General features: G+C 44.3%; 199 protein-coding genes, 3 pseudogenes, 3 riboswitches and 1 other annotated feature (2 of these 206 running past the window's edge). Of the genes and pseudogenes, 149 read left to right on the top strand and 53 right to left on the bottom strand.

Annotated features, from left to right (window positions below; translation table 11 throughout):
* Both MHH52_RS24660 and MHH52_RS24655 read left to right on the top strand, forming a co-directional pair.
* On the top strand, positions 1–1,198 hold the 3' portion of the coding sequence (locus MHH52_RS24660; protein WP_340004957.1) for a M3 family oligoendopeptidase. Its footprint begins 602 nt before the window's first position; only the last 1,198 of its 1,800 coding nucleotides appear in the window; the start codon falls outside the window, past its left edge; its stop codon occupies positions 1,196–1,198.
* 430 nt (positions 1,199–1,628) lie between these two features.
* Positions 1,629–2,036 carry an O-methyltransferase gene (locus tag MHH52_RS24655; RefSeq protein ID WP_313639417.1) on the top strand — a complete coding sequence of 136 codons (408 nt, stop codon included), beginning with the start codon at positions 1,629–1,631 and terminating at the stop codon, positions 2,034–2,036.
* A gap of 191 nt (positions 2,037–2,227) precedes the next feature.
* Here the strand turns inward: MHH52_RS24655 and MHH52_RS24650 are convergent, their stop codons facing one another.
* Together MHH52_RS24650 and MHH52_RS24645 are read right to left on the bottom strand one after the other, a co-directional pair.
* Positions 2,228–2,461 carry an alpha/beta-type small acid-soluble spore protein gene (locus MHH52_RS24650; protein ID WP_313639416.1) on the bottom strand — a complete coding sequence of 78 codons (234 nt, stop codon included), beginning with the start codon at positions 2,459–2,461 and terminating at the stop codon, positions 2,228–2,230.
* Between the two features lie 201 nt (positions 2,462–2,662).
* A complete protein-coding gene (locus MHH52_RS24645; protein WP_313639415.1) occupies positions 2,663–3,637 on the bottom strand; it encodes an aldose 1-epimerase in 975 nt (324 codons plus the stop codon).
* Between the two features lie 134 nt (positions 3,638–3,771).
* Positions 3,772–4,011, top strand: a binding site (T-box leader).
* Between the two features lie 61 nt (positions 4,012–4,072).
* Here MHH52_RS24645 and trpS point away from each other — a divergent pair.
* Positions 4,073–5,062 carry a tryptophan--tRNA ligase gene (gene trpS / locus MHH52_RS24640; protein ID WP_340004953.1) on the top strand — a complete coding sequence of 330 codons (990 nt, stop codon included), beginning with the start codon at positions 4,073–4,075 and terminating at the stop codon, positions 5,060–5,062.
* A 1-nt stretch (position 5,063) separates the two neighbouring features.
* Here the strand turns inward: trpS and MHH52_RS24635 are convergent, their stop codons facing one another.
* On the bottom strand, positions 5,064–5,252 hold the full coding sequence (locus MHH52_RS24635) for a hypothetical protein (RefSeq protein ID WP_042130914.1): 189 nt from the start codon (positions 5,250–5,252) through the stop codon (positions 5,064–5,066).
* 105 nt (positions 5,253–5,357) lie between these two features.
* Entirely contained in the window at positions 5,358–6,359 is a 1,002-nt protein-coding gene (locus MHH52_RS24630) for a metal-dependent hydrolase (protein WP_340004951.1), read from the bottom strand.
* A gap of 239 nt (positions 6,360–6,598) precedes the next feature.
* Between MHH52_RS24630 and cyoE the strand changes: the two genes are divergently transcribed.
* Positions 6,599–7,531, top strand: coding sequence for a heme o synthase (cyoE, locus tag MHH52_RS24625; RefSeq protein WP_313639412.1), 933 nt, complete (start codon positions 6,599–6,601; stop codon positions 7,529–7,531).
* A gap of 17 nt (positions 7,532–7,548) precedes the next feature.
* A complete protein-coding gene (locus MHH52_RS24620; RefSeq protein ID WP_340004948.1) occupies positions 7,549–8,172 on the top strand; it encodes an SCO family protein in 624 nt (207 codons plus the stop codon).
* Between the two features lie 174 nt (positions 8,173–8,346).
* Here MHH52_RS24620 and MHH52_RS24615 read toward each other — a convergent pair whose 3' ends face one another.
* Both MHH52_RS24615 and MHH52_RS24610 read right to left on the bottom strand, forming a co-directional pair.
* Complete coding sequence (locus tag MHH52_RS24615) at positions 8,347–8,700, bottom strand: DNA primase (RefSeq protein ID WP_340004946.1); 354 nt, start codon at positions 8,698–8,700, stop codon at positions 8,347–8,349.
* Positions 8,701–8,831: 131 nt separating this feature from the next.
* Positions 8,832–10,019 (bottom strand): MFS transporter, encoded by a 1,188-nt coding sequence (locus MHH52_RS24610; protein WP_340004944.1) that lies wholly within the window; start codon positions 10,017–10,019, stop codon positions 8,832–8,834.
* 270 nt (positions 10,020–10,289) lie between these two features.
* Here MHH52_RS24610 and MHH52_RS24605 point away from each other — a divergent pair, with 270 nt between their 5' ends.
* The 13 genes from MHH52_RS24605 (at position 10,290) to MHH52_RS24545 (ending at position 24,841) form a co-directional block, all read left to right on the top strand.
* A complete protein-coding gene (locus tag MHH52_RS24605) occupies positions 10,290–10,727 on the top strand; it encodes a hypothetical protein (RefSeq protein WP_313639440.1) in 438 nt (145 codons plus the stop codon).
* 63 nt (positions 10,728–10,790) lie between these two features.
* Positions 10,791–11,936, top strand: coding sequence for a transglutaminase-like domain-containing protein (locus MHH52_RS24600; protein WP_340004942.1), 1,146 nt, complete (start codon positions 10,791–10,793; stop codon positions 11,934–11,936).
* Between the two features lie 273 nt (positions 11,937–12,209).
* The gene (locus MHH52_RS24595) at positions 12,210–14,285 is read left to right on the top strand and encodes a penicillin-binding transpeptidase domain-containing protein (protein WP_340004940.1); all 2,076 of its coding nucleotides are present in this window, start codon (positions 12,210–12,212) and stop codon (positions 14,283–14,285) included.
* A gap of 134 nt (positions 14,286–14,419) precedes the next feature.
* The gene (locus MHH52_RS24590; RefSeq protein WP_340004938.1) at positions 14,420–16,525 is read left to right on the top strand and encodes a penicillin-binding transpeptidase domain-containing protein; all 2,106 of its coding nucleotides are present in this window, start codon (positions 14,420–14,422) and stop codon (positions 16,523–16,525) included.
* 77 nt (positions 16,526–16,602) lie between these two features.
* On the top strand, positions 16,603–17,364 hold the full coding sequence (locus tag MHH52_RS24585) for a Cof-type HAD-IIB family hydrolase (protein ID WP_340004937.1): 762 nt from the start codon (positions 16,603–16,605) through the stop codon (positions 17,362–17,364).
* Positions 17,365–17,401: 37 nt separating this feature from the next.
* Positions 17,402–17,887: a DUF456 family protein gene (locus MHH52_RS24580; protein WP_340004936.1), complete on the top strand. Its 486-nt coding sequence runs from the start codon at positions 17,402–17,404 to the stop codon at positions 17,885–17,887.
* Positions 17,888–17,914: 27 nt separating this feature from the next.
* Positions 17,915–19,543: a polysaccharide biosynthesis protein gene (locus MHH52_RS24575; RefSeq protein WP_340004935.1), complete on the top strand. Its 1,629-nt coding sequence runs from the start codon at positions 17,915–17,917 to the stop codon at positions 19,541–19,543.
* 54 nt (positions 19,544–19,597) lie between these two features.
* On the top strand, positions 19,598–19,966 hold the full coding sequence (locus MHH52_RS24570; protein ID WP_340009814.1) for a thioredoxin family protein: 369 nt from the start codon (positions 19,598–19,600) through the stop codon (positions 19,964–19,966).
* Positions 19,967–20,055: 89 nt separating this feature from the next.
* Positions 20,056–21,000 carry a heme A synthase gene (locus MHH52_RS24565; protein ID WP_340004933.1) on the top strand — a complete coding sequence of 315 codons (945 nt, stop codon included), beginning with the start codon at positions 20,056–20,058 and terminating at the stop codon, positions 20,998–21,000.
* Positions 21,001–21,166: 166 nt separating this feature from the next.
* Entirely contained in the window at positions 21,167–21,901 is a 735-nt protein-coding gene (locus MHH52_RS24560) for a Cthe_2314 family HEPN domain-containing protein (RefSeq protein WP_340004931.1), read from the top strand.
* 100 nt (positions 21,902–22,001) lie between these two features.
* A riboswitch (SAM riboswitch) is annotated at positions 22,002–22,141 on the top strand.
* Positions 22,142–22,242: 101 nt separating this feature from the next.
* Entirely contained in the window at positions 22,243–23,259 is a 1,017-nt protein-coding gene (locus MHH52_RS24555) for a methionine ABC transporter ATP-binding protein (RefSeq protein WP_340004929.1), read from the top strand.
* A complete protein-coding gene (locus tag MHH52_RS24550; protein ID WP_340004927.1) occupies positions 23,259–23,918 on the top strand; it encodes a methionine ABC transporter permease in 660 nt (219 codons plus the stop codon). The genes MHH52_RS24555 and MHH52_RS24550 overlap by 1 nt, the downstream gene beginning before the upstream one ends.
* 56 nt (positions 23,919–23,974) lie before the next feature.
* On the top strand, positions 23,975–24,841 hold the full coding sequence (locus MHH52_RS24545) for a MetQ/NlpA family ABC transporter substrate-binding protein (protein ID WP_340004925.1): 867 nt from the start codon (positions 23,975–23,977) through the stop codon (positions 24,839–24,841).
* Between the two features lie 156 nt (positions 24,842–24,997).
* Here MHH52_RS24545 and MHH52_RS24540 read toward each other — a convergent pair whose 3' ends face one another.
* Positions 24,998–25,246, bottom strand: coding sequence for a NifU family protein (locus MHH52_RS24540; protein ID WP_042130899.1), 249 nt, complete (start codon positions 25,244–25,246; stop codon positions 24,998–25,000).
* Positions 25,247–25,326: 80 nt separating this feature from the next.
* On the opposite strand from MHH52_RS24540, the gene MHH52_RS24535 reads away from it, so the two are divergent.
* On the top strand, positions 25,327–25,581 hold the full coding sequence (locus tag MHH52_RS24535; protein ID WP_340004924.1) for a YuzB family protein: 255 nt from the start codon (positions 25,327–25,329) through the stop codon (positions 25,579–25,581).
* A 66-nt stretch (positions 25,582–25,647) separates the two neighbouring features.
* On the opposite strand, the gene MHH52_RS24530 is transcribed toward MHH52_RS24535, so the two are convergent.
* Both MHH52_RS24530 and mqnE read right to left on the bottom strand, forming a co-directional pair.
* Entirely contained in the window at positions 25,648–26,709 is a 1,062-nt protein-coding gene (locus MHH52_RS24530) for an FAD-dependent oxidoreductase (protein ID WP_313638181.1), read from the bottom strand.
* 51 nt (positions 26,710–26,760) lie between these two features.
* Positions 26,761–27,867, bottom strand: coding sequence for an aminofutalosine synthase MqnE (gene mqnE, locus MHH52_RS24525; protein ID WP_313638182.1), 1,107 nt, complete (start codon positions 27,865–27,867; stop codon positions 26,761–26,763).
* Positions 27,868–28,337: 470 nt separating this feature from the next.
* Between mqnE and MHH52_RS24520 the strand changes: the two genes are divergently transcribed.
* Together MHH52_RS24520 and MHH52_RS24515 are read left to right on the top strand one after the other, a co-directional pair.
* On the top strand, positions 28,338–28,697 hold the full coding sequence (locus tag MHH52_RS24520) for an iron-sulfur cluster assembly accessory protein (protein ID WP_313638183.1): 360 nt from the start codon (positions 28,338–28,340) through the stop codon (positions 28,695–28,697).
* Between the two features lie 103 nt (positions 28,698–28,800).
* The gene (locus MHH52_RS24515; protein WP_340004923.1) at positions 28,801–29,253 is read left to right on the top strand and encodes a GNAT family N-acetyltransferase; all 453 of its coding nucleotides are present in this window, start codon (positions 28,801–28,803) and stop codon (positions 29,251–29,253) included.
* A 68-nt stretch (positions 29,254–29,321) separates the two neighbouring features.
* Here MHH52_RS24515 and MHH52_RS24510 read toward each other — a convergent pair whose 3' ends face one another.
* Positions 29,322–29,531: a hypothetical protein gene (locus MHH52_RS24510; protein WP_340004921.1), complete on the bottom strand. Its 210-nt coding sequence runs from the start codon at positions 29,529–29,531 to the stop codon at positions 29,322–29,324.
* 332 nt (positions 29,532–29,863) lie between these two features.
* On the opposite strand from MHH52_RS24510, the gene MHH52_RS24505 reads away from it, so the two are divergent.
* Both MHH52_RS24505 and sda read left to right on the top strand, forming a co-directional pair.
* On the top strand, positions 29,864–30,526 hold the full coding sequence (locus MHH52_RS24505) for a YheC/YheD family protein (protein WP_340004919.1): 663 nt from the start codon (positions 29,864–29,866) through the stop codon (positions 30,524–30,526).
* Between the two features lie 314 nt (positions 30,527–30,840).
* Entirely contained in the window at positions 30,841–30,984 is a 144-nt protein-coding gene (gene sda, locus MHH52_RS24500) for a sporulation histidine kinase inhibitor Sda (RefSeq protein ID WP_036685584.1), read from the top strand.
* 130 nt (positions 30,985–31,114) lie between these two features.
* Here the strand turns inward: sda and MHH52_RS24495 are convergent, their stop codons facing one another.
* The gene (locus tag MHH52_RS24495; RefSeq protein ID WP_042130891.1) at positions 31,115–32,116 is read right to left on the bottom strand and encodes an NAD(P)/FAD-dependent oxidoreductase; all 1,002 of its coding nucleotides are present in this window, start codon (positions 32,114–32,116) and stop codon (positions 31,115–31,117) included.
* 304 nt (positions 32,117–32,420) lie between these two features.
* Here MHH52_RS24495 and MHH52_RS24490 point away from each other — a divergent pair, with 304 nt between their 5' ends.
* On the top strand, positions 32,421–33,614 hold the full coding sequence (locus MHH52_RS24490; RefSeq protein WP_313638188.1) for an NAD(P)/FAD-dependent oxidoreductase: 1,194 nt from the start codon (positions 32,421–32,423) through the stop codon (positions 33,612–33,614).
* Between the two features lies 1 nt (position 33,615).
* Entirely contained in the window at positions 33,616–33,894 is a 279-nt protein-coding gene (locus MHH52_RS24485) for a hypothetical protein (RefSeq protein ID WP_340004916.1), read from the top strand.
* A gap of 169 nt (positions 33,895–34,063) precedes the next feature.
* Here the strand turns inward: MHH52_RS24485 and hemQ are convergent, their stop codons facing one another.
* On the bottom strand, positions 34,064–34,816 hold the full coding sequence (gene hemQ / locus MHH52_RS24480) for a hydrogen peroxide-dependent heme synthase (protein WP_340004914.1): 753 nt from the start codon (positions 34,814–34,816) through the stop codon (positions 34,064–34,066).
* Between the two features lie 370 nt (positions 34,817–35,186).
* Between hemQ and MHH52_RS24475 the strand changes: the two genes are divergently transcribed.
* The 3 genes from MHH52_RS24475 (at position 35,187) to dnaI (ending at position 38,255) form a co-directional block, all read left to right on the top strand.
* The gene (locus MHH52_RS24475) at positions 35,187–35,483 is read left to right on the top strand and encodes a YuiB family protein (RefSeq protein WP_340004913.1); all 297 of its coding nucleotides are present in this window, start codon (positions 35,187–35,189) and stop codon (positions 35,481–35,483) included.
* Between the two features lie 258 nt (positions 35,484–35,741).
* Entirely contained in the window at positions 35,742–37,280 is a 1,539-nt protein-coding gene (locus MHH52_RS24470) for a DnaD domain protein (protein WP_340004911.1), read from the top strand.
* 18 nt (positions 37,281–37,298) lie between these two features.
* Positions 37,299–38,255 carry a primosomal protein DnaI gene (dnaI, locus tag MHH52_RS24465; RefSeq protein ID WP_313638193.1) on the top strand — a complete coding sequence of 319 codons (957 nt, stop codon included), beginning with the start codon at positions 37,299–37,301 and terminating at the stop codon, positions 38,253–38,255.
* Between the two features lie 65 nt (positions 38,256–38,320).
* Here the strand turns inward: dnaI and MHH52_RS24460 are convergent, their stop codons facing one another.
* Positions 38,321–38,476 carry a YqzM family protein gene (locus MHH52_RS24460; RefSeq protein ID WP_094871648.1) on the bottom strand — a complete coding sequence of 52 codons (156 nt, stop codon included), beginning with the start codon at positions 38,474–38,476 and terminating at the stop codon, positions 38,321–38,323.
* A 357-nt stretch (positions 38,477–38,833) separates the two neighbouring features.
* On the opposite strand from MHH52_RS24460, the gene trxA reads away from it, so the two are divergent.
* Both trxA and uvrC read left to right on the top strand, forming a co-directional pair.
* Positions 38,834–39,151 (top strand): thioredoxin, encoded by a 318-nt coding sequence (trxA, locus tag MHH52_RS24455; protein ID WP_042130884.1) that lies wholly within the window; start codon positions 38,834–38,836, stop codon positions 39,149–39,151.
* Positions 39,152–39,272: 121 nt separating this feature from the next.
* The gene (gene uvrC, locus MHH52_RS24450) at positions 39,273–41,225 is read left to right on the top strand and encodes an excinuclease ABC subunit UvrC (protein WP_313638195.1); all 1,953 of its coding nucleotides are present in this window, start codon (positions 39,273–39,275) and stop codon (positions 41,223–41,225) included.
* A 102-nt stretch (positions 41,226–41,327) separates the two neighbouring features.
* Here the strand turns inward: uvrC and MHH52_RS24445 are convergent, their stop codons facing one another.
* Entirely contained in the window at positions 41,328–43,013 is a 1,686-nt protein-coding gene (locus MHH52_RS24445) for a CPBP family intramembrane glutamic endopeptidase (protein ID WP_340004909.1), read from the bottom strand.
* Positions 43,014–43,331: 318 nt separating this feature from the next.
* A riboswitch (cyclic di-AMP (ydaO/yuaA leader) is annotated at positions 43,332–43,515 on the top strand.
* 69 nt (positions 43,516–43,584) lie between these two features.
* Between MHH52_RS24445 and MHH52_RS24440 the strand changes: the two genes are divergently transcribed.
* Together MHH52_RS24440 and MHH52_RS24435 are read left to right on the top strand one after the other, a co-directional pair.
* Positions 43,585–44,943 (top strand): TrkH family potassium uptake protein, encoded by a 1,359-nt coding sequence (locus MHH52_RS24440; protein WP_313638197.1) that lies wholly within the window; start codon positions 43,585–43,587, stop codon positions 44,941–44,943.
* Between the two features lie 13 nt (positions 44,944–44,956).
* Positions 44,957–45,625 carry a TrkA family potassium uptake protein gene (locus MHH52_RS24435; RefSeq protein WP_340004907.1) on the top strand — a complete coding sequence of 223 codons (669 nt, stop codon included), beginning with the start codon at positions 44,957–44,959 and terminating at the stop codon, positions 45,623–45,625.
* Positions 45,626–45,695: 70 nt separating this feature from the next.
* On the opposite strand, the gene MHH52_RS24430 is transcribed toward MHH52_RS24435, so the two are convergent.
* A complete protein-coding gene (locus MHH52_RS24430; protein WP_313638199.1) occupies positions 45,696–46,598 on the bottom strand; it encodes a LysR family transcriptional regulator in 903 nt (300 codons plus the stop codon).
* A 382-nt stretch (positions 46,599–46,980) separates the two neighbouring features.
* Here MHH52_RS24430 and MHH52_RS24425 point away from each other — a divergent pair, with 382 nt between their 5' ends.
* The 7 genes from MHH52_RS24425 to MHH52_RS24395 all read left to right on the top strand — a co-directional run bounded on the left by MHH52_RS24425 (position 46,981) and on the right by MHH52_RS24395 (position 53,775).
* A complete protein-coding gene (locus MHH52_RS24425) occupies positions 46,981–47,646 on the top strand; it encodes a succinate dehydrogenase cytochrome b558 subunit (protein WP_313638200.1) in 666 nt (221 codons plus the stop codon).
* 67 nt (positions 47,647–47,713) lie between these two features.
* Positions 47,714–49,456 (top strand): succinate dehydrogenase flavoprotein subunit, encoded by a 1,743-nt coding sequence (sdhA, locus tag MHH52_RS24420; RefSeq protein ID WP_313638201.1) that lies wholly within the window; start codon positions 47,714–47,716, stop codon positions 49,454–49,456.
* Positions 49,457–49,530: 74 nt separating this feature from the next.
* Positions 49,531–50,295, top strand: a complete 765-nt coding sequence (gene sdhB, locus MHH52_RS24415) for a succinate dehydrogenase iron-sulfur subunit (RefSeq protein WP_313638202.1) — start codon at positions 49,531–49,533, stop codon at positions 50,293–50,295.
* Between the two features lie 187 nt (positions 50,296–50,482).
* Complete coding sequence (locus MHH52_RS24410) at positions 50,483–51,274, top strand: DUF3891 family protein (protein ID WP_313638203.1); 792 nt, start codon at positions 50,483–50,485, stop codon at positions 51,272–51,274.
* 62 nt (positions 51,275–51,336) lie between these two features.
* Positions 51,337–52,281: a metallophosphoesterase gene (locus MHH52_RS24405; protein WP_340004904.1), complete on the top strand. Its 945-nt coding sequence runs from the start codon at positions 51,337–51,339 to the stop codon at positions 52,279–52,281.
* Positions 52,282–52,315: 34 nt separating this feature from the next.
* Entirely contained in the window at positions 52,316–52,858 is a 543-nt protein-coding gene (locus MHH52_RS24400) for a GNAT family N-acetyltransferase (RefSeq protein WP_340004902.1), read from the top strand.
* A gap of 185 nt (positions 52,859–53,043) precedes the next feature.
* Positions 53,044–53,775: an NADPH-dependent oxidoreductase gene (locus MHH52_RS24395; RefSeq protein ID WP_340009812.1), complete on the top strand. Its 732-nt coding sequence runs from the start codon at positions 53,044–53,046 to the stop codon at positions 53,773–53,775.
* A 283-nt stretch (positions 53,776–54,058) separates the two neighbouring features.
* Here the strand turns inward: MHH52_RS24395 and MHH52_RS24390 are convergent, their stop codons facing one another.
* Both MHH52_RS24390 and MHH52_RS24385 read right to left on the bottom strand, forming a co-directional pair.
* Positions 54,059–54,868, bottom strand: a complete 810-nt coding sequence (locus MHH52_RS24390) for a histidinol-phosphatase (protein WP_313638206.1) — start codon at positions 54,866–54,868, stop codon at positions 54,059–54,061.
* Positions 54,869–54,937: 69 nt separating this feature from the next.
* Entirely contained in the window at positions 54,938–55,840 is a 903-nt protein-coding gene (locus MHH52_RS24385; RefSeq protein WP_313638207.1) for a LysR family transcriptional regulator, read from the bottom strand.
* Positions 55,841–56,093: 253 nt separating this feature from the next.
* Between MHH52_RS24385 and MHH52_RS24380 the strand changes: the two genes are divergently transcribed.
* The 5 genes from MHH52_RS24380 to MHH52_RS24360 all read left to right on the top strand — a co-directional run bounded on the left by MHH52_RS24380 (position 56,094) and on the right by MHH52_RS24360 (position 60,922).
* Positions 56,094–56,549, top strand: a complete 456-nt coding sequence (locus MHH52_RS24380) for a chemotaxis protein CheX (RefSeq protein ID WP_313638208.1) — start codon at positions 56,094–56,096, stop codon at positions 56,547–56,549.
* A 28-nt stretch (positions 56,550–56,577) separates the two neighbouring features.
* Positions 56,578–57,354 carry an SDR family oxidoreductase gene (locus MHH52_RS24375; protein WP_340004900.1) on the top strand — a complete coding sequence of 259 codons (777 nt, stop codon included), beginning with the start codon at positions 56,578–56,580 and terminating at the stop codon, positions 57,352–57,354.
* A 97-nt stretch (positions 57,355–57,451) separates the two neighbouring features.
* Positions 57,452–58,957 carry a DEAD/DEAH box helicase gene (locus tag MHH52_RS24370; RefSeq protein WP_340004899.1) on the top strand — a complete coding sequence of 502 codons (1,506 nt, stop codon included), beginning with the start codon at positions 57,452–57,454 and terminating at the stop codon, positions 58,955–58,957.
* The gene (locus MHH52_RS24365) at positions 58,954–59,700 is read left to right on the top strand and encodes an ABC transporter ATP-binding protein (RefSeq protein ID WP_313638211.1); all 747 of its coding nucleotides are present in this window, start codon (positions 58,954–58,956) and stop codon (positions 59,698–59,700) included. Before MHH52_RS24370 ends, MHH52_RS24365 begins: the two co-directional genes overlap by 4 nt.
* Position 59,701: 1 nt before the next feature.
* On the top strand, positions 59,702–60,922 hold the full coding sequence (locus MHH52_RS24360) for an ABC transporter permease (RefSeq protein WP_340004897.1): 1,221 nt from the start codon (positions 59,702–59,704) through the stop codon (positions 60,920–60,922).
* Positions 60,923–61,066: 144 nt separating this feature from the next.
* Here MHH52_RS24360 and MHH52_RS24355 read toward each other — a convergent pair whose 3' ends face one another.
* From MHH52_RS24355 to MHH52_RS24345, 3 genes are all read right to left on the bottom strand, one after another.
* Positions 61,067–61,189, bottom strand: coding sequence for a YjcZ family sporulation protein (locus MHH52_RS24355; RefSeq protein ID WP_262495560.1), 123 nt, complete (start codon positions 61,187–61,189; stop codon positions 61,067–61,069).
* Between the two features lie 148 nt (positions 61,190–61,337).
* Complete coding sequence (locus tag MHH52_RS24350; protein WP_340004895.1) at positions 61,338–62,639, bottom strand: aminotransferase class I/II-fold pyridoxal phosphate-dependent enzyme; 1,302 nt, start codon at positions 62,637–62,639, stop codon at positions 61,338–61,340.
* Between the two features lie 178 nt (positions 62,640–62,817).
* Positions 62,818–63,435: a pyridoxamine 5'-phosphate oxidase family protein gene (locus MHH52_RS24345; protein WP_340004893.1), complete on the bottom strand. Its 618-nt coding sequence runs from the start codon at positions 63,433–63,435 to the stop codon at positions 62,818–62,820.
* A gap of 143 nt (positions 63,436–63,578) precedes the next feature.
* On the opposite strand from MHH52_RS24345, the gene MHH52_RS24340 reads away from it, so the two are divergent.
* From MHH52_RS24340 to MHH52_RS24325, 4 genes are all read left to right on the top strand, one after another.
* Positions 63,579–65,084 (top strand): PLP-dependent aminotransferase family protein, encoded by a 1,506-nt coding sequence (locus MHH52_RS24340; RefSeq protein ID WP_340004891.1) that lies wholly within the window; start codon positions 63,579–63,581, stop codon positions 65,082–65,084.
* A gap of 170 nt (positions 65,085–65,254) precedes the next feature.
* Complete coding sequence (locus tag MHH52_RS24335) at positions 65,255–66,040, top strand: AraC family transcriptional regulator (RefSeq protein ID WP_340004889.1); 786 nt, start codon at positions 65,255–65,257, stop codon at positions 66,038–66,040.
* 573 nt (positions 66,041–66,613) lie between these two features.
* Complete coding sequence (gene gpmA, locus MHH52_RS24330) at positions 66,614–67,357, top strand: 2,3-diphosphoglycerate-dependent phosphoglycerate mutase (RefSeq protein WP_340004887.1); 744 nt, start codon at positions 66,614–66,616, stop codon at positions 67,355–67,357.
* Positions 67,358–68,038: 681 nt separating this feature from the next.
* Complete coding sequence (locus MHH52_RS24325; protein ID WP_340004885.1) at positions 68,039–74,914, top strand: glycoside hydrolase family 3 N-terminal domain-containing protein; 6,876 nt, start codon at positions 68,039–68,041, stop codon at positions 74,912–74,914.
* A gap of 141 nt (positions 74,915–75,055) precedes the next feature.
* Here the strand turns inward: MHH52_RS24325 and asd are convergent, their stop codons facing one another.
* Together asd and MHH52_RS24315 are read right to left on the bottom strand one after the other, a co-directional pair.
* A complete protein-coding gene (gene asd / locus MHH52_RS24320; RefSeq protein WP_340004884.1) occupies positions 75,056–75,847 on the bottom strand; it encodes an archaetidylserine decarboxylase in 792 nt (263 codons plus the stop codon).
* An 87-nt stretch (positions 75,848–75,934) separates the two neighbouring features.
* Positions 75,935–77,029 carry a YheC/YheD family protein gene (locus MHH52_RS24315; RefSeq protein ID WP_340004883.1) on the bottom strand — a complete coding sequence of 365 codons (1,095 nt, stop codon included), beginning with the start codon at positions 77,027–77,029 and terminating at the stop codon, positions 75,935–75,937.
* Positions 77,030–77,269: 240 nt separating this feature from the next.
* Between MHH52_RS24315 and MHH52_RS24310 the strand changes: the two genes are divergently transcribed.
* The 6 genes from MHH52_RS24310 to MHH52_RS24285 all read left to right on the top strand — a co-directional run bounded on the left by MHH52_RS24310 (position 77,270) and on the right by MHH52_RS24285 (position 87,445).
* Positions 77,270–82,852 (top strand): WIAG-tail domain, encoded by a 5,583-nt coding sequence (locus MHH52_RS24310; RefSeq protein WP_340004882.1) that lies wholly within the window; start codon positions 77,270–77,272, stop codon positions 82,850–82,852.
* A gap of 564 nt (positions 82,853–83,416) precedes the next feature.
* The gene (locus tag MHH52_RS24305; protein ID WP_340004880.1) at positions 83,417–84,259 is read left to right on the top strand and encodes a glycosyltransferase family 2 protein; all 843 of its coding nucleotides are present in this window, start codon (positions 83,417–83,419) and stop codon (positions 84,257–84,259) included.
* Complete coding sequence (locus MHH52_RS24300) at positions 84,256–85,239, top strand: glycosyltransferase (RefSeq protein WP_340004878.1); 984 nt, start codon at positions 84,256–84,258, stop codon at positions 85,237–85,239. Before MHH52_RS24305 ends, MHH52_RS24300 begins: the two co-directional genes overlap by 4 nt.
* Positions 85,236–85,973, top strand: coding sequence for a glycosyltransferase family 2 protein (locus MHH52_RS24295; RefSeq protein ID WP_313641142.1), 738 nt, complete (start codon positions 85,236–85,238; stop codon positions 85,971–85,973). Before MHH52_RS24300 ends, MHH52_RS24295 begins: the two co-directional genes overlap by 4 nt.
* A 47-nt stretch (positions 85,974–86,020) precedes the next feature.
* Complete coding sequence (locus tag MHH52_RS24290; protein WP_313641143.1) at positions 86,021–86,752, top strand: sugar phosphate nucleotidyltransferase; 732 nt, start codon at positions 86,021–86,023, stop codon at positions 86,750–86,752.
* 84 nt (positions 86,753–86,836) lie between these two features.
* Positions 86,837–87,445 (top strand): zinc-binding dehydrogenase, encoded by a 609-nt coding sequence (locus MHH52_RS24285; RefSeq protein WP_340004876.1) that lies wholly within the window; start codon positions 86,837–86,839, stop codon positions 87,443–87,445.
* On the opposite strand, the gene MHH52_RS24280 is transcribed toward MHH52_RS24285, so the two are convergent.
* Positions 87,383–88,261: an AraC family transcriptional regulator gene (locus tag MHH52_RS24280; protein ID WP_340004874.1), complete on the bottom strand. Its 879-nt coding sequence runs from the start codon at positions 88,259–88,261 to the stop codon at positions 87,383–87,385. The genes MHH52_RS24285 and MHH52_RS24280 overlap by 63 nt on opposite strands.
* Before the next feature lie 270 nt (positions 88,262–88,531).
* Here MHH52_RS24280 and MHH52_RS24275 point away from each other — a divergent pair, with 270 nt between their 5' ends.
* The 9 genes and pseudogenes from MHH52_RS24275 (at position 88,532) to MHH52_RS24235 (ending at position 100,144) form a co-directional block, all read left to right on the top strand.
* Positions 88,532–93,691, top strand: coding sequence for a glycosyl hydrolase family 8 (locus tag MHH52_RS24275; RefSeq protein ID WP_340004872.1), 5,160 nt, complete (start codon positions 88,532–88,534; stop codon positions 93,689–93,691).
* Between the two features lie 203 nt (positions 93,692–93,894).
* Positions 93,895–94,182, top strand: a complete 288-nt coding sequence (locus MHH52_RS24270) for a hypothetical protein (RefSeq protein WP_060625522.1) — start codon at positions 93,895–93,897, stop codon at positions 94,180–94,182.
* Between the two features lie 21 nt (positions 94,183–94,203).
* Positions 94,204–94,551, top strand: a complete 348-nt coding sequence (locus MHH52_RS24265) for a restriction endonuclease subunit S (protein ID WP_340004869.1) — start codon at positions 94,204–94,206, stop codon at positions 94,549–94,551.
* The gene (locus MHH52_RS24260) at positions 94,548–94,850 is read left to right on the top strand and encodes a hypothetical protein (protein ID WP_060625520.1); all 303 of its coding nucleotides are present in this window, start codon (positions 94,548–94,550) and stop codon (positions 94,848–94,850) included. The genes MHH52_RS24265 and MHH52_RS24260 overlap by 4 nt, the downstream gene beginning before the upstream one ends.
* A 4-nt stretch (positions 94,851–94,854) precedes the next feature.
* Entirely contained in the window at positions 94,855–95,271 is a 417-nt protein-coding gene (locus MHH52_RS24255) for a hypothetical protein (RefSeq protein WP_060625519.1), read from the top strand.
* A gap of 208 nt (positions 95,272–95,479) precedes the next feature.
* On the top strand, positions 95,480–96,022 hold the full coding sequence (locus MHH52_RS24250; RefSeq protein WP_340004868.1) for a GNAT family N-acetyltransferase: 543 nt from the start codon (positions 95,480–95,482) through the stop codon (positions 96,020–96,022).
* Between the two features lie 245 nt (positions 96,023–96,267).
* Positions 96,268–96,603: pseudogene (locus MHH52_RS24245) on the top strand (amidohydrolase family protein); the annotation flags it as partial.
* A gap of 268 nt (positions 96,604–96,871) precedes the next feature.
* On the top strand, positions 96,872–98,719 hold the full coding sequence (locus MHH52_RS24240) for an LTA synthase family protein (RefSeq protein ID WP_340009810.1): 1,848 nt from the start codon (positions 96,872–96,874) through the stop codon (positions 98,717–98,719).
* A gap of 9 nt (positions 98,720–98,728) precedes the next feature.
* Positions 98,729–100,144 carry a hypothetical protein gene (locus tag MHH52_RS24235; protein ID WP_340004866.1) on the top strand — a complete coding sequence of 472 codons (1,416 nt, stop codon included), beginning with the start codon at positions 98,729–98,731 and terminating at the stop codon, positions 100,142–100,144.
* Between the two features lie 145 nt (positions 100,145–100,289).
* On the opposite strand, the gene MHH52_RS24230 is transcribed toward MHH52_RS24235, so the two are convergent.
* Entirely contained in the window at positions 100,290–101,054 is a 765-nt protein-coding gene (locus MHH52_RS24230; protein ID WP_340004864.1) for an AAA family ATPase, read from the bottom strand.
* A gap of 243 nt (positions 101,055–101,297) precedes the next feature.
* Between MHH52_RS24230 and MHH52_RS24225 the strand changes: the two genes are divergently transcribed.
* The 10 genes from MHH52_RS24225 to MHH52_RS24180 all read left to right on the top strand — a co-directional run bounded on the left by MHH52_RS24225 (position 101,298) and on the right by MHH52_RS24180 (position 111,401).
* The gene (locus tag MHH52_RS24225; RefSeq protein ID WP_340009808.1) at positions 101,298–102,398 is read left to right on the top strand and encodes a DUF3880 domain-containing protein; all 1,101 of its coding nucleotides are present in this window, start codon (positions 101,298–101,300) and stop codon (positions 102,396–102,398) included.
* Between the two features lie 51 nt (positions 102,399–102,449).
* Complete coding sequence (locus tag MHH52_RS24220) at positions 102,450–103,565, top strand: glycosyltransferase (protein ID WP_340009806.1); 1,116 nt, start codon at positions 102,450–102,452, stop codon at positions 103,563–103,565.
* Positions 103,566–103,836: 271 nt separating this feature from the next.
* A complete protein-coding gene (locus MHH52_RS24215) occupies positions 103,837–105,303 on the top strand; it encodes a glycosyltransferase family 4 protein (RefSeq protein ID WP_340004862.1) in 1,467 nt (488 codons plus the stop codon).
* 260 nt (positions 105,304–105,563) lie between these two features.
* The gene (wecB, locus tag MHH52_RS24210) at positions 105,564–106,658 is read left to right on the top strand and encodes a UDP-N-acetylglucosamine 2-epimerase (non-hydrolyzing) (RefSeq protein ID WP_340004861.1); all 1,095 of its coding nucleotides are present in this window, start codon (positions 105,564–105,566) and stop codon (positions 106,656–106,658) included.
* Positions 106,648–107,628: a polysaccharide biosynthesis protein gene (locus MHH52_RS24205; RefSeq protein ID WP_313641320.1), complete on the top strand. Its 981-nt coding sequence runs from the start codon at positions 106,648–106,650 to the stop codon at positions 107,626–107,628. The genes wecB and MHH52_RS24205 overlap by 11 nt, the downstream gene beginning before the upstream one ends.
* Positions 107,628–108,455, top strand: a complete 828-nt coding sequence (locus tag MHH52_RS24200) for an SDR family oxidoreductase (RefSeq protein ID WP_340004858.1) — start codon at positions 107,628–107,630, stop codon at positions 108,453–108,455. The genes MHH52_RS24205 and MHH52_RS24200 overlap by 1 nt, the downstream gene beginning before the upstream one ends.
* Positions 108,437–109,384 carry an NAD-dependent epimerase/dehydratase family protein gene (locus tag MHH52_RS24195; protein ID WP_340004857.1) on the top strand — a complete coding sequence of 316 codons (948 nt, stop codon included), beginning with the start codon at positions 108,437–108,439 and terminating at the stop codon, positions 109,382–109,384. The genes MHH52_RS24200 and MHH52_RS24195 overlap by 19 nt, the downstream gene beginning before the upstream one ends.
* Entirely contained in the window at positions 109,381–110,115 is a 735-nt protein-coding gene (locus tag MHH52_RS24190) for a glycosyltransferase (protein ID WP_340004855.1), read from the top strand. Before MHH52_RS24195 ends, MHH52_RS24190 begins: the two co-directional genes overlap by 4 nt.
* A 63-nt stretch (positions 110,116–110,178) precedes the next feature.
* Positions 110,179–110,373: a hypothetical protein gene (locus MHH52_RS24185; RefSeq protein WP_340004854.1), complete on the top strand. Its 195-nt coding sequence runs from the start codon at positions 110,179–110,181 to the stop codon at positions 110,371–110,373.
* Positions 110,370–111,401 carry a glucose-1-phosphate thymidylyltransferase gene (locus MHH52_RS24180; protein WP_340004852.1) on the top strand — a complete coding sequence of 344 codons (1,032 nt, stop codon included), beginning with the start codon at positions 110,370–110,372 and terminating at the stop codon, positions 111,399–111,401. The genes MHH52_RS24185 and MHH52_RS24180 overlap by 4 nt, the downstream gene beginning before the upstream one ends.
* A gap of 126 nt (positions 111,402–111,527) precedes the next feature.
* On the opposite strand, the gene MHH52_RS24175 is transcribed toward MHH52_RS24180, so the two are convergent.
* The gene (locus MHH52_RS24175; protein ID WP_340004850.1) at positions 111,528–113,384 is read right to left on the bottom strand and encodes a glycosyltransferase; all 1,857 of its coding nucleotides are present in this window, start codon (positions 113,382–113,384) and stop codon (positions 111,528–111,530) included.
* A 114-nt stretch (positions 113,385–113,498) separates the two neighbouring features.
* On the opposite strand from MHH52_RS24175, the gene MHH52_RS24170 reads away from it, so the two are divergent.
* Both MHH52_RS24170 and MHH52_RS24165 read left to right on the top strand, forming a co-directional pair.
* On the top strand, positions 113,499–114,497 hold the full coding sequence (locus MHH52_RS24170; protein ID WP_340004849.1) for a glycosyltransferase: 999 nt from the start codon (positions 113,499–113,501) through the stop codon (positions 114,495–114,497).
* An 11-nt stretch (positions 114,498–114,508) separates the two neighbouring features.
* The gene (locus MHH52_RS24165) at positions 114,509–115,363 is read left to right on the top strand and encodes a glycosyltransferase (RefSeq protein ID WP_340004847.1); all 855 of its coding nucleotides are present in this window, start codon (positions 114,509–114,511) and stop codon (positions 115,361–115,363) included.
* Positions 115,364–115,571: 208 nt separating this feature from the next.
* On the opposite strand, the gene MHH52_RS24160 is transcribed toward MHH52_RS24165, so the two are convergent.
* Positions 115,572–116,642, bottom strand: a complete 1,071-nt coding sequence (locus MHH52_RS24160) for a glycosyltransferase family 4 protein (protein WP_340004845.1) — start codon at positions 116,640–116,642, stop codon at positions 115,572–115,574.
* A 173-nt stretch (positions 116,643–116,815) separates the two neighbouring features.
* Here MHH52_RS24160 and MHH52_RS24155 point away from each other — a divergent pair, with 173 nt between their 5' ends.
* On the top strand, positions 116,816–117,850 hold the full coding sequence (locus tag MHH52_RS24155; protein ID WP_340004843.1) for a YhcN/YlaJ family sporulation lipoprotein: 1,035 nt from the start codon (positions 116,816–116,818) through the stop codon (positions 117,848–117,850).
* A gap of 83 nt (positions 117,851–117,933) precedes the next feature.
* Here the strand turns inward: MHH52_RS24155 and nagA are convergent, their stop codons facing one another.
* The 8 genes from nagA to MHH52_RS24115 form a co-directional block, all read right to left on the bottom strand.
* On the bottom strand, positions 117,934–119,124 hold the full coding sequence (gene nagA / locus MHH52_RS24150; RefSeq protein WP_340004841.1) for an N-acetylglucosamine-6-phosphate deacetylase: 1,191 nt from the start codon (positions 119,122–119,124) through the stop codon (positions 117,934–117,936).
* Positions 119,112–119,840, bottom strand: a complete 729-nt coding sequence (gene nagB / locus MHH52_RS24145) for a glucosamine-6-phosphate deaminase (RefSeq protein ID WP_313641330.1) — start codon at positions 119,838–119,840, stop codon at positions 119,112–119,114. The genes nagA and nagB overlap by 13 nt, the downstream gene beginning before the upstream one ends.
* Positions 119,840–120,718 (bottom strand): MurR/RpiR family transcriptional regulator, encoded by an 879-nt coding sequence (locus tag MHH52_RS24140; protein ID WP_313641331.1) that lies wholly within the window; start codon positions 120,716–120,718, stop codon positions 119,840–119,842. The genes nagB and MHH52_RS24140 overlap by 1 nt, the downstream gene beginning before the upstream one ends.
* 303 nt (positions 120,719–121,021) lie before the next feature.
* A complete protein-coding gene (locus MHH52_RS24135; protein WP_340004839.1) occupies positions 121,022–121,999 on the bottom strand; it encodes a LacI family DNA-binding transcriptional regulator in 978 nt (325 codons plus the stop codon).
* 290 nt (positions 122,000–122,289) lie between these two features.
* Positions 122,290–124,089 (bottom strand): FTR1 family protein, encoded by a 1,800-nt coding sequence (locus tag MHH52_RS24130; protein WP_340004838.1) that lies wholly within the window; start codon positions 124,087–124,089, stop codon positions 122,290–122,292.
* Between the two features lie 60 nt (positions 124,090–124,149).
* Positions 124,150–125,481, bottom strand: a complete 1,332-nt coding sequence (efeB, locus tag MHH52_RS24125; RefSeq protein ID WP_340004837.1) for an iron uptake transporter deferrochelatase/peroxidase subunit — start codon at positions 125,479–125,481, stop codon at positions 124,150–124,152.
* Between the two features lie 5 nt (positions 125,482–125,486).
* On the bottom strand, positions 125,487–126,368 hold the full coding sequence (gene efeO, locus MHH52_RS24120; protein ID WP_340004836.1) for an iron uptake system protein EfeO: 882 nt from the start codon (positions 126,366–126,368) through the stop codon (positions 125,487–125,489).
* A gap of 419 nt (positions 126,369–126,787) precedes the next feature.
* Positions 126,788–126,955, bottom strand: a complete 168-nt coding sequence (locus MHH52_RS24115) for a hypothetical protein (RefSeq protein WP_340004834.1) — start codon at positions 126,953–126,955, stop codon at positions 126,788–126,790.
* A gap of 249 nt (positions 126,956–127,204) precedes the next feature.
* On the opposite strand from MHH52_RS24115, the gene MHH52_RS24110 reads away from it, so the two are divergent.
* Positions 127,205–127,429, top strand: a complete 225-nt coding sequence (locus MHH52_RS24110) for a LuxR C-terminal-related transcriptional regulator (protein ID WP_019908812.1) — start codon at positions 127,205–127,207, stop codon at positions 127,427–127,429.
* 247 nt (positions 127,430–127,676) lie between these two features.
* Here MHH52_RS24110 and MHH52_RS24105 read toward each other — a convergent pair whose 3' ends face one another.
* Positions 127,677–127,997, bottom strand: a complete 321-nt coding sequence (locus MHH52_RS24105) for a hypothetical protein (RefSeq protein ID WP_313637101.1) — start codon at positions 127,995–127,997, stop codon at positions 127,677–127,679.
* A 233-nt stretch (positions 127,998–128,230) separates the two neighbouring features.
* On the opposite strand from MHH52_RS24105, the gene MHH52_RS24100 reads away from it, so the two are divergent.
* The 16 genes from MHH52_RS24100 (at position 128,231) to MHH52_RS24025 (ending at position 150,084) form a co-directional block, all read left to right on the top strand.
* Complete coding sequence (locus MHH52_RS24100; protein WP_313637102.1) at positions 128,231–128,545, top strand: hypothetical protein; 315 nt, start codon at positions 128,231–128,233, stop codon at positions 128,543–128,545.
* Positions 128,546–128,851: 306 nt separating this feature from the next.
* The gene (locus tag MHH52_RS24095) at positions 128,852–129,496 is read left to right on the top strand and encodes a hypothetical protein (RefSeq protein WP_313637103.1); all 645 of its coding nucleotides are present in this window, start codon (positions 128,852–128,854) and stop codon (positions 129,494–129,496) included.
* Between the two features lie 294 nt (positions 129,497–129,790).
* The gene (locus MHH52_RS24090; protein WP_313637104.1) at positions 129,791–130,630 is read left to right on the top strand and encodes an amidohydrolase family protein; all 840 of its coding nucleotides are present in this window, start codon (positions 129,791–129,793) and stop codon (positions 130,628–130,630) included.
* 9 nt (positions 130,631–130,639) lie between these two features.
* Positions 130,640–132,934, top strand: coding sequence for an AraC family transcriptional regulator (locus MHH52_RS24085; protein ID WP_340004830.1), 2,295 nt, complete (start codon positions 130,640–130,642; stop codon positions 132,932–132,934).
* Positions 132,935–133,157: 223 nt separating this feature from the next.
* Positions 133,158–134,072, top strand: a complete 915-nt coding sequence (locus MHH52_RS24080) for an ABC transporter permease subunit (protein WP_313637106.1) — start codon at positions 133,158–133,160, stop codon at positions 134,070–134,072.
* 14 nt (positions 134,073–134,086) lie between these two features.
* The gene (locus MHH52_RS24075; protein ID WP_313637164.1) at positions 134,087–135,019 is read left to right on the top strand and encodes a carbohydrate ABC transporter permease; all 933 of its coding nucleotides are present in this window, start codon (positions 134,087–134,089) and stop codon (positions 135,017–135,019) included.
* Between the two features lie 108 nt (positions 135,020–135,127).
* Entirely contained in the window at positions 135,128–136,627 is a 1,500-nt protein-coding gene (locus MHH52_RS24070; protein ID WP_313637107.1) for an ABC transporter substrate-binding protein, read from the top strand.
* A 124-nt stretch (positions 136,628–136,751) separates the two neighbouring features.
* On the top strand, positions 136,752–138,638 hold the full coding sequence (locus MHH52_RS24065) for a heparinase II/III family protein (protein WP_340004828.1): 1,887 nt from the start codon (positions 136,752–136,754) through the stop codon (positions 138,636–138,638).
* 15 nt (positions 138,639–138,653) lie between these two features.
* On the top strand, positions 138,654–139,556 hold the full coding sequence (locus MHH52_RS24060) for an aldo/keto reductase (protein WP_340004827.1): 903 nt from the start codon (positions 138,654–138,656) through the stop codon (positions 139,554–139,556).
* Positions 139,557–139,582: 26 nt separating this feature from the next.
* Positions 139,583–140,356: an SDR family NAD(P)-dependent oxidoreductase gene (locus MHH52_RS24055; RefSeq protein WP_340004825.1), complete on the top strand. Its 774-nt coding sequence runs from the start codon at positions 139,583–139,585 to the stop codon at positions 140,354–140,356.
* 24 nt (positions 140,357–140,380) lie between these two features.
* A complete protein-coding gene (locus tag MHH52_RS24050; protein ID WP_340004823.1) occupies positions 140,381–141,286 on the top strand; it encodes a fumarylacetoacetate hydrolase family protein in 906 nt (301 codons plus the stop codon).
* Positions 141,287–141,326: 40 nt separating this feature from the next.
* Complete coding sequence (locus tag MHH52_RS24045; protein ID WP_340004821.1) at positions 141,327–143,258, top strand: hypothetical protein; 1,932 nt, start codon at positions 141,327–141,329, stop codon at positions 143,256–143,258.
* A 23-nt stretch (positions 143,259–143,281) separates the two neighbouring features.
* The gene (locus tag MHH52_RS24040; RefSeq protein WP_340004820.1) at positions 143,282–145,336 is read left to right on the top strand and encodes a hypothetical protein; all 2,055 of its coding nucleotides are present in this window, start codon (positions 143,282–143,284) and stop codon (positions 145,334–145,336) included.
* 27 nt (positions 145,337–145,363) lie between these two features.
* On the top strand, positions 145,364–146,503 hold the full coding sequence (locus tag MHH52_RS24035; RefSeq protein ID WP_340004818.1) for a glycoside hydrolase family 88 protein: 1,140 nt from the start codon (positions 145,364–145,366) through the stop codon (positions 146,501–146,503).
* 14 nt (positions 146,504–146,517) lie between these two features.
* Positions 146,518–147,198, top strand: coding sequence for a hypothetical protein (locus tag MHH52_RS24030; RefSeq protein WP_340004816.1), 681 nt, complete (start codon positions 146,518–146,520; stop codon positions 147,196–147,198).
* Positions 147,199–147,222: 24 nt separating this feature from the next.
* Entirely contained in the window at positions 147,223–150,084 is a 2,862-nt protein-coding gene (locus tag MHH52_RS24025) for a right-handed parallel beta-helix repeat-containing protein (protein ID WP_340004815.1), read from the top strand.
* 139 nt (positions 150,085–150,223) lie between these two features.
* On the opposite strand, the gene MHH52_RS24020 is transcribed toward MHH52_RS24025, so the two are convergent.
* The 4 genes from MHH52_RS24020 to MHH52_RS24005 all read right to left on the bottom strand — a co-directional run bounded on the left by MHH52_RS24020 (position 150,224) and on the right by MHH52_RS24005 (position 155,549).
* Positions 150,224–152,359: an alpha-galactosidase gene (locus tag MHH52_RS24020; protein ID WP_340004814.1), complete on the bottom strand. Its 2,136-nt coding sequence runs from the start codon at positions 152,357–152,359 to the stop codon at positions 150,224–150,226.
* Positions 152,360–152,403: 44 nt separating this feature from the next.
* On the bottom strand, positions 152,404–153,228 hold the full coding sequence (locus MHH52_RS24015) for a carbohydrate ABC transporter permease (RefSeq protein ID WP_313637118.1): 825 nt from the start codon (positions 153,226–153,228) through the stop codon (positions 152,404–152,406).
* Positions 153,228–154,100, bottom strand: coding sequence for a sugar ABC transporter permease (locus MHH52_RS24010; RefSeq protein WP_313637119.1), 873 nt, complete (start codon positions 154,098–154,100; stop codon positions 153,228–153,230). Before MHH52_RS24010 ends, MHH52_RS24015 begins: the two co-directional genes overlap by 1 nt.
* A 96-nt stretch (positions 154,101–154,196) precedes the next feature.
* Complete coding sequence (locus tag MHH52_RS24005) at positions 154,197–155,549, bottom strand: ABC transporter substrate-binding protein (protein WP_340004813.1); 1,353 nt, start codon at positions 155,547–155,549, stop codon at positions 154,197–154,199.
* A 198-nt stretch (positions 155,550–155,747) separates the two neighbouring features.
* Between MHH52_RS24005 and MHH52_RS24000 the strand changes: the two genes are divergently transcribed.
* Together MHH52_RS24000 and MHH52_RS23995 are read left to right on the top strand one after the other, a co-directional pair.
* A complete protein-coding gene (locus MHH52_RS24000) occupies positions 155,748–157,571 on the top strand; it encodes a histidine kinase (protein WP_340004812.1) in 1,824 nt (607 codons plus the stop codon).
* A 1-nt stretch (position 157,572) separates the two neighbouring features.
* Positions 157,573–159,150 carry a response regulator gene (locus tag MHH52_RS23995; protein WP_313637122.1) on the top strand — a complete coding sequence of 526 codons (1,578 nt, stop codon included), beginning with the start codon at positions 157,573–157,575 and terminating at the stop codon, positions 159,148–159,150.
* Between the two features lie 109 nt (positions 159,151–159,259).
* On the opposite strand, the gene MHH52_RS23990 is transcribed toward MHH52_RS23995, so the two are convergent.
* Positions 159,260–159,658, bottom strand: a complete 399-nt coding sequence (locus MHH52_RS23990; RefSeq protein ID WP_340004809.1) for a chloride channel protein — start codon at positions 159,656–159,658, stop codon at positions 159,260–159,262.
* Positions 159,659–159,707: 49 nt separating this feature from the next.
* Between MHH52_RS23990 and MHH52_RS23985 the strand changes: the two genes are divergently transcribed.
* The 8 genes from MHH52_RS23985 (at position 159,708) to MHH52_RS23950 (ending at position 172,211) form a co-directional block, all read left to right on the top strand.
* Entirely contained in the window at positions 159,708–160,394 is a 687-nt protein-coding gene (locus MHH52_RS23985; protein ID WP_340004807.1) for a cadherin-like beta sandwich domain-containing protein, read from the top strand.
* A 502-nt stretch (positions 160,395–160,896) separates the two neighbouring features.
* Positions 160,897–161,361, top strand: a complete 465-nt coding sequence (locus tag MHH52_RS23980; protein WP_313637123.1) for a phage tail protein — start codon at positions 160,897–160,899, stop codon at positions 161,359–161,361.
* Positions 161,362–162,195: 834 nt separating this feature from the next.
* Positions 162,196–162,279, top strand: a riboswitch (cyclic di-GMP riboswitch).
* A gap of 30 nt (positions 162,280–162,309) precedes the next feature.
* Positions 162,310–164,106, top strand: a complete 1,797-nt coding sequence (locus tag MHH52_RS23975; RefSeq protein WP_340004804.1) for a hypothetical protein — start codon at positions 162,310–162,312, stop codon at positions 164,104–164,106.
* 231 nt (positions 164,107–164,337) lie between these two features.
* Positions 164,338–165,711 carry a phosphotransferase gene (locus MHH52_RS23970; protein WP_340004802.1) on the top strand — a complete coding sequence of 458 codons (1,374 nt, stop codon included), beginning with the start codon at positions 164,338–164,340 and terminating at the stop codon, positions 165,709–165,711.
* Positions 165,712–165,992: 281 nt separating this feature from the next.
* A complete protein-coding gene (locus MHH52_RS23965) occupies positions 165,993–167,168 on the top strand; it encodes a methyltransferase domain-containing protein (RefSeq protein ID WP_340004800.1) in 1,176 nt (391 codons plus the stop codon).
* Positions 167,169–167,170: 2 nt separating this feature from the next.
* Positions 167,171–168,154, top strand: a complete 984-nt coding sequence (gene nudK / locus MHH52_RS23960) for a GDP-mannose pyrophosphatase NudK (RefSeq protein WP_340004798.1) — start codon at positions 167,171–167,173, stop codon at positions 168,152–168,154.
* 1,063 nt (positions 168,155–169,217) lie between these two features.
* The gene (locus tag MHH52_RS23955) at positions 169,218–170,558 is read left to right on the top strand and encodes an MFS transporter (protein WP_340004797.1); all 1,341 of its coding nucleotides are present in this window, start codon (positions 169,218–169,220) and stop codon (positions 170,556–170,558) included.
* 72 nt (positions 170,559–170,630) lie between these two features.
* Complete coding sequence (locus MHH52_RS23950) at positions 170,631–172,211, top strand: DUF5597 domain-containing protein (protein ID WP_340004796.1); 1,581 nt, start codon at positions 170,631–170,633, stop codon at positions 172,209–172,211.
* Positions 172,212–172,268: 57 nt separating this feature from the next.
* Here MHH52_RS23950 and MHH52_RS23945 read toward each other — a convergent pair whose 3' ends face one another.
* Complete coding sequence (locus MHH52_RS23945; RefSeq protein WP_340004795.1) at positions 172,269–172,880, bottom strand: TetR/AcrR family transcriptional regulator; 612 nt, start codon at positions 172,878–172,880, stop codon at positions 172,269–172,271.
* Between the two features lie 69 nt (positions 172,881–172,949).
* On the opposite strand from MHH52_RS23945, the gene MHH52_RS23940 reads away from it, so the two are divergent.
* The 3 genes from MHH52_RS23940 to MHH52_RS23930 are packed head-to-tail and all read left to right on the top strand — an operon-like array spanning position 172,950 to position 176,579.
* A complete protein-coding gene (locus MHH52_RS23940) occupies positions 172,950–173,108 on the top strand; it encodes a hypothetical protein (protein WP_340004793.1) in 159 nt (52 codons plus the stop codon).
* A gap of 20 nt (positions 173,109–173,128) precedes the next feature.
* Positions 173,129–175,228 carry a hypothetical protein gene (locus tag MHH52_RS23935; protein WP_340004792.1) on the top strand — a complete coding sequence of 700 codons (2,100 nt, stop codon included), beginning with the start codon at positions 173,129–173,131 and terminating at the stop codon, positions 175,226–175,228.
* Between the two features lie 7 nt (positions 175,229–175,235).
* The gene (locus tag MHH52_RS23930; protein WP_313637146.1) at positions 175,236–176,579 is read left to right on the top strand and encodes a glycoside-pentoside-hexuronide (GPH):cation symporter; all 1,344 of its coding nucleotides are present in this window, start codon (positions 175,236–175,238) and stop codon (positions 176,577–176,579) included.
* A 43-nt stretch (positions 176,580–176,622) separates the two neighbouring features.
* Here the strand turns inward: MHH52_RS23930 and MHH52_RS23925 are convergent, their stop codons facing one another.
* The gene (locus MHH52_RS23925; RefSeq protein ID WP_340004791.1) at positions 176,623–176,775 is read right to left on the bottom strand and encodes a hypothetical protein; all 153 of its coding nucleotides are present in this window, start codon (positions 176,773–176,775) and stop codon (positions 176,623–176,625) included.
* 63 nt (positions 176,776–176,838) lie between these two features.
* Here MHH52_RS23925 and MHH52_RS23920 point away from each other — a divergent pair.
* Positions 176,839–177,657, top strand: a pseudogene (locus tag MHH52_RS23920) (helix-turn-helix domain-containing protein).
* Positions 177,658–177,717: 60 nt separating this feature from the next.
* Here MHH52_RS23920 and MHH52_RS23915 read toward each other — a convergent pair.
* Complete coding sequence (locus MHH52_RS23915) at positions 177,718–179,106, bottom strand: MFS transporter (protein WP_313637149.1); 1,389 nt, start codon at positions 179,104–179,106, stop codon at positions 177,718–177,720.
* A 291-nt stretch (positions 179,107–179,397) separates the two neighbouring features.
* A complete protein-coding gene (locus MHH52_RS23910) occupies positions 179,398–180,138 on the bottom strand; it encodes a GntR family transcriptional regulator (protein ID WP_340004790.1) in 741 nt (246 codons plus the stop codon).
* Positions 180,139–180,476: 338 nt separating this feature from the next.
* On the opposite strand from MHH52_RS23910, the gene MHH52_RS23905 reads away from it, so the two are divergent.
* Both MHH52_RS23905 and MHH52_RS23900 read left to right on the top strand, forming a co-directional pair.
* Positions 180,477–182,426, top strand: a complete 1,950-nt coding sequence (locus tag MHH52_RS23905; RefSeq protein WP_340004789.1) for an FAD-dependent oxidoreductase — start codon at positions 180,477–180,479, stop codon at positions 182,424–182,426.
* Between the two features lie 119 nt (positions 182,427–182,545).
* Complete coding sequence (locus MHH52_RS23900; protein WP_340004788.1) at positions 182,546–183,346, top strand: hypothetical protein; 801 nt, start codon at positions 182,546–182,548, stop codon at positions 183,344–183,346.
* Positions 183,347–183,666: 320 nt separating this feature from the next.
* Here MHH52_RS23900 and MHH52_RS23895 read toward each other — a convergent pair whose 3' ends face one another.
* Entirely contained in the window at positions 183,667–183,837 is a 171-nt protein-coding gene (locus MHH52_RS23895; RefSeq protein WP_340004787.1) for a cupin domain-containing protein, read from the bottom strand.
* A gap of 130 nt (positions 183,838–183,967) precedes the next feature.
* On the bottom strand, positions 183,968–184,657 hold the full coding sequence (locus MHH52_RS23890) for a PAS domain-containing protein (protein WP_313637153.1): 690 nt from the start codon (positions 184,655–184,657) through the stop codon (positions 183,968–183,970).
* Between the two features lie 176 nt (positions 184,658–184,833).
* Here MHH52_RS23890 and MHH52_RS23885 point away from each other — a divergent pair, with 176 nt between their 5' ends.
* The 4 genes from MHH52_RS23885 (at position 184,834) to MHH52_RS23870 (ending at position 188,509) form a co-directional block, all read left to right on the top strand.
* A complete protein-coding gene (locus MHH52_RS23885; RefSeq protein ID WP_313637154.1) occupies positions 184,834–185,214 on the top strand; it encodes a RidA family protein in 381 nt (126 codons plus the stop codon).
* A gap of 27 nt (positions 185,215–185,241) precedes the next feature.
* Positions 185,242–186,525 (top strand): MFS transporter, encoded by a 1,284-nt coding sequence (locus MHH52_RS23880; RefSeq protein WP_060626208.1) that lies wholly within the window; start codon positions 185,242–185,244, stop codon positions 186,523–186,525.
* A 41-nt stretch (positions 186,526–186,566) separates the two neighbouring features.
* Entirely contained in the window at positions 186,567–187,517 is a 951-nt protein-coding gene (locus tag MHH52_RS23875) for a sugar phosphate isomerase/epimerase family protein (protein WP_340004783.1), read from the top strand.
* A 545-nt stretch (positions 187,518–188,062) separates the two neighbouring features.
* On the top strand, positions 188,063–188,509 hold the full coding sequence (locus MHH52_RS23870; RefSeq protein WP_340009804.1) for a hypothetical protein: 447 nt from the start codon (positions 188,063–188,065) through the stop codon (positions 188,507–188,509).
* Between the two features lie 216 nt (positions 188,510–188,725).
* On the opposite strand, the gene MHH52_RS23865 is transcribed toward MHH52_RS23870, so the two are convergent.
* Positions 188,726–189,484, bottom strand: coding sequence for an SDR family oxidoreductase (locus tag MHH52_RS23865; protein ID WP_340004781.1), 759 nt, complete (start codon positions 189,482–189,484; stop codon positions 188,726–188,728).
* Between the two features lie 210 nt (positions 189,485–189,694).
* Complete coding sequence (locus tag MHH52_RS23860; RefSeq protein WP_340004779.1) at positions 189,695–191,992, bottom strand: glycoside hydrolase family 3 C-terminal domain-containing protein; 2,298 nt, start codon at positions 191,990–191,992, stop codon at positions 189,695–189,697.
* 114 nt (positions 191,993–192,106) lie between these two features.
* Between MHH52_RS23860 and MHH52_RS23855 the strand changes: the two genes are divergently transcribed.
* Together MHH52_RS23855 and MHH52_RS23850 are read left to right on the top strand one after the other, a co-directional pair.
* On the top strand, positions 192,107–193,345 hold the full coding sequence (locus tag MHH52_RS23855; RefSeq protein ID WP_340004778.1) for an AraC family transcriptional regulator: 1,239 nt from the start codon (positions 192,107–192,109) through the stop codon (positions 193,343–193,345).
* A gap of 228 nt (positions 193,346–193,573) precedes the next feature.
* The gene (locus MHH52_RS23850) at positions 193,574–193,882 is read left to right on the top strand and encodes a hypothetical protein (protein ID WP_340004777.1); all 309 of its coding nucleotides are present in this window, start codon (positions 193,574–193,576) and stop codon (positions 193,880–193,882) included.
* A 195-nt stretch (positions 193,883–194,077) separates the two neighbouring features.
* Here MHH52_RS23850 and MHH52_RS23845 read toward each other — a convergent pair whose 3' ends face one another.
* Positions 194,078–194,611 (bottom strand): helix-turn-helix transcriptional regulator, encoded by a 534-nt coding sequence (locus MHH52_RS23845; RefSeq protein ID WP_340004775.1) that lies wholly within the window; start codon positions 194,609–194,611, stop codon positions 194,078–194,080.
* 414 nt (positions 194,612–195,025) lie between these two features.
* On the bottom strand, positions 195,026–196,060 hold the full coding sequence (locus tag MHH52_RS23840) for a helix-turn-helix domain-containing protein (protein WP_340004773.1): 1,035 nt from the start codon (positions 196,058–196,060) through the stop codon (positions 195,026–195,028).
* Positions 196,061–196,352: 292 nt separating this feature from the next.
* Between MHH52_RS23840 and MHH52_RS23835 the strand changes: the two genes are divergently transcribed.
* From MHH52_RS23835 to MHH52_RS23815, 5 genes are all read left to right on the top strand, one after another.
* A complete protein-coding gene (locus tag MHH52_RS23835) occupies positions 196,353–197,066 on the top strand; it encodes a response regulator transcription factor (protein ID WP_340004771.1) in 714 nt (237 codons plus the stop codon).
* A complete protein-coding gene (locus MHH52_RS23830) occupies positions 197,063–198,076 on the top strand; it encodes a sensor histidine kinase (RefSeq protein WP_340004769.1) in 1,014 nt (337 codons plus the stop codon). Before MHH52_RS23835 ends, MHH52_RS23830 begins: the two co-directional genes overlap by 4 nt.
* Before the next feature lie 93 nt (positions 198,077–198,169).
* Positions 198,170–198,940: an ABC transporter ATP-binding protein gene (locus tag MHH52_RS23825; RefSeq protein ID WP_340004767.1), complete on the top strand. Its 771-nt coding sequence runs from the start codon at positions 198,170–198,172 to the stop codon at positions 198,938–198,940.
* On the top strand, positions 198,915–200,792 hold the full coding sequence (locus MHH52_RS23820; protein ID WP_340004766.1) for an ABC transporter permease: 1,878 nt from the start codon (positions 198,915–198,917) through the stop codon (positions 200,790–200,792). Before MHH52_RS23825 ends, MHH52_RS23820 begins: the two co-directional genes overlap by 26 nt.
* 250 nt (positions 200,793–201,042) lie before the next feature.
* Positions 201,043–201,972, top strand: a complete 930-nt coding sequence (locus MHH52_RS23815) for a phosphotransferase (protein WP_340009802.1) — start codon at positions 201,043–201,045, stop codon at positions 201,970–201,972.
* Positions 201,973–202,136: 164 nt separating this feature from the next.
* Here MHH52_RS23815 and MHH52_RS23810 read toward each other — a convergent pair whose 3' ends face one another.
* Positions 202,137–202,322 carry a hypothetical protein gene (locus MHH52_RS23810; protein WP_042130754.1) on the bottom strand — a complete coding sequence of 62 codons (186 nt, stop codon included), beginning with the start codon at positions 202,320–202,322 and terminating at the stop codon, positions 202,137–202,139.
* 102 nt (positions 202,323–202,424) lie between these two features.
* Here MHH52_RS23810 and MHH52_RS23805 point away from each other — a divergent pair.
* The 11 genes and pseudogenes from MHH52_RS23805 to MHH52_RS23755 all read left to right on the top strand — a co-directional run.
* Positions 202,425–202,835: pseudogene (locus tag MHH52_RS23805) on the top strand (dihydrodipicolinate synthase family protein); the annotation flags it as partial.
* A gap of 4 nt (positions 202,836–202,839) precedes the next feature.
* The gene (locus MHH52_RS23800; RefSeq protein ID WP_340004764.1) at positions 202,840–203,181 is read left to right on the top strand and encodes a hypothetical protein; all 342 of its coding nucleotides are present in this window, start codon (positions 202,840–202,842) and stop codon (positions 203,179–203,181) included.
* Positions 203,159–203,410, top strand: a complete 252-nt coding sequence (locus MHH52_RS23795) for a YhcH/YjgK/YiaL family protein (protein ID WP_340004762.1) — start codon at positions 203,159–203,161, stop codon at positions 203,408–203,410. The genes MHH52_RS23800 and MHH52_RS23795 overlap by 23 nt, the downstream gene beginning before the upstream one ends.
* A gap of 222 nt (positions 203,411–203,632) precedes the next feature.
* Positions 203,633–203,833 carry a hypothetical protein gene (locus tag MHH52_RS23790; protein WP_313641712.1) on the top strand — a complete coding sequence of 67 codons (201 nt, stop codon included), beginning with the start codon at positions 203,633–203,635 and terminating at the stop codon, positions 203,831–203,833.
* 216 nt (positions 203,834–204,049) lie between these two features.
* Entirely contained in the window at positions 204,050–205,711 is a 1,662-nt protein-coding gene (locus MHH52_RS23785) for an extracellular solute-binding protein (RefSeq protein ID WP_340004760.1), read from the top strand.
* Positions 205,712–205,800: 89 nt separating this feature from the next.
* Complete coding sequence (locus MHH52_RS23780; protein WP_313641710.1) at positions 205,801–206,706, top strand: ABC transporter permease subunit; 906 nt, start codon at positions 205,801–205,803, stop codon at positions 206,704–206,706.
* 34 nt (positions 206,707–206,740) lie between these two features.
* Positions 206,741–207,625: a carbohydrate ABC transporter permease gene (locus MHH52_RS23775; RefSeq protein WP_313641709.1), complete on the top strand. Its 885-nt coding sequence runs from the start codon at positions 206,741–206,743 to the stop codon at positions 207,623–207,625.
* A 40-nt stretch (positions 207,626–207,665) separates the two neighbouring features.
* Entirely contained in the window at positions 207,666–209,399 is a 1,734-nt protein-coding gene (locus MHH52_RS23770) for a histidine kinase (protein WP_340004757.1), read from the top strand.
* Positions 209,400–209,412: 13 nt separating this feature from the next.
* A complete protein-coding gene (locus MHH52_RS23765; RefSeq protein WP_340004755.1) occupies positions 209,413–211,095 on the top strand; it encodes a response regulator in 1,683 nt (560 codons plus the stop codon).
* Positions 211,096–211,187: 92 nt separating this feature from the next.
* The gene (locus MHH52_RS23760) at positions 211,188–212,462 is read left to right on the top strand and encodes a Gfo/Idh/MocA family oxidoreductase (protein ID WP_313641706.1); all 1,275 of its coding nucleotides are present in this window, start codon (positions 211,188–211,190) and stop codon (positions 212,460–212,462) included.
* Between the two features lie 729 nt (positions 212,463–213,191).
* Complete coding sequence (locus MHH52_RS23755; RefSeq protein WP_340004753.1) at positions 213,192–213,710, top strand: hypothetical protein; 519 nt, start codon at positions 213,192–213,194, stop codon at positions 213,708–213,710.
* A gap of 165 nt (positions 213,711–213,875) precedes the next feature.
* Here the strand turns inward: MHH52_RS23755 and MHH52_RS23750 are convergent, their stop codons facing one another.
* Entirely contained in the window at positions 213,876–214,061 is a 186-nt protein-coding gene (locus MHH52_RS23750; RefSeq protein ID WP_042130754.1) for a hypothetical protein, read from the bottom strand.
* A 525-nt stretch (positions 214,062–214,586) separates the two neighbouring features.
* Between MHH52_RS23750 and MHH52_RS23745 the strand changes: the two genes are divergently transcribed.
* The 17 genes from MHH52_RS23745 (at position 214,587) to MHH52_RS23665 (ending at position 228,353) form a co-directional block, all read left to right on the top strand.
* Positions 214,587–215,498 (top strand): dihydrodipicolinate synthase family protein, encoded by a 912-nt coding sequence (locus MHH52_RS23745; RefSeq protein ID WP_340004752.1) that lies wholly within the window; start codon positions 214,587–214,589, stop codon positions 215,496–215,498.
* A 4-nt stretch (positions 215,499–215,502) separates the two neighbouring features.
* Complete coding sequence (locus MHH52_RS23740) at positions 215,503–216,144, top strand: SGNH/GDSL hydrolase family protein (RefSeq protein WP_340004751.1); 642 nt, start codon at positions 215,503–215,505, stop codon at positions 216,142–216,144.
* Between the two features lie 236 nt (positions 216,145–216,380).
* On the top strand, positions 216,381–216,881 hold the full coding sequence (locus MHH52_RS23735) for an extracellular solute-binding protein (protein WP_340004750.1): 501 nt from the start codon (positions 216,381–216,383) through the stop codon (positions 216,879–216,881).
* Positions 216,882–216,886: 5 nt separating this feature from the next.
* Positions 216,887–217,108: a hypothetical protein gene (locus tag MHH52_RS23730; RefSeq protein ID WP_340004748.1), complete on the top strand. Its 222-nt coding sequence runs from the start codon at positions 216,887–216,889 to the stop codon at positions 217,106–217,108.
* A 24-nt stretch (positions 217,109–217,132) separates the two neighbouring features.
* Positions 217,133–217,822, top strand: coding sequence for an N-acetylmannosamine-6-phosphate 2-epimerase (locus MHH52_RS23725; protein WP_313641998.1), 690 nt, complete (start codon positions 217,133–217,135; stop codon positions 217,820–217,822).
* 23 nt (positions 217,823–217,845) lie between these two features.
* Complete coding sequence (locus MHH52_RS23720) at positions 217,846–218,718, top strand: ROK family protein (RefSeq protein WP_340004746.1); 873 nt, start codon at positions 217,846–217,848, stop codon at positions 218,716–218,718.
* A gap of 23 nt (positions 218,719–218,741) precedes the next feature.
* The gene (locus tag MHH52_RS23715; RefSeq protein ID WP_313642000.1) at positions 218,742–219,596 is read left to right on the top strand and encodes a MurR/RpiR family transcriptional regulator; all 855 of its coding nucleotides are present in this window, start codon (positions 218,742–218,744) and stop codon (positions 219,594–219,596) included.
* Positions 219,597–219,627: 31 nt separating this feature from the next.
* Positions 219,628–220,101, top strand: a complete 474-nt coding sequence (locus MHH52_RS23710) for a YhcH/YjgK/YiaL family protein (RefSeq protein ID WP_340004744.1) — start codon at positions 219,628–219,630, stop codon at positions 220,099–220,101.
* A gap of 42 nt (positions 220,102–220,143) precedes the next feature.
* On the top strand, positions 220,144–220,290 hold the full coding sequence (locus MHH52_RS23705) for a hypothetical protein (RefSeq protein WP_340004742.1): 147 nt from the start codon (positions 220,144–220,146) through the stop codon (positions 220,288–220,290).
* Positions 220,291–220,906: 616 nt separating this feature from the next.
* The gene (locus MHH52_RS23700) at positions 220,907–222,019 is read left to right on the top strand and encodes an amidohydrolase/deacetylase family metallohydrolase (protein WP_340009801.1); all 1,113 of its coding nucleotides are present in this window, start codon (positions 220,907–220,909) and stop codon (positions 222,017–222,019) included.
* Positions 221,985–223,088 (top strand): DgaE family pyridoxal phosphate-dependent ammonia lyase, encoded by a 1,104-nt coding sequence (locus MHH52_RS23695; RefSeq protein WP_340004740.1) that lies wholly within the window; start codon positions 221,985–221,987, stop codon positions 223,086–223,088. The genes MHH52_RS23700 and MHH52_RS23695 overlap by 35 nt, the downstream gene beginning before the upstream one ends.
* A gap of 1 nt (position 223,089) precedes the next feature.
* Positions 223,090–223,845 carry a KDGP aldolase family protein gene (locus MHH52_RS23690; protein ID WP_340004738.1) on the top strand — a complete coding sequence of 252 codons (756 nt, stop codon included), beginning with the start codon at positions 223,090–223,092 and terminating at the stop codon, positions 223,843–223,845.
* A complete protein-coding gene (locus MHH52_RS23685; RefSeq protein WP_340004736.1) occupies positions 223,838–224,854 on the top strand; it encodes a sugar kinase in 1,017 nt (338 codons plus the stop codon). The genes MHH52_RS23690 and MHH52_RS23685 overlap by 8 nt, the downstream gene beginning before the upstream one ends.
* Positions 224,855–224,895: 41 nt before the next feature.
* The gene (locus tag MHH52_RS23680) at positions 224,896–225,576 is read left to right on the top strand and encodes a GntR family transcriptional regulator (protein WP_340004734.1); all 681 of its coding nucleotides are present in this window, start codon (positions 224,896–224,898) and stop codon (positions 225,574–225,576) included.
* A 281-nt stretch (positions 225,577–225,857) separates the two neighbouring features.
* The gene (locus tag MHH52_RS23675; protein ID WP_340004733.1) at positions 225,858–226,850 is read left to right on the top strand and encodes an ABC transporter substrate-binding protein; all 993 of its coding nucleotides are present in this window, start codon (positions 225,858–225,860) and stop codon (positions 226,848–226,850) included.
* Positions 226,831–227,607, top strand: coding sequence for an ABC transporter ATP-binding protein (locus MHH52_RS23670; protein WP_340004731.1), 777 nt, complete (start codon positions 226,831–226,833; stop codon positions 227,605–227,607). Before MHH52_RS23675 ends, MHH52_RS23670 begins: the two co-directional genes overlap by 20 nt.
* A 50-nt stretch (positions 227,608–227,657) precedes the next feature.
* Positions 227,658–228,353, top strand: coding sequence for an ABC transporter permease (locus tag MHH52_RS23665; protein ID WP_340004729.1), 696 nt, complete (start codon positions 227,658–227,660; stop codon positions 228,351–228,353).
* 63 nt (positions 228,354–228,416) lie between these two features.
* Here the strand turns inward: MHH52_RS23665 and MHH52_RS23660 are convergent, their stop codons facing one another.
* Positions 228,417–229,298: a serine hydrolase gene (locus tag MHH52_RS23660; protein WP_340009800.1), complete on the bottom strand. Its 882-nt coding sequence runs from the start codon at positions 229,296–229,298 to the stop codon at positions 228,417–228,419.
* Positions 229,299–229,535: 237 nt separating this feature from the next.
* On the opposite strand from MHH52_RS23660, the gene MHH52_RS23655 reads away from it, so the two are divergent.
* Positions 229,536–230,686, top strand: partial view of a YcdB/YcdC domain-containing protein gene (locus tag MHH52_RS23655; protein ID WP_340004727.1) — the 5' end (the start) only. The gene runs 1,216 nt beyond the window's last position; only the first 1,151 of its 2,367 coding nucleotides appear in the window; the start codon lies at positions 229,536–229,538; its stop codon lies off the right edge, out of view.

Below are 230,686 nucleotides of genomic sequence, written 5' to 3'. Positions count from 1 at the left end.
CAAGCTGGATGATCCAGATCCGAAAGTACGCGAAGCCATGTTCCACAAATGGGAAGAGGCATGGACCGAAGCGGAAGATAACTGTGCGGATACGTTGAATCACTTAGCAGGCTTCCGTCTGAAGCTCTATAAAGGTAGAGGTTGGGATGATATTCTGAAAGATCCTCTGAGCATCAATCGTATGTCACAAGATACTTTGAATGCGATGTGGGACGTGATTACGAATAGCAAGCCTGCGCTCGTGGCCTACCTTCAGCGCAAAGCAAAGCTGCTTGGATTGGATGCTCTCTCATGGGTGGATGTCGATGCTCCTGTGGGCAAATCTTCTGGTAAAATCCCTTATGATCAGGCCGCTAAAGATATCGTTACCCAGTTCCGCAAATTTAGTCCGAAGATGGCGGAGTTTGCAGAGCACGCTTTTGATAATAACTGGATTGAGGTTGAGGATCGTCCCGGCAAACGACCTGGAGGGTTCTGTACATCCTTCCCTGAGAGCAAGGAATCACGGATATTCATGACTTATAGCGGCACACCTTCCAATGTTTCAACATTGGCGCATGAGCTGGGGCATGCTTATCATTCTTATCTGCTAGATGACCAACCGGTATTTAATCAGAATTATGCAATGAACGTAGCAGAGACCGCTTCGACCTTCGCAGAGGTTATTGTGTCTGACGCTCAGGTTAAAGCTGCTGGCGATGCAGAAGAGAAGCTGGCGCTGCTTGAAACGAAGATACAGAACAGCGTGGCCTTCTTTATGAACATTCACGCCCGATTCTTGTTCGAAACTCGCTTTTATGAGAAACGTAAGGAAGGTCTTGTGAACGCTGAGGAGCTGTCCGCATTGATGGTGGAAGCACAGAAGGAAGCTTTTTGTGGAGTGCTTTCCGAATACCACCCTCATTTCTGGGCTTCTAAGCTGCATTTTTATATCACTGATGTGCCGTTCTATAATTTCCCGTATACCGTTGGTTACATGTTCAGCACAGGCTTGTATCGACTGGCTCTGCAAGAAGGAGCTTCCTTTGCAGACAAATACGATAGCTTGTTGCAGGATACTGGTGTGATGACTTTAGAGGATTTGGTGCTTAAGCATCTGGGTGTGGATCTGACGAAGCCGGACTTCTGGCAAGGCGCTACAGATCTGATCGTGGCTGACATTAACGAGTTCTTGGAGATGACTGCGGATTTAGCATGAAAATGTCTTAACTAAGACAAATTTCACGATGAGAAAAATTACGATTTTTCAGCATGAATACGCAAAAGCCCCTATATCAGGGGGCTTTTTTTAATGATAAAATGTCGAAAAAACCCGATTTATAAACACTAATATACGATTGATCTATGAATTTCGCGCATATATAGGAATAATAACCCAATTTTGCCGAATAATGTTGTTTGCTATTAGTTAGTAACCTATAATGAGCCTTAAGCCTTATATAAGGCGTGCTAGAAAATTACTTAGCTAAGCTCACAAAACTAAGCAAACGCTTACGAAGCCAGTTTTGTACGAAGTAAAATCGGATGAAGCTAAGCTCACAAAACTAAGTGGATGCTTACGAAGTCAGTTTTGTACGAAGTGAACTCGAACGAAGCTAAGGCTCACAAAACTTTTAGGAGGAAAAGTAATGCTTAAGACGGAACAACTATCATTAGCAAGACAGATGGATCTGGTGTTTAAGGAGTTACAGGAGGAATTATCGGGGTTAACTTCTGGTACGGTATTTGTGCAAATAAGAAATAACATGATTGGCAAATTCGGTATACGACATAATCCTCTTACTGGGCGGAATGGGGGATTTACTGATGTGAAGGAAGGGATGACAGATGGACAGCAGTCTTCTTTTCGCCTAATGGCGCTGGAAAGTCTTAAATACAAGCGTCGCTGGACTCATGGTGAAATCGCTTACGAATTCGCCATCAGACAGGGAATGGTGATTGTAGATGCTACCTTGGAGTCCAATTACAATATGGCGAATCTGATGATTCGATCTCCTCGCAATGCCTACGCTGAAAGCACTGAACATTACGGTTAAGTGTTATTTACATAAACTTTGCAGTTCATATTAAAACGGAAACCGTCCCCAAAAGGACGGCAAAGCCGCTTCTTCTTGTAGAAATCAAAAACCCTCCCACAGCTTCAAGAAGAAGCGTGAGAGGGCTCAAAAGCTACTCGGCTTTAGGCTCTTTTAGTGCCTGGCCGGATAAAACACTTAAGATTACGTTGTTACTGACGACCGGACAGTTGTTGTTCTGCCATTTGTACTAGACGTTTGGTGATGTAACCGCCCAGAGAACCAGTTTCGCGGGAAGTGTGATTCCCGTAATAACCGTCTGCGGGGATCGATACTCCAAGCTCCTGTGCTGCTTCATATTTCAACTGTTGCAATGCTGCAGTTGCTTGAGGAACGACCAGGTTGGAACGGCTGCTACGACCTTGGCTTTGACCTGCTTGACCCATGTGTGTCACCTCCTTCGCCCGTTGTGAAGATAGTATGAGCGCTAAGAGGTTAATTCATGCATCCCTTCGAAAGGTTTTAAGGATGGTAATTATTAGTGAAATACAAGTGAGGATAGAAAATCTTTATTGCTAGGAAGCACACAAAAAATCGGTCTTCCCTTACGTAATCGCAAGGTAAGACCGATATAATGTATATCTGCTTTAAATCTCAGGATAGATCATTTCCAACATGGTGGACAGATTCAGACTCTGACCTGGATCTATCTTTAAGAGGCCTGTGAAGGATGGGTCCTCAGATACATTTGGCGCATTCGGGAGCCATGTATAGGGCTCTATGCACAGAAACTGTTCTGCTGGTCCTTTTGTATATAGCACCCAGTGACGGAATAGATTCTCGTCAGCAGTATAACGAAGGCCATAACCATCATCGCGTAATAACAAGGCTTCTACCGGTTGTTTTTCTCCAATACGAAGAGCAGTATCAAAATTAGTCCCCTGCATGTTCATTCCAGTGTTCAAGGCTTCCAGATCACCGAGTGGAATTAGATTGCCGCTAGGGAGCAATTCATCGTTTTGTTCATAAATACTATTTACTGGAAGTCTAAGATTCCAGCGCTCAGGTTCTCCATCAATCATAAACCAGGTGTGATAACCAACCCCAAAAGGAATTCGATGATCTCCGAGATTAGTAACCTTTAAAGTTTGGGTGAGCCGGGCTTCCTGAAGCCTAAATGTCATTTCGAATTTAAGTGGGATAGGGAATTGCTCCATCCAATGCGGATCATCTTCAGTTCGGAATTCAGTAGTGACCGCACAACCATCTTCATCTTCTTCAATATCGCTGACACACCAGGCCTGAGTTCGGTGTAGACCATGAATATGATTGTCATTAGCGGTATTCTGGTCAAATTGATAACTTGTACCCTCGAACTGAAATTGGCCCTTACGAATTCTTCCGGGTGGAATTAAGAGCGGCATGCCAAAATGGTAAGGTTTTTGCATAAAGAAAGCTTGATCGCTTTCATCAGGCCGCCGCAGAATTTCCCGTTGTTTCTTTACATCAAATAATGAAATCACGTTATTTCCTAGTCGCGGCAAAAGCGTGACTTCCAGTTCACGGCTGTGCAAAATATAAGTATCATAACCGCCCCACTGCCCTTTGGTCACCTGTTTCATGAGATATGCTCCTTTATCGTAACTGTAATCGAATAGAACATGGATAACCTTATCATAACAGATTTATACCGTAGTGGTTAAGTGATTTGACAACTTCTCTTTATGGTTCTATGATGAAGGCATTAATTCATGATGATAATGTGATGACGGGGACAAGTAGGCAGGTATTGCACCTTCAGAAAGCCGGTGGTTGATGCGAACCGGTAGGACACTCCTGATGAATGGACCCCTGAGCGCCGAGCTTGAACGGGAGCTAGATGCCCTAGTAGACCGGCCGGATCTTCTCCGTTAACGGAAGACTAAGGCTGTTTTCTTTTTGTCTAAACAAGATTAAGCAGCGAATAAGGGTGGCACCACGGTCTCACGTCCCTTGCGGATGAGGCTTTTTTTGCGTTCTCGGAAACTTAGAAATTACATCAAACGGAGGTCTATACTATGTTAAAAAAAGTAATGTCAGGCATTCAGCCGAGCGGTTCACTTACACTTGGGAACTATATTGGAGCTCTGAAAAATTTTGTGAAGCTGCAAGATGATCATCAATGTTTCTTTATGGTTGTCGATATGCATGCGATCACTGTAGCTCAAGATCCTGTGGCGCTTCGTGAGCAGTCAGAGTCTGTAGCGGCCCTCTTTATTGCAGCGGGAATTGATCCTGCACGTTCTAATGTTTATATGCAGTCGCATGTACCACAACATGCTGAACTTGGCTGGATCATGACGACACTTACAGCGATGGGCGAGCTGGAGCGTATGACCCAGTTCAAAGATAAATCATCAGGTAAGGATTCTGTTGGCGCTGGACTTTTCGTCTATCCTTCCTTGATGGCAGCAGATATTCTTGTTTATAATGCGGATCTCGTACCGGTAGGAGAAGATCAGAAGCAGCATTTGGAGCTGACTCGTGATTTAGCTGGCCGCTTCAATAATCGTTTTGGTGAATTCTTTACCATTCCTGAGCCGTATATCCCAAAAGTGGGCGCACGTATCATGTCTCTGGATGATGGCACCAAAAAAATGAGCAAGAGCAATCCGAACGCAGGAAGCTATATTGCTCTGTTAGATTCACCGGACGTGATCCGTAAAAAAATCAGCCGTGCAACGACTGATTCGGGACGTGAAGTGATTTTTGATCCAGCTAATAAGCCAGAGATCAGTAATTTGATGAGTATTTATTCCGAATGTTCTGGAATGACACTCCAGCAAATTGCCGATCGTTATGAAGGGCAAATGTATGGTGGCTTTAAGAAGGATCTTGCTGAAGTGGTTGTATCCACGCTTGAGCCATTACAACAAAGATATAATGAAATTCGCAGTTCGGGTGCGATCACAGATATTCTTGCGGAAGGTGCAGATCGCGCACGCATTGTTGCAGCAGAGACGCTGAATGGAGTTAAAGAGCGGATGGGTTTTCTGCCAGCTCGTTAATCTAATCAGCGCTTAGGCTTTCCTGTTTGCGTCTGATCTTGGCTTTGAGGATAAAGCCCCAGCCAATATTCATTACGCAGAGAAACCCGAGCAGAAGTGCCAGCCAGAAGCTATAACTGATCGCGATTGAAGCGGCAGTGAGAATAAGAATAGAAGAACAAGCGAACCAAAGTGAAAGTCCTTTACCCATTAGGAGAGCCTTCCTTTCCGTGTCTGCTAAAATGAATCCCGGAGTATTATAATACTCCGGGATTTTTTGTGATTATAGAATAGATCTCTGCGTAAGTCTACAGTTTCATCGTAAAGAACCAGGATCAATGGAAAATCGTTTGTCGAGCTTCTCGCTGCTAAGCCAACCTACATAAGTATTTAAAGGTCGATATTCGTTGTCCATAACTAATACCGCCACAAAAGGGTATTGTTTACGGTGCAAATAACGCACGTCCCCCCAGCGTACCATATATCCTGAAGGAAGCTCCTCTACTTCGGCAACTGCATACGAGGTGAAGTATAGAAAGGACTGAATATCAGGATGTGACTTGGATATCTCCACAGCGGGATGATTCGAGCATACAGCATGTTTAAACCATTCCAGTCGATTGTTAACTAGTTGCCCTACGACATAGCTACCGTCTATCTTAACCTTGACGACGTTCCAGCGTTTAAGTGAAATTGTGGGAATTACAACATAACGTTCGCCGACGCTATGATGTAAATCTTTAAGCTTGATATTACGTGTAAGGCGTGCGTGAACAACGGTTCTCCAAATATAATAAAGAATGGTACAAGCATAGAGAGTGATAAATAAAGGTTTAGGCGGAACGATTCCGGTGATCCAGAGAAGGATGGCTGCGATATGGCTACCAAATATAAACGGATCAAAAATGTGGATGATGTTCCATGCGATCCATTTCTCTGTGAACGGACGAGCAGCCTGAGTTCCATAGGTATTAAATAGATCAGAGAATACGTGAACACCTACGCCAATGAAGCTCCAGAGCGCAATATGGCTTAGGGCTTGTAAATCGGTAAAGCCAAATAATGGCCCTAACACGAAGGAAATCAGGGCAGGCCACAGAATTAGAAAGGGTAGGGAATGTGTGATTCCACGGTGATTACGGATATACAATGCATTGTCCTTCAGTCGCAGCGCAGTATCAGCATCAGGAGCCTGAGAGGCGAGGACCGTTGCCAGCATAACAGCTCCGGCCAGTTTCGGATCAGAAGCAACGATGGGATCAACGAAGGAAAGCCCAGCTAAGCCTAGGCCCATAACTAAATGTGTAGCGGTATCCATTGGTCAGTTCTCCTTTGTTGTTCGGAAGTTCTCTATTAATAATTACCCAAATACAGCTCAGGTTATTAAGGGGAATGAAATAAAAAAAATAAATATTGTCACGTAATTGTCGAATTCATGAACTTACTGTCCCATGACTGTCAAACTCTTCACGGGTTTGATATGATAAAGTTAACAGCGAAGTCATTAATGCTTCGGCGAGAACGTTAAAAGTTCTTTTAGAAGGAGGATCATTAGGTGTGGACAATCAATTAACATTTCAAGCTTCTTCCGACTCTGCAGCCATGTCTGCAAAATCTCCACCGGAAGGTGCAAGCTGGCGTGATTTCATTGCCGTAACAAAACCCGGTATTATCCGCTCTAACCTCATTGCGGCCTTTGCGGGATATTGGCTGGCCTCGGGTTGGGATGTTCTTTACGGCAGATTAGTTCTAACTCTGCTTGGTACAATGCTGGTTATGGCTTCGGCCTGCGTTTTTAATAACTATTTCGACCGTGATCTGGACATGAAGATGGAAAGAACCCGTGAACGTGGACTTCCTACAGGACGACTGAAACCAAACACTGTATTATTATATGCCATTGGGCTTGGTATTGCAGGTTTGATCGTGCTGTTTGCTTTTTCTGGTATGCTTGCTGGTCTGTTTGGGATTGTTGGCATGTTCGTTTACGTTGTAGTATACACCCTTTGGTTGAAACGGACATCTACATGGAGCACTTCAGTAGGTGCAATTTCTGGAGCAATGCCCCCAGTAATTGGTTATGTTGCGGTTTCAGGAACCGTTGATCTAGGTGCTTGGCTGATTTTTGCGATGTTGTTTCTATGGCAACCTCCTCACTTCTGGGCTTTGGGTATTAGACGTAAAGAAGAATATAGAGCGGCAGGATTTCCATTGCTACCTGTAGTTAAAGGAACACGTCGTACGAAGTTTCAGATGATTCCTTATGTAGCCCTTTTGCTGCCTATTCCAGTGTTAATGTACGCCTACGATTACGCAGGCATATTTTATCTAATCATTTCATCAGCGTTGTCCTTGGCTTGGTTAGTATTGACCTTGATGGGCTTTAAGGCTAAGGATGATGAAGTCTGGGCGAAGAAGAACTTCCTCTTCTCCATTAACTACCTGACGGTTAGTTTGATCGTACTTGTATTGAATACGATTCATGGTTAAGAAGAGGGAGGGTATACGTGTCCGTGCAGACCTTTAAGCGTTATAAATGGACTTGGCTTCTGCTATTACTTGCTTTGGTTATGGCTGGTTATCTGGCAATTAACTCTTTGAATTTAGGAAAAGAAAAATTGCCAGTAATCGGAGAAGTACAGGACTTTTCTCTTGAAAATGTGAATGGAGACCAGGTTACTCTGGCTGATACACAAGGTAAAGCACGGCTGGTATACTTCTTTTTTACACAATGTCCGGATGTATGTCCTATAACTACGTTTTTGTTATCTCAGACACAGAAGATTCTGGTCGAGGATGGCAGTTTTGGTAAAGATGCGGAGTTTGTCTCTATTTCTTTTGATCCGAAGAACGATACTCGGGAAGCGATTAAGACGTTTGCAGACCGGTTTCAGGCGGATTATGATGGATGGTATTTCTTGCGTGGGGATCAGGAAGAAGTTCGTAAGTTAGCGACGGATTCTTTTAAAGTACTAATCGCAGGGGATTCCAAAGAAAATTTCGTACATGCCAACCGTATAGCGTTAGTTGATCGAGACAATCGTCTTCGTGCATTGTATGACGCAGGAGATACGGAGAACGTAACTCCTGAATTTCTTGCCGATCAGCTGAAGGAATTGGCTCGTGAATAGAACATAGCAACACATCAAAAACGCCTTTTTCGAATCCCTTTTAATGAAGGGATAACGAAGAAGGCGTTTTTTTAAAATATAAGAAAGTATAATTTTCACGCTATACATTATCCTTATATTTCTCGTTTAAACGCTTATCGTCCTAATAAGGACGCAGAGGGCGTTTATACTTTTTCAGATTAAAAAGGGAAGTGGTTCAGGGTAGATGATAAAATCTTCCAATCCAGCTTTTTCAAGATGGGTGATATTGTATTCATCGGGCGTACCTTCCACCCCAGCATATCCGCGACGAGTATAGATGTGATCGGCATCGGGGAAGGCATCGCGGAGAACACTGCGTATTTTTTTGCCAGAACTGTCGTTATCCAAATAAAGGTATACTTCTCCATCTCCTACTTGTTGCCGGAGGGACTCTAATTTAAGTGTATTTAATGTACCGAAGGTACATAGGATTTCTACTTCCGGTACCAGCACGCGTCGTAATCTGCTGCGATCGTTTTTACCTTCGACAATAATCGTAATGGACATTAGCTGACAATCACCTCCGGAAATGGGCCCAAGCTTTAGGTTCATTATAGTTTACCGAAGGATCGTCATTTTTAACAACTGTTTATGCAGGAAAGTCTTCATTCCCCGGGAAATGTCGTAAAAGCAAAGAATCATGCGGCCCGCCCATTCCATTTGGAATTGAAGCTGGATAGTTTCCCTGTGTTTTTAGGTGGAAGAAGAAGCAACGCTATCATTAGTATTAGAAAGGCGATGAAGTAAGGAGAAACGAAGGCCCTTAGCTGACCGGCGGCGACGGGTCCAGCGAATGCGCCAAGTGACATGGCTATCGACTGCAAAGAGAAGGTCCGACCCATTCGACCAGGGCCACCTAGACTAATAAAGAGTGATGCCATTGCAGGAAACAATACCCCTTTGGCTGCACCGAGCATAAAGAGAATAGCGGAAGTCGGAATACTATGGAATGAGGCGAGTGCAAAGAAGCAGATGGCCATTCCTAGCAATGCCGTTGCTATTCTTCCTCCTGGGGAAAGACGGTTCAGGAAGAGCATGCTGAGCGTTACTAAAGCACCTAAACTGAGGAGTGACAACAGTATGCCTGTTGAAAGAATGCTATTACTCCCTGTTTGAGATAGTGGGAGCTCGAAGAAGAGAACGCCTTGTGAACAGGAAACGAAAAAAGGTAAGAAGTAGTAACGTTTGGATACCGGGTCGTCATCTTTCGCAGGAATTGAAGGTTTATCTGGAACTTTTAATGGTAATTCCGCTGGGCTGAGCGGTCTTAATATACGTCTAGAAGGTGCAGGTACGCTGAAAAAAGCCATGATGCCTGTTGCGATAAGTAGCCATCCAAGTGTGGTGAAGGTGCCAGAGTAGCCGGCCTTAGCTACGATAAATGCTCCCGCTGCAGGGGATACAACTGAAGCTAAAGTATGAACGATACCATGTCCGGACATATATTTGCCCTGCTCTGTGGCATCAGATGACAATGATGCCAGCAGTGTCATACACGCCGGAGAGAGGAAGGCAAGGACGAACCCACTTGCTGCTCTTAGCATAAGCAGATGCCATGGAAGCTGTGCATGAGCCTGTAGCAGTAGAATGGCTCCCGCAGCGACAAGGCTGAAGACAATGTAGCGGCGGGAGCCATTACGATCGACGAGTACGCCTGCAAGCAGATTACCGGGAAGGTGGGTCAACGAGTACATGCCCATCATCCAGCCGATAAAGGTGGGTCCTGCACCAAGAGAGATGGCAAAGGGCGTAAGGACGGGATACTGTGCATGTAGATCGAAGAACGCCAGAAAGAGAAATAGGTATAGCCACAGCGCAGTTTTCACAGGGAAACACCTCCGAGAGCCACCTACAGCACAAGTAAATGTAGGACGGCGTAATTATGAAGAATAAATATAAAGCAACTACTTGTACTTTACGTGGGACAGAGAGGGCTTATACCGCTTTTTTAAATCCGCTAATAGGTATACCTTTCACGGAGGGTGGAACCATGAATTATGATGGGCATTCATGTATAATAATTAATATTGGCGTTATGTCTTTGGGAAGAGAGAATTCTTAGGACGAAACTAGGCGATAGGGGTGTTGTGAAATTGATGGATCCAGAGGTATGGTCACAGTTTATAAGGGAAAATTGGCTAGTTATTGTTATTGCGCTTGTCCTACTGTTTGCGGTTGTTAATTTGGTCAAAACCGTTCTGAAATGGGCGATTGTTATTGTTATCGTTGTAGGTTTATTCATCTATAGTGGTGTTACAATGGACCAAATTGGTAACGCTGTGAATAAGGTGGCGGATGGAACGGTAAGTACGCTGAAGAAGGAAGCGCAAGAGGTTATGCTTAAAGAAGCGCAGGATGCGAAGTACACTTCAAATGGAGATGGGACGTTTACGATCACAACACCGAATATTGAAGTGAAGGGTACAGCGGGTGAAGATAAAGTAGAGGTTACTTTCCGTGGCGTTAGTCTTGGAAAATGGAGTGTTACAGATACGACAAAAACATTTATCGAGGAAGCTCGAAAACAGCAATAACAGGCTTGAACTCAAAAAAATATAAAATGTGAGCAAGCGGATGACAGAAAGGGGAGAGCGAATATGATAAACGGGTGGATGACTAGTTTGAGTGATGCTAATATCATCTCCATCGCCCTCCTGTTGGTTGTAGTCTTCTCTCTATTGCAAGGCTGGAGCAGAGGTTTCTCAAGCGCTACTGGAAGATTATTTGGGCTGCTGGGAACAGGATTATTTACTATAGTATCTTTGGTATTAGCTATCCCAGCTGCGGCCTACCTCACTCCCTATGTGGAGATTTGGGCAACGGGGATTAGTCTGCCTGATACGAAGCTGACACAGTGGCAGCAAATGTATTATACGGCGGTGTCTGTGTTATCAGAATCGCCTCTAGTTCGGTTCCTACTGTTACTTTTGGTTTCTTATATGTTGATTCGTATGCTCCTAGGATTGTTATCCATGTTGCTTCCTTTTCCACAATTACGGCGTACTAAGAAATTTAAAGACAGAAAGATTACGCAAGTAAGCCGTATGGGGGGAGCAATTGTTGGATTAATCATTGGCTTAACTCGTGGTCTGGTAATTGTTCTTGCACTTTTCATCTGTGTTGGATTAAATCCGGAGAGTGGATTTAGTCGTTATGTGGAGTCCTCTCCAATCTATAGTCAGAGTGCTGCCGCTGTATTTGAACCTATTGTTGGTGAGACTGTACAGAAGAAACTACCAATTCTGACGAAGACCGTTGCAGCAGAGATGAATGATATCCTTCGCAGAAAATATGAGGTTATCGATCACGAAATTCCTCAGGATATTATAGGAGCAGCAGAAGACATTGTTGGACAAGCGCAAGATGAAGAGAAAAAAGCCAGACTTCTCTATGATTGGGTAGGTACACGCGTGGCTTACGATTATGCCAAAGCTGATAATTATTTGCAAAACAGGGTCTGGCATGAACAGACACCACAGGATACATTCGACACTCGTCAAGGGGTGTGTATAGACTATGCCCGACTGTACGCTGTGATGGCTCGTTCACAGGGCTTGCAGGTACGTGTTGTAACAGGTCAAGGTTATGATGGGCGTGGCGGTTATGGTGCACATGCTTGGAATGAAGTATATATAAGTGATCGGCAAGCTTGGATCCCGCTGGATCCGACTTGGGCTAGCAGTGGAGATTGGTTCAATCCGAAGGATTTTGATGAAACTCATATTAGGGAGAACGCCCTCTGAGTGAGGGCGCTGAACTCCTTCTGTGTGGTACAATAAACTCAAGTAACTTCAGCTCTAACATAAATGCGAGTGCAATGCTCACAATAGCAGCTTAGAAATCACCTTCATCATAAGAGCAATGTCGCAGGCAACGGTATGTCAGACATTATTTTTTAAAATATAAGAATGTATAAGTTTTACGCTATACTTTATGTCTTATATTTCTCGCTTAAACACTTACCCTCCTAATAAGGACGGCGAAGGCGTTTATGCTTGTAGAAGGGGAGAAAGCTGGTGAGCTTGTTCGGTAAGCTGCCCCCGCCTAAGGACGGGATATCTTCAAGAAATTCTGTGGGTCTGAGACTGAATATTTTTTTCTTTGGCACTTTTTTTGTTTTTTGTATTATTATCGTACGTCTTGCAGGTTTGCAGTTTACTGAAGGGGCTCTGTTGTCTGAAGAAGAAACGAATCGGGAAACAAAGATTGTTCCGCTCGCAGCGATGCGTGGGATTATTTTTGCTGCCGAAGGAGAGCAGATTGCCTATTCAACACCTACGGAGTCCCTTTACCTTACATTAACTAAAGATTACACAGCTAGAACAACAGATAAAGCAACGGGTGAGACCTCACTCACGGAGAAGGCGAAGAACAACTCTAATGCGCTTGCGGCAAGACTTGCGGCTGATTTTGCTAAATATGGAGATCCGAATGCGCCGAAGCTGACGCAGCAAAATATCTTGGATTTATTAGATTTAGATTTCAAAAAATATTTAGGTTATGTGCCGCGACGAATCAAGACTGGATTAATTCCAAAGGAAATAGCTTATTTCATGGAGCATAAAGACAATTATCCGGGGCTAACGATCGTGGAGGAGAGTGTTCGTCACTACGATAAAGATACGGTAGCGGTGCAGACAGTCGGCTTTGGGAAGCCATTCAAATCGACTGAAGCTATAGCGATGTATAAGAATATCCGTAGTGAAATGAAAAAAGATTCTCCCCCTGGACTTATGTATAAAGCAGAAGAATATGTGGGGTTTGATGGTCTGGAAATGCAGTATCAACGAGAGCTGCGAGGAGAAAATGGTTATCAGGTTATTTCGGTGACCCCTCAGAATATGGCTGAGAAGGTTGAACAGAACGTTGCTCCTGTAAAGGGTAATAATATTTGGATGACCATTAATAAGAAGATTCAGATGAAGACAGAACAGGCTATATTGGATCAGATTAAATGGCTACATACCAATGCTGTTCAAGGTGAGACGCATCCAGATGCTTTAACTGGTTACGCCGTAGCGATGGAAGTGGAGACTGGAAATATCGTAGCCATGGCAAGCATGCCGGATTACGATTCGAATGTGTGGACCAAAGATTCCTTACCAACACCTGTCTGGAATAAAATCATGAATAATCATCTAAACGGTACAATTACTTCGAATTCGTCTGGTAGATCAGGTCATGATTTTAGTTCACTTGTGTTTTTGGGATCTACGATCAAACCATTAAGTGTATTAATTGGTTTGGAAGAAGGATTTTTTAACACTTCAACCAAGTACCCCGATGTTGGGATTACCTATTTCGGTAAGGATAATAAATCGTCCGTTAGAAATTCATCCGGGCACGTTTATGGACGAGTGGATCCAGCTGAGGCGATTACAGAATCTTCTAACGTATTTATGGTTGATATGGTGGGGAAACAGCTTTACAAGAAATATCCGGGGGATAAAGGCATAGAGGTTTGGGACAAATATATGAAAGAGTTCGGACTGGGTGTATCTACGAAAAGTGGTCTTCCAGGTGAATCGGCGGGTCTGATTAACTATACTGATCTTAAGGCCGCAGGTAGTTCACAGGCCGCACTTATCTATGCTTCTTTTGGCCAACAAGGCAGTTATACTACATTGCAGCTTGCCCAGTATGCTTCTACCCTTGCTAATGAAGGAGTGCGTATTAAGCCTCAACTTGTTAGTAAGATCACGGATGCGCAAGGTAAGGTGGTTATGGAATTTCAAAGAGAAGTGCTTAATACGGTAACGTTTGACAAATCCTACTGGAAAGAGATCAAACAGGGGATGAGCAGTAAAGTTAGTGCCTTTGATGATTTTCCTTATGATTTTGCACGTAAGACAGGTACCTCTGAAAAAACAGATAGAAAAAATATAAACCGCGATAATGGGGTATTTATTGCCTTTGCTCCGCGAGAAAATCCGAAGCTGGCCGTAGCGGTTGTTATACCAGAAGGGGGCTTTGGCTCCAACAGCGCTGCTCCGGTTGCCCGTAAAATTTTTGACGCCTATGATTGGGAGTACGGGCTCGATGGCGTGCCGAAAAAGAATGTTACTCCTGTAACAGACCCCATTCAAGAATAATAGGCATATTTCAAGCAAAAACGCCTTCGGCGTCCCTAAAGGACGGTAAGCGTTTATGCGAGAAATATAAGGATAATGTATAACGTGAAACATATACTTTCTTATATTTTAGAGAAAAAGGAGAGAAATAAACTGTGAGTTTTTTCCGTAAGCAGGCCTCACCTCCAGATGAGACCAACAGTAAAAGTTCCATAGGCCTGCGACTCAACGTGTTTTTCTTTAGCACGTTCGTTATATTTTGCGTGATTATTATACGCCTTGCTGTGTTGCAGTTCGTGGAAGGACCTACTTTAACTGAAGTGGAGACAAGTAGAGATACCAAAAATGTACCCCTTGCTTCCATGAGAGGTGTAATTTATGCCGCTGAAGGTGAGAAGCTAGCGTACTCTACACCAGTCCAATCGCTGTATATTACGCTCAACAAGGAGTATACGGCTAAGCAAACAGATAAAATTACCGGTAAAACCACCCTGACCCCAGAAGCTAAAGCCAAGTCAGATGCATTGGCGTCCAAACTGGTAGCTGATTTCAATAAATATGGTGATCCAAATGCTGAGAAGATGACAGAAGAAGATGTTATTGATGCACTGGATTTGTATTTCCGAAAATCACTTGGCTTTATGGCACGGCGAATTAAGGCTGACCTGACTACTCAGGAAGTAGCTTATTTCATGGAACATAAGGGAGAGTACCCAGGCCTTGAAATTGTCGAGGAAAGCATTCGTCATTACGATAAAAATACGGTTGCCGTACAGACGATAGGTTATATCAAGCCTTTTAAATCAGCAAACAGCCTTAATATTTATAAAAATATTCAAAATGCTATGAAGAACAATCCTGAGCCAGGACTAACGTACAAGGACGACGAATTTGTCGGATTTGACGGTCTGGAGCTGCAGTATCAGAGAGAGCTTCGGGGACAAAATGGCTATCAGGAAATCTCCGTCAATCCACAGAACATGGCAGAGAAAGTCGAACGTGTAGTCCCTCCTGTGAAAGGCAATGACGTCTGGACAACCATTAATAAGAACATTCAGATGAAGACAGAGCAGGCGATTATGGATCAGATTAAGTGGTTGCATTCCAATCCTGTACAGGGTAAAACGCATCCTAATGCTTTAACTGGTTACGCTGTAGCGATGGAAGTCGATACGGGGAATATCGTCAGTATGGCAAGTATGCCGGACTACGATACGAATATTTGGACATCAGGCTCCTTGTCCACAGATGTCTGGAACAGTATTATGAACAACTATCAGAACGGTACCATTAATCCAATTTCTTCAGGGACCTCAGGTAATGGACTAAGATCTGTGCTGCTTCTAGGTTCAACGATTAAACCTTTGAGCGTACTCGTGGGTCTGAATGAAGGCCTCTTTACGCCCTCAACCTACTATCCGGATAGAGGTTTCGCGACTTTTGGTAAAACAGGTCATGAAACTAAGGTAAGAAACTCTGGTGGACACGTATACGGTTCTATGGACCCTGCAAGAGCGATTGAGAAATCCTCGAATGCGTTTATGGTTGATATGGTCGGTAAAAGATTGTATGAGAAGTACAAGAGTAAAGGTATCGATGTCTGGGATAAGTATATGAAAGAGTTTGGTCTTGGCGTATCCACGGGAAGTGGCCTGCCAAATGAATTCTTAGGACAGATCAACTATACCAATATAGAGGCTGCGGGTAGTGCGCAAGCGGCACTTGTCTATGCTGCTTTCGGCCAACAAGGTAGCTATACGGTGTTGCAGCTTGCGCAATACGTAGCTACACTTGCTAATGAAGGACAGCGGATTAAACCTCAACTGGTTAGCAAGATTACAGATGCTGACGGAAAAGTAGTCAAGGAGTTCGGTCGTGAGGTGCTAGATGAAGTAACAGCCTTCGATAAATCCTACTGGAAAGAAATACAGCAGGGTATGCGAAGTGAAGTTAGTGCTTTTTCTGATTTCCCTTATGATTTTGCTCGTAAGACGGGAACATCTCAGCAAGTAGCTAAGGGTCAGATTCGTGATAACGGGGTATTTATTGCCTATGCTCCACGTAATAATCCTAAGCTTGCGGTAGCTGTAGTAATTCCTGAAGGGGGCTTTGGTTCCCAGAGTGCTGCACCGGTAGCACGCAAAATTTTCGATGCCTATGATTGGGAATATGGACTTGATGGCGTTCCGAAGAAGAGTCTTCAGTCAGGTAATAATACTAATGATCCTGCGAATGAAGGAACGACTACAGGTACTCAGTAACTTTGACTCTAAGGTGAATAATGATTAAAAAATAAACAGCTGCTCTATTGAGAGCATACAAGAATGGAGGGGTGGCAATGACTGCCAAATACCGCCTGCTTGCTTTGGATATGGATGGAACCCTACTGAATGATGAACAGATTATTACACCTATAACGGTGAAATGGCTTCAAAAGGCGGTCGACGCAGGCGTTCATGTCTGTCTGTCGACTGGCCGAGCTTTTACAAGTGCATTTCCATATGCTGAGCAGCTTGGACTAGAAACACCGATGATTACTGTGAACGGTAGTGAGGTATGGCGAGCACCGCACGAAATTTATCGTCGATCGCTGATGGACCCTATGCTGGTACAACAAATGTATGGGCTTGCGAAGGAAGATGACATCTGGTTCTGGGCCTATTCCACGGAAAAGGTCCACAAACAGGATAACTGGGATGGGGATGTCACAGGCAGAGAATGGCTTAAATTCGGCTATCACACCGAAGATGATGAGCTTCGCCATAAACTGCTGCTCCGTCTTCAAGATATGGGTGGACTGGAGATTACGAACTCTTCTCCGCATAATCTGGAGATTAATCCTCTAGGTGTGAATAAAGCAACTGGAATAAAGGAAGTCTGTAAGCTGCTAGGGCTAGAGATGTCTCAAGTTATAGCGGTTGGCGATAGCCTCAACGATCTTGCAGCGATTCAGCAGGCAGGGCTTGGGGTCGCCATGGGCAACGCTCAGAAGACGGTTAAACAAGAAGCTGATGCTGTGGTGGCATCGAATAATAATGACGGAATTGCAGAAGTCATCCAAAAGTATATTTTTAATGAAAATGCTAGTTTTGCGAAGTGAATCCATAGAGCATATTTGCTATTAGGAGGTTAAGGTATTGACGATCCTGGGTTGGATTCTTATTATTGCTTTATTCGCTGTAGGACTGGCCGGGGCGGTGTACCCCATACTGCCGGGTGCACTTGCGATTTATCTTGCCTTTTTCGTATACGGATGGTTCTTTTCTTTCGAACCCTTTGGTGTTTGGTTCTGGATTATTCAAACGCTGATTGTTGTGGTTCTATTCGTCGCTGATTACGTTGTAGGGGCGTGGGGCGTTAAGAAATTCGGTGGCTCACGTTCATCGATTATCGGGAGTACGATCGGATTGATCATTGGTCCATTTGTAATCCCTGCCTTTGGCCTTATTATTGGTCCGTTGCTGGGTGCTTTTATAGGAGAATTGATCGTGGGTTCTTCGCCAGCTAAAGCTGCCAAGGTAAGTGTAGGATCAATACTTGGGTTGTTTAGTAGTACTGTTGTCAAAATTGTGCTACAAATTATTATGGTCGTCCTCTTTTTTATATGGGTCGTCCGGTTTTAATTTTAACAGTGGAGAAGGGGAAATGGTTTGTCCAAGAAAGAGTCTTTCGTAAAAGGCACGCTTATCCTTGCTGCTGCTGCTTTGGTAGCAAGGGTACTCGGGCTTGTTCAGCGGGTTCCGTTAGATCATATTTTTGATGATGTGGGGAGAGCATCGTTTGGGGTCTCGAACAATATCTATTTAATGTTGCTCACCGTGGCAACAGCAGGTATTCCAAGTACTCTCAGTAAAATGGTCTCCGAGCGGTACGCTCTGAATCGTCCGGAAGAAGCGAGACAAATATATCATGCAGCATTGATATTTTCGGTAGTAGCAGGAGTAATTATGACTGCATTGCTGTATATAGGCGCTCCGTTCTATGCGACGCATATTGCTGACGTACCTGAATCAGCGATGGCAGTTAGGGCAATAGCACCTGCGCTTCTACTTTTTCCGGCGATTGCCATGATGCGTGGATATTTTCAAGGGCGCAACAACATGATGGCTGGTGGTATTTCCCAGATCGTAGAGCAGTTCGCTCGTGTACTAGTCGCTATTTTACTAGCTTATATTCTATTACAGCAGGGGTATAACAATACAACTATTGCTGCGGGAGCATCCTTCGGTAGCGTAATTGGTAGTATTGCAGCATTTGGTGTCATGATTTATTTTGCAATCAAGCTGCGCCGAGAGGATAAACAGCAAGGATTAAATTACGATACCACTCAAAAATTACCGATTTGGGGAATTTATAAGGATATTTTCACACTATCGATTCCGATCGTGTTATCTTCTCTTACGATTCCAGTAGTGAATGTAATTGACACTTCTCTAGCTGTTCCACTGCTTATCGATCAGATGGGTAGAGAGAGTGCAACAGCAGCTTTGGGTATACTAACTACGCGTGCTCAAAGTGTGGCCGGAATTCCACCAGTACTAGCCATTGCGCTAGGAACCTCGCTGATTCCGATCATTTCAGCTGCCTATGCCCGTCGTGATGAGGGGCACTTGAAGAAGCAAATTACGCTTGCTCTGCGGATTTCTATTCTGACAGGGATGCCAATTGTGTTGGCGCTTGTGGCTGCGGCCTATTCCATCAATGGACTATTGTTCAGTAGCTTGGATGGAAGCGGAATTGTGGCTATGCTTACGATTGGAACGATCTTTCAGATCACAATGATGACAACGAACTCCATTTTGCTCGGTATGGGCAAATCACGTATTTCAATGTATTATGTGCTAGTGGGTATTATTGTTAAATTAGTCGCAAGCTTCTTACTGAGTAAGGTATTTGGGATCTACGGAATTATCGGTGCAACAGCACTTTGTTTCGTAGTTATTACTATTCTTAACTTACGGATGCTGAAATCAATTGTACCTTTCGAAATTATGGGCAAGCGTTGGGGCGGTTTCGCGATCGCGGTTCTTGTGTCCTTTGGAATTGGTTTTGGTTTGAACGAAGCTGGAATTCTGTTAACGAATATAATGCCTGCACGTCTGGCATTTCTGATCACTTGTCTTGTTGTAGGAGCCGCAGTTGTTGTTATTTATCTGGTAATGCTAATTGTACTGGGCGTGCTTACTAAACAGGAAGTCTCCAGTTATCCGCGTGCACTGCAAAAATTGTTGAATCCGCTGATGAAATTACAGCCTGCAAGTGTTCGTATGAGAGAATAAGTTTGACTTCTGCATTACATTTTGCTTCACTTAAAGAATAGAAATTTGACAGATATGGAAGAAAGGACTGAGAAAGTTATGGACAAAATTAGTTCTCCTGCTGAATTTCAGGTAGCCATTCAATCTCCACGATTAACAGTAGCCATCTTTAAGGCAGACTGGTGCTCGGATTGTAAATATATCGATCCCTTTATCCCTGAGGTAGAGCAAACTTATGCAGATCGGCTAACGCTGGTTGAGGTTGACGTAGATGCCGTGGGCGATGTTAGTCAGGAACAAAATATTATGGGCATTCCGAGCTTTGTCGCGTATTCCGATGGACGGGAATTGGTTAGATTCGTTAATAAATTGCGTAAATCCCGCGAGGAAATTGAGAATTTCCTGGATAAAGCGGTTCAAGTGCATCAAAGCCTTCAACAGTAATTCCGGAAAACCACCGCTTTCGCCTGTTCGTGCAAAAGCGGTGGTTTTTTAAAATGCTTCTTCATTACTAAAAACTGCGGGTGATATTTTTGACGACAAATCAGTTGAAATGGCTTAGTTATCTTACTTGCCTTATCATGTTCCTCGCTCTACTCGGAGGGGCGGTAGTAACGAAGACTGGATCGGGATTGGAATGCGGAAATGAATGGCCGCTCTGTCATGGCAAATTAATTCCGGCCTATACTGTAGGTTCGATGATTGAATACACCCATCGCTTGTTTAGCGGATTAGCAGGGTTATTGTCACTTGCCTCGATGTTTGCTTTTTGGCGTTATGCTCGCCACCGGCGTGATTTGCTGGCATATGCATTCATGACTTTACTGTTTGTAATTGTTCAAGGTGGTATGGGAGCGCTTGCAGTAATTAAATCCCAATCTGCCGCTGTAATGGCACTGCATATGGGTTTTTCCTTGATCGCTTTTTCGAGTTCTTTGATGCTCGCTCTTGGAACTAAACGGCGGCATGAAGCTGGCGAATACGATCATAAGATTGAGACTCAGAAGAAGCCTGTCAGCAAAGCATTCCGCAATTTAACCTGCTTTACGGCCTTATATTCCTATGTTGTCGTTTATATTGGAGCCTTTGTTAGTCATACGGATTCACGAGGTGGATGTTCTGGCTGGCCGCTCTGTAACGGTGAATGGGTTCCTGACCTTTCCGGGGGAGTAGGTATTGTTTTTATGCACCGGATTGCGGCTTTAATATTATTCATTCTTACCGCGGTGCTTGGACATTTAGCTTTTTGGAAACATAAGGATTACCCAGAGCTAAGAGCTCTTGGCGTAGCGGCTGTTCTGCTGTGCTTGATGCAGGTGTTTAGTGGAGCTGCTGTGGTTTACACGCTAGATAATGAAAGATTGTACATATTTGCTGCTCTGGCTCATATTTTGTTGATTGCTTGTTTGTTTGGTGTCCTATGCTATATGAGTGTAAGAGTCTGGCAGCTAAGTAGACCTAGAAATGTCGCGTTGTAACACTCTTGGTAGAAAGTTCCCTCCGTGGATAGAGTCGTTTTACCTGCGGAATAATAAAGTGGAAATCGGTATATCGTGGAGCTGATTGGCCAATGCTTACGGCGCGAGTTTTGTACAAAGCAGTCCATGGATGAGGCGCTGAACAAAACTTTAGGAGGACTGGAATATGCTGCGGGTAATACTTGGAGAGCCGCCTCGAAAGAACAGCGGTGTATTGGCTGATGCGATGGAAAACATGGCCACATTTGCAGCCTTACTGCGCAAGGAAATAAGTGCCCATGAGGATAGTGACCATGAATACCGTAAACTGGAGATTTGGACACGTGGACTGATCTCCTCATTGGATGAATTGGAGCAAAGCTGGTTCGCGGCCGCTTTTTACCGGAAATCGGTAATCGCCGGTTATATGGATGATATGTCACCAGTGGAACAGGGCGATTATGCGCGTTATGTTTATTTTTATAAAAATGGATTTATTCGTGTCTTCTCTCTTCTGGACAAGCTTGGGACAGTCCTAAATCATTTTTATGATCTTAAAACATCTAAGTTAAAAGTGCACTTTTCTTATTTTACAGTGCTGCGTCAATTTCAGTTATTGAATGTGCACCCTGCATTAGTGGATCAATTGGAGCAGATCAAGAACTCTTATCGAGATCCACTGGAGAATCTACGCAAGCGCAGGAATGCTGAAATTCACTATATGAATTCCGAAATGCAGGATGACTTGTGGCAGCGGCATCAAGGGCTACATGACAAAATTCAGCTCGAAGATCTGGATAGCCATCTTGAGGATCTAAAGCAATCCCTCGAAATGATCTGTAAAACATTAATCGCGGCATTCAGTTACAGCAATGAGCAGTTGCATAAGGAAATAAGCAAGGTAAAGCGTGTAAGATCATAAGCGTTCAATATATTTCCTTTTGACAAAAAACAAGAAACTCACTATACTTATGCTTGCATTACAGTCTGTACGATTTCAAACATAAAATTTCATACTCTATATCTTATCGAGAGCGGCGGAGGGATAGGCCCGATGAAGCCCGGCAACCGATTTGTATACGGCGCGAGAAGCGTTATGTACAAATGTCATGGTGCTAATTCCTACAATGACGCAAGGTTTGCGGTCGTTGGCAGATGAGAAGGCATTGTCTTAATAAACGCACAGGGCCTCTTGCGATCTGCATCGATCGTAGGAGGTTTTTTTGTATGGAATAAGTGAAATATAAAGGGGGGGCGACGAGCTTGATTAATCTAAAAGGAATAACAAAGGTATATGGAAAAGGCAGCCATGCGGCTACAGCACTTTCCGGATTGAATCTGTCTATCGAGAAAGGTGAAATATTCGGAGTCATCGGGCATTCTGGGGCGGGGAAAAGTACATTGATCCGCTGCATTAATCTGTTGGAGCGTCCGACAGAAGGGGAAGTTTGGGTAGATGGCGTTGAACTAACCAAGCTTTCTCAAGGTCAACTGCAGGAGCAACGGCGCAAGATTGGGATGATTTTTCAACATTTTAATCTGCTGTCTTCTGCGACTGTGTACGATAATATTGCTTTTCCCCTGCGACTCACAGGCACCTCGAGAGCAGATATTGATACAAAAGTGAAAGATTTGCTTGCCCTAGTTGGGCTTGAAGAACACCGGGATAAGTATCCCTCTCAGTTATCAGGAGGACAAAAACAGCGTGTCGGCATCGCACGGGCACTTGCCAGCGACCCTGATGTGCTGCTATGTGACGAGGCAACCTCTGCGCTTGACCCACAAACGACAGACTCTATTCTTAAGCTATTGCTCGATATTAATAAACGGTTCCATCTGACTATTGTGCTGATCACTCACGAAATGCACGTGATTCAGAGCATCTGCGACCGTGTTGCGGTCATTCATGGTGGTGGTATCGTTGAGCAAGGTAAGGTTACAGATGTATTCCTGAAACCGCAGCATGAGGTTACTCGCGATTTCATCCGCAGTGAATCACAGAATGAGGGGCCCCTTCGTACGGCGCTTGACGCTGCTGCTGGGGACAACTCTCAGGCCGTCAAAATTACTTTTTTCGGAGAGAAGACCTACGGCTCTGCACTTTCCAATGTAGTACGTGAAACGGGTGTTAGCTTTGCCATTCTGCATGGCACCATTTCAACGATTAAAGACGTACCTTATGGACAAATGATTGTTCGGTTCGAAGGTCCAGCTGAAGCGATTGCTGTGACGATAGCCGAACTAACCGCTCAAGGCCTTGAAGTGGAGGTGATTTCGTAATGAATTTCGCAGATTTAAACTGGCAAGAAATGATGGATGCTACTATTGCTACCTTGCAAATGTTAATATTCTCCGGATTGTTCACAATTATTCTTGGTTTACCACTCGGAATTCTATTGTATTTATGGGGAAGATCGAATAGTATAGTAATCAGAGTAATTTACTCGGTCTTATCATTCGTTGTAAATATCCTACGTTCCGTACCGTTCATCATTTTGATGGTAGCATTAATTCCTTTTAGCAAAGCCGTTGTTGGAACTTCCATCGGAGTACTCGGTACGATCCCACCGCTGGTGATTGGTGCAGCTCCATTCTTTGCTCGCTTGGTGGAAACAGCGTTAAGAGAAGTGGATCGCGGAGTAATTGAAGCGGCGCAAGGGATGGGAGCATCCACGAATCAGATCGTTATGCGTGTTCTTTTGCCAGAGGCTCGTCCAGGTCTGCTCGCTGGAGTTACGATCACACTGGTTACACTGGTTTCCTATACGGCAATGGCTGGTCAGGTTGGGGGCGGCGGACTTGGTGATCTAGCGATTCGTTACGGCTATCTCCGCTATGAGACGGAAATTATGCTTATTTCTATAACGTTTATTGTAATACTGGTGCAATTGCTGCAAATGGCCGGTGATCGACTCGTAAAATATTACACACGGAAATAAGGTACATCGACATATAGCCTTATTCATACAAACAATAGATTAGAGGGGGATTTACGATGAAAAAAGTACTACTTACATTTTTTAGCCTAACACTGGTTGCGGTGCTTGCGGCTTGCGGTAACAACAATGCTACTAATAATGCTGGGAGCTCGGCTGCTACAACAGCACCAAACGTAGAAGCAACAACTGAACCTGCTGCAGATCCTGTGAAACTGGTTATTGGTGCATCACCTGTCCCTCATGCTGAGATTTTGAAGGCTATTGCTCCATTGCTTGAAAAAGATGGAATTACTCTTGAAATTAAAGAATTCACTGACTATATTCAACCGAACGTACAGCTTGATGAGAAGCAGCTAGATGCTAACTTTTTCCAACACCAACCTTATCTTGATGACCAAAATAAAAATAATAAAACCGACCTGATCTCCGTTGCATCCGTTCACGTTGAGCCTTTTGGAGCTTATTCCAAAAAAATAAAATCGATCGATGAGTTGGCTGACGGTGCGAAAGTTGCCATTCCGAACGATGCTACTAACGGTGGTCGTGCGCTAATCCTACTTGCGAAAAATGGTCTGATTACATTGAAAGATGATACAAACATTGCTGCAACGAAAGCAGATATCATTGAAAACAAGAAAAACCTTAAAATCATTGAGTTGGAAGCGGCTATGCTCCCACGTCAACTGGATGAGGTAGACCTTGCTTTGATCAACACGAACTTTGCACTAGACGCTGGTCTTGTGCCAACCAAAGATGCATTGTTTATCGAGGGTGTGGATTCCCCTTACGCTAACATTCTGGTAACTCGTCAGGACAATAAAGACTCCGACGCGATCAAAAAGCTGGTCGCTGCCCTGAATTCTCCAGAAGCTAAAGCTTTCATTGAAGAGAAGTACGAAGGTGCGATCATTCCAGCGTTTTAAGTAATGAAGCTTATCTAGTCTCTAAATACAACATAGAACCCGCAGCCTAATGGCGTGCGGGTTCTATGTTGTATGTTGTAGGAAGAGGTTAAATCCTCTATAATAAAAAAATCCCGATCTCCTGATAAGGAGAATCGGGATGGCTATTAAATGGGATTAGAATACTTGCATAACTTCTTGTACGCCTTCTACTTCTTCAAGAAGGGCGCGTTCAATCCCGGCTTTCAAGGTGATCGTGGAGCTTGGGCAGCTGCCACAGGCACCCATAAGTTTCAACTTAACGATGCCGTCTTCTACATCGACCAGTTCAACGTCACCGCCATCGCGCTGCAGGAACGGACGAAGCTTATCCAGCACTTCCAATACTTCATCATACATTTCGGTGCTTTGTGCATTCTCACTCATTTCTCAATCACTCCTTTCGTAAGTTCATTATAGTACAAAAAGTTAAAAAATAAAATGGTTAGGCGGAATAGGGGATCATCATGAGACCAATTATTGAATTTTGTGACAGTAACATGGGTCACGGAACAGACAAGCTAATGCATAAGCTGGAGGGAAATCCAGATTACGATGTGATTGAATACGGATGCCTGAACAATTGTGGGGAATGTTATTTAACGCCTTTCGCCATGGTTGAAGGTGACATCGTTGCAGCAGATACTGTTACCGAGCTAGAAGAGAAAATTGATGCTAAAATCAAAGAGCTAGAGGCTTGGTTCAATATGGATCTTGACTAAATTCTTATATTTAAATAAAGGGCTGCTCTCTTCCATTATAAAAACGGAAGAGAGCAGCCCTTAGGTTTATCCTAAAGTGCGTTTCGACATCCAGAGCACCCCGCTCTTGAGGATACGGGGTACCCTTCCTTTGACGGAGCGTTGGCCCATCAAGCCAAATCCAGATTTCTTGCCTAGTGAGCCTAAGGTACCCTTCAGACGAATAGCATGAAGCTTAGGAGTCTCGCCGCGCCATAAGGCTTGAATAACCTGAGCAACCTGCTCCCCTTGTGCTCCTGCAGCTTGAGCGCTTGGTGCGAACGGCAGGCTGGCGCAGTCACCAATCACATACACCTCTGGATAATCAGGTACACGATAATACTCATCCAGAATGATCCGTCCTCCGCGGTCCTTCGGTACTGTTAACTCCTGAACCACCTTCACTGGTTGAATCCCTGCGGTCCATACCGTAACATCTGAAAGAATTTCCTCTGCACCGTTAAAAAGCGCATCTTTCTCTACATGGGATACAGATACACGTCCAAGCGTCTGTACTTGATGGTGGTGAAACCATTCTTCCACGTACTCTGACAGCTTCGCCGGAAAGGCAGACAAGACTCGTTCACCGCGATCCAGAATAGCAATATTAAGATCTGGTCGGCTCTCCCGAAGCTCTGCCGCCAATTCAACTCCACTTAGTCCACCGCCTACGATGTTTATTGTTCCATAAGGCTTCACATCGTTTAAACGTTGATAAGTTTCCCGAGTTCCTGCAAAGGTCTGGATACTGCAAGTATATTGGTCGGCTCCAGGGATGTTATGGTAATTATCGGTACAGCCTAGAGCAATGGCTAGAATGTCATAAGACACAGTCTCGTCAGGCTCCATTGTAACTATTCTGCTCTCCAAATCAATGGAACTCACCTCACCATAGCGGACAGTGAGGCGGGGATGAACCGGAAACTGGATCCGTAAGTGATAGTCCGTTACGGTACCTGCGGCAAGCGCATAATATTCCGTTTTGATTCCTTGATAAGGCATTCGGTCAATTAAGATAATTTCAATATCATGAGGAAGGTGATTATTGAGCAATTCTTGAATTAGGGCTAAGCCGCCATAGCCGCCGCCCAGAACGAGTAGTGTTCTCATGCTGACCGAACTTCCTTTCCAAATATAGGATAACGGATCTAAGCTATTCTTTTATTCGTATACCTTTATCTCATTGTAGAAAGTGTCGCGTTCTACTGGAATTCTTCCAGCACCTTTCACTAGCCAGATCAATTCATCTCGAGTGAGGCCTTCTGGTGTTAAGGCACCAGCCGCATGGCTAATGCGTTCTTTAAGAATGGTTCCATGTACGTCAGATGCACCGAAGTTCAGCGCAACCTGGGTAAGCTGAGGACCGATATTAATGAAGTACGCTTTGATGTGATCGAAATTATCCAGCATCAATCTGCTGATCGCAATCGTCTTCAAATCCTCATAAGCGGAGTTGCGGCGCATAATCCCTGCATTCTTGTTCTTAGGCTGCATAGATAATGGAATGAATACCATAAAGCCATTGGTTTCGTCCTGCAGATCGCGGATCTGCATCATGTGCCGGATACGGTCTTCATGAGATTCAATGGAGCCGTAGAGCATAGTTGTATGGGTCTTCATGCCAAGCTGATGTGCGGTCCGGTGAACTTCCAGGTACTCTTCCACATTAGCTTTGTCGACGCGCATTTTTTTACGGTATTGATCGGATAAAATTTCTGCGCCTCCACCAGTAAGCGTCTTAAGTCCTGCAGCACGTAGCTGTTCCAGTACTTCACGAATACTCAACCCGCTAATTCGGGTAAAAAAATCAATTTCGGCTGCAGTGTATGCTTTTAAGGTTACCTCAGGAAAACGTTCATTCAAGGCTTTTAAAGAATCCACGTAATACTGGAAGGGAACCTTGTCATTATGACCGCCGACGATATGGAATTCGCGCACGCCTGGATGAATATGCTGTTCGACATATTGCACCATTTCCTGACCGGAAAGGGTATAAGCACCTTCTTCTCCATCGTCTTTGCGGAAATTGCAGAATGCACAGTGAGATTCGCAGACATTGGTGAAATAAAGACTCATGTTTTCGATAAAATAAACCCTGTTGTTGTTCTTCGCAAGATTGACTTCATTTGCTAGCTGGCCAATCGTAAGTAGGTCGTTACTTTGATATAAATAAACGCCATCTTCTAAATTCAATCTTTCGCCGCCGCGAACTTTTTCAATAATGTTCATCATTCGGGCGTCTGTTTGGGGGGTGAAAAGAGTAGACATATTATGAATTCCTCCTGAAAGTTTTACGGGGTCCATTGCCCGCAGGTAATTCCCAGACTTACCCAGACGGTAGCTGTTCATCATGAAAATAAAGAGGAGGTTTAGCCTCCGTGACAAATTTCCGAATTTTTACTTATGTTTGCCTTCCTTATTATAAACCTCTCTTATAAGGGGATCAACAGCTTGATATTGATGGTTTAATTTGGTGTGATGTGTCAGGCAAAAGGCAGTTGTGACTTGAGGGTAATGGAATAGTCAGTTATACTGAGTTTATTAAGTATATATTTAAAGAAGTAACTTTTGGCCGGAAGGTCCCTTAAACATAAGTTTTTTCTTGAAATACAAGAAAGTATAAGTTTCACGTCATCCTAAATGTCTTGTATTTTTCGTAGAAACGGGTACCGTCCCAAAAAGGACGGCAAAGCCGTTTCTTCTTATGAAGTGAGTCTAATTTTTAGGAGGATATAATCATGATTAATATTAGTGAAAAGGCAGCAGAACAATTAAAGGCGATGCTTGCTGAACAAGAAGTGCCGAACATGTTCCTCCGTATTGGAGTAACACCAGGCGGATGCAGCGGATTCTCTTACGCTATGGGCTTTGATGATAATGAAAGCGATCAGGACGTATATATGGACATCCAAGAGATGAAGGTTGTCGTGGAGAAAGAGAATCTTCGTTACCTAGATGGTCTCGAAATCGATTTTGAAGAATCCGGCATGACTGGTGGCTTCACCATCAATAACCCGAACGCTACTGCAACCTGCGGCTGCGGCTCAAGCTTCCGGACAGCTAAGGATGCAGGGAAACCGAACGAAGAGCCTTGCTAATAGCGACGATAACGCCTCCAAGCCCCGTGTTGAGTTCTAAAACACTGGCTTGGAGGCTTTTTTTTATTCTCAATGACAAAAGTCATCACAAGGAGCTCTAAGCATGCTAATTAGGAAATTAAACGCAGAAGAACAACCTCCCTTGCAATTGTTGTTGTTAGCCGATCCTTCCCCAAGTCTTGTTGAAGCGTATTTAAAAAGAGGCCAATGTTTTGTAGCTGAAGTGGAGAATTGCATTATCGGTGTCTATGTTTTGCTACAAACTAGGCCTGAGACAGTGGAGCTAGTGAATATAGCCGTTGATGAGAATCAGCAAAGTAAAGGGATAGGAAAGCAGTTGGTCTATCATGCGATTGAGAATGCGAGATTACTTGGTGCGAAGACGATTGAAGTGGGTACCGGAAATTCTAGTGTAGGACAACTGGCTCTTTATCAGAAATGTGGATTTAGAATTACCGGAATCGATAGAGACTTTTTTATCAGACATTACAGTGAAGAGATTGTTGAAAATGGGATTAAGGTAGTCGATATGATCCGTCTTTCGCTAGATATATGAGTGATATACAAACAAAAGCCCTCCGACGAATTCTCCGCGAGAGGGCTTTTGTTTGTTCCTGAGTCCAACTAGGCTGGAAGAATGAACTTGTAATTAATCATAAACACGATGAGCGCTGCGGCTCCTAGGGAAAAGGCAATACAGCCAGCACCCAATGCTCTGCGTCTGTCTTTAATGAATTTAAAGCCAATAGCGCAGATCAGTATAGTAGTTCCAGCCAATACGATGGACATCCCAAGCATGGCCACCCAATATAAAACCTCGAAAAACTGAGCCATTCCGAGCCCTCCCCGCGCTGTTTTTTTAATGAACCTCTAAGTCATAATTATAAAGTTAGAATCGAAAATGTAACCGCTATTAATAATACAACGATTTTGAAGATTATTCTAGTTATAGTGAACTCATCCATTACGATTAAAATGTCGAATGCTCAGAGATAAGATTCTTCAAAATCTGCAATCTAACCATGCAAAGTTGAGATTGTTGTCGATACAAGCTCTAAGCCCTTTTTGCTAAGAGCCTCTTCCTACACGGACAATCATACAAGAGGGCGGGACCTTTTCTGAGTAATGTATAGGGTAGGCTGGAATGTGAAAGGAGGGAAAGGACGATGTCGGGAAGACAATTGGCTAGCAAATGGTTAAAGACAGAAGCATTGCTCAGTGACACGAGGGTTTCTCATTATATACCAATGACGAGGGTGTATTCGGCTGACTCACTGTTAGCCATGCTCCGGAGATACGGAAATGTTGTTATTAAACCTATAGTTGGCGGCGGAGGCTACGGTGTAATCAAAGTGTTTCGGGATAGTCGAGGTTATGGATTTACTTATATGGACAGAACTCGAATTTACAAGGACTTTAAATCCATGAGAAGTGCGCTCCATTTCGTCAAGGTCAGACGTAGATATTTGATTCAACAGGGGATTTCTCTCGCCAGAATTGGTGGGCGTCCTATTGATTATCGGGTCAAAGTAGTGAAAAATGGTGCTGTTTGGGAGTTTCGCTCCATGGTAGGGAGACTGGCTAGGCCTGGTCTGTTCGTAACGAATTTATGTAAAGGGGGCACGATGCTTTCTTGTCGAGAAGGACTTCGCAGATCGTTGCCTCGAATTAAAGCTTCGGCGAAGAAAGCAGAGATGCGCAGACTAACGCTTGTATGTATCAAACTAATGGAGCGGCACTTCCCGGGAATAGGTGAACTGGGCTTTGATTATGCCGTGGATTATTCAGGTAAAATATGGATTTTAGAGGTTAATACAAGACCTCAGTAAATTAACAAATATTTTAGAATTGACGATAATAGAGTAGTAAGATAAAATTGCGTTTAGTTGCGTTCTTTTGGGGTGAATTATATTGTGATTTATTTACAATAAAAATATATTTTTAGCTGTATACAAGTGGTTCAATCCTGTGTATAACTATTATCCCCATATTCCACTGTGCAGGTATCACCTTTGTAACGCTTACGCACATATTATACACAGGATTTCCACATGTACTTGTGGATAACACGAACGCTTGTTCGAAAAATGATAGTTTGATATGATAGATTCAGATCCAAATACAGGAAAGGTAGATGAACGTTATGGTTGAATTGTCCGATGAGATGCTTCTAGACTCTTACCATAGAGCGATAGAACTGCAACTAGAGCATGATTTCATCGCTCTTCTACTCGTTGAGATTCGCAAACGCAACTTACACTCTCCAGTTCATGCGGTTCTTCATTAAAGAGCGCAAAGTATACCTTTGTAGCTGGCTACATATAAATAAACCGCGAGTCACAAACATAAAAGGGTATCCTGATAGGCTGCTATTGATAGGCCTATCAGAATACCCTTTTTTATTGTAGTAGATAGAATTAGAGTTTCATATTACTGCTGTGTCCTGGCGAAAGCTTGGCTTCTGGATCGATGTAGACTTTTGCGTTATTCACAGCCGTTGGGGCTTCGCCGAATCCTACAGCAATTAGCTTCAGCTTACCTGGATACGTGGTGATATCGCCGGCAGCAAAGATTCCTGGAATACTCGTTTCCATACGTGAGTCAACGACAATGGAGTTTCCTTCAATGTCGATACCCCACTCTGCAATGGGTCCCAGAGAGGAAACAAATCCGAAATTGACGATTACACTGTCGACTTCGATTTCTTGCGTTTCCTTGGTTTTGATATGGGATAAGGTAACCTTAGTAATGAACTCATCACCATGCAGTTCTGTAATTTCAGTAGGTGTAATTACGTTAACTTTGGAAGCCATCAGATTCTCTACGCTGTGCTCATGCGCACGGAATTTATCCCGGCGGTGAATCAGGGTTACTTGCTCCGCGATTGGTTCCAGCATTAGTGCCCAGTCTACTGCGGAATCACCACCACCGCTAATCAGAACTTTTTTATCTTTAAAGGCATTTAAATCATTTACAAAATAGTGGAGGTTGGCTTTTTCAAATCGTCCTGCGTCTGGCAGTTCTAAACGACGAGGTTCAAAAGCGCCTACGCCAGCTGTAATGATAATAGCTTTACTGTGATATTCTGCTACATCGGTTGTAACTACAAAATGGCGTTCGTCCCGTTTCTGAACAGAAATTACTTTCTCCTCCAGCCGGATATTCGATTGGAACATATCCATTTGCCGTGTCAGGTTGTCAACCAATTCTTGTGCAGTTACTTTTGGGAAACCTGCTACATCATAAATGTATTTTTCAGGATAAAGTGCAGCGAGTTGTCCTCCCAATTGGGGCATACTTTCAATAAGTGTTACTGATGCCTGACGCATCCCACCGTAAAATGCGGCAAACATGCCAGCTGGACCGCCACCTATGATTAAAAGGTCGCTCATAGGAACGCCGGATTGCTCTTGTGTCACGGGATATTACACCTCCGAGTTGATATATTCATTTTGCCATACTTGTATTCTTACTTATTATAAACATTGTGACACATACCTGCAAAGAAAGACTTTAGAACGCAATAAGAATGTGACGTTTTTTAGTATTTTAATGTTTGATTAATACTACACTAAGGTTTACAATGGATATGGTCAATTTAGAAATCCTTTAAGTTTGATTGGAATTTCTTCTAAATATAAGTGTATAAATTCACAAAAAGGACCGTACATTGTTTCAATAAAAAATACAAAGACAGATTTACCTCTTGGAAGGAGCCGGAACATGAGTAGTATTCCCAAAATCGTAATCTTAGGCGCGGGCTATGGGGGTATTTTGACCGCACAGCGCTTACAGAAGGCTTTGAACTATAATGAAGCGGATGTCACGCTCGTAAACCGTCATGAGTACCACTATTTTACTACCCATCTACATATGCCTGCGGCAGGTACGGACAGTATTGAACACACTCGGGTGTCTATTTCTAAACTAATCGATGAATTCAAGATCGATCTCGTAAAGTCATCTGTTCAGGAAATTCGTACTCAGCAGAAAAAGATTATTTTGGAGGATGGTACTCTTTCGTATGACTATCTCGTCATTGCTTTGGGCGGAGAGCCTGAAACATTCGGTATTCCAGGACTTGATAAATACGCACTTACGATCCGGAGCATCAACTCCGTTCGTTTAATTCGTGAACATATTGAGTATCAATTCGCCAAGTACAAGAACGAGAACAATGCTCAGGAGCATATCAATTTCGTAGTCGGTGGTGCTGGCTTTAGCGGAATTGAGTTTGTGGCCGAATTAGCTGACCGCATCCCTGGATTGTGTAAAGAATTTGACGTTGATCCGAGCATGGTAAATATATACAACATAGAAGCTGCGCCAACAGCTTTGCCTGGATTTGCTCCTGAACTTGTTGAGTACGCGATGAACTTGCTCACTAAGAAGGGTGTTACTTTCAAGATGGGCGTTGCTATCAAGGAATGTCTGCCAAACGGTGTGATTCTGGCGTCAGGCGAAGAAATTAAAGCTTCCACAATTGTCTGGACAGGCGGAATTCGAGGGAATCGTCTTATTGAAGCCGCTGGATTTGAAGCTATGCGTGGACGTGTGAAAGTAGATGAATATTTACGTGCACCAAGCCAAGAAAATATCTTCATTATTGGAGATGGTTCTTTGATGATTAACCCGGAAGGACGTCCTTACCCGCCAACGGCACAAATTGCTATGCAACAGGGCGAGTGCTGTGCGCATAATTTGGTGGCTGCGATTCGTAATCAACAACCAAAGAAATTCGCATTCAGCAATAAAGGAACAGTAGCTTCACTAGGCAAGGGTCAAGGTATTGCTGTAGTTGGCAGCAAAACTTACAAGGGCTGGAAAGCAGCTCAATTGAAAAAAATTGTGGATATGCGCTACTTGTTCATTATCGGTGGGATTCCGCTGGTACTGAAAAAAGGAAGATTCTTATAAGATGCGCCACTGCAGCGTACAGGTACGTGGACTGCTGACCCGTGAAGAATTGGATCGGTATAACGGTCTGATTGAGGTTGGATCTTATCTGGAGGATCAGAACCAATACGATTTGGCTTATATCGTTCAGAAGGAGATTGATCTACTCATTCTCCCTGGTATAGAACGCCTGAAGGATAAAGGTCGGGCTCGTGACCGAGCAACGGCCGAATATTTGGAAAGTCTGCGTGATGATGAAGATGACAGCAAAGAGGATGAAGAAGCAGGAACTTCGGTGTAGTAATTCAATGAATATAGCATTTAAAAAGGGTGTGTCTCCATATTGATCTGGAGACACACCCTTTTTGAAATATAAGAATTTATATGTTTCACACTATAATTTATCCTTCTATTTCTCGCAGAAACGGGTACCGTCCCTAGAAGGACGGTAATGCCGTTTCTTCTTATTACTACAATTTGAGCATTTCCTCAAAGGATTCGAGAGTCAGCAGATTGCCGACATAGAAAGGTCCGAATTCGCCGTAGCGGGCACTGACTTCGTCAAAGCGCATTTCGTAGACCAACTTCTTGAATTGCAGCGGATCTTCAGCGAACAAGGTTACACCCCATTCCCAATCATCAAAACCTACGGAGCCGGTGATAATCTGCTTCACCTTACCTGCATATCCACGTCCGATTAATCCGTGAGAAGCCATCAGCTCCCGACGTTTAGTCATATCAAGCATATACCAGTTATCGGCAAGCTCGCGTTTTTTGTTCATTGGATAGAAGCAGATATGCTTCGCTTGCGGCAAAATAGGTTTTAGACGAGCGACAACATGTGGATTCTGCATAGGATCGCTACCATCGCTGCCACCCGCAAGGTAGTTGCTTAATTCAACAATACTTACATAGGAATAGGCTTTAGTTGTATATTGAGCAAATGCTATTTTGTTAAAGGCCGTCTCAAGCTGGTTCAGATCTTCCAAACTTTCGCGCAAGAACATCATTACGAAATCGGCCTTCTGGCCAACGATGGAATATACTGCGGAGCTGCCTTCCTTTGCTTCTTCGACAGTGCTCCATTCCTGCATAAAAGCATGTAGTTCTTCTAGAGCAACGGCACGTTCTTCATCATCTGCTGCCGTCCAAGCGGTCCAGTTCAGTGAGCGGAAGTCATGCAAGGCATACCAGCCTTCCAGTGTCATAGCGGCTTCGTTCATGATCTCACTCCTTAAAAGTTTTACGAAGCATAGGCTTCGCTTGAAATAACGTTGCGTAAAACTTGCATCGGAAGCATACGCTTTGTTTTACGAAGCATAGGCTCCGTTGAAATAACATCGCGTAAAAATAGCTACGGAAGCAAACTCTTGGTTTTACGAAGCTCCTGCATCATAGACTATGTATGATTCATTAATCTATATGCATTGTATCGCAATCAAGTTGCCAAGAGCAAATGATGACATTCTGTTGTAAAAGAATTAGACCTGATTTTGAATAAAGTTCATTGCTTCGTGACATTTTTTCTAGTAAACTTACTAATAGTTCGTATAAGATGTGCGCTTTTTTATAGAAAGGGGTAGTGACGGTAAGATGGGGTTTATTCCGGTGTTTATCCTAACCGTTTTATTCTTTGTGATGATGTTTGGTATTGGATTTATTCTTAACATGTTAATGAAGACAACCTGGTTTCCCGCTTATCTGTTCGTACTTATTATTCTACCGGTTGTAATTTATTCCATTTGGGATAGAAGCGCAGTGACGCTCTGGGAGCATCTTTCCAGCTTCCATTTCGTTGATTACTTAACAGGTGTCGCTGGTCTAGCGGGTGCCGTGCTGAGCGGGTGGACGATTCAGAAGCTTCGTTTCGGCGGTTATAAGATGTTTTAAAGATTCAATATGAATACAGGCGGCTCTGATGTGAGAGTCGTTTTTTAAATCTTGAATTCTGCGAGAAACGGATACCTTCCTCTTCCAGAGGACAGTGAAGCCGTTTCTTCTTGTTTAATAGAGGTAGATATTCGTAAGAAAAAGCTGATTATATAGCGAAAAGAGTCGGAATTGGTAGTTTATTTACATTTCCGGCGACGTTTTTTATGATAGAATAGAATCCTGTATGAATTCGTGAAAACAAGGGGGTATCCGTAGATGCGCATGAGTAACTTACATCATTTCACCGAACATCATCGGTACTGCGTTTCCCGCGAATTTGGTCTTAGTGTTATAGATGGACGTATGCTTAGCTCTGTGTATCAGCCTATGGTAGGAGCTTTTGCAATCAGTTTCTATCGCTTGCTGGTTGAACATGTGCCGGCAGATAGCATTGGCTATTCTGGAGTGGAGCAACAGCGCAGGTTATTTATGACGCTAGGCGTTGAACCGAATGAGAAAGGCCGCAAATATTTAATAGATCAGGCTTCCCGGTTAGAAGCGGTAGGTCTGCTACAGACCTGTCGAATCTATGTGCCGGAAACCGATGATTACTTATATGAATATGAGCTAATGCCGCCGCTATCGCCAGCTGACTTTTTTGCCACTCAGCATTTGACGTTGCTGTTACGCGATAAAATTGGCAAATTTGCTGTGCTGTCCTTACGGGAACTATTCTGGAACCGAGAGCCAGAAGAGTGGAGTCGCAGATCCATAGGCAAAGAGAATATCTCCGTGCCTTTTTACGATATTTTTCAACTCAATACACATGTCATTGATTATGAGCTGGAGCAGGCGCTTGCGGAAGTAGCCTCTGTGCGTCAGCCTGGCATGCGTGAATCTGGAGAACAAGCTATCGGATATAGTGATATTATTTTGCGTTTTCCACGGGAGTCTGTGAATCGGGCTCATGTAGAAAAATTGCGTTTTGACCATACTCAAATGGGTGTTATTAACTATGTAGCCCATAAGTATGAACTTAGTCCGCAGGATTTATGTCGTCTGCTGGATGAAGATGGAGTGTTCTCACCGGAAGGCGAGGTTATTCTGGATGCACTGCAATATAAAGCGAGCCAGCATTTCAGGCAGGATATGAAACGACAGGAAAAGCGTGAAATTGCAGCTGCCAAGGTTGTTTCCATCCGTTCCAGTGCCTCCGAAGAGAATGATGATTCTATAGCGCCACCGGAGCAATCTGTAGAGATGGAGTATTATGTAGAAGTACCGCCACAATTCTTGTCCAAGTGTGACATTCACCAATATAATATGATGCTGCGGAACGAACCTTATACGCGGTTGCTTCAAACCTTTTTCCCAGGTGCAGTACCCAGTCATTTGATGGATATGTTCGAGAAGATAGATTTGAACTATAAGCTAAGCGGTGAAGTAATCAATGTACTTATTCATTATTTAATGACTATGGTAGCCTCAGGTGGAGAACAGCGAATGAACCGCAATTTTGTAGAAGCTATCGCTTCCAATATGCTGGTTAAACAGGTGAACACCTACGAAAAGGCTGTAAAATATATTAGGGATCAGTCCAAAGTGAAAGGCAAGGGAGCCACAGCTAACACGGCGGCAGGATCTCGATCACGTTCATATGCCAAAAATACAGGCCGATCCGCTAAACCGGAAATTCCAATTGTGCTGGACGATGGAAGTGCCGGGACGGTATCGGATGAGGAATTCGCGGCGATGATGAAGAAAGCGGCAGAAATTAAGGCCAGTAAGAAAAAAGGTGTTTCCCAAGCGCCGTAATGAGAGAGAGGTGGAACAATGGAGTCTATGGGCGATGTGCTTCGTTCGATCAACAATCCAACTCTACGACAGCGTCAACGCGATCTTGAACAAGGGTTATTCAATCATCCACTTGTGAAGGCATTACAGTCCGAACATCCTGAGTTGGACGAATCGCGACTGCGGCTTCATATGAGCCGCCTGTATCAATATGTAGAGGAAAGCCGTCACTGTGCGAACTGTCCGGGTCTAGAGAAATGTCCGAATGATTTCCCCGGTCACTTTAGCAAACTTACGGTAGAGAGCGTGAATGGTTCTGTGGACTTATATGAACGCAAGACGGCATGCCGACTTAAAGTGGCACAGGATAATCAGGATAGCATCCGCAAACGTATCCGTAGCTTTTATGTGGACGAGCGTGTGCTTAATGGCGGTTATGATGAAATAGATATTATGGGCAAAGATCCACGCCGGGTCTCGGCGGTTAATAAAATATTTGATTATATCACGAGTGTTAAGGAAGAAGGTCTGACCTCGCGCGGGATTTATTTACATGGAACCTTCGGAACAGGCAAAACGTTTCTGATGTGTTACTTGCTTCATGAGCTTGCTGTTGCCGGATATACTGGAGTTATCGTATATATGCCAGATTTTATCGAGGATTTAAAATCGATCATGATGGACGGCCAGAAGATGAAGGAAACCGTGGATACGATGAAAAACTGCGATTTACTTATTTTTGATGATATTGGTGCGGAGAATTTGAATCCTTGGGCGCGTGATCATGTGCTTGGTGCGATTCTGAATTATCGGATGAACCGTAAACCAACCATCTATACTTCGAATTATCCGCTGGATGGTTTGGAGAAGCATCTTAGCTTCACTAGCAAGGATGGCGAGGAGATCTATAAAGGTCAACGCTTGATGGATCGTATTGCTCCTTTTGTGGATGTTATTCCACTGCATGGGGAGAATCAACGGGGTACTATTAGATAAGGCTGGAATATAAAAATCCGTTTCTTCCTCAGGAAGAAACGGATTTTTATTATGCGATGATTCCCTTACTCCGAAATGAACTTAATGATCACCATGCCGAAAAAGACAACGGTCATAAATGCAGTCATTCCGAAAAATCCATTCATTAAATCGCCTAGATCATTGCGGGGTTCTTCGTTGATATGTTCTCGTGGGTCCCGTACTTGCGCGTTGACATCCATAGTTTCTGCCTCCTTACAGGGACAATGCCTGTATTGTTAAGATGCAAATTGATGTGATCATTATGAAATAAGTCATTGACATTTAATGCGCTTTCTTCAAGTATACCGAAATGCTGGGGAGATTGTAAAGAAAAGAGTAACGTAAAAAAAATAGCTTGATGGCAATATAATTGCACGTGATATTTCACATATCCCTCAAAGATATGTTATACTGGAATTGTGTCGGTAAGTGGTAATTTGGTTATCATATTACATGAAACAATTTATTAACTTATATTTTCGGAGCAACTTCCATAAACTAAGCTTTGGCTTAGAATGGAGTAATGCTTCGTAAAACTTTAGAGGAGGAACAATATCATGGCTATCGTGAACGTGTCTGACCAAACCTTCAGTAACGAAGTGGAAGGTCAAGGTACTGTAGTAGTAGACTTCTGGGCTCCTTGGTGTGGTCCTTGTAAGATGATTGCTCCAATCTTGGACGAATTGTCCGCAGAACTGGGAGACAGCGTGAAAATTGCAAAATTGAATGTGGATGAGAATCCGGAAACGGCTTCCCGTTTTGGAGTTATGAGTATCCCAACCTTGATCTTCTTCAAAGACGGTCAACCAGTAGATAAAGTTGTGGGACTGAACTCCAAAGAATCCCTGAAAAATATCGTAGCTAAACATCAATAATTGTTAAATGCTACTGTTCGGGCCTCGGCCCTGCCGCTCAGCGCCTTCGGTTCATTCCGGAGGCGTTTTGTGTGCTGAATGCCAACTAATCATGGGTCCAATTTAGCTGGAGGGGATCATTTTGGACAACATCCGCAACAAACTGGCACTATTACCCGACCTGCCCGGGTGCTATCTGATGAAGAATGAAGAAGGCACCATTATTTATGTGGGTAAGGCAAAGGTGCTTAAGAATCGGGTTCGCTCTTATTTTACAGGAAGTCATAATGGTAAAACTCAGCGGCTTGTCGCTAACATTGCTGATTTCGAATATATTGTCACGTCCAGCAACATGGAAGCGCTCATTCTCGAGTGCAATCTGATAAAGAAGCATATGCCGCGTTATAACGTTCTTCTGAAGGACGACAAGACATTTCCTTATATAAAAATAACGAATGAAACTCACCCACGCCTTGAAGTTACACGCCGGGTGATTAAAGATAAAGCAAAATATTTTGGCCCTTATCCTAATGCTTATGCAGCACAGCAAACGAAAAAGCTCCTCGACCGTATGTATCCGCTCCGTAAATGTGGCGTGATGCCGAAGGAGGTCTGTCTCTATTATCACATGGGTCAGTGCTTAGCGCCGTGTGAGAAGGAAGTGCAGAAATCCGAGTATGAGCAGATTACGCAAGAAATCGCTGCTTTTCTTGGCGGAGGCCATGAGGCGGTTAAGAAGGATTTACAGCAAAAGATGCAGGAAGCTGCTGAGGAATTATATTTTGAACGGGCAAAGGAACTACGGGATCAAATTATCCATATTGATGCATTGATGGAGAAGCAGAAGATTAACACCACAGATACTAAGGATCGTGACGTTTTTGGTTATGCTGTGGATAAGGGATGGATGTGTGTACAGATTCTGTACATGAGACAAGGGAAAATGATACAGCGCCATTCCTCCGTGTTTCCGTTCTATGGGGAAGCCTACAGTGACTTTATGTCTTATGTAACACAGTATTATAGCGATAATCCGGCCCTACCGCAGGAAATTCTACTGCCGGATGTGCTTGACGATGAAGCTCTGGCTGATAAAGAAGCTAAACCGGAGATTGCCATTGCTGCTCCAGCCGAAGAAGATTTACAAAAGGGGGAAGATTCCCCCGAATCGGCTGAAGAAGCTGAGGCACGTGAAACGGCGGCTGAGGAAGCTGCGGCAGCAGGTGTCGTTGATGCGGCAGGTGGCGCCTCTATTCTACAGGAGTGGCTGGGCATCAAAGTGCTGGTGCCACAGCGCGGTCTCAAGAAGCAGATGATCGGTATGGCCTGTCAAAATGCACGAGTCGCTATCGACGAGAAGTTCCGGCTAATTGAACGGGATGAAGAGCGTACCTCTGGAGCTGTGATCAGCTTAGGCGAGAGCTTGGGTCTTGAACGCTTGAGCCGAATCGAGGCGTTCGATAACTCGAACATTCAGGGGACCAATCCGGTCTCTGCGATGGTTGTCTTCATTGATGGCAAGCCCGCGCGAAAAGAGTATCGTAAATATAAGGTTCGTACGGTAGTGGGTGCGGATGATTATGGAACGATGCGCGAGGTCATTCGGCGGCGGTATGAGCGGGTGCTGAAAGAGAATCTTCCGATGCCGGATCTTATTGTGGTCGATGGTGGTAAAGGGCAGATATCCTCGGCCATTGATATTCTGGAGAATGAGCTGGGGTTATTCATTCCGGTCTGTGGTCTCGTCAAGGATGACAAGCACAAGACGGCTCAGCTTTTGGTTGGAGATCCGCCAGAGCCCGTCACGCTGGCCCGGGATAGTCAGGAATTTTACCTGTTGCAACGGATCCAGGATGAGGTCCATAGGTTCGCTATCACCTTCCACCGTGAACAGCGCGGGAAGTCCATGGTTACCTCCAAGCTGGATTCCATACCAGGTATAGGGGAGAAGCGGCGCAAGGCGCTACTCAAGCATTTTGGATCGCTCAAGAAAATTAAAGAAGCCTCTATAGAGGATTTCCGATCACTTTCTATAGGCGAAAAGCTGGCTAGTCAAATTCTTGAGGCGCTCAAGGATGAAGAGCCATCGACATAGGAATGCAGGAAACAATTCCATCTAAATACAAAAAAAGGTGTCATAGCAGGGTTGCTGCTGTGACACCTTTTTTTCATTATCGGGTATCGATCCGTCACTTCTTTAAGTTACGGATGTCGGTTCAATCGGCTTAGGTTCAGGTTTCTGCGGCGGATTAAATCGATAGACGATGTAGCCGACTATAAAAGGCATGATAATGGCAAATATACCAGCCCCTACATTCACGCTCTCCTTCATAAAGATCAGCGTAGCACCCATCAGAATGCTGTCAAACACGACGTGACTGAACATGACGGCAATAAAGCCGTAACGAAGGAAAATATAGCTGAAGAGCAGCCCGATCACGGTCAGCTCAATGGGACGGGAGCTGATGGGATAGATCGGATATAGCGTATGGCCAAACGCCCAGACGAGCGTGGTGATCAGGCAAGCAATGAACGTGCTCCGGAATACCTTTTTCAACATAGGGATTCCGAACAAGCGATAAATAGCTTCCTCGGATAAACCAGCGAGCCATGCAACGATGGGCAGCAGCCAAGCATATCTCATGTTGTAAGGAGATTGGGTAGCATCAGTAGTGGACCAGTTATTCATGGTAAATGATAATACAATGAACATAAGGGTCTGCACACCTAGCAGCACGAATGCCCAGATGTACCCGGCCCGGATACTATCCAGCACATATTTTCCGTAGCCAGGCTCTTTGGCACGAGGCCACGGGTTCATCCCCTCCTCTTTTTTCCATAGGCCGTCGCCTCCAACTAGAGAAAAATAGAGCAGGGAGGACATTAGCAGGCTATATAAGGCATAAATGATGAACATAATGACGGAGGTTATCTGAGCCTCGAGCCCTTCACCTGAGGATTCAGGTAGCATATTGTAGGTGCTGATCATCATGATTACAAAATAAGCCGAGCTTAGGAATATTCCACGCTTAAAAGAGGTATGCTCTCTTCGAAGTATGCTGTAGATGAGTGCCAGAATTCCCAGAGCTAGTGTAGGCAAGCCATAGCCGAACAGAGTAAGCTTTTCCGCGAGGGAGGTTTGGTCCTTCACATAGGAGGTATGCCAGGCAGGAGCAGAGAATCCAGACTTAAAGCTGGATACCTGTTCTCCAGTGAAATCGAAATAATAGTGTAGTAAGGATTCGCCGATCTGAACGGAACGATCTGTATACACGAGCCCGTAGTTTCCCGTATTGGATTCAATTTGTAGCTTGGCGGGATTCACATCCCATTCTTGAAGCCAGGGGCGGGCAAGATTTTCTTTTTGCGCAAGGGACAAAGTAGTACCCTTGTCCTCTTCTTTTGCACTAGCTGATACATTGCTTGGTAACCCTGCAGAGGATGCTTCTGCACCTTGTGTGAAGGCGACAACTGCGCCAGTATACATATTGAGGTCAACGGAGATCAGGGGCTCTTGTTCCGCTGAAGGGCTAAGTGTTACACGGAAGACGTCAAAAGGATAACGTTGATCCAGTTTGTTCTTAGTATAGTCTTCCAGAAGCTTCTCGCGGGACATATAACCGTAAAAGGAAGAGTCTGTCTGGTAGAGTACATTCCACTGATCGTTTGGTGTTTCGGTGTAGCTTAGCTTTTGTTCTGCGAATGATATCGCTTTGTCGCGGGCTTCAGCCTTGCTGATGACGGTAGTATCTACCCCTGTAGGGCTATTTAGCACCGAGGGGGCAATCTGAAACATAATAAATAGAATAAGACCGATAATGCCCGAGATGATGAGCCTCTTGGAGAGGGCACGTTGCTGTAAGGGCTGGCCGACGGGATTCATGTAACGCCTCCTTGTTATGAACTGACAATGTTATGTTCATTATAGTATTAGTGCCTTGGTAGTTACAAAAATCATTGTATATTCTTTTTATGGGTAATAGAGATATTATAGAATAGGTAACCTAATATATACCATGAATTTAAGGTGATCATTTCTTCATTTTTCATGAAAATCGGTGCAATTGCAGGGAAAACACGGAAAAGGGATGAGAATAGGCCCTCCTTTTGACACATTCTCTCCAAACCGCTTTTTTCATATGAATTCACCATTAAAAGTGTCTTTGTGAATTATTGAAATAACGTATATAATTTGTATGCAATTGTATAGTAGCCGAATTTCAGGTGAAAACGGGGGAACCACAAGAAGTGATGAAGAGATGAGTGTACACCATAAACGGTGGCATTATTCATCAGGGGTGAATTTCGTTCTAGGAACGAATAGGGCAGCCTGCACAGTCCGAATCCGTCAGCTAACCTCGTAGGCTAATTTACTGCAGGGACCAAGGGTAGCATTGGTTTTCCAGTGCTTTTTTTGTTGGGATTTTTTAAATTTAAATAAGAGGGTGAGCATAGTGGCTTCACAGTTTCGCAGGCTTTCTGAATCAAAGTTCCTGAAGCTCTCTCCGCCTCAGATTTTGGTGCTCGGTTTTGCATCGATCATTCTGATAGGAGCCTTGCTGCTTATGCTTCCCATTTCGAGTACCAGCGGGAATGTTGTGAGCTTTATTGATGCGTTGTTTACTGCAACTTCCGCAACCTGTGTGACAGGACTTGTGGTGCTAGACACCGGGACGACATTCACCATTTTTGGGAAAACCGTGATTATGGTGCTTATTCAGGTCGGCGGCTTAGGGTTTATGACAATGGCAACCCTATTTGCCATGATGATGAAACGCAAAATCTCCTTGCGGGACAGACTGATCCTGCAGGAAGCAATGAACCAAGGTTCTATGGAGGGAATTGTTCGACTGATCCGGAGAGTACTTATTTATTCTTTGGTCATTGAAGGCTGTGCAGCCGTGCTGCTGTCCATACGCTGGGCATTTGATATGCCGCTGGGAAAGGCCATTTATTTTGGGATATTTCATGCGGTGTCCATGTTTAATAATGCTGGATTTGATATTTTCGGGAATTTCCGGAGTTTAACGGATTATGTATATGATCCGCTTGTGAATATCGTCGTGATGTTTCTGATTGTCTCCGGCGGTATCGGTTTTATTGTTATGTCTGATCTGGTGGAGTTTCGTGTAAAACGTAAATTATCTTTGCATAGCAAAGTTGTACTCTCTACCACTACAGGGCTTATTCTTATCGGCGCTTTGGTGATTTTTATATTTGAATTTACGAATCAGCGCACACTGGGCAATCTGAGTTTCGGCGGCAAAATCTTATCAGCGTTCTTTCAATCCGTAACGCCCCGTACCGCAGGCGCCAACACGGTAGATATTGCCGGACTGCGGCAGGCCTCACAGTTTTTTATGGTTATTCTTATGTTTATTGGCGCATCTCCGGGCTCAACAGGTGGCGGGGTCAAGACTACAACCTTTACGATTATGATTGGTGCAGTAATAACGATGCTGCGCGGGCGTGAAGATGTTGTGCTGTTCCGTTATCGATTGGCGCAGGAGCGTATCTATAAAGCGTTGACGCTAACATTACTCGCTTTACTATTGGTCCTCTCTGTGTCGATGTTACTGTCCACAACAGAGGATAGTAATTTCTTGGCGATACTATTTGAGACGACCTCAGCTTTTGCCACGGTGGGACTAACCATGGGGCTGACACCTGAACTATCTATCATCGGCAAGATTCTGATCTGCCTGACGATGTTTGCGGGTCGGCTAGGTCCATTAACATTAGTGTATGCGCTTGGACCTAAACAGGGTAAACCATTGTATAAGCACCCAGAAGGTAAAATAATTATTGGATAGGAGTTAATCGGAAATGAAAGCACAGCAATTTGTAGTAATCGGCTTAGGCCGCTTTGGGTCAAGTCTCGCGCTCGAACTGATGGCAATGGGCTACGAGGTGCTCGGGATTGATCACCATGAGGAGCGCGTGGAGGAAATGAGCGATCACCTGACACATGCGGTAGTGGCAGATGCTACAGATGAGGGGATTATGCGCTCGCTTGGCGTGCGGAACTTTGACTGTGGGATTATAGCGATTGGCGACAATATGGAGCGCAGTATTCTGGCGGCTATTTTGTTAAAAGAGATTGGAGTCAAGCAAGTTGTTGCCAAGGCGATCTCGATTCTTCATGGTCGTGCGTTGTCCAGACTGGGCGTAGACCGGGTTATTTTTCCGGAGCGGGATATGGGTATTCGTGTGGCACATCAGCTCGTGACGCCCAATTTGCTGGATTATATTGAACTGTCCAAGGATTATAAAATAGTCGAGCTAAACGTTCCGTCCTGCATGAACGGGAAAAGCTTGTCAGATTTAAATACAAGAGCGAAATATGGCTGCAGTATTGTTGCCCTAAACAGGGAAAGTGGAATTATTGTTGCTCCAACAGCCCATGATCATTTGAGCGAGGGCGACGTAATGGTACTCATTGGTTCTAATGAAAGTATTGATCGATTTGAGAATGAGGTTGTAAACCAAGATTAAATAGTTAAGCCCTCCGTCCTTTACATGGGACGGAGGGCTTTTTAAATAAGTCATAGGTTGCATGCAGGTATTACTTCTCTCGTTCTGTCAGAAACATCTCCTCTGTAACCTGCACCAGGCTGCGGGCTGCTGTGCTCAGGCTTCCATCGTCGCGGTAGATCAGGCAGGTAGTTCGCTGGGTCTGCTCCAGCTCCTTAATATGCAGAGATACCAGCCCTCCGCCGTTCAACAGCTGCGGACGCAAATAAGACTTTGGCAGTAACGCGGCAACTTTGACCGTCGGCAGCAGCCGCACGATGGCCTCGAAGGAGTCAATCTCCATGCGTACGTCCGGATCAATTCCACAGCGCTGGAACAGATCGTCCGTTAGACGTCGGTACCAAGTGCCTTTGGAGAAGAGGATCATAGGCAGTCGGGACAGATCATCCATAGTTAGCTTAGAAGATTGATTCAGAGGATGATGCTCTGAAACGACCAATCGAAGTTGATCCTCAAACAGAGAAATGCAGCGCAGTCCAGGTTCTTGGATTGAGGAAGCGATCAGGCCTATATCTGATTTCCCTTCACTGACTGAGGAGACAATCTCATGGGTTCGGCCTGTGATTAGCTTCAGCTCCGCTGTAGGGTATTTCTCCATATATGCGTTGACTAGAGGAGGAAGAGTGGTCTGCAGTGAGGTAAGAGATGCCCCCAAGGTGACGAGCTTCGGCTCTCCTTCTTTGTATTTAGACAAAGCCTCCAGAAATTTAGAGCGCTGCTGCCGTTGTTCAAGTGCGTAGGAATAAGTGAGACGCCCAACCTCGGTTAACTCCAGCCGCTTGCCGTAACGATTAAATAGCGCGACACCTAGACGTTCTTCCAACTTGGAGATTTTACGAGATAGGGCAGGTTGGGAAAGATTGAGTTGGCGTGAGGCCCGATTCAGGCTGGAATGTTCCACAACCGCTGCAAAAACATCTAAATCGTCAAACATTTTTATGTTCCTCTCGTAGTGCAATGTATAAACAGTAGTGACGAAAATCATAGCTGTGAGGACAACACTTCTTGCTCCATAAGGGAAATAAGTTTTGTCGGAAAATGTTGTTTCTCTAAATGAGAATTATTATCATATAAAATCTATTCTTATGCGTTTATTGTATAACGATTAATAATTAGATTGCAATTCCCTTATAAGTGAAAAAGGAGTAACATGAAAAGTGACACAAGATATTCACAATTTGTGAAAAAGAAAACAAAGTCCGGGAAACCAAGGGATAGCAGTAAATAAAGGCATTTTGTCATTACATAGTCTACGTTATCCTGGGTGAACACACATTAATGAAAACGCTGTTTTAATCGGAAAGGGGTTACTTTGTATGAAAGGATTTTATTCCAGAAAGATTCATTCCTTGCTAGGCGTTATCCCACTTGGAGCATTCTTCATTGAGCACATGATGACGAATTTTGCGGCTGTTGAGGGTGGCGCTTCCGGTTTCACTGACAGTGTAATATGGCTGAACAGCCTGCCGCTTGTCTTCTTCCTGGAATTGTTCGGTATATGGCTTCCTCTGCTGTACCATGGAGTATACGGACTGTATATTGCCTATCAATCCAAGCCGAACTTGAACCGTTTCAACATTGAAAGAAACTGGCGTTATACGCTGCAACGCATTACAGGAATTATTACTTTTATCTTTATAGTATGGCATTTGTTCCAAACCCGGGTTCAGGTGGCAGTTGGTAATGTGGAGCACGAAGAATTGGGCGGTCTGATGCACGATATCGTGACTCAGCCACTGATGTTGACACTGTATATTATCGGTATCGTTGCTGCATGTTTTCACTTCTCGAACGGCCTATGGTCTTTCTTGATCAGTTGGGGAATCACTGTCGGACCTCGTGCACAGCGGGTATCCTCTTACCTTTGTCTTGGTATATTTGTTCTTGTTACGTTTATGTTCCTCATTTCGCTGGTTACTTTTCGTGACAATGAATTCCAAGCAGCAGCATCCATTGCCCAGTCCATAAAGACCTTCATTTAAGGAACAACCATCTCAGGACTAGATCCAGAATCCTTTCTGATATTTTCGATAAAGGGAGTGAACTATCATGGCAACAGCAGATATCATTATCGTGGGCGGCGGTTTAGCCGGTCTGATGGCTACCATCAAGGCAGCGGAGTCCGGTGCGCATGTCCATTTATTCTCATTAGTTCCTGTAAAAAGATCACACTCCGTATGTGCGCAAGGCGGCATCAACGGCGCTGTAAATACGAAAGGTGAGGGAGACTCACCTTGGGAGCATTTCGACGACACCGTCTACGGCGGTGACTTTTTGGCGAATCAGCCGCCGGTCAAGGCAATGTGTGAAGCTGCGCCGGGCATCATCCACCTTATGGACCGGATGGGCGTAATGTTCAACCGCACACCAGAGGGATTGCTCGACTTCCGTCGGTTCGGTGGAACGAAACGTCACCGTACAGCTTTTGCTGGCGCTACGACAGGTCAACAGCTTCTATATGCGCTGGATGAGCAAGTGCGCCGCTGGGAGTCAGAAGGTCTCGTAACTAAACGTGAGAACTGGGAGTTCCTCTCGGCGATCATCGACGACGAAGGCGTATGCCGCGGCATTAGTGCCCAGAATCTCAAAACGATGGAGATTGAGACTTTTCCTGCGGATGCTGTTATTTTGGCTAGCGGCGGGCCTGGTATTATTTTTGGAAAAACGACGAACTCCGTGATTAATACTGGCACAGCCGCAAGTGCGGTGTACCAACAGGGCGTACATTACGCTAACGGAGAATTTATACAAATTCACCCAACCGCTATTCCGGGAGATGACAAGCTTCGTTTGATGTCGGAATCAGCACGTGGTGAAGGCGGTCGCATCTGGACTTATAAAGACGGAAAACCGTGGTATTTCCTTGAAGAGAAATATCCAGCCTATGGTAACTTGGTGCCGCGCGATATTGCTACACGTGAGATCTTCAATGTGTGTGTGGATCAAGGTCTGGGCATTAACGGTGAGAACATGGTGTATTTGGATCTCTCCCATAAGGACCCGAAAGAGCTGGACGTGAAGCTTGGCGGCATTATTGAAATCTATGAGAAGTTCATGGGGGATGATCCCCGTAAAATACCAATGAAAATCTTCCCCGCTGTGCACTATTCAATGGGCGGCATGTGGGTTGATTACAATCAAATGACGAATATTCCTGGTCTTTTTGCAGCAGGGGAATGTGAATATCAATATCATGGAGCGAATCGTCTAGGCGCCAACTCTCTGGTATCCGCCATTTACGGTGGTATGGTCGCTGGACCAAAGGCTGTTGAATACATTAAAGGTCTGAAGAAATCATCACAAGATATCTCTTCTTCCGTATACGATAGCTTCCATAAAAAGCAGACGGACAGATATGAGTCTCTGTTAGCGATGTCAGGTACAGAGAATGCTTATGTGATCCACAAAGAACTAGGCGAATGGATGACCGCCAATATGACGGTTGTGCGGCACAATCCGAAGCTGGAAGCGACCATTGGCAAAATCAAAGAGCTTAAAGAGCGCTATCGTAATATCAATATGAACGATACGTCGCGCTGGAATAACCAAGGTGTGGCCTTCACCCGTCAGCTATGGAACATGCTGGAGCTGTCCGAGGCAATGACGCTGGGAGCGCTTATGCGCAATGAGAGCCGCGGCGCACATTACAAGCCTGAATTCCCAGATCGTAATGATGAGGAATTCTTGAAGACCACTAAAGCAGCCTGGACTGCAGATGGTCCGCAAATCTCCTACGACGAAGTCGATGTCTCACTGATTCCTCCACGGGTACGTGATTATTCGAAGGATTAATATTCTAAGCAACGAAACAGCTTGCGAGGCAAGCTTTATGAAATAAAATTAGGCAATTTGAGGAGGGAACCATTATGGCGGAAACAGCTACAGCTCCCAAAAACGTGAAATTTATCATCACCCGCCAGGACGATCCGCAAAGCTCATCTTATATTGAGGAATTTGAGCTTCCTTATCGTCCAGGTATGAATGTAATCAGTGCTTTGATGGAAATTCAGCGTAACCCTGTGAATGCCAAAGGTGACAACACAGTTCCGGTATGCTGGGATTCCAACTGTCTAGAAGAAGTATGCGGAGCTTGCTCGATGGTGATTAACGGCAAACCTCGCCAAGCCTGCGCAGCGCTTATAGACAATCTGGAGCAGCCTGTACGTATCGAACCGATGAAGACATTTCCGGTAGTGCGTGACTTAGTAATTGACCGTACCCGGATGTTCAATGCGCTTAAACGAGTGAAAGCTTGGATTCCAATCGATGGTACGTACGATCTTGGACCGGGACCAAGGATGCCGGAGAAGAAACGGCAGTGGGCCTATGAATTATCTAAATGTATGACTTGCGGCGTGTGTTTGGAGGCTTGTCCGAATGTCAACGAGAAAACGGATTTCATAGGACCTGCAGCCATCTCTCAAGTACGCCTGTTCAACGCTCATCCTACGGGTGAAATGAATGCTGATGAAAGATTGGACGCTCTGATGGAAGATGGCGGTATTGATGGTTGTGGTAACTCACAGAACTGTGTACGCGCTTGTCCGAAGGGTATTCCTCTTACTACATCCATTGCAGAAATTAATAAGCAGACGACAAAACATATGTTCAAACGCTGGTTAGGTGTGTAATAAGTAGTACCGCCAGAACTTAAATATTGAGCTATCCTCAAAGGTGGATTTTCATTCGCTGGGGATAGCTTTTTTGTTTATAATTGGTAGGGAATAGAAAATTCGTCTAGCTCAGAATATGATTAGTATATGCTATAATATCCATTGTTAACGTACGTTAGGTGTGGAACAACAGGGAGGAATAATCGTGATTTGTCGGGAGCATGATGGAGCAATTGTAATGGTTAAACAGCATGATCACGGGAAGTTAGCCGGAGAGCTTGCCATTTGGTTCAAGGAAGAGCATGTGCCAGAAGAAGGGCGCCGGGATGAGGTGCTCTGGGCGGTGGCCGAACATGATCGGGGCTGGATTGATCTGGATGAGACGCCTTTTTGGAACGATGCGGCGCATGCGCCTTACAGCTTTATTGATTTTCCTGTAGTACCGAAGCTGACCTTTTATAAGCGAGGATTGGATGAGATCGAGGCGCGGACACCGTATGGAGCGCTCCTGAGCAGCTTGCATTTTGAACGTCTCATTAAGATTTCGGGACTGGATTATCCAGAACTGACTTTATATCAAGAGCATGAAGAGGAACGCAGGGCTCGTATTCACAGAGAGCTCGAAGTGTCAAAGCCTATTGGTGAGGATGAGCTGTATTATGATGCCCGCCTTTTAGAGTTCTGCGATGACTTGTCCTTATATTTGGGCTTAAATGAACCAGGAAGTCCGAAATCGGAGGAGCATCCTTGGTGGAAGGAAGGTTTTTCCGGCAGTGAAGATTTCAGCTTTACATCAGGCCGTACAATAACTGCGGAATGGAAGGGAAAGTCAACATTAATGCTGGACCCTTTTCCATTTAAAAAGACGCTGGAAGTAGCGTTCATGCTGAGACGAGTTCAAAAGTCGGACATTGCGAAGAAAGGCATTGCACAAGCTTACGGTGATACGCCGGAAGAAGAATGCCGGATTGTACTGATGGCTCGAAACGAAAGCTGAATGGATACTTCGTTTGGACATTCAGTTGTTCGGGGATAAGGTACAGAAAGGAGAATCTCCGTATGAAGATACAATCGTCTGGGGCTTCTCCCGATAAGGATAACAATCATTCGGGTAGAGACACCCACTATAGCACCTCTGGGCGGCGATCTCAGGGCAAGACTACAATGACCCGCCGCCAGTTCCTAGCTCGGGGTGCGGCCACTGTAATCGGCGCTGGCTTGCTTACAAGTGGTTACGCTTGGCAAGGGGAGCCTAACTGGATTGAGGTTACTAAGCTGAAGTTGTCTTTCAAAGATCTTCCTTCCGCTTTTTCAGGCATGAAGATTGCCCATTTCAGTGATACTCATCTTGGGTTTAATAAGGATGCCCGTGATCTAGCTCGGCTTGCAGAACGTATAATCAAAGCTGAACCCGATCTCATTTGCTTTACCGGTGACATCGTTGATAGCAATCCTGAGGATCTTGTAGAATCCGTATCTGTTCTAGCAGCGCTGAATGCTCCTCTGGGAAAATATGCCATTCTAGGCAACCATGACTATAAGAATACGAAGCGAATTACCGAGCTGCTGAACTCTGCTGGCTTTCTGGTGCTGAGGAATGAAGCCTATCTTCTGAAAAGGGGCGGTGCCGTTATGGCTGTGACGGGACTGGATGATCTGCTGCATGGCGAGCCTGACCCTGTGAAGGCACTCAGTGGTGTGCCTGCAGGAACCTTTACCGTTCTGATGATGCATGAACCGGATTATGCAGATACAGCACAGGCTCATTCATTTCATTTACAGCTATCCGGGCACAGCCATGGTGGACAAATTCGCATGCCGCTTTTAGGTGCGCCATTCACCCCTTATGGATCCCAAAAATACATAAATGGTTTGTATTATACAGATGCCAAGAGCATGCCAGTGTATGTGAATAGAGGCTTTGGCGAAACAGTCATGCCTTTTCGTTTTCTTTGTAGACCTGAATTAACGGTGCTGACACTGCACCATTCATCGGATGGATAGGCTGAACTTTTAGCTGTACGGAGGGGGAGAGAATATGAGTACCTATGAGGCAGTATCGTTCCAGATACAACAAGGTGTGGCGGTTGACCTGAGGCTGATCCTGCCCGAGGATGCCAGTGCTTTACAGCAACTGCTCTCCTATCCAGAAGTGCAGACTCATATTCAAATACGCTCTAGTGCTGGATCAGACAATGCTCAGGTGGAGAAGATAGTGAACCGAATGTTATTCGCATTCGACCCTTGTGCGCTTCATGCGGGAATCTATTTGAAGGAGCCGCAGAAATTGATCGGTATTGTTGCTTTGCAGCATTGGAATCGCCGTGAGGGCAAGGCCACTCTAGGATATATGCTGGACCCGGCGTGGTGGGGATGCGGTCTGGCGACAGAGGCTGTTGGCTTACTGTTGAATTACAGTGTTCATACGCTTGGAATAACAAAGATCGAAGGACGCTGCAGGGGAGATAATGTTGGATCTGAACGTGTAATGATTAAGAACGGTATGATGTTGGAACGGGTGGTGCCGAGAGTGGGCTCCTTGGACGATGTAATGAAAGTATTCACATTGTTACACAAATGAAATAATGCCGTTATGAAACTCTAACAGTGTCCGGTTAAACTAAGTACATGACCCCCTTTTAAAAATATAAATGCTTTGGGACCCGATGATTCGGGTCCATTTTTTTTGTCAGGACCTAATTCGATCGTTTATGATTATCATACAATCGAATGGAATGGACAAGGAGGCGTAACATCTTGAATGAAGTGGTACAAACATTAAAGAATCACCGTTCTTTCCGGCAATATTCAGACCAGCCTGTAGAGCCTGAAAAGCTGAAGGCAATGATTGAATCGGCCCAAGCCGCACCTTCATGGGTTCATGGACAGCAGGTCTCAATTGTAGCTATCAAAGATCCTGCGCGTAAGCAGCAGCTTTCAGTCTTGTGCGGAAATCAGAAGCATGTAGCTGCAGCACCCGTCTTTCTGGTGTTCTGCATGGACTTCTACAGAGCTAAATTAGCTAGTAGGCTGGAAGGCAAGTCTTTTGAAGCGGTAAAAGATGTAGATGCTCTCTTGGTTGGAGCTACAGATGTCGGTATCTCATTGGCTAACGCGATTGCAGCGGCAGAATCCATGGGACTTGGGATCATCCCAATTGGGGGTGTCCGCCGCAATACAGCAGGCGTTATTGATCTGTTGAAGCTGCCGGAGTACGTATTCCCTATCGTCGGGCTCTGTGTCGGATATCCAGCCGAAGAGGCCTCTCAGAAGCCGCGGCTGCCGATGGAAGCTGTATTTCATGAGGAACAATACAATCCGGATGTGCAAGGTCTCCTGGAGGCGTATAATCTAACTCACCGTGAATCATTACAGCAGCAGGGATTAACGGAGAGAGATTGGACGAGCACGATTGCTCATTTTTACGATATCAATCCGGAATATGGAGATGCGAAGCGCACCCTGAAGAAACAAGGATTTACTTGCGATAACGTATAAATAAACGAAAATGCACCAAGCTGAGATTGGTTTAACGGAGGGTGAACCCCACCACTAAACCAATAACGCTTGGTGCATTTGTTTAAATATAAGAAAGTATAAGTTTCACACCATACTTTATGTCTTATATTTCTCGCTTAAACGCTTATCGTCCTTACAGGGACACTGAAGGCGTTTATGCTTGAAATATAAGAAAGTATAAGTTTCACGTTATACATTATCCTTATATTTTTACGAGAAACGGTTATCGTCTATAAAAGACGACAACGTCGTTTCTTCTTAATTACAGAGAAACTTTGATTTTCTCGCGCTGCTTGTAATAAACCCAATGTGTAAAACCTATCGCTTTGAGCTGTGCGGCTACCGCATCCCGATCTTCTGCGACCCGGGACGGCTTATGTGCATCCGAACCAAATGTAACCTCTACGCCAAAATGTAGTGCGCGCTCAAGTATATTTTCTGATGGATACCAGCCGCCAACCAGCTTGGTTGCACCTGAGGTATTAATTTCGATCGCCACGCCAAATTCACTGATCACTTTCAGACAATCATCAATCGGCTTGGGAGCAGGAATTTCAGAAAAGGCCGGGTAGTTCCCTTTCATCGCATCAATGTGTCCGAGAATTTGGAACATGCCACTACGGGCGGAATCAGCAATCAATCGGTAATAATCAGATTTCACACGAATCTGTTCATTCTTGCTAAGCCCTTTCCAGCGACCTTTGTTAAAGATGCTGACGCCACCAACACTATGTACCGATCCAATTACATAATCAAAAGGGTAGGCGGATAATGTCTTGCGGTATAGCTCGACATGCTCGGGGAAGTAGTCTGATTCGATGCCTAGCAGAACGTCGATCACACCTTCGTACTCTTTTTTGAGGGAAAGAACATCATCAACATAATTAGCAAATTCAGATTTAGCCATAGCGATTTGGGGAAAAGCCTGTTCGGAAGGACTTCCGAAATAGGGGGTATGATCAGAAATACCTATGACTCCCAAACCAGCTGCAATTCCCGCTTCGATGTAATCTCTAATCGTTCCGTCTGCATGGCCGCAGCGGAAATGGTGTGTATGCAGGTCAAATTTCATCAAGAACATCTCCTTTAAACAAGGTTATGCAATAAGCTCAGAAGTATCGATTCCACTTTGTGGGTTATTTTACTCAGACCCAATAAACTGTGTCTCCGGCATACCTTTGAGATCACTAAGAAACTGTCTCATGGCAGAGTTCACGTATTTTCCAGACTTCGTTATGACACCTACAGGATGTGTGACCTCCAATTCAATAATAGGCACAATTTTGAGGGAACCGGCTCGAACCTCAGCGGTCACTGACTGCTTGGAAATAATGGCTGCACCCAAATCGAGTTCTACCATCCGTTTCACTTCCTCGCTGCTGGTCAGTTCCATAATTACCTGTGGCTCTATGCCATGCTTGGAGAATACTTCATCGGCGAATTTACGGCCCACTGTATCCGGTGAAAGCAGAATTAGCGGGGTTTTGCTTAGGGCTTCTATACCTGCGGTTTTTACTTGAGCCAAAGGGTGTCTTGGAGAGACCACCAACTCGAACGTATCATAATATAGGATGGAAGTAGTCGTGCTCGGGCTACGTCCGATCAAATAACCGATGCCGACATCGACGATGCCGTTCTCGACATGTTGATAAATTTGAGACGAAGACATAGAGGAAATGGATGTTTTGATATGAGGGAACTGGTCTTTAAAATAGGACAAAATACGCGGTAAAATTTGAATGGCGATAGAGGTCGTTGTACCGAGAATGATATGACCTTGGGGATTATCTTCAAGATCCATAAGTCGTTCCTTAAGTTCCTCAACAATCGTCACAATTTGTTCCGCATGCTCCAGAAATACTTTTCCTTTATCAGTTAACGTAACAGGCTGGTTCCGGTCAACCAACTGTGTTTTGAACTCTTCTTCAAGGCTCTTGATTTGTGCTGAAACCGCTGGCTGGGTCAAATTAAGCAGTTCTCCTGCTTTGCGAAAGCTCATCGTTTTGGAGATCGTTATAAGTGTCTCCAGCTGGCTGATGTTCATAGAATACCTCCTTTGGACAATCGAATAAGAATTGATTTTGATAATTTCTTACGTTCCATGTTGGCATTTGATTTAAATTATAGGAGATAATACCCGACAGAGCAATGTTGAGGCATAAACAAACTTGGGTTTGAATTCGACATGTACATTAATTTTTGCTGAATTGTGCCGATATATAAAGTATAATAAATCCATATTGCATGGGACTTTTGGTATATGACTAAAGCACGATAAAGGGGGAGACTGGATTTTCATGAAAGCAGAAGTAATTAATCCGTTTTTAGAGTCTGCACGGACAGTTATAGAACAAGTGATTCAGGTCTCGCCTTCTACTGGGAATTTAGGTATTAAAGAAATTGAACTGATCGATAATCATATATGGATTCAAGTGGGAATGACTGGTCAGCTGAGCGGAGATATTATATTTGGTATCGCGGAGCAGGTAGCCTTGCGAATGGTATCAATTATGATGGGCGGCTATGTGATTACGGAGATGGATGAGATGGGTCAGAGTGCAATTTCAGAGCTGGGGAATATGATCAGTGGGAATGCCAGTACGATTCTATATAATCAGGGAGTTACAGTAGATATAAGCCCACCTCAAATTATGAAGCTAGAGAGCATGTCCTTTTTACCTCGCAGAGCGCTTAGTATTCCGTTATTGATGGATGGGGTCGGAGAGATGGATATTCAGGTGATGATCTCTTAGGCAAGAGTTAGGAGCTGAAATACTTTTTATGGTACTCAAAGATAAGGTGGTTGTGATTACAGGAGCGTCAAGTGGCATTGGTGCATTAACCGCACAAATGCTTAGTAAGAAGGGTGCTATTCCCGTTCTAGTGGCACGTTCCGAAGCGAAGCTGAAAGAAACAGCGGCCGGTATCCCGGGCGTTTTTGGACTGTATACATGCGATGTAACAGATGCCGAGGGTGTTCAAGAGACCTTTGCTCAAATTTTAGCGACTTACGGTAGAGTTGATATTTTGCTAAATAACGCCGGGTACGGTAAATTCGCTGCTTTTACAGAGATGGAGCCTCATGAATTTGATGATATGATGGATGTTAACTACATGGGGATTGTTCGCTGTACGAAGGCTGTGGTTCCACATATGCTAGAGCGGGGAAGTGGCCAGATCGTAAATGTGGCTTCCATGGCAGGGAAGATCGGCACAGCCAAATCTGTGGCCTATACAGCTACCAAGCATGCTGTTCTTGGATTCACGAATGCGCTCCGACAGGAGCTGCGGAAGAGCGGAATTGTCGTCTCGGCTGTGAACCCTGGTCCGATTGCTACGGACTTTTTCAAAACGGCTGACCCTTCCGGAAACTATGAAAAGAGCGTAGCTCGGATGATGATGACGCCAGAACATGTCTCTTCTAAGATCGTGAAGGTCATGGAAACTGGCAAAGAAGAGATCGATCTTCCGGGTCTAGCAGGGTTTGGTATTCGGCTTTATGGTCTGTTTCCTCGCCTGGCGGACAAGCTTACATATAATGCGATGAACAGAAAATAGAGCCTACTGGTAGCATTATTGGCCTTCCATTTGGTGGAGAGGCCTTTTTGGCATATAATGAAGATATTATCTCAAGCGAAAAGGATGAATTACACTTATGAATAAAGCTTCTTTTGCGGCTATCGGCATTCAGGAAGACCTCGTTGCCCGATTGTCGGAATTCGGCATTAACGCCCCATCCCCGGTACAAGAGCAGACGATTCCACTTCTGCTGGAGGGAAGAGATGTTATTGCAGCTTCCCAGACAGGAACGGGTAAGACCCTGGCCTATCTGTTGCCTCTGCTTCAAACAATTAACCCGGAGCAGAAGGTGGTCCAAAAGCTGGTGCTCGCCCCTACACAAGAGCTGGCGATGCAAATCTTACGCGAGGCGGAACGCTATGGCGAACACCGCGGGATTCGGGTGATGGGACTCATTGGAGGAGCAGCAATCAAACGCCAGATTGACAAACTACGTGAGCATCCACAGCTTGTCGTGGGAACCCCCGGCCGAATCCGGGAACTGATTGGACTTCGCAAGTTGAAGATGCATGAAGTCAGCACAATTGTTCTAGATGAAGCTGACCAAATGTTTCAGCTTAGCGGGGCCGGCGAGGTAACGAAAATCGTTAGTAGTGCGCTGCGTTCGCGTCAATTGGTTATGCTGTCAGCAACGATTGGACCGGAGACGAAAGCATTGGCTAATCGTGAAATGAAGAACCCAGCCGAGGTCGGAATTGCTCCTGGTGTAATGACGGCTGAAAGTCTAGAACATCATTATGTTGTTGCTGAAGAACGCAACAAAATAGACATGCTGCGGCGGGTGATTCGCCATTACAATCCAGATAAAGCGATTGTGTTCGTGAATGCTACTGATGATATTGCAGAGGTAGAGGCGAAGTTGAACCATCTTGGACTGACCGCAGCTGCACTTTACGGTGATGCTGATAAAGTAACGCGCAGTAATGTATTGTCTCGTTTCCGCGAGGGAAAATTCCGTGTGCTCGTTGCCAGTGATGTGGCTGCCAGAGGACTGGATATTGAGAACCTGTCTCTGGTAGTTAGTTTCGATCCTGCCTTTGATTCGGAGCATTATGTACACCGTGCTGGTCGTACAGGTCGGATGGGAAAACGCGGATTATCCGTAACGATTGTGACAGAGCAGCAGACCTTTATCATGCGTAAATTTGCCCGTGAACTGGATATTGCCCTTGAAGAACGGGAAATGGTCGGTGGCAAGGTGCTAGCAGCAGATGAGGCGCGGAACTCTTTGAATAATGGACGAGGACGTAGTAATGAAACCAGCGGACAACGCCGCGACGGGGCTCCTTCGCGTAGCAGCAATCCGCAGGTTCGAACATCTGGGAATGCAGGTACTCAGCCGTCTACAACCAGCACAGGGCAGCAACCTGCCAAAAGACTGGCTACGATCCATACAAGTGAGGCAAGCGGAGAACAACAGCGCGATTCGGAGCGTAGCGTGAATCCTTCCGCAGGCGCGCGCGGAGGTACCACTCCTGCACGTAGTAAGCGCAGCAGCAATGCGGAACGTGAAAAGAATCGTAAGAATAAGGGAGCACCAAAGTGGTTGAAAGACAAAACTCCGAGAGGTGACGGTCAATGAATAATTCTCCCGTATTGCAAATTACGGGCCTCAGTGGTGGATACAGCCTGAATAAGCCGGTGCTGCATGATATTGCGCTTCAGGTGCAGCCTGGCGAAATGGTTGGATTGATTGGTTTAAACGGAGCAGGAAAAAGTACGACGATGAAGCATATTCTAGGACTGATGTCGCCCCACAAGGGCGATATCACAGTAAAGGGCAAGACTCGTGCTGAAGATCCAATCGGATATCACAATGCTTTGACTTTTGTGCCAGAATCGCCTCTTCTATATGATGAAATGACGGTACGTGAGCATGTTGAATTTACAGCAAGAGCGTATGGGGTAGAACAAAGTGATTACGAGACCCGTAGCTTGCATCTAGCTAAGCTGTTCCATATGGAGGATAAGATGGACACGCTGTCGACCCATCTATCCAAAGGAATGAAGCAGAAGGTCATGATCATGTGCGCTTTTGTGGCGCGCCCTGCGTTATATGTCATCGACGAGCCTTTTTTAGGACTGGACCCGTTAGGTATTCGCTCCCTGCTTGATTTCATGATGGATCTGAAAAAATCAGGATCCTCTATTCTGCTTAGCTCTCATATTCTTTCTACCATTGAGAATTATTGCGACCGCTTTATTGTGCTGCATAAAGGTAAGGTGATTGCTCAAGGAACGCTGGAAGAAATTGCGGCAACCACTGGACTACAGGGGCTGACTTTGGAGCAGCTGTTCTACGAGCTGGTTCAGGGAGGGAAATAATATGGATTTGAAAGAGCTGCGGCGCACTCGGCGAGGTCGATTCATGGGAAGTATGCTTCCTTATGTGGGATATATCATTCAAAGCGGCGTGGCTATGGTCTTCCTCTTCGTGTTGATTGTCTTCTCGGCTTGGTATACATCGCTGTTACAGAATGTACCTGAAGGCATTCCCATTCGCTGGATTATGCTTGCAATACTGCTGCCTGCAGCAGTGCATAGCAGCTTCCGAACCTATTTGCAGACCCCGGATACGATCTTTCTTCTGCCCCAAGGTCACCGAATGAAGGAATATTTTGCGCCTTCCTGGGTAAGTGGGAACGTATGGAAGATTATTCGATTGTTATTCGTACTCATTACCCTTTGGCCGTTGTACATACGTACAGATGACTCTCCTAAGCGACTTTTATTTACAGTATTGATTCTGATAGCTGTGAAGCTGATCGCGAGCTACGGGTTATGGAAAGAGGTGGCTATGCTGTCGCGTCCGATGGCAGGTGTGTTTACTTTCTTACGCTGGGCGGTAGGAGGACTCATCATTGCCGCTTGGTTGTGGCAGCCTGCCGGCCGAAGTCTGATATTTATGGTGTTATTAGCAGCAGCCTATCTTGTTGCACTGTCCGTACCTGGACGTCACGCCGTGCCGTGGGAAAGACTAATCAGCATGGAAAAGAATCAAGGTGGACGCGCGCTGATGGTTCTGGGCTGGTTCGTTGATGTACCGGGCCGTGAGCAACGGGTATATCCTCGTCGTTATCTTTCCAAATGGGGCGCTCGGCTACCTTGGCGCAAGGATACGGCTTACCGCTATTTGCTGACTAAAAGCTTCGCCCGGGGAGATATCTTCGGAATCATTATGCGGATTTCGGTGCTGGCCTTGCTGCTGAATTGGTTGAACCGTGACAGTTACTTTGGCACCGCCATCTATTTGTTCTTCCTGTTCATTATTGGTGTGCAGTTGTCGGCACTTCGTAAATTGCATAGTGAGTCTTTTTGGCTGACAGTGTATCCCTTTCCTGAAGGCAGTAAGGCAGATAACACAACACAATTCGTATTCCGCGCGCACCTGATAGTGGCACTGATCCTTGGCTTACCATTCCTAGCCTCTATAGGCGACCGTCTACTACCAGTGATTGGTACATTTGCAGCAGGGTTTCTGGTATCCTTTCTGTTTAAGGGATACTTGTCCCGCAAAGCCGCACGGATGGATGACGAGGATTTGTAGGAAGCTATTTCATAGCGAAATAAAGAGGCTGTCTCAAAAGTAGAGAATTCTACGGATGAGGGAGCCTTTTTTTATGGGGAATGACATGTACCACGGGGAAATGGGAAAGAGCTCAAGGCTCTCTCCCTAGACTGTCACCGCTGGTTAGACAAAGAGTGAACGGCTGATGATAACCAACAAGATAAAGAGAACCAGAATGGCGCCAGTACTTGTGAAAGGGCTACCTCCGTGACAGCAACCATGTCCGCCTCTTACTTCTTCGCTCATGTTCATTCCCCTTTCGGTGTGAGTTGTACTTGAGTACATCGTATTGTATGTGCGGAGAGAGAAGCATGTATAGGCCAATGCCGGAGTGGACTACAAAAAAATCAGCCCCGCAGAAGCGGAGCTGATTGTAGGTAATATGAAAGATTTGTTAAGCTTTTTCCAGATCCCGAACGCCTGCGTATACAAGATCGAACAGATCTTCGAGCTGATCTTCTTCGATACAAGAGAAGGCAATACGCAAATCAGTTTCCCCGAGAGCAATAGTGCCCAGACCGTAATTATGGATCAGGTGAAGTCGAAGGGCTTCAGCCGAAACGGTGTGAAGCTTCAGACACATGAAGTAGCCGGAGTTAAAAGGATAATACGTCCATACATCATCGCCGTATTTGCCACTATCGAGCAGCGCTTTTACTTTATTCGCACGGCCTTTCATGATTTGGAACTTCTCTTCCTTCTGTTCTTCAAATTGTGGAGATTTCAACGCGTCCAGTACAAAGGTTTGCGATGGATGCGAACCGCTGGAAATGGTAGCGCGGATGATACCTAGTGTTTTTTGTTCCAATGCAGCCAGAAGATCCTTGTCTTCCGAGGCATAAGTGATGAAGCCAACACGGAAGCCCCAGACGAATTCTTCTTTGGTCGCACCGTCAATTTTGATTGGAAGCACACGTGGGTGCAGATGAGCAAGCTTACCGAACAATGATTCCTTTAGTGAGTCTTCAAAGAAAAGTCCGAAGTAGGCATCATCGCTTACGACAACCACGTTAATGCCTTCCTCAGCCGCACGAAGAATAGCTGCGACGATTTCATCGCCTTCCTTAATCCCTGGAGTATATCCTGTAGGATTGTTAGGGAAGTTCAGCAGAACGATCGCTTTTCCGCGTTCTTTTTGAGCCAGAAGTGCTTCTTCAAGACCCGCACTGTTAAAGGTCATTTCTTCTGTGAAAAGTGGATAGTTAACAGTCTCCCCATGGCGGCGGATTCCAAAGGTTAATTCATAGTTCTCCCAGTTCTTGTCTGGGTAGATGATAGCGTCACCTGGCTCTGCGAAGAGGTCAGCGACAATGCTAAGCCCATGAGTCAGGGCGTTGGTTACAACAGGATTGCTGATGGTTTTACCTTCTAGCGATGGATTTTCGCGCAGCATCTTTTCACGCCATACAGTACGCAGCTCTGGTTTACCTGCTGGAGGAGCGTAACTATACAGATCCTTAGGGCTGTAAGCGGAGAGTTTATCCTGAATGACGCCGAGGTGCATAGGCACGCCGCCTTCAGTAGCAATACCGATGGTTGCGTTGTATTTCTTGGCGTGAGCTCCTGCTTCAGCGGATTGACTCAGGATGCCCTCCTTAGGGAAGTAAATTTCTTTGCCTAGCATAGAGAGCATATCATATACATGTTCATTTCCTGCTTTGATACTTTCGTTTAATTGTCCAGCTAGTGGATTCATCAGTTTCATCCTTCCAGGGTTCTTTGGGGATACATACTGTTAACATTGCCTAACATTATATCACCGCCGCTTGCAACCGTCACTTGGAAAGATACGTTTTTTAAAAATTTAAGGAAGTTTAAGTTTCACACTATACTCAGTGCTTATTTTGTACGAGAAACTGCTTTATCCGTATCAACTATTCGGAGTGGTAGGGACAGTATTTTTTCATCATTTCAATGGTTTCTTCATCACGTGGGTGATTTCTTTCAGATAAGCCGGAAATGACCCCAGAACGTCCTTCTTCTTTCAAATTCTGCCCAAACTTAAACTTCGCCGTGATCTCATCGGGGGTAATACGCACAACCGCGACTCCCTTTAGACGGGGACGGTATTTAGGGTCCTCTGCATCAATGGGATCATAGCCCCCCTCGGACTGGAGTTTTTTCATAAATAAGGAGAGTACGATGGCTTTTTCGCTAATGTCTTCGACGGGCTCGGCTGTGCCGTAGGCTGTAACACTTTTAAAATACGCGGTTGCTGGGCAGGCCATCTCTGGATCGCTAAAATAAGACGGAATCAGTGCATACTCATCCGCTACGGTAAAGCAGACCCTCTGCTGATTACGGATCGCCTTCATTTTGCCGCCAGCATGACTGCCGTGGAAATAGAAACACCCACCTGTATATACAAAATTCAGCGGTGTCACCCGCGGTAGCCCCTGTTCATCGCTTGTCCCGAGAAAACCGAAGCTCATTCCGTCTAGAAAAGAGACCAAATCTTCCTCCTGATCTACTTTAAATTCTTTTCTGCGCATAGAGATCACGTCCTCTTTCTTAATAGTGTAGAGCATTTGCTCCAATGTAAATGTTCTTTAAAGAATAGTAGAGTGGTTGACAATTAAAAAGGACCAATTAAGATGGTTTTTAATGGACCACTTGCTGGCCAAGGAGGGGAACAATGAACATTACGCTGGCATACGATCAATATCTGGCCGTACACCGCTACAAATATTTAGCGCTATATCACGCGCTCCGCGCTGCAATATTGGAGGGAACCCTCCCGGGAGGCACTCAGTTGCCGTCTACACGAAGTCTTGCTATGCACTATGGTTTGTCGCGCGGATCGGTCGCGCAGGTGTATGACATGTTGCTCGCTGATGGTTATGTAAGAACAGTAACTGGGCGGGGGACATTCGTATCGGAAGATAGCTTCTCTTCAGCTTCTGGTGATAGTAAACGTGAAAATTCGATTTTGGGTGAGGTGGAAGATGCTGCTGGGGGAGGCCCTGCATTCGAGTCTACGATTCCACTTTCAGTATGGGGGAAACGATTGCTAGCGCGCCCGACACCCTTATATGAGGAAAGTAAAGAGAACGTAGTGAGTTTCCTGAGCAGCGGTATGCGGATGGAGCATTTTCCTTACTCCGAATGGCGCAGAGCGCTTTCTTATGCCGGAGGGAAGGAAGGAGGATTTCTGCAAAGCACTTGTCCACCTCAAGGAGATGAAGGACTTCGAAAAGCTATTGCTGCGCATCTGCGGATTACCCGCGGGATTCGTGCGGATGCAGAGCATATCGTATTGTTTAGCGGTTCGATGCAAGGCATCGTTATTTTGACACAGCTGCTGCTTGATGCTGGTGGATCAGCTGTCGTTGAGGATCCCGGGTTTCATGGGATTCGCAGAGCGGTGGAAATTACCGGAGGACGAATGCTAGGCGGGAAGCTGGATGGTAGCGGACTAATCCCGGAGGATTGGGATGCGCGTCTGTTATTTGTTACACCGAGTCGTCAATTTCCTACGGGCGTGGTGCTGCCTTTGGAACGGAGGCGATCCTTGCTGGAATGGGCGCAGCGGCATGAAGCGGTAATTGTTGAAGATGACTATGATAGTGAGTTCCGGTGGGCGGGACGTCCAATCGAACCTTTAAAAGCGCTAGATCGCGGAGAACGGGTTGTGTATATTGGCTCCCTCTCAAACACAATGTTTTCTGGCCTCCGGCTTGGATTTGCAGTGCTTCCCCCATCTCTGGTGAAGCCGACTATTGCCGCCAAGGCGCTGTATGAGCCCTTGCCAGTGGGACTGCTGGAACAGCGTGCGTTGGCGCGGTTTATGAATACTGGCGGCTATGGTCGTCATCTGCGTCGGATGACCCGCATTTATGGCGAACGTGGCCGTATCCTCCGCACTCTGCTGTCGGAACAGCTTAAGGAGCTGTTCGAGCTGCTGCCTGGCGATGCGGGGTTGCAAGTATATGCGCGGTGGCTGCGCAGCAGCGAAGAATTCGTGGCATTCCGGGCGGCGGCGCGCAGGCGCGGCACGGATTTCAGAGATGCGGCGTTATATCAAATTTCGCCGGGGGAGCCAGCCGCTTGTTTTTCTTTTGCCCATCTGAATGCTGTGGAGCTGGAGGAAGGAATAAAGCGCCTATTTCTAGCGTGGGAAGATGTACAAAGTGCAACATGACAAGGTATGATGATGGGAAGCAAAACTAAGCGAATGCTTACGAAGTAAGTTTTGTACGAAGAGTTTTCGATGGAGCTTATGCTAACAAAACTAAGCGAATGCTTACGAAGCAAGTTTTGCGAAGTACCTCAAAGTAGCTTATGCTAACAAAACTTTTAGGAGGGAACGTTATGCTGCACGCATCGCCGTCCTCTTTTGTTATATTACCTGCTTTGGCGAAGATTGTGTGCGAACCAAGCTGGAAATGGCAAAAAAGAGAGAAGTCGCTGCAAAATTATGATTTATTCTATGTATGGAGCGGAGAAGGGACGGTTGTACGTAACGGAGAACCTTTCCAAGTGGGCAAGGGAAGCTGCTTCTTGTTCCGTCCGGATGACCATACAAGCGCTACACATAATCCGCAAAGACCGCTTGTACTTACATATATTCATTTTGATGTTACCGGAGAGGTGACGGATATTCCGCTGCCCTATCGCGAGCTTTCAGAAACGGTTGAATTTGAACATCTGCTTGCTCGTTACGTTAGGCTATTCCTAGTGGATACCTACGCGGCTGAGGAAGAAGGGCAGCTAGTTCTAAAGCAACTAATGATTCATCTGCTTAGAGAGGACCGTGTGAAGCCTGTAGAACGTTATGCTAGCAACCATTTGACGGAAATTATTCATGAAATAGCGAACTATGTGAGCCAACATCCCGGGATTTCGCATCGCGTAGAGGATCTTGCTGCACGTGCAGGGTTATCACCACGGTATTTCTCAATCAAATTTAAGGAGCTTACAGGCTCCTCTGTTCAATCTTATGTAATCCGTGCCCGGATTGAACGGGCCCAGCATTTACTGCTGTACGCCGGAATGAATGTTACTGAGGTAGCGGATGCGCTTGGATACCGTGACATTTTCTTTTTCAGCCGCCAGTTCAAGCAGTATACCGGAAAAAGCCCATCTGAGCTCCGCTAATTTCCAATTTTTTGTTTCAGTTATTTCATCCAAGGGTAAATACTTTCCATTTTAGTTTATAGAGGATATACATAACTTCTTGGAAGGGGAGACACATGGGATGATGATCAGACGCCGAATCTGCAACACAGATTGTAAAGGTGGAGGCACAGGGATTTTTAGAAACCGCTTAAAACGATTAAAACAGTCGAGTGCCTTTGCCATAGATAGCTGGTTCTAAACTGAGTAAACAGGTATATAATCGCTGAATATGACCAAAGACTGTAAATAACCGGGGCCAACAGGCTTCCGGTTTTTTTTGCAAACTGAAGGGTTTATCGCCCTTCGCGTTGTATTTTATACAATAGAATGAACTCCTATGAGGTTAGTTTCGAATTCTATTGCACGAAGTACAATGAAGTATTTTTGTGAGTGTAAATAAGGATTATCTGTTGCACACTCTGCAATCAAACAGACTAGTAGTCGATATTTATTTTAGTGAGGGTTATTACTAAGGAGAGTATTATTCATGTAATGGAGCGCAAAAATTACACGTGACAGAGTTCCAGAGCTAAAGGTGGGAGGAGAGAGAAAATGTACGATATCGTGCTTATCCGTCATGGCGAAAGCCAGTTCAACGTGCAGAATTTGTTTACGGGCTGGAGTGACCCAGATTTAACCGAGAAGGGTATTCAAGAGGCCAAAGCTGCTGGCAAGCTATTGAAGGATGAAGGGTATACGTTTGATCTAGCTTTTGCTTCGGTACTCAAACGATCGATCAAAACACTCAACTATGTACTCGATGAAATGGATCTGCTGTGGATTCCTGTGCAAAAGTCTTGGAAGCTGAACGAACGGCATTATGGCGCACTTCAGGGACTTAGTAAAAGTGAAACGGCGATAAAATACGGTGAAGAACAATTGCATCTCTGGCGACGGAGTTTATCGGTTCGGCCCCCACTGCTGGAGTTGGATGATCCTCGGTATGCCAGAAACGATATTCGCTACAGTAGTGTTCGTCCGGAAGATATCCCGCGTGGCGAGAGTCTGGAAGATACTGTTCATCGTGTGGGTGATTTCTGGAGAAATCGCATCGTCCCCCTTGTGCGCAATAAAGAACGGGTGCTCATTTCAGCCCATGGCAATACGCTGCGAGCGTTGATCAAATTTATGGAGGATATTGATGAGGCTGAACTGCTGGAGCTCAATATTCCAACCGGAGTACCACTGGTGTACAAACTCGATGAGGACATTAATCCAATCAGCCGTTTTTATTTAGGAGATCCGGAACATATTGCCGCCAAGGCGCGTGATGTTGCTAAGCAGGGACATGTGTAAAGGCGAAAATTGATGACTATATGAAAAGATACAAGGGCAGACTCAGGGCTGTCCTTGTTATTTTTACTTTTGCGACGGCTTGCTTTGATCTTGTTGTCCTTGTTTTTTGCTTTTCTCGTTTATTTTGAAGTGAACTATTCTCTACATTCCGCTATCGCTTGGGGACACCTATTTGCATTTTGGAACCTCAAAGTATTTGTGATACATGAGTATATTCAATAAATCGATGAGGATTTTCTATGTTAGGATGATAATTCTGATGATAGTATTCAATGTGAGTTTAAAAAGTAAAGGAGGAATTAATGAGCATTTTCGCACTTTTTAATTTGTAAGTATGAGTTAGGGGAATTATGCGCAAAATCTAAACCGGTTTAGATTTGATCATTAACACACTTGATGCTTGAATAAGCCTTACTCCACAGCGGCTAGCGCGAATTATTCTTAGAGAATAACTCCTTCCTGAAAGTAAATTCATCCTATCTGTTTCTGAAGTGCATGTATCTGTATTAGAAATATTTTAATTGAAATCTCGCTCTTTACGATGACACATTATCCTAACCTGTACCTTAATCGAAAGGAATGGTGATAAGTATGAGGAAAAATTGTAATCGCTTACTTAAAATATTGTTCTGCTGCATTCTGATAACCTCAATCATAACGCCTAGTACCAGTTCTCCCGTTATGGCCAAGGTTCTCCCAGGTTTAGCGGATGTGTCCAGAGAAGTGGCCGCTGAAGGTATTGTGCTGCTGCAAAATCCGGATTATAAACTAGCAGGATCACAAGTAAATGAGAATGAACAAGTGCTCCCTATCAAGAAGAGTGAAAATGTATCGGTGTTTGGCCGCATACAAGCGCATTATTACAAGTCAGGTACAGGATCTGGGGGTGCGGTAAGGGTAGATTATGTGAATGGGATTCTGGAGGGTCTTCGGAATAATCCCAGTCTCAAGTTAAATGAAGATCTGGCGAAGGTCTATGCCGACTGGATCAAAAAGAATCCTTTCAACAATGGCGGTGGTGGCTGGGCAGCAGAGCCATGGTCCCAGGCAGAAATGCCTTTAACCGACGAAATTGTGGATGCAGCAAAAGCAAAAACGGATACAGCTGTGGTCATCATCGGTAGAACAGCCGGTGAAGATAAGGATAATACGGATGTCCAGGGTGCTTATAAGCTGACAGACCTTGAAATAGACATGCTTAACCGGGTATATGCCAAATTCGACCGAGTGGCCATCGTATTGAACGTAGCCAACGTTATCGATATGTCATGGGCAATAAATTATCCCAAAGCTGCTATTTTGTATACATGGCAAGGGGGGATGGAAGGTGGTAGCGCAGTAGCTGACGTACTGACCGGAGACGTTACGCCAAGCGGTAAATTGAGCGATACGATTGCAGCTACACTTGCTGACTATCCTTCTACTGCACATTTTGGGAGCAAAACTGAAAATTCTTATAGTGAGGATATTTATGTAGGTTATCGGTACTTTGAGACCTTTGCTCCGGATAAGGTGCTCTATCCATTTGGTTACGGGCTCTCCTATACCGATTTCAAGATCACTACTGATAATGTCAACGCCGGTGAGAATGAGGTTGCAGTGACAGTAACTGTTCAGAATACAGGCAAGGTGGAAGGCAAAGAAGTTGTGCAGATTTATTACGGTGCACCACAAGGTAAGCTTGGTAAGCCGGCCAAGGAGCTTGCTGCTTTTGCTAAGACCCGCTTGCTACAGCCTGGGGAATCACAGTCGATCACCATCACGTATGATACCAAAGATATGGCCTCGTATGATGACAGTGGGATTACAGGTCGTGATTCATCTTATGTCCTAGAAGCTGGTGACTATAATATTTACGTAGGCAACAGTGTAAGTGACAGCGAAAAGCAAGGAGTATACAGCCTTAATGCCTTGAAGGTTGTAGAAACCTTGCAGGAAGCGCTCGCGCCAACTAAGGAATTTGATCGTATCAAACCAGGTCAACCGAATGGAAATGGTACTTTTACCACTGTCACTGAAAAGGTACCGACACGGACTACCAACTTGGATGAGAGAATTAAGCAAAATCTCCCTGCGTCCATTCCACAAACTGGGGACAAGGGCTATACCTTATTGGATGTATACAATCAAAAAGTGACTATGGACCAGTTCATCGCACAATTGTCCAACAACGATCTAGGAGCCATTATTTTAGGGGAAGGGATGTCCAGCCCCAAAGTTACTGCCGGTACCGCTGCGGCTTTTGGTGGTGTTACTAAAAATCTGCTGAAATTCGGACTCCCTATCGACAGTGCTGCGGACGGTCCTTCAGGAATCCGAATGGAGACCAACGCAGAGAAGGCAACCAGTATTCCAAACGGGACGATGCTTGCCTGTACGTGGAACACCGAGCTGAATGAAAGATTGTTCGATCTTCTTGGCAAAGAAATGCTGATTAACAACATCGATACGCTGCTAGGACCGGGGATCAATATCCACAGAAGTCCCCTGAACGGAAGAAACTTTGAGTATTTTTCAGAGGATCCATTACTGACAGGCATCATGGCTGTTGCACAGACAAGAGGTCTTCAGAAGAATGGTACGGCACCTACTATCAAGCATTTCGCTGCGAACAATCAGGAAACAGATAGACATCTTGTGAATGCACTTGTCTCTGAAAGAGCGCTTCGCGAGATTTATTTGAAAGGTTATGAAATGGCAGTGAAGAGTGGAAAAGCGCGTTCAGTGATGACATCCTATGGTCCGGTAAACGGAACCTGGGCATCTAGCAACTATGATCTGAATACCACCATCCTTCGCGGAGAATGGGGCTTTGACGGTATTGTCATGACAGACTGGTGGGCGAAGATGAGTGAGGATCAGGGCTTCTATGCCACTTCCAATCGTTATGATGAAACCAACGGCAAAGCCATGGTTCGTGCCCAAAACGATCTTTACATGGTAATTCCGAACGATTATGCAGAAACACATAAGAATCGGAATAACAGTACCTTTAATACGATGACATCGCTTGCTAACGGCAGTCTGACCTTAGGAGAATTGCAGCGTTCTGCCAAGAATATTACGAGCTTCTTGATGCAATCTCCAGCCTTTGCAAGAACGGCAAAGATTGATTACGTGGTCAATTATACGCCGGGAAGAGATTGGTTCCGGGTGAATACGGACAAATCGGGAGATCCGCAGCTCTCGGGTATTACGGTAGGCGGCAAAAAGATCAAGATATTTAATCCATTGAAACTCGACTATAAAGCCTTTGGTGAAACGACTGAAAGCAGCAGCTACCCTGAAGTCAAAGCTACGGCGATAGCTGGGGTAGACGTAAGTGTACGACAAGCCGACAAAGATAGACCGGCTGCTGTAATTACTGCTTCGGCCGGAGGAGAGAAACGGATCTACAAGGTTATCTTCACTTCGGAGGAAGGCTTGGAACCGATTTTTGAGAATCCGACCTATGCTTATTTAAAGAATATCTCTATTGACGGCAAGCCGCTTGAGGGGTTTGCACAGACTAGGTTCAGTTATGATGTAGGTCTCAGTAACGGGGCTACTTTACCTGAAGTTACGTTTGAAACGAATGATGGTGTAAAAGCCACGGCCAACGTAGACCTCATCAATAAAAGAGTGACGATCAAATGTATCAGCTCCGATCAGGCGAATTCCTATGTGATACAGTTTGGTACGACACCACAGAGCGATGAGTTCGATAGTGCAAATCTAAGCAGCTTCTGGACGATTAATAAAGAGACTGCTACCAATGCAGAAAATAACAAAAATTGGTCTTTGAGCACTGTTCCAGGAAATTTGAGAATCATTGCCGAAAGAGGCGATTTCTGGAGTGAGCATGCTGATTTGAAAAACTATTTCCAGCAGGAAGCCTTCGGCAACTGGGAAGCAACTGTAAAAATTAATATGAGCAAAGCGCCAAATCAGAATTATAACGGCGTCGGCATCACGGCTTCACAGGATAACAATAACTATATCTGGATGAAGTATGAATACAGTAGTGGCAAGATCATCGGAATGACCAAAGAAACCGGAGGTACGGAGCCTGTTACCATCGGACAACTGTCTGCCAGTCAGCTCACCAATATTTTCGGAGAAAAGAAAGAGCTATATTTACGTTTGAAAAAAATAGGTAACAGTTATTCCAGTTATGTCAGTGCTGATGGCAACGAATATATTTCACTTGGCAGTACAACTGCGAATTATGCCAATCCGAAGTTCGGGTTACTAGCTTCTAACGGAAGTCAGAGCCTCACAGATCCATTTATTGTCGATTTTGATTATGTCAGAATCAATAGTGATGTAGCTTTGGCAGTAAAGAAAATTGGGAAAAATACTAAATTGAAGGTGGCTGAGACGGAATTTGCCTCCATTACTCCGATAATCACGCCGGTAAGCAGCAATGATGTAGATGGCGGATTATGCTACACCAACACAAGCAAGGGTGAAGCTATTTCCTATAAGGTGAATGTGGAGAAAGAAGGCACGTACAAAGTCACATCGCGAATTCGCTCTAGCCAATCGGATGTCGCCCAAATGTCCTTTGGCATCTATGATGGAGATAAGCTACTCGGAACCTTCGACCTTACCACGACTAAAGGAGTATGGAAAACCTTCAGAATCCCTGATATTCATCTGTCAGCGGGCGAGCATACCCTTAGAATTGTATTTGAGAGTGCGGGCATTGACCTGAACTGGCTAACCTTCCAGTTGGAGCAGGACAATGTAGACACATCGGCGTTAGATGCGGATATCAAGGCTGCTCAAAACATCGATATGAATGCATACACAGCTTACAAAAAGCTCAAATTCAACGCTGTGCTGGAAGAGGTTAAGGCTGTTCTTGCCGAGCCGATCAACGACGAGGTTGTAGCAGAGGCCATAGCTTCCTTGAAAGCGGTAATAACAGATTTGAGTATATCGTCCATGCCGATCAATATTGCTCCAAAAGAGATTTTGAAAGTAGAGAATGGTATTAGAATTTATCCTTATAATGCACCATGGATTTATGCAACCAATACCCAGTTCAGATTTGAAAGTGGTACGGACGCCATGAGCTATGTCAATTCTAATGACCTTGTTTATTTCGGTCAGGTTGACTTGACCAATCTTGTGGAAGTAAGAGTGCAGTATGCCCGTGAAGGAGGATCGTCTCCATCTTTTAAATTCTATACAGAGGCTGACAATACGGGTAAACCAGTTAAACGAGCTACTACTCAAGGAAGAGCATACGCTGATGCTTACAGCGGCGGAGGTTCTTTTGAACTTGGTAATGAATTTGCAAGCATTAGTTTTGCTCAGAAAGCAGGCGCCGCTTGGGACAATTATGGAATGGCAAGTACAAAGCAAACACCTGGGAATTCTTACATTGATCATTATTCGACAGCGGAAACCTTCCTAGACAGAACCAAAGTAACAGGAAAACAAAATGTGTATATGATTTTTAACGGATTAAATGCTAATTTACAATATGTTGAACTCATTTATGCTGATCCGATTGAAGTCACCTTCGATCAGAATTATCTGGACTCACCGGCCCCTACCAAGGTAACCGCATTTAAAGGTGAAGCATTAAGCACCTTACCTCAAGCATCGGTGCGTGAAGGTTACATCTTCGGAGGATGGTTCGATAATAAAGAAGGTAACGGTAATGCTTTAACAGCAGAGACGGTATTACACGAAAGCACGGTGTACTATGCTAAATGGACAATAGATCTACAGGCTAGAGAAATTGTATCGATTGTTCAGCCGCAACTGCTTAGTGTGCCGTTCGGTACTGCTGTTGAAGATCTGAATCTACCTGGCACAGTTGAAGCTACACTGGGCAGTAAAAAGACAATAAGTTTGGTTGTACAATGGGACCGTAAAGATTACAACGGTGGCAAAGCAGGGAGTTATACGCTGGCAGGTAGCTTTGAGCTTCCTGAGGGTGTGTTGAATAGTACCCATCAAACCGTTTCCATTAAGGTGGTTGTACTGCCAGAAGGTACTAAACCTATCCAAATTACTAAAGTTGAGAAGCTGGAGGGCAAAAGCGTTGATTTTGGCACCGCTTTTGATAAGTTGGAATTGCCGTCTTCAGTTACAGTAACGCTGGATACGTATGAGACGAAGGGACTTGTTGTTAAATGGAGCCCTGCGGGTTATAACGGCAATGTAGAAGGATCGTACGTACTGAACGGTGCTATGGTCCTGGAAGAAGGAATGATTAACCCGAATGACCTGAAAGCTTCCATCACCATTCAGGTAATGCCGGAAGTGATTCGTGTCGCTGAGATTATCGCAGTGCAGGATTTGGAAAGTAAGAGCGTTCCATTCGGCACTCCATTTAGTGGATTGACGCTACCATCTTCAGTCATAGCTACATTGAATAACGGTGAGACCAAGGTGATATCCATCCATTGGAACAGTAAAGGTTACAATGGTGATAAGCAAGGAGCTTATACCCTGAATGGAGCGCTAGTACCTGTGGAAGGTATCAGCAATCCAAAGGACCTGAAGGCATCCATTACGATCGAAGTACTGCCGGAGGTCATTACGATACCGGAAATCACGGCAGTGCAAGCACTAGCAAGTAAAAGCGTTGCTTATGGTACCAGCTTTGACGTACTGGAGCTACCAGCTTCAGTATCAGTAACCCTGAATACCGGGATGAATAAGATCGTTTCTGTTCAGTGGAACAAGGAAGGCTATAACGGTAATACGGAAGGAACGTACACCATCAAGGGGGATTTGATCTTACCGGAGGGTATAGCTAATACACTTGGCCTGAAGGTGCAGATCTCTGTGATCGTTAAACCTTACAGCGGCGGATCAGGTGGAGATGGCGGTCAACCAAGTACACCAAGACCGACTACCCCAGCGGTACCTTCAGTACCAACGATTCCTGGAGAAGTCGTAAAACCTGGAGAACAGAAGCCTCAGCCTCCAAAAACAGATGAAAAAACGAAGACACCGGAGCTAATCAGACAAGAGCTTAAGAATAAGTTTAAAGATGCTACTCTAATTCCTAGCTGGGCAGAATCTGCGATTGCAGCGCTGGTGGAGAGAAATATTATCGGCGGACGCACGGACGGAAGCTTTGATCCAAGTGGGAAGGTAAACCGTGCCGAGTTTGTTGCCATGGTAGTAAAAAGTTTCAACTTCAGCATGGGTGAGAATCAAAAGCATTTTACTGACGTTCTGAAAGATGCTTGGTATAAAAACTATGTTGAGATTGGGACTTCTAATCAACTGATCAATGGTATCGGTAATGGCATGTTTGCTCCTAATAACAGCATTAGCCGTCAGGACTTGTGTGTAATTCTATTCAATGCGTTGAAGAAACTGAATGTTGAATTGCCACAAGCGACTAACCATGACTTCCCAGATGATGCTTCTATCGCGGGTTATGCTAAAGAAGCGGTCTATGCCTTCAAAGATCTTGGTATTGTAAATGGAGGCAGCGGTGGAAAGATGGATCCGACCGCTTCAGCCACAAGAGCTGAAGCAGCTGTGATCATCAAAAATGTGCTAGATTACTATGCCAGTGTAACAAGCTCTAAAGTGAAATAACATTCAATAGAAAAGAGCTGGCAGACTGCTTAGTTTGTCGGCTGTCTTGAATGAATCTCTTTTTTTAAACAAAACAAGGGTATCCCGGCGCCGATTTTCAATCGGTCAGGGATACCCTTGTTCCGTTATATCGTAACTTTGCTACAGTGGCTCGTGTAACGTCCCCAGCAGTTCCCCCATCTTTACCTTCGAGTTGACCTCAAGCTTGGGTCTCGGGGTAAAAGTACCGCTTTCCATAAGCAGCACAACAGTGGAGCCAAACTCGAAATAGGCCAGATCATCGCCGATTTTCCACTCGGTAGCGTTAGCATCCGTATAACGGATGCTGCTGACGTTCATCGCGCCTACCTTTACTACTGCGGTTTCACCGTAGCTTCCAGCGATATAAGTGATGAGACGTTCGTTGCGGTTCAGTACACCCTTCATATGTCGCATGCCGAAATCATTGACAGGATAGGCTCGTCCACGAATATGATCGCTCTCCACCTTATGTCCAGTAAGGGGAGAGTGAATCCGGTGATAATCCGTAGGACTTAGATAAAGAACGAAGAAAAAACCCTTCTTGTACAGCTCCAGATGCGGAGAATGATTAAGTAGATCCTCGATCTTATAATCCTGCCCTTTTACATTCATAATCGTGCCAGAGGTAATGTCGCCCATAGCAGTAATCGTTGCATCTACGGGACTAACTAAAGCGTCATCATCGCTTGCGATAGGCCGCATGCCAGGCTTCAGCCGGCGGCTGAAAAACTCATTAAGAGTGAGATATTCTCCAGGATTCTTCTCCGCCTGGGCGGAGGGGATTTGATAAGTCTTAATAAATACCGGGATTAGTAAACGGCTGAATCTACTATGAGAAAAAGACCCCATTAACCGTGAAAGCCATCGGTGCGAGGATAGCTCGGTCATCAGCCGCAGCAATTGTTTTACCATGCCCATCTCCCTTCCATAATGCAGCAGTGCGGTTGTATATGGGCCGCCCTCTGCTCTGCATTATATTGACATAGAATAAGAGACAAATCAATAACTGTTATATATCATACTGTTCTTTTCTAGTAAAAAACGTGCGTATCCCATAGGTCTTCGGTAACTCTCCTTCCAAATCTCTGTAAGGCCGGCTTTGTGAAATCCGTAGCGTTGGTCGCGGCCATTGCATTCAATGAAGAAGATGCGACCATCCTTAGTAACTCCTACATCCAGTCCGATATCAGCCAGACCCGGAAGGTCTTGTTCGAGACAACGCGCTATAACAAGGCTAAGTGTTTCGACAGACATACGGATATTAGCCGCTGCTGATCTAGAGAAGGCTTTTTCGAGCGCAAAGGAAGAGCTTAATGCTTCTCCTCCGCGAGCAATATTGGAGACGAAGCCCCCTGGGGCAGCCAGTTTAGCGAAGAGGCCAGTTACCTGCCAATCTCCTCGCCAACCGCGCTGAACGGTGACACGTAGATCAAAGGGACGTCCTCCAATCTCAGCCAGTGGAATACGCTCCTGTACAAGATAAGGTACAGAGGCAAGGCGTGCGCGGAGCGCTTTTGGCAGCGCCCCCTGATATACGGGAGTGCTTAGCCAGCGCCGCATCGAAGGGGAAAGATAATTTAAGTGCCAGCGCTGTCTCCCTTTGCGAACCAGTCGCATGACCCCATTCCCAATGCTTCCGCGGCAGGGTTTGAGAATGAGATCAGGGTAACGATTCATCATTTGTTTGAGTCCAGATACTCCTGTTGTCGCCGGTAAATACTCACGAAGCTCTTCACGCTTCTCAAGCAGTTCATGGATCTCATCTTTGCCATATCGATTGCATGTATTGTACACCAGAGGATGGTGCCGCAGCAGACGTTGCATCCCTGGGCTATTCTGGCTGTATATCGCCCGGTTATGGATGACAGTGGGTGTAGGAACTACTACGCTTCTATATCCATGAGATCCCTTTATATAGGCGGCACTGAAGCCTGAGTCTGTATCGATGTCCGCGAGCTTCAGGAAGCAGGGGACTAAGCCGTATGCAGCGGCCCCCTCTTCATAGTTGGATAGAGACTCCTGTCCTGTTTTTAGCCGGGGAACGCCCCGGTGCATATTGGCATTTAGTAGTATTCCAACGAGCTTATGCCCCATGTTTGTTCCTCCTGTTTCTTCGATCACGTGATTTCCGCCTTTACTACTCTAGTCATTGTATGTTTGTACCCGCGTGTCAGGATGGACGAATGCGCGGCGGCAGATGCCTTTTTTTAAAATATAAAAAAGTATAAGTTTCATCAGAATCTTATGAAGGGCTTATCGCAAAAGGGTGTCATAAGCCCATACCGCTGCATATGATGCCTAGGAGAAACAATAGATGGAAGGAGGAGACTGCTTGTGAGGGGTTCCAAAAAAAAGCAGCCACGCAATCCACAAAAACGACTCTACTATGTAGATAATCCCAATATAAAGGAACTGAGCATGCTGGATAGCAAAAGCAGTTCTAAGGATTCGGGGAGTATCAGTGATGGAGTCAGCAACCCAGAGATTGCGGAAGTTCAGGTAAGTGGAGGAGGAGGAGTAGCTGAAGCCGTTCAAGAGGAACTGATTTCTGCTCCAGTCCTGCAGCCGGAGCCTATGGTGGAGGTGCAGCTTCAGAAACAGGTGGATAATCTTCCTGAAACCATATGGTTCGCTCCTGAGAAAGAGCGGTTTCAGCCTGTTTACACAGATGATCTATCGGATGCAGCGGTTACAGGAGCAAAAATCGCTCCACGAACCATTGACGGTTCTAAGCTGAAGTTCGGCATTATTGGTACACCATGGCTGCAAGATTATGCTGTGCAGAGTATCAATATCGCGGACAAGGCAGTAACTTCTTCGAAAATCGCACCTGAATCCATCGTGGGTGAGCATTTAGCTGAAGGAAGCGTTAGTGGTGGTAAGCTGCTGGATCATTCAATCAGTGGAGAGAAGCTGAAGAACGGCAGTATTAGTCCAGAGAAGCTGGCTGATCGGATTATCGGCGGCGGTCAAATTGCAGATAAATCTATTGAGAGCCGTCATTTGAGCGATCTGATTATTACGGCTGATTTACTGGAAGATGGAGCGGTTACTGGTGAAAAAATAGGAAGCAGCAGCATCACTGGCCGCCACGTGGCAAACGGGAGTATTGATCGTTCCAAGCTGGCTGATGCAGCGGTATCTGGCGATAAAATAGCTGATGGTGAAATCAGCAGTTCCAAACTGGCTGATGCTGTCATTGAGGGTCGCCACCTTAGCGACGCTCTGATAACCGCCAGACATTTGGCTCCGGGAGCGATTGGGCCAGAGCAGCTTGCCAGCAAGCTGATCGGCAAGGAGCAGCTCCAGTCGGGTGTGATCGAAGGTGCGCATGTAGCAGATGGTGCTATTGGTTCCAAGCAGCTGGGTACAGAAGTAGTGAGAAGCATCCACTTAAGTGCAGAAAGCGTACATGGTTCCCATATCAGCGACGGGGAAATAACGAGTCGTCATCTGGCTGACCGAAGTATCTCTTTTTTAAAGCTGACGGAGGGTGCGGTAGGTACTGCACAGCTGATTGAGCAAGCGGTCACCTCATCGAAAATCGCTGATCAAAGCATACTCGCACATAAGCTAGCAGATGAAGCTGTAACCACAAGACATATTGCCAAATCCGCTATTCGCGGACAGCAAATTGCTATGCAAGCTGTATCTTCTATTCATCTGGAGCGCGAGGCTGTGAACCATTCCCATTTAGCTGCGGAAGCGGTCGGATCCGAGCAACTTATGGATGAAGTTATTCACACGCATCATCTGTCCTCTGGTGCTGTGACTGGTGAACAGCTGGCTTCAGAGTCTGTGGGTGGTGAGCATCTTCGTCCGCAGAGCGTTACTTCTGCCAAGTTGGCAGATGGAAGTGTGAATGCGGCTAAACTGGGAGCGGGAGCGGTGATTGGGAGTACGATTGCCCGTGAAGTGGTGAGTGGTGAGCATATTGCTTTTTGTGCAGTGGAGGAGAAACATCTGGCCGATGCCAGCGTGAGCGGGCGTGTCCTGCAGGACGCTGTGGTGGACAAAGATCATTTAGCCACGGGAGCCGTAGAACGGAGACATCTCGGAGAAAATAGTGTGACCGCAGCTGCGATTCAGTCTGGCTCGGTTTCAGGAGATAAGCTGGCTTCTGCTGCGGTGAGAGAGATTCATTTAGCAGCTGGAGCAGTGCAGCCGCATCATCTGGCAGATCATGTGGTGACGTCGTTAAAGCTGTCACCGGAAAGTGTATCGACGGATAAGATTAGCGATTTATCGGTCACTTCGGCTAAGCTTGCAGACGGAAGCGTAGATTCCAGTAAATTAGCAGTGTCAGCAGTTCAGGCAGAGCATTTATCTGTGAATGCAATTCATTCAAAATCCATTAGTGATAGTGCGGTTCAGAGCAGACATATGAATCCGGGAAGCATCGGCGGGGCGCATATCCGGCCGTTGTCCATCGGAAATGGCCATATTATTCCTAATTCCATTTCTTCGATTCAAATACAGGAGGGTAGCATTAGCGGCTCTAAGCTGGCAAAAGGGGCTGTGGATTCCCAGCATCTTTCACCGAGCAGTGTAGACGGTAGCCATCTATGTATTGATATCATTGAAGGACGTCATATTGGGTATGGTGAGATCAAGCTGGCTCATCTAGCCGAAGATGCACGCAGCTCCGACTTGCTGCCAGAGGGCAGTATTACCGGGGAGAAGCTAGCAGAAGAATCCGTAGATTCTATTCATCTTGTACCTGAAAGTGTAGACGGAAGTCATCTGAGTCTGGGTGCAGTAGAAGGCCGTCACATCCGGCATGGTGAGATCACACTGGCTCATCTGGCAGAAGAAACATATAGCTCCGAGTTACTGCCTGACGGTAGTATTACTGGCGAGAAGCTTGCTGAGGAATCCGTAGGTTCTATTCATCTAGTGGCTGGAAGTGTGAATGGCAGTCATCTGAGCCTGGATACAGTGGAAGGATGTCATATCGGGCACGGTGAAATTACCCTAGCTCATCTAGCCAAAGATGCACGTAGCGCTGACTTGCTTCCAGACGGTAGTATTACCAGAGAAAAGCTGGCGCAAGAATCAGTGAATTCAAATCATCTAATACCTGGAAGTGTAAATGGCAGTCATCTTAGCCCGGATGCAATAGAAGGCCGTCATATCGGGTACGGTGAGATTACACTGACTCATCTAGCCAAAGATGCACGTAGTGCAGACTTGCTGCCAGACGGCAGTATTACCAGAGAAAAGCTGGCGCAAGAATCTGTGAATTCAAATCATCTAATACCTGGAAGTGTAAATGGCAGTCATCTTAGCCCGGATGCAATAGAAGGCCGTCATATCGGGTACGGTGAAATTACCCTAGCTCATCTAGCCAAAGATGCACGTAGCGCTGACTTGCTTCCAGACGGCAGTATTACCAGAGAAAAGCTGGCGCTAGAATCTGTGAATTCAAATCATCTAATACCTGGAAGTGTAAATGGCAGTCATCTTAGCCCGGATGCAATAGAAGGCCGTCATATCGGGTACGGTGAAATTACCCTGGCTCACCTGTCAGCAGAAACACGCAGCTCGGACTTGTTACCGGAAGGCAGTATTACTGGCGATAAGCTGGCAGAAGAATCGGTAAGTTCAATTCATCTTGCACCAGAAAGTGTAAGGAGTAATCATCTGAGTCCAGGTTCAGTAGAAGGCCTTCACATCGGGTACGGCGAGATTACCCTGGCTCACCTGTCAGCAGAAACACGCAGCTCGGACTTGTTACCGGAAGGCAGTATTACTGGCGATAAGCTGGCAGAAGAATCGGTAAGTTCAATTCATCTTGCACCAGAAAGTGTAGGGAGTAATCATCTGAGACCGGGTTCAGTAGAAGGCCTTCACATCGGGTACGGTGAAATCACTCTGGTTCATCTGTCAGCAGAAGCGCGCAGCTCGGATTTGTTACCGGAAGGCAGTATTACTGGTGATAAGCTGGCGGAAGAATCAGTAAGTTCGATTCATCTTGTATCTGGAAGTGTAGGGAGTAGTCATCTGAGTCCGGGTTCAGTAGAAGGCCGTCACATCGGGTACGGTGAGATTACCCTGGCTCATCTAGCCAAAGATGCACGTAGCGCTGACTTGCTTCCAGACGGTAGTATTACCAGAGAAAAGCTAGCAGAAGAATCCGTGAATTCAAATCATCTAATGCCTGGAAGCGTGGATGGCAGTCATCTGGCCCCGGATACAATAGAAGGGCGTCATATCCGATACGGTGAGATTACCCTTGCTCATCTGTCAGAAGAGGTTCGTAGTTCTGATCTGCTACCAGACGGTAGCCTTACTGGCAAGAAGTTGGCGGAAGCATCCGTAGATTCTATTCATCTAGTGCCTAGAAGTGTAGGGAGTAGTCATCTGAGTCCGGGTTCAGTAGAAGGCCGTCATATCCTGAATGGTGAGATCACCCTAGCTCATCTGTCGGAAGAGGTTCGTAGTTCTGATCTGCTGCCAGACGGTAGCCTTACTGGTGAGAAGTTGGCGGAAGCATCCGTAGATTCTATTCATCTAGTGCCTGGAAGTGTAGGGAGTAGTCATCTGAGTCCGGGTTCAGTAGAAGGCCGTCATATCCTGAATGGTGAGATCACCCTAGCTCATCTGTCGGAAGAGGTTCGTAGTTCTGATCTGCTGCCAGACGGTAGTATTACCAGAGAAAAGCTAGCAGAAGAATCCGTGAATTCAAATCATCTAATACCTGAAAGTGTAAATGGAAGTCATCTGAGTCCAAGTACAATAAAAGGCCGTCATATCCGACACGGAGAGATTACTCTGGCTCATCTATCGGAAGAGGTTCGTAGTTCTGATCTGCTTCCAGACGGTAGTATTACCGGAAAGAAGCTGGAGGGTGGATCCATCAATGCCTTCCATTTGTCTCCGGGCAGCGTGTATGGGGGACATTTAGCGAGTGATACGATAGATAGCCGCCATATCCGGTCTGGAAGCATTACCATGAATCACTTGGCAGAAGAAGTGTTTAGTGTCGATCTGTTGCCGGATGGCAGTATCACTGGAGAAAAATTGGAGGGTGGATCCATCCATTCTTTCCATCTGGCTCCTGGTAGCGTCTATGGTGGTCATTTAGCAGGGGATGCGGTGGATAGTCGCCACATTCGATCTGACAGCATCACCATGAAGCATCTGTCAGAAGAGGTACGTAGTGCTGATCTGTTGCCGGAAGGCAGTATTACCGAAGAAAAACTGGCCGAAGGTTCAGTGAGTTCTTTACATTTACAGCCATGGAGTGTGTACGGAGAACATCTTGCTGACAAGATCGTGGCAGATCGACATTTGCAGTCCGGTATCATCAAATTGGAGCATCTTGCGGATGAAACTCGTACCTCAGCACTGCTTCCGGATGCAAGCATCGACGGAGCAAAACTGAAGGCAGGTTGTATTGAGTCTTTTCATCTGGCCGAAGGTAGCGTAGGGGCGACCGAACTTCAGGATGAAGCGGTGGATGCTTCCAAAATCTCTTCATTTGCGATTCAAGCGCGTCATCTGGAGGAAGAGAGCGTTCAGGATTATCATATTGCCCCCGGCGCAGTAAATGGTGTCCATCTGGCACCGAATTCTGTAAATGCAGAGCATCTATCCTTCAGTCCGATTCAGACTGCAGGGAAACGAGAGGCGCTTCAGCAGTTTGGGATGACGGCGTTTATGTTCAACGGGGATGCTGAGAGTGTGGAGGTGACCGTATCGTTCGATGAGAACTTTGGTCATACAGGTTATGTGCTCGTTGCCATGACTAATCAACCTTACTTCTATGCTTCCTTAAAGAGCAGAGCCAATGGAGATGCAGTAATTCAAGTGGTGCGATTGCGCGAGACTCCGCATTTCTATGGGGTCATCTCTTGGATTGCTATCGGCGCTCCTTTAGCTAAACCAGCGATGGATGATCGTGTGTTTGATTGATTAGCAAAAATGATGTACAAAATGCTAAGCGCAGCCGATGGCTGCGCTTTTTGTTGTGTTGCACTTCTAGTTAAGCAGCGTGTAGTACCTCTTTTTTTCTAGCCGCTAGTCTATTCATTGTTCAATACGTAATTTGAGCATTATAGGGAATCGCTCCCTCTAATTTCTTGAAAATACCTGATTCATGAGCATTAGAGGGAATTTGTCCCTCTAAAAGTTCGAATTATGCTCGGAAAGCCAGAATCGGCGTGATTATAAGGAGAGAATTCCCTATAATCACTGAGATCAGCTATATAAAGAGTAATTATAGGGAGAAATTCCCTCTCCCTCTCCACATCTTTAGCCCGCTAGGAAAGGGCCAAAAGAAGTCTCCATAAGTTGGGTCGGATTCACTCGCCAGCTCCAATCATCAGGTTTAAGTAAGTTTAGAAATTAGCAGGGTCAGCATTTGTCCTGTTTTCCAAACGACAGGAGACAATTGCCGTTACCCTGTTCTGCGTACTACATAAACTGTGATGTAACCCTCAGCCTGACGAATAGGCTCTGTAAGGAAGGTGGATGAGCATGAAGCCCAAACGTACTTCTGCCCGCCGCACGGGACGGCGGGTCTCTCGGATCAAGCGGCGGACTTCACGCCCAGTGCGGCAAGTCGCTATAGCCCCTATAGTTAACCATCCTAATCCCTATGTTTCAGTCATTATTCCGGCCATGAACGAAGCCAAGACCATTGCGGGAGTGATATCTGGAGCTAGAGGGGTCCATCCGCGCTGCGAGGTTATTGTAGTCGTCAACGGATCAGCCGATCAAACGGCAGAAATTGCCCTTTCGCTTGGTGCACATGTTATTTCCTATGAGTTGCCGCTTGGACACGACGCTGGTCGTAGTGTCGGAGCAGAAGTAGCTAAGGGAGATGTCCTATTGTTTACAGATGGAGATTTTGTGATTCCTGCCTCGAGGCTACGTCCTTTCGTCACTGCTGTTAGTGGTGGCGCAGACATAGCGCTTAATGATTATTCCGGCCCGATACGAAGACTTTCGCCCCATCCGGTGGTACTGTCCAAACATGCACTCAATATTTTGCTTGGCCGTCCGGATCTGAAAGGATGTTCGATGACGGCAGTTCCGCACGCAATCAGCCGAAGAGCGCTTGAAATCTTAGGGAGTGAATCATTATCACGTCCCCCTCTGGCACATGCTCAGGCAGTTCTGAGTGGATTGCGTGTGGTAACTGCCCACAAAGTACATGTAGGGAAACTGAATGCGGTCAGACGTAAGGAAGATGGCACAGATCCTTTGCAGCAGTTGATTACAGCAGATCACATGGAGGCTGTATCCCTCTTGCTTGAACACCGGGGAAACAGGGCAGGGTTTGGCGACGGAACCCGGCGCAGAGAGATGGTGAGATGATGGTTGCTCTGTTACAAGTATCAGGTAGCTCCGCCATTCGACGAGGAACTGCAACTCGTACGATAAAGAAACGTTCAGCATCTAGTCAGGCCAATACAACTCTGGCACCCCGCCACAGGGCAGCGAGTCGTTCTGTAAAAGGAGGCGCTGCTACCGTTCGATCGCCGCTTCTGTCTCGGCAATCGAAAGTAGGTCGTGAGGCACTAAAAATACCGAGCTTACGTGGGACCCTGTCAGTCATTATCTCCGTGCGTAATGAGGAGCAGACATTGGCACGTCTGCTACATCAGGTTTCGCGGCTGGGACCTGCAGAAATTATCGTCGTGCTTAACGGTTGTAGCGATAACAGCTTTCCTATTTCCAGACAACATCGTCAAGCCGTAGTTGTGCATTGTCCGGAGTCTGTCGGACATGATGTGGGGCGGGCTATAGGTGCGAAGCTGAGTCGAGGAGATATTCTGCTCTTTCTGGATGGAGATATGGTTATTCCTGCATCGCAGCTCGGATTATTCACAGCTGCTGTAGATGGTGGAATTGATGTGGCTCTTAATGATTTGGATCCACTGATGCCTTCTTTTGGATTATGTGATGATGTCACTCGCAGTAAGTTGTTTCTTAATTATGCTCTTGGACGGTACGATCTCGGAGTTAGCTCTATGACGGCTGTGCCTCACGCACTCTCCCGGCGTGCGCTTGAGATCATAGGCTACCGTGAATTAATAGTTCCTCCTAAAGCCCAAGCTCGTTCTGTGTTAGAAAAGCTAAGAGTAGAGAAAGCTGGAACGGTGAATGTTATTAAGCATAATCGGCTGCGTCATGCGAACATAGGAGCTGGAAATGCTGTGGAGAAACTGATCATCGGGGATCACGCAGAGGCTCTCCTTGTGGTTCTTTCTCGGCGAGATGAATGGGGTCCGCTAAATAGCGAAACCCAGCGCAAGTACCGCAGACAAGTAGCGGCTTGGAGGAACCGGATATGACGCTGACCAGTATTATTATTCCGACTTACAACGCGCTGCCACTGCTGCGGTCTTGTGTAGAATCTATTCGTGCTTATACTCCGCTACCTTATGAAATTATCGTTGTAGACAATGCTTCGTCAGACGGAACGGATGCCTATTGCCGCGCAAATCGTATAACCTTTATTTCTTTGCCTGAGAATCGAGGTTTTCCGTCCGCATGCAATATGGGCCTACTGCTAGCATCGGGCGATGAATTATTGCTGCTGAATAATGATGTGGTGGTTCCCCATGGATGGTTAACCAATCTGAAGAGATCGCTATATAGTGCTCCTGATGTAGGTATTGTTGGACCAGTGACAAACTATGCGAGTGGACGTCAACAGGTGAAGACTGATTATGAGAGTCTGTTGGATTTTCATAAGGTTGCCCAGATAACTAACCTTTCCAATCCCCAAAAATGGATGGAGACTAAACGGTTGGTAGGGTTATGTTTTTTATTTAAAAGAGAGCTACTTACTTCCGTAGGTCTGCTGGATGAGAGATACTCGCCTGGACATTACGAGGACGATGACTATTGCTATCGCGCAAGGCAAAAGGGGTATCGGCTGCTCATCGCAGGGGATTGCCTGGTACACCATGAAGGAAGTGCAAGCTTTAAGCAGGTATACAATACCGGATTGCAGGAACTAGTGGAACGAAATCGTAAGATCTTCATGAGTAAATGGAATGTGGACCCAACAAATTTCATATGAAGTGCAGATCCGAAGGCAAAGGACTTAGATAAAGAGGAGGAAAGTAAGTGAAAGGAGTCATACTGGCGGGCGGAACAGGATCAAGACTTCAACCGCTGACCCGGCTTATGAACAAACATTTGCTTCCGGTCGGCAAATATCCTATGGTCTGTTACGGCATAGACCGGCTTCGCCGGGGAGGGATTACCGACATTCTTCTGGTCATCAGCAAGCAGTCTGCTGGTCTGTATACGGATTTTTTGGGCAGCGGTGCGGCATTTGGTGTATCTCTGACCTATAAAATTCAGGAAGCTGCTGGAGGCATTGCAGAGGCACTCGATTTGGCAGAAGGATTCATTTTCCCTGGGGAACGGTTTGTCGTATTGCTTGGTGATAATCTGTTTATGGATGATCTGACGCCTTACGTGGAGAGCTATCTCCGGCAGCCTGCTGGTACAGCAAAGGTATTGCTGAAACCGGTGGACGACGCACGTAGATATGGTGTTCCCGTGTTCGATAGTCAAGATTCTGCATGGATTGCTTATATCGAAGAGAAGCCGGAGCATCCCAAGACCAAATTTTGCGTAACAGGTATTTATATGTACGATGAAGCTGTGTTTGAAATTATCCGCCAGGTATCTCCTTCCAAGAGGGGGGAGCTGGAGATTACCGATGTAAATAATATATACGCTGCTAACCGCAGGCTCAGCTATGATGTTCTCAAGGATTGGTGGAGCGATGCGGGGACGTTCCAGTCTCTGCGGGAGGCGGGAGAGAAACTGAAAGACGCGCTGCCTTAATGGCAGCGGTAACGTGGAGTGGCCGGCCTTGGGTCGGGCACTCTTTTTTTATAAAATATAAGAAAGTATATCTTTCACCATACTTTGCTTATATTTCTCGCAGAAACGGATACCGTCCATTTAAGGACGGCGCAGCCGTTTCTTCTTGGGTGGGGGGATAGCGGGATCTTATGGATGGAGCGGGGGAACTTGGTTAAAGTTTGGTGTGCCGCAGTATACTATAAGAAATTACAATTTCGAGGGGGAGCAGACTGGCTGAAGGTAGTCACCGTTAATACTTCCGCCGAAAAGCTGAAACTTGCCAAGCAGTTGGGTGCGGACCTTGTTATAGATCCAACTGCAGAAAATCCGGCGGAAAAGATCAAAAGCGAGTTGGGCGGGGTCCAGGCCAGCATTGTTACTGCAGTGAACAAAAAAGCTTTTGACAATCCCTATTCATCCTTAAAACGGGGCGGAACACTTGTCCTGGTGGGGCTGCCGCCTGAGAAGATGGAAGTGCCGATTTTAAATACGGTTCTGGATGGTACGGAAATCATCGGCTTATATTTCTACGAGAAACGGGGGTCGTCCTTATGGGACGGCTCCCGTTTTTTCTTGATTGGCGCAGCAGTCCGGACGAAGGACCCGATCTCAAGCCTGCGTAGAGATATTATCTTCATCAACCCGGTTCTGTTTGCGGTATTTGAGCGGTGAGGTTCCGGTCATGGTTTTAAATACTCTTCCAAAATGGGTCAGGTTACCAAATCCAGTACGCTCAGCGATTTCCGAAACGGTTAATTTGGAGTCTTGCAGCAGAGAGCGGGCTTCTTTCAGGCGGGTGTTATTTATATATTCGATGAAAGTAAAACCGGTTGTGTCCTTGAACGTTCGGCTTAAATGGGAGGTGCTTATGGAGAACCTGTCCGATATGTATTCCAGAGACAGAGGCTCAGCGAAGTTACCGTTGATGAAATGGATGATTTGGGAAATTTTCTTATGGGTCCGGTTCGTTTCTACAAAATGCTCGTTTTGATCCGGAAGCTTTTTTCGTTGGATGAAGATCAGCAGCTCCATCAACAGGATTTTCCGATAGTAGTCGAAACCTGGAGGTCTCTTGGTGTCTTCATGAATCAATTTGCTAAAAAGATTCTCGATAAAGATCTGGTCGTTGCCGCTTAACTTGATCGCATTTGATCTGGAGTGAAAGCAGGAGAAGAGGTCGGATGGAAGAGGGCTGTCCGCAAAAAAGTCGCGAAGGAACTCCCTTTTAAACAATAAAGTAACTCTTTCGTACATCGTACCGTTTACATTAATCAGTCTGTGCAGGTCATTGGCGTTAATGAACAATAAAACCCCGCTGACGATTTGAAAGGTTCGGTCTTCTATAAAATAGTACAGCTCTCCAGACACTAAGTAGAGAATTTCATAAGCATCGTGATAATGATTTGAAGGCATACTTGAGACATTTTTTTTCTCGCGGCTAATGTGAAAGGGATCAGACTTATAGAAGTTGATTTCCAGGGGTGTCATCTCCAATCCGGCGGGAATGATCCTCGCAGAAACATGATCCATACCTGAATCAATCGTATCACGTTCATTGACCTGTTGAACAGGCTAGAAATTAAATAGCGGTAAAAGTAGAAAATCATTAACGATAACAAAATATGCAGAGATTGAATAGAAATGAATGCGCTATATTTACATATAAATCGTATTGAAGGAGGGGGAAAGATAATCAGGGTCCGCTGCGAGTGAAAGTTAAAGCGCTTAAACTATTATCTGCGAAAAGAGGGAACGAGAGTGCAAAAGAAGGGTCATTTGAAAAGAAGGCTGCACCAATCCATTTCTTTGTTGCTTGTGCTTTTACTGCTGCCATACCAGATTGCAAATGCTGCACCTGCACCAGATGCTGTCGGTTCAGATTCAATACCCGGTGTAAAGACGATTGCCGAATGGGAGTTTGATGAGGCCGCTGAAAATGTGGGGGTAATCTCGGCTACATACGGCATCTATGAGACAGCGTCTACTTTTCGCAATGTAGGCGGTGTGTTCGAGGATGTGGATGTAAGCAAGAAAGCGATCAGCTATCAGGGCTGGGACAATGGCAACGGGAACAAGTATTGGCTTGCTACCGTGTCTACAACCGGATTTGAGAATATCACCTTATCCTCTGAGCAAAATTCATCCGGGTCAGGTCCGCGTGATTTCAAAGTGCAGACGAGTGTAGACCGCAAAACGTGGGAGGATGTGCCGAATACGAATCTTAAAATGGCCGTCTCCAGTTTTGATTGCCCGGGCGATACCTGCAGACTGGTGAATACTCCCCTTCTGAACAGCAATGATCGGGAAATATTATATATTCGCTGGATTGTCAGCTCCGATAGCAACACCAGGGGGAATGATGAGGGCATAGGGGGTTCAGGTTCCAGTAGAATCCGAAATATCAAAGTGTCCGGCGAGCCGATCCCGGGGAAAGAACCTGTCATTCCTACCGTAGATCTTGTGCAGCAGCCAGCAGACGGCTCTGGAAATGTGCCTCCCGAAGCTCCCGTTGAAATCAAATTCAACAAAGCCTTTACCCTTGATCCGGGTTATGCTGTCCAATTTGCCGATGAGAATCATCAACCGGTTGATGGGGTTACACTTGAAGTCTTAAACAGAGATACTTTGCGGATAAACCATCCTCCGTTGACTTATGGGAAGTCTTACACGGTAGCTGTACCCAAGGAGCTTATCAAGGGTGCAGATCATGTGCCGCTGGTTCGGGAAACTTCCTGGAGTTTTGGCGTTCAGGATTCGCCTCTTGCTCCTAAATCCATCAATATGACGTTTAACGGAGATCCAAAGACGAGCATTGCCTTGGCCTGGTATACGGATGCAATGACGGATACCGTGGTACAGGTTGTAGAAGCCTCAAAGGTTATGGGGAACATTTTCCCGGAGAACGGGGCTTTGACTTATCAGGGAGTGGCCGAAGAAATTGAGACCTTTAAGAGTAAAAGCGACAGAAGCACGAACCATAAAACGAAATTTATCAGTCATAAAGTCATTGCAGACCAGCTTCAACCGGGAACAGCTTATAAGTTTCGGGCAGGTAACGGCAAATCGGGTGATTGGAGCTCTATCGGCTCGTTCACTACGGATGCTGCCGGCCACCAGCCTTTTCGTTTTATCGCCGGTTCCGATTCACAGGCTTCCAGCAAGTCTGACTTTGAGCCTTGGGGTGATACCTTCCGGAAAGCAGCTGATTATATAGGCGACCCTAAATTCCTGATCAGCGCCGGAGATCTGGTGGATAATGGTGATTTGGAGGAGCAGTGGCAATGGATGCTCGGAGCAGCCCAGAATCAATTGCTGCAAGTGCCATATGTGCCTGTACTTGGCGGTCATGAGGTCATGGATTATGACGGAGACGAGACGACACCGAATAACAACTTCTATAACCATTTCAACTTGCCGAAACAGGTTGTTGCGGACACCAATGAAGGCTCTGTGTATTCTTTTGAATATGGTGATGCACTCTATCTTGTCTTCAATTCGCAGTATTCGGGGGCACTTGCAGAGAATGGGAAAGATGTGGAATGGGCGGATGACCAATTCTGGGACCAAGTGGCCTGGATGAAGAGTACTGTCGCCCGCAGCGACAAGAAGTGGAAGTTTGTTACTTTTCACAAAAGCCCCTATGCAGCAGGCGACAACTCTGCACAATGGGAAGACGATCGCGTCCAGTTTTACAAGAAATACCTGATTCCCGCCTTTGACGAGATGGGTATCGATATGGTGTTCGAGGCTCATGATCATATGTATATGAGATCCTTCCAAATGTACAATGATGAAGTTATTCCCAAGGAGAAGCTGACATTTGATGGAGAGGGCAATGCGCTCAACCCCAAAGGTACGGTCTATCTCATGTCCAATGCATTCGGAAATAAATTCTATTATAAGAACAATCAATATGAACTGGATGAGAATGGAGAACCCCGCGAGATTCGGGACGAAAAAGGGAATACGGTTCCTTATGATGATTACTTTGCAGCTATCGACGAACAGCCGGAGAAGAAGATGTTTACGGATGTTTCCATCACAGACCGGGTGCTTTCCTTTACAGCGTATACCGCAGCCGTAGCGGATGAGAATCAGCCGGACACCGTTGGCGACGGACTAAAGGCATATGACAAGTATGGGATCAAGAGAACGGACATCAAGCCGGACCCGGCGGAAGCGGTGAAGGTGAAATTGAACGGCAGCAAGGCGGTTCTGACCTGGAGTGCACCTTCCGCAAGTACAGAACCGGTAAGAGGATTCCGGATTTATGAGAAGAACGACAAGGTGAAGACACACTGGAGTAAATATGTACCGGCAGCGGAAGGTCAAACGGAATACAGCTACACGGTAGATGATATCAATCCTGCGAAAAAATATGAATTTATCGTCAAAGCGGTCGGCACAAGAATCAATTCAGATCCGGTCGAAGTCAGCACAATCGAAGGTCCAAGTGAGTCGGAGCCGCCTTCAGCACCTTCAGATTTAAAAGGAACTGCGGTTTCTCCTTACCAAATCAACCTGAAATGGACGGCTTCGGCCGGCAACATCCAGGCAGCGGGCTACAACGTATACCGCAACGGCAGCAAGGTCGGCACGACGAAGGAAATCTCCTACGGCGATACCGGGTTAACTCCCGATACGGCCTATAGTTATGCTGTGAAGGCCTATAATGCAGAAGGGATGGAATCACTGGCGAGCAATACCGTTCAAGTAACGACCAAACCTTCATCCACTGGAGAGGGTGTCCATAAGGCATTTCCGCAGCATACGTCTTATGTGGCAGGCTCCATTAAGCCGAATCACTTGACTCAGGCCCAACTGGACGCTACGGTGGGCAGATTATATAACGAGTGGAAAACGAAATATCTGAAACAAAATCCATATCAGTCAGACCAATATTACGTGTGGTATAGCGACGGCGACTGGTTTGAGAATAATGAGATTACAGTTTCGGAAGCACATGGCTACGGAATGCTGATTACCGCTTTGCTCGCGGGTCATGATCCGGAGGCTAAGAAGTATTTTGACGGGATGTATCGCTATTTCAGAGCACATCCAAGCGAAATCAATCCCGATTTAATGGCCTGGCAGCAAGCGGATACCGGCACGGAAATAATAGATATCAATGGTGTGGATTCAGCAACCGACGGCGATATGGACATTGCTTACGCCCTCCTGCTTGCCGACAGCCAATGGGGCAGCAGCGGGGAGATTAACTATCTGTCCCAGGCCAAAAAGGTAATCAACGCCATTATGGAAAGTGATGTCAACCATTCCGAGTGGACATTGAAATTAGCGGATTGGGTCAGTGACAATGATCCCATGTTCGGCAATGCTACACGTCCGTCTGATTTTATGCTGCAGCATTTGAAAGATTTCAAGAATGTATCCGGTGACGCCAATTGGGACCGTGTTGCCGATAAGACGTACAACATCATTAATAGTCTGTATGAAAATTACAGTCCGAAAGCCGGTTTGTTGCCGGACTTTGTGTACAAAGACAATGCCGATGGGAAATACAAACCGGTAAGCCAGAAGAAATGGGATACCCCGGATGGATACTTCCTGGAATCGGAAAATGACGGAGATTACAACTACAACTCTTCCCGTATACCTTGGCGGATCGGTACGGATTATCTCCTGACAGGCGACACCCGAGCTAAAGGGCAGCTCGGCGCGTTGAACCGCTGGATTCGAACCATGGCGGATAATGATCCGAACAAGATTCTTGCGGGATATAAGCTTGACGGCTCGGCAGCATTAAATGATTATGCAGATACTTCCTTCTCCGCACCCATGATGGTTAGCGCCATGATCGATTCCTCCAATCAGGAGTGGCTCAATAAATTATGGGATCACAATGCGGCCGTCTCAACCGAAGACGATTTATATTTTGGCAATAATCTGCGTTTGCTCAGCATGATTGTTGTATCCGGCAACTGGTGGACACCAACCATCGTGGATACAGAGGCACCTATAGAACCAACGATAGAGAGAGCGGAGGCGGTATCCAGCTCTGCCATCGATTTGAAATGGACGCCGTCCACGGATAATTTGGGAGTGACGGGATACAAGATTTACCGCAATGACGTTGAAATCAAGACCCTAAAGGCAACAGAATACAGAGATAGCGGGTTATCTACGGATACCCAGTACAAATACTATATTATAGCTGTTGATGCAGCAGGAAATACGTCCAAGATAAGCAATGTGAGAATCGTATCTACATTAAAGGCCAGCGGGGACGGTGGCTCGGGCAGCAGCGGAGGAGGGGGCAGTTCAACACCAACTCCTACTCCAACGCCGGCAGCGGTGAAGCCAAGTGAAGTTCCGGCGACAACCCCGGCACCGGAACCAACTAGATCTGCTTTCAGCGATATCGGCAGCCCTTTCTTGTGGGCCAAGGAGGCTATCGAAGCTCTTGCGGCTAAAGGAATCGTTCAGGGAACGTCTAGTACTTTCTTCGAACCGGGTGCCAAGATGAAAAGAGCGGACTTTATATTGATTTTGGTCAGAGCGTTTGATTTAAAGGCTGGTTTTGAAGTGAGCTTTGCGGATGCCGATCAGGACGCATACTATTATGAAGCGTTGGGAATTGCCAAACAATTGGGAATTGCCAGCGGAGTCGGCGATAACAGGTTCAATCCGGGAGCAGAGATTTCCCGGCAGGATATGATGGTATTCATCGTAAGAGCATTGCAGAAGTCAGGAAAATTAGCAGATGCCAGTTCCATCTCCGACCTTGGCAAATTTGCGGATGCCTCCAAAGTGGCTGATTATGCCGTGAAGGCAGCAGCCGTATTGGTCAGGGAGGGCATTGTCCTTGGTGACGGGAAATTACTCCATCCAACGGGAGCTGCAACCCGCGCCGAAACGGCGGTTCTTTTTTACAGAATTATTAATAAATATTATTAATCCAAAAGGCCAACAGCCCGTTCCAATGGATCGGGCTGTTGGCCTTTTATTTTCCATTTACACGGCCTGTTCCAATCTTCTAAAGTATCCTGCGTCTGCCAATCCGCTTGTTTAGAGCCGTAACTTGCCTTTATATCCTCGGCACCGTCCCGGCTTCTGCCGCATATGCTGTAGCAGGGCGTTTGAGCAAAGGAGACATGAAGGTGCAGAATAAAATAACTAAAGTCCTGCAGCACATGGCCCATACGCACGAACAAATGGCGCGGATTCTAGACGCTGAGCGCCATGTGGCTGTCCGTATGTCGCAAATTGTCCACGATCTGCCAGATGCAGATCCCGGTTTTGACGGTATCAGCGGGATGATCGAAAGCTCAACTCAAGTAAACAAGAATATTATTGCTTACTTGAACGCACTTGCAGATCTGGAAGAAGCGATGGCTGAAGGGGTAGGCAGAGTGATTAAGGAATTGAACGGTCAAGACGAAGAGTAACGCTATAGGAGCAGGAGGCGGATGATGAGCAGAGAAAAGGCTTATCTGCAAATGCTGGAGTCGACCGCCACTATCCAGTGGAACATTGCGATGATTCTGGAAGCTAAGGCGGTTGAAGCTGAAAAGGTAAAACAGTGGGCGCAGCATCATATCCACGCGAGAGCTTTCGAATCTCACGAAGAGCAGCTAAAGGAATCCCTCTCCATTCACGAAGTTATCGTGGAAATGGTCGAAGGGCTGACTAAACTGGAGAACGGACTCTACAGCAATCTTAAAGCAGTGCTGGGCAGTGGTGAAGATGACGGCGGCGGGGAAGGTTTTGGAGACATGTCAGGTGATGGGTTAAGTTTTGGAGAAGACAGTAAATGAGCGGGGACCGTCTCTCTGAACATGCCGTCAAGTTGGAGATGATCCGCTCCATTTCGCGCAGTCAGGCTGCTTTGGCGGCCATCTTGGAGAGCATCGCCGAATTGACGGGGCAATCTGAGCTGACGGCCCGCAAATTGAGCGACAATATCAGAATCCTTAGTGGGTATCAGAGCGCGATGTGCCGGATGATGACCGGGATTTCACTGCATCAACCGAAACGGGGAATTCCTGCTGCGCCATGGCTGAGCAAGGCATACGCCGTAGGAACCTCCAGAGATCATGGAGCACAGGAGGAATAGAAGCATGAAGAAAAAGAGCCTTAGAACATTACGTTCAGGCAGAACCCGCAAACGCACACTGCTGCTCTCGCGGAAAACGAAAGTGCGTAGAGGTCTAGCCCGCAAACCTCGCAGAGGACTTTCTCGGAAAATCGTTCGTTATGGAAAGACAAAGAAAGGCCTTCTGGTACGTAAGAAAAGAAGGCTCCGCCGTAAGCTTGTTCGAAAGGTAAGGGTTATTCAAGCACCAGTTCATGTAGTGCCGGTTATCGAGGCTCCACCTGCTCCACAGGTCATTCCGCTCCCCCCGGACCTTGGCGTTTCGCCGGAAACGCCACCGGCAGACGCCTTTCAGCAGGGCTACACCGAAGCATACAACGTGGGGTTCGACGCCGGTTTCGCCAAGGGCTTCGAGGACGGGCATAAGCTGGAATTTAACTGAGAAGCGGCAGGTAAATTAAGAGGAAGGGACCCGGAGATCTAATCTATAGCGCGTTATTCTGATCTTTCCGTGTCCCTCAACTTAGAGGGACTGCATCTTCTCTGGAATCATCCTACTATCGGAATTTGTCTCTGAATATGATAGACTTCTAAAACAAGAATCTATTCAGTCGGTTTTCAGATGTCGATAAGAAAGAGGGGATAGCAGGATGCAAGTAGGAAATGGGATCAGAAAAGCTAAGCAGGATGAGATTGAAGAGATTATGGAATTGATCTCAAAATGTGTACAAGTTATGCAGGCCGCTGGAAGCGACCAGTGGGATGAGCGCTATCCGAATAAAGAGATTATCGAACTGGACATCGCACTAGGTACCTTATATGTTTGTGAAGAGGATCAAGCCATCGCGGGTATTCTTGTGCTGGATGAGAATGCGTCTGAGGAATATAAGACGATCGAGTGGAAGCAAAAACAAGGGCCACATCTGATTATGCATCGTTTAGCTGTTCATCCACATATTCAGGGAAAAGGGATCGCGACTAGGTTAATTGCTTTTGCAGAGGATTACGCAGAGCGTAATGGTTACACAAGTATCCGGCTGGATACTTATGCGAAGAACACTAGAGCACTGGAAATCTATCCTCGTCTTGGTTATGACCGTAGAGGTGAAGTGAGTTTTCCGGACCGCATAGCGAACTTTCCGGTATTCGAGAAGGTGCTAAGACAGGAACCTGATCCGGAATCTTTAACATAAAAAATCTACTATGTAATTGCTCGCCGCGCTGTGAATAGGCATAGATAGTGGTGTATAGAATGTACAAAGAAATCGCTCCTTTTGAGATGGTTGGGTGGTCCCTCCATTTCTACTAAGGAGCGGTTTCTTTTTGATCTCGGTTAAGGATGAGTAGCTTATTTCCTGATACGCCGATCAGGTAACGAACGTTTACGATATCTTCATCGCTCATATTATCTATTGACAGAACAGCTGTAACACGGACTCTCGTTGAAGTGCGGCTAGTGACGGTGAGTCTTCTTGGAATAAAAAGCAATGGTTCCTGTATCCCGCCATTCATGCGGCTCGCGGCAATTATTCAGAAGCCTCAACATGGACCTACGACGATGGATGCCCACAGTGTATTTCGTATGGCAACCATAGGTGGCGCAAAGGCGGTAGGGATGCAAGATAAGATCGGCAGTATCGAGGTAGGCAAAAAAGCAGATCTAGTGCTCCTGAATCTCTACAATTTTCATACCTTCCCCTCCTACGACGTAGATCCCATCTCTAGGATTGTATATTCCGCTACTCGGGCGGATGTGGAAACCACGATTATCGATAGGGAGCATACTTCGATCGTCTGAAGATATGCCAATTGATGGTTAACAGGGATGTTTCAAAACCGGAAGGGTCACGGGGCATCTCTGTTTTTTTTGTGGGGGTGAAATCTACCATTTTGATAAAAAAAGTAAGTATTGTTATACTAGAACAACCTGATATTTTACAAGATACTAGAATAGATTTTATATTTCGAACAAATGAACATGTAAGAGGGGATTTTACGTGAAAAAGCACGGGCCGGATCGAGCCCATTTCTTTATCGTTGTTATGTTGTTATGGTTAAAACTACTGCTACTGAGAGTGTTGTTCTTTGATAGAATCGCTTGGGAGTGGATTGCAGCGGATGTTGCGCCAGTCCTTTTTATCATGGGGATTCTAACGGTGATTACGCCATCTCGGGTGAGAACATCCGTCTATTGGATATTTAACGGTTTATTATCGCTGTTGCTGTTCGCAGCCGCTGTATATTTTAATCACTTTGGTTCTGTTCCAACCTATCTGGCCTTATCTGAAATCAATCAGGTATTTCAAGTGAAGGCGAGCGTAGAATCTACGATACAGACTATTGATTATTTATTCTTCGCGGATTTTGTAATCTTCGCAATCTATGGTTTGATTCGCAGATGGCGACAAGGAAAGACCTACCCTCGTGAGCGCTTTAGCTCTCGGAAGACAGGATTAGTGCATATGCTGGTGATTGTGGTATCCATTATTGGAGGTTTTTCTTTATCAGCATATTCTGTACACTCTGCTCGGGGAATTACGAATGAGCTTGTACAGGCAGAAAGTGCTGGATTTCTAAATTATGAGGTCGTTGCAGCAATTAAGATCAAGGAAGATAACAACCTCATTGGAACAGGTGATATTAAGGATACGATCGCGAAGGTTGACGCACTGCAATCTTCCTATCCATATAGTGACAAGCCAGCGGGCACGACGCCTGATTATTTTGGCTCACAAAAGGGTAAGAATGTAATTGTGCTACAATTGGAAGCTTTTCAAAATTTCCCGCTGCATCAATCTCTGAATGGTCAGGAACTGACGCCAGTCATGAATAAGTTAGCTGATGAGGGCTTTTATTTCCCTCATGTCTACCAGCAGATTGGTCCGGGGAATACATCTGACGCTGAATTTATGAGTAATACATCAATTTATCCGATTGGGACTTTGGCAATGTCCACCGGATTCGGGGACAGAGAACTGCCAAGCTTACCGCGACTGCTTAGGGATGAAGGGTATGAGGCGTACACCTTTCATGTGAATAAAGTTGGCTTTTGGAACCGGAGTGAGCTATATCCGGCGCTTGGATTTAACGGCTATTATGACAAGGATTATTTTAAAAATGATCATTTTAATGCGTTTGGTGCTTCTGATGAACAGCTGTATATTACAGGTGTCGAGAAATTGGTAGAACTGCAGAAGAAAGGAACTCCTTTCTACGCACAGATGGTGACAGCATCCAGTCATCATCCGTTCAAAATCCCAGATTCCTTTAAGAAAATTACTGTGCCTGATAATTTGAAGGATACGATGCTTGGTGATTATTTGACTGCTATTAACTATACCGACTATGCCATAGGTACATTAATAGAAGGACTGAAGAAAAATGGAATGTGGGATAACACCGTTCTGGTAATGTATGGCGATCACTTTGGCCTGCAGCCTCAGGATGTTCCGCCGGAGCAAGTGGAAAGCGCACTTGGTATTCCATATGATTCCCGGATCAGCCGCTTTAATATTCCATTAATTGTGCGTGTGCCGGGAATGGAGCAAGGGCAAGTAGTAGAGCGTACCGGAGGACAACTAGATATCCTTCCTACGATCGCTAATCTACTTGGGGTTTCACTAAAACAAGAAGGATTTATCGCCTTTGGTCATGACCTGCTCAACATTGATCGTAATGTTTTTGGCATGCGTTACTATCTGCCGTCCGGCTCCTTCTTTAATGATGACATTCTTTATGTACCTGGAAAAGAATTCGCAGATGGTGAAGCTGTGTCGCTGGATACGCTCAAGCCGGTAACAGACTTCTCGAAATATCAGAGCGATTATGAGTATGTGCTGAAGCTGATGAACTTGTCCGACAAATATGTGAAACTGTTACCACAGAGATAGGGGGGGAATATGAAAAGGTTGTTGAAACCGGAGGTTCTCGTAGGCCTTGCGGGCTGCGGTCTCATTATTTATCTGCTATTCGTAGGACCTTTTATTGGAGTTGCCGATAATGGAGATTTCCTGCGTATGATGAATACCATCGGTCTGAACTACTACGATACTGCTGCATCTTATGCTGACCAGTTTTTTAATTACAGCCATTCCCGTTTTGCGTATGATAATTTGTTCAGTGGCTTTTATCCTTCCTCACAGATTTTGATCGTACTTGTACCGAGGCTGATCGGCGGGCTCCTCCATGGAAGCTTTTTTGATGTTAAATTGCTTGGTGCAGTCTATGGTCTTCTTTTACTGGTGGCGACCTGGCTGCTGGTGAAGTATAATGCTCGCGGCTCTTATGTTACGGGGCTGCTGCTAGGTGCAGCTATATTGTTTGTATTCTATGATATTGGGTATTTGGCATACTTTAACTCCTTGTTTGGAGAACCGGTATCGATGGTGTTCATGCTGCTGACATTTGCGCTGGGGTTAAGATTAACTAGTCAAGAGAAGCCAACGACTAAAGGGTTAACCTTGTTCTTTATCGCCATTCTCTTTCTGGTCACCTCCAAAATTCAGAATGCACCGATTGGGATTGCCTTTGCTCTGATCTTCCTACGGTTTATGACGCTTGACGGTGAGAGAAAATGGAGAAAGCTGGCCTTACGCTTTTCAATTGCCATATTTCTTGTATCTATCGTTATGTACGTGACGGCGCCAAAAGAGCTGAAGCATATTAACCTGTATCAGACCGTGTTTTTTGGAATTTTGAACGAATCGCCGGATGTTAAGGGAGATTTGCAGGAACTTGGTTTGCCGGAGCGGCTAGAGGTACTGGCGGGTACGAATTATTTTCAGACAGATACAGTTATCAAGCAGGATGATCCTTCGCTGGTACCGGATTTCTACGACCGGGTATCCCATAAAGATGTATTGTTCTTCTACCTAAAGCATCCGGGTCGGTTAATAGATAATATGGAATATGCTGCGAGTAACAGTATGGCGATTCGCCCTTATTATCTAGGGAACTATGAGAAGAGTGAGAATAAGCCAGCAGGCGCATTATCGTATACTTACAGTGGGTGGAGCGAATTCAAGAACAAACATATTCCGCATACGCTCGGATTTCTCTCCCTATTTTATCTGGTGTATTTTGCAGGGGCACTGTTCCAATATTTCCGTAGCAGGGATGTTCGTGGAAGAGTTGCCGGTGAGCTTCTTATGCTATTAGGACTGATAGGGATTTTCTCCTTCTTGGTTCCGATTCTTGGGGACGGAAGGGCTGACATCGGTAAGCATTTATTCCTGTTTAATGTGTGTTTCGATATGATGGTTGTTGTCATGTTTGGATGGATTGTGCACAAGCTAGTGGGGATTGTAAGACGTTAATTTAAGGAACAAATCAAACAGCAAGTTTCCGATTATGGAGACTTGCTGTTTTTTTAAATATAAGAATTTATATGTTCCATGCTATAAATTATCCTTATATTTCTCGCTTAAACGCTTACCGTCCTTATAGGGACGTCGAAGGCGTTTATACTTGTTGTTCATCCTCCAGCAACTCACGCAGCATGCCCTGACGGTCATTCATAAACGCTTTGGTCACGGTGTAGTGCTCCGTTTCCTCCAAGGCGACGGACCGTATGCCCTCACCCTCTAGGAGAAAAATCTCAGCTCCCGGATAGGACATCAGAATGGGCGAATGGGTTGCAATAATAAACTGTGAATCCTGCTGCACTAGCTCATGCATACGCACTAAGAGAGACATTTGCCGCAGAGGAGATAGAGCCGCTTCAGGTTCGTCGAGGATATAAAGGCCACGGCCTCCGAAGCGGTGAACAAATGCTGCAAAAAAAGACTCTCCGTGGGACTGCTCATGCAGGGATTTACCACCATAGGAGTTCTTGATCGGTGGGCCGAAACTAGGCTGTTCATCTAATTCATCAATGTAGGAAGCCACATTATAATAGCTCTCCGCGCGTAGAAAAAAGCCGTCCTTCGGACGTCTAACCCCTCTAGCAATTCTAAAATACTCATAGAGACTCGAATGCGAGGAACGAGTGTTAAAAGAGAAGTTAAGTGTTCCACCTTCAGGGTTAAAGCCCCAAGCGGCAGCGATCCCTTCTAGCAAGGTAGATTTCCCTGTACCGTTTTCTCCAACAAGAAAGGTTACTGGTTTTTGAAAAGTAAGACGATCCAGAGTACGAACTGCAGGTAGATGAAATGGATAGGTTTGGAATGATGGAACCAGATCACGAAGCAGTTCTGCATGGCGCAAGTACAGCGTGGTGTTATTCATAGTATCCCCCCTTGTGAATTCCAAAAACAATCATTTCCGGACAGATATGACGAGGTTAAAACATGAGCTAGACCTTTATAGTATAACAGCATCCTGCGAGTGGATGAAATCTTCTAAGGTTCGGGCAAGCGGGGCGAAAGACAGGGTACATCTGCCAATTTAGTTCTAGTAATGACAGATGTCCATGAGGCGAGTGCTGACTCCGCATATAGTTATACTGTCTTGAGAATACAACGGGGCAGGGTGAAGGCCGTGAACGCAAGAAAGAGAAAACACAAGCGTCCGCGAGAATATCGCGACGGTTATCACGAGGGATATCGACTTGGCATGTGTGAGGCTGTGCAGCGTCTGAATACTGCAGAGGTCGAGGCCTGCCGACCATTTAAGTTAATGTATGTTCCTCAAGGGTTCCAAGCGATCGACACTGGCGTAACGGAGGCGCTGCAACAGCTTGTAAGTGAGCTTGTAATAAGCACTCCTGAAACTATGCTGGAAACCGCGGCACGGGAGATGCCCGGGGCAGTGCTAGTTATGAACGGGCTTCATGTATTCCCGGAAAATCATTTAGAACAGATTTCAGAGATAAGAAAGCTAGGCATTCCAGCCGCCATCTGGTTTGTGGATGATCCTTATTTTACAGAGGACACTTCGGTAATCTGTCGTCATTATGATCACGTATTTACGCATGAGCTCGGTTGTGTAGAGTTTTATCAATCACTTGGGGTGGAATCTGTTCACTATTTGCCACTGTGTGTCAATCCGAGAATGTTCTATCCACGTCGTACGGCTCCCAAGTATAAGTACGACATTGTATTTATCGGGAATGCATTCCGTAATCGGACTGAGCTGTTCGATGAACTCGCTCCTTATCTTAAGCATAAGAAGGTGCTTATCGCTGGTGGATTCTGGGAACGACTCGCGACCTATGACCAGCTTTCTCCTTTTATTAGCAACGGTTTTATCCCGCCTGAGGAAACAGCGAACTACTACAGCGGTGCAAAACTAGTAATAAATATTCACCGTCCGTGGGAGGAGGGGCAGGACAACCGGAATAGCTTCCGTCTACCCTCACGCTCTATTAATCCGCGTACCTATGAGATCAGTGCCTGCGGTGCTATGCAGCTTACGGATGTTCGTGAGGATCTAGGAAGATATTATCGCGCAGGTTATGACCTTGATACTTTTAGTTCAGCTAAGGAGTTACAGCAGAAGATAGAGTACTATCTGAAGCATGAAAAAGAGCGTCGACTGTTAGCTTTACGGGGACTACGAACTACAATACGAAACCATACTTTCACCGCACGTTTGCCCCATTTGCTGAATGTGATTGCTTCACGTGTATGAAATCTATAACGGGATAAAGGAGCGAGAATGATGAACAATAATGAATTTATTATGCCTACACCACCGTTACCTTTGACGCCTCCAGAGGAAGAAAAGCTACGTGGTCGTTTGAGTGGTTTCAAGGGTGGTTATGATGAGGGCTATTTACGGGGGCGACTTGCGATTTTGAATGGTCGACCAGAAGAAGTATTTCCTGTACGGAATATTCATGTCATGTATGTCGCTTCTGGCAAAGGATATCCTTATTCCCCGTTGGACGATGCGGTTCTTTATGCTCTGCAAAAATTAGCAGCTCATGTCACGGTTACGGATGTGCGTCAAAACCTAGGAGAGCTAGCCGCAGCGCAAAGACCGGATCTGGTACTCGTGCTGGACGGTATGGATTTACCGCTTGAGCAGATCGCTGTTCTTCGGGCTAGTGGGATCAAGACAGCCATTTGGCTTACAGATGATCCTTACTACACAGATTTTACGATCAAGATTGTGGCGCACTATGATTATGTGTTTACTCTTGAACGTAATTGTATCGATTTCTACCGGGGACTTGGCTGCCCAGAAGTACATTATCTTCCCTTTGCCGCTCACCGGGAGCATTACCGTCCTACTACAACGCGTTCGCCTGTGAATAGAGAAGTTAGCTTTATTGGCTCTGCCTATTGGAATCGGGTCAACTTCTTCCGTGAGATTCTTCCTGACCTGATGAACTATAACACGGTAATTAACGGCATCTGGTGGGATCGTCTGCCTGAGGCTCCTCAATACGGAGACCGAATAGAGATTGGCAAATGGATGTCGCCACAAGAGACTGCAGTAACTTACAGTGGCTCCAAAATCGTAATTAATCTACACCGTTCGCACATAGATGAAGTAGTTAACAATAATACCCTCTCGATTTCGGCGGTTTCTCCTAATCCGCGTACTTTTGAAATCGCAGCATCGGGTACATTGCAACTGTGTGATGCGAGAGATGATTTGAGCTCTTTCTACAAGCCAGATGAAGAAATCGTGACCTTCGCAAGCCCTCGAGAAATGATGGACAAAATCCGTTATTACTTGACACATGAGGAGGAACGTCGTGAGATTGTACTACGCGCTTTTGAACGGACATTGAAGGATCACACGTATATCAAACGTCTGGACCAGTTGTTGTCCGTTATTTACGGTTAAATTTGTTTTTGAACAAAAATTTAGAAATGTGTGTTTATCAGGGGACAGGTGTCGTGCCGGCATCTGTTTCTCCGCGATATACTGGAGTACTGTATTTCGGCGTTTGTCTGTAACGAATGATTCGTAATCCTAAGCGAACGCTTCGTAAAACTAAGTGGATGCTTCCGAAGCGAGTTTTACTGTGAAGTATTAATCCTAAGCGAACGCTTCGTAAAACTTTTAAGGAGGTGAATGGCTGCTCCAGGCCCTCGATAGGGAGCGCCGAAACGCCATGGCCGACAAAGCTACAATCGTACTCTTTTCTCATGTATCTAACACTCGCAGCATTACAGGAGCGGAGAAATTATTATTATTCTTCGCTCGGGAACTTTCTCCGTACTTTAACTGTATTCTCGTTGCGCCCCAGGACGGCAAGCTAACCACTCAGGCTCGAAGATGCGGATTAAGTGTACAGTTGCTCTCGATTCCTCTTTTATATGGAATGTATACTCCTTATGCAGGGTTGGAGGCAGATGCTCGTAAATTCCAGGAAAGCAGGGAGTATCACGAATTAACCGACTGGCTGGCCGCCCTGCGCCCGGCGTTTATCATTACAAGCACCTGTGTGCATGCTTTGCCAGCAATGGCTGCCAAGTCACTAGGCATTCCGGTGGTATGGAAAATATCAGAGACGATTACAGACAATGAATATACACCCATTAGTGTAGGGCTGATTCATCGTAATAGTGATGAGATTCTGGCCATTTCACATACTGCGGCAGCTTGCTTCCCGGAAGAGATCAGGGAGGGAAAAGTGATTCAGCTTCCCCCTTCTTGGAACGACAACGAGATGATGTTCGAGGCTTGGAGTAAGCTCCGAGGCGAACGGCGGAGAGAGCTACGGGTTCGACCGCAGGAGCAGTTGATCGGTTATATCTCTTCTTATATCAATAAGGAAAAAGGACTGGAGCATTTCGTGAAAATGGCAGTCCTTGTAGCAGCGGTTCATCCGAGTTCGAAATTTCTTGTGATTGGCATGGCTGGTGACAAAAGTTATTATGATCGCTGTGTACGGAAGGTGAAGCTTGAAGGTTTGAGTTCCCGCTTTAAGTTTGTAGATTATGAAGATTGTATTCCTGCCGCTTATTGTGCTATGGATGTGCTGGTCGTTCCCAGTCTAATTCGCGAAGGATTTGGGATGACCGCACTAGAGGGGATGGCTTTTGGCAAGCCAGTCGTTGCCTATGACTCCGGCGGCTTACGGGAGATTCTGCATACGGCAGGCAGTGGTGATTATCTGGTGCCGTCATCGGATATATCCGCATTGGCTGAAAGAGTGAATACCATGCTGGCACAGCCGGGGCTGGCGGAAGCAATAGGCAGTCAGGTGCGTGAGCGCGTTGACGCCGCCTATGGGCCGGTGGCTTACCGGGCTCGCCTTCATGGACTAGCGGAGATGTGGAATCTCCGCTATTGCAGCGCACCTCCGGTGCGCGAGGCTGGCAGCGTGGTGGAACCACCTGCAGCATCGCCTGACTTACCCGCAGCATCGCCGGCATTGCCGCGAAGCAAGGGTCTGCCGAGCCGCGCGGCCCGCAAGCGGCGCGGCAAAGCTCGGGCGCGCCGTCGGAGCGGGCGCCCGCTGGTCTTACGCCGCGCTGCTCGCAAGCGGCGTAAGGGCTCTGTCCGGCGGCGGAGCACCGCCAGGGGCAAGCGCCGCCGTGCCAGCCGACGAGTCGCAAGGCGCAAAGCGGTATAAATCCCGCTGATTGAGGCCAATTCAGCTAAACAAGCCAAAAGAACGGTATAAATCCCGCTGATTGGGCCCAATTCAGCTAAACAAGCCAAAAGAACGGTATAAATCCCGCTGATTGAGTCCAATCCAGCTAAATGAGGCAAAAGAACGGTATAAATCCCGCTGATTAGGCCCAATCCAGCTAAATGAGCCGAAAAAACGGTATAAATCCGATTACTATTGCAGCGTAAACCCATAAATAAAGAAGGCGAGGGAGTGAGCCAATGAAGATCATGACGATTTTGGGCACGAGGCCTGAAATCATCCGCCTCAGTGTTATCATTCCGCTTCTTGATGCACATGCAGAACGACATGTACTGGTGCACACGGGGCAAAATTTCACAGCGAGTCTCAGTGGAATTTTCTTCGCCGAGCTTGGACTGCGGGCACCTGATTATGTGTTGCAGGATAAGCAGACAGGGCTAGGTGGCCAACTTGCCGCCATGTTCGAGGGGCTGGAGAGTATTTTACTGAAAGAGCAGCCGGATCGGGTTCTACTCCTGGGGGATACGAACAGCGCGCTATGCGCGATTTTGGCTGAGCGAATGGGTATTCCGGTGGTGCATATGGAAGCAGGGAACCGCTGCTATGACCTAAAAGTGCCCGAAGAGAAAAACCGCCGTGTCATAGATGCGGTTTCGACCATTAATATGCCATATACACAGCAGAGCAAAAGACATCTCATCAGCGAAGGATTCCCTAGTAGGCGTATTGTGTTAACAGGAAATCCTATTCATGAGGTAATTTCTCATTATGAACAAAGAATCGAGGCCAGTGATATTCTGGATCGGCTGAATCTTACCTCAGGGCAGTATTTCCTTGTTACAGCCCACCGGGCCGAGAATGTAGATGATCCCGAGTCCCTTGTACAAATTATGTCAGGTCTTAACGCTGTGGCTGAGCATTTTGGAATTCGTTTAATTTGCAGCATCCACCCTCGCACTCGTTCCAAACTTACGGAGCAATTTTCCCTTCCAATGAACCCTCTTGTAGAATTTCATGAACCCTTTGGATTTTTTGATTTCGTCCATTTGGAACAGCATACCTTATGCGCCATCACTGATAGCGGAACCGTTCAGGAGGAGTGCTGTTTGATGAAAGTACCGACTGTAACCATTCGCAGAACAACCGAACGTCCAGAAACAGTAGATTGTGGAAGTAATGTGGTATCAGGTGTAGATCAGCAAAGTATTCTGCGTTCTGTCAAGCTGATGACGGCGCTGAATCGAAATTGGGAGGCTCCGGAAGGCTACTTGACTCCGGATGTTTCGATCAAGGTAGTCAAATTCTTGCTTGGAGGGAACCTGCATGTTCAATAATAAACGGATTGTGGTTACAGGCGGGACTGGTTCCTGGGGGCATGAACTGATTAGACAGCTTCTGCCGCAAAATCCCAAGGAAATCATCATATACTCCCGCGGTGAGTCCGCCCAAGTGGCAATGAGTCGTGAGTTTGAGGATACCCGCCTCAGCTTTATTATTGGTGATATTCGTGATAAAGATGCACTTATTGCCGCATGCCGTGGCGTGGATTATATCTTCCATCTGGCTGCGTTAAAGCATGTTCCGGTCTGTGAAGATCAGCCTTATGAAGCACTCAAAACAAATGTCGTAGGTACTCAAAATGTTATCGAAGCTGCAATTGCAAACGGCGTTGAGAAGGCCATCTACATCTCCACCGATAAAGCCGCCAATCCGTCCAACTTCTATGGTATGACCAAGGCGATTGGCGAGAAACTGTTCGTATATGCGAACCTGCTTGGTGCAAGAACTCGGTTCGTAACTGTACGGGGTGGTAATGTGCTAGGGACGAACGGCAGCGTAGTGCATTTGTTCATGAAACAGATCAAGGACAAAGGACAGGTACGGATTACCAATATGCAAATGACTCGCTTCTTCTTCACACTGCGTGATGCTGTTACGTTGCTATTCAAAGCCTCGGAGGTCAGTGTGGGCGGGGAGATATTTGTCATGACAATGCCGACTTGTCGGATTATTGATTTAGCAGAGGTGCTAATTGAAGCTTCTGGGAAACGTGTAAGTATTGTTGAATCGGGCATCCGTCCTGGTGAAAAAATCCATGAAATTTTGATGAGTGATTTCGAGAGTAGATCTACCGTTGTTTACGATGAGCAGTATCTTGTCATTCTGCCGACGCTAGATATGCCTGAATTGAAGGAGCGTTACCAGCGATTCTCTCCCGTCACCTTCAGCAGTTTCAGTTCTGACCAGTATTTAATTTCTAAAGATGAAATCAGAGATATATTGCAGCGTGGAGGATTTCTATAATGAAGCTGTTAATTTTTGGTGGGAACGGTATGGCAGGACATATGCTGGTGGAATTTTTTAAGCGCCGGAACAATGTGGAGGTTTTCTATACTACCCGAAATCCCAAGGATAAAAATGGCCTAGTTCTTGACGCACTCGATGATCGTCTTGTGGAGCATACGATAGAGACTGTTCGACCGGATATTATTATCAATGCCATTGGTATCCTGAATCAGTTTGCGGCCCAGAATATCTTTGATGCTTATCATATCAACGGATTCCTCCCGCACAAGCTCCGCAGTGCCGCCGACCGGATTGGTGCGAGATTGATCCATATCAGCACGGATTGCGTTTTTGAGGGAACCCGAGGTAGCTACAGCGAATCCGATCTTCCCGACGGCATAAGCACCTATGCATTAACCAAAGCAATTGGGGAGGTCGATGCTCCCGGACACTTGACCATCCGTACCTCGATCATCGGGCCCGAGATTCGTCTCGAAGGTATTGGTCTGCTGAACTGGTTCATGCAGCAGCAAGGAAGGGTTCAAGGATACCGCAATGTGTTATGGAATGGCGTGACGACGTTGGAACTGGCGAGGGCGATCAGTGTACTCATGCTGTCCCCCCTCTCTGGTATCCTCCATCTTGCCCATCCGAAACCGGTCTGCAAATATGAGTTGCTACTTTTGTTCAAGGATACCTGGGGGCTTCAAGAAATAGATGTAGTTGCAAGCGATACTCCAGTTCAAGATCGGACGCTCTTATCAACACGCATGGATATGGACTACTCGCTCCCAGATTATCCGCTGATGATGAAGGAGCTGAAAATATGGATGAATGGGGCTTAAAACCACAGCAGACTATCGTGATTACCGGTGCTTCTGGATTTACAGGACAGCATGCCTGTGCCTATTTCAGCTCGATTGGCATGAATGTGGTGGCTCTTGTTCGCAAAAAAACAACTAAAAAGCAGTCCGAAGGGATTTGCTATTATGCATGCGAGCTGCTGGACAGCACCGAGCTTGAAGAAACGCTCCGCAGTATTGTACCTGATTATGTGCTTCACCTTGGCGGCAAAAATTCTGTCCCGGAAGCTTGGCAAAAACCGTTGTTGTATATGGAATCTAACATTATGGCTACCCTTAACCTGCTGAATGCGCTTCGTCATTCCCCTTCTTGTCGAATTCTTGTGGTAGGATCTCGCCTAAGTTTCCCTCTCCAGCCGCCATATCGTCCAGGGCATCCTTACAGTTTAAGCAAGAGCCTTCAATCTGCCGGGGCTCTTTCCTGGGCTTCACTGTTCGGACAGTCCGTGATGATCGCCGAACCAAGCAACTTGATTGGACCCGGACCATCAACTGGCTTTTGTTCGCTTCTTGGTAGGCATATCGCCGGACTGGAAAGAGGCGAAGAGTTAACGCCGTTCACCCTTTCTTCCCGAACGGAACGGCGCGACTTTCTGGATGTTCGTGATGCCGTGAGGGCATACGCAGTTCTACTGTCTATGGGTCAATCTGGAGCAACCTATCAGATTGACTCCGGTACAGAGCGAACCTTGTATGAAGTAGCCTTATCAATGGTACAACTTGCTTCCTGCTCTGTACCAATCTCATGGAGTGAGCAAGGGGATTCGGAAGAAAAGCCATTTTCGCAGATTTTCAGGAAGTCTGTTACACCAGAGCAATTACCTGTTCACAATTGGAGACCGGAAATTCCAAACCTGCAGTCATTTGTCGATATTATAGATTACTTTCGATTGGAGGGGGGGACATCATGAAGCCTAAAGTGTCTATCATCATTCCTTTTTATAATTGTTCCTATGTAGAACGGGCGATTCGTAGTGCACTAGCTCAAACCTATCAGCCGATTGAAATTATTGTAGTAGATGATGGATCTACCCTTCATTCTGAGAAAATTCGTAAATTTCATGATCGTGTGTGTTATCTCGGCAAACCTAATGGGGGTACGGCCAGCGCGCTCAATTATGGAATTCGAAATGCTTCGGGAGATTATATTACTTGGCTCAGTTCCGATGACTTCTATCAGCCCCACAAGAGCGAGAGGCAAGTACAGTTCATGATGGAGACGGGTGCTTATATCTCGCATACCAACTTTAACTACATTAACGGGGAGGGGGTGATGACAAAGTTCGCCGTTGCATCCGTTTTTCCGTCTTTACCTGATTTTCAACGTTGTTTTCTGAACGCTAATCCTGTGAATGGATGCACAGTGATGATGAAGCGGGAGTTGTTTGATCAGATCGGGTACTTTGACGAGCACCTTCTTTATACACAAGATCTGGATTTCTGGTATCGGGCAATACTAGCTGGATATTCTTTCCCATTCTTAAACGAGACGCTTGTGTACTACCGATGGCATGACGGAATGGGAACACGTTTGAATGGCTCGAAAATTGAAGTGGAGCTAGCCTACGTCCAGGCTAAGTACCGTGGCAAATTACAGAAACTCTTGCTTGGACAGTCCAATAGAAAACAAAAATTCACATAAATAAAGGATTGAGGTAATTAGAACGATTAGAAGAGTTGGTGATTTCATTAAGGAGGGAGCTTTATGAATATTTGTTCAGTGACCTGTGCAGACAATCTAAATGAAGCGAAAATAATGGCCAGAACTGTCAAATATAACAGGCCATATGGGGGTTTTTGGTTGGGGGATACTAGCAATGTCCGGTTGTTTAAGACTGGGTCTGATCCGTTTCTGGGCAGATATGGTGTCCAGTCTGAAAATGGGAATGAAGGGTCATGAAGGGGTTAATCGTCTGTGCAGGAAAAGGCTCACGCTTAAGACCGTTCACGCTATCCAGGCCGAAAACGATGATTCCCGTCGCCAACAAAGCGATTCTATTTTATGAAATTGAAAAGCTCGCAAATGAAGGAATACGTGATATCGGAATCGTTATTCATCCTTCCCAAGAGGCAATGATTTACGAGGAGGCCGGCGACGGAGAAAAGTTCGGCGTTACTCTGACTTATTTATACCAGAACGAACCGAAAGGGATAGCCGATGCCGTTGCTGTAGCCGAAGGTTTTATTCAGGGTAGCGATTTTGTTCTTATGCTTGGTGACAACCTAGTCAAGGAGCCGCTCGGTCCGCTAATGGATCAGATGATTACGGCAGAGGCCTGTATCCTACTAACGAAAGTGGCCAATCCGCAGCAGTTCGGGGTTGCCGAAATTAACGGCGATGAGATTGTAAGACTGGTGGAGAAACCTATGTACCCGAAAAGCAATCTGGTTATAGTCGGTGTCTACGCGTTTAAATCCGGGATATTTGATCAGATCCGTAATTTAACAGCCTCTGCACGGGGAGAACTTGAAATAACGGATGCGATACAGCGGTTAATTGCTCGGAACAGCAAGGTGGCTTTCGTTACTACCAACCAAAATGTTTCCGATGTCGGGAATACAGAGCGATGGCTTGAGGCTAACATCTGGATGATGGATGACGTCTGCCAAGGGGGAAATGTGATCTCTTCTGAATCTACCCTCATCAACTGTATACTTCATGAGCCGGTAATCATCGGCCCTGGATGCAGGTTGGAGAACTGTACCATCGGGCCTTATGTTTCCATAATGTCTGGCACCCATTTGGACGATTGCATCATCGATCACAGTATTTTGCTCCGGGATATTACCATTAGTGGAACTGGAAAGTCAATCATCAGCAGTAGTATTTTAGGAGATAAAGTATGCATATCGGGCTCCGGCGAAGCTTTTGCTAAAGGGCGATTTATCCTTGGAGATTTATCACAATTTAGTTGGACGGAAAGTTGACTTATTCGGTTTGAAAATAATCTGACTTTTAGACAGTGTAAATGATCCCCTTCAAGCATTCGTGTAAACCGTTTAGGTCTAGCACTTCTGCTTAATGGGGATCATTAACATACTTCTGATAGGATATTAAGATTCCTCTTTCGTAACAAAATCATATAATAAATCGTATAATTCCATAAGTCTTGGAAATGTATTTAACTCTCTGATCTCCTCCGCCTCTAATTTTGACTCTGCAGTTTTCATATTGTTTTTATCAAGAATGTTGTCGGGCAGCGGCATAAAGATATCTGCATTTAATGAAAGCATATAACAGAGTTTTTCAAGAACATAGAGTATAAATTGATAGAATACGTTAAATTTTTCTGTATAAATGGCTTGTAATCTCAAAATATCTGTTAAATACTCATTGATGACCACCATTTCTCTTCGGTGTGGAATCATGTCAAGCACTATTAATTGAATTTCTGGACCCGGATGCAATTGAACAAATTTCATAAAGTTTTTACGTGATTGATCAAAATTATCAGCTGGCCTTGGATGTTCCTGATGATAATTGATTACTTCATCATCATGGATAAAATATGCCCCTTCCTTATACAACCGAAAACCAAGCTCCCAATCTTCCCATCCATACCCCTCGAATTGTTCATTGAAATATCCGGATTTTTCGAGTAAAGATTTAGGTAAAGATACATTGCTTGTAATGAAATTTAGCCAACTATAATGGAAATTGTTAAAATAAGGTCCGTGTTTTGTAAGAATTTTTTCAAAATAATCGTACTCAAAACTCCAAGGATCGAGCTGTGTCGGGTCGCTCATCGCTTCCATTGGGAGTAATTGAATAGCCGTGCGATCTACATGGAATTGGGTGATCATCGCTTGTACGGATGGATGCAGCTGATATAAGCTTTGCATATGTGAAATCTGATTCTCTGTGTATTGGGGATCCGCCACCGTAAAAATCCGTTTGACTTTCATACTCCCTGAAACAACTAGTGGGTTGCCTTCTTGATGATGCAACATATGTTTCTCAATTAAATCCGGGGGACAAAGCATTTCGGCATCTAGAAACAAAAGAACAGATCCAGAGGATAGACTCATCCCAATATTACGTATTTTTCCCCTCCCTACTGCTTTCTCTAGTCGAACGAATTTAATTGGAAATCTAGGATTTAAATAGTTATCAAGAAGAGAGGTGGTCGAGTCTGTTGAACCATCATCCAAAAAAATAACTTCCATTTGATCAGCGGGATATGTCTGACTTTCTAACGCCCGCAGGGCGAAATGATTTAACGGAAATCGATTATGTGATGGCATAATTACGCTTACTTGTATATTCTTTTTGGTGGAGTTTGCAACTAACGTTCCTGAGAGAGGGTTCCAATGCCAATACAATCCTGATTCATGACCTAGGAGGTCTTCAAACATAAAATTCTGAATGTCCACTAAAGTTCTCGCTGTGCTCCAAAGCCTTAAATGAGCCACTTTTCCTACAAAATGACCGTAAGGATGTCCTCCTACAGTCAAAGAGGGGTAAACATGGTTATATTCGCTGGATAGGCCTTTTTTTACAAACTCACCATTTATATAAAGGCTTGGAGTTTTGTTCTCATAAACGACTGCAACATGCTGCCAATCCGAGAATGAATATGGATAGACTAGCTTGGCCGGCATGTAGTCACTAGAATGTTCGTGAATAGAAATCCCATTAGTTCCAACTGAGATCCCAAAACCTGCATTTCCAGGAAATCTGAAATCAGGATAAATCAAATACCTCTTTCCTGTTATACCATCCGTTCCATTCTCTTGTTCAAAACCCAGTGTCTGTTCTGCCTCCGCTTTAACCCAAAATTCATATGTGAACGTATCGAATAATTCCCAAATACTTTTTTGAAACGTAATGGTTTCGTTACCGCTAAAATGCAAGGCACCAAGCTCTATCATTGCATCCCCATCCCCTCGTTTATTGGCCTCTTCTTGCACCCTTATATTACCTTTCACTCCATTCCATTCATCTTTATGCTGTTATGTATACTCATTTTTATACTTAAATGTGCTGATATACCTTACCAAATCGGCTGAATAGGCATACGCTATGTGCAAAGAGTGAGAAAAGAAGGTGTGATGTTGAGAATTGTTCAAATTTCCCCGGATTATGTTACTACTCCTCCTGAAAAATATGGTGGCATCGAACGTATTGTTTATGAACTTACCGAACAGCTTGTTAAAAAGGGACACGAAGTGTTCTTATATGCCCTTCCTGGTAGTAAGACAAGTGGAAGGCTTATCGAATATAGTCACTGGGGAGATCCATCGAAAATCGCACAGTATGTGAAAAATACGTTGCCTTCTTCCATTGATATCATTCATGATCATACGCACGGATCAGTCGTCGGACGAAGCGAACTACCCATCCCCATGGTCTGTTCCATCCATGTTCCTTGGTGCAATGAAATTAGTAACCCCGTTTTTCTGTGCGACGCTATGCGCACGAAACTAAACGCCGGGAGAGGATATGTTGTACACAATGGCATCAATCAGGAGGATTGCCTGTTCTCAGCCGAAAAGTCGGATTATCTCTTATTTCTTGGAAGGTTAATAGAGAGTAAGGGGATTTTAAAAGCAATTGAGATCGCAGAGAAAACAAAGCTTCGTCTTGTAATTGCAGGACCCGAAACCGATATTGTCGACCCGGAATCCACTACTTTTTTCATTCGGCATATTCTCCCTAAAATTCGTAAGCATCCAAACATCATTTATGTAGGTGAGGTAGGAGGGGCTTATAAACAACATTTGTTGAATCGGGCGAAATGCCTCTTATTTATGTCCGATGACGAGGCTTTTGGTCTGGTAATGATCGAAGCAATGGCTTGCGGGACGCCTGTACTTGCGCTTCGCAATGGTGCAGTTCCCGAAATCCTTAGAGAGTTTCCTGCACTCATATGTAGTGATGTAAGTGAAGCTGCTCTAAAACTGAAAACTATTGATCTCCCAGATCCATACCGATTACGAGATTGTTTTCTCCAGAACTTTACCTCTGAGACAATGGTGAACAATTATTTAGAGCTATACAAGAGGGTGTTAAATCAAAACTAGGGGGGATTTCATTGCCGAAAATCTCTGTATTGATGCCAGTTTACAACAATGAGGCTTACTTAGACAGTGCAATAAAAAGTATATTGGACCAGACATTTTCCGATTTTGAATTCATCATTATTAATGACGGTTCGACGGATAACAGTGGAGATATAATAGAAAGATATAGTGATCCAAGAATCAAGCGGATAGACAATACGGTGAATTGTGGAGTTACTGAGAGTCTGAATAAAGGACTTCAAATGGCTGTTGGTGAGTTCATAGCTCGTATGGATTCAGATGATTTTAGCCTTCCAAATAGATTCAGTAGGCAATTATCCTATATGGACAGCCATCCGAATGTCGGAGTATGTGGAAGCAATGTACAAGTAATGGGAAGTGAAGAAGTTTGGTATCAACCGGAACAGCCAGATGAGGTTAAGTGTAGATTGATGTTTAATTGCTGCTTAGCCCATCCCTCAGTCATACTAAGGAGAGAAATTCTAGTTAACAATTCGCTTCAATATGATACCTCCTACAACTACGCAGAGGATTATCAATTATGGTCTCAACTTTCTCACGTTACGAAACTGTCGAATGTACCCGAAGTTTTGTTATATTACCGATTACATGATGCTCAAATCAGTAAAAGCTATTATACAGACCAAGTTGAACAGGCGCAACGAATTAAATATGAGCAACTTATGAGACTGGGTGTTGAGGTAAGTGAAGAGGAGTTTTCCGCACATTTGAGCCTGTTTGATGGTAAGGGATTCTCCGATACAGATCGTAAAAAAAATTGGCTGCGAAAATTACTGAAGAAAAATTTGGAGACAAGAGTCTATGACCAAGTTGCTTTTATGAAAGTATTATCGTCTTATGCATAATAAACAAAGTACCTGTTAGCTCCAGGTCATGCAATATTTTTGAAAGCATTTGTGCTGGCTATGTCCGTACTCTACGCGAAGATCGGAAGAACACTTATCCATTTTTCCCATCTGTTCTTATGCAATGTAACCAAACCTAACCGCTTCCCTCCAACTTAAGATGTGCTGGGGAAGCGGTTTTTACTTACTCATTTGTTTATTTCTTTTTTTAAAATATTCCAAGTGCATTCATTACTTCACTAAAAGCTCTGACATACTGCTCAGGAGAGAGTTCAGTTGAAATATGTTTTACTCCTTCTGATCGAATTTCGTCTCGCAATTGTTGATTTTCTATTAATTCTAAGGCCTCTTGAACCGCCTGTTCGATACTCCCTTGGCTATATAATTTGCCAGTAACATTATGCTTAACAGAAATACGAACCCCATCCGAATCGGAACTTAACACCGGGCATCTGCAACTGATCGCCTCTGCAACGGCGTAACCGAAGCCTTCGAGCAATGATGTAGAGAGCAGAAGTCCGCCGGAGTCACCTATTAAAGAGAGGAAGACCGGCATTTCTTGGTTAGGGATGTTATCCAGTATCAGTAATTTAGGACCTAGACCGAGTTGTTCGACGATAGCCTGAAAATGCGCTTGCTCCTCAGGAACAGACAATTGTGAATCGTTGAACATCCAGAGCTGAGCGGTGGGGTGAACTTGGACAATATGGTGCGATATGGACAGATAATGCAGCCAATTCTTATTCGGTTCCAACCTACCGACCCATGCTAAGACAGGATAAGGAGGAGGAGTATTTGGGATGTAATGAAATAAATTGGTATCCAATAAGTTGGGAAAGATGAAGCGAGGTAAAGAAGGGAACATTTCCATAAAAAGCCCCATTAAATGCAAGGAAGGAGGTAGAATAACCGCATTACAATACGCGAGTAGAAAAGGTTTGGCTTTAGTTAGCAAATTGACAGCATCTTCTTGCATCCCGAGACCCTGAGCTTCGAAAATTAATAAGCCGGTATATCCAATACGCCTGAGTCGTTCCAGCATTACATAATCGGAAGTTACGATAATGACATCATAATTATGCTGATGAATGATCTGCCCAATATCCTCATCTTGAGAGGTGATATAAGTAGTGACACTGAACATGTTATGAATTCCTGATCCTGCTCGTGAATAGAGAAGATGGCATTCGATGTTATGTTTGGACAGTTCTTTGCAGCGCATACGGTTTAGCGTTTCCATTCCTCCGCTCGGAATATAAAAGGTAAATAGGACTCTCAAGAGTTCTCCCCCTTTGCTGTTCAATTTACTTTATGTAAATACAATACGCCGTCGATTGAGTGAGGTGAGGGTACTCCACTCCCAAATCCTTTCAGGATAGCTTGTTCTCCGGAAGGTCATCCTAATGATTGTTACGCTGCACACATACAACAATAGAGATGGAGGATGAATTCATGATGCGATCCAAGATCAGCATGTCAGTCTCAGCCGCATTACTTCTAGGCTTGGTGAGTATTACAGGGTGTGGGACTAACACGGCAGAGAAAACCAATGTGCAAACTAATAGTGCCCGGGGGGTAAATGACGGACGTATCGGTGTAAACTCCGTACCCGGGGGAACGATGGGTACGCATAATATTACTAAGATGGAAGTCAGTCAGGAGCTCGCAGATCGTATTGCTGCTATGCCTGAAGTCCGTACGGCGAATGTAATGCTTGCAGGAAAGAATGCGTATGTAGCCGTAACATTAAATGATGCATCTACTGATCTTCGGGCTAAAGGTACCACATCCTATCGAGCAAAATCGTCTACAACTCCTCACAATTATGGACCGACTGGGGTAATGTCTGGTACAGGGGCCGTAACGAATGGTACGAACGGAACCCCAAGAGGCACTGTTAATACAGTCCCTGGTACAACAAGTACCGGACCTGCAAGTATGGGGATTGGCACGACAGGTGTGGGTACTCACGGAAATGGAACAACCGATATGGGAAGTTTAGGAACAGGTACAGGAACCCATACTTATAATAATGGACCTCTGCTGAACAGCAACGGATCGAAACATGACGTCAATATGGGGATAGGTACTGGTACTGGTAACGGAATGGGCATTCGCAGTACCACTCCAAACTATACGAATAATACCAATGGCATGACGCACAAAAATCATACGAACTACACTAACAATACAACACACATGAACAATTCAACTCATATGAACAATATAACTCATATGAATAACACAAATAACACCTTGAATATGAAAGGAACAGATACAGTTACTAAAGAAATCAAAGCAAAAATCGCTGCCGAAGTTAAAAAACATGATGCAAGAATTAAGGATGTATACGTATCTGCAAATCCAGACTTTGTGGAACGCGCCAGCTTCTATGCCGATGAGGTAAAAGCAGGTCATCCGATTAAAGGCTTTGTTGATGAATTCAGTACCATGGTAGAGCGTATCTTCCCGACGCATAATTATTAATAAATAGTTTGATTTATAAACAAAAAAAGCAACAGTCCTCACCTTTATGGCGAGAATTGTTGCTTTTTTGTTATACAGGCATCTTATTGAATGGTAATTGGGCGACCGCCAATCCATACGCCTTGCAAATTCAATTCAGCGTCAAGCCGTAGAATATCGCCGCGTTTTCCGGATTCCAAGGTACCGATGGAACGCTCCATTCCAATAGACATTGCGGGAGTATGACTTGCAGCGCGGGAGGCCTCTTCTAGGCTAAGACCTACCTCCTGTATGAGATAACGGAAGCCACGAATCATCGTAAGTGTACTACCCGCCAAAGCAGCAGGGTTATCTTTAAGTGTGGCGATGCCATCTTGAACCAGCACAGGTAAATCACCGATCGTATATTCACCATCACTAAGTCCAGTCGCAGACATGGCATCTGTAATTAATAACAAATTGTTATCTTTTTTTAGATTAGCCACTAGAGAAATGGCTGCAGGATGAACATGTATGCCATCGGCAATAATTTCCGCACGTATGCGCTTATCGAACAGTATAGCGCCAGCGGCTCCAGGTTTGCGGTGATGTAGTGGTGTCATCGCATTAAACATATGCACGGCTTGACTTAATCCGGCATCTGCCGCGGCAATGACCTCTTCAAAGGATGCATCGGTGTGACCGAGAGCAGCGGTAATACCATGCTTACGTAGCCAGAAGATAGCCTCGAGTGCGCCTTCGCGTTCCGGAGCCAATGTGACTTGCCGGATCATGCTTGGGTAATCGTTCTCCCATTGTTCCAGCCACTCGATATTGGCAAGAACAATATGCTCAGGATTCTGAGCGCCAGACCATTTCGGGCTGATGAACGGTCCTTCCAGATGCATGCCCGCGATTTGTGTGTACGGCATCTCAGTGGCGCGATATGCGCTCACTTCGGAGAACACTTGGTCAATAGCAGACTTGGCAGCGGTCATGGTCGTAGCCAGCATTGTAGTTGTTCCTTGGGAACTGTGAAATTTTGTAATCGCGTCGAGTGATTCGTTATCACTATACATAAAGTCGTGGCCAGCTCCACCATGTACATGCACATCTACAAATCCAGGGATGAGAAGATCTCCCCCAGCTTTACCACTAGCAGGCCAGTGAGCATAAACATCTGGAAGCCATGCTGCCTCGCCGGCATAATGAATCTGCTCACCGGATACAGCAATTACGCCATGCTCAATTAATCCTTGGGGAGTCAGCACTTTACCGAATAGTAACTTCCCTAGTTCTTTGTTTATTTCAGCCATTTTCCTGCTCCTTCATCTACAAGGACGATTACATTCGGATGGCTCTGCAGCAGAGATGCAGGGCATTGGGTAGTAATCGGACCTTCAACGGCATTCCGGATGGCTTCAGCTTTGCCAGCACCGCGTACTAACAATAGAATCTGGCGAGCTTTTAGAATACCACCGATGCCCATGGTTATCGCTTGGCGGGGTACGTCGTCCAAAGTGTCGAAGAATCTGGCATTAGCTTCCCGTGTGTCTTCAAGCAAATCAACGACATGGGTTTTGCTGCTGAGGTTGGCATCTGGTTCATTGAACCCGATGTGGCCGTTGCTTCCAATACCGAGGATCTGCAAGTCAACCGGTCCATGCTCTTCTAGCATTTTGTCGTAAGCGAGGCATTCCACTTCCATATCTGCTGCATTGCCGTTAGGGATATGTGTCTGTCCGAGGTCAATATCGATATGATTGAATAATTGCTCGTTCATGAAGCTGCGATAGCTCTGCGGATGATCGACAGGCAATCCGATATACTCATCAAGATTGAAGGAAGTGGCTTTCGAGAAGCTTACAAGTCCTTTTTTGTGCATTTCAACCAATTTGGCATAAACACCAACTGGAGAACTTCCGGTCGCAAGACCGAGCACGGCTTTAGGATTGCTTTGCAGCAGGCTGGCGATAAGATTCGCACCCGTTTGTACAAAATCTTCATCACTATTGAACTTAAGAATATTCATTAAGATTGACCTCCTCGTTTGTTTCGGTAATGTTGGACATTCAGATAAGATTGCTCCAGTCTAGGAATAAAATCCCCAAAACGGGTGCTGACCATTCCAGTAAACAAAATATCAATGATGTGTAGCTGGGCAATACGTGAGGCCATGTCTCCCCGTCGCATTCCTTTTTCCAAGGAGGAGGAGAACAGTGGAATATCAGCTAGAGTAGCCAAGGTGCTGCTGCCGTAAGAGGTTAGAGCAATAGTACTTGCTCCGCTGGCTTTGGCACAGGTTAAGGCATCGATGGTCTCTGGGGTTTCTCCGGAATACGATACTGCGAATACGACATCACCTTTGGAGAGCGAAGAAGCAGATGTAATCTGCATATGGGAATCAGCAAAAGCGGTGCAATTCACGCCAATGCGGATTAGCTTCTGATAGAAATCCTGAGCAACAATGGAGGAAGTTGCCATCCCGTACAGATCCACTCGCCGTGCTTGGCACAATAAATTAACGGCTGCCTGTAGTCGTTCCAGATCTAGAAGTGAAGTTGTATCCCGGATGGATGTCAGGTGATTCGTTTGCATCGCTTCCACAATAACGGAAAGCGGGTTACCTGCAACAATATCTTGATAAGAAGAACTGCCATCCTGAGGTGCTGCATCGCTATGAGCAATTTCAGCAGCTAACTTTACTTTGAAATCTGGAAAGCCTTTGAAATGCAGAACCTTGCAAAAACGTGTGATGGTAGCAGGACTAATACCGCATTGTTCCGCTAGTTCTGTGATGCCCATATGAACAATTTCACCTGGTGATGACAGGATCCGTTCCGCTAGCTTGCGCTCCATTTGGGAGAGCTTGGACTTTTCATGCTCAAGTGCATACAAAATTGGGGACATCAATCCACCTCGTTTTCTAATGTGGCTTTTGAAATTATTTTTAAAATTACATATAAAAACAAGAAAATTATTTTCATACTCAGAATAAAACAAAATCTATCCAGATGCAAGGGGTAAAAATGAATACAAAAAGGATAATATGCAACAAGCATAAACGCCTTCGGCGTCCTCATAAGGGCGGTAAGCGTTTAAGTGAGAAATATAAGGATAATTTATAGCGTGGAACATATAAACTCTTTAAAAAAACGGCCTACTCGCAGAAGGCTGCGAAGTAGACCGTTTTTGGACAGCATCTGAACAGTGCTATACCGAAGAACGTTCAATAATGCGATACTCAAGCTTACGGTGTACCGGTTGTCCATCATTATTCTGGATCTGATCATAGATGATCCGAAAAGCTGTAGCGCCCATTTCGGGCAACTGGTTATCTATGGTGGTGAGACCCAAAGTTCGCCCGATCGGCTGGTCGTCAAATCCGATGACCGCCAGATCCTCAGGAATGCGGATACCGTTCTTCCACGCTTCGATGATTAGACCAGCTGCCACATGATCGCCTGTTATAATCAGGGCATTGGGCCGCTTCTTCATTTTCAGCAGTTGGTGCAGTATACGCCCACCATCCTCTTCATTCATACAGTCATACATCATCCATTCTTCATGAAAAGGCTGTCCTGTAGCGGCTAGAAAGTCACTAAAGGCAATTTGCCGGATGGAACTACTGCTGCCATGCTGTCTGCCTTCACAGTAACCGATCTGTCGGTACCCCTTATCACTCAAGTACTGCAGGCCGGAGCGAAAAGCGGAATAATGCTCAATATACACAGAAGAGAAGCGGCGTTCGCCTCTATCTTGGCAGATTACTATCGGGCCATATGCTGTATATTCTTCTATGACTTCTGAGTTCATTCTCGTAGATACAATTACTACGCCGTCAATTTCTTTGTTGCGCAGCATCTCCAGCACCTTGAGCTCTTCTTCAGGACGATAATCGGTCTGGCACAGAATCAGCCGGTATTGCGCTAGCAGCGCTTCTTGGGCCAAGCCTTCAATAATTACAGAGAAATAAAAAAGATTGATATTAGGGATAATAACCGCAATAGCTTGGGTACGGCCGGTAATTAGATGCACGGCGTTCATATTACGCGTGTAGTTTAATTTTTCAATCGTATTTAGGACAGCGGTTCTTTTGTCTTCACTTACATAAGGATGATTATTAAGTACTCGCGAGACCGTTGTCACGGAAACACCAGCCATACGGGCGATTTCTTTTATATTAGCCATTAGAGGAACAACAGCCTCCCTTTGGTGCTTATGTGTAGTGTATAGTCTTTTTATTCTATCATATCGTCCGAAAATTACCTCCCAAATAAAAAGCTTGCTATGGAATCCATTTCATAAATTAGACTGTAATTGCAAGGGATTACCGGACTAAACCGGCGTAACCTAACGGGCGTGACGGACCGGTACATCTAATTTCATTTCTAATGTAAAGGTCATTGGATCAGTTTCTTTTAAATGCTAAGAAAAACGGTTGTCATCGTTAAAGGATGACAACCGTTTCTATTTTGTGGTTATGCCGCTCGTGAAGCTCTTGGTGCTCTATTGCGTAACATCTCCCACACAATAAACGCGAGGACAAGTAGCTGTGGAAGCAAAGTTTCCCAAGTCGGATACATCCCGAGCCAGCTTATAGAAGGCAAGCCATCTTGTACATGTGCGGGAAGTTTCCCAGCGACCTGAAGGGAGTGAATGCTCTCCCCTAGAAAGCGGAACACTAGATAATAAATAAGAAGTGTAGCCGTACGGAAGAAGGCGGCAATCGGCAATTTTGCACTTAAGGCAATAATTGCGTATCCTACAATGCCTAGAATAATTAAAGCACTTCCGATACCTAGCAGCAATTGAGACAGTTTGATTGAAGGGGCCATCCCTACATAAAAAATAGTGGTTTCTGCACCTTCACGTAAAATCGCAAGCGCTGCTACGGAAGACAATGACCAGAGATTACCCTTGGCTAATGCTCCATCCACTTGCCGTCCAACATAGTTGTTCCAATTTGCAGTATTTGATTTGCTATGCAGCCAGCGTCCAATCGTAAGCATCATAATTACGGCAACAAGGCCAGTGATGCCTTCAATCATCTCACGTGCTCCGCCGGCTGCTGCGCGGGAAATGGTATAAGTGAGCAGAACGGCTAATCCGATACTCGCTACAAGTCCTACAGCTGCGCCAGACCAAATCCATTTCTGTGCTTTTGCGTTGCCATCGCGCTTCAGGTAGGCAAGAAGGGCAGACAATACGAGGATTGCCTCCAGTCCTTCACGCAGAAGAATTAGCGCTGCATCCCAAGCATTATAGGTGGTCTCACCAGCCAAGGGAGTCAGCTCAGTGACCATATTATCCATAATCTTTAAGGCTTGATCTAGCTTAGGTGGATTAGAGAGCAGATAGCCAGTGACCGCTGCACTCTCGTTTTCGATATTGGTATAGACCGCCGGAGAAGCGATCTGTACCTGTCCTTCAGCAGATGGCCAGGTCACGATGAACTGCTCCATGATATTAGCCGCTTCGGCACTGTTGCCTGCTTTTGCGGTGGAAGAAGCTTTGTTCAGGTAGCTGATCAGTCCTTCTATAGATGCTGGCTTACTGGAAGCATCTCCAGCATCAATTGCTTTGCCTTCACTGTAATCGGCAAGCAGCTGATACAAGGCTTCTGCTTCTGATTTCGCCGACTCTTCGCGGAGCGGTTCTGCCTGCAGCGCGATGCGCAGCAGGCTTATCTTCGTCTCCAGCAAGCTGTAGACGGCGGAATTGTCGGCCCGGATGTTGCGCTCTGCCGGCTTCCATCCGCTGACGATGTCGCGGTACGCTACCGCTGCCGCGCTCCAGTCGGCGCTGCGCGCCGCATCCCGCGTGCGTTCCGCCGCGGGTAACAGCTTCGCCGCCGTCTCGCGGCCGGCGGCTCCAGTGTCACCGCCGTCCGTGCCGGAGGCGGCGGTGACATACGCGTCCACGCTTCTTGCGAGCGTGGACAGTGCGGTCTTGGCGGGCGCACTATCGCCCGCCGCAAGGGCCGCCGCCGCGTCTGCAAGCGCGGCGTCAACGGCGGCAGCCGGACCGGCGAGTGCCGGGTCCGGCGTGTTCGCGTTCGTGGTGCGCCATAGCGCAGCGAACGCTTCTACATCGGCGGCGGCCGCGTCCCAGCGGCTCTGGCCGGCTTCGACGAGCGCGCTGCCGACAGGCGGCAGGAGCTCATCGACCGAGCCATCACCCTCCGCCCTCGCCGGGTTAGATAGCATCAGTATACATATGATGCTAAACAGAATCAGTACGGCTGCCTTCGATAGCAGCCGTTTATTAAGAGAGTACATCGGGATAATCCCCTTTCAATAATGGACAGGAACATTCGATTGGGAAACTTAGGGGCTGGCTTAGCCTAAAAGTGCTTCCCCGATGTAACCGCCTTTGCGGATGCCTGGGAAGCAGGCAAATACCGCGCTGCCTGTATGAGTCATATATTCGTTTAGCCGATCACTTTTGGAGAGGCGCTGCTGGATCGCAACAAATTGCTTCATTAAATCCCGTTGAAAACTGATGAATAATAACCCTGCATCGAGTTGACCTGTTGCGATATCTAATCCGCTGGAAATGGAGTAGGAGCGACGCAGCATTTTGACTGTGCCGTCACCATGCGCTAAGGCTGAATGTGAATCCGGCGGGATGACGGGCTTCCCGGAAGCATCAGCCGCTTTAAGATTCAGATCATCGAATTCATCCTTTGCACCGATAGGTGCTCCGTTATGTCGATAACGGCCGAAGGTGGCTTCTTGATCGCTTAGAGAGGAACGGTCCCAGACCTCAATTCGAAAACGTACACGGCGAACTGCCATATAAGTGCCGCCGCTCATCCATGAAGGACCGTCGCTACTACTGTTCCAGACGACGTTGTTCATTTCCGCTTCATTTGTAGTATCGGGATTTCCCGTACCATCTTTGAAACCCAGAAGATTACGCGGCGTTGCTCCTTTAGGATCTGCTGCACCTGTGCGTTGGAAGCCTTCCTGTGTCCAGCGTAGAACGGCTGTACCACGGGCGATACGTGCCAGATTTCGGATGGCATGGAAGGCCACCTGCAGATCATCAGCACAGGCCTGGACACAAATATCTCCACCACACCACTTTGGATCTAGGTTGTCTCCTGTAAATGCAGGAAGATCGGCTAATAGGGTTGGACGTTTGGAAGATAAACCGAATCTGTTGTCAAAAAAAGAAGGTCCGATACCAAAGGTGAGCGTACAGCGTGAAGGGTTTAAACCATCCACTTCACCTGTATCGGAGGGTGGGAGATTAGGATTGTCATTGACGTCGCCAATGAGGCTGCCAGTAGTAAGAGAAGCCGCGGCAGTTGTCCATGCCTGCATTAGCTTTTTTACATCAGCTAGCTTCGTTGTGGTGAGATCAAAAGCTGCGAAGTAAATAAAATTCTGCGCAGGTGTTAGAATTCCGGCCTGATGACTCCCGTAGAAAGGAATGGAGTCACCATCGGAGGCTATCGTTGGCTCAGCTGCAGTATTTCGCGTAGCCATAATTCCGCCCACACCTCCACCACCTAATAGCAAACCAAGGCTAGTGGCGCCAGTAAGCCGCAGCATATCGCGGCGGCTTAGCTTTTTATCTAATATATGATTGCTCTTTGTATCCTCATTGAGAGGGGTACTATCAGCATTAGCTGGTAAACCGGTGAATCTATTTTGCTTCTTCATGATGCTCACACTCCTAGAATAGTTCCCATATTGGACAATGGCTCAGCTAATGCGTCTAAATTCTGACTTAATTTACGCACGTCTTCTTCTTTCAGTTCTTCATAGGAAACATATCCATCTCCAGATTTGAAAGGGGCCAGCTCAGCTTGCAAGGCTGCGAACCGTTCACCAATCGTTTTTTCCAGCTCTGCATCTTTTTTAGCCAGTTCTGGCTTTAACAGCTCGTATATCTTTTGGGCGCCTTCAACATTAGCGACGAAATCATACAGATCCGTGTGGGAGTAACGTTCTTCCTCACCTGTTACTTTGGAAGAAGAAACCTCATTAAGAAGTTCTACAGCACCAGTAACAAGCAGATTGGCATCGATCTCTACGATCTCCACTTTTGCACGCAACAGCTGCGCATCTTTCAGCAATTGGTCTGCAAATTCAGTCATATCTTTGGTTGTATTGTCCTGCCAGAGCGCTTTCTCGAGCTTGTGGAAGCCACGCCATTCAGCCGCTTCTACATCATTCTCGCGAGCATCAATATTCGGATCCAAATCACCAAGGGCTTCTGCAATCGGCTCAATCCGTTCGTAATACATACGAGCTGGGGCGTAGAGTGCCTTCGCTTCTTCAATCTTTGCTTCTTTAACTGCGTTTGTGAAATTCTCTGTTTGCTTTACAAATTCATCACATTGCTCGATGACATATGTACGATATTGATCAACAGCTGATGTGAAGTCGGCAGTGGTTGCTGCAGCAGTATTCGTTGCTGCGGTGCTGTTAGCAGCATTAGTAGAATTATTGTTGCTAGTGTTGCTGTCATTGTTGTTACTGGCACATCCGGTAAATAGTATGGAGGCTGCAAGCAAACCTGCAGGCACAGCATATGTGAATCTCATTTAATAAAACACCCCTTTTTTATATGTGAATGATAATCGTTATCATTTATGCTGGATTTATCATAAGTCCGTATACAATTGCTGTCAATAAAAATGTGATGTATTTCATAGTTTTTAATTGCACGACAAAAAAACTCCCGGGAGTGGGGAGTTGAGTTTGCAGTAATTTGCAAATAACGTCATCTGGGTCCGTAAACCTCAGAAGGAGATGATGAATATACTGTTGAAGCGGGTAGTCAACGACCAACAACACAAAGCAGCGATTCCCCAATAATGGCTGAGTCGCTGCTCTATGTTGTTTGCGATTTTTAACATTGAACCAGACTGTCTCATTTATCGGAAAAAGCTACTTATGTGACAGCCCCATTCTTTAATGATTTGATCCTGGCTAAGAATAAGATCAAAGCGTCATCCGCATTTTATTGTTCATTATGGGATTCATGATCCGCAGAGGGATGATTTTCAAACACTTCTGCAGCTTCCTCAGCAGAAAATTCCGGTTCGAATTTACCCACTAATGGTAATTTGTTTGATTTCGTAGTTTGTACTTCTGCTTTAGTAGGTTGATTGTTTTTTGAATTGCTCATACACACACACCTCCTTTAATAAAGAACAACAAGTTGTAGTTTGCCCTGAAAGGAGATGATTTTATTCGAGAAAATTTCAAGTTATTGCAGGTGAATTCCCTCACTAAAGCGGTGTACTAAGATAGGCATGATTAAGCCCATTTTATAGTTGTGACAGCACCATTAACATCCCGAGTACATAATATGTTTTGACTGTATCCCTTTACCTTGTTATACCAAACAAACCCAGGGCAAGGAGGGGTGACACCATTGAAGGGGAACGAACACCACAGCAAATTTCTGTTGACTCATCGTGAGCGCGAAGTTTTTGAGCTTCTCGTGCAGGACAAAACGACTCGTGATATCGCTGGTTTGTTATTTATCAGCGAAAAAACAGTTCGGAACCACATCTCCAATGTAATGCAAAAATTAAACGTTAAAGGCCGTTCACAAGCGGTTGTCGAGCTGATTAAGCTTGGGGAGCTGAAAATATAGCTGGCCATGTCTTCGGAAGTGACGCGTTTAAGCCTTCTTCACCCTTAGGGGTGTGGGAAGGTTTTTTGTTGTTTATGCGTATTAGCGGAGTCTGCCAAATACCTTTCCTGCATGGTTTTAAGCTGCTCTGCGGTCTTCTGTCTCGTCAAGGAAAGCTCGGCCAGTTCATCATGAAAAGGAGATCAACGGTTATTCTCCGGTTGGGTGCTACAACTCCTGTATCGATTGAATCAGAGGTATCATTTCCTCATAGTGTTCTGAAAATGTCATTTACCGTGTAATACAAAGCATTAAGTTCTTCCATATAAACTGTTTTTATTTTGGTTTTATCAGGATTGTCACTTATCATTTCCATAAAGACATCCGGATCATTAATGATACCATTAAGACTTGCGCGCTTTAACAATTCTGCATCGGAAATATCATCCTTAAACGATAGTCTTAAGATTTCCATAGTGTCGTTTACAATATCTTTGAAATTTTCTTCTTCCCCATAGAAAGTTGCAATCTTATTCAAAAAGTCTGCATATTTATCTGGTATTTTTGAACTTTCTGAAAAAAATATCATTTATATCTTCTCCCTATATTAATCAAATTTTTAAATAGTTTTAAGTAATTGGCCAGCCGTGAGATCATCTAATTGTAGTCAGGAACATTATAATTGGATTTGGAACAATTGGCGGTTAAAAATGATACAGTAGTACTGTTTACACAGTTTAAGTGAGCATGATGTATTCGGAAATTCTAACTTGATTCATAGAGTTAAGATATAGTTGACCAATTCGAAAGCGGGGGCTGGGAATGCTAAAGACAGTATCAGTTATTTTTAATGAGCGACCAAAAAGGTGGGGATTAAGAGGGGATCCATATCTTTGGGATGAGCTAGAGAGTTACTTTCAAGAAGTGACTTATCCATGTACAGGTGAGGAGTTTGCACAGAGATTCAAATACGCGTTTGAGGAATTAACAGGAAGTAGCTTAGGTGTTTTAGATAAACAAATCTATTGTGAGAAATACAGTCATGGTGGTATGTCCAGTGGGCATGTTTGTCTGGAGTTTTGGATTGAAGTAGCGATTCCAATGCTAATTGAACGATTGGAGGAATTAGCAAATTAAATTGATAATAATTCTCAATGCATATATGATTAATCGAAAGTAAGGGGAAGCAGGGATGCCCCGGAGGTGCCTTCACGAAAGAGCCTGAGGCTGTAAGGTATCTGGAAGAACAACTGGCTAAAGCACCAACGGTCCCGGGAATCTAACAAAGAGGGAAATTAACCTAACTCGTTGAATATAACTATCTGTACAAAGAAAGGAGGATTTGAATGTGCTTTCACTGTTATAGAAAGATAAGAATCCGCCACCTCCCCGAGACCAATCTGTTAGCTTAAGAGACTTCACGAATCAAATGGGGTGTGTTGGATGAAGATAAATAATAATTATTTGAAAGAACAATTACAACATGTATATTGGCTAAATGGTGGACCTTGTGCTGGGAAGACCACAATGACCAAAAAATTTGTAGAGGAGTTAGGCTTTCAAACACTAGGTGATGATGTCTTAAAATATAGACCATTCACTAGTCCTGTTGAATACCCTGCCCTTCAATTTCCTAATCCTGATTTGGATTGGAATAAGTGGTTCAATAAACCGGTAGATGAACATTGCCAATGGTTATTTCAAATCGTCGAAGAGATGATGGACTTCTTTATCATTGACTTGTTGATAATGCCTAATGACAAACCAATTATAATAGATTTAGGAATAATACCAGAACGTATTCTACCATTTATCCCAGAAGAGAGAATGATTTGTTTTTATACGTCCGACGAAGAGATAGAGAGATTATATTACTTTAGAGAAGACCATAAGATGATTTTGGATTGTATTAACGCCTACACATTAAATCCAGAGGAAACGATTAAACACGGTAACAAATCTATGGTTAAGTTCTCCAATGAAATTAAGACTGCTTGTACTAAGATGGGGATTAAAACCATTGAAAGAATACCTAGTATGAGCGTAGAAGAACAATTTAGGTTAGTTAGAGAACATTTTAAATTGTAGAGATGACACTTATTTCCGTTTTCCACAAGGTTGTAAAATGCACGTACTGAAATAAAACCCTAGGCTGTAAGCTGCTTCCGGTACTCTACCGGAGGCAGCTTATTTAGCTTTTATGTGGTAGATATTGGTTGTGAAATTGAATGTAATCCTCATTTCTCCTTCGTGCCCCATCCATATTTCGGATACCATAAGGATAGCGGTTGAAATATTTTTATCTTGAAAAATTGCACAACTCGAACTACTGTAATCAATAAAGATGTAAATCTGCTAAAATCAGGAATGGGGTTGTATGTCATGATAATAGACGCACATCAGCACTACTGGATACTGGATCGGGGGGATTATGGTTGGTTGACTCCAGCCTCTGGCCCCATACTATTTCGGGACTATATGCCGGACCTGTTAAAAGATGAATTGCACCATAACGGTGTTCAGGGGACGATTGTGGTACAAGCGGCGCCGACGATGGAAGAGACTTCATTTCTCCTTGATTTGTGCGACAAAGAGGAAACCTTGATTGGCGTAGTGGGATGGCTTGATATCAACGCTTCAGATTTTGAAAAGCATTATCTTCGTTTTCGAAGCCATCCGCGTTTCGTGGGGATTCGTCCAAATTTTCCAGATTTAGCAGATGGAGAGTGGAGACATCACAAGCAGCTCATACATAATTTATCAATACTTGCTGAGGATGATTGTGCTGTTGAATTGTTAATTCGTCCACCTGCCCTGGCAGGGATGGCAAAGCTATTGGAGCATGTGCCTAACCTGTCAGCTGTTGTCGATCATCTGGGCAAGCCGGATTTGTCCGGGAAGAATTATCAACTATGGGCGGACGGAATGCGCTCCATTGCGAAATTTCAACGTACCTCTTGCAAAGTGTCTGGATTGATGACGGAGGGGTCATTTGGAGATAGGAAGCCTGCCCAAGTGATACAGCCTTATATTCAGCATGTTATTAAGGTGTTCGGTTCTTCCCGATTGATGTTTGGCAGCGACTGGCCGATTTGTTTGCAGGCCGGCAGTTATAAGGAAATGAAGTCCATGATCGAGGAGGCGTTGTCCATTTTCTTGTCTGCTGACGAAATCCGTCATATTTTTGGCCATAATGCAGCTAGGATATATGATTTACAATAGGAGGAAAACATGTATAAGTCAAAAAAATATCTGTTCCAGCTACTTCTCTCCATTTCTGTCGTTACGGTTATTTTTCTGACGGTGAGTTCTTCGCTACTATATTACACTTCTGAGAATAAGATGATCAAAATGCAGCAGCAAGCAGATTTGAAAGTGCTTTCACAAATTAAATATAATATCGATAATTTAAATGAAACGGTCAAAAATATTACGGTTTCCACTTATATGGATCCGGATGTCGTTTATTTATTGAATACGTCGGTCATGGATAAAGGAGAGCTCGCACAGAAGCTGAACAGATTAGAAAAAACAGTTTCTGGATCCATGTTCCTTCAAAACATAACGATTTATAACGCGAATACCAAGTGTTACTACTCGACGAAAAGTAGCATAAATTGCTTGGACGATGGCATGAACGGTTTGATATCCAGTTATATTAAATCTCAAAATGAAATACCCAAGCTAGAGTTTATTCCCATATCGGGCGAAAATGTTAAGTCGCCGGTTTTCTCGATGTTTATCTATGAGAAATTAACAGAAAGCAAGATGATTGTGACCTTAAAGCCATCTTGGCTTTTCGATAATATCAGTAATATGAATCATGTGAACAGTGAACTGCACGGTACTATTTTTATTACGGACAAGTCGGGGACGCCACTTCTGGAGACTAACATGAGTACTCCGATTCCTTTGGAGGAATACCGTGAGGTGATTCGAAATCGAGCTGAGGCCGGGGTTGATCAGGATTATCTCGTCCATGAGAGCGGCAGCAACAAGTTTATACTTAGCTTTATGTCATCGAGTCAGAGTAATTGGATCATTGCGAGCTTACAGCCTTATGATGTTGTCCTCGGGGAGCTCCATGAGATGCGAAGGAATTCTTTGATTATTATAAGCGTAATTCTCATTCTATCTATAGTGGTTTCCTTTTTTATAGCCTATCGACTCTATCGACCTATTGAAAATATGCTGCAGCAGATATTCGGGAAACGATTCAGCGGGGTAGAAAAACGTTCGGATCTCGATGAGCTCAAGCTTATTACAAGCGAATATCAAGACGCGATGCATAAATTAGTCAAGTTGGAAAAGGAAGAATATTCACAGAGGGATACGCTTAAAACCTTTGCGCTCCGAAGACTTATCTCCGATACAAGCCTGTTAACGCCGCAGGAGATCAAGCAGACCCAGTGGGATATCGATCTCCATCACAAGCTGCGTCTTTGCGTGCTTTTAATTGATGATCTGGAGAAATTTGAAAGACAATCAAGCGATTCTGATAAGCGTCTCTATAAATTTGCGATTGCCAATATTACTAAGGAAATTTTAGCGAGAGATTTGCACTGTGAAGTCGTACCCATGCAGAACGATCATTTCGTCCTGTTGCTAGGGGAAGACCGGGAAGGTTCCAGTATGCATTTGGATGACCTGATAGGAGTTTTACAAGAGCTTCAGCAAACCATCAAAGCATATTACCGAATTTCTTTCTCCATTACGATCGGGAATGAGATGGAAGATTACACCCAGCTTTCACGTCAATATGGACAGGTTCTGGAAAATGCATCCTACCGCATCATTTATGGGGAATCTTGTATTATTACTTCCGAGCATGTTAAACGTAATATGGAAAATAACGGACCATTTCAATTCCCGGCAGAGGTGGAGAAGAAAATTTCGGAATCCATCAAGTCCGGTCATAGCAATATATTCCGTGAACAACTCGAAATTTTGTTTCACCAATTGGAAAGCTTGCATTATAACAACATCATGTATTCCATTTTTAATCTGTTCACCATTCTTAATCAAGCGGTGGGAGATATCAACAATCGCTCCGTCAGACAAGTGAATTTGGACTTCAAATATCAATACCAGCAGCTGCTCAAACAGGAATCGCTACAGGCCATGTTCAACATTTTCTTGAATATATTTCAAGAAATTCAACATCAACGCTCACAGGACTTCAAAATGCAGTCCAACCGGATTTTGATTGATACGATAAAAGAAATGATTGAGGAGCATTATGATGATGCCAATCTAAGTCTGCAGAGTATAGCGAGCGCCATGAAATTATCATCAGCCCATATCAGCAAGCAATTCAGGCAACAGGAATCGATGTCGATCAGCGAATATATTAATGAGGTCCGTCTGTGCAATGCGCTCATGCTTCTTGAGAACAAAGATTACAACATTTCACGCATTATGGACATGGTGGGTTACAGTAACGAAAGCTATTTCTTCAAGCTCTTCAAGAAGAAGTTTGGCACAACGCCCAAAGAATATCGTTTCAAAAAAGTCATTAAGGACTAGGAAGTTTCAATGGCTGCCCGTAAGCCGTTTCAGTTTGAAGGTTTAATGCTGAAGCGATGCTTACTGGGCAGTTTTGCGTTTTTATCGTAAAACTACAGTGTTTTCGCGATTTTACCTGCAAAAAGTAGAGTGTTTTTTTAAAATTACAGTATTCTTTATCCTTGTTTTCGCTGGATAATAGGGGCACAGAAGTCGCATACGGCAATGAGAAGGAGGAGCGGGAATGTTAAAAAAGGAGTGGCGGCATTTCAAGCGTAACCGGGATTTGTTTGTCATGTCATTACCGGCGATCGTGTATAAATTGTTACTTAGTTATCTACCTATGCTTGGATTGGTCATTGCGTTTAAGCAATATCGATACGATCTTGGAGTATTCGGAAGCGAGTGGGTGGGTTTAAAAAACTTTGAGTTTTTCTTCCGTTCGGATACAGCGTTCATTGTTACGAGGAACACAATTCTTTACAATCTTTCTTTTATTGTGCTCACAATGGTAATAGCGCTTACATTGGCGATCTTGTTGAATGAAGTCTCAAGAAAGTGGATCAAGTTGCATCAAACGGTATTATTTTTGCCTTACTTCCTATCATGGGTTGTGGTCGGATACGTAGTACTGGCATTCCTAGATCATAAAAGCGGATTTATAAACGTTACGTTAGGAATGTTCGGTGAAGAGGCGATCAAATGGTATGAACAGGCGAAGTATTGGCCCGTAATCATCGTTATTACTCAACTATGGAAAGCTGTAGGATTCTCAACACTGATTTACTATGCAGGGCTTCTAGGAATTGACTCCAGTTATTATGAAGCAGCCAAAATTGATGGTGCGAACAAATGGCAGATGATTCGAAAGATTACGATTCCATTACTGACACCATTGATCGTGATTTTGTTCATTGTGGATGTGGGGAAAATATTCCGAGCCGACTTTGGATTGTTCTACTTTATTCCAAACGATTCAAGTTTCCTCTACGGCACGACCGATGTTATCGATACTTATGTATATCGCTCACTTCGGGTTGTCGGGGATATTGGAATGTCTACTGCGATAGGATTTTACCAGTCCGTCGTCGGATTTGTTCTGGTCTTGTTAGCGAACTGGATTGTTAAAAAGATAAACGAAGATAACGCACTTTGGTAAGGAGGGAATGTATGATGCCGACTTCACAAGTCGCAATCAATAAGAAAGCTGCAAAAAGTTTTTTCGAAAGCAAACAATCCAGATGGAGCTCCCGGATCATTAATCTTTTCTTCTGTTTGCTATCCATCCTGTTTATCATCCCGTTGCTTCTGGTTATATCCATTTCATTCACGGATGAAAAGACACTATTGCAAAGCGGATACCAATTGATTCCGGAAAAGTTCAGTCTTGCCGCGTATTCCTTGATTTTTGATTCGCCTGGTGTTTTGCTTAATGCATATGGCATTACGATTCTAGTAACGGTGATCGGGACGGTTGTAGGCTTGTTTCTTACAAGTTTGACCGCCTACACGATTTCAAGGAAAGATTATCGGTACCGTAAAATAATGACTTTTTTCGTATTCTTTACAACATTATTTAGCGGCGGACTCGTTCCGTTCTATATTATGGTTACTCAGTACTTGCATCTGAAAGACACAATAGGGGCATTGATTGTTCCTTATCTGCTCAGTCCATTTTTCATTCTTGTGATGAAAGGCTTTATGGATAAAATACCCCTGGAGGTCATTGAATCTGCAAAAATGGACGGAGCAAGCGAATGGCGCATTTTCTTTACCATGGTGATTCCGCTTTCCTTGCCTGCGATGGTAACCATTGGACTATTTATTTCTTTCCAGTATTGGAACGACTGGTGGCTGGGCTTGCTGTTCATCGACAACCAAAATCTGATTCCACTTCAATTGATGCTGTATCGTGTGATGAGTACCATTGAATATTTATCAAACAACTTATCATCCGTTAACGTAAGTATCGACATGACACAATTCCCGAGCTTGTCAACAAGAATGGCCATGGCGGTGCTTGCAGCAGGACCAATGATGCTTGTGTTCCCATTTTTCCAAAAATATTTCATTAGCGGCTTAACAGTAGGCTCTGTCAAAGGCTAACATCAAAGAACGTTATCAAACTGTTTTCTGGTGAACGTGCGGATACAAGAATATCTTCACGTCATCACGAACAGTTGATATAAGAATCAAATTAGGGGGAATTATGCGATGAATAAGCAATGGTTCAAAGTAATTGCAGGTGTGCTCAGTCTGACGATGGTTTTGGTGGCGTGCGGCGGTGCCAAGGAAGAGAAAAAGACAGCTGGGGAAGGACAACAGAAAGAAGAACTTCCGATGGTGGAACTCGTTTGGAATTTTCCGCTGAGTGCCATTCCGCAAGATCTGGATACCGTGCAGGAAGCCGTAAACAAAATTACCAAGGAAAAAATCAACGCAACCGTAAAACTGAAAGCGCATACCTTTGCTGATTACAATCAAAAAATGAATACGGTCGTCGCATCCGGTGAGAGTTACGACATTGCATGGACGGCGAACTGGAACTGGGATTATTTGCAAAATCAATCGAAAGGCGCATTCCTTGAACTCGATGATTTGCTGAATAGCAACGCGCCAGGTTTATTGGAATCGATGCCGGAATTCGTGTGGGATGCAGCCAAAATTCAAGGTAAAGTTTATGGCGTTCCTAACTATCAGACGGTAACAAAAAGAGAAGGCTTCATTATTCAAAAGCGTTTCGCGGACAAATATAATCTAGATGTGAACTCCATCAAGAAGTTTGAAGACATCGAGCCGTTCCTGAAGCTAATTAAAGAAGGCGAATCAGCGGAGATTGTACCATTTCTGAATGACAAGTATGGAAGATTCAATATCATGCCCCAATCTCTCGGTATGGAAGCGATTACGGCAAATAACATAATCGGCGTAGATCTGAAGAATCCCGAAACTCCGATTAATCTGTTTGAGACCGAACAGTATAAGCATTATCTGGATACGATGAGAAATTGGTATACAAAGGGCTACGTCAATGAAAATGCGGCTACTTTGAAAAACAAAAACGATATTATCCAAACAGGCAATGCTGCAGTACAGTTTCATAACGTTCTTAAACCCGGCGGAGAAGTCGAAGCCAAAGCTGCTAATGGTGGAAATGATGTCATCTATGTTCCATTGACAGAGCCTTATGCATCCACAGGTACAGTCATTACTACCATGCAAGCCATCAACAAGAACTCCAAAAATCCTGAGCGTGCGATGATGTTTATTAACCTGTTGAACACAGATAAAGAACTTTATAACACCATCAGCTTTGGCGTGGAAGGAAAACATTACACCAAAGTGTCCGACAACGTGATTCAAGTAAACAAAGATGCGGGTTACGCGCCAAATGCAGGATGGGTATTCGGTAATACATTCAATGGCTACTTAGTTGAAGGCGTCGATCCTGCTGTCTTAGAGGAGACCAAAAAGGCGAATGAATCCGCGACGAAATCTCCATTAATGGGCTTTAAGTTTGACAGCACACCTGTTATGGCTGAAATCGCAAACCTGGCGACAGTAATCGATCAGTATCTACCTGCATTGGAAACCGGTACATGGGATCCGAACGAAAAGTTGAAAGAATTCCAAGATAAACTGAAGCAAGCTGGCACCGATAAGGTTATGGATGAACTGGCGAAGCAGATTAAGGCCTGGAAGCAAACAAAGTAATCGTAAATTGATTGATATGTATGCGTACAGCGACGATCGTAGCATGAGTCGCTGTACGTATCTGTTTATATGGATATCCACTTGTTTTTAGTTCATTAGGTCTTCAACAGCAGAGGTGACAGGATTGATAAATCAATTAACATTAAAGCAGTTAAAGCAGGCCTTGGAAGAGACGTCTCATTCAACAAATAAGCTGTATGAGGAAGCGGGCTCTTCTGAACATTGGCGGAGAATTAGCGAAGATCCCAAATATTCAGCTTTTTGGGAGCAACTGAAGAAGGGCGGAGAAGAACGGATCAAAGAGCAGCCGCTTCCGCCGCAATTCTCGGAGTTTATTTTATTCGGCACCACCGGTGACCGCTCTTTCTATCAGAATAAGCGGGATCATTTAATCGCAGGCGTTCATACGTTCAGCTTGCTGGTCATGGCAGACAAGCAAAATCCGGAATGGGTCGCGGGACTGGAAAACGCACTTTGGAGCATTTGCAATGAATTTACCTGGGTACTACCTGCGCATGTGGGACTTTACATTAACCAATATCCGCATCGAATTTGGGACCAGCCGAACATGCCGCGCGAAACGGTGGATTTGGCATCGGCGCATATCGGGTTTACGCTTGCTGAAATCATCCATTTCATGGGGAGCCGATTGCATCCTTGGGTGGTGGAACGGGTCAAGGCCGAAATCGAACGACGACTATTTCAAGTTTACTTTCATGACCCGGTTCCTCAGAACTGGGAACTCAAAACGAACAATTGGCCTGCCGTTTGCGCCTCTTCCATTGGAGCGGCGGCGATTTATATGGAACAGGACAGTGAAAAGCTAAGCGGCATGCTGTGGAGGGTGATTAATGTTCTGCGCGGTTACCTGTCGGGCTTTGATGAACAAGGAGCTACTCCTGAAGGACCGGCATACTGGCAGTACGGTTTCTCTCATTTTGTCTTTTTTTCGGAATTGTTAAAAGAGCGAACCCAAGGACGGATTTCCCTTTTAGCAGATTCCAAAATCGAGCAGATTTCACTCTTTCCGCAATTTTGTATGCTGGGTGACGGCAAAGTGGTCAATTTCTCCGACTCTCCTGAACAGGTGAAATGGAATCCGGGATTGATTCACCGATTGCAAAGCTACGCACCATCTCTTCAAATGCCAGAATTATCGAGCTTGCTGCAGCCGACATCCAACAGCTGGATTGAGACCTCAAGACTTTTGCTGTGGTCGCCTGAACAGACAGAGTCCCGGGAAGCGGAACGGCACAAATCGGGGTCGATAGAAGAGCGGATTTTCGAAGGAAATCAGTGGGCCATTTCAAAGGTCATCGATACGGAGGGACATTTTGTTGCTTTTGCAGCAAAGGGCGGCTATAACGAAGAACCTCATAATCATAATGATTTAGGACACTTCATCCTGCATGTTGACGGTCAAAGCGTGCTTGCGGATATGGGGCTGGGTATCTATACCAGACAGTATTTCCAGCCAGAATATCGCTACAATCAATTGAACGCCGGCTCGCACGGACACTCAGTGCCTATTGTGGACGGATGCAGACAGGGCTTCGGAAAACGGTATTACGCCGAATTGGTCGAACATCATCAGACGGAAAAAGAGATGACGTTTTCCCTTGATTTGACTCAAGCCTATGACTGTCCTTCTTTGGAAAGTCTTACACGACATTTTGCATGGAAACGCGCAGAGAATGAATCGCCTCAACTTCTGATCCGGGATCAGGTTTCATTTTTGGCCAAGCCCAATTCCTTCCAGGAGGTGTTTATCAGCAGTACCGAACCGGTAAAAACTGCTCCAGGTCAATTCTTGTTGAACAGCGTGACGTTCTTCTATGAAGAGAACGACTGGCGTGTGGAAGTGGAGGATGTAACACTGGATTCCGACACGGAAAAGGGAAAGAAATTCTACCGGATGATCCTTCACTGCAATCACCCCGAAAGAATCATGGAGATGACATTCAAGTTCGAAATCCACAAAGGGAATCATCTTGCACCAAATTTACAATAAAGGAGTCGGAGCAGCGTGGAATATGCCATATTGGGAAAAACAGGTTTTCGAGTATCCAAAATCGGTTTGGGCGGCGCACCGCTTGGCGGCGATTTCGGCGAGACAACGGATGAAACCGTTACTCATGTGATCGATAGTGCTTTGGATTTTGGCATTAACTTTATTGATACTGCCCCTTTGTATGGACGTGGGGAAAGCGAGCGGAGAATAGGGAAAGCCCTGAAAGGTAAACGCGGGGATGTCATTCTTGCCTCCAAGGCGATCATGCGTGGGGACCCTTATTCGTATGACAATACAATCAAGTCTGTTGAAGAGAGCTTACGCAGACTACAAACGGATTATATTGATTTAATCCAACTGCATGAATTGGAGCAGACGACTTATGAACAGGCCGTAAATGAAACACTGCCTGCTTTCCGCAAGCTGCAAGAGCAAGGGAAAGTAAGAGCGATTGGTGTAAATGCAGGAGATCTTGAGCTGTTGATGCCATTCCTGCGCGAAGATCTGGTCGATACCATCCAGACGTATGCCAAATATACATTAGTAGACTATACGGCAAAAGACGAGCTATTACCCCTTGCGAAGGAAAAAAATATCGGCGTCATTCATGGCAGTCCGCTTGCGATGGGAATTTTAGCTGACCGTCCGGCGCCTTTTTTAAGGAATAATAAGGTGATGCTTGAAGAGGCGGAACGAAGAATGGCGCAGTTGGATTTTTTACGCAAAAGTGAACTGAATGGACTTGTTGAGCCCGCGCTTCGATTCAGTCTGACATGCCCGGATATCGCAATTACATTAGTCGGAACGACTTCGGTCAAGTCGCTGGATTTAAACACCGGCTATTGCGATGGAAGAGGATTATCCGATGAAGAGATGAAAAAAGTGATTGGATTATTCCCTGGACAGCGATTGTTTTAGAACAATATTGGATAGGAGGAGTCAGAATGAGACTCGCAGGAAAAATCGCGCTTATTACGGGTTCCGCTTCCGGCATCGGAAAAGGGAGCGCGCTACTTTTTGCTCAAGAAGGAGCCACTGTAATTGTCAATGATCTGGATATGGTGAAAGGTGAAGCGACCGTGAAGGAAATCACTCAAGCCGGAGGTAAAGCCGTCTTCATTCAAGCGGACGTCACCGATCCCGCTTCAGTCCAGGCGATGGTGACAGAGATCATCGAACAGTTCGGCCAGGTCGATGTTTTGTTCAATAATGCCGGAATCAGTGGGGTCGGTGCGTTACATGAGGTTGAGCCTGACGTATGGGACCGTGTGATGAATGTAAATATTCGCGGCGTTTACTTGCCAAGCAAATATGTACTTCCGCACATGATGGAGCGCAAATCAGGCTCGATTATCAATATGTCTTCGTGCGTCGCAGAAATCGGTTTGGCAAAGCGCGCTTCTTATTCGGCAACGAAAGGTGCTGTGTTGGCCTTGACGAAGTCCATGCAGGTGGATTATGCGCCATATCATATACGTGTCAACGCGCTGCTACCGGGAACCATTCTGACTCCTTTTGTGGAGAATTACTTAAAAAATAGTTACGAAGATCCTGATACCGCGATTGGATCGATTAAGAAACGCCAGCTTAGCGGCGAACTGGGAAGACCGGAAGATGTGGCGTTTGCCGCGTTGTTCCTTGCTTCGGACGAATCGAAGTTTATGATGGGTTCTCCGCTATATATCGACGGCGGCGTCGTATTCGGCAAAGATGCGTAACAATATATATTGGAGGGCGATCTCTTGAAGTTACTAACCTTTATTCATAATGATCAATATCGACTTGGAGTGAAGACGGACGAAGGAGTTCTAGATATTCAAAGTGCCCTATCCTTGGTAGGGTCGGAAAAACCGATTCCAGCAACGATTCATGAGTTACTTGATGGCGGAGATAAGGCTCTCGCTGCGCTTCGTGATTATATAGATCAAGTTCGGCAATCCGAAACTGCGACCCGTTCCTGCATGCTGGAGGAGTCAACGCTCAGGCTGGGGCCGTGTGTTACGCATCCGAATAAAATCATTTGTGTTGGCTTGAATTACAGGAAGCATGCGGAAGAAACGAATGCACCGATTCCGGAATACCCGATTCTCTTTAACAAATTCAACAATACGTTGGCTGGTCCTGATGAGGCGATTCCACTCCCGAGAGTTTCGGAGAAAGTGGATTATGAGGCAGAACTGGTGATTGTCATCGGCAAAAAGGCCAAGTATGTTTCCAAGGAAAACGCGCTTTCACATGTGTTCGGGTATTGCAATGTGAACGATTTGTCGGCACGTGATTTGCAGCTTCGCACTCATCAGTGGTTGCTGGGCAAATCCTGCGATAAATTTTCGCCGCTCGGTCCGTATCTGGTCACAGCTGATGAAGTCGGTAACCCTAACGATTTGGAGATTAAGTGTCTTGTTAATGGCGAAGTGCGACAGCATTCCAATACATCCGATATGGTTTTTTACTGCGATGAAATCGTCAGTTATATTTCTCAGCATATGACTCTGGTTCCGGGAGATATCATTTTGACTGGAACGCCGGAAGGAGTTGTGCTTGGATATCCTCCTGAGAAGCAGGTGTACTTGAAAGACGGCGACCAAGTGACCATTCAGATTGAAAAACTGGGGTCAATCACCAATACGATGGTAGCCGAATCGTAAAAAATCAGTACAAACGGACAGAGAAACAGGAGGTTTCACGATGGCCATTACAGAGAACCCGCAATCCATTCCTGTCATTGCCGCAAAGCGGAAAACGATACCGCCACAGTGGGCATTCATGCAACGTCAATTATTTGATCAATTGAACAAGGCGGCTGTGGAGTTTGTTGAACGCTATACGCAACCGGACGGTACGCTTATCTGGAGACAGGATTGGCCGGGTATGGACGGATCGGATGATCCCTATGAAGGATTTATGAATTTGGCTCTTCTATATATGCTTGGCGGTAGTTCTGAACTGCATGAGCTGTCCCGCAAAATTTGGGACGGCATCACATGGCAGTGGACGGAATATGGTCAAATTCATCGCGAATTCGACGCGTATTACGACTGGATGCATCACGGCGAAGGGTATTTGTACATCTATTTTCTGGGACTCGCCGGCCCTGCTACATTGAAGGATCGTCAGCGGGCGGCGCGATTTGCCGCCATGTATATGGGTGAGGACAAAGAAGCGCCAAACTATGATAAAGAACGAAAGCTGATTCGTTCACCCATTACGGGAAGCCTTGGTCCTCGATTTGAACTTACTGGCGAGGATTGGTGCACACACCGCGGCATTCTCGATGATTATTTGGCACCTTATGAGGATATTCCGGGCGTGGACTTTGCTAGCGGAACATGCGCATGGTCGAACGATGAGGTTTATGCCCGCGTTATCGCCATGATGAACGAGCGGATGACTCGCGGTGATGTGCCATTGAATTTAAATGCCACGGGGCTTGTAACTCATGCATTCCTTCATTTCGGAGAAGAAAAGTATCGCGAGTGGGTTTTGGAATACCTGGCCGTGTGGGAAGAGCGAACGAAACAAAACGGTGGGATCATACCCGATAATATAGGTCTGACCGGTAAAATCGGGGAGTACAATGACGGCAAATGGTGGGGCGGATACTACGGATGGCGCTGGCCGCACGGGTTCTTGACGATCATTGAACCGCTAACGAATGCATGTATGAACGCGGTGCTGCTGTCAGGGGATATGAGCAAGTTGAACCTGGCCAGGGAGCAATTGGATGCAAACTGGGCACTTCGAAAAGAACAGAACGGCAAATGGGTTGTTCCAAATAAAAAATTTGACTCAGGTTGGTCGGATTTCCGAGGCGCGGATCCCAAATATGCGGTTTACCTATGGACGATGTCCATGGCGGATGAAGATCTGGAGCGCATTGAGCGGATTCCCAAGGATCATGATTGGAATGAGATTATTATTCCGAAACTATCCGGTACCGATAAAAAGACACGCAGAAACACCAAACATTATATCGGCAATACACAGCCGTGGTTTCAATTTATCTCCGGCAAACATCCGGATTATCCGATACAGACTTTAAAAGCCAACTTCGAGCTTGTTGAACAGCAATTGAGTAAACTTAGATCACAGACCGGAGATCCTTACAGCTGGTCCGATCAGTACAGTGAGAATGATTTCTCGAGCATTCATATCTGGCAAGAAATGTGTCCTGTGTATATGGAGAGTCTTGTCCAATTGACATTAGGCGGTCCGATGCATATTTCGCACGGCGGGCTGCAGCATGCCCGGGTTCGATATTTCGACGTATGTGCCAAGAGACCCGGATTGCCGGAATCCGTTGCAGCGCTCGTCAAAGAGCTCTCTGCTGACTCCGTGACGGTGGAACTGGTGAATATCAGTTTGTTTGATCATCGCTCTGTTATCATTCAAGCTGGCACTTTTGGGGAGCACGTATTTAGAGAAGCTTCCATTATCGGTGATAAAGATGAGGTGATCGAAACGATTTCGGTCCACCAAAAATGGCTTACCGTAGATTTAGCACAAGGAACCAGCGTGACTCTTCGAATCAGCATGGATCGATACGTGAACTCCCCTTCTTACGATATGCCGTGGCTGGATTCAGAACAAAAAGACTTGCTTAAGGGCAGATTGCTATAGTCTAACAAGGAGTGAAGCACAGGATGAACGCTCATACCTCTTATTTAAATAAACTTGCAATAGCCGATCCTATCGCAGGGCTGAAGAATGACTTTATATCTCGTCAGCCCCACGTGTCCGTTCAGACGACCACTATAAAAAAAGAGCATTATTTGGATTTTGCCGAAGGGCGGCTTCGCGCCTTTCTGCCTTATGTTACTGAGGAAGGTGCTGTTCTCGATCCTAAGGACGGAAAAGAACATGAATATGCAACGGCATCCTTCGTCAAGGCAGGTGCTGTACTTCTTCATTCAGGCCGGTGTCCGGAGTTGCAGGACACCATTCTGAAAGCGATGGACTGGGGCAGCTATTGTCTTGGGGAAAACCAGGTCCCGGACGATCATGCGGATTTCACATCCCATATGCTGGTTCTGGCATATGAGCTGTTATCTGGCTTCGCAGATTCTTTCCGTGTTGAACGCTGGCGTTGCAATTTGCAGCGGTTCGAGCCGGAGCTTACCTATTCGCAAACCGAGCGAAACTTCCCCGATATCCGGCAAATACGCAATTGGGCAACGTATGCAATGCACGGGGAGATGATGAGGTATCGCTCCGGTCTAACCGATACGACCAGCTTTATTGACAAGTACTTACCGTATCAACTGACACGGTTCACGCCAGAGGGCTTATATCGGGATCCGAATTTGCCTGCCGCCTATGATCTGGCAGCCAGAGATCAGTTAAGCGGAGTGCTGGAAGCCGGATACCAGGGGGCATCCGCGGAACTGTTGAAGATTCTTCTTCATCGCGGAGCCCAAACCATGCTGTTTACGCAATCCGTTACCGGAGCTACAAGCTGCGGAGGCCGTAGCAACCAGCTGCTCTGGAATGAGCTGTCCTTTACTCATATTTGTGAAAGGGAGGCGGCTTATTACCTTCGAAATGGAGATTTGTTGTGGGCAAGAACGTTTAAACGCGTCGCACATCTATCTTACCAATCGATTCTACGATGGGTAGACGATGCTGAAGAATTTCGCCTTTTTAAAAATCGCTTTCCTGTGGCAGAGCGGGTTGGTTACGAATTTTACGCCTATCATTCCACGTACAGCTTGTATGCCGCTCAGATCGCTGTTTCGTGCTATATGGATGCGGATGACTCTATTGAAGAAGCGGCCGCACCATGCGATGTCGGAGGTTTTGTGCTGCATTTACCTTCCTTCCATCGCATCTATGCAACTACCGGACCGAAACAAGGCGGCTATCATATAAGTTTGGATACCGCTGCCCAGATGGGTCAGGACGCAACCGGATTTGTCCGTTTACATCGGTCAGGAATTCCGGAAGAGACGGCTCTGTCAACGGGAATAGCCGGCTTGGATGGGGAAATTCCGTGGATTTTTTATCGTCCCAAACAGACGATTCCCGCACCGTTGATTCCGACAGCCATTGGCCCTACATGGAGAGATGAGCATGGATCTTGGTACAGACTGGCCAATTACGGCCGCAGACAGCATGAAGTGTTCCACGCCTTGGATGTGGAGGGGCAACCTTTAAATGCGGAAAGTCTTCATTGGATAAATGAACTATCGTTGCTGGAAAGTCAGGAAGAGGATTTAAGCTTTTCTGTGTCGTATATCGCAAGCCCGCAGCCAAAGGCCTATCCTTTGGATCCGAACACGCCCGGCGCTAACGTTAATGAAGTATATCAGCGTGCGATCAGTGACGTTCTCCCCAGACCGGGAAATGGCAGTGCGGAACGTATTGAGGAAATTTACCAGATCGGTATGGAGGGAACAACGGTTACCTGGAAGCTGCATTCAGCTGAAGCGGCTGAGATAACTGCAGTTGGTGTTACCGTTCCGCTGCTGGTGACGAATGGGACGGAACAATCAACCGTCATCTCTGAAGGAAGCAAGGTTACGGTAAGCTACGGTCACGCCAAATATACCGTGTGGGCGGATGAATCAGAGAATGGCGTGGAATTGGAACTGCTGCCCGGACGAATGCCGAATCGGAACGGTCATTATCAGCTGGCCCAATGGACGCGAAAAGATAAACAGGAAATCACCCTACACTTCTCACTAACGATGGAACAATAAGGCCGTCAGGGCCGGAAGGAGATTGAGATGAAGAATATCGAGCCGCATCCTGATTCGGAAAGTCAACTTTGGCTTGAACAGACCTGGGGCAAAATTATTGGAAAAGTCGAGAGTATGTGCGAATCGATCGGAGCGGATTTTCCATACGCTTCGTATCATGGCAAATATAATCGCGAACAAGCGGATTGGTGGACCAACGGTTTCTGGCCAGGACTGTTGTGGCTTGTATATCGTGAGACGAAAGATGAACGTTTGAAAGAAGTTGCAGCACTTACCGAAGCAAGAATGGATTTGGTGCTATATGATTTTTTCCCGCTTCATCACGATGTAGGCTTTATGTGGAGCTTGTCTTCCGTGGCGCAGTTCAAATTGCTTGGCCATGAGGATTCCAGACGACGGGCCATGACCGCGGCAAGTCATCTAGCGGGACGCTTCAATCCTGCTGGACAATTCATTCGGGCCTGGAATCAGCCGGAACGGGTCGGTTGGGCGATCATCGATTGCATGATGAATTTGCCCTTGCTGTATTGGGCCAGCGAGGAGACCAAGGATCCGCGTTTCCGTCATATCGCGAGGCTGCATGCGGATACCACGCTGCGTGAGTTCCTAAGGCCGGATGGTTCGACTCATCATATCGTCTGCTTCGATCCGGAGACGGGAGAACGTCAGGAAGCGCTTGGCGGACAAGGTTATGACCCGGATTCAGCCTGGTCCCGCGGCACTGCATGGGCGATTTACGGGATGGCTTTAAGCGCTCGATATACCGGTGATCAACGCTATATCGATGCCGCCAAGCGTTCGGCCGATTTTTTTCTTGCAAATTTGCCGGATGACGGTCTTCCGCCATGGGATTTCCGGGCGCCTTGGGAAGAAGGAATGGCCATGGATTCCACGGCATCCGCATGTGCGGCAAGCGGATTACTAGAGCTTAGTTTGCTGGTACCGTCAAGTGAATCCCGTATGTACCTTGATGCGGCTGAGAAGCTGCTTCGTAAGTTAGATGAACGATATACAACCTGGAATGATCCGCACGAAGAAGCGATTTTGCTGTTTGGTACAGCCAATAGTCCGCGAAAGACTCATGTGAACGTACCCATTATATACGGAGATTATTTTTTTGCGGAAGCTATTTGCAAGCTGCGGGGCATCAAAGATACGTTCTGGTAAGGGGAGTTACTTGTATGAAACGATTGCTATATTATTCCCAACTTCGGCGTGACTCCGAAAGCGAGTTCCGCCAAATGGTGAATACAGATGTTGAGTCTCTTCGAAGGGATTGGACAGCTCAGGGACTATACGATGTTTCCATCTTTGTCTTACAGCAGTTTGTGTTTATTTACGCGGAAGCAGACCCTTCATCAGAATACGCAGAGTGGCGCTGGCCACGGCATTATAGCCGGATCTTGGAAACTTGGCCGTCAGTTCCGTTAAGTAAGGGGCATCCTTCCGGATCCACGGAGAGTTTCGAAGTACCTTTAATCGATATTTTTCACGACGGGGTGCCGTCAGATCGTTCATCTTGGAGAGATCACCGTCACATTGATGAGCGTATCGGCTCGGTCGCTTGTTTACGTCCAGAGATGGCAGCAAGTTATATCTATTACCATTTTCAAAAACAGGAAGAAGCGGCGTCGAGCTTTAATCAAACCTATATGATCGGAATGTTCGGCACACTGATCTTTTCGTATCATGAGTTGCCCAGCCTGACGAGTGGACATAAACCTCAAGGACTTCTTCATACGCGGCAATCTCCGGTCCATTGGCAGGAAGCGATGCTACCTCACTTTATTCCTTGGAAAGATGAGTCGGGCAATGATATTTTGTGGATGCAGATGGAGAGAATCCAGGGAAGTAGCCTGTAACCAAATTAGCGAGGAGTGAACACAATGATAACCGGAATCCGACAGTGGCTGAAGCCATTTAACAAAGTCTGTTTAAGTGTCGTATTAATTGCTTCGTTGTCTTTTCCTTTAATTATGAATCATTCGATTGTGATGGCTGCAGGCGCTACATATTATGTAGATACGAATGGAAGTGATGCCAACGACGGGATATCTTTAAGTACGCCGTTCCAAACGATTGGACGCGCCGCTCAAGCAGCGACAGCTGGCGATTCGGTGCTCATCCGTGGAGGAACATACAGGGAAACGGTGATCCCGCTACATTCTGGGACGAACGGGAGTGAAATTACTTACCAAAATTACAATGATGAGAAAGTAATTGTCAGTGGCAATGATGTCGTTACCGGATGGACGCAAGACAGTGGAAACATCTATAAAGCTCCGATGCCATGGAGTTTAGGGGCGGGAAATCAAGTGTTCGTCAATGGAGCATTGATGGATGAAGCTCGTTGGCCTAACCAGACAGGAACGTTACTGAATCCTACAACATCGTCAGCGGGTACATTTACGAATGCGACCAATATTTACGATACCTCGCTTCCGGGTGGAAATAATTTCTGGAAGGGCGCGACGACTTGGACTACAAGCGGAAGTGCGTGGATTGCTCAAACTTCAACCGTGACGGGGTACGATTCCTTTTTAAAGAAGCTGACTATACAGCCTTTAAAGGGTACAGGAACCTATTATGATCCTAAATCTGGAAATAGGTATTATTTGACCGGTATTAAAGGAGCGTTGGACACCGCAAAAGAATGGTGGTATGATTCCGCGAACGGTCAGCTCTATTTGTGGGCTCCTGGCGGCGGAAATCCGTCTACCCTCATGGTTGAAGCCAAACGGAGAAACAATGCTTTTGATTTATCCGGTAAATCCTACATCAACGTTAAAGGGATACAAATCACTGCTTCCACGATTGTGACGGATAACTCCACAGATCATGTTACGCTGCAGGAGATTGCAGCCAAATACGTTTCGCACCATAATTTGAACACCAGCGCCGGAGAACAAGCGAATCTCGGAATTATTCTTAATGGCAGCTATAACGAGATACGCGATAGCGAGATCGCTTATAGCTCGGGCAGTCTTGTTACGGTAAAAGGAACGAATAACAATATCATTAACAGTTATATTCACGACGGCGGCTATGTACCGAACTGGGAAGGTCTCGTCAACCTGCAGGGAGCGAACAGCTTGATCAGTCATAATACCGTATCGGATGCCGGGCGTGTGACGGTTTATTTCAGCGGCGGAATGACTGCTAATCAAATCCAATTCAACAATATTTATAACGCAGGCTGGCTGACCACAGATTTGGGCATGGTTTACGGGCCGAATACGGACGGTCAAAATACGGAAATCCATCACAACTATATTCACGATAATAAAGCAGCCGCTGCGAATTCAGGAATATATCTGGATAATTATACAAACAATTTTATTTTGCATCATAATGTCGTGTGGAACAACGAAGGCATTCGATTGAATACACCGTCTAATTACAATCTTGTTTATAACAATACCGTATGGTCCAATACGTCTCCGATCGGAGCGTGGGGAGATGTTTTCGCTCAAGATATGTATGGCGACAAAATATACAATAATATCATCAAAGGTGTGGATACTGTAACCGCAGCCAACGCAGAACATGGGTTTAATTTGACCAGTTCACCGGGATTTGTAGATGAAGCGAACGCCAATTTCCGTTTGTTGTCTACATCAACGGCCAAGGATTCAGGCAAGGTGATTCCGGGGATTACCGATGGATACACAGGAAGCGCTCCGGACATCGGAGCTTACGAATATGGGGGTGAGGACTGGACTGCAGGTCACAATTTTGCAAGTCCACTTAGTCCGACATATACAAGACCGGATACACCTCAAATGAATCGGGTGGTCAATGGTGGCTTTGAATGGGGCAATCTGAGCAGTTGGACGACAACGGATGGCGGAAATGCCGCGGTTGTTGCCGACAATCATTGGGGCAAAGCAGCCAATGCGGGGATGTCGAGATCGCAATTCAATGGTGTAAAGCTTAGCGGCAGCGTGGATGGGATCGCGAAAACCATTACAGGCCTTGAGCCTGACACGAATTATATCGCGGGAGCGTGGCTGCGTTCACCCGCGGGCGAAAACGCGGTTCTCGGCGTGACGGACTTCGGTGATACAGAGGTCAGCGCTTCTTCAAACAGTTCAACTTGGACTTTTGTGAAGGTGAAATTCAAGACAGGTCCATCGCAAACGAGCGCCAAAATTTTTTTAAAAAAGACTTTCACAACGGGGGAAGCATACGTGGATGATGCGGGTCTCGTATTGGATCCTTATTATCAATCCATGTATACCTTCGATGGATTCGAAAACGGCCTAGGAAACTGGATCTCTGTCCCAGGCAAAGGTACGCCATCCCTCAGCAGTGCAAAAGCACACTCAGGAATCTACAGCTACCTTGTAAGCGAGGATATGGATGCGATCCAACAGACGTTCCATTCTTTGCAAAATAAAGTTGTAACGATGTGGTTCTATGATGATGCAAGCGCAACGAACATGCAAGTGGCGGGCTTTGTTGACAATAGTTCGGCAATCCGTGGAATCGCGGTCAATACGCCGACCTCTACCACCAAGTATTCGGTCCGTCTAGACGGAACATATACTGCAACTTCTGTAAGCAGAACGACAGGTTGGCACGAACTGAAGTGGGATTACACTTCGGGTACGAAAGTCGATATGTATATTGACGGAGTACTGGTTGCTTCACCGACGGGCGGAACAAGCTTTAATCGCATTGTTATCGGTGACTCCTGGTCTGGAAATACGACGACGACTTACTTTGATGATATTTTTATTCAATAGTTTACTGCAAAATACTAGGGGGGCAGATAATTGCTCCCCTCTTTTTCGTTATAAATTGGTATCAAGAATAGGTGTTCAATATCTGATCTAAAGGAACCTGGATGCAAATATTCGGAGATATGCTATCAAGGTTATAGCTTCACCCAACCACACGAACACGGATCAGCACGCTGTCAAAGTCTCCGCCTAATGCTATCGGAATACCAATACTCATCAATCCGCTGCCGCTCATTGTGAATGGCTCGGCCAACTCTACCTGATAAATTTGATCAGACTGCAAGCCGTTGAGACGGAGCCTTGGCATAAAGTTTCCGAATTGCTGAGAGTGCAAAAATACAAATATAACCGATTCACTTCCATCATCATTCACATATTGTACAGCCGTCGTTGGCTCTGTTCGCGGTGAATGCAAACGGTACTGCTTACCTTGCTGAATCATAGGCCTTAGTTCTTTATAAAGAGCCACCAGTTCCTTTGCCTCAATAAGCTCTGAATCTGTCCATTTATTCAAATCACCGCCAATACCAAGCGAACCCATCATTGCGGAATGGAAACGGTATTTCAACGATACACTTCGATGATTCGCATGGCCAGGAGAATCTGTTACCCAGCACATCATAGACTGGGCTGAATACGTATATGAGAATCCCTCTTGTATTTTCAGACGATCAAATGCATCCGTATTATCACTAACCCAAGCTTGGTCAGCATATCGAAGCATACCGAAGTCAACTCTTCCTCCACCGCTTGAGCATGTTTCAAACGTAACGTCCGGGAAGCAAGTTCTAAGTTCATCCCAAATCTCGTACAAATGCAACACATGTCTAACCCAAAACTCACGTTGCTCCGGCGCAGGATCATGCAACCCACCTGGCTCACTAATTGCGCGGTTCATATCCCACTTTATAAATTTAATATTATTTTCCTGCAAAAGTTTAGTCATAAAATCAAGTATAAATGTCTTTACTTCAGGTTTAGATAAATTAAGCACTAATTGATTTCTGGCCAATGAGCTTTCTCTATTCGGGAAATGATAGATCCAGTCAGGATGACTACGGTACAATTCACTATCCGGATTAACCATTTCCGGCTCCACCCACAAACCAAAATCCATGCCCAACGTATTGATTCTCTCAATTAATTCACCTAATCCGTTAGGGAATTTCTCAGTATTTACATACCAGTCACCAAGACCAGCCTTATCATGGTTTCGTTTACCAAACCAGCCATCATCAATTACGAATAGCTCAACACCTATTTCTGCTGCTTTTTGAGCTAGAAACGTTTGCTCCCTGACACTTACATTAAACTCGGTAGCTTCCCAAGAATTATAAAGAATTTTTCTATACGTGGTCTGCTTACTTGACGGCATAATGTATTTTAACTGATAGCCATGTAGCCTTCGGCTCATACCTCCGAAACCTTCAGCCGTGTAACCACCAATAAAGGCAGGCGTTTCAAATGTCTCTCCAGCCTTCAAACTCCACTCAAAATCAAAATCGTTAATACCACCGACAATCCGCACATTTCCGAACGCTGTCTTTTCGGCAGTTATTTTCCAATTTCCGCTCCAAGCCAGTGAACCGAACCACACTGCGCCACTTGTTTCATTGGCTGCTCCATTATCGACAGCAAACCAAGGATTGGCATGGTGACTCGTAATGCCACGTCTGCTTTCAATTACTTTTTTTCCCTCTGTAAGCATACATGATTTAATCTGGAATTCTTCCTGCCACTTCCCGGTCACATAAACCATTCTATATGCTTCAAGCGCAGGAATTGACCATACTGCAGATTGTGCAATTTCCAGCTGGATAGGCTCAGTTCCCTTATTAGTCAAGCTTGCTTTACGCTCGATCAAATCAAACTCAGCAATAACTTTATACGTCAAGTTTACGTCTAGAGAATAGTACGCATCCTGCAAGTGGATCTCAAGGATACTACCCTCGTCCAACATATCATCCGATACATGTAAACTATAGCTTTTATATTGCAGCTTCAAATCTCTTACACCATCATGAAACTTCACTTTAAGCGCTGGCTCGGTAAAGCTCAGACCACCCCATGGACTATATTCTTCTCTTTCGCGATCTACTTCCGCATCGAAATGGGAATGGTAATAGGGCTGTAGCAAATGAATACAATCTTCAATTTTAACTTTTTCACCCCAATGAGTGTGCAATAATTGCCCTTTGTTATCAACTCCAATTCCGTAACACATGTTCTTGGTAGTCAATAAAAACAATTGATGTTCTTCATTAACTTGAATAGACACGCTACATCCTCACTCTTCCTATAATTTGAATTCTCTATCTAGGTTTAGCCTTTAACAGCACCTGCCGTCATACCTGAAATAATATACTTTTGACCAATCGCGTAAACTATAATAATAGGAAGCAAATTAAGAATCATTGCTGCTGATACCAAATTCCAAGAACTAATATACGTACTAAAGTAGTTGTACATTACCATAATCATCCCCCATTTTCCTGATGAATTAAGGAAGTACAACGGAATAACAAAATCATTCCAGCAATTTAAAAAGTTAATAATAACGGCTGTAACAGTGACCGGCTTTAACAATGGGAAGATAATCTTGTAGAATAATCCTCCTCCTTTACAACCATCAATGACAGCGGCCTCATCAAGCTCCTTAGGTATACTGCCAATAAAGCCAAAATACAGGAACACAGTAAACGGGATAAAGATTGCGGAATATAGCAAATAAACTCCCGTATATGTGTTAATAATATTCAATATCTGCATAACCTTCATTGTTGTAACATAGTTCATCGGGGCAACCAGACCAAGCAGAAAGATCGAATAAATAACCATATTGAAACGTGATCTATTCCGTGAAATAACAAATGCGGCCATTGATGAAACAATAAGAGTAATTAATGAAGCAGCAGTTGACAAAAATAAGCTATTAAAAAATGAAGTGTAAATTCGTTTGTCCTTCAATACTTCCACATAGTTGCTGAACTTTATCTCTGTTGGAAGCGCAAGACTCATTGTGGCAGCCTCTGTAACTGATTTGACTGAATTTAATAAAACCATCAAAAAAGGAACTAATATAACGAGGCTCAGCACCCATGCGAATACTTCTTTAGTAATGTTCAAATATCGTTTCCGCTTCTTCATTAACTATTCGTTTCCTTTCTTGTAAATATCATAATAATACCAATTGAAATAATTGCTAGGAAGATAAACATAATGACACCTAAAGCGGTGCTATATCCATAGTTCCCCATTGAGAATTGATTAAAGATTGTAATATTAATAACTTCAGAAAATCTTCCCGGTCCGCCATTTGTTAGAGCAAAAATAACATCAAACACTTTTAGACCCGAAATAATACTTAATAACGTATTTATTAAAATGGATGGTGCAATAGAAGGTACAATTATTTTAATAAGTTTGTTCCAATAATTAGCTCCATCCATATCACTTGCTTCGATTGTTTCCTTCGGCACAGTTTGCAATCCCGCTAAAAAGATAATCATGACAAATCCTGCTGATTTCCAGACTTCAACGCCGATAGTCGACCACATTACCCAACTTGGATCCTCCAACCAAGCTTGTGTCCAGGAGCTAAGTCCTATGAATTCAAGAGCATGGTTCAATATACCATTCGCCGGATGTAAAACTTGTTGAAACATTATACCAACAATTAAATTGGAAATAATAATTGGCAAAAAATAAATCGTTCGTAACAAACCTTTAGATTTTATACCTTCGTTAAGCATAAGGGCTAAGCCTAGCCCAATAATAACCTTCAATACTGTTGTAAAAAAGGCATACATTAACGTGTTTTTCATAAAAATAAAATTGCCGGTATCACTAAATATTTCTTTGAAATTCGCCAAACCTATAAACTTAATATTTTCGCTCATGGAATTCCAGTTTGTTAAGGAATAATAAAATCCTAAGATGCTTGGAAGCAGAAATAACAGGAAAAAGATAATTAAAGCAGGCAAAATAAATTTTTTGGAATATATTTTGTTTACATACATAGTAGTTACCTCATATTTTTAATGTTCTTATTCTAACGTTCATGCAAACTAAAAACAGGCTGATAAAACGCTCCGTCTCATCAGCCGCAATAGTAATTACTGATTTAAAGCATCGAACGATTTTTGACGATCGCTGTCGATTGCTTCAAGTACCTGCATTGGTGTTTTACTACCAAGCATAAGCTCTTGAATATATTTGCCAATAATGGTGTTGTCCCAGTAAAGCACCCCATATTCCATATCCAGACCTTGACCTCCTGGTGAGTTTTCGATAATCGTTTTACCTGCTTGAGACGGTTTGCTTTCTACATCTACGAACGATGGATTGGATTCCAAATCAGGACGACCATCATAGAAAGTGTTCAAATTTTCAGGCTTTGCCAAAAAGTCAAAGAATTTCTTCACGCTATCCAAATTTTTAGAATCCTTATAGGCTACTCTCATATTTCCGCCAGCAGAATGGGAGTACATATCATTTCCTGCAAGTGGAATCGGGAACATTTCCCATTCGGTTGCTTTGGAATCTGGATATTTCTCAGCAACCTCTGACTGATAGGATTGATACATCAATAACATGGCCGCTTTTCCCGTTCCCATTGCTTCATAACCAGAATCCCATGGGTTAGACAGAGAGTTTTTACCGAAGTAGCCTTTATCGTACAAGGTTTTGTACTCCGTTAAAAAGGTTTCAAATTCCTTCACATCTGCAAACTTCAACTCTTGATTGTTAAGCTTGTCATATAGGCCCGGGTTAGCTTGCTCAGCCTTTGGACCAAACTGTGAGAACCAAACTGCCCAATACCATGCCTCTTTACCAAGCATATATAATGGCGTTTCAACGCCATTTTCTTTTAATACATCACTTACCTGCATTAGCTCATCCATCGTTTTAGGTACAGACAAATCATATTTCTTAAATAACTCCACGTTATATAAAATTCCCCAACCATCCACATTCCAGGTCATAAAACCGCTAACTTTGTCATTGATAGTTGTACCGGTTTTAGCATAAGGTGCATAGCGTCCTACCCACTCTTCGTTGGACAAATCAGCAAAATATTTCTCTGGTAAATACTTTTGTGCACCAGCACCTGCACCAACCATGAAAATATCCGGCACTTCACCGGAAGCCATCTTTGTTTTCAATACGTTTGTATACTGATCATCGGGTACCACTTGTAAATCTACGTTAATGCCCGTTTCTTTTGTAAAAGCTTCAATAAGCTCGGAATCTACTTTAGACCCCTTATTCATCCAGTTCTGAGACGATACGAACGTCAACGTAACATTTTTCTTATCCCCTCCAGTGTCTGCCCCTTCTGGTGCTTGCGTATTATTATTCGTCGGGCTAGGCTTATTACCGCTGCCAGATCCACAAGCAGCTAACGCTACTACAAAACAAAGTACTAATAAACTCGTCATCCATACTTTTGCATTCATTTTCTTCATTTCTAATCTCCCCTTTACTGGTAAATCTTATCTAGTGATCACAACTGAATTGTAACCCCTTACAATCCATTGTTAAATATCGATTACTGACAACAATATGTGGATATTACTGACCTCTTACATTTCAACTTTCATACAAGACATTTTTTTAAGTATGTTATAATTTTAATATTATTAACAAGCAATTAGGAGACTATCATGATTAAATTTAAACGTATACAGTCTAAATTATTTGTCAGTTATTCCAGTCTGATTCTTGTAATCTTGTTCTCACTTGGAATTTCCTTTTACTTCTCAACTGCCCATGTATTAAAAAAACAGGCTTCAGAATCTAATCTTCAGCTTTCATTGAATTTATCTGATAAGCTAGATTCCCAATTTAAATATATGGATTCAATAGCAGAACGAGTCATTAGTGCTCAGCCAGTCAAACAGTTGTTTTTTTCTAAAAGCACTGACACAGAAGTGACCATCCTTCATAATAAGTGGGATATTACAAGCATGTTATTTTCAATAACTGGCACCCCATTTCAATTTTATCAAATGAATCTATTCGACCTGAATGGTCATTTCGTCAAATTTGGAAAGGAGTACGATGTCCACGATTTAGATCCCAATATTGTACGCAGTAAAGAGTGGATCCAGCCAGTTCTGCAACTGGATGGCAAAAGAAGCATTTCAATGCCTCGTCTTAACGATTGGGATAACTCTGAATCGATAATCATTTCTCTTTCCAGGGCTTTCTCCGAAGTGTTTGGAGCTAAAGTTGACAGTATCGTAGAAATCCAGCAAGAATATAAAGAATTTGAGAACCTTATCGAAAGATCCGTTAATCCCGCTAATGATCAGTCTTCTTTGAATTTCAACGTGTATGTATACAATTCAGAGGGCGATTTAGTCTATCCTCATCAACCCGGTAATACTAACTTAAAGGATTTATCCCCCTTTTATTGGAACAGCATTCAAGATAAAACCGAGCTTCATAATACCTTTACAATAAAAAATAGTTACAATCACGGAAGTGAAAGCGTTTCCTATACTCGTTCTGAATTTACTGGGTGGACTGTTGCCTTGATCCAGTCTGAATCCATCCTATTAGAGCCGGTAATCAACTTCCGAAATGATTTACTTTTCTTTGGCATTATCATTTTGTTCATTACTATGATTGTTACATTCTTTGTTTCCAAAAGCCTGACCATTCCAATTAGACGGATACGCAAATCTATTAAAACTCTGAGTTTAGATACACTAAATCCTAGGCTGAACAACAATGTATCATTAAATGAGCTTGAAGAGCTTAATCAATCCTTCTTAGACATGTGCGATCGCTTAAAGTCTTCGCTTGAAGAGACTGTATCTGCTAAATCTCATGAAATTCAAGCTCGATTATTTGCTTTGCAAGCCCAAATGAATCCTCATTTTCTATATAACACACTGGCGATTATCAGTATTAAAGCCGAAAATAATAATCAAGACGAGATTGTAGAAATGTGTCACAATCTTTCTGAAATGCTGCGCTATATTGCCGTAGAAGGATCTAAATCTGTCACAATTGCCGATGAACTGGATTATATGCTGAAATATTTGGAACTCATGAAAATCCGCTATATGAAACAATTTAATTACGACATTGACATACCAGAAGAAATGAATGATATCCAGGTTCCCCGGCTACTCATCCAACCAATAATAGAAAATTGTTTTAAGCATGCTTTTACACAAAAACCGCCTTGGAATATAGCAATTAAGGGAGTATATACCGCTCAATCTTGGAAAATTACGATAAGTGATAATGGTACCGGATTTGATAAACAAACATATATCCAGATCATGGATAAGGTAAATAACCAAGGATTCAAGTATGGAGAGGAAGCCGAATCATTAGATCGAATTGGTCTGATCAACATCTATTATAGACTTAAGATTTTGTATAATCATAATGTCATCTTTGAAATTTCAAACGATCATAACAGTGGTGCAATTATAACAATTGGAGGAAGCAGATCAGATGGGGGGGATTGAGATGACAAGCAGGGGCGTATTTAGCGTTGTAGTGGCCGAGGATGAACAAATCATTTTGGACAATATTATAGAAAAAATTGAACTAACAGACCTTAATTTCAAAGTCATTTCCTCTGCAATGGACGGGGAGGATGCTTTGCTGCTGATCAAACAATTTAAGCCAGATGTCTTATTCACTGATATTCATATGCCTTCTATGGATGGTTTGGAGTTAATACAGCAGGCAAAAAAAATTAAACCTGAATTAGAAGTTGTTATTATTAGCGGATATAATGATTTCTCCTATGCACAGCAAGCAATTAGACTAGGAGTTACTGATTATATTCTCAAACCTATTAAAAAAGAGCTGTTATTGCAGACCATCACAAGCATCAAGAGCAGACTAGAAATGAAAGCAAGCAAGCTTGCGAACGATACAATCGAAAATATTATATACGGGATAAAACCTATGGAAGCTCGCCCAGCATATTTGAAAAATGTACATTTTCAAGTACATTTAATTTGTCTTGGCAATCTGTATACTAACACAGCCGATGTCCTCGATACGGACTACTTCGAACGGCTTTGGTCCATGGTCGATTGGTCTAAAATAGCGACAGCCAATAGTTGGGATGAATCTGTGCCAAGGTGGATTATCAATGACAAATTATTCAACCAAAGATTCCTTATCATAGCTGGGAGTGAGCATGCTTGTGATCCAGCAGTTTTAAGGGATGTGATCTCAACTTCTCTTCTGGAGTCCATTCCCATTACGATTTGCACAGAAGAAACCCTAGTGAGCTTAGAAGATATCGGGAATACGACACGCAGTATGAGAGTTGCTCTTGTACAGGGGTTGCTGTGTTGCCGTTCCTCGCTGATTACAATGAAGGATCGAAAATCAACTGATAGACCATATCATAATTACGATTCTGTACACATGAATTCCATCAAGACTTTAGTGAAGCAAAAACAATTCGATTCGTTGCCCAGCGAGCTATTGCATTTATTCGCCCAATGGGAAAATAGCAGTATCACACAAAGACAGCTAGAAAAGCTGCTTGTCAAGCTTGCGGCAGAATTGTTAATACTGCTTGGCTGTGAAGACGATAATGTACTGGCTTCAATTGAAAAAGAACTATATGAGATTGTTGCAATATCCAACCATTTCAACAGCCTTTTCAGTGATGTCTTGCAGCTATTCAACAATAGTATGTACACCTATATCTATCCTCGTAAGAAAGGAATCGACACCTCCGAGGAGCTTTACAACAAGCTAAAAGTATATATTCGCACGAACATGTCTGAACCGATAACTATATCTACTCTAGTAGAGAAATTTAATTTCAATTCCTCCTACATTATCAGGGTCTTTAAGAAGTATAGCGGAGAGCCGCCAATGAAATTCCTTACCTCATTAAGAATTCATGAGGCTAAGCGATTGATTGAGAGACAAGCTGAGCTTGACTTCAAAGATATTTCCAAAATTATAGGGTATTCTGAACAGCAATACTTCTCTCGGGTATTCAAAAACACAACGGGCATGAGTCCTTCTGAATATAAGGAATCTATAACGAAGAGTGGACTATCTCAAGGATAGTTCACCGCTCAATGATGGGCACAGCCTCTATTAGCAGCTTGAACTCTTCTTCAAGATATCGTGAGATTTGCCGCCGATAAAGGCCGCAACCGCAATCGCTATAATAGCTTTAATAGGCGCAAACAGCATACATAAGACGGCAACGATGATCGGCTGTCCTAGTGCTGTTGCCACCCGAAATGCAAACGTTGATCATGACCATTTTTATCAGGCTTGTTATGAATAGTATGATGATCGACCACGACTGCCAGTCGTTGACCAGCTCAAGCATTTGCTCCTCACCGGAATACATCGTATACGGCAAAAACATGCCAACTACGCCAAGCACCATTCCAGTTATGATCGCACGAGCAAATTTGTGAGTTGCAAGCGGAGCAAAAACAACCGCTACAAGCTTCTGGCAAAGCAAGAATAATGCACCGAATAGCATACCTGCAATAACGAGAGGCATAAAAGCAATAAGTTCAATAAGACTAAAGGTCTTCATAGTAAAGCTTGCAAACTCCATACCGCTGTATGCAAACAGTTCTCCAACGTCGAGTGCCGATTTAAGCAGTTTGAGCTTGAGCAGTGGAACGCTATCGCCATCCTTTAATGCATCAACAACGAGCTATACAGCAAGCGTAGGTAATGAAGTAACGAGCATTGAAATAACGTCAACAACAGTGGATGCAGGTGCGTCGGTAACGGTAAATGGCTCATCTGTGACCAGTGGAGATAAGCAGGTTGTACCGTTGAACATAGGAAATAATGTTATAACGATCGTGGTGACCGCAGCGGTAAGAACAACCCAAATGTATACCGTCACGGTGACAAGAGAAAGTAGTAATAGTAGTGGAAGTAATGGAAGTAGCGGGAATAACAATACCACTACGTCAGATCTATTTTGGATTAATGGTAAAACGGTTTCTGTTGGAACAATCTCTGCTTCTCTAAGCAATGGGCAGACGGTTAATACGTTAAAATTCGATTTCAATACTCTTGCTCAAATCCTTGAGCAGGAAGGTGAACACTCCATTTTGACAATCCAGGACAATAACAATTCGGATGTTTTTATCGGGGAGTTAAACGGTAGTTTAATACAATTACTACAACAATATCACAGTACTATACAACTTGTATTATCTAAAGGAAACTATACACTGCCTATTGATCAATTTGGGTTTGAAGACACGAGGGTCATAAGTAATATGTGTTCGACATGGGACACATCTGAAATAAAGAAGCCTAAGCCTGCCAAGTGAACTGTGACCCACAAGAAAGACACTTCTAAAAAAAATGACCTTATTGTGGGTCTTTTGTGTTTTAGTCAGAATATTGGAAAGGAGCGGGATATTGCTACCTTTGTAACTCTACGAAATCATTTATCACACCCTGCGAGCCCATGGGTTAAGTCAGATGACACGCTATCTATCTAAGCTCGCCACAGTGGCTACTACAGATGGCTTGGATCCGAGTAAAAGCGCCAACTTCGTGCAGCAGACGACGAGCATGATTTTGCTCTCTTATTAAGGAACACTTCGACGCATTAAAAAGAAAAACTGGTGCTTTGGTGATCAAGATGCGTTTGGAGCATTTTGATCACCGTGAATCACAAGAAGATCCGCCGATTAATGCGAAAATATAACCTTGTCGCGGGCATGGATTTGAATATATGTGTGTAGATTATTTTTGATATAATATAATTAAATTTTTAGTTATTGATTCCTGTTGTTAGGGAATAAAGAGAGAAAAGGAGAGATGGAAATGTCGTATATCGTTGATTTTAAAAATGTGTCTACGGTTGGTTTAGAGTCTTCACCTGTTGTAGAAGCACTTGCTGGTTTACGTGCTAATGAAGCACGTTACTTTATGAACAAGTACGAGCATGAATTTACAGTTGTCCCAGCTAGCGAAAGTCAGGAGAACCTTGATTATGTGAACCGAATTTTGAAAGAAGAACGGAATATTGAGTTTGCAGCCAAACCCTTAGAAACGTCGCGTTTTCAAGTGGGAAATATAAAATTTACCTATGTCTTTTATGAAGATGGTCTTGAGGTCAATGTTATGTATACGGTTGATGATCCTAAGAAGCGGGCCGTTGGTTTTAAGCTTTCTGAGGGGATGGAGGTACCAAAGGAGTTAGAAGAGAAGTTTAAGTTTGCTAGGCAGAAGTCTAAACTAGCCGGTACAATTCGGGGCTCGTTTTTTGTAATTAAAGGACAATATTAAAGTAAGCAAAAGCGCAAGTGGAGGAATCCAGCCATTGTGGTCTGTGTCGTCTATGCTGGATCAAGCCTATATGGGTGCGAAAATATTTGGGTACAGGATGGTTCGACTTGCAAGAACTTGTTGGTCAGTTGCTGCTCGCACCCTTTGAGTGAGAATAATATAAGCCTCTATTCCGAGTGGCGGAATAGAGGCTTTTGTCTATTTGCTATCTCCGCAAGCCAAGCTTCGAATTCAATGCTAAAAAAGCGCTACAACAACGAAAGAGATTTCCATAATGACAGCAGACACTTGTTAAGCTAGTGGAAATATTTCATGGTTTGATATAGGCGCATCTATTGAAATCCTTGAAATAATATCGTTTTCGATTATAAGAACGGACCTTATTTCATGATCCAAATACGGTAATAGTATTCGGAATAGGATGACCTCTAGAAATAGGGGGCTCCTTTTTTTTCGCCTTATAGATGTTAAGCTGAACCGTATCATAAATAGTGGTAAATTGAAGATTTAAACTAGGGGTCAGTCTTGGAGATTTTCCGAAAAGTGAAAAAGGAAAGGGGCTGTCCCAAACGATTCATCTAGATGTTGTCGAGGTAACGGGCTTTGTCACCAGCTTCGAAAACAACAATGTACGCTCCGTCCCAAGCTCTCTTCCTCCTCGTTCAAATTCGTCCTTAGTTGGTTGAAGTAGTCCTCGATATGGAAAAAACATCAAAATAATGGCCAAATCCCATAAAAAGGAGAAATTATAGATTTTCTATTCTGGAAAATATGGTATAATAGCCCAGATTGAATGGAAATCATTTCTTGCTCTATGAAATTTTACTTATATAGTTTTTTAATGGATGCGATGAAGCGTATTCTGTATATGGTCACTTGGAATATGTGAAGCTAATAGTGAACCCACTCCTTTTAAAAATATAAAAACATATTTTAGGAGGAATAGAAATGTCAAAGAAGGCAAAAGCAAAAAAGCTAATGGTTTCAGGGGTATTATTCGCTACATTGGTAGGAGGGGTATCAGAATCGGCATTTGCTGAAGTGTCTGCTGTAGGTGTTGAGTCAGCTCAAAGTAATACATTACATCAATCTGTTGGAACGTATTTAAATGCAGCACTAGCTATGTTAAGGGAATCTGATTTTACTAAAGAGGGCTCCTTTGAAGAAATGTCCACCACTTTTATGAATGCATATAAAATTGTATACGGTGAAAATAGTGATAACACAATCACGGCTGATGATATAAAGAATGTAGAACTTGCATTGGCTGAAATTAACAGTAGTTATAACAGCATTGTAGGAAGAATTCAACATGCGATCAGTGGATTGAATATTCAATTTACGAATGGTAGTTTAGAAGGGAAAGAAATTGCAGTCGCACAGTTGGATCAAATTATTAAAGAAGAAACAGACCTGAATTATGAATATGTAAACAAAACAACGATTGATTCTGCAACGAAAATTTTAGACCAATATAAATTAAAATTAGAACTAGCCAGAGCAGTACATGAAGCGAAATATACGGAACAATTGTTAAAAGAGCACGATTTTACACAAAACGGAAGCTTTGAATACATGTCTAGCTTTATTAGGGCTGCTGTCCAACGTGTTGACGGCGTTCGTTTTAACGGAATTGAAAATGAAGACACTAAATATGTATACGACGTGTTAGCTAAAGTGAACAGAAGTTACAATAGCATCGTAGGAAGAATTCAACATGCAATTCATGGTTTAGAGGTTCAATTTGCTAATGGAAGCCCAGAAGGTCAACAAATTGCCGTACAACAATTGGAGCAAATAATTGCAGAAGACAAAGAGTATGTCAATAATAAGACGATCACAGAAGCAACGAAAATTTTAGACCAATATAAAGCAAAATTAGCAGCGCCTCAAACCGCTGAAGTTCTAACGGGAACGAAACAGGAACAGTTATCCTATGGGTTAAAGGAAGTAGAGCTAACAACAGGAATGTTAGAAACTGCTGACTTTACAAAACAAGGTCAATGGGAATTAATGTCCAGTTATCTGAAAGCTGCAGTGGATAGAGCAGACTGGCTAAGAGGGGAAGGTGTTGATTTCTCTCAAGTAAAAGTAATCTATGATACTTTAGATAAAGTGAACAGAAGCTATAACAGTGTTGTGGCACGTATTCAACATGCAATCAATGGATTAGAAGTTCAATTTAATCAGGGCGGACTAGAGGGCCAAGAAATAGCTGTTGCTCAATTGGATCAAATTATCAAAGAAGAATCGAACTTGAATTTTGAATATGTAAACAAAACAACGATTGACTCTGCAACAAAAATTTTAGACCAATATAAATTAAAATTAGAATTGGCTAGAGCAGTACATGAAGCCAAATTAACAGAAAAGATGTTAAATGAAGCGGACTTTTCTAAATATGGAAACTGGGAGTTAATGGCCAGTTATATCGGTGCTGCAGTAGATCGGGTAAACGGTGTTCGTTTTAACGGAATTGAAAATGAGGATACTAAATATGTCTATGATACATTAGCGAAGGTGAACAATAGTTACAACAGTATCGTAGGTAGAATTTTACATGCTCTGTCTACATTGGAAAGTCAATATTACCATGGCACAGAAGAAAACCGCGCTATTGATTACAATACATTAATGACAATTCTCGAAGAGGAACATAGTTTCGGCATTGTCAACAGCGCAACTTTAGAAGGTGCTGCGGAAAAGGCAAAAGCATACTCTAAGGAAAATCCAGACCGCAAATAAATAATAAATGCCTGTATGAATTGGGGGGTTCACAACGATTAGTTGGGGACTTCCCAATTTTTTTTGACCATGCAAAGGGAGTGTAAAAGTTAGAGGCCTAACGAAATTTGCTTATAAAGATGACCCTATAAGATCAGCTCCGCAAGACGATGAGGGCGGAAATGTTGTTTTGAGGACTGTGGATGTAACAACAAAAAACTGACCTCTTGAGGTCAGTCAGATTGACGAGAATTGGCCGATCTCCCGATCTCCGTTGTCCATTTGCGTCGACTCTTCAAGTTCGCCTTCGGCGTGCCGCTACAAAGCTATATACGCTCTCGAAAGCTGGCCACCAGCTTGGAGACTTTGATGCAAACCGAGAAGCGGGTTCTAGATATTGCAATCGAATGCGGTTATGAACATGAGCAAACCTACATACGCGCGTTTAAACGTGAATATGGGCTTACGCAAAGTCCATTGAACGTGCCGCTATTAGTGGTACGTTCTTATTGTTTAGTAACAAAAAATTTGTCTGTTCGGAAAGGGGATTGTATGAATTATAACGAGGTTGTTTCAATCGGCGATACCTATTTACTTGCAGTCGTATCGGAGTTATTCGGCTTAGAAGGCTATGAGATTCAGCTGATTCCGGCACATGACGGAGGGCGGAATGTCGTATATACCTGTGAGAAAGAGGGCGCCGATGCCAAAATACTCAGAATCGCTTTCCTGCCTGACAGGAACCGTGAAGATTTTTTAGGAGAAGTTGAGTATATCAGGTATTTATTCGAGCATGGAGGAAGTGTCTCAGATGTAGTCAGCTCCAGGAAGGGGAATCTGCTGGAAGAAATCACTCATAACAATCATACCTTTTTTATCTGCCTGTTTGTAAAGGCCAAAGGGAAAATGCTTGTAGAAAATCATTATCGATACCGGGAAGGAGTTCCAATTACCGAGTATTATTATAATTGCGGTAAAGCCCTGGGGAAACTGCACCAGATATCGAAAGGGTATACTCCTGTCCATCGCCGGTATAGTTTTTTTGACAAATACAATGCCGAATATATCGATAAACTGATACCTAATTCCTTATCTCTTCTTAAGGAGAAGCTGATAGAGCTGCTTCATACCTTAAAAGGATTGGACAGGAACCAGGAGACTTTCGGTATGATCCATTTTGATTATAACGATGGGAATTATTCGATAGATTTTGATACCGGACAAATAACCGTATATGATTTCGATAATTCTTGTTACTGTTGGTATATGTTTGACTTGGCAGGTCTCTGGACGCAGGGAGTGGGCTGGATACAATTTGAACCAGACACCGGTAAACGTAAAAAGTTTATGGATGATTATTTCGAAACTGTCCTCGCGGGATACAGATCCGAGACCAAGATCGAAGATTCGATGTTGGAGAACTTGCCTTTATTTATTCAGGCGAGTGCCATGGAAAATATCGTTGACTCATTCGAGGTGATGCAGAACAGCGGTGAGAAACCGAAGTGTGATGAGGAACTGTCGTATCTCATAAAATGTCTGGAAGACGATATCCCGTTAAAGGGGTTTTTCCATGAAATCTACTCTTGTGAAGAGCCTTTTGAGTATGAGGAACGAAATATTTAGCCTTTTTGTTACGGCTTTCCCTTTACCTCCCACCCTATAACCCAGATCAGAATCCCAACGAGCAGTTATGGTCAAAACTAAATTCGCCGATAGACCCGTTAAGCTGAACCGTACCATAAATAGGGCGAAGTATCTAACCATAAAGGATGACTTTAATTCGGAGCCCACTCTCCTAGGAGATGGGTCTTTCTTGTTTCATATAAATCTCTTGCAGGTAACGTCACGTAACCAGATATACTAGGTTTAAGGTTACTAGTTGTAAACGGGAGGGGGGAGTAAACATGAAGGAAACTACATATTTCACGACTGGACAGTTGTCTAAGTGGACGGGATTAACGCTTCGAACCTTGAGATATTACGACCAGATAGGACTATTGACTCCAGACAAAGAGAATACAGGAGCTGTTCGAAGGTACGGAGTGGATGACCTAAGACGGCTGCAGCAAATTCAGACGCTGAAGTATGTGGGGTTGTCACTGGATGAGATCGGGGATCTTCTGGCTGCGGAGGCCGGTTTAGGTTGGAAGATTCGGAACTCGCTTCTTGCTCAGTTGGATGTGGTACGGCAGAAGATGCTCCATACCGAGAATGTCGTGAAGGTGATCCGAGGGGTGTTGGAGGACGCCGACGGGGGATGGAACCATCTGGCGGACATTATTCAGGCCGTACAGACGGAGCAGAAGTGGGGGGAACAGTATCGGAATGCATCTCGGTTACAATCCAGAATACACCTCTATGACCGATTCTGTACCAATCCACACGGATGGCACAAATGGGTATTCGATCAGCTTGGGCAGGAGCCGGATGTTCATTTGCTTGAGCTAGGCTGCGGAGACGGTTCCTTGTGGCTATGCAATGCTGATCGTATTCCGAAGAGTTGGCGCATCACGTTAACGGATGTGTCTGAAGGAATGCTGGAGGAGGCGCGGAGCCGCCTCAAAGGCTTGCCCCAATTTAAGTTCTTGTTGGTGGACGCGCAAGAAATTCCTTTCCATGACGGACAATTCGATAAAGTAATCGCCAACAATATGCTCTACCATGTGCAGAATATTCAGCGGGCTATCCAGGAAATACACCGTGTCATAAAACAAGACGGCCACTTCTACGCCACGACGATGAGCTTGCGGCACCTGCAGGAGGTGGAGCAACTGGGGACATCTTATGACCCGGGAATGGAGGTACTGGACCGCGTCATTGAGAATTTTCATCTGGACAATGCGGCCGGGCTGCTCTCGCCCTTTTTCCGTGAGGTTGAACCGTTTATTTATGAGGATAGCCTAAGAATCACCGAAGTAGAACCTCTGATTGACTATATGATTTCTACTCCCATGAATGCGCGGTTACGACTGCAGGGTCATGTATTGGATCGCTTTCGAGCCTATGTTGAGGAAATCCTAAAGCGTGAAGGCGCACTGCTGGTTACGAAAGAAAACTGTATGTATAAAGGGAGGAAGTAAGCATGATGGAGACGAACAACCCCAGAATCCGAAGTGTTACAGAGGAGATTCTGTCGGACAATTGGTATGTGCTGAAGAAGGTCACCTTCGAGTACCGGAAAGATAACGGGGTATGGGAGAAGCAGGCTCGTGAAGTGTACGATCGCGGCAACGGTGCGACCATTCTCCTCTATAATCGGGAAAATCAAACCGTTGTACTGACCTGCCAATTTCGGATGCCAAGCTATAAAAATCAAAATCCTACGGGCATGCTGATCGAAACATGCGCCGGATTGATGGATCGGGAGGCGCCGGAAGCAACCATTATTCGCGAAACGGAGGAAGAGACAGGCTACAAGCTCGCGAAGGTACAAAAAGTCGGAGAGGCTTATATGTCACCGGGGTCTGTTACGGAGATCGTGCATTTTTATGTCGCAGAGTACGACGCAACCATGACGTCGGGAAGGGGAGGCGGTCTGGACGAGGAACAGGAAAACATCGAGGTACTCGAATTGCCATTCCACCAAGCCCTAGAGATGATACGGACCGGCGAGATTCGGGATGGGAAGACGATCCTGCTGCTTCAGTACGCTGAGCTGCACGGGCTGCTTGAACGTAAGGCAGAAAGTGAGCCGGAGCGAATATCGCTGCATATTCTTGTCGCAGGGCCGTATCGGTCTGGAACCGGCGATGATTCAGAGAAAATCGAACAGAACGTCCGGTTCATGAACGAGATCGCCTTAAACATCTACGAAGCTGGCCATATGCCGGTTCTTGGGGAGTGGTACGCGCTGCCGCTGATCGCTACCGCAGGATCAACCGAAATTGGTGACGAGACGTTCAACCGCATTTTTCACCCGTCATCGACACGGCTAATCAACCACTGTGATGCAGTGTTGAGGGTAGGAGGTCCGTCGACGGGTGCGGATGAAATGGTAAAAGTCGCGAAGGAGAAGGGGAAGCTGATCTTTGAGAGGTTCGAGGATATCCCTAAGCTATATTCATAACTTAAATCGAAAACTCTTGTATGAGAGCACTAAGTATTGATTTACTTCAGAGGTAACGGCTTTCCGGAATGCTTCGAATTCGGCTAACTCCTCATCCTCTAACTTTGAGTTCTGAGTGACCTTCACAGCCAAAGCCTGATCTTGGTTAGGGTATAGGGGTACCGAGCGACTATTTCTTGACAACTGGAATCCAGACTTCGCAATAGTAATTTCCGATGCCGCAACTGCCGTAAATTTCGATGTCTGGCCCTTCTTGACCCTGCACTTAGCAAATGAAATATGGAAGAATAATACGGCGGAAATCATCAAGAAGCTTTCCCAGAAAGCAGTAATATTCTTTTCTATCAAATCAAATTTACCTACGAAAGGCACCCGATTGTCGGGTGCCTTTCGATTTCGCTGTATAGATGATACGGAGAACCGTACCACAAATAGGGCGAAATTTTTTGATGGGATCAAGCTGTTTTCTTGTTGTGGGGGATGGTTTGTGAAGCAAACTTGATCAATTCTGAGCAGGCTTAGTTTGTATATGCCTGTATGTCATTATCGTTCTACAAATGCTACCATCATAGTCGAGAAAGCAGATGCTGTATACCTCATCCATTTCAGAATTGGACATCATGATCAACCACATCTCGTTCTCCGTAAAGCGCTATATATCCATCAAATAGCATTTTGAAGACCTCTCCACGCAATAGTTTGTCTGTCCTCGGAAGGAACTGCCTCATCTATTATAATAACTGCTGCGGCTGCAATTAGAATCGACGTTATTGTCAAAGGCATACTCTATAGCTTCTCTGATGTGGTAACAGCAAAAATCCTTTTCATCTTTAATCTCCTTTGTTGATGATGAAGTCTTTAATGTTAGATGTTCGACAATGCTAAAAGGTTTTAGTTCAAGGGATATTAAGGATAGATATAAAATATATTTCCAGAAGGAGTGGAATGATCTTGACTCATAATTGAATGCGCTTTATAATACACGTATGCCACACGTGTGGCATATCGTTGGCGGGCAATATGACGAAGGAGGTCATTGGTGAAGAAGTTACCCAGGAAGATAATGATTTTATACTCACTTGGGCAGTTAGGTTGGTCGATTCTGGCCGGAATCATCGGGACATGGCTCATCTATTTTTATTTACCGCCTGAAGGATCGGGTATTCAAGTGGCGATTCCACAGGGCAGTGTCTTTATGGGTGTTACAATTATTGGCGTCATTATGGGATTAGCTACGATAATCAATGCAGTGACCGATCTATGGATTGCAAATTTAAGTGATAGAAGCAGGCACCGCCTTGGAAGAAGGACACCGTTTATGAGACGAAGCGCACTGCCTTGCGCACTTTTGCTCGTATGCATATTTATCGTGCCTTTTCAAAGCCAAGTCCATACGATTAACTCTTTCTGGCTTCTCCTCATAATACCGATCTACTATGTAGCGTTTACTTGTTATGTGATACCGTATACCGCACTCCTTGGCGAATTGGGCCGTTCTACGGAAGAGCGCATAGATCTGTCAACATATATTTCGGTAACCTGGTTTCTAGGGCTTATACTAGCAACCTTTGCACCAAGTATTTGGGAGACAACTATGGCTGTCTTTGACATTTCAAAGACAGCGTCGATTCAGTGGACGTTCGGAGCGCTTGCAATCCTGGCCTTCATCCTCATGCTCATACCTGCATATACGATTGATGAGACGAAATACGGTTCGACTAATGCGACAAGCCTGGACATCAAAACGTCGGTTAAAGCTGTTTTTAAAAATCGGGATTTTCGATATTTCTTAATAAGCGAGCTGGGTTATTGGTTTACGAACGGGTTCTTCCAATCTTCACTTGTCTACTATATTACGGTACTCGCAAGGGAGAAGGAGAATCATGTCGGATTAATTGTAACTGCGGTCGGCGTACTTTCTTTTATGCTCTATCCACTAGTCAACAGACTTAGTAAAAAGTACGGCAAGAAGAAATTGATGATTGTTTCGTTTCTGTTTCTTATTATTTCTTTCATCTATATATCGTTTATGGGGAAACTTCCATTTAGCGGTTTTCTGCAGCTTATTCCCATTATTGTTCTGTCTGCGGTTCCTGCGGCGATATCAGGTATATTACCGAATGCGATCATTGCGGATTGTGCTGTATATGACGCTAGTCAAAGTGGGGAAAACAAGGAAGCGTTGTACTTTGGCGTACGCTCATTTCTTACGAAATTTGGCACTGCATTATCTGTCATTCTACTACCCACTATATTGGCGATCGGGAAATCGATTGAGAATGATTCCGGGATCAGAATATCTGTTATTATTGCAGCCGTAGTTGCTCTTTTTTCCTTATTGGCACTTCTTAAATACAACGAAAAGAAAATTACATCTAAGGTTAATGCTACAAGTGATTTGTAAGCCCAAGATGATATCGACATAAGTTTAATTCGGAATTACTCCAATTTATATAGAAGAATAGGAGATGTTGATATGTTTAAAGTAAAGGGAAAACCATTTATGCCAATGGGAGGTCAGTCGAAAAACTCCAGCGCGTATAATGCGGAAGAATTGGCATCTGCTATTGCGGGCATCAAGACATTAGAAGGCAATACGCTGGAAGCTCCGGTTTATTGGGATAACGTTGAGCCGCAGGAAGGGCAATTTGATTTTTCTTCGGTTGATATGCTTCTGGAAGAGTGCCGAAAGCATGATTTACACCTTATCGTGTTGTGGTTTGCAACTTGGAAAAATGGCGAGATGCGTTATTGCCCGGGCTGGGTAAAGACAGACAAGAAGCGATTTTCTAGAGTGCTTCGCAGTGATGGCGCCCCTATGAATATCCTTTCAGCCTTTAGTGAGGAAGCGCTGCAGGCGGATACGAGAGCGTTCTGCGCATTGATGAAGCATCTAAAAGAAGTAGATGGTGACACGCAGACGATTATTGCGGTGCAAGTGGAGAATGAACCGGGTATTCTTGGCTGCGATAGAGATTATGGGCCTGAGGCGGAAGCCGCATATATTGGGCCTGTCGCTCCTCAGCTCCTCGAACATGTGAAGGGGCTAGGGAAGGGCCATACCTGGGACGCTTGGAAGAAGAACGGTTTCAAAGAACAAGGGAGCTGGAAAGACATCTTTGGCGCCTCGGGTGGCGAGTTCTGCACAGCTTGGTCTATTGCCAAATATATTGATCATATCGCTGCAGCAGGTCGTGCAGTATATAATATCCCATTGTATACTAATGCATGGATCTCGTTTCCAGGTTGGCCGATTCCGGGCTTCTATCCCGCTGGCGGGCCTACTAGAAACACGTTAGATATTTGGAAATTTACAGCGCCTAATCTGGATCTGATCGCACCGGATATTTACAATGTTAATTATAGTGACTACAGAGTTGTATGCGAAGACTATCGTCGGTTTGACAATCCTTTATTTGTTCCGGAATCCGGCACAGACGGGCTTAACGCGCGAAATATGCTTCGAGCGTTGGCTGATTACGACGCGATCGGTTATTTCTGTTTTGGCGTAGACAACGTCCTAGATGGGGAAGGCAATCTGATGGAAGATGCCGTATTATTCGTCGAAAGCTTCCGTAGTGTAATGAGTTTATTGCCGTTGATTCAGAAGTATCAAGGTACAGGCAAAATTCATGCCGTCGTAGAAGAGGATTATCAAATGAATCAGAGTTTTGAATTCGAAGACTACATCGGAGCAGTACCTTTTATCGATATGGGCCCATTGAGCGATCACAAGGATCATAGACATACCCGTAATCCTCAGTTGACTGCAGGACGACCTAGACACGGGCTTATTATTGAAGCCGGACCACAAGAATTTTACTTAGCAGGCAACTTCCATCTCTTTATGGTTCCTGGGTCAGGGCCTGGATGGTTGGATGCTATGAAAATGTCGCTAGTATCAACCCCTGTGGACTATCTTACTGTAGAGGAAGGATATTTGACCGAATCAGGTGAATTTGTACCGACGCGAACTCGAAATGGAGATGAAGCCGTGTTCGGAAGTTTCTGGGCCACACCGTATTGCGGAGTTGTAAGAGTCATTCTAACTCCATAGCTATTGAATAACAGCCATGCCAGCGCACATGAAATCGAAGTTGACAAACTCCGATTTTTATGTGCGCTGTATTCCGGTTAGTATAATCTTCCGAAATGATTTGTGAAAATCAATATTATCGCAATATTCATACTTCAAGTGGTTCTCTCTCAGAATTAGCCGTTGGAAGAGGGAGATAAAACTGTGGCTAATAAAGTGATACAACTCTTCGGCCGTCATATCATTACGAATGGAGCCATCTGTCACGCCATCGCGAATATAAAGAAATAGCTGGTCCTGACTTGGATTTAAAGCTTCTATAAACGATTGCTCCAACTCTGGATTAGGATAATCCCCCTGAAAATATCGGTCGAACTCGGCAGTGAACTTGATCTGTTCTTTGACGTTTTCAAGATCAATCCGAAAAAAATACGCTGTTACTTTTTCGAAACCGGTTTTGCCGGTCATGTCTCCTAAATCCAATGTGAGATAGTCCTGAAGTTGCTTCATCACCATGACCTCAATTTCAAAGGCTAATTCATCCTTCGTGGGGAAATAACGATAGAGAGTTCTTCTATTGATATTAATAGCTGCTGCAATATCTGTCATTTGTACATTTGCAATCCCGAGCGTAATAAATTGTTTTTCCGCTTCTATTAGTATGCGTTGTCTTGTTGTTGGTTTGTCCACTCCATTACCCCCGCTTATTCATAGTATTATCTATCCGTGCTTGCCTATCAACCAGATGGCGCGCGATAAATGGAGTATACCTTTATTATTCCAAGCATTGCAAGCACTAGACTTATTCGACGATGCAGCGTACTGTTGGCGCTTCTGCCGCTTCGCCGATCCGACTTATCGGAGAGCAAATATTTGCGTGTATTGGATGAGCTTAAGGAAAAAAGCGTTAGTGCATAATCCACGGGGAGGTTTCGGAATTGAGGAAGATACTGACAACGATCAAACGTTATATCTATTGGAAATTCGAGTATAAAAACCAGCCGCCGGTATTTCCGTTCTGGTGCGATACGGGAGGCAAAGCGGAGGCGGGGGCCGGATTAAGGCATACGGTGGGAGAAGACGAAAGCATCGTATGGGAGGTAGCGCAGGATAAGCGGATTCCGCATTACGACCACCTGGAAATGAGCGGATTTCTCGTTTCGGCTATTATCTCTTATGGCGTCAACAAGAAAGGCGAATTAAGACTGAGCCGCCATGTCGTCTTTCCGACCCTGCGCAAGATCCCGAACGAGACAAGAGGCAGCTTGTCCCATAACTTCGACTTGTCCGTCTCCGCGGGAATCAAGGTCAACGGTGTCAAAGTAAGCTCGGAATATCCGCGCCGGATCAGAATCAAAGGGCTTCTGGAGATAGCCTCCGACACAAGTCAGGGGCTAGAAATCGTGCGAACGCTGATGCCAACGGTACATAGTCCTGCCTTGATCGAGAAAGTGACGCTCATCAATAAGACGGGAAACGCTATGCTCATCGAAGTTGCCTCCCCAGGCTACCTTCATTTGACCGATCCGAAGCGGGGGGTAGAAGGCGCTTACGAGGTGAGTGCGGGTTTGGCAGAAGATTCAGGCCGCTTCGTAACGGGCGAAGAGAACGGAGGCTGTCTGAACCTGGAGCCCGGGGATAAGAAGACCTATTATGTAGTGTTTGCCGCAACGAAAGAACAGCAAGGGATTACAGTCCATTCCGCCGAAGAGGAGCGCGCAAGACTCGCGCTTGTGGACGAGTGGCTTGGCTCATTGAAGCTGGAGACGCCGGATCCGGTTCTAAACACCGCATTTAATTTCGCCAAGGTGCGCGGCAGCGAAAGCATTTTTCGGACGAAAAACGGGCTTATGCACGGACCCGGAGGCGGAAGCTATTATGCGGCTTTATGGACGAACGATCAATGCGAATACATGAATCCGTTCTTCCCCTTTCTGGGCTATGACGCGGGCATTGAGCAGAGCATCAATTGCTATTCGCTCTATATGGACCGTATGGACTCCGAGTATAAGAAGCCGCTTGTGTCGAGCATTATCGCGGAAGGGGATGATTACTGGAATGGAGCGGGCGATCGTGGAGACGCCGCGATGTTCGCATACGGTGCCGCCAGGTTCTGCCTCGCATACGGAAACCGGACGGCGGCGAAAAAGCTGTGGCCGGGAATAGCATGGGCGATCGAGTTCTCCCTGCGGCAGAAGACCACGGAAGGCGTCATCCGCAGCGATTCGGATGAGCTCGAGAACCGGTTTGAATCGGGAGAGGCCAACTTGTTCACTTCCTGCTTGCTCTATGACGCACTCCACAACGCTTCCCTGCTGGCGAAGGAGCTTGGGGAAAACCAAGATGTCGTGAGAAAGCTTTCGGAAGAGGCGGTACTGCTAAAGTTAGCTATCGAAGCGTATTTCGGCGAGCGAGTGGAAGGTTATGAAACCTATCGCTACTATAAAGGCAACGAGGTACTAAGAGCTTGGATTTGCGTACCGCTTACGATGGGGATTTACGAGCGTAAAGCTGGCACGCTACAGGCGTTGTTCTCGCCTAGACTATGGGGAAGCAATGGCCTCAGCTCGCAAGCGGGCAAGGAGACGTTCTGGGACCGTTCGACGCTGTATGCGCTCCGAGGGGTGTTTACCGCGGGCGAGCCGGATCTCGCATTGAAGCATCTTACGCATATGACGAAGCAGCGGTTGCTGGGTGAGCACGTACCTTACTCGGTCGAAGCCTATCCGGAAGGCAATCAGCGCCATCTGTCAGCAGAGAGCGGCCTCTATGCCCGTATTTTCACCGAAGGTATGTTTGAAATTAGGCCGACCGGGTTTAAGACGATGACTTGCAATCCGCATCTTCCCAGCACATGGAATGAGGCTGCTTTGCGGAATGTGAAGGCATTCCAAACGACATTCGACTTGGAAGTCAACAGAAGCGAGTACGGCAGAAGACTCAAGGTTTACGAGAAGGGCCAGTTAATCTTTGATCGTATAGCGGATGAGGGCGAATCGTTCAACGTCGTATTTATCGAACTTAAGGAAACGGAGTGAGGTACGTATGGAGGAAAAGACAAGTTTAGGCTTCAAGTGGTTGTACGGGGTGAATGCTTTCGGCAACGGGCTGCTCGGCGGGTTCGTATCTTCGTACATTATGATTTTCTTCAGCGATGTCACTCTTGTTCCCGTAGCTTTCATCGGCTCGCTGTTTTTCGCCGTCAAAATACTCAATATGTGCGTAGCTCCGGTGATGGGCGTCGTCATCGACCGCACGAACAGCCGCTGGGGCAAAATAAAGCCCTGGCTACTGGTCGGCACGCTCCTGATGCCGCCGACCGCCGTTTTAATGTTCACGAATACCGGATTTACCGGGGCGCGGCTGTTAGTTTACGTATCGATCGTGTACGTGATGTGGGGCTTGTTCAGTACCGTATTCGGCACGGCTCTGGGTTCGGTGTTCCCGACATTAACGCGCAATGTAGAAGAGAGGCGCAAACTTTCCGTCATTCCGGCGATCGGCGGAGTGCTGGGGGATTTCACGACCGTTGGCGCCGTATTGCCGCTGATCGCGGTCATTGCCGCCACCCAAGCGCAAGGCTATTTACGGTTGGGACTTCTATTCGCCGCCTTATTTTTCGTCAGCAATCTATTCTTCATTAACAAATACAAGGAACGGGTCACAGCTGAATCGACTGAGCAGTTGAAGCTAAGAGACATCATTAAGACCGTGTCGCGCAACGATCAGCTACTTATCCTGCTCATCGTGAACTTCTTCTTGAACGTCGGGGTATTTATCACGATGGGCACCGCACTCTATTTTTTTAAATACAATATGGGTAACGAAGGCATGTTCGCCACATTCGGAATTACCGTAGGTTTGTCGCAAGTGTTGATGATGACCTTATTCCCGAAACTCATGAAAAAGCTATCGAAGAAAGCAGCGTTCCAGGTCGCAGGGTTAACTTTGATCGTGGGCTATGTGATATTATTCGCGGCCAAGGGAATCATGGGCACCTTCTTCCCCATCGTGTATGTCGGCGGAATTATGCTTTATTTGGCGCTAGGCATCACTACCGCCCTCATGCCGATCTTCTATGCGGATATTATCGATTATGGCGAGTGGAAAACGGGCGAGCGCAACAACTCCACGATCATATCCATTTCTTCTTTGGTCAGCAGCTTCAGCGACGCCACGAAAGAATTGATCGTCGGGTTGACGTTGGCTTTCATTGGATTCGCGCCCAATGTCGTGCAATCCCAACATACGCTGGACGGCATCCTGTTCCTGATGACGTGCATTCCGATGATCGTGATAACGATAGCAGTAATCGTATTTACGTTGTTCTACAAGCTTAACGACGGATTCTACAATCGCATTCTTAAGGATTTGGAGAATCGGGCATGATTACGATTCCTTGTATCAAGTGTAACTATATTTGAATATAAGGTTATATTGTTTTTACCTTCCTTCGTCTGTCCAGAATACAGCTTTGCAAATATAGGTTCAATATAGTATCTAAAAATTCTTTGTCTTGAACAAGGTCATGGATACCGAATGCTTCATCAATTAATTCATTGATGCGGTCATAATCGTCTTTCATAATCTCTCTCCTTAGGAGAGAGTCAAGAATGGGAATGGACAATGTAACGAAGGAGGGACATAAATGAAAAACCTGTTTTCGATCGGTGAAGTTACCAAAATAAAAGAGGTATCTATAAAAGCCCTGAGATATTATCACAAAATGGGCATCCTGGTTCCAAGGTATATCGATCCCACGACAGGTTATCGGTATTATTCCTTAGATCAATTTATTTATTAAAACGTCATTAAAGGCTGTCGTTCTTTTGGCACCAGTATTAAAGAACTTCAGGAGATTTTTAAAGAAAGCAACACTGACAAATTAATCGGATTTCTACAACTGAAGAGACAGGAAGCGGAAGAAAATCTGAAACAAGTAAAAGAGGTTATTCAAAATATTGATAATTTAAATAAGAGTGTCGAGTCCTCAAAAGAAATCTTGAATCAGGATCAGATCGTTATTCAATTTTTTGAGAAGCGTTATGTGTTGACAGCGCCATGCAGAGAAGCGGGGAGCCTTAAGGAGCTGTTGTATTATTCAGAGTTGGAGAAGATCATACGGAGTCAGCAAAGAAAAATGACCATGGAGAGAGGCATTCTGTACATCCTGAATGCAGAGGGGGAACTCGAACCCCGATATGTGCTTCATGGTTTTGAAGGGGACGAAAGCACAGAAGCCGATTCATATGTGTAAATCCTTCCGGAAGGAAGGTATGTAACTTTGGCTTATTGTAAGGAAAACGAAGTGGAACGCGTAAAAAAAGTACTGAACTATATAGAAAAAAACAGTCTGAACGTAAAAAAATATATTGAGATAGAATTATATAACGATTTGTTTGATACTGAATCCTACAGTTGTCAAATCCAAATGCTGATCGAAGAGGACAATGGAAAGGGATTTTAATTTAAAAAAGAACCCTAAACTTTTGGTTTTAGGGTTCTAATTATGAACTACAAACGTAATCTATTTATTCGCTTTTCGTCCTACGAATACCCAGTACAGAGATAAACTGAAAAGGGTAATGAATACGAGAATGAATAGGATATTACTAAACATGGATGCATCCGAATTGCTCGTAATTCCTAGGAAGCTGTTTCGCATAGCGGAATGGTCCATCATAGCTGCTGTATAGGCAATTCCGATTGACATCGCGACATTCAGTGTTAAATTAAAAAATCCGACGGCTGTTCCAGCTTTTTCTTTTTCAATCGTACGAATGCAAGAATCAAGTATTGGTGCATACATGAATGCAAATGAGCTAGAGAATAACACCATGGAGATCACGAATACAACAACAGAAGTTTGTATAAAGAATGCTCCTAATAGTAAGCTGACTACAATACACGACATAGCGATTGTAATACATTGCTTGCTTCCCAGAAACTTTGCGATTTTTCCAGAAAGAGCTCCGACGATCGTAGCTCCTATAAAGCCTGGAATCATTAATAGAGAAATGGTATCGAGCTTCAAACCATAAATCTTTTCAAGTAAGAACGGAAATAAGAAAATATACGCTAACTGTACAGAGTAAATTACAAAGGCAACGCCAAGCAAGGAGATAAACTGTTTATTTTTGAAGAATGATATTCCAATAAACGCTTTTGAGTTCTTACTGATATAAATAAGGAACAATGTAATTGCAACAATAAACAAGAGAAGGTAAATCCAATTGAAATCGGTTATATATAGTAGTAGGGCTGCTGAGATGGTTCCCACGAGAAATAATCCTAATACATCGACATTACTGTTTTTCGTTTCTTCCTTAGGAAGATATTTTAAAATAAACGGAAGAGTGAAAAGGGTTACTAAAGAAACTAAAAACAGCGTTGTCCAATGGAAGTACGTAGAAACGTAAGCTCCAGTTAATGTACCTATAAGCTGTGAAAGAGCAAAACTGCTTGTACTTAATCCTAAAAATTTCTTTTGTTCATTTGCAGGCAAATGTTTGGTTACAAATATAACATATAGTGTTTCAGCTGATGCTAAACCTGCCGTTTGGATCATTCGTGAGATAACAACGAGTAAAAACGAATGTTGGAAAACATATCCCATGACTGAACCGATACATATTAAAATGATACCAGCGATAAAAAGTTTTCTGATACTAATGGAATCCGCCAAAGCTGCGTAAACAACCGCCCCAATCCCAACCACAAGGCCAGCTAGGGTTGCTTGCCAGCTAACTGTTGTCGCCGAAATGTGGAAATCCTTTGCCATATCAACAGAAATAATCTTAAACGAATTGTCAATGATCAAACATAATAGAAATAATAGCAAGGTAATAGGTACTGCTTTCTTAATATTAAATTCCTGAGGTTTCTTCATACACACATCTGCAGTTTTGGTTGACATAGCTATATTCTTCTCCTTTGTTGTTTCCTTCTAATGATGTTTAACAAGGTAGCGCTTCCATGAATAACCCAAAAATAATTACTCTTTGCGATTTCATAGTCATGCATGATAAATCTTTGAATCATACAACATTGTATAGTTGTCTAACAACTTGTATATTCCTTAACAATGAGAATAGTACCACACCTTTATCTCACTGACAAGCTTTCAAAATTTGTCTTTTTTGTTACAAAAAAAACGATGTATTCATAAGAAATACACCGCCTCCAAATTAATGAATTGTTTATTCGGTTATTTAGATGTTTTAATCCTAATTTGACTAAATTCTATGGGTATATAGTATTTATTATAAACAACAGGGTATTTATCGCTGATATATACACTTTCTAGTATCAAATCACATTCCTCTCCGTGGGAAAGTTGGTATTTCAATGACGGAGTATTGACGGAATCAGAACGTTTAATTTCAATGGTAGAAGAATTAGCTAGGTCATACACCTTTTCTTCTAACATTTCTAATAATTGCTTCTCGTTTTGTAAGTCAAGATTTAATTTGGAGACGGCTTCTATTGGCATCATCGTAAAAGCAAAAGCTACGATCTTATCGTTACTCTTATACCAGCGTTCCATTGCAACAACTGCAGTCGTTTGTTGATTTAATACTTGCATGGCATAGTCCGTTAATAGGTCAATTCGGAAATTAAGTTCGATATCATCTATGTTCCCCGTATAGCATTTATATAAGGGGTTCCCCAACTTCTCCAAGCCATCCATACTTTCATTATGATGAAATTTTGTAATGAAATTTCCTTTTCCATGGATATTTTTAACCAACCCATCCTCCTGCAGAAGTGCCAAAGCATGTCTCAATGTCATTCTGCTTACACCAAATTTTTTGGCCAATTGGGGTTCTGTTGGAAGTTGGCTGTCGGGAGGGAATGCTCCATCCATGATTAATTTATACAATTGATCATATACAATAACGAATAGTGGTTTTTTTTGTTTATTGTGTTCATGAAGTTTATTGATCATTTTCTTATACCCCTATAGTTTTTTATTCATGAGTTATAAATTCCATTTCTTCTCGTTCTTCTTTTCTTGAATCTATTGTAACTTACTTTTCTATGGAAATGTAGATGCTAGACAATTACGTCGAATAGATTAGGTGTCATTAAATCCCTTTTTTGTATTTTCTCAATTAGCCAATTATCAAAATCTATTGCTTCTTTAATAGTTCAGTAGCATTTCGCTCCGATACTCACTCGTCTGAATCAGCCGAGTAAACGTCTCCTGTAGCCATCTTAAGTTGTGGAAACTTGTGCTAAAGTAAGGTTGTTCAAAATTTCACAAAGTGGGGGGTTACGATTTTAATGAAGAAACGTAGAATGATTTTGAGTTTGTTTTTATGTATTTCTTTATTACTTTCTGTTGTAGGGTGTACGGATAAAACAGATAGTTCACAGAGTCCATCAACTGAAAAGACTATCTATAAAGCGGGCACTTATACAGGAGTTGGTAAAGGTAACAATGGGCCAGTAAAGGTTGAAGTTGTATTCTCGGAAGATCAAATCACATCTGTTGAAGTGAAGGAAAATAGTGAAACACCAGGGATCTTTGAAAAAGCAGCTGAACGTGTTCCGGCTGATATTGTAGCTCATCAATCGTTAGCTGTGGATGCGGTAACTGGTGCGTCAGTTGTTAGTAACGCAATTATTGAAGCAGTAGCAGATGCTGTACAACAAGCGGGTGGAGATACTGTGGCACTCAAAGCGGTTGCCATTACAAAGCAAGAGGGGAAGGCAGAAGAAATAACAGTTGATGTTGTTGTTGTTGGAGCAGGGGCTGCGGGTACTGCGGCTGCATTAGCATCTCTCGAACAAGGGGCTGACACGCTACTGATCGAGAAGACAGCAGTGGCTAGTGGTGCAGGAACGCTTGCTGGTGGGATGTTTGCGGTAGATAGCACACAGCAGAAAGAACAGAACAAAGTCGTCGATAAAGAATGGTTATTTAAAAAGTTCATGGAAACAAGCAACTACCATGCGAATGCAAGATTGGTCCGCAAAATCATGGATGAATCAGGAGAGACAGTCGATTGGATGAATGAAAATGGAGCAAAACTAGTACTTACGGATCCTGGGCAAAGTGGTCAAAAAGCGTTAGTAGGTACTCCAGCTACCATTCATGGATATGTTGATGGTGGCTCCGTTGCTTTAGAGAAGATTCGGAATCAGATTGAAACAAAGGGCGGAAAAATCATGTTCGAGACGCCTGCAGAACAATTGATAAAGGATGACAAAGGAAACGTTACTGGCGTTATTGCCAAAAAAGCTGACGGTGGAGAATTAAAAATACATGCTAAATCCGTCATCCTTGCAACTGGAGGATACGGCGGTAATGCTGAAATGATGAAAGAACATTTCGGTGAGAAGGCCGGAACAGGTTTGATCTCTTCTGCTACAGGAGATGGACTCAAAATGGCATGGGAAGCTGGAGCAGCGGAGCTTGGTACAGATTTAGCACAGTGGTACCATTACATGCCAAATCCTGAGTTGAGCAAAAAAATGGAAAACCCGTATGTGCTTTGGGATTTGACAGCCTTACCGCTTTTATGGGTGAATAAAAATGGCGAACGCTATATTAATGAAGACATTGTGTTTGACTTTGCATATGGGTCATCGGCCATCTACGAACAGCCAGATGCCTCGCACTGGGCTCTTTTTGACCAACTGTTGATTGAGACTGTAAAGACCAAGGGTCTTATTGAATACGCTGACTTATACAGCTCGTTTAAAGGTAAAAAACAAGGCTTCGTGGAGTTTAATGAACCGTTTGATACGGATACTAACTATAAGTCTACGATTACTCCTTTTGATTATACGCCAATTATCGAAGAAGCGATTGAATCCGGGGTTATTGTAAAGGGAGAAACCATTGCAGAGCTGGCAAGCAAAATAGGTGTAAGTGAACAGACACTGAATGCTACCGTTGATCGTTATAATGGATTTAGTCAAAAGGGTGTTGATGAGGATTTCTTTAAAGATGCTGAATATCTAAATCCTGTGAAGAAGGGACCATTCTATGCTTTGAGTACTTCTGCACGTTGTCTGGGGACGCTTGGCGGCGTGAAGATCAATGAGAATATTCAAGCTGTGAATGATCAGAGTAAACCTATTCCTGGACTCTGGGTAGCTGGAAATGATGCAGGCGGGATGTATGGCAATAGTTATATTACAATAGAAGGCGGTACACTTGGTTTCGCCTATACATCAGGAAAACTAGCTGGAGAAAATGCAGCAGAATACGCCAAAAAACAATAAATACTAAGGTAAAAGGAAAAAGTCATCTTATGTGATAAGATGACTTTTCTTTTTACAACAGAACAGATAAACTTTGGGGGAGATATTTGTTTCGATTGATCCTAAAGGGGGAATAGGGAATGCAGAGCATCTTAGCATTATTGCAGTTTTATAATACCTATGATCATGATGATATATATTTTAGCGTAGCTGAGAATTTCATCTATCAATTTGATCAGATGGGTAACATGAGTCTCATTGAAATAGCTGAAAAATCACATTGTTCGCCTTCGACCATCACAAGATTTTGCCGACATTTATTTTATTCCAGTTATCCTGAATTACGATTGGAATTATCTAGATTAAGACAGCAGTATGTTCTCAATGTGCTTTCTACTAAGCATAAAGTTTCGACTCTAGAGAATAAAGTGGTTGGTGGGAAAAATATTATTACACGATCTATTGATAGTTTGCTGAATCAACTTGAGTCATCACAAGTCGACATGTTCATTCAAATGCTACTGTCAAAGACCAAAATTGGCTTCTATGGATATAGTATTCCTCAATCTGTATGGCTGCTGCAAATTGATTTACTCATGGATGGCAAAAAGTCTACTGCATTCTTAGACCCTAGGTATCAAATAGAAGATGTTCAATCTTTGGATAAGGACAGCTTTGCTATATTTTTTCACTATACAAATGACGAAATATTCACCCTTGAACAAATGATGAATGAAGCCTCACAAGGCGGAGCTAAAGTAGCGCTCATTACGAATACATCGACGCTATTTTCGAATCTAAATGTTGATTTCTTATTTGAGTTCTCTTATCAATCATTAGCTCTAAGTTTTATGATCGTAAATGCACTTATTACCCACATGTCGATAGAATACCAGCAAAAAAATATGAATTTGACACTTGAAGCAATAGACTTAGCTTAAACGCAGTATCTGGATTGCCAACGATACAGTTGTTCCTTCATCCAGCTTACTGCTAATGGACAGACCTTGGCCATACAATTGGATTAATCGCCTTGTCTTCGACTTAGAAGGCCGTGTTTGACAGCATTTCAACGGAAGGTCCGTAACCATTATTTACACTTAGTAACAGCCGATACTCCTCTCGGCTCCATCATGAAAGCCCCGTCCTCACGCGGATGGGGCTTTGTCATGCCCAAAATTGTAGACAACATGTTGTTTATAACTTATACAATCACGTTTTTTAAAGTGGTTTTCTAGTCAATATATTGGATGAAATACGGTCAAAATTCGAAATTACTCGTATAAAGTTTTCTCTTCCCTTCGAAATCTACTGTTAATTCTTGATCTGATATTTGTTCCTCCGATTCAAATGTTCTTTTAAAATATCCACCCTCTGGATGTGGATCTAATCCAAGTTTTGATATGTAGTACTTTGCGTCATGTTCTTTCATAGCATTATGCTCCTCATTAGATGTGTAATATATTCTTTAAAATTACCAAACGAATAATAAGGTCCGCTGGGTAACCGGTCAATTGATCGATGTTTATACGAAAATCGCGGGCTTTTTCCACATGGCTTCGTTATTTAATTTTATTCAAGTATCTGTAGATCGTCGCTTCGGAAGCTTCCAAATGTTTGGCAACCTCGCTTACTCCACCTTTGAGCAGAAATACCCCTTTTTCGTTAAGCTTTCTAACAACATCGATTTTCTCTTTAGGAGACATTCGCTCAGGCGCGATTTCGCTCTCGGATAATACTCCTTTAATCAATGATAAGAGGAGATCTTCGATGTTGTCCTCGAAGCTTTCCAGTACGTTAAGATCCAAAGCCGATTTTTGCTGCTCCGTATGATTAGGTTTGTTGTTGGCCGTGATTGTGAAATTGGCAAGCATAATTGCATCTTCAATAACACTTCGTGCCGATATAAGATCGGATAGGTCGACGTTCACGCAGATCATACCGATAATTTCATTATGTTCATCCTTTATAAAATAACTCGATGAACGAAAAGGCTTCTTACTCTTGCCGACGCTTTCGTAATTGCAGATGAAATGTTTGTCTTTATAGTTTTTGTCCTTCATTACTTTTAAAGCAAGGTCCGTAATGGGGCCGTTCACTTTTCTGCCGCTAATATGTCCATTAACAATCTCAACGATAGAGTTATCCGGCTTCGTCACATCGTGCAACACAACCTCGCAATTCTTACCCAAGATTTCACCAATAAAGTGAACAATCGGGATATACTTCGTGAGTCTTTCTAAATCTTCCATTTATACCACTCCTTTAGCTCCCGTTTCTCATATTCCGAGTCTAACAATAAAGAATTATTATTTCAATAATAATTTCTCAAAAAAGTATTGTAATTATGAGAAACATGTATTAAAATAAAATCATCGTAATAATAAATTATCATTATGATAATATTTCATATTTAGGAGGACATCACATGCATACAACAATTTCAACCCAGAATGCTCCAGGAGCCATCGGACCTTATTCTCAGGCTGCCAAAATCGGAAACCTTATTTTCGTATCCGGCCAACTTCCGATCAATCCTCAAACTGGTGAAATGCCTGAATCCGTCGAAGAGCAAGCAAAACAATCGCTCGAGAATGTAAAAGCGATTTTAGAGGCTGCTGACAGCAATTTGAAGAACGTTGTGAAGGCGATTATCTTTTTGAAAGATATGAATACGTTCGCAAAGGTAAATGAAGTTTACTCTTCGTATTTTGATGGCAACTATCCAGCACGAAGCACCATTGAAGTCGCACGGCTGCCAAAGGATGCATTGGTAGAAATTGAAGTAACAGCTTTTATTGAAGAATAATAAGTTGGGGAAGGGAATGAGTAGAAAATGAATTCGAAAAGTGTAGGGGCAAAAAAATGGTTGACGCTTGCCGTACTCATTCTGGGCGGGGGGACTATTTTTAAATTACCATATTTAAAAGACGCGTTTTATATTCCGATGATGGAATATTTCCATCTGACACATACGCAAATCGGTCTCACGATGTCCGTCTATGCCATTGTTCAAACCTTTGGTTACATCACATCGATGTACATCACAGATCGGTTTTCCAAGAAAAAGCTGCTCCCAATCGCCTTGGGTGGAGTAGGGCTACTCGGATTTTACATGACAACGTTTCCAGGATATTATGAAATTTTGATATTATGGGCGCTTTTCGCTTTGTTTGCTGAACTCGCTTTCTGGCCCGTTCTGATCAAAACGGTAAGATTGCTCGGGGACAGCAATGAGCAGGGCAGAATGTTCGGCTTCCTGGAAGCAGGAAGAGGGATCGTAGATACGATTGTAGCGTTTACTGCGCTTGGTATTTTCCAATGGATGGGGGCAAATGCTGCGGGCTTAAAAGGTGCAATCATTTTCTTCTCTATTACGACAATTGTAACCGCTATCATTTCGTACTTCCTTATTGAAGACGACGTCATTAATGATACAGACGAGCATGGTAACAAAATCAATCGAAGCAAGCTGGCGTTTGATGGAGCCCTAAAAGCCCTCAAAATGCCTGAAATATGGGTAGTCTCATTTACGATCTTCTCCGTATACTCCATTTATATCGGATTAACGTATTTCATTCCGTTCCTGAAAGAAATTTACGGAATGCCTGTTGCGCTGGTCGGGGCGTACGGGATTATCAACCAATACTGCTTGAAGATGGTCGGCGGACCTATTGGCGGTTTCCTTGCTGACAAAACCTTCAAATCTCCGTCCAAATATTTGAGAATAACTTTTTGGTTAGCTATTATCGGCATGATTATCTTTATCTTGCTTCCGCATGAAACGATGAATATCTATGTAGGTATGGTGTTTACACTCGGTTATGGCGCGATTATTTTCTCACAAAGAGCCGTGTTCTTCGCTCCGATAGAAGAGGTTGGCATCCCTCGCGAAATTAGCGGTGCGGCGGTATCCATTGCTTGTATGATTGGTTATCTTCCATCCATGTTCGCTTTTACGCTGTATGGAAGTATGCTGGATCGCACACCGGGGATTAATGGATACAAACATGTGTTTATGACCATGATTGGGTTTGCGGTGTTAGGTTTAATCATCAGCAGTTACTTAGTAAGAATCGTTAAGAAGAAAAAAGCGCAAGAACAAGCTCAAGTTCAGTAGTTAATTATGATAAAAAAACAGAATGTATGGAGGAGAGACATATGAAAATCGGTTTGGAAACAGAAAGCTATCACTTGCAGTTTATTACAGGCAGAATGGATATTTTTAAATTTATTCAAAAGACCGCAGAGCTCGGGCTAGACGGGGTTATGATCAATATCGTGAAATGGCCGGGACTGCCTGGATGGGGAACACTCGAATCGTTCGAGCCTGAATACCTGAAAAGAGTGAAGGCTGAAATCCAGAAATACGGATTTTTCGCTGAGATCGATACGAATGGTACGGACCCGGATCACTTGTCGCAAGTGATTGAAGTTGCTCATCAAATCGGAGCGGATGTCATCCGGACATACACTTGTATGGGCGAATACGACGCTGTACGGATGGCTGAAGCACCTACAAACATTAAGAAAATTGTTCCTTTGCTGCAACAATACAGAATTAAGCTTGCCGTGGAAAACCATGAGGAAGAGCTAGCGGATGAGGTTATCCAAATCATTGAGGAAGTGAACAGTCCTTGGGTTGGCGCTCATTGCGATCTCGGTAATGGCATGATGGCGTGGGAGGATCCGGTTGATGCTGTGACCAAGTTGGCACCGTACGCATTCACCACCCATTTTAAAGACCATATCATCGTTCATGACGGAGAAGACTATAGAGTATGCGGTGTTCCTGCGGGAACGGGCAACATCGATTTGGATCAACTGTTCAAAATCTTTGTGGAGAAATCTACGTTGACTCGAATCAACGTAGAAATGTGTTTCCCATACGCTATCCATTTCAAAAGAGAGCCGGGCGCTGGCGGAGTGTCCAAAGTCGGTGAAGGAGCATTTAAAGTCGAGGAGCCACCTTATGACTTGTCCGTGATTAAGCCGCTAGATTATTATTACCCGCCGCAAGAGCTAATGGAGCAAATGATTGAAGATCAAGCAAGAGGCGTGGAGCAATCCGTCAAACATGCGCTGGCTTTGAGAGATAAGTATTGCCGGTAGACGCTGGCTAAAGATTCGTGAAAGTTGCAGTAACCGTATAAAGGCTTTAGGAGAGAGGGACGTTGCTCTATGCGTCGTCCCTCTCTTTTGTGTGTGCCCAGCATGAGCGCTATCTCGAATAGGTGAAGTGAACTTCATCTCTGGCACAAGAGGAAAGTACAAATCACGTAGGCCACCACGGGGGAATTTAAAACATTCCCAATGTCTGGAATACGGAAGACGTGTACGCTTCGAAGTTTTTAAGCTAAGCTTTGACAAGGTGCAAGAGGTATCTTATTGTTGTTAACAATAATGATGAGTTCTTTCTGTGGATGGTATTGTTGCTGTAATTGTCAATACAGACAGCGCGGTGAACCGTATAGTTGAATAACTGATATGCAGTATGTCAAAATATATTGTTGGCTTTCGCTGAGAGGAGTACATAACAATTATGAATATTGGTATTGATGTCGGTGGTACGTTAATCAAAGTTGTGAGTATGTAGAATGATTCTTTGAGTTTTAGTAAATTTCCTGTTACGCAAATAGAAGACGTCGCTTAAAAAGATTAATAAGCTTGAGGGTGCAAAGATATGTATTACCGGTGGAAAGGCAGCATTATTTGAATCATTCATGATACGAAAACCTTTACGTATTGTTGAGTTTGAGGCAACGTGTCGTGGAGTACAGTATCTACTTAATAAATTCGATCCAAAGCAGCAAGAATATGTAATCACCAATGTTGGTACGGGTACTTCGCTTCACCATGTTGGCAAAAGCAAGCACGAACGTATCGGTGGATCCGGGGTGGGAGGCGGGACGTTGTTGGGGTTAGCTCACTTGCTAAGGGTGCTGGGAAACGGAGGGTTTTATTTTTATTGGCGGTTAATAGACATTTCAGAAAAACTGCGGACATTACTAATAGGATTAACCCAGTCGCGGTTGAGTAATGAGAATGTGCTTCGATTACTGGACCCTAAGGATTCCGAGGTGTTGAAGTCCTTTTTTTCGTGATCGCTACGCGGTTTCAATCCAGAAATTTAGAGACCACAGCGATTGAAGGAACGGTCCGTTCTCGGAGCGACCGCTCACACCATCTATTTTCCTCCTACAGAACAAGGGTGTCCCTAGCCATTTGATCAATGACTTTTGGGACACCCCCTAATCCGTGTTACTACAAAAGCGAAGAGTATTCCAGTGGTTGAAACACCCTGTCGACATGAATCGTGTTTATAGCGTCAAACCACCGTCTACGACAATGATTGAACCTGTCATATAGCTGGATTTGTTGGAGGCCAAGAAGACCACCATCTCTGCTATTTCTGAGGGATCAGAAAACCGATTCATTCGCATGTTCGGGATCTCCTCCGGCACGTAGCCGGTCTCCTGTATCATCAAAGGAACAGATTGCGTCAATGCCGTATCGACGCCACCTGGACAAATTGCATTGACGCGTATACCTTTTTTCACGTATTCCAAAGCCGCCCCCTTTGTCAATCCTATCACAGCATGTTTGCTCGCTGAGTATGCTGCGAGGCTATGTTCGGCGCGAATGCCTGCCGTAGAAGAGGTATTTATGATCGAACCGTATCCTTGCTTCTCCATAACTTTGAGAACATGTTTCAAGCCGAGAAAAACACCCTTCACGTTGACGTCCATGATACGGTCGTATTCGGCTTCGTTGATATCAGACAGCATTGAAAACTTTTGTAGAATACCGGCGTTGTTGACAAATGCGTCAATGCGTCCGTATGTTTCGACGGCGAGATGAACATACCGTTCCACGTCTTCGTTCTTCGATACGTCGGCTTGCACGAAGATGCCTTCGCCACCATGTTCACGTATTAGTGCCAGCGTCTCTTCCCCGGTTGTTTGATTGAAATCGACCACAACCACTTTCGCTCCGTTCTGCGCTAGCTTTATACAACTTGCGCGTCCGATTCCGCTGCCGGCTCCGGTAACCACTACGATTGGGTTTTCATTTTGCATCTTTTCATACCTCCGATTTAAATTGTTATTATATGGTGAAAACATGTTGAGCTTGTTTTCTCATCGATCCACCTTGTGATCGTGAAAGATGTACATTACGCATTAAGCATGAATATAACGATCATGATCCAATATTTATTGCGAAACAACGCCTTGACTCTTCTTTTAAGGGGAATGTCCTCCTGTACGACAGAAGGTTTGCCCCATCATTTATGACGGATTATTCAATTGCTGAATAATCCCGTTCAGCATTTCTTCCGTGAACATCCCCTGACTCATCATCGACAGCCCGCGCAATGGCAAATAATTTATAAATCCTTCGAACATTTCACTCGAGCCTTCCCCCAGGCTTTCAGAGGCTTCAAGACCCTCCAACATAGTTCCCATGCCCTCTTGCATCTTCTGAAGTAATCCATGCATGAACGGTGCTCTTTGCGGATCGTTTAACAGGTCGATAATCAATGTGTTTAGGTCGACTATGGATTTCAAAGCGACTGTCGACTCGACATGTACCGTATCGCTCACAACGATATCTTCACACGAGCGTCCAATTAATATTTCAAATTCACCGGACTCCACATGCCAATCCTTAAGATCTACGTTGTAGTAAGCGAAGGAACGCTTATCTAGCGTCATCGTAACGGTCTTCTTCTCTCCCGGCTGAAGCTCTACTTTAGCAAAGCCCTTCAATTCTTTGACAGGGCGGATAACTCTACTCTCTACATCGCGGACATAGAGCTGAGCAATTTCTTTACCGGCACGGGATCCCGCATTTTGTATCGTTACCTGTACGTTAACGGATTCTGTATCTTTGATTGTTTTATGATCGATGACAAGATTCGAATATTCAAATGTGGTATAGCTCAGACCGTGTCCGAACGGGAACAGCGGTTTCACTTCTTTGGCATCATAATAACGGTAGCCGACAAAAATGCCTTCGCGGTACTCCACGCGATTGCCTTCACCCGGGAAGAACAGGAATGATGGGTTATCGCTCAGCTTCATAGGGAATGTCTCGGTCAGCTTGCCGCTAGGATTCACTTCGCCAAATAATAAGTCAGCAATCGCGCCTCCTGCCGCCTGACCGCCCAAATAAGCTTCTAGGATCGACTTCACTCGACCAATCCAAGGCATTTCGATTGGGGAACCGTTCATAAGTACGACGACCACGTTGCTCTGCACGCCGGTGATCACTTCGATCAGCTGATTCTGGTTCGAAGGTATACACAGATGCTTGCGGTCAAGGCCTTCGGATTCATAACGGTCGGGAAGTCCCGCAAAAATGATGACGGCATCCGCTTCGTGGGCTGCTTGTTTCGCTTCCTCCATCAAAGCAGCGTCCAGATCGTCTCTGTTCAAATGGAAGCCTTGCGCGTACACAACCGAGGCAGAATCACCCGCAAGCTTTTTGATTTCATCTATCGGTACATCGATCTGGGTCGGTTTGATATGAGAGCTACCGCCGCCTTGGTATCTCGGTTTTTGCGCGAATGGACCGATGACCGCCAACTTCTTACCTTTTTCTAGCGGGAGCAGGTTTTCTTCGTTCTTCAGTAGCACCATCGTCTCACCGGCAACAGTGCGCGCCAGATGATGATGCTCGTCGCGGTCGTAAGTCGCGTTTGTTTTTTTGTTGTCCACGCTCATGAAAATGATACGTAAAATCCGTTCAACAGCACGATTAAGCGTCTCCTCGGACAACTGGCCGTTTTGAACAGCTTCTACGATTTTACGGTCGTTCACTTCGCCGCTTGAAGGCATTTCCAGCTCTTGACCGGCAGCTAGCCCATCTACCCGGTCATTGTTAGCGCCCCAATCGGTCACGACCAATCCTTCATGTCCCCATTCTTCCTTCAATATATCGGTAAGCAAGAACTTATTCTCGGAAGCAAACGTTCCGTTAACTTTGTTGTAAGCGCTCATGACGGTCCACGGCTGGCCATTCTTCACCGGACCCTCGAAGCTCGCTAAATAAATTTCCCGCAGTGTACGTTCATCGACAACGGCATCAACGCCCATGCGACGATGCTCCTGGTTGTTAACCGCGAAATGCTTCAGAGATGTGCCAACTCCTTGGCTTTGCACACCTTGAATATGGCTGGTGGCTATTTCCGAAGAAAGGAAAGGATCCTCCGAGAAATATTCGAAGTTGCGTCCGCACAGCGGAGAGCGTTTGATATTGGCGCCTGGTCCAAGGAGGACGGCAACGTTTTCCGCCTGGCACTCTTCACCCAGTGCTACGCCCATTTTGCCGACCAGCTCCCGATCCCAAGAGCTGGCTATACCGGCTGCTGAAGGGAAGCAAGTAGCGGGTACGCTATCAAATACGCCCAAATGGTCGGTGTCTTCCTGCTGCTTTCGCAGTCCGTGCGGGCCGTCGGTGACCATAATGCTAGGAATGCCTAGGCGCTCCACGCCTTTTAACCGCCAAAAATCTAAACCGGAGCACATGCCAGCTTTTTCTTCCAATGTCATCTCAGCAATTAGAGCTTGAATATCGCGTTTCATTAGAATTAACCTCCTTGGATGTAAGATGTCGGTACAACTCAGATTATCTCATGGATACGCTTTCTCTTATGGTATAATACTTAGAAAAATTGTACGTTTGAGGAGGTTTCCATAGTGGTTAATGTTCATAATCAACCTGATATAGCCTATTCATGTAAGTTACTATATGAAAGCATCCAACTTCCAATCTTTTATACCGAGGATGGGCATGATGTGGAAACGATTTGGGGAAGTGGAGATCAGCATAGGCCTTATTATATGGAATTCGAAAAGCTCTTCCGTCCTCTAGAGAAAGAGATGGAACACCCGGTGATTCTCACAGCGAATTCCTGGGAAGAGTTTATCATAGTGCCTGTTAAACGTAGTGGTGAGCGGCATGGATTCGTCATAATCGGTCCTTCAATCCAGCAAGTACCTATGGATGAGCATATCAATGGCCTTATGAACGATAACCAAATGTCCTATCGCGATCTGCCGCACTGGAAAGCCCATTGGAACAGTCTTCCGGTAGTAAGCCGTCTTCGTCTGCTTCATATCAGCGTACTTGCACATTGGATGATCAATCAAGAGGCTTTGGAGATAACGGATGTGCTGCAATATAGTTATCAATATGTGCTGCCAGCTAAGTTTCAAATAAGTATAGAAATTGAAATTCAAACCAAACGGGAATTATCGGTGTCTAATCAAAGTTCGAATATAGACAAACGGTTGCTAGAATTGATTCGAACCGGCAATACAAGTGAATTAATGAAAGAGTTGATCGCTTATCCTAACGAGGGTGTGGGGATCTTATCTAAACGGAGCCAACTCCGCAATATCAAAAATTTAGCCATTTGCACTGTTGCTATTGCTATGAGGGCTGCTGTAGATGGAGGAATATATGAAAAATTGGCCTTTACTCTCAGTGATCTGCATATTCAGCAGATCGAGGAACTGAATGATGTCAAGGCAGTAGAGGCGGCATTAGTACGTGCGTTAATGGACTTTACGGAACGGGTTGAACAGAGTCGGAAAGAAAGTATGTCCAGACCGATCAGAATTTGCTGCGAGTACATCTTCAACCATTTATTTCAAAAGATTACATTTGACAAGCTTGCGGAGTTGACAGGACTGAATAGCAACTACTTGATGAATTTATTCAAGGAGCAGACAGGCATGACACTGATGAATTATATACAGAAACAGCGGATAGAAGAAGCCAAGAAACTGCTTCATATGACCAATGACACGATTTCGTCCATCGGATTGCGGTTGAACTTTTATGATCAATCTCATTTTATTAAAGTTTTCAAGAAGTATATGAGTATGACGCCGAAGAAGTACCGATCTACAATCAAACCGGAAGGTCAATGAAACGTAATAGAGACATCTTTCGGGAAAACCTATAAACACTCGGAATTCCTTGTGTCCGGAAGGGTTTTGTAGGACAGCGTTTATTTTTTCATTCTACGTATTAGGGGCATCAAATCGATCCCCGAGCCGTTAGGCCGTTATTCCTACATCGATTGTGAAGTAAATATTATTCAAAGCGAATTCGCCGCTTTAGCGTTGGAAGGAAAAGATGAGGAAGAGGAGTAAATTATGGATGGGGGAGTTTTACTCCTGTTATTGCTGGTCGGATGCGGTAACCCGGTCATTGACAATTCGGCTAAGCCATCATCGACGGTTGGTGATAATGCTGAAGCAGAGGTAACAGAAACGGAAAAAATGGGGGAACAGTCTGATGACACGATTGAGGAAGCGGTAGGGGGAACGGCTAAACCGGCGGAGGTGGAGTTCAAACATCTGGAAAATGTGTTTGGGTTCGCGGATGAGTCGGGGAAACAGCTGATCACCATCCCGGACGACAGCGGCGCTGACTTGGACAATCCCGAACAATTTAACGCATAATTAGGGCACCCAATTAGGTGTCCTTTAGTTTCGCCCTATTTGTGATACGGAGAACCATATCATAAGTAGGGCGAAAAAATTTACGTTAGTTAGGTGCTAAGCAGTCCACCGCCTTCGTGGCTCAACATAAAGGACCTAGCAATCACTAGGTCCCGTATATACTCACAGTTTTTCAAAGCATATTACTACCAATTTTTACACTAATCCATACTTTGCTGCATAATCACAAACTATCTTTTTAAAATGGTCATACTTGAGATTGTTTTTTATATCTGTAATATCAATATATTTTCCAGACATCATATTTTGAATGATAGCTTCACAAATTAAGCTTTCACGCTTATAGTCGTCTACGAAAGCCTCTTCGACATCCATATTCATTTTTTCATTTATTCCGTCAATTGCGTATCGATAGATGATGTTATCTCTGCCTAGTAGTTGGCCAACTTTCTCAAGACTGTTAATTCCTTCTCTCATTTCTTCCACCGTTATTTTACCTTTATATTCCATGACTTTTTCACCACCAGTTAAAATGGTATCAACCGTTGTTCCTAACACGTTAGCAAGGTCAATTAATATCGCTGTGTCAGGCAATGTTTCGCCTCGCTCCCATTTTGATACAGCCTGAAACGATATATTTAATCTCTCGCCTAACTCGCTTTGTGTAAGATTTTTAACTTTCCTGAGGTAAGATATTTGTTTACCAACTTTAATCGCATCAATAGTCATATGCTCCACCTTTCATGTTATGATTTGAAGCGCTTCATGTCTTTATTATATTGGTAGTAAGTTCTTGGTAACAATAACTTGTTAAGTTATTACTTCGAAGCAAGTATTCAAATCTGAGTTGAAATAATTGCTATAATAATTGAATAACTTTGCTACACATGGGTTTGGGATAGGCACCGTTGGCGTAAAAGGGATCCTGCAAGCATTTTGAGGTCATGGAATGATTGAGATCTGGAGGGGGATTTTGTACGCGGAAAGCAAAAGCCCCTTCCGCTGTTTAGACGGAAGGGGTCAGTCGTTCATGCTATCTTCTCCGGCAAATAAAATGGCTTCTACCAAAGGGTGTAAGTCATTTTATTTATTGTTTCTATTGTGTGTTTAGAGCAGAAAAATTATTTGGTGTATTTTAGAATATTATGTCAGCATTATCTTTAAATTTTCTATTTCTCCTTTATAGAAATCAACGGTCTTACCCTCTGCGATTTTCCAGTCCCTTTCCAATAGCGCAATTATTTCTTGAAGCTTTTCAATAGACTTATCATATTCCCCTTTTATTATATATATATGAGAAATGGCTTCAAATGCATCTGTATATTTTGGACTTGGCTGTAGTTCGTAACCTTTGGAATAGTATTCTATGGCTTCGTCGTACCTGCAAAGTTTAGCCATACAGTCTCCTCTGGAGGACCACGCAAGCCAATCATCAGGATACAAATCAGTCATTTGCTCCCAGAGAGCCAGCGCTTGAGAAATGTTGCCTTCTTCCTTGCATATCAGCCCTCCATATTTTTGATATAAATGACCAGGATGGAGTTGGTTCAATTGTTCCAGAATTTCTTTTGCTTCAATACATCTGCCGTCTGCGATTAAGTAGTTCATAAGCCATACATAAGCCTGCCAGTAATCCGGGTGATTAGGCACGAAATTCTTATAATACTCAATGAGTTTATGGTGATTTGAAAAGTTCCAGTCAAAAATGATTCCATTCTCTGCATCCCGCAAAGCATTATGATTACTTTTGCTGTCCGGAGCTAGTAGCAGTGCATCCTTGGCATAATGGGAAGCCAATTCACGGTGCTCATCTGAACGATGAATGTGTAACTGAGCTAGCAAGGTGAGACATTGGGATTTTTTTTGATCATCATTTAGTTTTTCTTTTAAAAATTGTTCAGCATAGTTAAAATCGTCTTCGGATATAAAATGTTCAGTACTAATCATATTTCCAATTCGTTCTAAATGTGTATCATCGGTTAATGCAAATAATTCATCAATTGTAACACCAAAAATCACCGATAAATCAGGAAGAATTTGAATATCAGGCATGGTTACATTATTTTCCCATTTGGATATTGCTTGGGATGACATATTCAGTTTTGCTGCAAGTTCTTCCTGAGTCATTCCTTTTTGTAAACGTAGTGTTTTTATTTTTTTCCCTATCTCAACATTCATTTGGATAACCTCCAATTTGTATCATTTCGACTAGTCAAATGAATTATAACTTTTAGTATGAAATATCCTCAATGACCGTTTGGTTAACCGAATTAACTATCAGTTACATTAGTAGTCTGTATGTACTTGAAACAAACATAATCTATCTTATACAAATATTTATTGCTCATGTCTTACATTGTATGTTTTCCGAATTTTCACAAAAACTTCTCCTTTTCATCTATACTGGAAGTTCAAAACCTGAAATTTGTATGGATTAAAAAAATGACCCAAGTATGTAGAGGGAGGATGTATGTACCGGATTCTCATTGTAGAAGATGACCAGCGAATCGCCGAGCTTTTATCCAATCATTTGGATAAATACGGATATGAACCCATTGTGACACATCAGTTTGATGCCATAGATCAAGCCTTTGAACAAATCATGCCTCATCTTGTGTTGCTGGATGTGAACCTACCTAAATTTGACGGATATTATTGGTGCAAACAAATACGGAAAATTTCATCTTGTCCAATTATTTTTATTTCTGCTCGAACAGGAGAATTGGATCAGGTGATGGCAATTGAGTATGGCGGAGATGACTTTGTAACCAAACCTTTTTACTATGATGTCATCGTTGCCAAAGTGAAAAGTCAAATCCGCCGTTCGTATGGGGAATTATCAATCGGAGCTACGGATACAGAACGAGAAGTTCGTTTTTATGGAGTGACATTTTTTCCAGAACGTCCAGAACTACATTACGGACAGCAGAGATTATCGCTTATGAAAAAAGAAGCTGATCTACTCGACCTGCTCATTAACAAATATCCACGTACGGTAAAGCGGGAGAAAATATTTGAACGGATGTGGGACGAAAAAGAATTCATCAACGAGAATACGTTGAATGTCAATGTAGCTCGGTTACGCAAGAAGTTCGAAGAACTCGGGATAGATAATGCCATCGAGACCGTCAAGGGCTTAGGCTACCGTCTGAACGTATCTTGGAACGAGGTGGACAAAGAATGAAATTATTTGTTAAGGAGAATATTCCCTATATCGTACTTCATATCATGCAGTTTATATTTTTATATTCGACTTTTCACTGGTTGGATGTAAATGTTGTTGAAGGCAATATAGTGTATCTCTTTTTAGTGAGTCTATTTATGCTGATCATCTATCTTACATTTCGTTATGTGGTTGGACGCAGCGGCTATAAATGGCTAAGCAATATTCCCGATTTGAAAGATGCAAAGACTTTCTTGCAAATGGACGTTACTTCACCGTTGCTTCATACTTTCAAGGAAGGACTTGCAAGGCAATATCAGTTAATGCAGAGCGAAAAAGAAAGATCCATACAGGAAAAACAGGAGCAGATTGATTTTATGAACCGTTTTGTCCATTTGCTGAAAACACCGCTTTCCGCTTTGCACCTGATTGTTCAGGATCGTGAGGACTCGGATGGGTCGGAGGAAATGCAAGTTGAAATCGTCCGTATGGAATACCAGTTGAATATGATTCTGACACTGTCAAGAATGTCCTCTTTCCGACAGGATTTCTATATTCAAACCGTATCAATAGAGCCATTGGTGTATGAAGTCATTAACGACTTAAAGAGCCACTTTATTCACCATCATTTATTCCCCTCAGCCGATGTACATGGGGATGCCACCGTACTATCGGATCGCAAATGGTTGAAGTTTGTACTGACGCAGTTGCTTACCAATGCTATCCGTTATTCGGATGGTGGCAACCGACACATAAAGATATTTGCAGATCGACAGGGAGAGTATATTACGTTGACCGTGAAAGATGAAGGTGTGGGCATCTCCCCTCAAGACCTTCCTAGAGTATTTGACCTGTATTTTACTGGTGCCAACGGACGCGAATTTGGTGAATCCACGGGCATCGGTTTATATCTCGTTCGAAAAATTTGTGATGAATTGGGCCACAGAGTTTCGATCCAATCAGCTTTAGGAGTGGGAACGGAGGTCCAGATTCGTTTTTCATTACCCTCTCATTCTGAGTTAACAAGGTGACAGATATGTAATGTTGATGTTATTTAGAACGATAGCGACATCCCTTCCTTTCTTATAACCTAAGAGTAAGGAAAGAAAGGAGCGAAATCATACATGAATATGCTGGAAATCAGTAAGGTTTCAAAAATATATGATGGGAAAGTTTCTTATCAGGCATTGAGACATGTCAATTTTATCGTACCGAAAGGTCAATTTGTTGGGGTTATGGGTCCATCGGGGAGTGGAAAGACAACGCTGTTGAATGTCATCTCGACAATTGACCATCCGACCACTGGAGAGGTTGTCATCAATGGAAAAGAACCACATCAACTGCCATCGGAGCAATTGGCTGTGTTTCGACGCCGCGAACTAGGATTTGTGTTTCAGGACTTCAATTTATTGCATACGTTGACAGTACGGGAAAATATTTTCCTACCATTAGCTCTGGACGGAGTAGCTGTAAGGAAAATGAATGAACGGTTAAACTCCATTGCTCCTATTCTAGGTATTACTGACATTCTCGACAAGCGTACTTATGAAATATCTGGAGGACAAGCCCAACGTGCTGCCATTGCAAGAGCCATAATTCATGAACCGGCACTACTACTTGCGGATGAACCAACTGGAAACTTGGACACCAAATCATCTCGTGATGTAATGGAGTTGTTTCGCAATATTAATCGTGAAATTGGAGCAACGATGTTAATGGTTACCCACGACCCAACAGCTGCAAGTTATTGCGACCGAATTATTTTCATTCGAGATGGTTCTGTATATAACGAGATTTATCGTGGGGAACATCAGAACGACTTCTATGGCAACATTATGGATGTGTTGTCCTTTATGGGAGGCGACTCTCGTGAAGTTTCGACAATTCGCAATTAAAAACGTGCAAAGAAATTATAAAGCATACTTAGCTTATTTTCTCAGCAGCACCTTTTCCATATTGGTCTTTTTCCTATTTGCTGTGAACCTGTTTCATCCTATGATCGGAGAGAGTTTCACATCTGGAACCGTTCATCTTGTTCTGTCTGCAGGAGAAGTTGCGATATCCATATTTTCTTTGCTGTTTATCCTTTACTCAGTGGGAACTTTTTTGAAGATGCGATTAGCAGAATTTGGTTTGCTGACGATATTAGGTGTTACACGTAAGCAATTGAATCGACTGATTTCATTGGAGAATATCATCATTGGACTTGCAGCAATGGTGACGGGAATCGCCACGGGACTTTTTTTATCGAAATATTTTTTAATGTTTGCTTCGGTGATTCTGGAAGTTCCAGAACTCGAATTTTACATGCCAGTGAAAGCAATTCTTGTGACAATTACCTGCTTTCTAATCATATTCGTCTTGATCTCTAAGCTCGCTCCGTTTGCAGTGAGATCCAAGGAGATCATTGAACTCCTGAAAGGGAATCGAAAACCGAAAGAACCACCTAAAGCATCAATACGGCTCTCAATAGCAGGATTAATATTGATTGCGGCAGGTTATATAATTGTAGTATTACAAATGGCGTTCCCTTTTCACTTGGGCGTAATCGGCACACTGGTTTCAGCAGGAACCTACCTGTTTTATTCGCAGCTTAGTGTATTTACCTTAATGCGATTGACATCCCTTCCAACATTATTTTTTAGAAAAACGAACTTGCTTTGGATTTCAGACTTGGTTTATCGTATGAAAGATAACGCTCGATTATTGTTTGTTGTCACGATTACCTGCACGGTATCATTCACGACAATGGCAGCTTCTTTTGCCGTTTATCAGACGGTAGACGAGGAATATGCGAACAGCTACCCGATACCGTTTAATTATTCCTCCTATTCCTCAGACGTTCAGCGTGAGAATAATCTTTCTCTCATTTCTTCAAAATTAGATGAAGAAGGGCTGTCGTATAGGACAATCTCAGTACCGTTTCTGGAGTTCGATAGCGATTCAAGACAGAAGACTGCAGCAATATCCACTCAAGGATACAATCGCCTTGCTGAATTGTTGAACCGAGAACCGTTGCAGTTAAAATCTGGAGAAGCGATTGAAGTTTCTATCTGGACGAACAAAGCTAATTCCCGTTTAACAATCCAGGAGAATGGAAAAGTACATTTGGGAAGCAATATACTTCGGCTTATCGGTGTTGTCCAAGACAACATATTTCCAGAGGGTTTGTTTGGAAATTTGTATGTATTGAATGATTCGGATTTCGAGAAACAGGATTCTGTATTAAACAAAGGGGTATATTATGGTTATTCAGTTCCGGATTGGACGGAGGCATCGACAGCAGCTGAAAAAATTCGTGCCCAAATTAAAACCGATGGGAACGCGTTTAAGTATCGTTCATCACCGGACTGGTATCAGACGGATCAATTAACTTACAAATTAATTCTCTTTGTGGGGTCGTTTATCAGCATTGTGTTTTTTATAGCAGCTGGAAGCTTTATTTACTTCCGCTTTTATACGGATGTTCAGGAGGAAAAAGTGAAGTACCGTAACCTGCGGAAAATAGGTATGACTATCCGCGAGGTGAAGAAGATTATCACGGTACAGTTGGCGATCCTTTTCTTTATCCCGATCTTGCTCGCAGCACTTCATTCAGTATTTGCACTGCAAACACTACAGAGACTAATATCTGTTTCCATAAGCAGTTATGCATCGATTATTTTGATTTTCTTTTTAGTAGCGTGGTCCATCTACTTCCTGCTTCTTCGTTCTCGCTATTTGAGAAGTCTATTGGAAGAGACTTAATCAGGTCCATATAAACTATCCCGGTTCGCAACAATGTTCATCAAAAAAAGCCTTTTGGAATAAAATCCAAAGGCTTTTTGTATGCTTATTTTTTTCAAGACCTTATTCAACATCATAATTGATCACAAACAAAAAGTCTATACTTTTGGCTGGATTTTATTTACTATTGTGAAGCCGGCAAAACTTAATAAATGGAGTGTTGTTAATGGACGTTACTTGTCATCTCGATGAGGCTGACTTACAGGATTATATTGGACGGGTTTTTGGAACCAGTTATTTAGTTGCTTGTGTTTCGCGAATGCATGGTGGCGCACAAAAGGTGGTCTACAAGATCGATTGTAGTAATGGATTTTCCTGTGTTTTGTATGTGTGGGATCTTTCCATGAATTTTTTTGAAGAAGAAAAAGCGAATGAAGATATAAATGAACAGTCCTATGGAAGTGACTTATTTGCATTAAACAACAAGTATTTAATACAACATGGAATTCAGACCCCTGCACTTTATGATCTGAATAAGGAAAGAGATCGTTACCCCTTTGATTATGCTCTAGTTGAATATATAGATGGACGTAAGGCAGAAACCTATTTTCATCATTCTGATTTACGTGTCCAAGATAAAGTATTTCAGCGTTTGGGGGATATGATTACTACGATGCATACCAACGAAAGACATATCTTTGGGAAAGCCAATTCTAACGAGATCAGCGCAGCACAATGTCATTTATTACAAATGGAAAATGCGAAAGTTCAGCTAGCTTATGCCTCTCAACATATGGAGAAGATCGGGTCTAATCAAAGTAAACTGCTCGATAAGTTGTATGAGCTTGAATCAAAAATTAAACCTAGAAAGCAGTATGGGTTTATTCACGGGGAACTGGGTCCTGACCATGTTTTGGTTAATGATAAACTGGAGCCATTTCTGATCGATATCGAAGGGGCAATGTTCTTTGATATTGAGCATGAGCATAGTTTTTTGGAGATGCGATTCGGGGATTTCTATCGGTATCTTAAAAACGATACGCTTGATCCTGATAGGCTGTTATTTTATCAATTTCACCACCATATATCATTAACTTCAGCGGGTTTAAAGCTAATGCATAGAGGATTCCCCGATCAACAATTCGCAAAAGGACTAGCTGATTATCAATCTGAGCGTGCGCTTAGGTTTATCGAAAAATGAAGAAATAACCCATTAGCCTTCATCACCCTTAGGGTGGGGAAGGTTTTTTTCGTTACATAATCTCAAGGCATAATAAAAGACCGCTCTACTGGAATGACTTCCGGATCTGCGGCCTTAGGACAAGATTCTATTATAAGGTCAATCTGTATCTAAATGTGGTGAGATTAATGGAATTTAACTGTCTTGATACGAGCCTCTTCTTCATAGGTAAGTGGTTTTGGGGATCGCGGAGTGTGCAAATGACGTTGCACGGAATATTCCATTTTTTGATAATCCTCATTACCTGAATTCATCGTTGGATTCCAATTTTCCGTTACCCAATTTTTAAGTTCTTTAAGACCTGCTAGCATTTCCTCCAGCCTCCTTTGGCGAAGAAACAATGTATTTTGCATTCATTTGATTACGTTTTCATTATAACATAGAAATTTGTTTTAAAAGATGTTAAGAATTCTTCTATGCCAACTATGGATATTGAAAGATTCAAAAGAGTTGGTGGAAAAGATGTAGTGGTATTTAATGGACTGGATGAACAGTATGTAGCGGGAAGAATCATGGGAGCTGATGCAGGTATTGGCGGTACTTATGCTGTTATGCCGGAGCTATTCTTGCAAGCTAATAAATTTGTACTAGCCGGCAAGTTTGAGGAAGCAGGACAAATTCAAAGTGATATCAACGATATCATCATCGCACTTTGTTCGCTCAAGGGTGCAATGTACGCGGGAATCAAAGAGATTCTGAGATTAAGAGTCGTAAACATTGGTAGTGTAAGAGCACCACTTGAAGGTGTAGAAGCTGAAGATGCTGGTCCAATCGCAGATATTATGAAATTGATTGATCAAGCGATCGAAAAATATTGTGGTTAATGCAATGAAGAGAACGATCGTATGCTTTGGCGATTCCAATACTTGGGGCTACGACGCAGAGACCGACCAAAGGTTTAATGATGAAATACGTTGGACCGGGCTTCTGCATACAGAACTGGACGACGCTTACCATGTCATAGAAGAAGGGCTTCCCGGTAGAACCAGTGTCAGTGAGGATCCATTATTTGAAGGGGTAGCACTAACTTCTTATAACATCGCACAAGGTATCGTTAGACTCGCTCTTAAAGCTAGAGGGAGCGGGGCAGGACCAGCGGGGAAAGCTCCAGAAGTGCTTGTGAACGCACCGCCTCCTATGGGGCAGATTGTCATCTTGGGAAGAGCATAGCAGATATGAGAATTCAGTCATTGTAGAGGCTATTGAGGAATTGAAAGTAATATTACGATACGATCCTGATCTCGGGCGAATCGAGATCCGTGGTAATGAGATGTATACTTCGATTATGGCCCTTGAGGTGAAGTCGCTGGAGGAACAGGTTGCTGAAAAGCATGAGACCTATATTGATGTGCATTATCTGATCGAAGGTGAAGAGATCCGGTGTGACATGGGAGGGTAAGCCCTCAAGAATAGGATGTGGATATCCAATGTGCGATCATAGAAAAGATCCATGGGTTTGGGGATAACTACCTCCAATCTCTATTCCCGACACCGGCTCCGCCAGAAAATAATGTTATCCTTACATGACTTTTCCAGCTGTCGACCTGTCAATGGCTGAAAATCTAAGAACGAGTGAGTAAACAAGGGTATTTATTAATTTATAGTGGGAGGAGGGGGAAATATGGATGCGAAAATCCGGTTTATTGTGAGGGCTCCTTCGAACCAGACGGTTTTTACCCATATGGAGCAAGTCGATCAACCGATCATCGCGGCCAAGATCAGGGAGCGTTATGGCGCCCTTGAATTGAAAATGAAGCAAGAAGCTCGCGTCATCTCTTGTCAAATATCGTGGGAGCTGAATATTCGAGTTATTACACGATAACGTTTCAACGAAGCAAAGGAGGAGTCAACCTAACCTAGGGGAGACTCCCTCTCTCTTGTGCGTTCTAGGGACAAGCCTGACGGTAGTCAAGAGGTGTATACGAAAGTAAAGAGTAGTATATAGATGGGGGTCTTTCCCTTTCCTATACTAGAACTAGGAAGAGAAGCTGAATGAAGCAGATGCACGACCTATTTTGAGACAATGTGGAGGGGTAATATGAAGAAAAAAAGTAGAATACTTCTGATCGTCGCATTGATCCTAAGTTTAACTATCACGGCATGCGGCAAAACCACAAATGAAGGGGAGAAGCAGCCTGAGAAGCAGCCTGAGACACCTGTGGAACAAAAAAATGAAGTGATTGAAGTTTCAACAGTTTCGGCAAGCGATCAGTATCTCAAATTCGATGAGGGCGAAAGCTTTGAGAAGAACTCGGTCTATGATGCGTATGAGAAAGATATCGGCGTGAAGCTCACGAATAAATGGGTGTCCGCCGATGACGTTCAATTCAAGGAAAAAGTGAAGATGTCCATCGCCTCCAATGATCTTCCGGACTTCATGAAGGTTAATGCTACACAGCTGAAAGAGCTGACCGAAGCGGATATGATTATGGATATCACGGACGTATATGACAAGAATGCGACGGATGAGACGAAGAAATTCTTGTCGATGGATGGCGGAATGCAACTGAAGACCGCCACTTTCGACGGTAAACTCATGGGGATTCCAAGTTCTTATAATCCGTACCAGTATCAGTTCCTCTATGTACGCACAGACTGGCTGAAGAAATTGAACCTGCCGGAACCGAAGACGATGGCGGATCTCTTGACGATCGCCGAAGCGTTCAAAACAAAAGATCCAGGCGGCACTGGGAAACCGCATGGAATTGCAATTAGCAAAGATCCATTTAACCAGTCCACAGCTGTTACAGGACTAATAGCATTCTTGAATAGTTACCATGCTTATGAAAATCTTTGGATGGAAGACGGAAATGGCAATTTGGTCAACAGTGACATTCAGCCTCAAGTGAAAGACGCACTTAAGGCGCTGCAGGAAATGTTCAAGAAAGGATTAATTGATCCTGAGTTCGTCGTTAAAGATGTGGAGAAAGCAGCAGAGCTCCTCTATAACAACAACGCAGGTATCGTATACGGCCAGTCTTGGGTACCGGCTCAGCTCGCTAAAGGCGCAGTAAAGGATGGTAAAGTCGTACAAGAGTGGGGCGTATTCCCGATTCCATCGGTAGATAGCAAACCTGCACTATCGCAGATAGGTTTGGGTGTTGACGAATATTATGTTATCTCCAAGCAAGCGAAGCATCCGGAAGGCGTTATTAAATTGCTGAACCATTGGATTGTCGTGGATAATCATCCGACGCCAGAACAGAAAGTGTATGAGTATGGTAAAGACCTGAAGGAGAAAGGCAACAACTACTGGCTTCTAAGCCCGCTTCGTGTTGGTAAACAAAAGGATAATAACGGTGAAATATTGCCAAAAGCGATCGAGAATAAAGACGAGAGCATTTTGGAGACGAAAGATCATAAAACTCGTTACGAGCGTGCCATGAAGTATGTTGACGGTACCGATATCAACATGTGGTGGGAATATCTGATTTCAGGTCCAAAAGGCGCATATTCACTTGTTCCTGAAATTCAGAACAATAAACAGTACCTACAAAACAAATTCTACGGCGCACCGACTCCAACCATGGCAGATCGACAAGAAATCCTGAAGAAGAAGCGGGATGAAGTATACTTCAAGATTATGATGAATCAAGTATCCGTGGATGAATTCGATAAATTCGTGGAAGAGTGGAAAAAGCTTGGCGGCGACGAAATGACCAAAGAAGTCAATGAATGGTACGCGACTCACAAACAATGATAGCAGGAGAATCGAGGGGTTGGACACAAACGACCCCTCTTTTCTTTAACCTAGTTCTTAATTTTTAGTCCTACAGCGAGGTGGATGGCATGAATGTATTAACGCGTATGTGGAAGAGGGAGTGGCCGCTTCACTTGATGTTGGTTCCTGGGATCGTATTGGTCCTCATCTTCAGTTATATCCCGATGGCCGGCATTATGATGGCCTTTCAGAAATACGTACCGAATAAAGGGTTGTTCGGCTCACCATTTATTGGTCTTAAAAACTTTCAGTTACTGATGGATTACCCCGATATCGGCCGGATATTCTTCAATACAGTATACATTGCGGTGATGAAAATTGTAGCAGGCATGATCGTTCCGGTCACCATAGCGATACTGCTGAATGAGCTGCGGAAAGAATGGGTCAAACGGACCTTCCAGACGCTCGTGTACTTGCCGCATTTTCTATCATGGGTCTTGTTAAGCGGTATTCTAATCGATGTATTGTCTCCATCTTCCGGTATTCTCAATCAAGTGCTTGGCTTGTTTGGTATCGACCCTGTTTTTTTTCTGGGAGACAATAAATGGTTCCCTTATGTCATGGTCATATCGGATGTATGGAAAGAGTTCGGATTTGGTACGATTGTCTATCTGGCTGCGCTTACCGGTATTAATCCGTCACTGTACGAGGCAGCGGAGATCGACGGCGCAGGACGCTTTAAGCAGACGTTACATGTGACGCTGCCGGGGATGCTTCCTATTATCGTTCTCATGTTTACGCTTAGTATAGGGAATGTACTGAATGCCGGATTTGATCAAATCTTCAACCTATACAGTCCTCCGGTCTATGAAAGCGCGGATATTATCGATACCTTCGTATATCGTATGGGGATTGAGCAAGCACAGTTCGGTTTCGCTACGGCCGTAGGACTGCTGAAATCCGTCATCTCTTTCATATTCGTATCTATGTCCTATATCTTAGCCTATCGTGTAGCGAATTACCGCATTTTCTAATGCAATCGGCGGTAATTCAGAAGGGAGACACATCGTGCGTACTAACAGATCATTCGGAAGAAAATTGCTTTTGATATGTAATTTTATTTTTCTGGCATCCGTATCTTTGTTATGCCTTATGCCTATTATTCATATTTTGGCGCTCTCATTCAGCTCCGGGCAGGCAGCATCCGCCGGAAAAGTCATCCTGTGGCCAGTTGAATTCACAACGGCTGCTTATGCTAACGTATTTGGAAAACCTGAATATTTACGCGCATTCTGGGTATCGATTCAGCGGGTCCTTATTGGAACGACAATCAGCATGTTCCTGACGATTATCACGGCCTATCCATTATCCAAAGATTCTCGCCAATTTCGGCTGCGGACCTTCTATTCATGGTTCTTCGTGTTCACGATTTTATTCAGTGGCGGGCTTATTCCCAACTATTTAACCGTGAAGAACCTTGGGATGCTCGATACAATCTGGGCTTTGGTGCTGCCAGGAGCGGTCACGGTGTTCAACGTTATTCTGCTGCTGAATTTCTATCGCAGTCTGCCCAAAGAACTTGAGGAATCTTCGCTGCTCGATGGGGCGGGTCAATTTACTACCTTATGGAAAATATATGTGCCGCTATCGTTGCCGGCATTGGCAACGACAGGTCTTTTCACCATGGTGGGGCATTGGAATAGCTGGTTTGACGGTATGATTTACATGAATCATCCCGAGAATTATCCGCTGCAGACCTTCCTGCAGACGATCATTATCAAAATGGATTTCCGCTTTATTAAACCTGAGAGGGCAGAATTAATGATCAAATTGTCTGATCGTACGAGCAGAGCAGCTCAAATTTTCGTAGCAGCATTTCCGATTCTAATCGTGTATCCGTTCTTGCAGCGGTTCTTCATTAAAGGAATTGTGATGGGGAGTGTCAAAGAATAATATAGGGCACTCAAACTAAGACATTGCAGGAGAACAAACGATGAAAATCCGATTCTTGATTAAAGATTCCTCTATATTCCAGAAAATAATGGCTGCCTTTCTGGCAGCCTTGTTTCCGCTCATGGCGATTACCTGGTTGATTAATGAGAAGGGTTCGGACAATATTCGGAGTGAAATTTCCGAGTCTATTCTAAATACGACTCGCTTCTATCTGGATTCACTCGACAAGGAAGCAGACCGGATCAGCCGTTATTTGCCGAACTATGTGATGGACAAAGACTTGATGGAAATTGCAACTACAGGCAATTACATGAGTTATTACGATCGTGCGCAAAAAATATTAGATATCCAAAGACGGCTTGAATTGATGAAGAACTCAAGTCCATTTATTCAAGAAGCAAGGGCGTATATCCCCCTTATCGACCGAACGATTCTTAGCAATAAATTTGAAACTTCGATGAATAAGCAGGAATATGCTTCTATGCAGCAAAATAAGAGATTATACGAAGAACCTTTCATTTACTGGAACGATCGATTATTTATTTCCATGCAATACCCCATTAATACCGTTAAAAATCCGATTTATATCGTAGCGGTTGAATTATCGACTACCAAAATCAGAGAAACGTTATCTCAAATCGGCAGCTCGCGTGGTGGACAGAGCGTATTGCTCAATCTGGAACGTGGTTGGGAGATCGAGAGTGACATGGATCCGGAACTGCTGGAACAAATGAAATCCTTCGCTGCGGATAAGCGGGAATTGCAAAAAGACGAAGGATACGAAACGATTATGTATAATGGTAAGCGGTTTCTTACGGTATATAAATACTCTAGTCTCTGGAATTCCTATTCGATTATGTGCATTCCCGAAGAGACGATCTTGGGTTCCCTTGAGATCTATCGAACATTGTTCTGGTGGGCTTGCGCGCTAGCTGTGGGTATTGTCGTTTTCTTCTCCTACTTTCTATTACGATTTATCTATCGGCCATTAATGAAACTTGTGCATTCCTTTCGGCGCGTTCAGCAGAATAGGCTGGAACCGATCGTGATCGATCGCGGAGCCGATGAGTTCGGGTATTTGTACCAAGCTTTTAATAATACGATCCGATCCTTGAAAACACTAATCGAGGAAAATTACGAGCAGCAAATCAGGAACCAGCGTTCCGAACTGAAACGATTGCAATCGCAAATTAATCCTCATTTTTTATATAATTGTTTTTTTGTATTGTGCCGGTTAATTAAATCCGAGAATCAGAAGGAAAAGGCTTATCAATTCTGCCTATGCATCGGACAATATTTTCAGTTCATTACTCGCAATGACGAGGATGACATTCCGCTGGGACTGGAGGTCAATCATTCTCGCACGTATGTAGACATGCAAACCATATGTTACGGAGACCGTATTCAAGTCAAGTTCGAAGGTGATGTTCCCGATCTCTTCGTGCCGAGGCTGATTCTGCAGCCGATCATCGAAAATGCTTATAAGCATGCCTTAGGCAATATGATTCAGCAGGGTGAGCTATGGGTTCATTGTGAGCGGGTGGGCGATGTATTCTCCATCTATGTCGAAGATAATGGCCGAAGCATCCCCGATGCGGAGATCGAACAACTTCAGAAGCGGCTGCGTCAATCCACCACTCGGATGGAGGAAACAACCGGAATCATAAATGTGCATCGCAGAATACAGCTGCGGTACGGTGAGGAATATGGCATTACAGTGTCACGTTCTGCTCTTGGTGGACTTCAAGTAAGAATCAATCTGAGCGCGAACTAGAGGAGGAATCAGCATGTACCGACTGCTAATCGTCGATGACCTTCCCATTATTGTCGATGGTCTTCTGGAGCTATTCGATGAGACCGATCATTTGCAACTCGAAGTTATGAAGGCATATTCAGGTGAAGAAGCACTGGAGGTACTGTCTCATCATCGTATCGATATCGTGATTTCAGACATTAAGATGCCTGGACTGGAAGGGATTGAGCTGCTTCGGGAAATCAAATCCCAGTGGCCGGCCTGCAAAGTTATTTTCTTAACAGGATACAATGATTTTCATTATGCAAGGAGCGCAATTACGTACGGTGGGTTCGATTATATTCTGAAGGTCGAAAGTGATGAGAAAATTATTCAGTCCGTAGAACGGGCGATTGAGAAAATTGAAGAAGAAAATAACCAAGAACAGATGATCGCTAGAGCGCAATCCAAAATGAGACTGGCATTGCCCTCCCTGCAAAAAGAGTATGTGTGGGAGCTCTTTCAAGGCAAGCATGTATCGGATAGCCAATTAAAGCAGGCGTTCAAAGAAATCGATATCCCGCTTGATGCGACATTGCCGGTTTACTTGCTCATAGGCAGGGTAGACGCATGGAAAGAAATGTTCACGACGCCGGATAAAGCGTTATTGACTTACGCCGTACAGAACATTTGCGATGAGTATTTGTCCACGCAGGTCAGATGCTATTCCGTTGTATTCGAGTTATCCAAAATCGTCTGGATGATTCAACCGAAAATCCCGGATGGATCGTCTATCGAATACGGGGATCAGGATTGGATCAGAGCTCATCGGTATACGAGCGGTATTCTGGAGACTGTGCAGGGAAATTGCAAGAGATTGCTGGGTTTATCGGTTTCTTTCCTTCTTGGAAGTGAAGCAACGACATGGGATAACATATCTGATCGGTTTCACTCGATCAAATACGGCCTGGTACAAGGACATGGATTATTTAATGAGGTCATATTGACCGATAAAGACATTCAAAGAGAAGTGAACGGTGATCTGAGTGGGAACTACCACGATGCCTTCTATCACGCCCGTGTTCAATTGCTGATGTCTTGTCTCGAGAATAATCATCGGGAGCAATTCAACAAGCTGTATGCCGAACTAACGTCCATTTGGAATGATGAGGAGTCACCGAATGAGCGGAAGATCGAACTGTATCATTCGCTTTCAGCTATTTTTCTGTTCTATATCCATAAGAATCGGGAAATTCGGGATTACATCAATACGCTGATGGATCTGGATAAGTTATATCGCTATGGAGATTCCGCATCATGGTCGGAGCTGATTCAATACTTCTCGCAAATGGCGGATTGCTTCTTCGAATGGAATGCGCTGCGGGGTACGCAATTGCCGACAGAGGTCGTGAATAAGGTACATCGATATATTGAAGAACATATTTCCACTGATATTTCCTTAAATGCGCTGGCCGATTACGTGAGCTTGAATCCATCGTATTTGTCCCGACTTTATAAGCAAATCACTGGAATGGGGTTATCTAAATATGTGAACGACTATCGTAACCTGATCGCCAAAGATATGCTGCTCAACACATCGATGAAAGTGAATGAAATTGCTGCTGCCCTGGGGTACAACTCAGCGCTTGCATTTATTCGCTTCTTCAAGAAGCAGAACGAAACGACGCCGCAAGATTTCCGTATGGCAAGGACCCATCTACAGAATCAAGGTCAATAAATGTATATGAAATGTCAGTAACGATCTCTTTTGCCTCCGTTCCTACCGCCTTACAATGGAAGTACACTAGGTGCGCAAGAGGAGGAGTAGTCTTGAGAACATTAACAGCTGTATTACTTGGCGCTGGCAGTCGAGGAAGATATATTTATGGGCCCTACGCGGAGAAGTTCCCGAATGAATTAAAGATTGTTGCCGTAGCTGAGCCGGATGATGAACGTAGAAATCGATTTGCAGAGATTCATAGAATTGCCCCAGAGCATGTCTACGATTCTTGGGAGAAAGTATTCGATCAGGGTCAAATTGCGGACGTGATGATAATTGCTACGCTCGATCGGATGCATTATATACCAGCGATGAAAGCGATGGAGCTAGGCTATCATGTCATGCTAGAGAAGCCGATGTCTCCTTCCATGGAAGAATGCATCGAATTGGAGCAAGCTTCGCTTCGGTATAAGCGATTGCTCGTCGTAACCCATGTCCTGCGATATTCCCCGTTCTGGTCTGGGATCAAAAAATGCATCGAAGACGGTGAACTCGGAACGATAGGTACGATTCAATTAACCGAAAATGTGGGCTACCTGCATATGACACACAGTTATGTCCGCGGGAATTGGCGCAATTCGGAGGAGACGAGTCCCATGATCCTGGCCAAATCATGCCATGATCTGGATCTCATCTCATGGCTTATGAATCAACCGTGTACAAGCGTGAGCTCGTACGGATCATTACTGCATTTCAGAGCGGAGAACGCTCCGGAAGGCTCCGCGGATCGCTGTATCAACGGCTGTGAGGTTGAGAAGGAATGCGCCTTCTCGGCGATGAAAATATATATTCAGCCCCTGGAACACCCTTGGGCACGCTATATGACGAATGATTTGTCGCAAGAGGGGATCTTGAAGGCGCTGAAGGAAGGACCGTGGGGTCGCTGCGTGTATCGCTGCGATAATAATGTCGTGGATCACCAGGTGGTCAACATGGAGTTCGAGAACGGAGCGAATGCATCGTTCATCATGTCAGGGCTGACACAGAGCGGCACGCGTCGGGTTCAAATTATGGGAACACAAGGCGAGATCATCGGGGATATGGACAAAGGATCCTTCACGCTGTACCGCTATGTATCGGGCGAGAAGGTTGAGATTGGCTGCAATGTGGAAGGCGATGGTCATGGAGGCGGCGATGACCGTATGGTAAGCTCATTCCTGCGGAATGTGCGTCAATTCGACAGCAATCCATCGCAAGGCTTGACCTCGGCGACGGCATCCCTGCAGAGTCATTTGATCGCATTCGCGTCGGAACATTCGAGATTGAACGCAGGTCAGGCTGTCAAGCTTTCGGACTTGCAGAAGAAAGGAGAAATGTCTGTATAAGATAAAATGATACTAGGAAGCCTCTTTCGAAGTGATGGGATGCCGTCATGGAGAGGGAGGTTTTTTGGTATGTATTTGATTCAAGAAATCGAGTCAATATGGAAACATTTTCATGATTCTGGCGTTTAATACATGAATGCCAAACTTAGGGGAGGGGCTTCTATGTTACATCAAAAAATCATTTGTGTTGATGATCATGATATGGTTCACGCTTTTAATATGTAGGGCGGTAAACAGCCTGACAACTTCACTTAACAATCAGCAGGTTAATATTCAAGGGGTTCCTGCCCACCCGATACCGCCGCAACAAATTTCAACCATTTAAATGGACAAAGACACGGTATGGGTGATTGATCCCAAAAAGTAACTACATAAGAGTTATAACGCATGATCAGGATGGCTATCATATGACGGGAACGGAACTGTCGGTTCAATAGCACTAATACTATCAATAGATTGAAATTGATTACAATTGACGATACTGATCGTATTGAACGAGGAACAATCCTATGGAAGTGACTTATTTGAATTACATAATAAGTGTTTAACACAACATGGAATTCAGACCCCTGGACTTTATGATCTGAATAAGGAAAGAGATCGTTACCCATTTGATTATGCTCTTGTTGAATATATATAGATGGACCTAAGGCAGAAACCTTTTTCCATCACGCAGATTTACGTGTTCAAGATAAAATGTTTCAGCGTCTGGGGGATATGCTTACTACTATGCATACCAACGAAAGGCATATCTTTGGGAAAGCCAATAATAACGAGATCCGCACAGAACAATGTCATTTATTACACATGGAAAATGAGCTTGCTTATGCCTCTCAACATATGGAGAAGATCGGCTCTAATCAAAGTAAACTGCTGGATAAGTTGTATGAGCTAGAATCAAGAATTCAGCCTAGAAAGCAGTATGGATTTATTCACGGGGAAATGGGTCCTGACCATGTATTGGTTAATGATAAGCTGGAACCCTTTTTGATTGATATCGAAGGGGCTATGTTTTTTGATATTGAGCATGAGCATATTTTTTTGGAGATGCGATTTGGGGATTTCTATCGGTATCTTAAGAACGATACGCTTGATTCTGATAGGCTGTTATTTTATCAATTTCACCACCATATATCATTAACTTCAGCTGGTTTAAAGCTAATGCATAGAGGATTTCCCGATCAACAATTCGCAAAAGGTTTAGCTGATTATCAATCTGAACGTGCGCTTAGGTTTATCGAAAGATGAAGGAATAACCGATTAGCCTTCTTCACCCTTAGGGTGGGGAAGGTTTTTTTCGTTACAGAACCATAAGGCATAATAAAAGACCGCTCTACTGGAATGACTTCCGGATCTGGCGGCCTTAGGACAAGATTCTATTATAGGGTCAATCTGTATCTAAATGTGGTGTGATTAATGGAATTTAACTGTCTTGATGCGAGCTTCTTCTTCATAGGTAAGTGGTTTTGGGGATCGTGGAGTGTGCAAATGACGTTGCACGGAATATTCCATTTTTTGATAATCCTCATTACCTGAATTCATCGTTGGATTCCAATTTTCCGTTACCCAATTTTTAAGTTCCTTAAGACCTGCTAGCATTTCCTCCAGCCTCCTTTGGCGAAGAAACAATATATTTTATATTGTTTTGTTTACGCTTTCATTATAACATGGAAATTAGTTTTTTAAAGATGTGTCCACGTGAAAAACACAGTTTTTAAGTGAACATTGTGTGTTAATTAGGTTTTGTTCTCCCTTGGAAGAAAAATGTCTCTGTGCAGGAGACACTCATAATAGATTTAAAAGGATAATCTACTGCCCTTAAGATTCGTGAGGAATTTCTAGTAATTACCAATCCGAAGAATGACTTTAAGGTCGTAGATAGTGTTACTCTGATTATAACTAGAGCTGCATATATAGTACGATACTCTCTTTTATAAATGGGAATTAAGATCTTATTTATCCGAATTTCACTTAAAAATAACTTTTTATGGATGAATGAACATGCTTCTGGTGGAAATAAATTTTATTTTTTAAAAAATAGAGAAAATAATTTACGGAATCAAATTTAAGTGATATCTTGAATGTGTAGAAAAGAAATCGTTCACATCTTAAGGGGGATTATCAATGACACTCAACAAGTTCCACGGAATTATACCTGCCTTCTATGCATGCTATGACGATCAAGGAAATATTTCAGAATCCCGGACGCATGCCTTATGTGATTACTTATTTGAAAAAGGTGTTCAAGGTGTTTATGTGGGAGGCAGTTCTGGAGAATGTATCTACCAGAGTCTGGACGAACGCAAAGCGGTACTCAGCTATGTAGCTAGTAACCTGAAAGGTAAAATGACACTGATTGCTCATGTAGGAGCCCCTTCCACTAGAGATAGTATTGAATTAGCAAAACATGCGGCGAGCTTAGGATATGATGCACTATCCGCAATCCCACCTATATATTTCAAATTACCTGATAGCGCAGTAACTAAATATTGGAGCGATATTATGGAGGCAACTCCTCTACCGTTCATTATCTACAACATTCCTCAGACTACGGGATATACACTAACTCCAGCTTTATTCGAGAAACTGCTTGCTAATAAAAAGGTTATCGGTGTTAAGAATTCTTCTATGCCACCTATGGATATTGAACGCTTTAAAAGAGTTGGTGGAAAAGATGTAGTGGTATTTAATGGACCGGATGAACAATATGTTGCGGGAAGAATTATGGGAGCTGATGCAGGCATTGGTGGCACTTATGCTGTTATGCCGGAGCTGTTCTTACAAGCTAATAAATTTGTACTTGCCGGCAAGTTTGAGGAAGCAGGACAACTTCAAAGTGATATCAACGATATCATCATCGCACTTTGTTCCCTCAAGGGTTCTATGTATGCGGAAATTAAAGAGGTTCTGAGATTAAGAGGCGTAAACGTTGGTAGTGTAAGAGCACCGCTTGAAGGGATAGCCGCTGAAGATGCTGGTCCAATTGCAGACATTATGAAATTGATTGATCAAGCGATCGAAAAATATTGTGGTTAATGCAATGAAGAGAACAATCGTATGCTTTGGCGATTCTAATACTTGGGGCTATGACGCAGAGACGGACCAAAGGTTTAAGGATGAAATACGTTGGACTGGACTTCTGCATACAGAACTGGGCAACTCTTATCGTGTCATAGAAGAAGGGCTTCCTGGTAGAACCAGTGTCAGTGAGGATCCGTTATTTGAAGGGTTAGCCGGAATATCATATCTCTATCCATGCCTCATGTCACATGCACCAGTAGACTTGGTTGTAATTATGCTTGGGACAAATGATACGAAAGAAAGATTTACACTCACTTCATATAACATCGCTCAAGGTATCGTTAGACTTGCTCTTAAAGCTAGAGGGAGTGGGGCAGGGCCAGCGGGAAAAGCTCCAGAAGTGCTTGTGATCGCACCTCCCCCCATTGGGGCAGCGTATATCCATACTCCCATTGGTAAGCCGATGGGGAGTAAATGTAGCGAGAAATCTATGGAGCTCTCTCTGCATCTTGCAGCTTTGCTTACGGGGACAGATATCCACTTTATTGATTCCAGAGAATATGTATCGATGAATGAAATCGACTACATGCATCTTGATATACAAGGACATCGAAACATGGCTGATTTAGTGCAATATCATGTCAAACGGATTTTAGATTAGGCGTTTGTTTCTGTAGTGGCTCACAAAACTTTAAGCGTACGCTTTTATAGGGAGGATTTTTAATGAAGAAGAAACGTTTACTCTCTACAATGGTTGCATTAATGGTAATTATCTCACTAATTTAAGGATGCTCTGGTAACAATGCAGCGAGCTCTAATAAATCCGATAATACTGCTAAATCAGGTAAGGAAAAAGTAGCAATTAAAGTATGGCTGACTCCTCAGTGGAAGGGTGTTGTGGACGCAACCGAAAGCGGTGCTGACTATGATAGCTTCCTTAAGGCCGCTGCTGAGAAATTCAAAGTACAATATGATAAATATGATGCTGACATTCAGGTCGAAGTCATTGCTGGAGATCAGCACGACCAACTCCTCAATGTTAACTTGAGCGGAGGAACTCCACCGAATGTCTTCTTTGAAAGCGTATTCCCGATGGGTGATTATGTTCACCGTGGCGCGTTGGAGCCTTTGACAGACATCATCGATGATAACGCAAAAAGTGATATCGCACAAAATTACTGGGATGCTGTAACGTTCGGAAAAGATGTGTACTTCTATCCATTCCAACACAATCCAGGCACTTTGGTCTATAACGCAGACATGTTTAAAGCGGCTGGTTTAGAAAAGTTCATCGGTGGAGAATCCGAAATTAAGACTTGGAACTTGGATGAATATCAACAAATCTTGGATGGTTTGAAAAATAATCTAAACCTGGTATTGGAGCCTTATTTATTCTGAATTTCGTGCAAGTCTGGAATGATTATTTGTGGCAGTTGGTTATAGGCCAAGAGAACAAAATGAAAACATTAATGGTTGGTACTGCGACCTTAATGCAGGATTTGAATCCTAATTTCGCTTATAAAATGGCCGGAGCTACAATTGCTGCAATTCCGATGTTGCTAGTGTTCATGTTATTCCAACGGTTCTTCACCAATGCGATTACGGCAGGAGCAGTTAAAGAATAAATAAAGATGTGGAGTGGGTTACTGATGAATACTGAGAATAATGTACTTAAAAAGATAAAACATAAACTAGTCGTCTCCAGTCAAGCCTTACCCGAAGAACCGCTGCATAGTCCGTTTATTATGGGGAGAATGGCTTATGCAGCATACTTGGGCGGTGCCTCAGGCATTCGGGCCAATAGCGTAGCGGATATTCAAGAAATCAAGAAAACAGTGGATCTACCGATCATCGGAATCATCAAAAGGGTATATGAAGGTTCTGAAGTATTTATTACACCAACCCTGAAGGAAGTAGATGAGCTTTACCGCGAAGGGGTAGATATCATTGCTATGGATGCGACGAACCGAATTAGACCAGATGGATCTACCATCTCAGAACTATTTCCTAACATAAGAGAGACGTACAAAGATCAACTGTTTATGGCAGACTGTTCTACATTTGAAGAAGCTGCTAAAGCCGTTGAACTGGGATTTGATCTTGTGGGAACTACCTTAAGTGGATACACAGCGTATACGAAAGATCGCTCACTCCCAGATTTCGAGCTAGTCAAACAAATCGTAAGCAACTTCTCAGTGCCTGTGATCGCTGAAGGTGGCGTTTCCACTCCTGAAGAACTGAAGACAATGTTCGATCTAGGTGTTTATTCAGCAGTAGTCGGCTCAGCGATTACAAGACCGATGGAGATTACCAAAAGGTTTGTAGACGCTATTCAGTAGATTGCCGGAGAGGGTAGATAAGGATGAGAATTCTCGCTGTAGATATTGGCGGTACCAACACCAAGATTTGTATATGCGATAAACAGGGAAATGTGGATGACTTCAAGGAATATGCAACAGAGAGTCACTTGGGAGGGCCGCATGTAATCTCAAGATTGCTGGATAAGATCGCAGAATATGATAATTTTGATGCCATTGCTATAAGCACGGCTGGTCAAGTGAATGCTGAAGAAGGATTTATTGTCTATGCAAACGAAAATATACCTAGATATACAGGGATGAAGATTAAGGAAATTGTAACAAATCATTTTCATAAACCTGTTATGGTAGAGAACGATGTGAATTCAGCAGCATTAGGCGAGGCTCATTACGGTGCTGCTCAGTCTTTTAACAATTTCTTATGCTTGACCTTTGGCACGGGCATCGGTGGTGCAATTGTAATGAACCGCCAAATCTATAAAGGAGCAGATGGGGTGGCGGCCGAATTTGGTCATATCCTTACACATCCATTGTCAGACGCGGCGGAGGGACTGCCTTTTTATGAAAAGTATGCTTCAACGACTGCTTTAGTGAAGATGGCTCAGCAGGCAGATCCCGAATGTATGGACGGAAAAGTCCTTTTTGATAAAATACACAAAGGGGACGAGCTGCTGAAACAGATCCTGGATTCATGGATAACTGAGGTGTCTGTAGGTTTAGCTTCTATTATTCATATCTTCAATCCATCCGCTATAATTATAGGGGGCGGCGTTATGGAGCAAGAAGATTTAGTTCAAAGGGTAGAAGAACGGACCAAGTCTTTGATTATGGAGAGTTTTACGGGTGTAAGAATTGTTAAGGCCTCACTTGGGAATAAAGCAGGCTTGCTAGGAGCTTCCTCTTTATTCGCACATTAAACCATTGTAAAGGAGGGGCTTATTTGCGAACAATCAGTATTTTTTCTTCTATTCATTCCAAGTACAATAATTTGACGAATACGGAGAAGAAGGTAGCGGACTACGTCCTGGAGAACACGAGAAGTGTTGTCTATATGTCGATTACTGATCTTGCCGATGCGTGCGATGTAGGGGAATCAAGTATCTTTCGATTTTGCAAATCTTTAAGTTATAAAGGGTATCAAGAGTTCAAGATTGCATTAGCTCATAGTATCACTGTGGAGAATGAGATCCCGCAGCTTACGGATCAAATTCTAATGGACGACACTACTGAAGCCGTGGCTTCCAAGGTGCTGACCACAAATGTTAGTGCACTGAACGAGACCTATAATTTAATTGATATACAGAAGATCAATGAAGCCATTGATTATATGATTAACGCGGAACATGTATTATTTTTCGGCGTTGGCTCTTCTCTAATTACGGCTATGGAAGCCAAAATTAAATTTATGCGCATTACAAACAAAACAGAATGTTTGATGGATTCACATCTTCAGATGATGTCAGCAGCGCTAATGTCTGAGCGAGATGTCGCTGTAATCATTTCTTATTCCGGTTCAACCAAGGATAGTATTGAGGTCGCCAGAAAGGCGAAGGAACGAGGCGCTAAGGTGGTGTCCATTACGAGATTTGAAAAGTCACCTTTAACGTCGTATTCGGATCTTACCTTATTATGTGGTGCTAATGAGGGTCCTCTGCAGGGCGGTTCATTATCTGCTAAGATCTCACAGCTCTATCTGCTGGATATTTTATATGTGGAATATTTCAAGAAGACTAGTGAGCAGTCCATTATCAATAAGGAAACAACCGCTGCGGCAGTTAGTGAGAAGCTACTGTAAGCGAATTGAGATGTGAGGAGAATGAGACAATATGATCTTAGGTTCATTGTCATCTTGGGAAGAGCATAGCAGATACGAGAATTCAGTCATTGTAGAGGCTATCGAGGAATTGAAAGTCATCTTACAACATGAATCTGATCTCGGGCGAATTGAGATCCGCGGTAACGAGATATACGTTTCGATTATGGCTCTTGAAGCGAAATCGCTGGAGGAACAGGTTGCTGAAAAGCATGAGGCTTATATTGATGTGCATTATCTGATCGAAGGTGAAGAAACGATCGGTTGGTCCCCCCTGCAAGAAGGGATCGAGGCTACTAAGCCTTACGATGCGGAAGCAGATTATGCGCTTTATTCTCCGTCATCCGAAGAAGTTTTGTTAACTTTGGTGCCGGGTATGTTCGCTGTCTTTTTCCCGCATGATGTACACAGACCTGGGATGGGTCAACCGGGCATGAAGATTAAGAAGGCTGTTATAAAGATCCATGTAGGGTTATTACATTCATAGAATCTGAGCGGATGACTTCTGAATTCATAAGGAGTCATCTTTTTGTTGCATAGGAAATTATCCTTGGATTCATGGAAATGCACGGTCATCGTCTGCCCAAGGGACTCTACAGCAATCATCATAGAAACCGTGAATAAAGCGATAAGCAGTGGCACACGGGATATGGGCAATGCCAGATATGTAGGATAGGTGTGCCTAGAAAAGCGTGCAAGGAATGCACGAAAGGAGCGTACGAAAGGAATGCGTTCAAGAAATGCAAGAATGGAGCGCCGAAGCCTGTTTTTATTTACTTCTTTATAGGAGTCACTTTCTGCTCTCAGTTCTCACACATAAACTTTTTAATGCTTTCTATTTCTCTACTTCAGGGTCAAGCCGCTAGACTGATAGGGAATTACTCCCTGTAATTCTATATTATATGGTCATTTCGATAGAATATAGGGAAATGCTCCCTATAATTCAGCTGAAATTGCAGTATTTAATTGAAATTGGCCAATATACAGGGAGAAATTCCGTATACCCTGTTCATATAACAGCTGTGACCTAATTTATAGGGAGGTTTTCCATATAACACGTTCTACCTAAGCAAACTCCCACCCACACTGAAGTTCTTACTCGCCAAACTACCGGAAATCCTGCGGAAATTGCAATAAGTGCTCCGTAAGTTTCAAATTCAAACTAACAGATGTCTTTTCACCCGACAGGGTGATTTTGTTTTTATGTATAAACATTATAACGTTATATTTACTTCACGTACTATTCGTGGTATTTTAAACATTATAATGTTATATGGAAAAAGGTGAGAACACTGGATGAAAGATACGTGCTCCGTCAGGTGAAACGAGTAAGCGGAGAAGAGATTGACATTGTAATCGAGAATGGCAAGATCGCTGAGATCACCCCGGCAGGTGAGGGCCGTGGGGGGCAGGAGTGGGAGGGTTCAGGCGCATACGTATCCAGCGGTTGGATTGATATGCATGTGCATGCTTTTCGCGAATTTGATCCGTATGGTGACGAGATTGATGAGATCGGTGTCCGGCAAGGGGTGACAACTCTAGTCGATGCCGGTAGCTGTGGGGCTGATAGAATTGGTGATCTGGCCCGTGACGCGTCTCAGGCTAAGACGAATGTGCTGGCATTCTTGAATATCTCGCGGATCGGACTGCTAAGAATTGACGAATTATCCAACTTGGAATGGATCGATAAGGAGAAGATCCTGCAATCCGTCCGAACTTACGGGGAGATGATCGTGGGATTAAAGGCCAGAATCAGCAAGAGCGTTGTCGGTGCCAGCGGGATTGAGCCGCTGCATATTGCACGAAGTCTTTCAAAGGAGACGGGGTTGCCGTTAATGGTACATATCGGTTCAGCGCCGCCAGATATCAGAGAAGTTATGCCTCTTTTGCAGCAAAAGGATATCGTGACCCATTATCTCAACGGAAAAGAGAATAATTTGTTTGCTGAGGACGGTCAGCCGCTTCAGGTACTGACTGAGGCCATTGAACGGGGAGTTCATCTGGACGTAGGGCATGGAACAGCAAGTTTCTCTTTTAAGGTAGCTGAGGCTGCTAAACGTAACGGCATTGGACTGAATACGATTAGCACGGATATCTATCGAGTGAACCGAATGAAGGGACCTGTCTTTAGCATGTCTAATGTACTTTCCAAGTTTCTATGTTTGGACTATGCTCTGGATGAGATTGTGGTAGCGGTTACTTCAAATGCCGCGAAATGGCTGGGCAGGCCGGAGCTGGGCCGAATTCAGGTGGGTGATCCTGCAAACCTGACGCTGTTCACCCTGCAACATGAACCTACTGTGCTTGTTGATTCTGAAGGGGAAGAAAGAGTGACGGATAAAGTAATCCATGCAAAAGGAGTGGTTATAGGTGGGGAATTCATTAAATGCGAAATACGGGCTTAAACGCGTAATCAATGCAAGCGGCAGAATGAGTATCCTGGGGGTGTCGGCTCCGTCTGACACAGTGATGGAGGCGATGAAGCAAGGCGGACAGAGTTATGTGGAAATAGCGGATCTGGTGGATAAAGCTGGAGATTACACGGCACGAATTCTCGGCGCTGAAGCAGCGCTAATCGTTAACTCAGCCTCCAGCGGTATTGCGTTGTCCGTTGCGGCATTAGTGACCCAAGGTAACCGCCGCCGTAGTGAACGTCTGCACCAAGAGGCCATTCCACGCAACGAAATCATCATTCTGAAGGGGCACAATGTACAGTACGGAGCTCCAGTGGAAACTATGGTCTATCTAGGCGGAGGTAAACTAATTGAGGTCGGTTATGCGAATGAAGGCCGGGCCGAGCATATAGAGGATGCCATTTGTGAGCAGACGGCTGCCATTCTGTACGTGAAGTCCCACCATGCAGTGCAGAAAAATATGTTATCCGTCGAAGAAGCATGGGAGATCGCAAAACGTAGGGGCATTCCACTAATCGTAGATGCCGCAGCGGAAGAAGACCTCTGTAAATATGTGAAATACTCTGACCTGGCGATTTATAGTGGTTCTAAAGCCATTGAAGGGCCTACATCCGGTATTATCGCGGGCAAACGTAATTATGTAGAATGGGTTAAGATCCAATTGTATGGAATAGGACGCAGTATGAAGGCCGGTAAAGAAACTTCCTTTGGTCTGCTGCAAGCTCTAGAGGAATACATGGTCAAGGAAGACAAGAGTGACACCGAGCAAGCGTCTTTGCAGGGATTGATGGTGTTGAATGATCTTCCGGGAATTCGTGTAACCATTGTGCAGGATGAGGCGGGCCGTGCCATCTATCGCGGCCGAGTTCAGGTTGATCCACAGCAGGCCGGAATTACGGCGAAAGAATTGGTGGAGGGGGTGCAGCAGGGCGAGATTGCGATTTACACCCGCGATTATGGAGTGAAGCAGGGATATTTCGATATTGACCCACGGCCGCTTCTGGGAGATGATCTGCTCGTGATCGTAGACAGCATTCGTAAATTGATAGGGGGACAATAAGATGACAACGATTTCACAGCGTTTCTATAAGGGCCGCACTGCATTAAATGTACTGGCTAAAGATATTGCTAATGCTAAAGAGATTTATGCCGCGGCGGAAGGTCATGTGCTGGTCGGTGTACTCTCTAAAGATTATAAGACGGTAGAAGAAGCCGTAACCGCCATGAAGCAGTATGGTCAAGAAATTGAAGATGCTGTGTCGATTGGCTTAGGTGCAGGGGATAATCGCCAAGCGGCAATTGTGGCCGAGATTGCTAAGCATTATCCGGGTAGTCATATTAACCAGGCGTTCCCTGTTGTCGGAGCTACACGTGCTAATCTGGGTGGGAAGGACAGCTGGATCAACAGCATGGTCGCTCCTTCTGGTCGCGCGGGTTATGTGAATATTTCAACAGGACTCTTCAGTGCTGCGGAGAGTGAAGCGGCGATTGTACCTGTAGCATCAGCAATTGCGCTTGTTCGGGATATGGGTGGTAATGCACTGAAGTACTTTCCAATGAAGGGATTAAGCCGTGAAGAGGAATACCGCTCTGTTGCGAAGGCTTGTGCTGAGGCAGGATTTGCACTCGAACCAACCGGTGGAATTGATATGGACAATTTCGAGGCTATTCTGGAGATTGCTCTTGAAGCAGGGGTGCCACAAGTGATTCCGCATGTCTACTCATCCATTATCGACCAAGAATCGGGACAGACCCAGATCCAGGATGTGCGTGATTTGCTTGGAATTATGAAGAGGCTAACCGATAAATATGCCTAAACGAATCGGGGCATTCGGAGAAGTAATGATGCGTCTGCAGGTGCCGGGAGTTCAGCTGCTATCACAGGGAAACACCTTGAATTATTCATTCTCTGGCACCGGGGTTAATGTCAGCTCTGCACTGGCACGCTTCGGGCATGAAGGTGCTTTGATTTCACGTTTGCCGAATACTTCTTTGGGAGAGGCTGCCGCGGCGTATTTGCGAAAGCTGGGGATTTCTTCTAGCTTCGTTATACGAGGAGGAGAATATCTAGGCTTGTATTTCTTGGAGAACGGATTTGGTGCACGTCCAAGCAAGGTGACTTATAGTAATCGTCTGGAGAGCAGCTTCAATACGGCTCCTGAGGAAACTTATAATTATGAAGAGATTGCGCGAAGTCTGGATGTGATCCATTTCTGCGGCATTACGCTGGCTATGAACGAAAGTGTGCGTCTTCATATGAAATCCTTGGCTAGAGCTGTCAAGCAGCAAGGTGGGACTGTGATCTTTGATTGCAACTATCGTCCGTCCTTGTGGGGACCGGAAGGATATACACTAGCGAAGCCACATTACGAGGAGATGCTGGAGCTTGCTGATATCGTAATGATGAATGAGAAGGACGCGATCTTTATCTTGGGGATGAGCACTGTACAAGATGAACGTGAAGAGCAACTGATCGAACTTATTCCGGCAGTTGCGAAGCAGTTCGATATCTCAGTGATCGCAGGCACCCATCGCACTATTCATGACGATAACTCTCATTCACTTCGTGGGTTCCTTTATAAGAATCAGAGCTTCTTCTTTTCGGATACACTGAGGTTTCTCGTCTATGATAGAATAGGGGCTGGAGATGCCTATACGAGCGGAATTGTGCATGGAGAGCTAACAGGATTTACACCTGAGCAGACGGTACGGTTTGCCGCTGCCGCTAGTATGTTAGCCCATACCGTCGAGGGCGACACTCCCATGGCTTCAGAAGCGGATGTACTTCGAGCTATGACCCTATCCGTAGGTGATGTAGAAAGGTAGTGAACCTCTTGAGTTTGTCCCGAAAAGGTAAGCCCTTATATATGCAAATCGCAAATATTATAAAGGATCGGATTCTACACGGAGTCTATCCTATTGGATTGAATATTCCTTCCGAACCTCAGCTGGAGCAGGAATTCAATGTCAGCAAGATCACTGTACGCGGTGCCATTCAGGAACTCGTCCAAGAAGGATTTCTGGAGAAAGGGAGCGGCAAGGGGACGAAGGTGATCCGCAATACCTCATCATCCAAGCTGTCTAAATGGAAAAAATTCACGGAAATTCTAGTGGATGAAGGGCACCAAATTCGGAAGCAATGGCTGAAGGCGGAGCGAATATATAATGAAGTCGGAAGTGAACCTTATCGTTTATTCGGCGAACGTTGTATACGCTTGGAACGCATATACAGTCTCAATGATATTCCATACGTTCATTACACGCATTATTTAGTAAATGGTATGGATGATTTGGATCTACTAGACTTAAATGCCCAGTCCTTGTATGAACTGCTTGAAGAGCGGAGCGTTTCCCTAGAGAGACTGCGTGATGAATTTTCTGTTGCCGTTCCTCCGCCTGATGTAGAGGAGATATTGCTCCTAAATAAGAAGTGTCCCTTGCTGAAGCGAACTCGTTATTCTTATGATGAGCTTGGCAAGGTGACTGAGTATAGTATCGGCTTCTACAATACAGAGCTGCAGAATTATGTAGTGAACTATGAGGTGTAGTTAGCGAAAATCCGGAGCAGTTTGCAGGGTAGATTCCCTGCAGGATGGTTCGGATTTTTTGCATCTTTGCAGGGCTTGATCTTCATCGTTTTAGAACCGATACAGTAGCGGTAAATGTAAATATTTCAATTTATGAATATACAAGATGTGATGACTGATGTAAAATTACAATACCTGAAGCGTCCTGGAACAGCTTAAGGGCTTTTTGCATGCTCTTTTGCGGATAGCAAAGACTAGGGGCATGTCTACTATAGAAAGATTAATGGAGGTTGGAGAGTTTTATGAAGAAAAGAGCATTAAAAAGAATGTTGATGTTGTCGATGATGGTCGTTGTCATCGCTGTACTTGCAGTAGGTTGTGGTTCAAAGAATAACACGAATACAGTATCGACAGAGGGAAACGCAGCAGAGACCTCAAAAGAAGCTGTTACTTTGTCGCTTGGCTTACTGCCTTCGATTGATGCGATTCCTTTTGTAATTGCTCATGAACAAGGTTTTGATAAGAAACATGGAGTGAACCTAGACATCCAAACGTTCAAGAGTGCAAAAGACCGTGATGTCGCTTTTCAAGCAGGCAAGTTAGAGGGGATCAGTGCTGATTTGGTTGCAATTTCTATCTACAATGAAGCCGGGTTGGATGTGAAGATCACTAGCACAACTTTTGGTGAATTCGATTTATTGACTGGAAATGACGCAATACAAGATGTGAAGGATCTGAAAGGCAAAACCGTGATTTTGTCCAAAAATACCTCCACACAATATACTGTAGCGATGATGCTGAAACAGGCGGGTTTGACAGAAGATGATATTACAGTAACTGAGGTTCCACAAATTCCTACCCGATTAGAATTGCTTAAGAATAATAAAGCGGATGCAGCTATTTTGCCTGAACCATTTGTAACTATGGGTAAAACCTCAGGCTTGCGCGTGCTTAGCTCAACGCATACAGCGGGAGTGAATCCATTTGTATTGGCTTTCCCACAAACCGCTATTGATGCTAAGGCAGATGCGATTCGCAGTATGTATGCTGCTTATGACGAGGCTGTAGCGTATATGAAATCTCATGATCAATCCGAATATATCGATCTTGTGATCAAAGAAGTTGGTTATCCAGAAACGTTGAAAGATGAGATCAAGGTGCCTGATTATATCCCTGCCAATCAAGTGGATGTGAAAGAAGTAGAAGCCGCATTTGCATGGGCACGGGAAAAAGGTTTGCTTAGCAAAAATATCTCGGCTGAAGATGTGATTTCTGATGTCCAATTCAAGAAATAAAGGACTCGTCATTAAGGACCTTAAAGTAGAGTATAAGACGGGTCAACTGGCCTTAGGACAGATGGATTTATCTTTGCCGGAGCATGGGATTTACACGATCATCGGACCCTCTGGCAGCGGGAAATCCACTTTATTACGGGCGATCGCGGGCTTGTTGCCAAGCTATATGGGGCAAATTCTTTTTAATGAAAAATCCGTGCATGATAAAGAAACTCTGATCGGTCTGGTACCGCAAAACTATGGTCTTCTCCCATGGAAGACTGTACATGATAATATTCAAATTGCGATGAAGATCTCGCATACTGCGAGCCCATCCAAGCAAGAACGGGAGAACCAGATTAAACAGTGGCTTTCATCGATGGGAATCTCTGATTTAGCTGATCGTTACCCTCTATCTCTCAGTGGGGGACAGCAACAAAGAGTGGCAATCGCCAGAGCATTCGCCATTTTGCCCACCATTTTACTGCTGGACGAGCCATTCTCCGCACTGGATGCGATTACGCGGGAAACGCTGCAGATTCTCTTTTTGGATAACTGGTTGGCGCATCCGGCTACTACCTTATTTGTTACCCATGATGTGGAAGAAGCTATTCTGCTGGGACAAAAAATTATTGTCATGCCATCTAACAAAGAAGAAACTCCGGAGATTATCGATAATCAATTGGTGTTTCATATGAAGCATGAAGATAAGCGGGACAGTGTGGATTTCTTTGAGCAGACTAAGCGAATCAGAAAGGTAATGCAGGAGATATGGTGAGAAAAGGTCGGATGCATCACATAATAAGACTGTTGTTTGTGTTCTTTTGTATGAATGTGGTTTGGTATATTGCCTATTTGCTTATGAATCATTCGATTTTGCCGAGTCCATTGGCAGTATATAACGCTATGTTTCACTTGGGTGCGCAGGATATTGCTTTAAATGTGGGGTATAGCTTGTTCAGAATTTTTGCAGGTGTAGTGCTGGCGTTAATCATTGGACTGCTCATTGGTCTTCTGATGGGACGTTCGCTGACTTGGAATAAGCTGCTGGACCCTGTCGTCTATTTAACCTATCCTGTTCCAAAAATCGCTCTGCTTCCCGTTGTGATGCTGTTCTTCGGGCTTGGTGAAACATCTAAAATCTTAATGATTATGCTGATTCTCTTGTTCCAGATTATCATCTCGGTTAGGGATGGTGTGAAGGCTATTCCTGAGAATACCTATGATGTCTTAACGAGTATAGGGGCAAGTACTGTGCAGAAATTCTGGCATGTGACACTGCCGGGTGCACTGTCGGTCATTCTGAGTACGATTCGGATTTCGCTTGGAACGGCGATATCTGTACTCTTTTTCACGGAGATTTATGGAACAGAGCATGGAATGGGCTTTTTCATTATGGATGCTTGGTTAAGACTAGATTATCCGGAGATGTATGCGGGAATTCTGCTGTTCAGTTTGGTGGGATTTGTCCTCTTCTTGCTTGTTGATTTTCTTGATTACAAGTTTATGAAGTGGCGGAATTAAATATAAAAAAAGATTAATTAAAAACCAGCAAGTCTCCAGGATATGGAGCTTTGCTGGTTTTTCTTATTGCCCAAGAAGCGCTGGCACGATAAATCGACCGAACACATTAGCTGGTGAGCCTTTCTTGTACTTATCCGCAGTGATGACAGCAACCAGCTCGCAGGAAGGAACCACAATAATATGCTGGCCCATGAAGCCAAGCGCAAAATAATAAGGGATCTCATTCGGCTGCTGCTCTGTGCCTGCATTGAAATGGGATATCCACCAGTGCCAGCCGTAGAATCCCTTCTGTGGTAGCGTGGCTGCAACATATGGGCGAGTGGATTTATGAACCGTGTCTGAAAGAATGAGCTGTTGATCCTTCCAGAGCCCCTCTTGCAAATAAAGAAGACCGAATTTCAGCATATCCTCTGGCTTTAGATAAAGGCCAAAACCACCAATATGTATACCTTGCGGATCACTGTCCCAGCGATAGCTTTCGATGCCAAGCGGCTGAAATAGCTGATCTTCGGCAAATGCTGCAACGTCTTGTCCAGAACAATCGCGCAGAATCGCGGATAAGAGCTGAGAACATCCGGAGTTATAAGTCATCACGGTTCCAGGCGTATGAGCTAGCGGCTGCGCGAGCACAAACTTTATCCAGTCTGCAGTTCTGGTCATGGTCGGAAAGGAATTCTGCCCCCCAAACTCCGTCCAATTAAAGCCTGCTGTCATTGTTAATAAGTGACCGATAGTGATCTCTCTTTTTCGTGGATCTTGATCCTCTTTTAATAAAGGGGAAAATAGAGAAATAGGTGTATCAGGTGGCGGAATTATTTGTTTATCTATGGCTATGCTGACTAGGGCGGCGAGCACGCTTTTGGTGCATGAGTTAATTTTGCCAAGTTCTTCTGCGATTACAGGCTCGCGATAATGCTCCAGTATTGCTTCTCCTCGTTGTACGATCAGACAACTGCGGATTTGTAGGCCAGTTATGCCGTCTATAAGCGGCTGAAGGTTCCAGTCAGTGATGTGGGTGGCCCCCTTTCATAGATGAGTTAAAGCTGTAGCTGCCTACCATTATAGCTTATATAGAATATTGTACATAAACATTGTAATTTCCTGTCGTTAATTAAATATGGAAAATATAAGAAATTATCTGTATAATGTTATGAATCACGTGTTAGAGGAGGATGAATTCTTTTGAAAAGCAATAATACTCACTTTGTTCATCAGACAGCTAAAACGGTATTGATCACTTCAGTGGCACTCGCGTTATTATTACCTCCAGGCTTGGCCGCAGCCGATTCTAAATCTGTTAGTAGCAACACTTCGGTAACACAGATCAGCGCGCAAGTGCCGGTTACTACAACGAACTCCGAGGCAGATCTTACAAAAGTGAAATTCACACAGGAGCAAGCGGTTGCGAAGCTAAAAGAACTATTCCCATCCCTAAAAGATGCAACTGTAAACAATGTTCAACTGGGATCTAACCAAAGCTACCCCGCTCCAGCAAATCAAATGATCTGGAATATTCAGTGGCAGGTTCAAGAAGGGAATATGGGATATGGTTTTAGCAGTGAGATAGATGCCATTAATGGAGATATCATCAGTACGTATATTTCATACCCACGTGAGAATAACGAATCCTATTATCCACCGAAAGTATCGCAGACTCAGGCATTGGAGATCGCCAAGACTTTTGTGGCTAAGGCAGCCTCATCGGTTAAGAGCAGTGATCTGCAATTAAATGAGAATGTCGGTTATAGTTATTTTTCGAACTCATTATTCGGTCCTGTTCAATATGGATATAACTTCAGTATTCTGAAGAATGGTATTCCTTCTGGATCGGATAGCATTAACATAGTTGTGGATGGTAACGGAAATGTAATGCAATTCTCTAAGTCTTCTCAAGGGCTTGAGTACCCGTCTGCACAGCCCAAGATTACCTTGGAGCAAGCACAGAAGCAATTTGCGGAACAGTTTGATGTAAGCCTTTTTTACATTCCTATTTATAAGAACGGAAAACCTAACAACTGGATTCTAGGCTGGCGTCCAGTGGATCAGTCTCTATATCCTATTGATGCATTGACGGGCAAGAGAATAGATTATGAAGGAAAAGAATCCGTATCCACCCCGGTCGTGTATTCAGATTTAGCCAAGAGCAAGGATGTCTTTCAAGCAAGAAGCTCAACTACAGAGCTTTCTGCAAAAGAAGCGGAACAGCTTGTAAAGAAGGTTGCTTATATTCCAGCAGATCATAAATTGATCTCTCAAAGCTTGAGAAATGACTATCAGGATACGGATCGGAAGATCTGGCAGTTATACTGGGGTGGTAGTGGGAATGAACGTTA

Source organism: Paenibacillus sp. FSL K6-0276 (assembly GCF_037977235.1).
Lineage (GTDB): Bacteria > Bacillota > Bacilli > Paenibacillales > Paenibacillaceae > Paenibacillus_AQ.
This window is presented reverse-complemented; position numbering and strand designations above follow the sequence as displayed.

What these genes read in the sequence shown, in the direction of transcription:
- MHH52_RS24425 (WP_313638200.1), top strand. Translation starts at nt 46,981, where the DNA reads ATGAAAGGATTTTATTCCAGAAAGATTCATTCCTTGCTAGGCGTTATC.
- MHH52_RS24365 (WP_313638211.1), top strand. Translation starts at nt 58,954, where the DNA reads ATGAATAATTCTCCCGTATTGCAAATTACGGGCCTCAGTGGTGGATAC.
- MHH52_RS24230 (WP_340004864.1), bottom strand. Translation starts at nt 101,054, where the DNA reads ATGAATAACACCACGCTGTACTTGCGCCATGCAGAACTGCTTCGTGAT.
- MHH52_RS24505 (WP_340004919.1), top strand. Translation starts at nt 29,864, where the DNA reads ATGTCGGGAAGACAATTGGCTAGCAAATGGTTAAAGACAGAAGCATTG.
- MHH52_RS24435 (WP_340004907.1), top strand. Translation starts at nt 44,957, where the DNA reads ATGAAAGCACAGCAATTTGTAGTAATCGGCTTAGGCCGCTTTGGGTCA.
- MHH52_RS24475 (WP_340004913.1), top strand. Translation starts at nt 35,187, where the DNA reads ATGGGGTTTATTCCGGTGTTTATCCTAACCGTTTTATTCTTTGTGATG.
- MHH52_RS23890 (WP_313637153.1), bottom strand. Translation starts at nt 184,657, where the DNA reads ATGGAAGATTTAGAAAGACTCACGAAGTATATCCCGATTGTTCACTTT.
- MHH52_RS23720 (WP_340004746.1), top strand. Translation starts at nt 217,846, where the DNA reads ATGAGAATTCTCGCTGTAGATATTGGCGGTACCAACACCAAGATTTGT.
- MHH52_RS24300 (WP_340004878.1), top strand. Translation starts at nt 84,256, where the DNA reads ATGATGGTTGCTCTGTTACAAGTATCAGGTAGCTCCGCCATTCGACGA.
- MHH52_RS24645 (WP_313639415.1), bottom strand. Translation starts at nt 3,637, where the DNA reads ATGAAACAGGTGACCAAAGGGCAGTGGGGCGGTTATGATACTTATATT.
- MHH52_RS24080 (WP_313637106.1), top strand. Translation starts at nt 133,158, where the DNA reads ATGTTAAAAAAGGAGTGGCGGCATTTCAAGCGTAACCGGGATTTGTTT.
- asd (WP_340004884.1), bottom strand. Translation starts at nt 75,847, where the DNA reads ATGGTAAAACAATTGCTGCGGCTGATGACCGAGCTATCCTCGCACCGA.
- MHH52_RS24470 (WP_340004911.1), top strand. Translation starts at nt 35,742, where the DNA reads ATGCGCATGAGTAACTTACATCATTTCACCGAACATCATCGGTACTGC.
- MHH52_RS23750 (WP_042130754.1), bottom strand. Translation starts at nt 214,061, where the DNA reads ATGCTAGCAGGTCTTAAGGAACTTAAAAATTGGGTAACGGAAAATTGG.
- hemQ (WP_340004914.1), bottom strand. Translation starts at nt 34,816, where the DNA reads ATGAACGAAGCCGCTATGACACTGGAAGGCTGGTATGCCTTGCATGAC.
- MHH52_RS23875 (WP_340004783.1), top strand. Translation starts at nt 186,567, where the DNA reads ATGAAAATCGGTTTGGAAACAGAAAGCTATCACTTGCAGTTTATTACA.
- sdhA (WP_313638201.1), top strand. Translation starts at nt 47,714, where the DNA reads ATGGCAACAGCAGATATCATTATCGTGGGCGGCGGTTTAGCCGGTCTG.
- MHH52_RS23810 (WP_042130754.1), bottom strand. Translation starts at nt 202,322, where the DNA reads ATGCTAGCAGGTCTTAAAGAACTTAAAAATTGGGTAACGGAAAATTGG.
- MHH52_RS24100 (WP_313637102.1), top strand. Translation starts at nt 128,231, where the DNA reads ATGCTAAAGACAGTATCAGTTATTTTTAATGAGCGACCAAAAAGGTGG.
- MHH52_RS23675 (WP_340004733.1), top strand. Translation starts at nt 225,858, where the DNA reads ATGAAGAAAAGAGCATTAAAAAGAATGTTGATGTTGTCGATGATGGTC.
- MHH52_RS23975 (WP_340004804.1), top strand. Translation starts at nt 162,310, where the DNA reads ATGTCAAAGAAGGCAAAAGCAAAAAAGCTAATGGTTTCAGGGGTATTA.
- MHH52_RS24615 (WP_340004946.1), bottom strand. Translation starts at nt 8,700, where the DNA reads ATGTCCATTACGATTATTGTCGAAGGTAAAAACGATCGCAGCAGATTA.
- MHH52_RS24655 (WP_313639417.1), top strand. Translation starts at nt 1,629, where the DNA reads ATGCTTAAGACGGAACAACTATCATTAGCAAGACAGATGGATCTGGTG.
- trxA (WP_042130884.1), top strand. Translation starts at nt 38,834, where the DNA reads ATGGCTATCGTGAACGTGTCTGACCAAACCTTCAGTAACGAAGTGGAA.
- MHH52_RS24530 (WP_313638181.1), bottom strand. Translation starts at nt 26,709, where the DNA reads ATGAGAACACTACTCGTTCTGGGCGGCGGCTATGGCGGCTTAGCCCTA.
- MHH52_RS24350 (WP_340004895.1), bottom strand. Translation starts at nt 62,639, where the DNA reads ATGAATCCACTAGCTGGACAATTAAACGAAAGTATCAAAGCAGGAAAT.
- MHH52_RS24635 (WP_042130914.1), bottom strand. Translation starts at nt 5,252, where the DNA reads ATGGGTAAAGGACTTTCACTTTGGTTCGCTTGTTCTTCTATTCTTATT.
- MHH52_RS24185 (WP_340004854.1), top strand. Translation starts at nt 110,179, where the DNA reads ATGAATATTTGTTCAGTGACCTGTGCAGACAATCTAAATGAAGCGAAA.
- MHH52_RS24030 (WP_340004816.1), top strand. Translation starts at nt 146,518, where the DNA reads ATGAAACGATTGCTATATTATTCCCAACTTCGGCGTGACTCCGAAAGC.
- trpS (WP_340004953.1), top strand. Translation starts at nt 4,073, where the DNA reads ATGTTAAAAAAAGTAATGTCAGGCATTCAGCCGAGCGGTTCACTTACA.
- sdhB (WP_313638202.1), top strand. Translation starts at nt 49,531, where the DNA reads ATGGCGGAAACAGCTACAGCTCCCAAAAACGTGAAATTTATCATCACC.
- MHH52_RS24200 (WP_340004858.1), top strand. Translation starts at nt 107,628, where the DNA reads ATGAAGCTGTTAATTTTTGGTGGGAACGGTATGGCAGGACATATGCTG.
- sda (WP_036685584.1), top strand. Translation starts at nt 30,841, where the DNA reads ATGGTTGAATTGTCCGATGAGATGCTTCTAGACTCTTACCATAGAGCG.
- gpmA (WP_340004887.1), top strand. Translation starts at nt 66,614, where the DNA reads ATGTACGATATCGTGCTTATCCGTCATGGCGAAAGCCAGTTCAACGTG.
- MHH52_RS23830 (WP_340004769.1), top strand. Translation starts at nt 197,063, where the DNA reads ATGAAATTATTTGTTAAGGAGAATATTCCCTATATCGTACTTCATATC.
- MHH52_RS24345 (WP_340004893.1), bottom strand. Translation starts at nt 63,435, where the DNA reads ATGCGCAGAAAAGAATTTAAAGTAGATCAGGAGGAAGATTTGGTCTCT.
- MHH52_RS24265 (WP_340004869.1), top strand. Translation starts at nt 94,204, where the DNA reads ATGATGAGCAGAGAAAAGGCTTATCTGCAAATGCTGGAGTCGACCGCC.
- MHH52_RS24010 (WP_313637119.1), bottom strand. Translation starts at nt 154,100, where the DNA reads ATGTATGTAAACAAAATATATTCCAAAAAATTTATTTTGCCTGCTTTA.
- MHH52_RS24070 (WP_313637107.1), top strand. Translation starts at nt 135,128, where the DNA reads ATGAATAAGCAATGGTTCAAAGTAATTGCAGGTGTGCTCAGTCTGACG.
- MHH52_RS24085 (WP_340004830.1), top strand. Translation starts at nt 130,640, where the DNA reads ATGTATAAGTCAAAAAAATATCTGTTCCAGCTACTTCTCTCCATTTCT.
- MHH52_RS24215 (WP_340004862.1), top strand. Translation starts at nt 103,837, where the DNA reads ATGGCCGACAAAGCTACAATCGTACTCTTTTCTCATGTATCTAACACT.
- MHH52_RS23765 (WP_340004755.1), top strand. Translation starts at nt 209,413, where the DNA reads ATGTACCGACTGCTAATCGTCGATGACCTTCCCATTATTGTCGATGGT.
- MHH52_RS24650 (WP_313639416.1), bottom strand. Translation starts at nt 2,461, where the DNA reads ATGGGTCAAGCAGGTCAAAGCCAAGGTCGTAGCAGCCGTTCCAACCTG.
- MHH52_RS23755 (WP_340004753.1), top strand. Translation starts at nt 213,192, where the DNA reads ATGCATACCAACGAAAGGCATATCTTTGGGAAAGCCAATAATAACGAG.
- nagA (WP_340004841.1), bottom strand. Translation starts at nt 119,124, where the DNA reads ATGGCTGAAATAAACAAAGAACTAGGGAAGTTACTATTCGGTAAAGTG.
- MHH52_RS24000 (WP_340004812.1), top strand. Translation starts at nt 155,748, where the DNA reads ATGATTAAATTTAAACGTATACAGTCTAAATTATTTGTCAGTTATTCC.
- MHH52_RS23780 (WP_313641710.1), top strand. Translation starts at nt 205,801, where the DNA reads ATGAATGTATTAACGCGTATGTGGAAGAGGGAGTGGCCGCTTCACTTG.
- MHH52_RS23680 (WP_340004734.1), top strand. Translation starts at nt 224,896, where the DNA reads ATGCAAATCGCAAATATTATAAAGGATCGGATTCTACACGGAGTCTAT.
- MHH52_RS24130 (WP_340004838.1), bottom strand. Translation starts at nt 124,089, where the DNA reads ATGTACTCTCTTAATAAACGGCTGCTATCGAAGGCAGCCGTACTGATT.
- MHH52_RS24035 (WP_340004818.1), top strand. Translation starts at nt 145,364, where the DNA reads ATGAAGAATATCGAGCCGCATCCTGATTCGGAAAGTCAACTTTGGCTT.
- MHH52_RS23905 (WP_340004789.1), top strand. Translation starts at nt 180,477, where the DNA reads ATGAAGAAACGTAGAATGATTTTGAGTTTGTTTTTATGTATTTCTTTA.
- MHH52_RS23840 (WP_340004773.1), bottom strand. Translation starts at nt 196,060, where the DNA reads ATGAATGTTGAGATAGGGAAAAAAATAAAAACACTACGTTTACAAAAA.
- MHH52_RS24040 (WP_340004820.1), top strand. Translation starts at nt 143,282, where the DNA reads ATGAACGCTCATACCTCTTATTTAAATAAACTTGCAATAGCCGATCCT.
- MHH52_RS24025 (WP_340004815.1), top strand. Translation starts at nt 147,223, where the DNA reads ATGATAACCGGAATCCGACAGTGGCTGAAGCCATTTAACAAAGTCTGT.
- MHH52_RS23825 (WP_340004767.1), top strand. Translation starts at nt 198,170, where the DNA reads ATGAATATGCTGGAAATCAGTAAGGTTTCAAAAATATATGATGGGAAA.
- MHH52_RS23690 (WP_340004738.1), top strand. Translation starts at nt 223,090, where the DNA reads ATGACAACGATTTCACAGCGTTTCTATAAGGGCCGCACTGCATTAAAT.
- MHH52_RS24485 (WP_340004916.1), top strand. Translation starts at nt 33,616, where the DNA reads ATGCGCCACTGCAGCGTACAGGTACGTGGACTGCTGACCCGTGAAGAA.
- MHH52_RS24280 (WP_340004874.1), bottom strand. Translation starts at nt 88,261, where the DNA reads ATGACACCCCTGGAAATCAACTTCTATAAGTCTGATCCCTTTCACATT.
- MHH52_RS24355 (WP_262495560.1), bottom strand. Translation starts at nt 61,189, where the DNA reads ATGAGCGAAGAAGTAAGAGGCGGACATGGTTGCTGTCACGGAGGTAGC.
- efeB (WP_340004837.1), bottom strand. Translation starts at nt 125,481, where the DNA reads ATGAAGAAGCAAAATAGATTCACCGGTTTACCAGCTAATGCTGATAGT.
- MHH52_RS24605 (WP_313639440.1), top strand. Translation starts at nt 10,290, where the DNA reads ATGGATCCAGAGGTATGGTCACAGTTTATAAGGGAAAATTGGCTAGTT.
- MHH52_RS24315 (WP_340004883.1), bottom strand. Translation starts at nt 77,029, where the DNA reads ATGGGGCATAAGCTCGTTGGAATACTACTAAATGCCAATATGCACCGG.
- MHH52_RS23770 (WP_340004757.1), top strand. Translation starts at nt 207,666, where the DNA reads ATGAAAATCCGATTCTTGATTAAAGATTCCTCTATATTCCAGAAAATA.
- MHH52_RS24155 (WP_340004843.1), top strand. Translation starts at nt 116,816, where the DNA reads ATGATGCGATCCAAGATCAGCATGTCAGTCTCAGCCGCATTACTTCTA.
- MHH52_RS23885 (WP_313637154.1), top strand. Translation starts at nt 184,834, where the DNA reads ATGCATACAACAATTTCAACCCAGAATGCTCCAGGAGCCATCGGACCT.
- dnaI (WP_313638193.1), top strand. Translation starts at nt 37,299, where the DNA reads ATGGAGTCTATGGGCGATGTGCTTCGTTCGATCAACAATCCAACTCTA.
- MHH52_RS24335 (WP_340004889.1), top strand. Translation starts at nt 65,255, where the DNA reads ATGCTGCACGCATCGCCGTCCTCTTTTGTTATATTACCTGCTTTGGCG.
- MHH52_RS24550 (WP_340004927.1), top strand. Translation starts at nt 23,259, where the DNA reads ATGAATTTCGCAGATTTAAACTGGCAAGAAATGATGGATGCTACTATT.
- MHH52_RS24295 (WP_313641142.1), top strand. Translation starts at nt 85,236, where the DNA reads ATGACGCTGACCAGTATTATTATTCCGACTTACAACGCGCTGCCACTG.
- MHH52_RS23980 (WP_313637123.1), top strand. Translation starts at nt 160,897, where the DNA reads ATGTCGTATATCGTTGATTTTAAAAATGTGTCTACGGTTGGTTTAGAG.
- MHH52_RS23930 (WP_313637146.1), top strand. Translation starts at nt 175,236, where the DNA reads ATGGAGGAAAAGACAAGTTTAGGCTTCAAGTGGTTGTACGGGGTGAAT.
- MHH52_RS24095 (WP_313637103.1), top strand. Translation starts at nt 128,852, where the DNA reads ATGAAGATAAATAATAATTATTTGAAAGAACAATTACAACATGTATAT.
- MHH52_RS24370 (WP_340004899.1), top strand. Translation starts at nt 57,452, where the DNA reads ATGAATAAAGCTTCTTTTGCGGCTATCGGCATTCAGGAAGACCTCGTT.
- MHH52_RS23965 (WP_340004800.1), top strand. Translation starts at nt 165,993, where the DNA reads ATGAAGGAAACTACATATTTCACGACTGGACAGTTGTCTAAGTGGACG.
- MHH52_RS23835 (WP_340004771.1), top strand. Translation starts at nt 196,353, where the DNA reads ATGTACCGGATTCTCATTGTAGAAGATGACCAGCGAATCGCCGAGCTT.
- MHH52_RS24360 (WP_340004897.1), top strand. Translation starts at nt 59,702, where the DNA reads ATGGATTTGAAAGAGCTGCGGCGCACTCGGCGAGGTCGATTCATGGGA.
- MHH52_RS24560 (WP_340004931.1), top strand. Translation starts at nt 21,167, where the DNA reads ATGCTGCGGGTAATACTTGGAGAGCCGCCTCGAAAGAACAGCGGTGTA.
- mqnE (WP_313638182.1), bottom strand. Translation starts at nt 27,867, where the DNA reads ATGTCTACTCTTTTCACCCCCCAAACAGACGCCCGAATGATGAACATT.
- MHH52_RS24140 (WP_313641331.1), bottom strand. Translation starts at nt 120,718, where the DNA reads ATGTCCCCAATTTTGTATGCACTTGAGCATGAAAAGTCCAAGCTCTCC.
- MHH52_RS24490 (WP_313638188.1), top strand. Translation starts at nt 32,421, where the DNA reads ATGAGTAGTATTCCCAAAATCGTAATCTTAGGCGCGGGCTATGGGGGT.
- MHH52_RS24545 (WP_340004925.1), top strand. Translation starts at nt 23,975, where the DNA reads ATGAAAAAAGTACTACTTACATTTTTTAGCCTAACACTGGTTGCGGTG.
- MHH52_RS24570 (WP_340009814.1), top strand. Translation starts at nt 19,598, where the DNA reads ATGGAAGAAAGGACTGAGAAAGTTATGGACAAAATTAGTTCTCCTGCT.
- MHH52_RS23925 (WP_340004791.1), bottom strand. Translation starts at nt 176,775, where the DNA reads ATGAAAGACGATTATGACCGCATCAATGAATTAATTGATGAAGCATTC.
- MHH52_RS23895 (WP_340004787.1), bottom strand. Translation starts at nt 183,837, where the DNA reads ATGAAAGAACATGACGCAAAGTACTACATATCAAAACTTGGATTAGAT.
- MHH52_RS24260 (WP_060625520.1), top strand. Translation starts at nt 94,548, where the DNA reads ATGAGCGGGGACCGTCTCTCTGAACATGCCGTCAAGTTGGAGATGATC.
- MHH52_RS23955 (WP_340004797.1), top strand. Translation starts at nt 169,218, where the DNA reads ATGATTTTATACTCACTTGGGCAGTTAGGTTGGTCGATTCTGGCCGGA.
- MHH52_RS24190 (WP_340004855.1), top strand. Translation starts at nt 109,381, where the DNA reads ATGAAGCCTAAAGTGTCTATCATCATTCCTTTTTATAATTGTTCCTAT.
- MHH52_RS24380 (WP_313638208.1), top strand. Translation starts at nt 56,094, where the DNA reads ATGAAAGCAGAAGTAATTAATCCGTTTTTAGAGTCTGCACGGACAGTT.
- MHH52_RS24325 (WP_340004885.1), top strand. Translation starts at nt 68,039, where the DNA reads ATGGCCAAGGTTCTCCCAGGTTTAGCGGATGTGTCCAGAGAAGTGGCC.
- MHH52_RS24390 (WP_313638206.1), bottom strand. Translation starts at nt 54,868, where the DNA reads ATGAAATTTGACCTGCATACACACCATTTCCGCTGCGGCCATGCAGAC.
- MHH52_RS24405 (WP_340004904.1), top strand. Translation starts at nt 51,337, where the DNA reads ATGAAGATACAATCGTCTGGGGCTTCTCCCGATAAGGATAACAATCAT.
- MHH52_RS24540 (WP_042130899.1), bottom strand. Translation starts at nt 25,246, where the DNA reads ATGAGTGAGAATGCACAAAGCACCGAAATGTATGATGAAGTATTGGAA.
- MHH52_RS24535 (WP_340004924.1), top strand. Translation starts at nt 25,327, where the DNA reads ATGAGACCAATTATTGAATTTTGTGACAGTAACATGGGTCACGGAACA.
- MHH52_RS24430 (WP_313638199.1), bottom strand. Translation starts at nt 46,598, where the DNA reads ATGTTTGACGATTTAGATGTTTTTGCAGCGGTTGTGGAACATTCCAGC.
- MHH52_RS24235 (WP_340004866.1), top strand. Translation starts at nt 98,729, where the DNA reads ATGAAAAGGTTGTTGAAACCGGAGGTTCTCGTAGGCCTTGCGGGCTGC.
- MHH52_RS23995 (WP_313637122.1), top strand. Translation starts at nt 157,573, where the DNA reads ATGACAAGCAGGGGCGTATTTAGCGTTGTAGTGGCCGAGGATGAACAA.
- MHH52_RS24180 (WP_340004852.1), top strand. Translation starts at nt 110,370, where the DNA reads ATGAAGGGGTTAATCGTCTGTGCAGGAAAAGGCTCACGCTTAAGACCG.
- MHH52_RS24460 (WP_094871648.1), bottom strand. Translation starts at nt 38,476, where the DNA reads ATGGATGTCAACGCGCAAGTACGGGACCCACGAGAACATATCAACGAA.
- MHH52_RS24515 (WP_340004923.1), top strand. Translation starts at nt 28,801, where the DNA reads ATGCTAATTAGGAAATTAAACGCAGAAGAACAACCTCCCTTGCAATTG.
- MHH52_RS23940 (WP_340004793.1), top strand. Translation starts at nt 172,950, where the DNA reads ATGGAGTATACCTTTATTATTCCAAGCATTGCAAGCACTAGACTTATT.
- MHH52_RS23785 (WP_340004760.1), top strand. Translation starts at nt 204,050, where the DNA reads ATGAAGAAAAAAAGTAGAATACTTCTGATCGTCGCATTGATCCTAAGT.
- MHH52_RS23740 (WP_340004751.1), top strand. Translation starts at nt 215,503, where the DNA reads ATGAAGAGAACAATCGTATGCTTTGGCGATTCTAATACTTGGGGCTAT.
- MHH52_RS23745 (WP_340004752.1), top strand. Translation starts at nt 214,587, where the DNA reads ATGACACTCAACAAGTTCCACGGAATTATACCTGCCTTCTATGCATGC.
- MHH52_RS23915 (WP_313637149.1), bottom strand. Translation starts at nt 179,106, where the DNA reads ATGTCAACCAAAACTGCAGATGTGTGTATGAAGAAACCTCAGGAATTT.
- MHH52_RS23685 (WP_340004736.1), top strand. Translation starts at nt 223,838, where the DNA reads ATGCCTAAACGAATCGGGGCATTCGGAGAAGTAATGATGCGTCTGCAG.
- MHH52_RS24520 (WP_313638183.1), top strand. Translation starts at nt 28,338, where the DNA reads ATGATTAATATTAGTGAAAAGGCAGCAGAACAATTAAAGGCGATGCTT.
- MHH52_RS24220 (WP_340009806.1), top strand. Translation starts at nt 102,450, where the DNA reads ATGCCTACACCACCGTTACCTTTGACGCCTCCAGAGGAAGAAAAGCTA.
- MHH52_RS23725 (WP_313641998.1), top strand. Translation starts at nt 217,133, where the DNA reads ATGAATACTGAGAATAATGTACTTAAAAAGATAAAACATAAACTAGTC.
- MHH52_RS24240 (WP_340009810.1), top strand. Translation starts at nt 96,872, where the DNA reads ATGTTGTTATGGTTAAAACTACTGCTACTGAGAGTGTTGTTCTTTGAT.
- MHH52_RS24255 (WP_060625519.1), top strand. Translation starts at nt 94,855, where the DNA reads ATGAAGAAAAAGAGCCTTAGAACATTACGTTCAGGCAGAACCCGCAAA.
- MHH52_RS24305 (WP_340004880.1), top strand. Translation starts at nt 83,417, where the DNA reads ATGAAGCCCAAACGTACTTCTGCCCGCCGCACGGGACGGCGGGTCTCT.
- MHH52_RS24045 (WP_340004821.1), top strand. Translation starts at nt 141,327, where the DNA reads ATGGCCATTACAGAGAACCCGCAATCCATTCCTGTCATTGCCGCAAAG.
- MHH52_RS24135 (WP_340004839.1), bottom strand. Translation starts at nt 121,999, where the DNA reads ATGGCTAATATAAAAGAAATCGCCCGTATGGCTGGTGTTTCCGTGACA.
- nudK (WP_340004798.1), top strand. Translation starts at nt 167,171, where the DNA reads ATGATGGAGACGAACAACCCCAGAATCCGAAGTGTTACAGAGGAGATT.
- nagB (WP_313641330.1), bottom strand. Translation starts at nt 119,840, where the DNA reads ATGAATATTCTTAAGTTCAATAGTGATGAAGATTTTGTACAAACGGGT.
- MHH52_RS23880 (WP_060626208.1), top strand. Translation starts at nt 185,242, where the DNA reads ATGAATTCGAAAAGTGTAGGGGCAAAAAAATGGTTGACGCTTGCCGTA.
- MHH52_RS24600 (WP_340004942.1), top strand. Translation starts at nt 10,791, where the DNA reads ATGATAAACGGGTGGATGACTAGTTTGAGTGATGCTAATATCATCTCC.
- MHH52_RS24340 (WP_340004891.1), top strand. Translation starts at nt 63,579, where the DNA reads ATGAACATTACGCTGGCATACGATCAATATCTGGCCGTACACCGCTAC.
- MHH52_RS24005 (WP_340004813.1), bottom strand. Translation starts at nt 155,549, where the DNA reads ATGAAGAAAATGAATGCAAAAGTATGGATGACGAGTTTATTAGTACTT.
- MHH52_RS24205 (WP_313641320.1), top strand. Translation starts at nt 106,648, where the DNA reads ATGTTCAATAATAAACGGATTGTGGTTACAGGCGGGACTGGTTCCTGG.
- wecB (WP_340004861.1), top strand. Translation starts at nt 105,564, where the DNA reads ATGAAGATCATGACGATTTTGGGCACGAGGCCTGAAATCATCCGCCTC.
- MHH52_RS23910 (WP_340004790.1), bottom strand. Translation starts at nt 180,138, where the DNA reads ATGATCAATAAACTTCATGAACACAATAAACAAAAAAAACCACTATTC.
- MHH52_RS24510 (WP_340004921.1), bottom strand. Translation starts at nt 29,531, where the DNA reads ATGGCTCAGTTTTTCGAGGTTTTATATTGGGTGGCCATGCTTGGGATG.
- MHH52_RS23990 (WP_340004809.1), bottom strand. Translation starts at nt 159,658, where the DNA reads ATGGAGTTTGCAAGCTTTACTATGAAGACCTTTAGTCTTATTGAACTT.
- MHH52_RS23710 (WP_340004744.1), top strand. Translation starts at nt 219,628, where the DNA reads ATGATCTTAGGTTCATTGTCATCTTGGGAAGAGCATAGCAGATACGAG.
- MHH52_RS24585 (WP_340004937.1), top strand. Translation starts at nt 16,603, where the DNA reads ATGACTGCCAAATACCGCCTGCTTGCTTTGGATATGGATGGAACCCTA.
- MHH52_RS23860 (WP_340004779.1), bottom strand. Translation starts at nt 191,992, where the DNA reads ATGAAACGCGATATTCAAGCTCTAATTGCTGAGATGACATTGGAAGAA.
- MHH52_RS23850 (WP_340004777.1), top strand. Translation starts at nt 193,574, where the DNA reads ATGGATGGGGGAGTTTTACTCCTGTTATTGCTGGTCGGATGCGGTAAC.
- MHH52_RS24195 (WP_340004857.1), top strand. Translation starts at nt 108,437, where the DNA reads ATGGATGAATGGGGCTTAAAACCACAGCAGACTATCGTGATTACCGGT.
- MHH52_RS24630 (WP_340004951.1), bottom strand. Translation starts at nt 6,359, where the DNA reads ATGGATACCGCTACACATTTAGTTATGGGCCTAGGCTTAGCTGGGCTT.
- MHH52_RS24055 (WP_340004825.1), top strand. Translation starts at nt 139,583, where the DNA reads ATGAGACTCGCAGGAAAAATCGCGCTTATTACGGGTTCCGCTTCCGGC.
- efeO (WP_340004836.1), bottom strand. Translation starts at nt 126,368, where the DNA reads ATGAGATTCACATATGCTGTGCCTGCAGGTTTGCTTGCAGCCTCCATA.
- MHH52_RS23670 (WP_340004731.1), top strand. Translation starts at nt 226,831, where the DNA reads ATGTCCAATTCAAGAAATAAAGGACTCGTCATTAAGGACCTTAAAGTA.
- MHH52_RS23845 (WP_340004775.1), bottom strand. Translation starts at nt 194,611, where the DNA reads ATGACTATTGATGCGATTAAAGTTGGTAAACAAATATCTTACCTCAGG.
- MHH52_RS24400 (WP_340004902.1), top strand. Translation starts at nt 52,316, where the DNA reads ATGAGTACCTATGAGGCAGTATCGTTCCAGATACAACAAGGTGTGGCG.
- MHH52_RS24075 (WP_313637164.1), top strand. Translation starts at nt 134,087, where the DNA reads ATGCCGACTTCACAAGTCGCAATCAATAAGAAAGCTGCAAAAAGTTTT.
- MHH52_RS24445 (WP_340004909.1), bottom strand. Translation starts at nt 43,013, where the DNA reads ATGAATCCCGTCGGCCAGCCCTTACAGCAACGTGCCCTCTCCAAGAGG.
- MHH52_RS23865 (WP_340004781.1), bottom strand. Translation starts at nt 189,484, where the DNA reads ATGCAAAATGAAAACCCAATCGTAGTGGTTACCGGAGCCGGCAGCGGA.
- MHH52_RS23665 (WP_340004729.1), top strand. Translation starts at nt 227,658, where the DNA reads ATGAATGTGGTTTGGTATATTGCCTATTTGCTTATGAATCATTCGATT.
- MHH52_RS24385 (WP_313638207.1), bottom strand. Translation starts at nt 55,840, where the DNA reads ATGAACATCAGCCAGCTGGAGACACTTATAACGATCTCCAAAACGATG.
- MHH52_RS24015 (WP_313637118.1), bottom strand. Translation starts at nt 153,228, where the DNA reads ATGAAGAAGCGGAAACGATATTTGAACATTACTAAAGAAGTATTCGCA.
- MHH52_RS24250 (WP_340004868.1), top strand. Translation starts at nt 95,480, where the DNA reads ATGCAAGTAGGAAATGGGATCAGAAAAGCTAAGCAGGATGAGATTGAA.
- MHH52_RS24375 (WP_340004900.1), top strand. Translation starts at nt 56,578, where the DNA reads ATGGTACTCAAAGATAAGGTGGTTGTGATTACAGGAGCGTCAAGTGGC.
- MHH52_RS23800 (WP_340004764.1), top strand. Translation starts at nt 202,840, where the DNA reads ATGAAGAGAACGATCGTATGCTTTGGCGATTCCAATACTTGGGGCTAC.
- MHH52_RS24105 (WP_313637101.1), bottom strand. Translation starts at nt 127,997, where the DNA reads ATGATATTTTTTTCAGAAAGTTCAAAAATACCAGATAAATATGCAGAC.
- MHH52_RS23900 (WP_340004788.1), top strand. Translation starts at nt 182,546, where the DNA reads ATGCAGAGCATCTTAGCATTATTGCAGTTTTATAATACCTATGATCAT.
- MHH52_RS23950 (WP_340004796.1), top strand. Translation starts at nt 170,631, where the DNA reads ATGTTTAAAGTAAAGGGAAAACCATTTATGCCAATGGGAGGTCAGTCG.
- MHH52_RS24090 (WP_313637104.1), top strand. Translation starts at nt 129,791, where the DNA reads ATGATAATAGACGCACATCAGCACTACTGGATACTGGATCGGGGGGAT.
- MHH52_RS24115 (WP_340004834.1), bottom strand. Translation starts at nt 126,955, where the DNA reads ATGAGCAATTCAAAAAACAATCAACCTACTAAAGCAGAAGTACAAACT.
- MHH52_RS23790 (WP_313641712.1), top strand. Translation starts at nt 203,633, where the DNA reads ATGGATGCGAAAATCCGGTTTATTGTGAGGGCTCCTTCGAACCAGACG.